At 69.6% G+C, this 223,365-nt stretch carries 228 protein-coding genes, 2 tRNA genes, 1 other RNA gene and 1 pseudogene (2 of these 232 running past the window's edge); 114 read left to right on the top strand and 118 right to left on the bottom strand.

Annotated features, from left to right (window positions below; translation table 11 throughout):
- The 3 genes in view from ileS to FNH24_RS06485 are tightly spaced (at most 27 nt apart) and all read left to right on the top strand, a layout consistent with a single transcriptional unit that may run on beyond the window.
- Nucleotides 1–448, top strand: the 3' portion of a protein-coding gene (gene ileS, locus FNH24_RS06475; RefSeq protein ID WP_152361347.1) for an isoleucine--tRNA ligase. It extends 2,777 nt beyond the left edge of the window; 448 of the gene's 3,225 nt are visible here — the last part of the coding sequence; its start codon lies off the left edge, out of view; its stop codon occupies nt 446–448.
- Nucleotides 449–475: 27 nt separating this feature from the next.
- A complete protein-coding gene (locus tag FNH24_RS06480) occupies nt 476–724 on the top strand; it encodes a FitA-like ribbon-helix-helix domain-containing protein (protein WP_152361348.1) in 249 nt (82 codons plus the stop codon).
- Nucleotides 721–1,137: a type II toxin-antitoxin system VapC family toxin gene (locus FNH24_RS06485; RefSeq protein ID WP_152361349.1), complete on the top strand. Its 417-nt coding sequence runs from the start codon at nt 721–723 to the stop codon at nt 1,135–1,137. Before FNH24_RS06480 ends, FNH24_RS06485 begins: the two co-directional genes overlap by 4 nt.
- Here FNH24_RS06485 and FNH24_RS06490 read toward each other — a convergent pair whose 3' ends face one another.
- The gene (locus FNH24_RS06490; protein ID WP_152361350.1) at nt 1,138–1,980 is read right to left on the bottom strand and encodes a class I SAM-dependent methyltransferase; all 843 of its coding nucleotides are present in this window, start codon (nt 1,978–1,980) and stop codon (nt 1,138–1,140) included.
- A gap of 170 nt (nt 1,981–2,150) precedes the next feature.
- Between FNH24_RS06490 and FNH24_RS06495 the strand changes: the two genes are divergently transcribed.
- Entirely contained in the window at nt 2,151–2,822 is a 672-nt protein-coding gene (locus FNH24_RS06495; RefSeq protein ID WP_152361351.1) for a winged helix-turn-helix transcriptional regulator, read from the top strand.
- A gap of 15 nt (nt 2,823–2,837) precedes the next feature.
- On the opposite strand, the gene FNH24_RS06500 is transcribed toward FNH24_RS06495, so the two are convergent.
- From FNH24_RS06500 to FNH24_RS06510, 3 genes are read right to left on the bottom strand one after another with little or no spacing between them, the layout of a single operon-like run.
- Nucleotides 2,838–3,878: an aldo/keto reductase gene (locus tag FNH24_RS06500; RefSeq protein ID WP_152361352.1), complete on the bottom strand. Its 1,041-nt coding sequence runs from the start codon at nt 3,876–3,878 to the stop codon at nt 2,838–2,840.
- A 53-nt stretch (nt 3,879–3,931) separates the two neighbouring features.
- Nucleotides 3,932–5,182, bottom strand: coding sequence for a serine/threonine-protein kinase (locus tag FNH24_RS06505; RefSeq protein WP_246186777.1), 1,251 nt, complete (start codon nt 5,180–5,182; stop codon nt 3,932–3,934).
- Nucleotides 5,183–5,208: 26 nt separating this feature from the next.
- The gene (locus FNH24_RS06510; protein WP_152361354.1) at nt 5,209–6,069 is read right to left on the bottom strand and encodes a sulfurtransferase; all 861 of its coding nucleotides are present in this window, start codon (nt 6,067–6,069) and stop codon (nt 5,209–5,211) included.
- A gap of 56 nt (nt 6,070–6,125) precedes the next feature.
- Between FNH24_RS06510 and FNH24_RS06515 the strand changes: the two genes are divergently transcribed.
- A complete protein-coding gene (locus FNH24_RS06515; protein ID WP_152361355.1) occupies nt 6,126–7,028 on the top strand; it encodes an RDD family protein in 903 nt (300 codons plus the stop codon).
- Here FNH24_RS06515 and FNH24_RS06520 read toward each other — a convergent pair.
- From FNH24_RS06520 to FNH24_RS06530, 3 genes are all read right to left on the bottom strand, one after another.
- Nucleotides 7,012–8,409, bottom strand: coding sequence for an FAD-binding oxidoreductase (locus FNH24_RS06520; RefSeq protein WP_152361356.1), 1,398 nt, complete (start codon nt 8,407–8,409; stop codon nt 7,012–7,014). The genes FNH24_RS06515 and FNH24_RS06520 overlap by 17 nt on opposite strands.
- A 62-nt stretch (nt 8,410–8,471) precedes the next feature.
- Entirely contained in the window at nt 8,472–9,416 is a 945-nt protein-coding gene (locus FNH24_RS06525; protein ID WP_152361567.1) for an AraC family transcriptional regulator, read from the bottom strand.
- Between the two features lie 29 nt (nt 9,417–9,445).
- A complete protein-coding gene (locus FNH24_RS06530; RefSeq protein ID WP_152361357.1) occupies nt 9,446–10,069 on the bottom strand; it encodes an NAD(P)-dependent oxidoreductase in 624 nt (207 codons plus the stop codon).
- 214 nt (nt 10,070–10,283) lie between these two features.
- Here FNH24_RS06530 and FNH24_RS06535 point away from each other — a divergent pair, with 214 nt between their 5' ends.
- Nucleotides 10,284–11,237 (top strand): cyclase family protein, encoded by a 954-nt coding sequence (locus tag FNH24_RS06535; protein ID WP_217428072.1) that lies wholly within the window; start codon nt 10,284–10,286, stop codon nt 11,235–11,237.
- Between the two features lie 9 nt (nt 11,238–11,246).
- On the opposite strand, the gene FNH24_RS06540 is transcribed toward FNH24_RS06535, so the two are convergent.
- The 3 genes from FNH24_RS06540 to FNH24_RS06550 form a co-directional block, all read right to left on the bottom strand.
- Entirely contained in the window at nt 11,247–11,951 is a 705-nt protein-coding gene (locus FNH24_RS06540; protein ID WP_152361358.1) for a hypothetical protein, read from the bottom strand.
- A 29-nt stretch (nt 11,952–11,980) separates the two neighbouring features.
- On the bottom strand, nt 11,981–12,499 hold the full coding sequence (locus tag FNH24_RS06545; RefSeq protein ID WP_152361359.1) for a histidine phosphatase family protein: 519 nt from the start codon (nt 12,497–12,499) through the stop codon (nt 11,981–11,983).
- A 94-nt stretch (nt 12,500–12,593) separates the two neighbouring features.
- On the bottom strand, nt 12,594–13,544 hold the full coding sequence (locus FNH24_RS06550; protein ID WP_152361360.1) for a formylglycine-generating enzyme family protein: 951 nt from the start codon (nt 13,542–13,544) through the stop codon (nt 12,594–12,596).
- Between the two features lie 56 nt (nt 13,545–13,600).
- Between FNH24_RS06550 and FNH24_RS06555 the strand changes: the two genes are divergently transcribed.
- Entirely contained in the window at nt 13,601–14,011 is a 411-nt protein-coding gene (locus FNH24_RS06555; protein ID WP_152361361.1) for an MmcQ/YjbR family DNA-binding protein, read from the top strand.
- Here FNH24_RS06555 and FNH24_RS06560 read toward each other — a convergent pair.
- Entirely contained in the window at nt 14,002–15,300 is a 1,299-nt protein-coding gene (locus FNH24_RS06560; RefSeq protein ID WP_152361362.1) for an AAA family ATPase, read from the bottom strand. The genes FNH24_RS06555 and FNH24_RS06560 overlap by 10 nt on opposite strands.
- A gap of 246 nt (nt 15,301–15,546) precedes the next feature.
- Between FNH24_RS06560 and FNH24_RS06565 the strand changes: the two genes are divergently transcribed.
- Nucleotides 15,547–16,920 carry a M60 family metallopeptidase gene (locus FNH24_RS06565; protein WP_161606024.1) on the top strand — a complete coding sequence of 458 codons (1,374 nt, stop codon included), beginning with the start codon at nt 15,547–15,549 and terminating at the stop codon, nt 16,918–16,920.
- A 69-nt stretch (nt 16,921–16,989) separates the two neighbouring features.
- Here the strand turns inward: FNH24_RS06565 and FNH24_RS06570 are convergent, their stop codons facing one another.
- Nucleotides 16,990–17,562: an isochorismatase family protein gene (locus tag FNH24_RS06570; RefSeq protein WP_152361364.1), complete on the bottom strand. Its 573-nt coding sequence runs from the start codon at nt 17,560–17,562 to the stop codon at nt 16,990–16,992.
- Complete coding sequence (locus FNH24_RS06575) at nt 17,559–18,905, bottom strand: nicotinate phosphoribosyltransferase (protein WP_281351019.1); 1,347 nt, start codon at nt 18,903–18,905, stop codon at nt 17,559–17,561. Before FNH24_RS06575 ends, FNH24_RS06570 begins: the two co-directional genes overlap by 4 nt.
- 166 nt (nt 18,906–19,071) lie before the next feature.
- Between FNH24_RS06575 and FNH24_RS06580 the strand changes: the two genes are divergently transcribed.
- The 14 genes from FNH24_RS06580 (at nt 19,072) to FNH24_RS06645 (ending at nt 32,051) form a co-directional block, all read left to right on the top strand.
- Nucleotides 19,072–20,187 carry a serine hydrolase domain-containing protein gene (locus FNH24_RS06580; RefSeq protein WP_152361365.1) on the top strand — a complete coding sequence of 372 codons (1,116 nt, stop codon included), beginning with the start codon at nt 19,072–19,074 and terminating at the stop codon, nt 20,185–20,187.
- Nucleotides 20,188–20,298: 111 nt separating this feature from the next.
- Nucleotides 20,299–21,690, top strand: a complete 1,392-nt coding sequence (locus tag FNH24_RS06585) for a sulfatase (RefSeq protein WP_152361366.1) — start codon at nt 20,299–20,301, stop codon at nt 21,688–21,690.
- A 55-nt stretch (nt 21,691–21,745) separates the two neighbouring features.
- Nucleotides 21,746–22,063: an ATP-dependent Clp protease adapter ClpS gene (gene clpS / locus FNH24_RS06590; RefSeq protein WP_152361367.1), complete on the top strand. Its 318-nt coding sequence runs from the start codon at nt 21,746–21,748 to the stop codon at nt 22,061–22,063.
- A 59-nt stretch (nt 22,064–22,122) separates the two neighbouring features.
- On the top strand, nt 22,123–22,716 hold the full coding sequence (locus FNH24_RS06595) for a DUF2017 domain-containing protein (protein ID WP_161606025.1): 594 nt from the start codon (nt 22,123–22,125) through the stop codon (nt 22,714–22,716).
- A gap of 1 nt (nt 22,717) precedes the next feature.
- Nucleotides 22,718–23,530 (top strand): DedA family protein, encoded by an 813-nt coding sequence (locus tag FNH24_RS06600; protein ID WP_217428073.1) that lies wholly within the window; start codon nt 22,718–22,720, stop codon nt 23,528–23,530.
- A gap of 67 nt (nt 23,531–23,597) precedes the next feature.
- Nucleotides 23,598–24,017 carry a M67 family metallopeptidase gene (locus FNH24_RS06605; protein ID WP_152361369.1) on the top strand — a complete coding sequence of 140 codons (420 nt, stop codon included), beginning with the start codon at nt 23,598–23,600 and terminating at the stop codon, nt 24,015–24,017.
- Between the two features lie 64 nt (nt 24,018–24,081).
- A complete protein-coding gene (locus FNH24_RS06610; RefSeq protein ID WP_152361370.1) occupies nt 24,082–24,354 on the top strand; it encodes a MoaD family protein in 273 nt (90 codons plus the stop codon).
- 4 nt (nt 24,355–24,358) lie between these two features.
- Nucleotides 24,359–25,309: a PLP-dependent cysteine synthase family protein gene (locus tag FNH24_RS06615; RefSeq protein WP_152361371.1), complete on the top strand. Its 951-nt coding sequence runs from the start codon at nt 24,359–24,361 to the stop codon at nt 25,307–25,309.
- 180 nt (nt 25,310–25,489) lie between these two features.
- Nucleotides 25,490–27,547 carry a hypothetical protein gene (locus FNH24_RS06620; RefSeq protein WP_152361372.1) on the top strand — a complete coding sequence of 686 codons (2,058 nt, stop codon included), beginning with the start codon at nt 25,490–25,492 and terminating at the stop codon, nt 27,545–27,547.
- Between the two features lie 21 nt (nt 27,548–27,568).
- A complete protein-coding gene (locus FNH24_RS06625; RefSeq protein WP_152361373.1) occupies nt 27,569–27,907 on the top strand; it encodes a hypothetical protein in 339 nt (112 codons plus the stop codon).
- Between the two features lie 57 nt (nt 27,908–27,964).
- The gene (locus tag FNH24_RS06630; protein ID WP_152361374.1) at nt 27,965–28,303 is read left to right on the top strand and encodes a hypothetical protein; all 339 of its coding nucleotides are present in this window, start codon (nt 27,965–27,967) and stop codon (nt 28,301–28,303) included.
- 98 nt (nt 28,304–28,401) lie between these two features.
- Nucleotides 28,402–30,420 carry a hypothetical protein gene (locus FNH24_RS06635; protein WP_152361375.1) on the top strand — a complete coding sequence of 673 codons (2,019 nt, stop codon included), beginning with the start codon at nt 28,402–28,404 and terminating at the stop codon, nt 30,418–30,420.
- A 25-nt stretch (nt 30,421–30,445) separates the two neighbouring features.
- The gene (gene murI / locus FNH24_RS06640) at nt 30,446–31,237 is read left to right on the top strand and encodes a glutamate racemase (protein WP_246186778.1); all 792 of its coding nucleotides are present in this window, start codon (nt 30,446–30,448) and stop codon (nt 31,235–31,237) included.
- Nucleotides 31,238–31,256: 19 nt separating this feature from the next.
- Entirely contained in the window at nt 31,257–32,051 is a 795-nt protein-coding gene (locus tag FNH24_RS06645; protein WP_152361377.1) for an MBL fold metallo-hydrolase, read from the top strand.
- Between the two features lie 10 nt (nt 32,052–32,061).
- On the opposite strand, the gene FNH24_RS06650 is transcribed toward FNH24_RS06645, so the two are convergent.
- Nucleotides 32,062–32,724: a hypothetical protein gene (locus tag FNH24_RS06650; protein ID WP_152361378.1), complete on the bottom strand. Its 663-nt coding sequence runs from the start codon at nt 32,722–32,724 to the stop codon at nt 32,062–32,064.
- Between the two features lie 133 nt (nt 32,725–32,857).
- Here FNH24_RS06650 and rph point away from each other — a divergent pair, with 133 nt between their 5' ends.
- From rph to aqpZ, 5 genes are read left to right on the top strand one after another with little or no spacing between them, the layout of a single operon-like run.
- Nucleotides 32,858–33,538: a ribonuclease PH gene (gene rph / locus FNH24_RS06655; protein ID WP_425486880.1), complete on the top strand. Its 681-nt coding sequence runs from the start codon at nt 32,858–32,860 to the stop codon at nt 33,536–33,538.
- A 2-nt stretch (nt 33,539–33,540) separates the two neighbouring features.
- Complete coding sequence (locus FNH24_RS06660) at nt 33,541–34,176, top strand: non-canonical purine NTP pyrophosphatase (RefSeq protein ID WP_152361571.1); 636 nt, start codon at nt 33,541–33,543, stop codon at nt 34,174–34,176.
- On the top strand, nt 34,173–34,967 hold the full coding sequence (locus FNH24_RS06665) for a thymidylate synthase (RefSeq protein WP_152361380.1): 795 nt from the start codon (nt 34,173–34,175) through the stop codon (nt 34,965–34,967). The genes FNH24_RS06660 and FNH24_RS06665 overlap by 4 nt, the downstream gene beginning before the upstream one ends.
- A 2-nt stretch (nt 34,968–34,969) precedes the next feature.
- A complete protein-coding gene (locus FNH24_RS06670) occupies nt 34,970–35,539 on the top strand; it encodes a dihydrofolate reductase (RefSeq protein ID WP_152361381.1) in 570 nt (189 codons plus the stop codon).
- Between the two features lie 33 nt (nt 35,540–35,572).
- Complete coding sequence (gene aqpZ, locus FNH24_RS06675; RefSeq protein ID WP_152361382.1) at nt 35,573–36,346, top strand: aquaporin Z; 774 nt, start codon at nt 35,573–35,575, stop codon at nt 36,344–36,346.
- A gap of 67 nt (nt 36,347–36,413) precedes the next feature.
- On the opposite strand, the gene FNH24_RS06680 is transcribed toward aqpZ, so the two are convergent.
- Both FNH24_RS06680 and bcp read right to left on the bottom strand, forming a co-directional pair.
- Nucleotides 36,414–36,495, bottom strand: a tRNA-Leu gene (locus FNH24_RS06680).
- A 27-nt stretch (nt 36,496–36,522) separates the two neighbouring features.
- Complete coding sequence (gene bcp / locus FNH24_RS06685; RefSeq protein ID WP_175047865.1) at nt 36,523–37,002, bottom strand: thioredoxin-dependent thiol peroxidase; 480 nt, start codon at nt 37,000–37,002, stop codon at nt 36,523–36,525.
- 142 nt (nt 37,003–37,144) lie between these two features.
- Between bcp and FNH24_RS06690 the strand changes: the two genes are divergently transcribed.
- Together FNH24_RS06690 and FNH24_RS06695 are read left to right on the top strand one after the other, a co-directional pair.
- Nucleotides 37,145–37,462, top strand: coding sequence for a DUF3618 domain-containing protein (locus tag FNH24_RS06690; protein WP_161606026.1), 318 nt, complete (start codon nt 37,145–37,147; stop codon nt 37,460–37,462).
- A gap of 44 nt (nt 37,463–37,506) precedes the next feature.
- The gene (locus FNH24_RS06695; RefSeq protein ID WP_152361572.1) at nt 37,507–37,803 is read left to right on the top strand and encodes a GroES family chaperonin; all 297 of its coding nucleotides are present in this window, start codon (nt 37,507–37,509) and stop codon (nt 37,801–37,803) included.
- On the opposite strand, the gene FNH24_RS06700 is transcribed toward FNH24_RS06695, so the two are convergent.
- A complete protein-coding gene (locus FNH24_RS06700) occupies nt 37,800–38,189 on the bottom strand; it encodes a nitroreductase family deazaflavin-dependent oxidoreductase (RefSeq protein WP_152361385.1) in 390 nt (129 codons plus the stop codon). The two genes, FNH24_RS06695 and FNH24_RS06700, sit on opposite strands and share 4 nt — an antisense overlap.
- Before the next feature lie 44 nt (nt 38,190–38,233).
- On the opposite strand from FNH24_RS06700, the gene FNH24_RS06705 reads away from it, so the two are divergent.
- Nucleotides 38,234–38,824: a TetR/AcrR family transcriptional regulator gene (locus FNH24_RS06705; protein ID WP_152361386.1), complete on the top strand. Its 591-nt coding sequence runs from the start codon at nt 38,234–38,236 to the stop codon at nt 38,822–38,824.
- On the opposite strand, the gene FNH24_RS06710 is transcribed toward FNH24_RS06705, so the two are convergent.
- The 8 genes from FNH24_RS06710 to FNH24_RS06745 all read right to left on the bottom strand — a co-directional run bounded on the left by FNH24_RS06710 (nt 38,770) and on the right by FNH24_RS06745 (nt 45,344).
- A complete protein-coding gene (locus FNH24_RS06710; RefSeq protein ID WP_161606027.1) occupies nt 38,770–39,228 on the bottom strand; it encodes a nuclear transport factor 2 family protein in 459 nt (152 codons plus the stop codon). The two genes, FNH24_RS06705 and FNH24_RS06710, sit on opposite strands and share 55 nt — an antisense overlap.
- Nucleotides 39,229–39,405: 177 nt before the next feature.
- Nucleotides 39,406–39,996, bottom strand: a complete 591-nt coding sequence (locus tag FNH24_RS06715; protein ID WP_152361388.1) for a dihydrofolate reductase family protein — start codon at nt 39,994–39,996, stop codon at nt 39,406–39,408.
- 126 nt (nt 39,997–40,122) lie between these two features.
- On the bottom strand, nt 40,123–40,710 hold the full coding sequence (locus FNH24_RS06720; RefSeq protein WP_152361389.1) for a dihydrofolate reductase family protein: 588 nt from the start codon (nt 40,708–40,710) through the stop codon (nt 40,123–40,125).
- Between the two features lie 171 nt (nt 40,711–40,881).
- A tRNA-Lys gene (locus FNH24_RS06725) sits at nt 40,882–40,957 on the bottom strand.
- A 51-nt stretch (nt 40,958–41,008) separates the two neighbouring features.
- A complete protein-coding gene (locus FNH24_RS06730; RefSeq protein WP_152361390.1) occupies nt 41,009–42,559 on the bottom strand; it encodes a phytoene desaturase family protein in 1,551 nt (516 codons plus the stop codon).
- A 3-nt stretch (nt 42,560–42,562) separates the two neighbouring features.
- Nucleotides 42,563–43,273 (bottom strand): lysoplasmalogenase, encoded by a 711-nt coding sequence (locus tag FNH24_RS06735; RefSeq protein ID WP_152361391.1) that lies wholly within the window; start codon nt 43,271–43,273, stop codon nt 42,563–42,565.
- A gap of 2 nt (nt 43,274–43,275) precedes the next feature.
- Nucleotides 43,276–44,073: a type 1 glutamine amidotransferase gene (locus tag FNH24_RS06740; RefSeq protein ID WP_152361392.1), complete on the bottom strand. Its 798-nt coding sequence runs from the start codon at nt 44,071–44,073 to the stop codon at nt 43,276–43,278.
- Nucleotides 44,070–45,344: a MurT ligase domain-containing protein gene (locus FNH24_RS06745; protein WP_152361393.1), complete on the bottom strand. Its 1,275-nt coding sequence runs from the start codon at nt 45,342–45,344 to the stop codon at nt 44,070–44,072. Before FNH24_RS06745 ends, FNH24_RS06740 begins: the two co-directional genes overlap by 4 nt.
- A gap of 369 nt (nt 45,345–45,713) precedes the next feature.
- Between FNH24_RS06745 and FNH24_RS06750 the strand changes: the two genes are divergently transcribed.
- From FNH24_RS06750 to FNH24_RS06760, 3 genes are read left to right on the top strand one after another with little or no spacing between them, the layout of a single operon-like run.
- A complete protein-coding gene (locus FNH24_RS06750) occupies nt 45,714–46,247 on the top strand; it encodes an RNA polymerase sigma factor (RefSeq protein WP_281351013.1) in 534 nt (177 codons plus the stop codon).
- A complete protein-coding gene (locus FNH24_RS06755; protein WP_152361395.1) occupies nt 46,244–46,975 on the top strand; it encodes a hypothetical protein in 732 nt (243 codons plus the stop codon). The genes FNH24_RS06750 and FNH24_RS06755 overlap by 4 nt, the downstream gene beginning before the upstream one ends.
- A gap of 13 nt (nt 46,976–46,988) precedes the next feature.
- On the top strand, nt 46,989–47,630 hold the full coding sequence (locus tag FNH24_RS06760) for a hypothetical protein (RefSeq protein ID WP_152361396.1): 642 nt from the start codon (nt 46,989–46,991) through the stop codon (nt 47,628–47,630).
- Nucleotides 47,631–47,692: 62 nt separating this feature from the next.
- Here FNH24_RS06760 and FNH24_RS06765 read toward each other — a convergent pair whose 3' ends face one another.
- Nucleotides 47,693–48,049 (bottom strand): hypothetical protein, encoded by a 357-nt coding sequence (locus FNH24_RS06765; protein WP_152361397.1) that lies wholly within the window; start codon nt 48,047–48,049, stop codon nt 47,693–47,695.
- Nucleotides 48,050–48,052: 3 nt separating this feature from the next.
- Nucleotides 48,053–48,793, bottom strand: coding sequence for a GntR family transcriptional regulator (locus FNH24_RS06770; protein WP_161606029.1), 741 nt, complete (start codon nt 48,791–48,793; stop codon nt 48,053–48,055).
- A 177-nt stretch (nt 48,794–48,970) separates the two neighbouring features.
- Here FNH24_RS06770 and FNH24_RS06775 point away from each other — a divergent pair, with 177 nt between their 5' ends.
- Nucleotides 48,971–49,183 (top strand): hypothetical protein, encoded by a 213-nt coding sequence (locus FNH24_RS06775; protein ID WP_152361399.1) that lies wholly within the window; start codon nt 48,971–48,973, stop codon nt 49,181–49,183.
- 17 nt (nt 49,184–49,200) lie between these two features.
- On the opposite strand, the gene rnpB is transcribed toward FNH24_RS06775, so the two are convergent.
- An RNA gene (rnpB, locus tag FNH24_RS06780) (RNase P RNA component class A) lies at nt 49,201–49,596 on the bottom strand.
- Between the two features lie 38 nt (nt 49,597–49,634).
- On the bottom strand, nt 49,635–50,477 hold the full coding sequence (gene map / locus FNH24_RS06785; RefSeq protein ID WP_152361400.1) for a type I methionyl aminopeptidase: 843 nt from the start codon (nt 50,475–50,477) through the stop codon (nt 49,635–49,637).
- A 119-nt stretch (nt 50,478–50,596) separates the two neighbouring features.
- On the opposite strand from map (FNH24_RS06785), the gene FNH24_RS06790 reads away from it, so the two are divergent.
- Nucleotides 50,597–51,574 carry an ABC transporter substrate-binding protein gene (locus FNH24_RS06790; protein ID WP_161606030.1) on the top strand — a complete coding sequence of 326 codons (978 nt, stop codon included), beginning with the start codon at nt 50,597–50,599 and terminating at the stop codon, nt 51,572–51,574.
- Nucleotides 51,575–51,583: 9 nt separating this feature from the next.
- Nucleotides 51,584–51,769, top strand: coding sequence for an SPOR domain-containing protein (locus FNH24_RS06795; RefSeq protein WP_152361402.1), 186 nt, complete (start codon nt 51,584–51,586; stop codon nt 51,767–51,769).
- A 71-nt stretch (nt 51,770–51,840) separates the two neighbouring features.
- Here the strand turns inward: FNH24_RS06795 and FNH24_RS06800 are convergent, their stop codons facing one another.
- From FNH24_RS06800 to FNH24_RS06830, 7 genes are all read right to left on the bottom strand, one after another.
- The gene (locus tag FNH24_RS06800) at nt 51,841–54,513 is read right to left on the bottom strand and encodes a PEP/pyruvate-binding domain-containing protein (RefSeq protein ID WP_152361403.1); all 2,673 of its coding nucleotides are present in this window, start codon (nt 54,511–54,513) and stop codon (nt 51,841–51,843) included.
- Nucleotides 54,514–54,546: 33 nt separating this feature from the next.
- On the bottom strand, nt 54,547–55,494 hold the full coding sequence (locus FNH24_RS06805) for a DUF2510 domain-containing protein (RefSeq protein ID WP_152361404.1): 948 nt from the start codon (nt 55,492–55,494) through the stop codon (nt 54,547–54,549).
- A gap of 48 nt (nt 55,495–55,542) precedes the next feature.
- Nucleotides 55,543–56,550: a class I mannose-6-phosphate isomerase gene (locus tag FNH24_RS06810; RefSeq protein WP_152361405.1), complete on the bottom strand. Its 1,008-nt coding sequence runs from the start codon at nt 56,548–56,550 to the stop codon at nt 55,543–55,545.
- Nucleotides 56,551–56,643: 93 nt separating this feature from the next.
- Entirely contained in the window at nt 56,644–57,651 is a 1,008-nt protein-coding gene (locus tag FNH24_RS06815; protein WP_152361406.1) for a sulfate/molybdate ABC transporter ATP-binding protein, read from the bottom strand.
- Complete coding sequence (locus FNH24_RS06820) at nt 57,648–58,538, bottom strand: sulfate ABC transporter permease (RefSeq protein ID WP_246186779.1); 891 nt, start codon at nt 58,536–58,538, stop codon at nt 57,648–57,650. The genes FNH24_RS06815 and FNH24_RS06820 overlap by 4 nt, the downstream gene beginning before the upstream one ends.
- Complete coding sequence (cysT, locus tag FNH24_RS06825; protein WP_217428074.1) at nt 58,531–59,397, bottom strand: sulfate ABC transporter permease subunit CysT; 867 nt, start codon at nt 59,395–59,397, stop codon at nt 58,531–58,533. Before cysT ends, FNH24_RS06820 begins: the two co-directional genes overlap by 8 nt.
- Entirely contained in the window at nt 59,394–60,431 is a 1,038-nt protein-coding gene (locus FNH24_RS06830) for a sulfate ABC transporter substrate-binding protein (RefSeq protein ID WP_152361407.1), read from the bottom strand. Before FNH24_RS06830 ends, cysT begins: the two co-directional genes overlap by 4 nt.
- A gap of 183 nt (nt 60,432–60,614) precedes the next feature.
- Between FNH24_RS06830 and FNH24_RS06835 the strand changes: the two genes are divergently transcribed.
- The gene (locus tag FNH24_RS06835; RefSeq protein ID WP_152361408.1) at nt 60,615–61,217 is read left to right on the top strand and encodes a putative glycolipid-binding domain-containing protein; all 603 of its coding nucleotides are present in this window, start codon (nt 60,615–60,617) and stop codon (nt 61,215–61,217) included.
- Here FNH24_RS06835 and FNH24_RS06840 read toward each other — a convergent pair.
- From FNH24_RS06840 to FNH24_RS06850, 3 genes are read right to left on the bottom strand one after another with little or no spacing between them, the layout of a single operon-like run.
- A complete protein-coding gene (locus tag FNH24_RS06840; protein ID WP_161606031.1) occupies nt 61,214–62,113 on the bottom strand; it encodes a DUF2510 domain-containing protein in 900 nt (299 codons plus the stop codon). The two genes, FNH24_RS06835 and FNH24_RS06840, sit on opposite strands and share 4 nt — an antisense overlap.
- A 34-nt stretch (nt 62,114–62,147) precedes the next feature.
- Nucleotides 62,148–62,444 carry a thiamine-binding protein gene (locus FNH24_RS06845; protein WP_152361410.1) on the bottom strand — a complete coding sequence of 99 codons (297 nt, stop codon included), beginning with the start codon at nt 62,442–62,444 and terminating at the stop codon, nt 62,148–62,150.
- A gap of 31 nt (nt 62,445–62,475) precedes the next feature.
- Nucleotides 62,476–63,939 carry an MFS transporter gene (locus FNH24_RS06850; protein WP_246186780.1) on the bottom strand — a complete coding sequence of 488 codons (1,464 nt, stop codon included), beginning with the start codon at nt 63,937–63,939 and terminating at the stop codon, nt 62,476–62,478.
- 155 nt (nt 63,940–64,094) lie between these two features.
- On the opposite strand from FNH24_RS06850, the gene FNH24_RS06855 reads away from it, so the two are divergent.
- Entirely contained in the window at nt 64,095–64,541 is a 447-nt protein-coding gene (locus FNH24_RS06855) for a MarR family winged helix-turn-helix transcriptional regulator (RefSeq protein WP_152361412.1), read from the top strand.
- Nucleotides 64,542–64,873: 332 nt separating this feature from the next.
- Here FNH24_RS06855 and FNH24_RS06860 read toward each other — a convergent pair whose 3' ends face one another.
- The 4 genes from FNH24_RS06860 to FNH24_RS06875 all read right to left on the bottom strand — a co-directional run bounded on the left by FNH24_RS06860 (nt 64,874) and on the right by FNH24_RS06875 (nt 69,621).
- The gene (locus FNH24_RS06860) at nt 64,874–65,773 is read right to left on the bottom strand and encodes a hypothetical protein (protein WP_152361413.1); all 900 of its coding nucleotides are present in this window, start codon (nt 65,771–65,773) and stop codon (nt 64,874–64,876) included.
- A gap of 257 nt (nt 65,774–66,030) precedes the next feature.
- Nucleotides 66,031–66,939: a DUF2510 domain-containing protein gene (locus FNH24_RS06865; protein ID WP_152361414.1), complete on the bottom strand. Its 909-nt coding sequence runs from the start codon at nt 66,937–66,939 to the stop codon at nt 66,031–66,033.
- Between the two features lie 2 nt (nt 66,940–66,941).
- A complete protein-coding gene (locus FNH24_RS06870) occupies nt 66,942–67,820 on the bottom strand; it encodes a DUF2510 domain-containing protein (protein ID WP_152361415.1) in 879 nt (292 codons plus the stop codon).
- A 13-nt stretch (nt 67,821–67,833) separates the two neighbouring features.
- Nucleotides 67,834–69,621 carry an NAD+ synthase gene (locus FNH24_RS06875; protein WP_152361416.1) on the bottom strand — a complete coding sequence of 596 codons (1,788 nt, stop codon included), beginning with the start codon at nt 69,619–69,621 and terminating at the stop codon, nt 67,834–67,836.
- A 118-nt stretch (nt 69,622–69,739) separates the two neighbouring features.
- On the opposite strand from FNH24_RS06875, the gene FNH24_RS06880 reads away from it, so the two are divergent.
- Together FNH24_RS06880 and FNH24_RS06885 are read left to right on the top strand one after the other, a co-directional pair.
- Entirely contained in the window at nt 69,740–71,077 is a 1,338-nt protein-coding gene (locus FNH24_RS06880; RefSeq protein WP_152361417.1) for a glutamine synthetase family protein, read from the top strand.
- Between the two features lie 35 nt (nt 71,078–71,112).
- A complete protein-coding gene (locus FNH24_RS06885) occupies nt 71,113–72,378 on the top strand; it encodes a glucarate dehydratase family protein (protein WP_152361418.1) in 1,266 nt (421 codons plus the stop codon).
- 18 nt (nt 72,379–72,396) lie between these two features.
- Here the strand turns inward: FNH24_RS06885 and FNH24_RS06890 are convergent, their stop codons facing one another.
- Nucleotides 72,397–73,188: a sterol carrier family protein gene (locus FNH24_RS06890; RefSeq protein ID WP_161606032.1), complete on the bottom strand. Its 792-nt coding sequence runs from the start codon at nt 73,186–73,188 to the stop codon at nt 72,397–72,399.
- Between the two features lie 168 nt (nt 73,189–73,356).
- Here FNH24_RS06890 and FNH24_RS06895 point away from each other — a divergent pair, with 168 nt between their 5' ends.
- Nucleotides 73,357–74,193, top strand: a complete 837-nt coding sequence (locus FNH24_RS06895; protein WP_152361420.1) for an MBL fold metallo-hydrolase — start codon at nt 73,357–73,359, stop codon at nt 74,191–74,193.
- Nucleotides 74,194–74,204: 11 nt separating this feature from the next.
- Here the strand turns inward: FNH24_RS06895 and FNH24_RS06900 are convergent, their stop codons facing one another.
- Nucleotides 74,205–74,963: an alpha/beta fold hydrolase gene (locus tag FNH24_RS06900; RefSeq protein ID WP_152361421.1), complete on the bottom strand. Its 759-nt coding sequence runs from the start codon at nt 74,961–74,963 to the stop codon at nt 74,205–74,207.
- Nucleotides 74,964–75,078: 115 nt separating this feature from the next.
- Here FNH24_RS06900 and FNH24_RS06905 point away from each other — a divergent pair, with 115 nt between their 5' ends.
- Nucleotides 75,079–78,036 carry a bifunctional [glutamine synthetase] adenylyltransferase/[glutamine synthetase]-adenylyl-L-tyrosine phosphorylase gene (locus FNH24_RS06905; RefSeq protein WP_152361422.1) on the top strand — a complete coding sequence of 986 codons (2,958 nt, stop codon included), beginning with the start codon at nt 75,079–75,081 and terminating at the stop codon, nt 78,034–78,036.
- 15 nt (nt 78,037–78,051) lie between these two features.
- Here the strand turns inward: FNH24_RS06905 and FNH24_RS06910 are convergent, their stop codons facing one another.
- Nucleotides 78,052–78,540: a hypothetical protein gene (locus FNH24_RS06910; protein WP_152361423.1), complete on the bottom strand. Its 489-nt coding sequence runs from the start codon at nt 78,538–78,540 to the stop codon at nt 78,052–78,054.
- A gap of 21 nt (nt 78,541–78,561) precedes the next feature.
- Between FNH24_RS06910 and FNH24_RS06915 the strand changes: the two genes are divergently transcribed.
- On the top strand, nt 78,562–80,409 hold the full coding sequence (locus FNH24_RS06915; RefSeq protein WP_152361424.1) for a glycoside hydrolase family 15 protein: 1,848 nt from the start codon (nt 78,562–78,564) through the stop codon (nt 80,407–80,409).
- A gap of 18 nt (nt 80,410–80,427) precedes the next feature.
- Here the strand turns inward: FNH24_RS06915 and FNH24_RS06920 are convergent, their stop codons facing one another.
- The 3 genes from FNH24_RS06920 to mshA all read right to left on the bottom strand — a co-directional run bounded on the left by FNH24_RS06920 (nt 80,428) and on the right by mshA (nt 83,183).
- Nucleotides 80,428–81,354, bottom strand: coding sequence for an SDR family NAD(P)-dependent oxidoreductase (locus FNH24_RS06920; protein ID WP_152361425.1), 927 nt, complete (start codon nt 81,352–81,354; stop codon nt 80,428–80,430).
- Nucleotides 81,355–81,486: 132 nt separating this feature from the next.
- Nucleotides 81,487–81,954: an NUDIX hydrolase gene (locus FNH24_RS06925; protein WP_152361426.1), complete on the bottom strand. Its 468-nt coding sequence runs from the start codon at nt 81,952–81,954 to the stop codon at nt 81,487–81,489.
- Complete coding sequence (gene mshA / locus FNH24_RS06930) at nt 81,951–83,183, bottom strand: D-inositol-3-phosphate glycosyltransferase (RefSeq protein WP_246186781.1); 1,233 nt, start codon at nt 83,181–83,183, stop codon at nt 81,951–81,953. The genes FNH24_RS06925 and mshA overlap by 4 nt, the downstream gene beginning before the upstream one ends.
- 59 nt (nt 83,184–83,242) lie before the next feature.
- Between mshA and FNH24_RS06935 the strand changes: the two genes are divergently transcribed.
- The gene (locus FNH24_RS06935) at nt 83,243–83,782 is read left to right on the top strand and encodes a DUF6315 family protein (protein WP_152361427.1); all 540 of its coding nucleotides are present in this window, start codon (nt 83,243–83,245) and stop codon (nt 83,780–83,782) included.
- 21 nt (nt 83,783–83,803) lie between these two features.
- Here the strand turns inward: FNH24_RS06935 and FNH24_RS06940 are convergent, their stop codons facing one another.
- Nucleotides 83,804–84,583: a class I SAM-dependent methyltransferase gene (locus FNH24_RS06940; RefSeq protein WP_152361428.1), complete on the bottom strand. Its 780-nt coding sequence runs from the start codon at nt 84,581–84,583 to the stop codon at nt 83,804–83,806.
- Between the two features lie 35 nt (nt 84,584–84,618).
- Entirely contained in the window at nt 84,619–85,206 is a 588-nt protein-coding gene (locus tag FNH24_RS06945) for a transglutaminase-like domain-containing protein (protein ID WP_152361429.1), read from the bottom strand.
- An 82-nt stretch (nt 85,207–85,288) separates the two neighbouring features.
- Here FNH24_RS06945 and FNH24_RS06950 point away from each other — a divergent pair, with 82 nt between their 5' ends.
- From FNH24_RS06950 to FNH24_RS06960, 3 genes are read left to right on the top strand one after another with little or no spacing between them, the layout of a single operon-like run.
- Nucleotides 85,289–86,686: a 3' terminal RNA ribose 2'-O-methyltransferase Hen1 gene (locus FNH24_RS06950; protein ID WP_152361430.1), complete on the top strand. Its 1,398-nt coding sequence runs from the start codon at nt 85,289–85,291 to the stop codon at nt 86,684–86,686.
- Entirely contained in the window at nt 86,679–89,234 is a 2,556-nt protein-coding gene (locus FNH24_RS06955; protein ID WP_246186782.1) for a polynucleotide kinase-phosphatase, read from the top strand. The genes FNH24_RS06950 and FNH24_RS06955 overlap by 8 nt, the downstream gene beginning before the upstream one ends.
- A 15-nt stretch (nt 89,235–89,249) precedes the next feature.
- Entirely contained in the window at nt 89,250–89,726 is a 477-nt protein-coding gene (locus FNH24_RS06960; RefSeq protein ID WP_152361431.1) for a pyridoxamine 5'-phosphate oxidase family protein, read from the top strand.
- Between the two features lie 486 nt (nt 89,727–90,212).
- Here FNH24_RS06960 and FNH24_RS32175 read toward each other — a convergent pair whose 3' ends face one another.
- A complete protein-coding gene (locus FNH24_RS32175; protein WP_246186799.1) occupies nt 90,213–90,428 on the bottom strand; it encodes a hypothetical protein in 216 nt (71 codons plus the stop codon).
- Between FNH24_RS32175 and FNH24_RS06965 the strand changes: the two genes are divergently transcribed.
- Nucleotides 90,363–91,256: a Fic family protein gene (locus FNH24_RS06965; protein ID WP_246186794.1), complete on the top strand. Its 894-nt coding sequence runs from the start codon at nt 90,363–90,365 to the stop codon at nt 91,254–91,256. The two genes, FNH24_RS32175 and FNH24_RS06965, sit on opposite strands and share 66 nt — an antisense overlap.
- 150 nt (nt 91,257–91,406) lie before the next feature.
- Here the strand turns inward: FNH24_RS06965 and proS are convergent, their stop codons facing one another.
- Nucleotides 91,407–92,843, bottom strand: coding sequence for a proline--tRNA ligase (proS, locus tag FNH24_RS06970; RefSeq protein ID WP_152361433.1), 1,437 nt, complete (start codon nt 92,841–92,843; stop codon nt 91,407–91,409).
- Between the two features lie 63 nt (nt 92,844–92,906).
- Between proS and FNH24_RS06975 the strand changes: the two genes are divergently transcribed.
- The gene (locus tag FNH24_RS06975) at nt 92,907–93,446 is read left to right on the top strand and encodes a P-loop nucleotide/nucleoside kinase family protein (RefSeq protein ID WP_152361434.1); all 540 of its coding nucleotides are present in this window, start codon (nt 92,907–92,909) and stop codon (nt 93,444–93,446) included.
- A 15-nt stretch (nt 93,447–93,461) separates the two neighbouring features.
- Here the strand turns inward: FNH24_RS06975 and FNH24_RS06980 are convergent, their stop codons facing one another.
- Together FNH24_RS06980 and FNH24_RS06985 are read right to left on the bottom strand one after the other, a co-directional pair.
- Complete coding sequence (locus tag FNH24_RS06980; protein ID WP_161606033.1) at nt 93,462–94,265, bottom strand: HAD family hydrolase; 804 nt, start codon at nt 94,263–94,265, stop codon at nt 93,462–93,464.
- A gap of 32 nt (nt 94,266–94,297) precedes the next feature.
- Nucleotides 94,298–95,188 carry a LysR family transcriptional regulator gene (locus FNH24_RS06985; RefSeq protein WP_152361436.1) on the bottom strand — a complete coding sequence of 297 codons (891 nt, stop codon included), beginning with the start codon at nt 95,186–95,188 and terminating at the stop codon, nt 94,298–94,300.
- A 70-nt stretch (nt 95,189–95,258) separates the two neighbouring features.
- On the opposite strand from FNH24_RS06985, the gene FNH24_RS06990 reads away from it, so the two are divergent.
- Nucleotides 95,259–96,479, top strand: coding sequence for an MFS transporter (locus FNH24_RS06990; protein ID WP_152361437.1), 1,221 nt, complete (start codon nt 95,259–95,261; stop codon nt 96,477–96,479).
- Between the two features lie 83 nt (nt 96,480–96,562).
- On the opposite strand, the gene FNH24_RS06995 is transcribed toward FNH24_RS06990, so the two are convergent.
- The 10 genes from FNH24_RS06995 to FNH24_RS07040 all read right to left on the bottom strand — a co-directional run bounded on the left by FNH24_RS06995 (nt 96,563) and on the right by FNH24_RS07040 (nt 104,503).
- Nucleotides 96,563–97,039 carry a GNAT family N-acetyltransferase gene (locus FNH24_RS06995; protein ID WP_152361438.1) on the bottom strand — a complete coding sequence of 159 codons (477 nt, stop codon included), beginning with the start codon at nt 97,037–97,039 and terminating at the stop codon, nt 96,563–96,565.
- Nucleotides 97,040–97,105: 66 nt separating this feature from the next.
- Complete coding sequence (locus FNH24_RS07000) at nt 97,106–98,356, bottom strand: MFS transporter (protein WP_152361439.1); 1,251 nt, start codon at nt 98,354–98,356, stop codon at nt 97,106–97,108.
- Nucleotides 98,357–98,568: 212 nt separating this feature from the next.
- On the bottom strand, nt 98,569–99,768 hold the full coding sequence (locus FNH24_RS07005; RefSeq protein WP_152361440.1) for a tyrosine-type recombinase/integrase: 1,200 nt from the start codon (nt 99,766–99,768) through the stop codon (nt 98,569–98,571).
- Nucleotides 99,769–99,770: 2 nt separating this feature from the next.
- Nucleotides 99,771–99,962 carry a helix-turn-helix domain-containing protein gene (locus FNH24_RS07010; protein WP_343031714.1) on the bottom strand — a complete coding sequence of 64 codons (192 nt, stop codon included), beginning with the start codon at nt 99,960–99,962 and terminating at the stop codon, nt 99,771–99,773.
- Between the two features lie 19 nt (nt 99,963–99,981).
- Nucleotides 99,982–101,607: a replication initiator gene (locus FNH24_RS07015; protein ID WP_152361441.1), complete on the bottom strand. Its 1,626-nt coding sequence runs from the start codon at nt 101,605–101,607 to the stop codon at nt 99,982–99,984.
- Nucleotides 101,604–101,978: a WhiB family transcriptional regulator gene (locus tag FNH24_RS07020; protein ID WP_217428075.1), complete on the bottom strand. Its 375-nt coding sequence runs from the start codon at nt 101,976–101,978 to the stop codon at nt 101,604–101,606. The genes FNH24_RS07015 and FNH24_RS07020 overlap by 4 nt, the downstream gene beginning before the upstream one ends.
- A gap of 26 nt (nt 101,979–102,004) precedes the next feature.
- Nucleotides 102,005–103,555: an ATP-binding protein gene (locus FNH24_RS07025; RefSeq protein ID WP_152361442.1), complete on the bottom strand. Its 1,551-nt coding sequence runs from the start codon at nt 103,553–103,555 to the stop codon at nt 102,005–102,007.
- On the bottom strand, nt 103,552–103,836 hold the full coding sequence (locus FNH24_RS07030; protein WP_152361443.1) for a hypothetical protein: 285 nt from the start codon (nt 103,834–103,836) through the stop codon (nt 103,552–103,554). The genes FNH24_RS07025 and FNH24_RS07030 overlap by 4 nt, the downstream gene beginning before the upstream one ends.
- A 2-nt stretch (nt 103,837–103,838) precedes the next feature.
- The gene (locus tag FNH24_RS07035) at nt 103,839–104,120 is read right to left on the bottom strand and encodes a hypothetical protein (protein ID WP_152361444.1); all 282 of its coding nucleotides are present in this window, start codon (nt 104,118–104,120) and stop codon (nt 103,839–103,841) included.
- The gene (locus tag FNH24_RS07040) at nt 104,120–104,503 is read right to left on the bottom strand and encodes a hypothetical protein (RefSeq protein WP_152361445.1); all 384 of its coding nucleotides are present in this window, start codon (nt 104,501–104,503) and stop codon (nt 104,120–104,122) included. Before FNH24_RS07040 ends, FNH24_RS07035 begins: the two co-directional genes overlap by 1 nt.
- Before the next feature lie 111 nt (nt 104,504–104,614).
- Between FNH24_RS07040 and FNH24_RS07045 the strand changes: the two genes are divergently transcribed.
- Complete coding sequence (locus tag FNH24_RS07045) at nt 104,615–105,424, top strand: GntR family transcriptional regulator (protein ID WP_161606034.1); 810 nt, start codon at nt 104,615–104,617, stop codon at nt 105,422–105,424.
- Here FNH24_RS07045 and FNH24_RS07050 read toward each other — a convergent pair.
- From FNH24_RS07050 to FNH24_RS07060, 3 genes are all read right to left on the bottom strand, one after another.
- On the bottom strand, nt 105,408–105,668 hold the full coding sequence (locus FNH24_RS07050; protein WP_152361447.1) for a hypothetical protein: 261 nt from the start codon (nt 105,666–105,668) through the stop codon (nt 105,408–105,410). The genes FNH24_RS07045 and FNH24_RS07050 overlap by 17 nt on opposite strands.
- A gap of 584 nt (nt 105,669–106,252) precedes the next feature.
- The gene (gene glnA / locus FNH24_RS07055) at nt 106,253–107,674 is read right to left on the bottom strand and encodes a type I glutamate--ammonia ligase (RefSeq protein ID WP_152361448.1); all 1,422 of its coding nucleotides are present in this window, start codon (nt 107,672–107,674) and stop codon (nt 106,253–106,255) included.
- 145 nt (nt 107,675–107,819) lie between these two features.
- Nucleotides 107,820–108,842: a sugar-binding transcriptional regulator gene (locus FNH24_RS07060; protein WP_152361449.1), complete on the bottom strand. Its 1,023-nt coding sequence runs from the start codon at nt 108,840–108,842 to the stop codon at nt 107,820–107,822.
- 177 nt (nt 108,843–109,019) lie between these two features.
- Here FNH24_RS07060 and FNH24_RS07065 point away from each other — a divergent pair, with 177 nt between their 5' ends.
- The 4 genes from FNH24_RS07065 (at nt 109,020) to FNH24_RS07080 (ending at nt 113,218) form a co-directional block, all read left to right on the top strand.
- Nucleotides 109,020–110,327 (top strand): MFS transporter, encoded by a 1,308-nt coding sequence (locus FNH24_RS07065; protein WP_161606035.1) that lies wholly within the window; start codon nt 109,020–109,022, stop codon nt 110,325–110,327.
- A gap of 4 nt (nt 110,328–110,331) precedes the next feature.
- Nucleotides 110,332–111,786 (top strand): sulfatase family protein, encoded by a 1,455-nt coding sequence (locus FNH24_RS07070; protein ID WP_152361451.1) that lies wholly within the window; start codon nt 110,332–110,334, stop codon nt 111,784–111,786.
- A gap of 137 nt (nt 111,787–111,923) precedes the next feature.
- Nucleotides 111,924–112,745, top strand: a complete 822-nt coding sequence (locus FNH24_RS07075) for an ArsR/SmtB family transcription factor (RefSeq protein ID WP_152361452.1) — start codon at nt 111,924–111,926, stop codon at nt 112,743–112,745.
- Entirely contained in the window at nt 112,742–113,218 is a 477-nt protein-coding gene (locus FNH24_RS07080) for an SRPBCC family protein (RefSeq protein ID WP_217428076.1), read from the top strand. The genes FNH24_RS07075 and FNH24_RS07080 overlap by 4 nt, the downstream gene beginning before the upstream one ends.
- Before the next feature lie 3 nt (nt 113,219–113,221).
- Here the strand turns inward: FNH24_RS07080 and FNH24_RS07085 are convergent, their stop codons facing one another.
- Nucleotides 113,222–114,589, bottom strand: coding sequence for an FAD-binding oxidoreductase (locus FNH24_RS07085; RefSeq protein WP_152361453.1), 1,368 nt, complete (start codon nt 114,587–114,589; stop codon nt 113,222–113,224).
- Nucleotides 114,590–114,664: 75 nt separating this feature from the next.
- On the opposite strand from FNH24_RS07085, the gene FNH24_RS07090 reads away from it, so the two are divergent.
- The 5 genes from FNH24_RS07090 to FNH24_RS07110 all read left to right on the top strand — a co-directional run bounded on the left by FNH24_RS07090 (nt 114,665) and on the right by FNH24_RS07110 (nt 119,697).
- A complete protein-coding gene (locus tag FNH24_RS07090) occupies nt 114,665–115,333 on the top strand; it encodes a PadR family transcriptional regulator (RefSeq protein WP_152361454.1) in 669 nt (222 codons plus the stop codon).
- A gap of 47 nt (nt 115,334–115,380) precedes the next feature.
- Nucleotides 115,381–116,379: an ATP-binding cassette domain-containing protein gene (locus tag FNH24_RS07095; RefSeq protein ID WP_152361455.1), complete on the top strand. Its 999-nt coding sequence runs from the start codon at nt 115,381–115,383 to the stop codon at nt 116,377–116,379.
- 2 nt (nt 116,380–116,381) lie between these two features.
- Entirely contained in the window at nt 116,382–117,137 is a 756-nt protein-coding gene (locus FNH24_RS07100; protein WP_152361456.1) for an ABC transporter permease, read from the top strand.
- A gap of 159 nt (nt 117,138–117,296) precedes the next feature.
- Entirely contained in the window at nt 117,297–118,775 is a 1,479-nt protein-coding gene (locus tag FNH24_RS07105; RefSeq protein ID WP_152361457.1) for a lysyl oxidase family protein, read from the top strand.
- A 139-nt stretch (nt 118,776–118,914) separates the two neighbouring features.
- Nucleotides 118,915–119,697 (top strand): polysaccharide deacetylase family protein, encoded by a 783-nt coding sequence (locus FNH24_RS07110; protein WP_161606036.1) that lies wholly within the window; start codon nt 118,915–118,917, stop codon nt 119,695–119,697.
- A gap of 146 nt (nt 119,698–119,843) precedes the next feature.
- Here the strand turns inward: FNH24_RS07110 and FNH24_RS07115 are convergent, their stop codons facing one another.
- Genes FNH24_RS07115 through FNH24_RS07125 form a run of 3 tightly spaced genes read right to left on the bottom strand, consistent with a single transcriptional unit; the run spans nt 119,844 to nt 123,481 of the window.
- Entirely contained in the window at nt 119,844–121,616 is a 1,773-nt protein-coding gene (locus FNH24_RS07115) for an ABC-F family ATP-binding cassette domain-containing protein (protein ID WP_152361459.1), read from the bottom strand.
- Between the two features lie 30 nt (nt 121,617–121,646).
- Nucleotides 121,647–122,309: a response regulator gene (locus FNH24_RS07120; protein ID WP_152361460.1), complete on the bottom strand. Its 663-nt coding sequence runs from the start codon at nt 122,307–122,309 to the stop codon at nt 121,647–121,649.
- The gene (locus FNH24_RS07125) at nt 122,306–123,481 is read right to left on the bottom strand and encodes a sensor histidine kinase (protein ID WP_152361461.1); all 1,176 of its coding nucleotides are present in this window, start codon (nt 123,479–123,481) and stop codon (nt 122,306–122,308) included. Before FNH24_RS07125 ends, FNH24_RS07120 begins: the two co-directional genes overlap by 4 nt.
- Before the next feature lie 200 nt (nt 123,482–123,681).
- On the opposite strand from FNH24_RS07125, the gene FNH24_RS07130 reads away from it, so the two are divergent.
- From FNH24_RS07130 to FNH24_RS07150, 5 genes are all read left to right on the top strand, one after another.
- A complete protein-coding gene (locus FNH24_RS07130; protein WP_152361462.1) occupies nt 123,682–124,191 on the top strand; it encodes a DUF1707 SHOCT-like domain-containing protein in 510 nt (169 codons plus the stop codon).
- 77 nt (nt 124,192–124,268) lie between these two features.
- Nucleotides 124,269–125,507, top strand: coding sequence for an MFS transporter (locus tag FNH24_RS07135; RefSeq protein WP_217428077.1), 1,239 nt, complete (start codon nt 124,269–124,271; stop codon nt 125,505–125,507).
- 123 nt (nt 125,508–125,630) lie between these two features.
- A complete protein-coding gene (locus tag FNH24_RS07140) occupies nt 125,631–126,476 on the top strand; it encodes a phytanoyl-CoA dioxygenase family protein (RefSeq protein ID WP_152361463.1) in 846 nt (281 codons plus the stop codon).
- A gap of 99 nt (nt 126,477–126,575) precedes the next feature.
- Nucleotides 126,576–126,947: a ClpX C4-type zinc finger protein gene (locus FNH24_RS07145; protein WP_217428078.1), complete on the top strand. Its 372-nt coding sequence runs from the start codon at nt 126,576–126,578 to the stop codon at nt 126,945–126,947.
- Nucleotides 126,937–128,190: an MFS transporter gene (locus FNH24_RS07150; protein ID WP_152361464.1), complete on the top strand. Its 1,254-nt coding sequence runs from the start codon at nt 126,937–126,939 to the stop codon at nt 128,188–128,190. Before FNH24_RS07145 ends, FNH24_RS07150 begins: the two co-directional genes overlap by 11 nt.
- A gap of 502 nt (nt 128,191–128,692) precedes the next feature.
- Here FNH24_RS07150 and FNH24_RS07155 read toward each other — a convergent pair.
- The 3 genes from FNH24_RS07155 to map (FNH24_RS07165) are packed head-to-tail and all read right to left on the bottom strand — an operon-like array spanning nt 128,693 to nt 131,251.
- Nucleotides 128,693–129,478 carry a DUF4191 domain-containing protein gene (locus tag FNH24_RS07155; RefSeq protein WP_152361465.1) on the bottom strand — a complete coding sequence of 262 codons (786 nt, stop codon included), beginning with the start codon at nt 129,476–129,478 and terminating at the stop codon, nt 128,693–128,695.
- Between the two features lie 23 nt (nt 129,479–129,501).
- Entirely contained in the window at nt 129,502–130,428 is a 927-nt protein-coding gene (lipA, locus tag FNH24_RS07160; protein WP_152361466.1) for a lipoyl synthase, read from the bottom strand.
- Nucleotides 130,429–130,477: 49 nt separating this feature from the next.
- On the bottom strand, nt 130,478–131,251 hold the full coding sequence (map, locus tag FNH24_RS07165) for a type I methionyl aminopeptidase (RefSeq protein WP_152361467.1): 774 nt from the start codon (nt 131,249–131,251) through the stop codon (nt 130,478–130,480).
- A 64-nt stretch (nt 131,252–131,315) separates the two neighbouring features.
- Here map (FNH24_RS07165) and FNH24_RS07170 point away from each other — a divergent pair, with 64 nt between their 5' ends.
- On the top strand, nt 131,316–131,606 hold the full coding sequence (locus tag FNH24_RS07170) for a helix-turn-helix domain-containing protein (protein ID WP_152361468.1): 291 nt from the start codon (nt 131,316–131,318) through the stop codon (nt 131,604–131,606).
- On the opposite strand, the gene FNH24_RS07175 is transcribed toward FNH24_RS07170, so the two are convergent.
- From FNH24_RS07175 to FNH24_RS07205, 7 genes are all read right to left on the bottom strand, one after another.
- A complete protein-coding gene (locus FNH24_RS07175; protein ID WP_152361469.1) occupies nt 131,587–132,126 on the bottom strand; it encodes a hypothetical protein in 540 nt (179 codons plus the stop codon). The genes FNH24_RS07170 and FNH24_RS07175 overlap by 20 nt on opposite strands.
- Nucleotides 132,127–132,837 carry a lipoyl(octanoyl) transferase LipB gene (gene lipB, locus FNH24_RS07180; protein WP_152361470.1) on the bottom strand — a complete coding sequence of 237 codons (711 nt, stop codon included), beginning with the start codon at nt 132,835–132,837 and terminating at the stop codon, nt 132,127–132,129.
- A 21-nt stretch (nt 132,838–132,858) separates the two neighbouring features.
- Nucleotides 132,859–133,755, bottom strand: coding sequence for a TIGR01777 family oxidoreductase (locus FNH24_RS07185; protein WP_152361471.1), 897 nt, complete (start codon nt 133,753–133,755; stop codon nt 132,859–132,861).
- Nucleotides 133,756–133,775: 20 nt separating this feature from the next.
- Nucleotides 133,776–135,701: a 2-oxoglutarate dehydrogenase, E2 component, dihydrolipoamide succinyltransferase gene (gene sucB / locus FNH24_RS07190; RefSeq protein WP_152361472.1), complete on the bottom strand. Its 1,926-nt coding sequence runs from the start codon at nt 135,699–135,701 to the stop codon at nt 133,776–133,778.
- A 117-nt stretch (nt 135,702–135,818) separates the two neighbouring features.
- Complete coding sequence (gene lpdA, locus FNH24_RS07195; protein WP_152361473.1) at nt 135,819–137,225, bottom strand: dihydrolipoyl dehydrogenase; 1,407 nt, start codon at nt 137,223–137,225, stop codon at nt 135,819–135,821.
- Nucleotides 137,226–137,267: 42 nt separating this feature from the next.
- Nucleotides 137,268–137,570: a DUF2510 domain-containing protein gene (locus tag FNH24_RS07200; RefSeq protein WP_152361474.1), complete on the bottom strand. Its 303-nt coding sequence runs from the start codon at nt 137,568–137,570 to the stop codon at nt 137,268–137,270.
- Nucleotides 137,571–137,624: 54 nt separating this feature from the next.
- Nucleotides 137,625–138,056: an Lrp/AsnC family transcriptional regulator gene (locus FNH24_RS07205; RefSeq protein WP_152361475.1), complete on the bottom strand. Its 432-nt coding sequence runs from the start codon at nt 138,054–138,056 to the stop codon at nt 137,625–137,627.
- A gap of 117 nt (nt 138,057–138,173) precedes the next feature.
- On the opposite strand from FNH24_RS07205, the gene ddaH reads away from it, so the two are divergent.
- Both ddaH and rocD read left to right on the top strand, forming a co-directional pair.
- Entirely contained in the window at nt 138,174–139,058 is an 885-nt protein-coding gene (gene ddaH / locus FNH24_RS07210) for a dimethylargininase (RefSeq protein WP_152361476.1), read from the top strand.
- Nucleotides 139,055–140,266 (top strand): ornithine--oxo-acid transaminase, encoded by a 1,212-nt coding sequence (gene rocD / locus FNH24_RS07215; RefSeq protein WP_281351015.1) that lies wholly within the window; start codon nt 139,055–139,057, stop codon nt 140,264–140,266. Before ddaH ends, rocD begins: the two co-directional genes overlap by 4 nt.
- A gap of 91 nt (nt 140,267–140,357) precedes the next feature.
- Here rocD and FNH24_RS07220 read toward each other — a convergent pair whose 3' ends face one another.
- Nucleotides 140,358–141,023, bottom strand: coding sequence for an FMN-dependent NADH-azoreductase (locus FNH24_RS07220; protein ID WP_152361477.1), 666 nt, complete (start codon nt 141,021–141,023; stop codon nt 140,358–140,360).
- 84 nt (nt 141,024–141,107) lie between these two features.
- Here FNH24_RS07220 and FNH24_RS07225 point away from each other — a divergent pair, with 84 nt between their 5' ends.
- The 3 genes from FNH24_RS07225 (at nt 141,108) to FNH24_RS07235 (ending at nt 142,838) form a co-directional block, all read left to right on the top strand.
- Nucleotides 141,108–141,716, top strand: coding sequence for a TetR/AcrR family transcriptional regulator (locus FNH24_RS07225; protein WP_175047866.1), 609 nt, complete (start codon nt 141,108–141,110; stop codon nt 141,714–141,716).
- Nucleotides 141,717–141,745: 29 nt separating this feature from the next.
- Nucleotides 141,746–142,426, top strand: coding sequence for a TIGR03089 family protein (locus FNH24_RS07230; RefSeq protein WP_152361478.1), 681 nt, complete (start codon nt 141,746–141,748; stop codon nt 142,424–142,426).
- 73 nt (nt 142,427–142,499) lie between these two features.
- Nucleotides 142,500–142,838, top strand: coding sequence for a hypothetical protein (locus tag FNH24_RS07235; protein ID WP_152361479.1), 339 nt, complete (start codon nt 142,500–142,502; stop codon nt 142,836–142,838).
- Between the two features lie 332 nt (nt 142,839–143,170).
- Here FNH24_RS07235 and FNH24_RS07240 read toward each other — a convergent pair whose 3' ends face one another.
- Complete coding sequence (locus FNH24_RS07240; protein WP_152361480.1) at nt 143,171–144,358, bottom strand: sialidase family protein; 1,188 nt, start codon at nt 144,356–144,358, stop codon at nt 143,171–143,173.
- A 101-nt stretch (nt 144,359–144,459) separates the two neighbouring features.
- Nucleotides 144,460–145,980, bottom strand: a complete 1,521-nt coding sequence (locus FNH24_RS07245; protein WP_152361481.1) for a leucyl aminopeptidase — start codon at nt 145,978–145,980, stop codon at nt 144,460–144,462.
- A gap of 77 nt (nt 145,981–146,057) precedes the next feature.
- On the opposite strand from FNH24_RS07245, the gene gcvT reads away from it, so the two are divergent.
- Together gcvT and FNH24_RS07255 are read left to right on the top strand one after the other, a co-directional pair.
- The gene (gene gcvT / locus FNH24_RS07250; protein ID WP_152361482.1) at nt 146,058–147,170 is read left to right on the top strand and encodes a glycine cleavage system aminomethyltransferase GcvT; all 1,113 of its coding nucleotides are present in this window, start codon (nt 146,058–146,060) and stop codon (nt 147,168–147,170) included.
- Complete coding sequence (locus FNH24_RS07255; protein ID WP_152361483.1) at nt 147,167–147,463, top strand: hypothetical protein; 297 nt, start codon at nt 147,167–147,169, stop codon at nt 147,461–147,463. Before gcvT ends, FNH24_RS07255 begins: the two co-directional genes overlap by 4 nt.
- A 66-nt stretch (nt 147,464–147,529) precedes the next feature.
- Here the strand turns inward: FNH24_RS07255 and FNH24_RS07260 are convergent, their stop codons facing one another.
- From FNH24_RS07260 to FNH24_RS07270, 3 genes are read right to left on the bottom strand one after another with little or no spacing between them, the layout of a single operon-like run.
- Complete coding sequence (locus tag FNH24_RS07260; RefSeq protein ID WP_152361484.1) at nt 147,530–148,009, bottom strand: NUDIX hydrolase; 480 nt, start codon at nt 148,007–148,009, stop codon at nt 147,530–147,532.
- On the bottom strand, nt 147,975–149,348 hold the full coding sequence (locus FNH24_RS07265; protein WP_152361485.1) for a glycosyltransferase: 1,374 nt from the start codon (nt 149,346–149,348) through the stop codon (nt 147,975–147,977). Before FNH24_RS07265 ends, FNH24_RS07260 begins: the two co-directional genes overlap by 35 nt.
- Nucleotides 149,345–150,115, bottom strand: a complete 771-nt coding sequence (locus FNH24_RS07270) for an FkbM family methyltransferase (protein ID WP_161606037.1) — start codon at nt 150,113–150,115, stop codon at nt 149,345–149,347. Before FNH24_RS07270 ends, FNH24_RS07265 begins: the two co-directional genes overlap by 4 nt.
- A gap of 179 nt (nt 150,116–150,294) precedes the next feature.
- On the opposite strand from FNH24_RS07270, the gene FNH24_RS07275 reads away from it, so the two are divergent.
- Nucleotides 150,295–151,308: a Glu/Leu/Phe/Val dehydrogenase family protein gene (locus tag FNH24_RS07275; RefSeq protein WP_152361487.1), complete on the top strand. Its 1,014-nt coding sequence runs from the start codon at nt 150,295–150,297 to the stop codon at nt 151,306–151,308.
- Nucleotides 151,309–151,351: 43 nt separating this feature from the next.
- Here the strand turns inward: FNH24_RS07275 and FNH24_RS07280 are convergent, their stop codons facing one another.
- The 3 genes from FNH24_RS07280 to FNH24_RS07290 all read right to left on the bottom strand — a co-directional run bounded on the left by FNH24_RS07280 (nt 151,352) and on the right by FNH24_RS07290 (nt 154,557).
- On the bottom strand, nt 151,352–152,560 hold the full coding sequence (locus FNH24_RS07280) for a sensor histidine kinase (RefSeq protein WP_152361488.1): 1,209 nt from the start codon (nt 152,558–152,560) through the stop codon (nt 151,352–151,354).
- A gap of 81 nt (nt 152,561–152,641) precedes the next feature.
- Complete coding sequence (locus tag FNH24_RS07285) at nt 152,642–153,307, bottom strand: response regulator (protein WP_152361489.1); 666 nt, start codon at nt 153,305–153,307, stop codon at nt 152,642–152,644.
- Nucleotides 153,304–154,557, bottom strand: coding sequence for a sensor histidine kinase (locus tag FNH24_RS07290; RefSeq protein ID WP_152361490.1), 1,254 nt, complete (start codon nt 154,555–154,557; stop codon nt 153,304–153,306). The genes FNH24_RS07285 and FNH24_RS07290 overlap by 4 nt, the downstream gene beginning before the upstream one ends.
- Nucleotides 154,558–154,602: 45 nt before the next feature.
- Between FNH24_RS07290 and FNH24_RS07295 the strand changes: the two genes are divergently transcribed.
- The 3 genes from FNH24_RS07295 (at nt 154,603) to FNH24_RS07305 (ending at nt 157,071) form a co-directional block, all read left to right on the top strand.
- Nucleotides 154,603–155,676: a glycosyltransferase family 4 protein gene (locus tag FNH24_RS07295; RefSeq protein ID WP_152361491.1), complete on the top strand. Its 1,074-nt coding sequence runs from the start codon at nt 154,603–154,605 to the stop codon at nt 155,674–155,676.
- A 146-nt stretch (nt 155,677–155,822) separates the two neighbouring features.
- The gene (locus FNH24_RS07300) at nt 155,823–156,431 is read left to right on the top strand and encodes a dihydrofolate reductase family protein (RefSeq protein WP_152361492.1); all 609 of its coding nucleotides are present in this window, start codon (nt 155,823–155,825) and stop codon (nt 156,429–156,431) included.
- A gap of 28 nt (nt 156,432–156,459) precedes the next feature.
- Complete coding sequence (locus tag FNH24_RS07305; protein WP_152361493.1) at nt 156,460–157,071, top strand: cysteine dioxygenase family protein; 612 nt, start codon at nt 156,460–156,462, stop codon at nt 157,069–157,071.
- Here the strand turns inward: FNH24_RS07305 and FNH24_RS07310 are convergent.
- On the bottom strand, nt 157,036–158,370 hold the full coding sequence (locus FNH24_RS07310) for a family 4 glycosyl hydrolase (protein ID WP_152361494.1): 1,335 nt from the start codon (nt 158,368–158,370) through the stop codon (nt 157,036–157,038). The two genes, FNH24_RS07305 and FNH24_RS07310, sit on opposite strands and share 36 nt — an antisense overlap.
- A 104-nt stretch (nt 158,371–158,474) precedes the next feature.
- On the opposite strand from FNH24_RS07310, the gene FNH24_RS07315 reads away from it, so the two are divergent.
- Together FNH24_RS07315 and FNH24_RS31370 are read left to right on the top strand one after the other, a co-directional pair.
- A complete protein-coding gene (locus FNH24_RS07315; protein WP_152361495.1) occupies nt 158,475–159,548 on the top strand; it encodes a carbohydrate kinase family protein in 1,074 nt (357 codons plus the stop codon).
- Between the two features lie 9 nt (nt 159,549–159,557).
- Complete coding sequence (locus tag FNH24_RS31370; RefSeq protein WP_161606038.1) at nt 159,558–160,202, top strand: hypothetical protein; 645 nt, start codon at nt 159,558–159,560, stop codon at nt 160,200–160,202.
- Here the strand turns inward: FNH24_RS31370 and FNH24_RS07325 are convergent, their stop codons facing one another.
- Nucleotides 160,203–161,168, bottom strand: a complete 966-nt coding sequence (locus FNH24_RS07325; protein WP_152361497.1) for a helix-turn-helix transcriptional regulator — start codon at nt 161,166–161,168, stop codon at nt 160,203–160,205.
- Nucleotides 161,169–161,225: 57 nt separating this feature from the next.
- Between FNH24_RS07325 and FNH24_RS07330 the strand changes: the two genes are divergently transcribed.
- The 3 genes from FNH24_RS07330 to FNH24_RS07340 all read left to right on the top strand — a co-directional run bounded on the left by FNH24_RS07330 (nt 161,226) and on the right by FNH24_RS07340 (nt 162,961).
- The gene (locus FNH24_RS07330; RefSeq protein ID WP_152361498.1) at nt 161,226–161,912 is read left to right on the top strand and encodes an alpha/beta fold hydrolase; all 687 of its coding nucleotides are present in this window, start codon (nt 161,226–161,228) and stop codon (nt 161,910–161,912) included.
- Nucleotides 161,909–162,463, top strand: coding sequence for a GNAT family N-acetyltransferase (locus FNH24_RS07335; protein ID WP_152361499.1), 555 nt, complete (start codon nt 161,909–161,911; stop codon nt 162,461–162,463). Before FNH24_RS07330 ends, FNH24_RS07335 begins: the two co-directional genes overlap by 4 nt.
- Nucleotides 162,464–162,526: 63 nt before the next feature.
- Complete coding sequence (locus FNH24_RS07340) at nt 162,527–162,961, top strand: hypothetical protein (RefSeq protein WP_152361500.1); 435 nt, start codon at nt 162,527–162,529, stop codon at nt 162,959–162,961.
- 32 nt (nt 162,962–162,993) lie between these two features.
- Here the strand turns inward: FNH24_RS07340 and FNH24_RS07345 are convergent, their stop codons facing one another.
- Nucleotides 162,994–163,956, bottom strand: a complete 963-nt coding sequence (locus FNH24_RS07345; protein WP_152361501.1) for a type IV toxin-antitoxin system AbiEi family antitoxin domain-containing protein — start codon at nt 163,954–163,956, stop codon at nt 162,994–162,996.
- A gap of 248 nt (nt 163,957–164,204) precedes the next feature.
- Between FNH24_RS07345 and FNH24_RS07350 the strand changes: the two genes are divergently transcribed.
- Both FNH24_RS07350 and FNH24_RS07355 read left to right on the top strand, forming a co-directional pair.
- Nucleotides 164,205–164,948 (top strand): DUF2306 domain-containing protein, encoded by a 744-nt coding sequence (locus FNH24_RS07350; RefSeq protein ID WP_246186785.1) that lies wholly within the window; start codon nt 164,205–164,207, stop codon nt 164,946–164,948.
- Between the two features lie 8 nt (nt 164,949–164,956).
- A complete protein-coding gene (locus tag FNH24_RS07355; protein WP_152361502.1) occupies nt 164,957–165,754 on the top strand; it encodes an SDR family oxidoreductase in 798 nt (265 codons plus the stop codon).
- A 7-nt stretch (nt 165,755–165,761) separates the two neighbouring features.
- On the opposite strand, the pseudogene solA reads toward FNH24_RS07355, so the two are convergent.
- From solA to FNH24_RS07380, 4 genes and pseudogenes are all read right to left on the bottom strand, one after another.
- Nucleotides 165,762–167,015, bottom strand: a pseudogene (gene solA, locus FNH24_RS32180) (N-methyl-L-tryptophan oxidase).
- A 45-nt stretch (nt 167,016–167,060) separates the two neighbouring features.
- Nucleotides 167,061–167,261 (bottom strand): hypothetical protein, encoded by a 201-nt coding sequence (locus FNH24_RS07370; RefSeq protein ID WP_152361505.1) that lies wholly within the window; start codon nt 167,259–167,261, stop codon nt 167,061–167,063.
- Nucleotides 167,261–168,274: an aldo/keto reductase family protein gene (locus FNH24_RS07375; RefSeq protein WP_152361506.1), complete on the bottom strand. Its 1,014-nt coding sequence runs from the start codon at nt 168,272–168,274 to the stop codon at nt 167,261–167,263. The genes FNH24_RS07370 and FNH24_RS07375 overlap by 1 nt, the downstream gene beginning before the upstream one ends.
- A 31-nt stretch (nt 168,275–168,305) precedes the next feature.
- Nucleotides 168,306–169,772, bottom strand: a complete 1,467-nt coding sequence (locus tag FNH24_RS07380; RefSeq protein WP_152361507.1) for a glycoside hydrolase family 76 protein — start codon at nt 169,770–169,772, stop codon at nt 168,306–168,308.
- 121 nt (nt 169,773–169,893) lie between these two features.
- Here FNH24_RS07380 and FNH24_RS07385 point away from each other — a divergent pair, with 121 nt between their 5' ends.
- Genes FNH24_RS07385 through asnB form a run of 5 tightly spaced genes read left to right on the top strand, consistent with a single transcriptional unit; the run spans nt 169,894 to nt 175,610 of the window.
- Entirely contained in the window at nt 169,894–170,835 is a 942-nt protein-coding gene (locus tag FNH24_RS07385) for a carbohydrate ABC transporter permease (RefSeq protein WP_217428080.1), read from the top strand.
- Entirely contained in the window at nt 170,832–171,713 is an 882-nt protein-coding gene (locus tag FNH24_RS07390) for a carbohydrate ABC transporter permease (RefSeq protein WP_152361508.1), read from the top strand. Before FNH24_RS07385 ends, FNH24_RS07390 begins: the two co-directional genes overlap by 4 nt.
- Nucleotides 171,714–171,723: 10 nt before the next feature.
- The gene (locus tag FNH24_RS07395) at nt 171,724–172,983 is read left to right on the top strand and encodes an ABC transporter substrate-binding protein (RefSeq protein ID WP_152361509.1); all 1,260 of its coding nucleotides are present in this window, start codon (nt 171,724–171,726) and stop codon (nt 172,981–172,983) included.
- Entirely contained in the window at nt 172,980–174,041 is a 1,062-nt protein-coding gene (locus FNH24_RS07400; protein ID WP_152361510.1) for a glycoside hydrolase family 76 protein, read from the top strand. The genes FNH24_RS07395 and FNH24_RS07400 overlap by 4 nt, the downstream gene beginning before the upstream one ends.
- A gap of 60 nt (nt 174,042–174,101) precedes the next feature.
- Nucleotides 174,102–175,610 (top strand): asparagine synthase (glutamine-hydrolyzing), encoded by a 1,509-nt coding sequence (asnB, locus tag FNH24_RS07405; protein WP_217428081.1) that lies wholly within the window; start codon nt 174,102–174,104, stop codon nt 175,608–175,610.
- Between the two features lie 57 nt (nt 175,611–175,667).
- Here asnB and FNH24_RS07410 read toward each other — a convergent pair whose 3' ends face one another.
- Both FNH24_RS07410 and FNH24_RS07415 read right to left on the bottom strand, forming a co-directional pair.
- Nucleotides 175,668–176,786: a GntR family transcriptional regulator gene (locus FNH24_RS07410; RefSeq protein ID WP_152361511.1), complete on the bottom strand. Its 1,119-nt coding sequence runs from the start codon at nt 176,784–176,786 to the stop codon at nt 175,668–175,670.
- Nucleotides 176,787–176,793: 7 nt separating this feature from the next.
- Complete coding sequence (locus tag FNH24_RS07415) at nt 176,794–177,354, bottom strand: DUF3043 domain-containing protein (protein ID WP_152361512.1); 561 nt, start codon at nt 177,352–177,354, stop codon at nt 176,794–176,796.
- Between the two features lie 237 nt (nt 177,355–177,591).
- Here FNH24_RS07415 and FNH24_RS07420 point away from each other — a divergent pair, with 237 nt between their 5' ends.
- The 5 genes from FNH24_RS07420 to FNH24_RS07440 all read left to right on the top strand — a co-directional run bounded on the left by FNH24_RS07420 (nt 177,592) and on the right by FNH24_RS07440 (nt 181,670).
- A complete protein-coding gene (locus FNH24_RS07420) occupies nt 177,592–178,410 on the top strand; it encodes a PspA/IM30 family protein (protein WP_152361513.1) in 819 nt (272 codons plus the stop codon).
- A complete protein-coding gene (pspAA, locus tag FNH24_RS07425; RefSeq protein ID WP_152361514.1) occupies nt 178,407–178,688 on the top strand; it encodes a PspA-associated protein PspAA in 282 nt (93 codons plus the stop codon). Before FNH24_RS07420 ends, pspAA begins: the two co-directional genes overlap by 4 nt.
- Before the next feature lie 136 nt (nt 178,689–178,824).
- The gene (locus tag FNH24_RS07430) at nt 178,825–180,168 is read left to right on the top strand and encodes an FAD-dependent oxidoreductase (protein ID WP_152361515.1); all 1,344 of its coding nucleotides are present in this window, start codon (nt 178,825–178,827) and stop codon (nt 180,166–180,168) included.
- Nucleotides 180,169–180,319: 151 nt separating this feature from the next.
- A complete protein-coding gene (locus FNH24_RS07435) occupies nt 180,320–181,135 on the top strand; it encodes a mechanosensitive ion channel family protein (protein WP_152361516.1) in 816 nt (271 codons plus the stop codon).
- Nucleotides 181,136–181,316: 181 nt separating this feature from the next.
- Nucleotides 181,317–181,670, top strand: coding sequence for a hypothetical protein (locus FNH24_RS07440; RefSeq protein ID WP_152361517.1), 354 nt, complete (start codon nt 181,317–181,319; stop codon nt 181,668–181,670).
- Nucleotides 181,671–181,793: 123 nt separating this feature from the next.
- Here FNH24_RS07440 and nadA read toward each other — a convergent pair whose 3' ends face one another.
- A complete protein-coding gene (gene nadA / locus FNH24_RS07445; protein WP_152361518.1) occupies nt 181,794–182,963 on the bottom strand; it encodes a quinolinate synthase NadA in 1,170 nt (389 codons plus the stop codon).
- A 724-nt stretch (nt 182,964–183,687) separates the two neighbouring features.
- On the opposite strand from nadA, the gene FNH24_RS07450 reads away from it, so the two are divergent.
- From FNH24_RS07450 to FNH24_RS07460, 3 genes are all read left to right on the top strand, one after another.
- Nucleotides 183,688–184,737: a glycerate kinase gene (locus FNH24_RS07450; RefSeq protein WP_281351017.1), complete on the top strand. Its 1,050-nt coding sequence runs from the start codon at nt 183,688–183,690 to the stop codon at nt 184,735–184,737.
- Between the two features lie 87 nt (nt 184,738–184,824).
- A complete protein-coding gene (locus FNH24_RS07455) occupies nt 184,825–185,184 on the top strand; it encodes a HesB/IscA family protein (protein ID WP_152361520.1) in 360 nt (119 codons plus the stop codon).
- A 67-nt stretch (nt 185,185–185,251) separates the two neighbouring features.
- Nucleotides 185,252–185,875: a hypothetical protein gene (locus FNH24_RS07460; protein WP_152361521.1), complete on the top strand. Its 624-nt coding sequence runs from the start codon at nt 185,252–185,254 to the stop codon at nt 185,873–185,875.
- Nucleotides 185,876–185,881: 6 nt separating this feature from the next.
- On the opposite strand, the gene FNH24_RS07465 is transcribed toward FNH24_RS07460, so the two are convergent.
- Both FNH24_RS07465 and FNH24_RS07470 read right to left on the bottom strand, forming a co-directional pair.
- Complete coding sequence (locus tag FNH24_RS07465) at nt 185,882–186,088, bottom strand: sulfurtransferase TusA family protein (RefSeq protein WP_152361522.1); 207 nt, start codon at nt 186,086–186,088, stop codon at nt 185,882–185,884.
- Between the two features lie 19 nt (nt 186,089–186,107).
- The gene (locus FNH24_RS07470) at nt 186,108–187,250 is read right to left on the bottom strand and encodes a cysteine desulfurase family protein (protein WP_152361523.1); all 1,143 of its coding nucleotides are present in this window, start codon (nt 187,248–187,250) and stop codon (nt 186,108–186,110) included.
- A gap of 257 nt (nt 187,251–187,507) precedes the next feature.
- Between FNH24_RS07470 and ctaC the strand changes: the two genes are divergently transcribed.
- Genes ctaC through FNH24_RS07485 form a run of 3 tightly spaced genes read left to right on the top strand, consistent with a single transcriptional unit; the run spans nt 187,508 to nt 190,475 of the window.
- A complete protein-coding gene (gene ctaC / locus FNH24_RS07475) occupies nt 187,508–188,326 on the top strand; it encodes an aa3-type cytochrome oxidase subunit II (protein ID WP_484502516.1) in 819 nt (272 codons plus the stop codon).
- Complete coding sequence (gene ctaD / locus FNH24_RS07480; protein WP_152361524.1) at nt 188,323–190,083, top strand: aa3-type cytochrome oxidase subunit I; 1,761 nt, start codon at nt 188,323–188,325, stop codon at nt 190,081–190,083. The genes ctaC and ctaD overlap by 4 nt, the downstream gene beginning before the upstream one ends.
- Nucleotides 190,080–190,475 carry a cytochrome c oxidase subunit 4 gene (locus tag FNH24_RS07485; protein WP_152361525.1) on the top strand — a complete coding sequence of 132 codons (396 nt, stop codon included), beginning with the start codon at nt 190,080–190,082 and terminating at the stop codon, nt 190,473–190,475. Before ctaD ends, FNH24_RS07485 begins: the two co-directional genes overlap by 4 nt.
- Nucleotides 190,476–190,527: 52 nt before the next feature.
- On the opposite strand, the gene FNH24_RS07490 is transcribed toward FNH24_RS07485, so the two are convergent.
- From FNH24_RS07490 to FNH24_RS07500, 3 genes are all read right to left on the bottom strand, one after another.
- On the bottom strand, nt 190,528–190,938 hold the full coding sequence (locus FNH24_RS07490) for a hypothetical protein (protein ID WP_175047867.1): 411 nt from the start codon (nt 190,936–190,938) through the stop codon (nt 190,528–190,530).
- Nucleotides 190,935–191,732 (bottom strand): SDR family oxidoreductase, encoded by a 798-nt coding sequence (locus FNH24_RS07495; protein WP_152361526.1) that lies wholly within the window; start codon nt 191,730–191,732, stop codon nt 190,935–190,937. The genes FNH24_RS07490 and FNH24_RS07495 overlap by 4 nt, the downstream gene beginning before the upstream one ends.
- A gap of 134 nt (nt 191,733–191,866) precedes the next feature.
- The gene (locus FNH24_RS07500) at nt 191,867–192,763 is read right to left on the bottom strand and encodes a sigma-70 family RNA polymerase sigma factor (protein ID WP_246186786.1); all 897 of its coding nucleotides are present in this window, start codon (nt 192,761–192,763) and stop codon (nt 191,867–191,869) included.
- Nucleotides 192,764–193,011: 248 nt separating this feature from the next.
- Between FNH24_RS07500 and FNH24_RS07505 the strand changes: the two genes are divergently transcribed.
- The 3 genes from FNH24_RS07505 to FNH24_RS07515 all read left to right on the top strand — a co-directional run bounded on the left by FNH24_RS07505 (nt 193,012) and on the right by FNH24_RS07515 (nt 195,762).
- Complete coding sequence (locus FNH24_RS07505; RefSeq protein WP_217428082.1) at nt 193,012–193,617, top strand: PadR family transcriptional regulator; 606 nt, start codon at nt 193,012–193,014, stop codon at nt 193,615–193,617.
- Nucleotides 193,614–195,080 carry an MFS transporter gene (locus FNH24_RS07510; protein WP_343031715.1) on the top strand — a complete coding sequence of 489 codons (1,467 nt, stop codon included), beginning with the start codon at nt 193,614–193,616 and terminating at the stop codon, nt 195,078–195,080. The genes FNH24_RS07505 and FNH24_RS07510 overlap by 4 nt, the downstream gene beginning before the upstream one ends.
- Before the next feature lie 91 nt (nt 195,081–195,171).
- Nucleotides 195,172–195,762 (top strand): SH3 domain-containing protein, encoded by a 591-nt coding sequence (locus FNH24_RS07515; protein WP_152361529.1) that lies wholly within the window; start codon nt 195,172–195,174, stop codon nt 195,760–195,762.
- A gap of 115 nt (nt 195,763–195,877) precedes the next feature.
- On the opposite strand, the gene FNH24_RS07520 is transcribed toward FNH24_RS07515, so the two are convergent.
- On the bottom strand, nt 195,878–197,341 hold the full coding sequence (locus FNH24_RS07520) for a GuaB1 family IMP dehydrogenase-related protein (RefSeq protein ID WP_152361530.1): 1,464 nt from the start codon (nt 197,339–197,341) through the stop codon (nt 195,878–195,880).
- Nucleotides 197,342–197,391: 50 nt separating this feature from the next.
- Complete coding sequence (locus FNH24_RS07525; protein WP_152361531.1) at nt 197,392–197,988, bottom strand: dihydrofolate reductase family protein; 597 nt, start codon at nt 197,986–197,988, stop codon at nt 197,392–197,394.
- A 153-nt stretch (nt 197,989–198,141) separates the two neighbouring features.
- Between FNH24_RS07525 and FNH24_RS07530 the strand changes: the two genes are divergently transcribed.
- The 4 genes from FNH24_RS07530 (at nt 198,142) to FNH24_RS07545 (ending at nt 203,157) form a co-directional block, all read left to right on the top strand.
- Nucleotides 198,142–199,353: an alpha/beta hydrolase fold domain-containing protein gene (locus tag FNH24_RS07530; protein ID WP_217428083.1), complete on the top strand. Its 1,212-nt coding sequence runs from the start codon at nt 198,142–198,144 to the stop codon at nt 199,351–199,353.
- A gap of 113 nt (nt 199,354–199,466) precedes the next feature.
- Nucleotides 199,467–200,309, top strand: coding sequence for a MurR/RpiR family transcriptional regulator (locus tag FNH24_RS07535; protein ID WP_152361532.1), 843 nt, complete (start codon nt 199,467–199,469; stop codon nt 200,307–200,309).
- A gap of 19 nt (nt 200,310–200,328) precedes the next feature.
- Nucleotides 200,329–202,560, top strand: coding sequence for an FAD-dependent oxidoreductase (locus FNH24_RS07540; RefSeq protein ID WP_152361533.1), 2,232 nt, complete (start codon nt 200,329–200,331; stop codon nt 202,558–202,560).
- A 102-nt stretch (nt 202,561–202,662) separates the two neighbouring features.
- Nucleotides 202,663–203,157 carry a SixA phosphatase family protein gene (locus FNH24_RS07545; RefSeq protein WP_152361534.1) on the top strand — a complete coding sequence of 165 codons (495 nt, stop codon included), beginning with the start codon at nt 202,663–202,665 and terminating at the stop codon, nt 203,155–203,157.
- 158 nt (nt 203,158–203,315) lie between these two features.
- Here the strand turns inward: FNH24_RS07545 and FNH24_RS31375 are convergent, their stop codons facing one another.
- The 6 genes from FNH24_RS31375 to FNH24_RS07575 form a co-directional block, all read right to left on the bottom strand.
- Nucleotides 203,316–204,155 carry a hypothetical protein gene (locus FNH24_RS31375; RefSeq protein ID WP_161606040.1) on the bottom strand — a complete coding sequence of 280 codons (840 nt, stop codon included), beginning with the start codon at nt 204,153–204,155 and terminating at the stop codon, nt 203,316–203,318.
- A gap of 2 nt (nt 204,156–204,157) precedes the next feature.
- On the bottom strand, nt 204,158–204,853 hold the full coding sequence (locus FNH24_RS07555) for a hypothetical protein (RefSeq protein WP_152361536.1): 696 nt from the start codon (nt 204,851–204,853) through the stop codon (nt 204,158–204,160).
- Between the two features lie 51 nt (nt 204,854–204,904).
- The gene (gene pyrE / locus FNH24_RS07560) at nt 204,905–205,429 is read right to left on the bottom strand and encodes an orotate phosphoribosyltransferase (RefSeq protein ID WP_217428084.1); all 525 of its coding nucleotides are present in this window, start codon (nt 205,427–205,429) and stop codon (nt 204,905–204,907) included.
- A gap of 110 nt (nt 205,430–205,539) precedes the next feature.
- A complete protein-coding gene (locus tag FNH24_RS07565) occupies nt 205,540–206,316 on the bottom strand; it encodes a hypothetical protein (RefSeq protein ID WP_152361537.1) in 777 nt (258 codons plus the stop codon).
- A complete protein-coding gene (locus FNH24_RS07570) occupies nt 206,309–206,881 on the bottom strand; it encodes an RNA polymerase sigma factor (protein ID WP_246186787.1) in 573 nt (190 codons plus the stop codon). Before FNH24_RS07570 ends, FNH24_RS07565 begins: the two co-directional genes overlap by 8 nt.
- Before the next feature lie 41 nt (nt 206,882–206,922).
- Nucleotides 206,923–207,954 carry a LacI family DNA-binding transcriptional regulator gene (locus tag FNH24_RS07575; protein ID WP_152361539.1) on the bottom strand — a complete coding sequence of 344 codons (1,032 nt, stop codon included), beginning with the start codon at nt 207,952–207,954 and terminating at the stop codon, nt 206,923–206,925.
- Nucleotides 207,955–208,125: 171 nt separating this feature from the next.
- On the opposite strand from FNH24_RS07575, the gene FNH24_RS07580 reads away from it, so the two are divergent.
- Nucleotides 208,126–208,869 (top strand): sugar phosphate isomerase/epimerase family protein, encoded by a 744-nt coding sequence (locus tag FNH24_RS07580; RefSeq protein WP_175047868.1) that lies wholly within the window; start codon nt 208,126–208,128, stop codon nt 208,867–208,869.
- Between the two features lie 4 nt (nt 208,870–208,873).
- Nucleotides 208,874–209,983, top strand: coding sequence for a Gfo/Idh/MocA family protein (locus FNH24_RS07585; RefSeq protein ID WP_152361540.1), 1,110 nt, complete (start codon nt 208,874–208,876; stop codon nt 209,981–209,983).
- Between the two features lie 124 nt (nt 209,984–210,107).
- Here FNH24_RS07585 and FNH24_RS07590 read toward each other — a convergent pair whose 3' ends face one another.
- Nucleotides 210,108–212,669 carry a glycoside hydrolase family 2 protein gene (locus tag FNH24_RS07590; protein WP_152361541.1) on the bottom strand — a complete coding sequence of 854 codons (2,562 nt, stop codon included), beginning with the start codon at nt 212,667–212,669 and terminating at the stop codon, nt 210,108–210,110.
- A 237-nt stretch (nt 212,670–212,906) separates the two neighbouring features.
- Between FNH24_RS07590 and aspS the strand changes: the two genes are divergently transcribed.
- Together aspS and FNH24_RS07600 are read left to right on the top strand one after the other, a co-directional pair.
- The gene (gene aspS / locus FNH24_RS07595) at nt 212,907–214,208 is read left to right on the top strand and encodes an aspartate--tRNA(Asn) ligase (RefSeq protein WP_281351018.1); all 1,302 of its coding nucleotides are present in this window, start codon (nt 212,907–212,909) and stop codon (nt 214,206–214,208) included.
- A 149-nt stretch (nt 214,209–214,357) separates the two neighbouring features.
- Nucleotides 214,358–214,819: a hypothetical protein gene (locus tag FNH24_RS07600; protein ID WP_152361542.1), complete on the top strand. Its 462-nt coding sequence runs from the start codon at nt 214,358–214,360 to the stop codon at nt 214,817–214,819.
- A gap of 57 nt (nt 214,820–214,876) precedes the next feature.
- Here the strand turns inward: FNH24_RS07600 and FNH24_RS07605 are convergent, their stop codons facing one another.
- A complete protein-coding gene (locus tag FNH24_RS07605; protein WP_152361543.1) occupies nt 214,877–216,805 on the bottom strand; it encodes an alpha/beta fold hydrolase in 1,929 nt (642 codons plus the stop codon).
- Nucleotides 216,806–216,944: 139 nt separating this feature from the next.
- Nucleotides 216,945–217,931 (bottom strand): helix-turn-helix transcriptional regulator, encoded by a 987-nt coding sequence (locus tag FNH24_RS07610; protein ID WP_152361544.1) that lies wholly within the window; start codon nt 217,929–217,931, stop codon nt 216,945–216,947.
- Between the two features lie 665 nt (nt 217,932–218,596).
- On the opposite strand from FNH24_RS07610, the gene FNH24_RS07615 reads away from it, so the two are divergent.
- Nucleotides 218,597–219,517: a type IV toxin-antitoxin system AbiEi family antitoxin domain-containing protein gene (locus tag FNH24_RS07615; RefSeq protein WP_152361545.1), complete on the top strand. Its 921-nt coding sequence runs from the start codon at nt 218,597–218,599 to the stop codon at nt 219,515–219,517.
- Between the two features lie 539 nt (nt 219,518–220,056).
- Here the strand turns inward: FNH24_RS07615 and FNH24_RS07620 are convergent.
- Nucleotides 220,057–220,926 carry an alpha/beta fold hydrolase gene (locus FNH24_RS07620; protein ID WP_152361546.1) on the bottom strand — a complete coding sequence of 290 codons (870 nt, stop codon included), beginning with the start codon at nt 220,924–220,926 and terminating at the stop codon, nt 220,057–220,059.
- Nucleotides 220,927–221,014: 88 nt separating this feature from the next.
- Between FNH24_RS07620 and FNH24_RS07625 the strand changes: the two genes are divergently transcribed.
- Together FNH24_RS07625 and FNH24_RS07630 are read left to right on the top strand one after the other, a co-directional pair.
- Nucleotides 221,015–222,169, top strand: a complete 1,155-nt coding sequence (locus tag FNH24_RS07625; RefSeq protein WP_246186789.1) for an acyl-CoA dehydrogenase family protein — start codon at nt 221,015–221,017, stop codon at nt 222,167–222,169.
- Between the two features lie 197 nt (nt 222,170–222,366).
- A protein-coding gene (locus tag FNH24_RS07630) for an alpha/beta fold hydrolase (RefSeq protein WP_246186790.1) crosses the window boundary here: on the top strand, nt 222,367–223,365 show its 5' portion. 774 nt of this gene lie beyond the right edge of the window; only the first 999 of its 1,773 coding nucleotides appear in the window; the start codon lies at nt 222,367–222,369; the stop codon falls past the right edge of the window.

Genomic DNA, 223,365 nt, shown 5'->3' on the forward strand with positions numbered 1-223,365 from the left:
CGGCGACTGGACGATCGATGATCACGGCGCCGTGACCGCGGCCGGCATCGCCCTGCTGCCCGGAGAGTTCACCGTGCAGAGCGTGATCGACCCGGCCGCCGCGGGTGATCACCGCGAGGTGGCCATGCTGCCCGGCGTCGGCTTCCTGATCCTGGACACCGAGGTGACCGCCGACCTGGCCGCCGAGGGCCTGGCCAGGGACGTGATCCGCGCCGTCCAGCAGGCCCGTCGCGACGCCGGCCTGGCGATCACCGACCGGATCGACCTGACTCTCGCCGGTGATCACGCCGTGCAGTCGGCAGTCCAGGCCCATCAGGACCTGATCACCGCCGAGACCCTCACCGAACGCCTCCGGCTCACCGGAACCGTCGGCGATCGGTCGGTCGAGGTGGGCGAGGTTCACCGGGTCGAGGTCACTCTGATGGCAATGACCTCAATGCAACAGTGATATCATTGTTGCATCGAGGAGGTGCTCATGTCGGCCATCACCATCCGCAAGTTGCCGGACGGCGCCAAGCAACGGCTACGGATGCGCGCCGCGGCGCACGGACGTTCGATGGAGGCCGAGGCGCGCACGATCCTGCTCGAAGCGCTGGACCAGACGCAGCGCGTCGATCTGACCTGGATCGAGCAACTGATCCAGGTCGGCGACCAACTCGGCGGGGTCGAGTTGGTGCTGGACGACGATGAGCCTGCCACCGCCGCCGACCTGTCCGAGTCGTGATCATTCTCGACACCAATGTCATCTCCGAGGTGATGCGCGGCTCAGCTGCCGACCACACGGTGCTGGCCTGGATCCGTAGCCTTCAGGACCAGCCGGTGACGACCGTGATCAACCGAGCGGAGATCATGGCCGGCGTCGCCCTCCTGCCGGAGGGGCAACGCCGGGACCAGCTTGCGCGGGCTGCCCGATCGGCCTTCGACCAATTGGGCGTTTGCCTGCCGCTCGTGCCGGAATGTGCCTCGACGTACGCCACGATCGTTGCGGCTCGCCGGGCATCGGGCCGACCGATCGGCAGCATGGATGCCTTGATCGGATCCATCGCCAGGGTGGCGGGCGCGCAGCTCGCCACCCGCGATGTCGCCGACTTCGCCGAGGTCGGCGTCGAGGTGATCAACCCGTGGCTGCGCCCCTGATCACCTCTTCTCGGCGGTGACCAGCAGGTACTCCCAGCGCATGGTGCCGTCGTCGGACCGGAACCGGGCGGCGAGGTCGTCCAGGGCGGCGTCGAGGGCGGCGGTGCGCTCCGGGTCGTCGGCGATGTTGCGGTAGGTGGCGATGGTCGGGCCGTAGTTCGTGGTGAAGAACGTCCGGAACGCGTCCGGTTCGCCGAACCGGTCGACCACCAGTTCCTGGCGGCGCAACTGCAGCTTGCCGACCCGATCGCCGAGCAGGCCCCGGACATGATCTTCGTCGCCCCAGAGCGGCGGCGGCTGGACCCCGGGCGGTGGCGGCGGTGCGTACGGCTTCATGGTGGCGAACAGTTGGCCGATGAAGCCCTGCGGCGTCCAGCTGATCAGGCCGATCCGGCCGCCGCTGCTGCAGACCCGGACCAGCTCGTCGGCCGTCGCCTGATGGTGCGGCGCGAACATCGTGCCGACACAGGACACGACCACGTCGAACTCCCCGTCGGCGAACGGCAACGCCTCGGCGTCGGCCTCCCGCCAGGTCAGCGAGGCGCCCTGCTCGGCCGCGATCCGCTCACCGGCGGCCAGCAGTTCCGGCGTCAGGTCGCTGGCCACCACGTCGGCTCCGGTCAGCGCGGCCGGGATGGCGACGTTCCCGGAGCCGGCCGCGATGTCGAGGACCCGGTCGTCCGGCCCGATCCGGCAGGCCGAGACGAGCACCGGCCCCAGCGCCGCGATCACGTCGACCGCCACGGCGGTGTAGTTGCCGAGGGCCCAGGTCGCGCGATGCTTCGCCTTCAGTCCCCGGTCGAATTCGGCCGCCGACTGATCGGCGACAGTTTGCTGATTCATTCCTGCTCTCCCCTTGGTGCAGCTGTGAGTTGGTTCAACCGCACCAGGGTCCGTCCGCGGGGCATCCTTCATCCAGTGCGCAATCTGTACCGGCACCAGTTCGCGTTCTGTACTAGCCAAACCGGCCATTCGGTCGTCTACTGAGAAGGACGGACACTCGGGGGTGGACGATGACGTCGTACGGACAGTTCTGTCCCATCGCGAAGGCGATGGAGATCCTGGATGAGCGGTGGACGCTGCTCGTCGTCCGGGAGTTGCTGCTGGGCAGCCAGCACTTCAACGATCTGCGGCGCGGGGTGCCGAAGATGTCGCCGGCCCTGCTGTCGAAGCGATTGCGGTCGCTGACCAAGGCGGGCATCGTCGCTCGCGAGCTGAACGGCGGCCGGACGTCGTACACGCTGACCCGGTCGGGCGCCGAGTTGGTCGAGGTGGTCACGGCGCTCGGGGTTTGGGGCACCCGGTGGATCGGCGAGCTCGGTCAGGAGGACCTGGATCCGCACCTGTTGCTGTGGGACATGCGGCGGACCATCCCGGTGTCGGCCTGGCCGCGAGCCCGGACCACGGTGGCGATCCGGTTCGACGACGTGCCGCGGGCCCGGTCGTGGTGGCTGGTGGTCGCCGGCGACGACGCCGACGTCTGCGACTACGACCCCGGCTTCGACGTCGCGATCACCGTCCGGACCAGCCTGCACGCGTTGACCGGGATCTGGCGCGGCGACGCCACCTGGGATTCGTCGCTGCGCACCGGCCGGGTGATCTTGGAGGGCCCGGAACAGCTCCGGCGCGCGCTGCCGACCTGGATCGGGCAGAGCACCCTGGCCGCGACGCCGCGGCCAGGGTGACCTTGATCAACTCGGTCAGGCCAGGGCCTGGTTGACCGCACCGACCTGATCGTCGGTCAGCGTGACCTTGCCGGCCTTCGCGTTGGACTCGAGCTGATCGACGTTGGAGGAGCTGGGGATCTGCGGCCCCATCCCGGGCAGCGTGAGCAGGTACGCCAGCGCCAGCTGACTCACCTCGAGCTCCCACTCCTGGGCCAGCTTGGCCAGCGACCGGACCTGGTCCAGCTGGCCGGCGAGATCGCCCAGCGATCCCTCGTCGTGCAGCCGGTCACCCGCGCCGACCTTGGCCGGGTCGAGGTAGCGGCCGGTCAACAGGCCCCGGCCGAGCGGGGAGTAGGGCACATAGGAGATCGAGTTCTCAGCGCAGAACTTGAGCACCCCGGAATGATCATCGGTCTCGCCGTTGACCGGGTCGAACTGGTTCTGCACCGCGACCGGGCGGCAGCGCCGGGAGATCCCGCCGGCGACGTCGACCAGCTCGGACAGTTGATCAACGGAGAAGTTCGAGACCGCGAGATAGCGGATCTTCCCCGCCCGGACAAGATCATCGACGGTCTCCAGGCTCTCCTCGACCGGCGTGCTCGGGTCGGGCCGGTGGAAATACAGCACGTCGACGTAGTCCAGCTGCAGCCGCGCCAGCGAGGCATCCAGGGCGTCGACGATCGCGCCGCGGGACAGGCCGCAGTGGTTCGGCGTGTAGCCGTCCATGCCGCCGTGCACCTTGGTTGCCAGCACGACGTCGCGGCGCTGATCGGGATTGGCCCGGAACCAGCGGCCGATGATCCGCTCCGAGTTCCCGGAGCCGTTGTTGTAGCGGTTGGCCGTGTCCCAGAAGGTGACTCCGAGCTCGATCGAGCGGTCGAGGATCGCGAAGCTGCCCGGTCCGTCGACCCGGGAGGCGTCACCGGTGTCGGGATAGCCGAACTTCCAGGTGCCGAGGCCGATCGCGGACGCCGACAGCCCGGAGCCGCCGATCTTGCGGTAGGGCATGGCGTTGAAGCTGTCCATCGCGTACGGCACGTCGTAACGATCGGGGCGTGGTGTGAGCAGATCCATCCCAAGATCATCACCGATCCGCGGAGGATCGCCAACCTGACGAGGGGAGTTGATCACCCGTTGAGCGCGGTGAGCGTGATGAACAGGGTGATCGCGAACAGGGCCAACGCTCCCAGCCCGATCAGCACATAAAACGTGGTCGGTCGGCGCCGGCCCTGCTCGGGCTGGTTGATCAGCGCGGGCTGCTGCTGGCTCGGGATCGGCGCGACATGGCTCTGCAGGTAGGGATTCAGCTGCGTCGCCGGCGTCGTCGGGTAGGCCGGCGGCTGGGTGCCCGGGGAGCCGTAGCCGTACCCCGGTTGGGGTCCGTGACCGGGGTGCGACGGCTGGCCGGGCCCCGGCGGGCCGATCATGCTGTTCGGGCTGTCACCGGACGGGATCGGTGGGGTCGTGCCCGGGCTCTGGGCCGGCGACTGCGGATACGAGGTCGACGGCGAGGGCCGCAGGGTGGTCGATTCGGGCAGCGGGCTGACCGCGGCCGAGGCGGCGTGCATCTGGTCGGCGATGCTGTCCAGGGCCTGGCCCAGGACCGCGGCCGTCGGCGGCCGGCGCTGGGCATCGGTCGACAGCCCGGACACCATCAGCGCGTCCAGGATGGCCGGCGCGCCGAGCCGGTCGGCGAGCTTCTCCGGCTCCGCCTGGGGGTTGCGGCCGAGGATGTCGGCCAGCGACCGCACCCTGAACGGGGGCTCTCCGGTCAGCATCGCGTACGTCAGCGCGCAGAGTGAGTAGACGTCGGCCCGGTGATCCAGCACGCCGATACCGGTGGCCTGCTCCATCGCCATGTAGGAAGGGGTGCCGGCGGTCATCGTCGCGCCCACCGCGTCGATCATCGACTTGGCCACGCCGAGGTCGGCGACCAGGACCAGCGTCTCCCCGTTCGGCCCGCGGCTGACCAGCAGGTTTCCGGGGGTCACGTCGCGGTGGATGATGTCGTTGTCGTGCAGCACCTGCAGCGCCCGGCACGCCTCCGCGCAGAGCCGCAGGGCCCGTTCCGGCTCGATCCGCTGCTTGCGCAGGTCGTCCAGCGAACCGCCGTCGATGTAGTCCATGACGAAATACGGCCGGCCGTCCTCGAGGGTGCCGATGTCGTAGACCTGAACGATCCGCTTGTCCCGGATCTTGCGCATGATCCGCGCCTCGGCGAGGAACCGCTGCCGGACGTCTTCGTTGGCCGACCAGTTCTCCGCCAGCACCTTGATGGCCACCGGGACGTCGAGGCTGTCGTCGTGGCCCAGGAACACGGTCGCGAAGGATCCGGCGCCGAGGCGCCGGACCAGCCGGTAGCGACCTATCGTCTCCATCGTCAACATTGTTGCCCAAGGACGCGTCAGGCGCGCCGACGGCTCCCTCTCCGTGGCGTGTCGCCGGTTTCGACCGGGCGATCCGGATGGTTGGACCACTGGGACCAGGAGCCGGGATAGAGCACCGGCCGGTAGCCGGCGACGGTCAACGCGGCGGCCGCATGGGCGGCGGTCACCCCGGAACCGCAGTAGACGGCGACCTCGGCGCCGTCCGGCAGGCCGAGCCCGGCGTAGCGGGCCCGCAGCGCCGCCGGGTCGAGGAAGCGCTGGTCCGGCCCGAGGTTCTCGAAGGTCGGCGCGTTCCGGGCCCCGGGGATGTGCCCGGCCCGCGGATCGATCGGCTCGGTCTCGCCCCGGTAGCGCTCGGCCGCTCGTACGTCGATCAGCCGGTCCCGGTCCGCGTACTCCATGACGTCGTCCAGGTCGGTGGTCGGCAGCGATCCGTACTCGAGGGTGACCGAGCCGGGCTCGGGCCGGCCCTCGCCGGACTCGGTCGGCAGTTCGGCGGCGAGCCAGCCGCCGAGCCCGCCGTCGAGGATCCGGACGTCGGCCAGCCCGGCGTACCGGAGCAGCCACCAGGCCCGGGCGGCGGCCAGGTTGCCGACATGGTCGTAGACCACCACGCCGGCGCCGTCGTCGATGCCCCAACCGCGGGCCGCGGCCTGCAGCACCGCGAGGTCGGGCAGCGGATGCCGGCCGGCCGCGGCCGACGGCGGGGCCGCGAGTTCATGATCAAGATCGGCATAGACCGCGCCGGGCAGATGGCGCTCCCGGTAGGCGGGCCGGCCGTCCGGCTCGGCCAGGGTCCAGCGGACGTCCAGCAGCACCGGCCGGTCCGGCCGGGCCAGGGCGGCGGCCAGTTCGGTCGGAGTGATCAAGATCGACATGCGCTCTCCTCTGTGGCTCTCTGCCGTCGTCGTAACGGTTCACTAGGCTAGGCGTTGTGAGTGGAGACATCCCGGTCGGTTCCCCGCCCGTACCCCCTGGCCGCCATGCGGCGCCCGGCGGCTGGTATCCCGATCCGGTCGACGCCGCCCGGGAACGCTATTGGGACGGCTGGCAGTGGTCCCGCAACACCCGCGAGGCCGAGCAACCGCCCGTGCCGCCCGCACCGCCGGGGATGGCTCCGACGCCGCTACCACCGATGCCGCCGGGCGGTCAGCCCCAGCAGCCGTATCCGGGACAGCAGCAGCCGTATCCGGGACAGCAGCAGCCGTATCCGGGACAGCAGCCCTATCCGGGACAGCAGCAGCCGTATCCGGGGCAGGGTCCCTATCCGGTACAGCCGCCGGCCGGAGCCCGGCCGGCCCTGCTCACCGAGGACGGCGTCCCGGTGTCCGGCTGGTGGATGCGGGTGCTGGCGGCGGTGCTCGACTTCATTTTCGTCACCGTGATCGCCGGGGTGGTCTCGATCCCGATCTATCTGCGGATGGTGCCCGCGATGACCGCGTTGTTCGAGGAGTCGATGCGGGCCGCCGAACAAGGGCAGGTCATGCCGATGGTCGACACCACCCAGCTGATGTCACCCGGTGATCAACTGCAGATCACCCTGATCTCCCTCGGGCTCGGGCTGCTCTACCACGGGCTCTTCCTGCGCTGGCGCGGTGCCACCCCGGGCAAGATGATCACCGGACTCCGGGTGGTCCCGGTCGATCAGGGGCGCGCCGCCGGGGCGCTGCCGTGGCGTTCAGTGATCATCCGGGCCCTGATCTGGGTGCTGCCCGGGGCGTTTGTCATCTTGTTGATCTTCCAGCTGGTCGATGTGCTGGTGCCGCTGGGCCACCCCAAGCGGCAGGCCGTCCATGATCTCGCGGCATCCACCCAGGTGATCAAGAAGACGCCGTGATCGACTGCGGGAAGCGGAAGAACCGGTCCGGGTCGTAGCGGGCCTTCACCCGGCGCAGCCGGTCGAGGTTGGTGCCGTGGTAGGCCCGCTCGGGGTCGGTCAGGCCCGGGTCGGGAAAGTTCGGATAGACACCGCCGGTGCCCCAGCGGTGGACCGTTTCCCAGGAGCGGTCGAGCCAGCATCGGGCCTCGGCCTCCGCGACCGGCTCGGGCGCGATCGTCGCGGTGTGCTTGAGCAGGAACCGGGCCTGTCGATGGGCGAAGGCGGTCGCGGCGACGGGCGTCCGGGCGTACGCCCCGCCCCACGGGGTGAGGTCGAGCTCCCGGGCCTGACCGGGGCGGCGATCCTCGACCAGGATCCGGGCCAGTTCCATGATCACCTCGTCCGGCAGCACCCGGTCGACGAACTCGGACCGGCTCGGTTGATGGACCGGACCGGTTGGCTCGCCGGCCACTTCCACGCCGACCCGGACCAGGAATTCCTTGGCGGCGGCGTACGACAGCTCGGTCGCCCGGGTCGACCGCGGGGCGGCGCCGACCACGCCGGCGAGATCGCCGAGCAGGTCGACGGCCGCCGATTCCGAGCCGATCAGGGTGCCGAAGACGTTCAGCGTCGGCGGCCGGGCGGGATCGGCGGGAACGATGATCAACAGGCTCGCGGCGAGCGCATCCGGCCCGTCCGGGGACCAGCGCTGCCAGGCGCCGATCAACGCCGCGAGGTGCTCGGCCGACCAGGCGTGATGGAAGGCGGTGAGTCGCGGCGGCACCGGGACGGTCGCGTAGGTCAGCGCGGTGACGACGCCGAACTGACCGCCGCCGGCACCGCGCAAGGCCCAGAACAGGTCGGCGTCGCGGTGATCATCGCAGTCGACGACGCTGCCGTCGGCCAGCACTACCTGGGCGGCCAGCAGCCGGTCCGCGGTCAGCCCGAAGGTCCGGCCGAGGACACCGAGCCCGCCGCCGAGGGTGAGGCCGGCGATCCCGACCCCGGGACCACAGCCGGTCGGCACGGCGACACCGGCCTCCTGCAGGGCCGGCACCAGCGCACCGAGCCGGACGCCGGCCCCGACGACGGCCCGGTCGCCGTCGACGCTGATCGTTTGCAGGGCGGAGACGTCGAGCACGATCCCGGGGCCGGACGAGCGCCCGGCGAAGCAGTGCCCGCCGCTGCGCGGCACCAGCGGGACGCCCTGCTGCCGAGCGAAGGTGACGGCCGCCGCGGCATCGGCGGCGTCGCGGCAGGTCACCACCGCCAGCGGCCGGGCTGCGGCGAAGCGGGCGATGGCGGGTCGGCGCAGCCGGTCGTAATCGGCTGAGCCGGGGACGGCGACCCCGCCGGCGATCGTCCGCCGCAACCGGTCCGCGATCGATGCGTTGATCATGGTCCGACGGTAGGCCCGGAGCCCGGCCCGCAGCTTGAACGAATCGGTCAGCCGGCGGCGGCTCAGGCGCTGGCCGCGAGCTTCCGGTGCTGTTGGGGGCTGATGCCGCGTTCCCGCTTGAAGGCGCTGCTCAGGGCGAAGGCGCTGGCGTACCCGACCTTCCGGGCGACCGCCTCCAGGGTCAGGTCCGGTTGGCAGAGCAGATCGGCCGCCAGGGCCAGCCGCCAGCCGGTCAGGTAGGCCATCGGCGGTTCGCCGACCAGCTCGGTGAAGCGGCGGGCCAGCACGGCCCGGGAGACGCCGGTCTCCCGGCCGAGGTCGGCGACCGTCCACGGGTGGTCGGGCGCGTGCTGCAGCAGGCGCAGCGCCCGGCCGACGACCGGATCGCCCTGGGCGCGATACCAGGCCGGAGCCTGGTCGCGCTGACCGGCGAACCAGGTCCGCAGGACCGCGATCAGCAGCGAGTCCAGCAGCCGGTCGAGCATGGCCCGCTGGCCGGGGCCGTCCTGGCCGACCTCCTGCACCAGCAGCGGGACCAGCGGTGAATCCCATTCCTGCCGGGTCAGGACGAGCAGTGAAGGGAGGGCCGCGAGCAACGACCGGCTGACCTCGCCGGCCCGTTCGTAGCTGGCGGTGAACAGGACCGTCGCGCCCTCGGCCTGCTCACCCCAGGTCCGGATTCCGAGGCTCCATTCGTCCACCAGGGATCGGCCGTCGGCGGCGCTGGTGCACCGTTGGCCGGGGTAGACGATCACCGTCGGCTCGGTGCCCGGTTCGTCGGCGATCGTGTAGTGCTTGGGCCCGGTGACCACGGCGAGGTCGCCGGGGACGAGGCGGACCGGCTCGCTCTGCGGCTTGATGATCCAGGCCCAGCCGTTGATCGGGGTGACGATGGTCAGCGGTGATTCGTCCTCGATCCGGATCGACCAGGGCGGGTTCATGATCGATCGCAGCAGGAAGGCACTGCGGGCGCGTGGTCCGTCCAACAGACCGTCGAGCATGTCCATGATGATCACCGTTTCCGACGCCAGCCTGATCAGTACGATATCCCGACGGCCTCGAACCGGGAGGAATCGTCGGTCAGCTGGCCGACCAGATATTCCGCCACGTCGGCCCGGGAGATCTTCAGCGTCAGCTTGCCGGGCACCCGGTCGAGGTCGCGGTGATAGCCGCTCGTCCGCGGGCCGTCGGTGAACGCCGAGGGCCGGACGATCGTCCAGTCCAGGCCGCTGCGCCGGACCGCGTCCTCCTGGAGCTCATGGTCCGCGTACGCCCGGCGGAGCAGCAGCCCGAACATGACGTACTTCCACCAGAAGTTCAGCTGCGACCGGCTGTCACCGGTGCCCAGCGTGGACTGGCAGATCAGCCGCCGGACGCCGGCCCGCTGCATCGCCTCGATGATCGCGACCGTGCTCGGGCCGCGGACGCCACCCTTGGCACCACCGCCGATCGCGATGATCACCGCGTCGGTCCCGGCCAGCGCCGGGGTGACCTGGTCCGGATCGAGAGGGTCGGCCTCGACCACGCGCAGGTGTTCGTGGCTGGTGGTGATCTTGGTCCGGCTCCGCGTGACGGCGGTGACCTGGTGGCCGGCGGCCAGGGCCTGCTCGACGACGAGCCGGCCGACGGTTCCGGTGGCTCCGAAGACTGCGAGGTTCATGATCTCTCCTTGCTGGGTTGTTCTTGGTACTTCCAGTACAAGGGGAGACGCGAGACGATTCCATGGGTCTGAGTCTTGACCGCATACGCCATCGTCTCGGTCGTCGAGCGGCTCGCGTATGCGTCCTCCGGCGGGCCTACCGGCGGTGCCGGGGTGTCGTAACCTGCCTCCTGACCAGCCGATCACCGGCCCGTCGACCGGAGGAGCCCAAGCGATGACGACAGCACGACCGATGCCCAGCCAGGACGACGTGCTCGGCTATTTCGACACGCTGTCGAACTGGGGCCGATGGGGTGACGATGACGAGCTCGGCACCCTGAACCACATCACCGACGAGGTCCGGCTGGCGGCGGCGCGGGCCGTGCGCCACGGCCGGAGCGTGTCCTGTGGCTGGGAGATCGCCGTACCGGAGGAGCTGGAACGGTCGACCAACGTGTGCCCGTGTGCCGCCGACATGCCGGGGGCCGAGAACATGCCGGAGCTGTTCCACAACGACCGCCGGTGGGGCTTCTCGAACGAGCAGCTCGGGATCTTCTTCCACGGCAACACGATCACCCACGTCGATTCGCCGTGCCATCTCTTCTGGGACGGCACGATGTACAACGGGCGGTCGCACTCGATGGTCGACGCCGTGTCGGGTTCGTCGTGGGCGGCCGTCACGGCGGCGGCGAACGGGATCGTCACCCGCGGGGTGCTGCTCGACGTTGCGGCGGCCCGCGGGGTGTCGTGGCTGGAGCCGGGCGATGGGGTGGTTCCCGATGATCTTGAGGAGGCCGAGCGTCGCCAGGGGGTGCGAGTGCGATCCGGCGACGCCGTGCTGCTGCGGACCGGCCGTGGGCGGGTCCGGCACGAGGGCGGGGCCGCCGGCGGGATGACCCAAGCCGGTTGGCACGCGTCCTGCCTGCCCTGGCTGCGGGAACGGGAGGTCGCGCTGATCGGCGCCGACACCCCGCAGGACGTCCAGCCGTCCGGGTACGAGGACATCCTGATGCCGGTGCACGCCGTCAGCCTGGTGGCGATGGGGCTGTGGCTGCTCGACAACTGCGACCTGGAGGCTTGCACGACGACGGCGGCCGAGCTCGGCCAGTGGGACTTCCAGCTCGCGGTCGCGCCGGTCCGCTTCGCCGGCACCTCCGGCAGCCCGGTCAACCCGATCGCCACCTTCTGATCCCGGCGGTCAGTGGCTGGGCAGCCAACCTCTTTCGGCCAGGGCGGTGATCGACTTCGGCATGGATTCGACCTCGATGCCGAGCAGCCGGCGGCGGATCCGTTCACCCTGCTCGGGCGTCACCTCCATCGGAGGGTCACCGTCGATCAGGGCCGACACCATCATGATCAACTTGATCACCCGATCCGGGTCGATCACCGGGCCGGTGATCACGAACGGGACGTCGGCCTCGATCAACGCGCTGAGGTGTTCGGCGACTCCGATGTCGCGGTCGGTGACGGCCGCCGCCAATCCTTCCAACTCGGCCGCCTCGATCGCGCGCTGCCAGCCCGGTGCGTCAGGCACCTCGATCATCACGGTGATCTCCGGGTCGAGCTCCCGCGCCGCCATCGCGACCCGCGCGGCCGCCCCACCAAGATCATCAAGATCCCGCAGCGCGCTCCGAACTCCGGTCGGCCGGAGCCGATCGAACCGCCGCCCGGCCAACGCGACCAACCCGCCCGCCCCACCGGTGTTGATCACCCGGCACGGCACCGGCCCGTCGGTCGTCAGCGCGCGATCCACCGCGGCGAGCCGGTCGTCCGGCAGGACCAGGGACCCGAACACCGCCTCGTTCGGGGGGTCGGGCTTGCGCAGCGGCACCGGCCCGCCACCCCGTCCCGCGGTGATCAAGGACGTGTCATCGAGCAGCCCGGTCAGCCAGGAATCGACCATCCGGCCAGGGTAGTGCCGGGCTGTTTCGCTCAGAGGTCGGTGTTGATGAGGTCGGGAAACGCCAGCCGTGTCCAGAAGTCGCCGGCCTCGGCTCCGGGCCGGACGACTCCGCGGGAGACCAACCAGGCCGTGAGAACCATCCCGTGGGTGGCCACGACCACGTCGCCGTCGAAGTCATCGAGGCCCGCCTGGAAGCGGGCGGCGGCCTGCGCGAGTGACTCCCAGGTCCGATGCCGGTCGTCCGGGCGACCCTCCACCCAGGCGAGTCGCCGGCTCCGGTGATCATCGTCGTACGGCTCGCCGGGCCGTACGACCTCGCCGAACCGTCGATCCAGGTGAAGCTCGGCAGCGGCCCGCCCGGTCGCGAAGCTGAGCGTCTCGACGGCCTTCAACTCGGTGCTGCTGGCCAAGGCGGCCGGCTCGGGGATTCGCGGCCCGAGCGCAGTCGCGGCCCGCCGTCCCGCCGGGCTCAACCGCCACTCGGCCGGGTCGACGTCGGCGCTCGTCATCGGCGCCGCATGGCGGATCAGCGTCACCCGTCTCGGCATCCCCGGAGCCTAACCTCGCCAGTCCCCGGTCTTGTCCTGCGCCGAGTGTGACGCTATCGACGCCGATCCGTCCCCACGTCGCCGGGAGCCCGGGTCAGGTCGCTGAGACGCAGCGGAAGCCGTGGTCGTTGGTGTTTCGCGAATCGGGCGGATAGAAGAGGCGCTGCGCTCCGCGGCTGGTGTAGGCGGGCGACAGCCAGGAACCTCCGCGCAGCGAGCGGCAGGGTGTGGATCCGGCGGGGCGATCCGGGCCGGGCGGGTTGTCGGCGGGGCTGTCGGCGTAATAGTCGGGGTCGTACCAGTCGCTGCACCACTCCCGCACCTGACCGCCGAGGCCGACGACGCCGCACCAACTGACGTCGAGCGGATAGCGATCGACCCGGGTGGGGCCCTCGACCTGGGCGACGTGACCGCCGAGCCAGGACGACTCGGGGAAGCGGCCGTCGGCGGTTCGACCGGCCGCACCGCCGTTCAGCCAGTCGCGCCAGCGGTCGTTGTCGGTGAAGTGCTGGTCGGCGAGGGCGTCGGCCGTCCGGCAGATCCCGGGGCGCCAGGTCGGGCCCCAGGGAAACACGGACGAAGCCGGCCCTCTCGCCGCGTACTCCCACTCCGCCTCCGTCGGCAGCCGTGCGCCGGCCCAGGCGCAGTACGCCGCCGCGTCCTGCCAGCTCACCGAACTCACCGGCAGTCCCTCGGTCCCCGGCAACGGCTCGCCGGCCCGCCAAGCGCTGTTCCACGGGCCGTGGACGCCGGGATCCACCGGCGCCGGATGCCCGGATTCGATCATGAAGCGATGGAACTGGCCGATCGTCACCGGATCGCGGTAGAGCCGGAAGCCGTCGATCCGCACCTGGTGCGGAAGCAGTTCACCGATCCAGCTGTCGCCGCCGACCTGCGCGTCCAGCCAGCGAGGATCCCAACCGTGGCGGTCCCACAACCGGATGACGTCCGACCGGTCGGAACCCATGACGAACCTGCCGCCGGGCACGTGCACCAGTGCCGCACCGTCGGCCGGATTGATCGATTCGCTGGGTTGGCTCCGCACGGCACCAGCATCCACGATCTTCCGGCCATGGGAGCCGAACCGGCAGAATGACCGGCATGGCCGAACCGGACTACAGCTACTCCACCGAAGAGGTCGAGCGCGCGTTGGCCGCCGTCCGCACGGCCTGCCTCGGCCTGCCGCAGGCGTCGGAACGGCCGAGCCACGGCGGGCCGGCGTTCTTCATCCGGGACAAGAAGTGTTTCGTGATGTTCCTCGATGATCATCATGGTGACGGGCGGCTGGCGATCTGGTGTGCGGCGCCGGCGGGCGCGCAGGCCGACCTGGTCGAGACCGAGCCGGACCGGTTCTTCGTGCCGCCCTATGTCGGGCATCGCGGCTGGCTCGGGGTGCACCTGATCGACATCGACCAGTCGGAGCTCGATGCGATCTGCCTCGAGGCCTTTCGTACGGTGGCGCCGAAGCGGGTGCTGGCCGAGCTGGCGGACAGCTCGGAGGATCAGAGGTAGCTGCCCTGCAGCGGTTCCGGCTGCCACCGGCCTTCCTTGATCACTTGGCGGATCCGTTCGGTGGTCAGGTCGGTGCCGTGGGCGAGCAGGGCCCGCCGGACGATCTCGCGCAGATCGGCCCCGGACACGTTGTCCGGCAGCATCGCGGCGATCGCCTCGATGTCCAGGTCGACGTCGAGCCCGGCCAGATAGCGCCGCAGGATCCGGGCCCGGTCGGCCTGATCGGGATAGCCGAGGGTGATGATCGAATCGAAGCGAGCGCTGCGGACCGCGGCCGCGTCGAGGGCGGCGGGATCGTTGGTCGAGGCGATCGTCAGCACCTCCTCGTACTCCTCGGCCCCGTCCATCACGGCCAGGAAGTCGGCCAGGGCGGAGCCGCCGTCGCCGCGCCGGCGATCACCGAGATACAGGTCGACGTCCTCGAGGACGACCAGGGTCGGGCCGAACCGCTCGGTCTCCCGATAGACGGCGCGAAGGGCGCTGGCTCCGGCGCGGGCGTCGACGATGATCACGGTGAAGTCGCCGACCAGCTCGCCCGCGATCACCCGGGCGATGGCGCTCTTGCCCACCCCGGGCGGTCCGGCGAGCAGCACGCCGCGGCGGGTGCTGAAGCCGCGTTCGCGCATCACTTCCGCCCGGTCGGTCAGCGCCGAGATGTTGAGATCGAGCTCGGACCACACGTCGGGCTTGATGATCAGATCGTCGCGGCGGAGCGCCGGCCGGTCGATGATCTTCCACTGCAGGGTCAGCCCGAGGTCGACGGCGACAACCCGGCCGCGGTAGAAGTTCTTCTCCTCGATCGCGGTCCGGCTCAGCTCGTCCAGCACCTCGCGGGCGTCGGCCCGGCGGGTCGGATCGGCGAAGATCCGCAGATCCCAGTCGTAGTCGCCGTACTCGTTGCGCTCGATCTGGATCACCACGGGGATTTCGGCGACCGTGCCGGCGGGGAAGTGGGCGGCGGTGGCCGCCGGCAGCGACAGGGTCTCGTCGTCGATCCGGACCTGGGTCCAGGTCGGTGCCTGGTCGGAGACCGCCGGGCCGAGCGTCGGCTCGAACTTCAGGATCAGGTCGTTGAGCGCCGCGGACAGCGAGACGCCGGCCCAGGCGGTGGTGTTGATCGACTCGCAGGCCAGCGAGGTCGGCGGGGCGCCGAGGGCACGCCAGATGAACGATTCCGGCGACTCGGTCGTCGCGGCGGAGTCGGTCAGCAGTTCGCCGAGCAGTTGCAGCGCTCGCCGCACGTCGTGCGGTTCGCCGAGCAGCCGCGACTGCGTCGTGGGGTTCTCCATGATCCTTTCGTCCTGCTTCCGTCGAGGTGCCCGGGCTGGGCACGAACTCTCCAGGATATGGAACGGAACTCTGCCGGACAACGGCATTATCGGCGCCGGCTGCGAGCCGAGCAAAGTTGATCATGATCGGTCTCTTGTGGCGGCGGTGGATCCTTGCTAGGTTCGGGAGCCACGAGTGTTAAACGTTTAACGTGCGACGAGCGCTCGTTCTGCCCGCGGAACAGATTGGACCCGACGATGACGTTCATGTCCCGACCACGAACCCTGCCCGCTCTCCTGTTGGCCGGCGCCTGCGCGCTGGCGGCGGGAGGAATCCAGGTCGCCCAGGCCCACGGGGCCGAGCAGGCCACTGAGCTGACGATCACTTCCCGCACCGCGGCCACGGCCGACGCCGAGCGACTCAAGCTGGCCATCGCGCCGGGCACCGATCTCCAACCCAGCAAGCTCTATCTGCCACCCGACACCGAGCTCTCGGTCACCATGTCCGGTGTGTCCGACGCCGACCCGAACGGCTTGCCCAAGATCGCGATCGGCGCGCCCGCCACCCAGGTCGATCCGGACGCGACCGAGGAGACGCCCTGGTACGACCGGGTGCTCGATCCCCGGATCACGCCGCTGAAGGAGGGCACCACGACGGTGTCGGACAGCGAGGGCGGCGTGATCTACCTGAGCTATCCGGCCAAGATCGCGACGCCGAGCACGGCCACCGTCACCCTCGGCGACGCGGCCGAGCCGATGGCCACCTTCACCCTCGGCCAGACCACCGAGCGGGAGTTCCAGCGGCAACTCGATCGGCGTCCGGCGCCGTTTGTCGAGTTGTACGGGGAGCGGTCCATGGTGACCGTCCAACGCAGTCAGTTGCTGCTCTATCGCGGCGAGAACCACACGACGCTGCTGCGCACTCTGGACCGGATCATCAAGATCGAAGATCGGTTGGCGGGCTATGACCGCGGCCCGGAGAACGCCGGACCCGCCGGTCCGCACCACCTGGTCGGCTATCCCGGCGCGATCGAAGGCGTCGGCGCGTACGCCACCACCTCGTTCACCGCCTATCCGCCGCCGATCCAGAACAATCTGCTCACCGTCAAGGGATTGCGCACCGCCGGCTGGGGCCCGTACCACGAGCTCGGACACCAGCATCAGCTGTCGCCGGTCAACCCCGGCGACCTGGTCGAGGTCTCGGTCAACATCTACTCGCTGGCGGTGCAGCGGGCCTTTGAGCAGTACGGCCAGCCGCCCCGACTGCGGGCCGTCAACGCGAGCGGGACCTCCTTCTGGGACGACGCGATGACAGCCTTGGACCAGGGCATCGACACCTATCCGGAGCTGAACGTCTTCGTCAAGATCGTTCCGTTCGAGCAACTGCGCCTCGGCTACGGCGAGAAGATGATCACTCGCTGGTACGACGTGATCAGGCAGCAGGACCTGCCGGCGGAAGGTGACGAGCAGCGCTGGCAGAACGTCGTCTACACCACCAGCGTCGCCGCCGGCGCCGACCTCTCCGACTTCTGGGACACCTGGGGGGTGACCGTCCTCGACGAGACCCGGGACAAGATCACCGACCTGGGCCTCGAAGCCCCCACCACCAACCTGACCGCCCTCCGCGAAGCCAACGCGTAATCCGCCCCCAACCCCGACTTGTCAGACTTAGGGCACGCTCTGGCGTGCTCTAAGTCTGACAAGTCGGGGTTAAGGGGTGGGGAGGGTGCCGGTGAGGGTGGCGCCGGCGGCGGCGAGGGCGTCGCGGGCGGCGGGCCAGCGGTCGGGGGCGACGGCGGCGGTCAGGTCGACCAGCACCGTCGTGGTCAGGCCGTTGGCGCGGGCGTCCAGCGCGGTGGCGCGGACGCAGTAGTCGGTGGCGATGCCACACACGTCGACCCGGTCCACTCCATGATCAGCCAGCCACTGGGCCAGTCCCTTGCCGTCGCCCGACTTGCCTTCGAAGCCCGAGTACGCCGCCGCGTACTCACCCTTGTCGAAGATCGCGGCGAAGCCACGGAAGGTGAGTTGATCATGGAACTCGACGCCGGGGGTGCCGACCACGCAGTGCGGCGGCCAGGAGTCGACGAAATCCGGAGTGGCGGAAAAATGATCACCGGGATCGATGTGGTGATCCCGGGTCGCGACCACCTGGTCGTAACCGTGGTCGGACGCCAGCAGCGCGCTGATCCTCGCCGCGACGGCCGCCCCGCCGGCCACCGCCAGCGAGCCGCCCTCGCAGAAGTCGCGCTGGACGTCGACGACGATCAGGGCCTTGGTCATGATCGATTCTCCTTGCTCCGGTACGGGCTCGCGGCGGCGCGGCCGTGGTCGAGATAGACGGTGTCGATCACCGGCTCGCCGCGGGACATCTTCAACGCCTCGATCGGCAGCTCGGCCCGGGACCGGAAATGCCGCTCGCGCGAGGCCGACAACGGTTCCTCGCCGACGATCTCGCCCCGGTCGACCAACGGGACGAGCACCGGGCGGTCGTTGGCGTCGCCGGCCGGCGGCTCGCCGATGCCGATCACCTCGGCCTCGGCGACCCCGGCGTCGGACAGCCGGCGCAGCGCGAACTTCCGGCCGCCGATGCTGATCTTGTCCTTGCTCTTCTTCGCCACGCTGATCAACTCGGCGTCCCGGTCGGGCGAGGTGGCCCGGGCCACCAGCTTGTAGACGAATCCACAGGTCGGATGACCGCTGCCGGTGACCAGCGCGGTGCCGACACCGTAGCCGTCCACCGGCGCTCCGGACAGTGCGGCGATCGTGTATTCGTCCAGGTCGCTGGTCACGATGATCTTGGTCTTGGTCGCGCCGAGCGAGTCGAGCAGCTCGCGCACCTGCTGGGCCAGCAGGCCGAGATCACCGGAGTCGAGCCGGACCGCGCCGAGCCGGCCCTCGGTCAGCCGGACCCCGGTCCGCACGGCCTGGAAGACGTCGTAGGTGTCCACCAGCAGGGTGGTCTGCTCGCCCATCGCGGCCAGTTGGGCGGCGAAGGCGGACTCCTCGTCGTCGTACAGCAGCGTGAACGAGTGCGCGGCGGTCCCGGTCGTCGGCACTCCGTACCGCCGGCCGGCCTCGAGATTCGAGGTCGCCTGGAAGCCGGCGATGTAGGCGGCCCGCGCCGCGGCGACCGCCGACAGTTCCTGGGTCCGCCGCGAGCCCATCTCGATGCACGGCCGATCACCCGCGGTCACCGTCATCCGGGAGGCCGCCGACGCGATCGCCGAGTCGTGGTTGTAGATGCTGAGCAGCACCGTCTCCAGCAGTACGCACTCGGCGAAGCTGCCGTCGACCACCACCAGCGGCGATCCCGGGAGGTAGACCTCGCCCTCCGGATAGCCCCAGATCGAGCCGCCGAACCGGTAGTCGGCGAGCCAGCCGGCGGTCTCGTCGTCGACCACGTCGCGGTCGCGGAGGAAGCGGATCGTCTCCTCATCGAACCGGAAATGCCGCAGCGCCCGCAGCGCCCGGCCGACCCCGGCGACGACACCGTAGCGACGCCCCGGCGGCAGTCGCCGCGGAAACAGTTCGAACACGCTGCGCCGGTGCGCGGTGCCGTCGCGGAGCGCGGCCCGCAGCATCGTCAACTCGTAATGATCGGTCAGCAGTGCCGTGGTCGGCACCTCGCTCGGGCCCCAGCTCGGCGTGATCTCGGCTGCCGAGGAGGGTGCCGCCGACTCGGTCGGCTGTTCCGCTGCCACGGGCCCAGCCTACGGCGCGCCGGCGGGTCGGGAATGCGGGCGCGCGGACCGTGGTTGAGCAGGCGGCACCGACCGAGAGGAACCGGAGATGGCGTTCGAGGCAGTGGATCAAGCGATCGATTCGGCACTGGCGGAGCGCCGGATCGTGGGCGCGGTGGTGCTGGTCGCTCAGGACGGTGAGCTGCGCTACGAGCGCGCGGCGGGCCTGGCCGATCGCGAAGCCGGCGTCCCGATGGCGGTCGACACCCGATTCCGCTGGTCGTCGCTGACCAAGCCGGTCACTGCGGCGACCACCATGGCGCTGGTCGAGCGGGGCGTGCTCGATCTGACCAGCCCGATCACCCGCTGGCTGCCGGACTTCCGGCCGGCGCTGCCGGACGGCACCCGCCCGGTGATCACGGTCGATCACCTGCTGCTGCACAGCGCCGGGCTGCGCTATGTGTTCGGGGACGAGGCGGGTGGTTACCTGGCGGCCGGCATCTCCGACGGCCTGGATCTGTCCTCGCGCAGCCTGGCCGAGAACGTCGACCTGATCGGCCGGATCCCGTTGCTGTTCACGCCCGGCACGTCCTGGAACTACTCGGTGGCCTACGACGTGCTCGGCGCGGTGATCGAATCGGCCACCGGCCGGCCGCTGCCCGAGGTGGTCGCCGAGCTGGTGACCGGTCCGCTGAACCTGTCCGCGACCTTTGCCCTGGACGACGCCGAAGGCCTGGCGATCCCTTACCAGGACGGCGATCCGGAGCCGACCCGGATCGAGGACGAGGTGCCGCTGTCGTTCGAGGGCAACCCGTTGGCGATGGCGCCGAGCCGGATCCTCGATCATGATCAGTTCCCGTCCGGCGGCGCCGGGATGGCCGGCACCGCTCACGACCTGTTGATCTTGCTGGAAGCGATCCGGACCGGCGGCGGTGCGATCCTCTCGGCCGAGACCGTCGCCGGGATGCTGCCGTCGCGGATCACCCGCGAGGTCGTTCCCGGAGTGACCGGTGGCTTCGGCCGCGGCTGGTCGGTGGTCGTCGATCCGGTCGCCGAGGGCAGCCCGTTGAGCTCCGGCTCGATCAGCTGGGGCGGCGTGTACGGCCACAGCTGGGCCGTCGACCTCGAGCGCAAGCTCACGATCATCAGTTGCAGCAACACCAGCCTGGAAGGGCTGTTCGGGCGATTCCCGGGCGAGGTGATCGCCGGCGCCGTCGCCGGCTGAGGGAGGCTCGTGGCCGATGCGCGGGACCCGATCTTGACGGTGCCGGAGCACGCAACCAATGATGGGCCGCGACCTTTTCGAATCGCTGCGGACGGCACGGGGAGCCCTGACGTGACGCCGAATCTGATCGTGATCTTGGTCGACGACCTCGGCTGGACCGATCTCAGTTGCTACGGCTCGACGTTCTACGAGACGCCGCACCTGGATGCGCTGGCCGCCGGCGGCGCCCGGTTCACCCAGGCCTATGCCGCGGCGCCGGTCTGTTCGCCCAGCCGGGCGGCCCTGCTGACCGGCAAATGGCCGGCACGGGTCGGCGTCACCAACTTCATCGGCGGTCACGCGGTCGGCCGGCTGGCCGACGTGCCGTACTTCCACGGCCTGCCCCGCAACGAGTATTCGCTGGCCCGGGCCCTCGCCGCCGGCGGCTACGCGACCTGGCACGTCGGCAAGTGGCATCTCGGTGGGCGGCAGACCTCGCCGGAGGTGCACGGCTTCGAGGTCAATCTCGGCGGCTGCGGGATGGGCCACCCGCCCACCTATTTCAGCCCGTACGGGATCCCGACGCTGACCGACGGCCCGGACGGCGAATACCTGACCGACCGGCTGACCGACGAAGCGGTCCGGTTGATCACCGACCATGATCAGAGCCGGCCGTTCTTCCTCAACCTTTGGCATTACACGGTGCACACGCCGATCCAGGCGCCGCAGTCGTTGATCGAGAAGTATCGGGCCAAGGCGCGTCGGCTCGGCCTGGACACCGGGGCGATCGAGACCGGCGAGCCGATGCCGCCCTGGCACCTGGACGGGGTCCGGGTGCGCCGCCGGACCGAGCACTCCGACCCGGCCTACGCGGCGATGATCGAGACCCTGGACGGCAGCGTCGGCGCGATCGTCGGGGCGCTGCGGCGGACCGGCCAGCTGGACCAGACCATGATCGTCTTCACTTCGGACAACGGTGGCCTGGCCACAGCCGAGGGATCGCCGACCTGTAACGCGCCGCTGGCCGAGGGCAAGGGCTGGCTGGAGGACGGCGGGCTGCGGGTCCCGTTGATCATCAGCGGTCCCGGCGTCGACCCGGTCGAGACGAACGCCCTGACCAGCACCCCCGACCTGTATCCGACGCTGCTCGGCCTGGCCGACGTTGAGCTGCCCGACTGGCACCGGATCGACGGTGTCGACATCCTGCCGGCGGCCTACGGCGACGAGTTCGACCGCGGGCCGATCTTCTGGCACTACCCGCACTACTCCAACCAGGGCGGGACCCCGGGCGCGGCGGTCCGGGAGGGGCGGTGGAAGCTGATCCGCTGGTTCGAGGACGGCCGGGAGGCGCTCTTCGACCTGGTCGCCGATGTCGGCGAAGGCGCCGACCGGGCCGCCGCCGAGCCCGACCTGACCCGGCGCCTGTCCGGTCGGCTGGACGACTGGCTGCGCGACGTCGGAGCGCTCCTGCCGCAACCGAACCCGGCGCCGCGGCCGAGTCCCGTACCAGCGCCGAACCCTTGACCACCGGTCAACCCCGGCGGCCACTGGGTGGCTCGTCCTTTGACACAATGGCGGGATGTCGCACACCGAGGGTCCGGTCGTCACGCCGGCCGGAGGGACCGCGATCGCGGAGCAGCCCGTCGAGGATGCGTTGGATGACACGCCTTGGGCGACGATCGTCTGGGACGATCCGGTCAACCTGATGTCGTACGTCACGCACGTCTTCGTCAACTATTTCCACTACCCGAAATCCAAGGCCGAACGGCTGATGCTGCAGGTGCACAACGACGGCAAGGCCATCGTCGCCAGCGGTGCCCGGGAAGCGATGGAGCGCGACGTCAAGGCGATGCACGAGTACGGTCTGTGGGCGACCCTCGACCGCGCCGACCAGTGAGCGCGGCGCGGTCGAACACGGCGTTGCGAGCACGGATCCAGGGAGAATCGGGTAAGGCATTGCAGAGGTTCAAGCGCAAGGGCGGCGTCATCGTCACCTCCCTGAGCGCCGACGAGGTCGAGTTGCTGACCTCGCTGGTCGGCCAGTTGGTGGAGATGGTCTCGGGTGGGCAGCCGGAGCAGTTCGGCCGGCCCGAACCGTCCCCGGCCGGCGAAACGGACCCGTTCGTGCAGTGGGCGCGGGAGTTGGAGCAACCGGACGACACGCCCGAGGTGCCGGACGATCCGGCCCTGCAGCGGCTGTTCCCGACCGCCTACCCGGCCGACGCCGAGGCGGCGGCCGACTTCCGCCGCTTCACCGAGCGGGACCTTCGGGCGACGAAGGTGACCGAGGCGACGACCGTGCTGCGCCGGCTCGCCGAAACCGAGCAGGGCCGCAATCAGCTGCGGATCCCGGCCGACGAGTCCGACGCCTGGCTGCGCACCCTGACCGGGGTCCGGCTGGCCGTGGCGGCCCGGCTCGGGATCACCGACGCCGCCGCCGCGGAGGAGCTGGCGGCGATCGCGCCGCACGACCCGCGAGCCTTCATGGCCAGCGTCTACGAATGGCTGGGGTTCGCCCAGGAGACCTTGATCATGGCCTTGGAGCGATGAAGTGACGAGCACCGAATCCAACGACAGTCCGCGGAACGCCACCGAGGATCAGACGCCGGACGCGGCCGAGAAGCAGCAGCCGACGGCGGCGGACGGGGAAGAGAAGCAGGACGACCGGACGGGTCCGATCACCTCCTGGCGGCAGGTGCTCCCGTGGCAGGGCAAGGCGACCCGGCTGGACAAGGCGCTGTTGATCACCATGGGCGCGCTGATCCTGTACGGCTTCGCGACCATCCCGCTGAAGCCGTTTCTGCTCGCCTCGCACCCGATCCTGCTGGAGTTCATGACCGGTGGCTATGCCGCCATCGGCGCCGCCGCCGCGTTCGCCCGGATCGGTGACCTGCCGCTCTGGCTGGTCGTGGTCGCCGGCGTGGTCGGCATGATCAAGTTCGACTGGTTGTTCTGGTGGACCGGGCGGCAGTGGGGACGCGGCATCGTCAACCTGTTCGCCAACGGGGAGCGGGCCAAGAAGCTCGCCGGCCGCGCGCACGAGCTAAATCCGTGGATCGTCCGGGCCGCCGTGGTCGGGGCGATGCTGCCGGGAATCCCGGCCGCGCTGGTCTTCGCGATCGCGGGCTGGACCCGGATGCGGCTGGTCACCTTCATGCTGCTCGACCTGGTCGGCGCGCTGATCATGACCGGTCTGGTCACCTGGCTCGGCTTCAGCCTCGGCCAGTCGGCGGTCGACGTCGTGCTGACCATCGACAAGTACGCCCTCTGGATCAGCCTGGCGCTGATCTTCGGGATCGCGATCATCACCTCGGTCAAGCAGAGCCGGCGGCAGAAGCAGCAGCAGTCTCCGCCGGCGGAGTGAGCCCCGCGAGTCTCAGGATGCGGGCGGTGATCGAGCGCCGGCGCCGGGCCGCCTAGGCTCCGCAACTGTGCTGAAGATCAGCCAGGCGTACCTCGACGAAATGATCAAGCATGCCCGGGAGGACTTTCCCGACGAGGCCTGCGGCGTGATCATCGGTCCGGAGGACACGCGGGACCTGGCCCGGCTGGTCCGGATCACCAACGCGGAGCGGTCGCCGACCTACTTCAGGTTCGACCCGGACGAGCGACTCCAGCTGTCCAACGAGATGTTTCCGCTGGACCAGGAGGTGCTGGTGGTCTACCACTCGCACACCTCCACGGAGGCGTACCCGTCGCGGACCGATATCTCCGAGGCGTACGAGCCGCAGGCCCACTACGTGATCGTCTCGCTGGAGGAGTCCGGCCGTGAGGAAGGCCCGGTCTCGGTGCGGGCGTACCGGATCCTCGACGGCGACGTGACCGAGGAAGAGATCACGATCCGGGAATAACCCGGCCCGGCAGACCTGTTGCTGACGGTAGGACCGCTCTGCGGGCGAACGAAGGAGAGATCGGATGGCCGTCGAGGTCAGAATTCCCACCATTCTGCGGACGTACACCGCCGGCGAGAAGCTGGTGCAGGGCAGCGGCGACACCGTCGAGCGGGTGATCGACGACCTGGAGAGCCGCCACCCCGGGCTGAAGGAACGCCTGGTCGAGGAGCAGGGTCTGCGGCGCTTCGTCAACGTCTACGTGAATGACGAGGATGTCCGGTTCACCGGCGGCCTCGGCTCCGCGGTCGCCGACGGCGACGTGATCGTGGTGCTGCCGGCCGTCGCCGGCGGCTGATCCGATGACCCGGTACGACTCGCTCGCGGACTCGGTCGGCAACACGCCGCTGATCGGGCTGCCGCGGCTGTCGCCGGGGGAGGGTGTCCGGCTCTGGGCCAAGCTGGAGGACCGGAACCCGACTGGTTCGATCAAGGACCGCGCGGCGCTGAGCATGATCACCGCCGCCGAGCAGGACGGCACGCTGCGGCCGGGCTGCACGATCTTGGAACCGACCAGCGGCAACACCGGGATCGCGCTGGCGATGGCGGCCAAGACCAAGGGCTATCGGCTGGTCTGCGTGATGCCCGAAAACACTTCTGCAGAACGGAAGCAGCTGCTGGCGATGTGGGGCGCGGAGATCGTTTCCTCACCCGCGGCCGGTGGCTCCAACCAGGCGGTCGCGGTGGCCAAGAAGCTGGCCACGGAGCATCCCGACTGGGTGATGCTCTACCAGTACGGCAACCGGGCCAACGCCGACGCGCATTTCCACGGCACCGCCGCGGAGATCGAGGCCGACCTGCCCGAGGTGACCCACATCGTGGCCGGGCTCGGCACCACCGGCACCCTGATGGGGATCGGCCGCTACTTCTCCGAGCGGCGACCCGAGGTCAAGATCATCGCGGCCGAGCCGCGCTACGGCGAGCTGGTCTACGGGCTGCGCAACCTGGACGAGGGCTTCGTGCCCGAGCTGTACGAGGAGAAGTACGTCAGCAGCCGGTTCTCCGTCGGCGCCCGGGACGCGATCCGCCGGGTCCGGCAACTGCTGGAGACCGAGGGGATCTTCGCCGGCCTGTCCGCCGGCGCGGTGCTGCACGCCGCGCTGGGCCAGGCCACGAAGTCGCTGAAGGCGGGCGAGACCGCCGACATCGTGGTGATCATCGCCGACGGCGGCTGGAAGTATCTCTCCACCGGCGCGTACGACACCGATCTGGACACCGCCGAGGAGCTGCTCGACGGCCAGGTCTGGGCCTGACGGTTTCATTTCTCTGAATCTTAGTTTTGTTCCACGGGAACGGGTAAACGCTTGCCGAAGGTCGGGCAGCGGTGTAACAGTGTGCTCATGTCTTCAGAGTCGAGGCCAACGCTTCAGTCAGCATCGATCGATCGACGGCGTTTCCTGGCCGTCACCGCGGGGGCCACGGGCGCCGCGCTGGTGACCGGCACCGGCACCGGGATCGCCCAGGCCGCCACCGGCGGGATCACCGTCCGGCTGGGCCCGGCTGATCAGGGTCCGGGGATGAAGCTGGTCGGGTTCAACACCGGTCACTTCATGCCGGGCGGCAACACCGCGGCGTGGTTGGAGTATTCCAACGTCAACGCGGTCCGCTTCTTCGCCAGCTTGTCCATCTGGTGTCCCGACGCGGCCTTCGACGACGGCGCGGGCGTCGAGACGATCGACGATTTCGACGCCCGGGTGGAGCAACTCCGCCGCGACTCGCGGGAGTTCATCGACTGGGCGGCGTTGCGGGAGCTGTGGTCCACCCACATCTACGAGACGACCAATCACTACAACCTGGACTACGAGCTGACCCAGTTGCACCGGCTGGGCATCACGCCGATCATGCAGGCCGCCGAGTTGGCCTGGAACTCGCCCTGGTCCGGCCTGTGGCTGATGTGGCAGAAGCACTACGCGTTCACCTATCACGTGGCGAGCCGGTGGGGAGTCGAGCGGTTCAACTTCAACAACGAGCCGGACCACCCCAATTCCGATCATGACTTCGTCGACCAGCAGATCTACATCCGCGGCCTGCAGATCGCCTCCGACGCGATTCGGGCGGCGATCGCGGACGTCAACCGGGAGCATCGGACGAGGTTGCGGGCGATCGTGCAGGCGCCGGTGATCACCCACGCGTCACAGACCAGTGGCCCCTTCCACATGGACGCCGACCCCGACGCCGATCCGCGCGACGACGAGCACGGCTGGGGTGAGATCAGCCTGCGCAACCTGCGCACCGACTACCACGGCCGCGAAGTCGATCATGATCTGTTCGATGTGTTCGACACCCACCTGTACAACAAGACCGCGGAGACGTATACGTACGAGCTCGCCATGATGGACGAGAAGATGCGGAGCTACACACCGACCGGCGTCGCCTTGCCGGTCGTCTATTCGGAGTTCAACCGGCGCAACACCGGCGCCTTCGAGACCAGCGGTGACGACCTGAACACGCCGTTGGTGTTCTCCGAGCTGGCCGAGATCTGGGGTGCCGCGCTGACCGGCGGTGCCGAGGGGATGATCTGCTTCAAGTTCGACAACACGGTGCGGGCCAACGGAATCCCTTACGGGACTGGGCACTACTACGTCGAGAACGCGGGCGACTACAACATCCGCGGGGTGAAGAAGGCGGCCGAATCCAACCGGATGTTCGCCGGCCGCTTCGCCGCCGCCGCCGGCCGCAGCGTGGTCGGCACCACGGTGTCGTCCGACGGCCCGGCCGTCCGGCCCAACGTGATCGTCGCCGCTCGTGACGCCGGGATCCGCCGCACCTCGATCTGGCTGCCGCACCACTCGGCCGAGGCGGCCCACCCGGTCACCCTCGACCTGTCCGCCGGTCGGGTCCGGCCGAAGGGTGCCGCGATCTTCGTCCAGGAGGTCAGCGCGACCCACAGCGGGGACGTGATCATGCTGGGATCCCTGCCGGACAACGGGAAGCTGACGGTCGACCAGCCGGCGGGTTGCGTCTGGATGATCACCGTGCTCGAGGCCGGCCGGTCCCCGGACGTACGGCGAGCGCGGCGGGCCTTCGGGGTCAGTCCGAGCGGTCCGTCGCCGTCGGTCGTCGTCGGCCGGGCCGGGGCGGACGTGGATCCGGCGGTCGGCTATCTGTCCTTCGAGACGTCGCACTCCCGGCCCCGGGCCGCCCTGCTCGAGCTCGACGGGGCCGCGACCGATGGGGCTCCGCTGACCTTCACCGTCTACGCGCTGATCAAGACCGACTGGGATGACGACGTGACCTGGGACTCCGCGCCGTACCTTGATCAGGAGCACGTCCGGGCCGACTCCGTCGGCACCGTGGCCTTTCCGGCGGGCCAGCTGACTGCCGCCGCCGAGGCCGGCACCGTACGCCTCGACGTGACTTCGGTGCTGGCGAAGGCGCGGAACGGACGGATCGGGTTCCTGCTGATCCGCGAGCGGGCCCACGACGAGGACACCGCCGACAACGGCCGCCGAGCCGAGTTCACGGCCGCGCGACTGCGGACCTGGGCCTGACCCGACCTAAGCTGCCCGGACATGAGTGAGTTTCCGCTGTATCGATCACCCGGTTCGGCCGAGTCCGGCGACAGGCTGTGGTACGTCCTGGTCGAGTGTCCCAGCCGGTCGCCCGCGAGCCCGGCGGCGCGGGTCCGGTTCGGCGTCGACGAAGCGTTCGGTGACTTCGAGGCGGCACTCGCCGCCGCGGAACGTTGTGCGTTCACCTGCTGGCCGGGGGACACCCCGGGAGACAATGGCCGCCAGGTGTTCCGGACCGGAGACCGGGACTTCACGACGATCATCGACTGCGGCTGGACGAGTCACCACTTCGTCACCCGGGTGGCTCAGCACGTCGGGGACGTGACGACCGCGGGATAGGCCCGATCGAAGACGGCCGAGCCGAGGCTGGCCCCGGGACCGCTACGCTCTCGACCCGTGAGCGACTTCCCTGTCTATCAGCCGTCCGGCGGTTCCGGCGACGTGCAGAGCGCTGCCGGATCCTCGAGCTGGCTGGTCCTGGTCGAATATTCCAACGGCGGCCAGGCCAAGCCGCCGACATTGATCGAGCAGGTCGGCGACGCCCACGCCGACGTGGAGAGCGCGATCGCGGCGGCCCGGCAGGCCGCGTCCGACTTCGAGCCACCGGATCCGTTCTCGCCGCAGGGGCGGCGAATGTTCCGCACCGGCGACCGGGAGTTCCTCACCATCATCGATGGCGCGATGTCGACCTTCCACTTCATCACCCGCGTCGCCGAGGAGCTCGGCAGCTCCTGATCATCCATCGCCGTCCTTGACATGGAACGGTGCCGCGACCACGATCTTGTGGACGTGGCACAACGTTTCGTGTCATGCAGCCGGCGAGGGGACTGGTCATGATCAGCAAGACGGATCCGCGCAAGTCGGCGCTGAGCTTGTCGAAGTGCCTCGGCCTGGTCACCCTGCTGGTGCTCACCGGCTTGACCGCGGCCCAGGCCCAGACGCTGCCGCAGCGGGTGGTCGGCGGGCCGGCTCCCCTGCTGGCCAACTCCGGCTTCGACGCGGGTAACGGCGCCGGCCAGCCGATCGGTTGGGCGGTGACCGGTGCGGCGGGCAGCGCCACGGTGATCAACCGGGTGGCCGACCGGACCGCGGGGCTGGCCTCGCTCCAGGTGACCGATGCCGCCGGGACCTCGGTCGCCGTGCGGTCGGAGAAGATCGTGGCGACCCCGGGCCGGGACTACGAACTGACCGCCAAGGTGCGGACCGGGAGTGGCACGCCGGCCGCCCTCTACCTCGAGTTCTGGGACTTCAACGGCGCTCGGGTCGGGGTCGTGCAGACCCAGCCCGAAGCCTCGACCGCCTGGCAGACGATCACCTTGACGGCGAAGTCGCCGGCGGCCGCGGCGCACGTGACCGCGCTGATCTACGGCACCCAGGCCGCGGCCGGCGTCTCGTTCTGGGACGAGACCGAGTTGATCATGGAGCCGGCCGGCTACGACCCGGCCGTCGGCTCCGCCCGCGAGCTGTTCCTGGACGACTACCGGATCGAGTCGGCGCACGACGTCGGCCGGGTGGTGCATCCGGCGACCACCAGCGCCGAGCCGGTGATCCGGGCCGACCGGCCGTGGGAGGACAGCGCCTACATCTACGGCTCGGTGATCAAGATCGGGAAGACGTACCGGATGTGGTACACGTGCTACAACGATCAACCGCCCAACTACCACCTGTGTTACGCCGAGTCGAGCGACCTGGAGACCTGGACCAAGCCCCTGGGTCGCGGCTCGATCGGCTACGGCGACCTCCCGGCGTCGCAGACCAACATCGTCGCCGCCAACTCCGGCACGGTGGCCTACAACCCGGAAGCGCCGGCCGACCGCCGCTACGTGATGCTCACCTTCCGGTCCGGCACCGTGAACGACACCCTCGGCTACTACACCCGCTTCTCCGCCGACGGCTACACCTGGACCGAGGTGGAGGGCAAGCCGGTGCTGCTGGACGGCGATGTCTCCAACCTCAGTTGGGATCCGCAGACCAAGCGCTACGTCGCGACGATCAAGAAGCGGATGTTCACCGCCCGCACCCCGGGGACGTACGAGCGGTCGGCGTTCATCTCCACCAGCCCGGACGCGATCACCTGGACCGAGCCGACGCTCGCGGTCAGCGGCGACTACGCCGACGACGGCAAGGCCGAGCAACTCGGCGGGCTGGAGAGCCAGGTCTACGGCATGCCGGTGATGCGCTACGAGAGCGGCTTCGTCGGATTCCCCTGGATGTTCGCGCTGACCGACTTCACCTCGGGCGAACACAAGGCGGCCGCCGACGGCCCGGTCGAGGTCCAGGTCGCCTCGTCCCGGGATCTGACCGAATGGCAGCGCCCGGTCCGCGAGCCGGTGATCAAGACCGGCCTGCCCGGCAGCTGGAACGACGGCGCGCACTACACCGCCTCCACGTTGCAGGTGAGCCAGGAGAAGATCAACCTGCTCTACGGCGCGTTCAACAACGAGCACGGCGGCGCCGACCCGAACGATCCCAATCGGGATCAGCACATCGGTCAGATCGGCAAGGCCAGCTGGCGTCGCGAGGGCTGGGTCTCGCTCACCAATGGGGCATCCGGCGGCGTCGGGGATCCGGGCCGGGTCACCACCAAGCCGATCGTGTTCGACGGCGACCGGCTGCACCTCAACGCCGTGGTCCGGCCGCGCGGCAGCATCACGGTCGAGGTGTTGGACGCCGACGGTGCCGTGATCGACGGCTTCGGCCGTGACGACGCCGTGCCGGTCCGCGGCGATCAGCTGGACGCCCGCCTCACCTGGCGCGACGGCAAGTCCTTGAAGGCGCTCGCCGGCCAGCCGATCAAGCTCCGGTTCAGCATCGAGAACGCCGACCTCTACTCCTTCTGGATCACCTCCTGACGAGGGACCGATTACCCTTGGGCGGGTGAATCCACAGGCGCCGATCGGGATCTTCGACTCCGGGTTCGGCGGGCTGACCGTGGCGCGGGCCGTGATCGACCAGCTGCCGTACGAGGACGTGCTCTATCTGGGCGACACGGCCCGGGCGCCGTACGGTGAGAAGCCGCTGGCCGAGGTCCGTGAGTACGCCCTGGAATGCCTTGATCATCTGGTCGAGCAGGACGTCAAGCTGCTGGTCATCGCCTGCAACTCGGCCAGCTCCGCGGTGCTCCGGGATGCCCGGGAGCGCTATCCGGTGCCGGTGGTCGAGGTGATCTTGCCCGCGGCGCGGCACGCCGTCGCGGCGACCGGCACCGGCCGGGTCGGAGTGATCTGCACCGAGGCGACGGCGACCTCCCTGTCCTACGACGACGCCTTTGCCGCGGCACCCCAGATCGAGCTGCACACCGCCGCCTGCCCGCGGTTCGTCGAGTTCGTCGAGGCCGGGATCACCGGTGGGCCGGAGCTGCTGGCCTGCGCCGAGGACTACCTGAAACCCTTGCGGGCGGCCGATATCGACACTTTGATCTTGGGTTGCACGCACTATCCGCTGCTGACCGGCGTGATCTCGTACGTGATCGGCGACGTCACCCTGGTGTCCAGCGCGGAGGAGTGCGCCAAGGAGGCGTACGCAGTGCTGACCCGGCGCGGTCTGGTGCACGAGACGCCGCGGGAGAGCCGGACCCGGTTCCTCACCACCGGCAGCCCGGACCAGTTCGCCCGGCTGGGCACGAGGTTGATGCCGGGCATGATCGACAACGTGGAACAGTTCAGTTGATCTTGATGGGGAGCTGATCATGAAGTTGACCATCGTCGGTTGCAGCGGATCCGGCTCGGGTCCGGACTCGCCGGCATCCAGCTATCTGGTCCAGGCCGATCACCAGGGCCGGACGTTCTCGCTGCTGCTCGATCTCGGCCCGGGATCGTTCGGGGGCCTGTTCCGCTACCTCGACCCGGCCGACCTCGACGCGGTGCTGTTCAGCCATCTGCATCCCGACCACTGCCTCGACCTGTGCGCGCTCTACGTCGGCGCCAGCTATTCGGCGACCGCGCCGTGGCGGCCGGCGACCGTCTTCGGGCCGGCCGGCACCGCCGAGCGGATGGTCCGCGCCTACGACGTCGCCGCGCCGCCCGGCGTCGAGCCGGCCGAGCCGGCGCGGGGCATCGCCGACTTCTTCGACTACCGGACCTGGCAACCGAGCCAGCCGATCGGGCCGTTCGAGGTCACGGTCACCCGGGTGGCGCATCCGGTCGAGGCCTACGCGATCCGGCTGACCGAGCGGACCGAGACCGAGCCGTCCCTGGTCTTCTCCGGCGACACCGGTCCGTCGGAGTCGCTGACCGAGCTGGCCCGCGGCGCCGATCTGTTGTTGATCGAGTCGTCCTTTCTCGACGTGCCCGGCAACCCGGCCGGCCTGCACCTGTCCGGCCGGGAGGCCGCCGAGACCGGCGCCGCGGCCGGCGTGGGCGCGATCGTGCTCACCCACATCCCGCCGTGGCACGACCCGGAGCGGGTGCTGGCCGAGGCCACCCCGCACTTCGCGGGCTCGATCGAACTGGCCCGGTCCGGGGCTTGCTGGACCATCGACTAGGAACTCTGATTCAGAGGCAGGAGTCCGGCGCCGCGGCCAGTTCCTCGATGCCGGCGACCTGCCATTGGTTCTCGGCCTTGTCCAGATACATCAAGACTCGGTGGACGTTGAGCCGCAAGAGCGTCCGCCGTCCGTCGCCGCTGACAAAGGTCACCTTCGTCCGATCGACACAGGCATTCACATAGGTGTTGGGTACATCGTCGTCGAGTCGGATCTGTGGATTCCCCCAGACGTTCGTGATCACCGTCGCACCCTCCCAACGATCACCGTTTGTCTTGACTGCGCGCGCCTCCTCCTGGTCGGACCAGAGCGTGGTGCTGTCGGGATGGAGGTACTTGGCGACATAGTCGGGGAGCTTGTTCGCGCCGCCGGACTGGTACAACCGGTCGAGGGCCTGCAGGTACTCGGTGTAGGCCTGCGCCGCCGCAGCGGCGGCACGATCCTCAGCCGACTCCGGGGCCGAGGGCGTCGGGCTCGGCGACTCCGACGGCGCTGGGCTCGGCGACTGGGCCATCACCGGTGACGAGGGCGGCGGTGACTGGGGTGGCGGTGTCGGCGTGGCGGTGCAGCCGAGCGTGAGAGCGAGTAGCAGACCGGCCCAAACGGAGGCCCGGATAGGGCTGCGCAACGGGGGAACCGGGCGTCGGCGCGTGGCCCGCAGCGTGATCGGCACCTGCTCACTATGACATCCGGGCGCCGCGAGGGACCGGATTCGAGGTTCGAGTCACCGGCCCCGAACGCGGCCACTAGGGTTGTCTGCCGTGACGACAAGAGCCGACGGACGAGCCCGGGACAAACTGCGGAACGTGAAGTTCACGCGCAACTGGCTTGATCATGCCGAGGGATCAGTGCTGGTCGAGTTCGGCGACACCAAGGTGCTGGTCGCCGCCAGCGTGACCGAAGGGGTGCCGCGGTGGCGGAAGGGCTCCGGGCTCGGCTGGGTGACCAGCGAGTACGCGATGCTGCCGCGCTCGACCCACACCCGATCGGACCGCGAATCGATCCGCGGCCGGGTCGGCGGCCGGACCCACGAGATCAGCCGGCTGATCGGCCGCAGCCTGCGCGCGGTGATCGACTACCAGGCGCTGGGCGAGAACACGATCGTGCTCGACTGCGACGTGCTGCAGGCCGACGGCGGCACCCGGACCGCGTCGATCACCGGCGCCTACGTGGCGCTGGCCGACGCGGTCGACTGGCTGCGGCATCGCAACCTGCTGAACGGTGACCCGCTGTCCGGTTCGGTCGCCGCCGTGTCGGTGGGCGTGGTGGGCGGCGAGGCGCTGCTCGACCTCTGTTACACCGAGGACGCCGCGGCCGAGGTCGACATGAACGTCGTGATGAGCGGGACCGGCGAGTTCATCGAGGTGCAGGGCACCGCCGAGGGGGCGCCGTTCGACCGGACCACGCTGGACGACCTGCTGGAGTTGGGCGCGGCCGGCTGCGAGACGCTGACCGCCCTGCAGGAGAAGGCGCTCTCCGGGCGGTGATCATGGACTCCGTGGTGCTGGCGACCGGGAACGCCAAGAAGCTGACCGAGCTGCGCCGGCTGGTCGAGGCGGCCGGGCTGCGGCTCACCGTGCTCGGCCTCGGTGAGGTCGCGGACTACCCGGCGCCGGTGGAGACCGAACCGACCTTCGAGGGCAACGCGTTGATCAAGGCCCGGGCCTGCGTCGCGGCGACCGGATTGCCGAGCCTGGCCGACGACTCCGGGCTGGCTGTCGACGTGCTGAACGGGATGCCCGGGGTCCGGTCGGCCCGCTGGGCCGGGCCCGACGCGGCCGACGAAGACAACAACGCGTTGCTGCTGCGCCAGCTGGACGACGTTCCGGACGGCCGGCGCGGTGCGCGGTTCGTCTGCGCCATGGCGCTGGTGCTGCCGAGCAGCGCCGAGCGGCCGAACGGCGCCGAGCACGTCCGTACCGGGGTGATGACCGGGCAACTGCTGCACGCCCCGGTGGGCGAACGCGGCTTCGGCTACGATCCGCTCTTCGTCACCGACGGGCAGCAGCTCAGCAACGCCGAACTGACCGGCGAGGCCAAGGACGCGATCAGCCACCGCGGTCAGGCGGTCCGGGCGATCATCGACGTCCTGTCCGCCGAGCTGGCACGAAAGGCCGGGGGATGAGGACCTATCTCGATCTTCTTGATCATGTGCTGACCACCGGCGTCCGCAAGGCGGACCGGACCGGCACCGGCACGCTGAGCACCTTCGGTTACCAGCTGCGGTTCGACCTGGCCCAGGGCTTCCCGCTGCTGACGACGAAGAAGCTGCACGTGAAGTCGATCTTCGCCGAGCTGCTCTGGTTCGTCTCCGGCTCCACCAACGTCGGCCCGCTACAGGAGCAGGGCGTGTCGATCTGGGACGAGTGGGCCGACGCGGACGGCGAGCTCGGCCCGGTCTACGGCTACCAGTGGCGGTCCTGGCCGGCGCCCGACGGGCGGCAGCTCGATCAGCTGGCCGCGGTGATCGAATCGATCAAGGTCAATCCCGACTCCCGGCGGCATCTGGTCAGCGCCTGGAACGTGGCCGATCTCGATCGCATGGCGTTGCCGCCGTGCCACACCCTGTTTCAGTTCTACGTCGCCGAAGGCCGGCTGTCCTGCCAGCTCTATCAACGCTCGGCCGACATCTTCCTCGGGGTGCCGTTCAACATCGCCTCGTACGCGTTGCTGACCCGACTGGTCGCCCAGGTCTGCGGACTCCAGCCGGGCGAACTCGTGCACACCCTCGGCGATGCGCACCTCTATCTCAACCACGTCGAGCAGGCCAAGAAGCAATTGACCCGGGAGCCGCGGCCGTTGCCGCGACTGATCATCAATCCCGAGATCAGCGACATCGACAAGTTCACACTCGATGATCTTCGGATCGAGGGCTACGACCCGCACCCGGGCATCAAGGCCCCGATCGCGGTCTGATCATGACGGAGGAATCGGCGTCCCGGCCGCCGGCGGGATCGATCGTCGCGATCGCCGCGTTCGCCCGCAACCGAGTGATCGGCAACGGCCCGGACATCCCGTGGCGCATTTCGGCGGACTGGAAGCGATTCCGCCGAGTCACCGACGGGCACGTGTTGATCATGGGCCGGAAGACATACGCGTCGATCGGCCGACCCCTGCCCGGCCGGCACACGATCGTGATCACCCGGGACGCCGGCTGGCAGGCGGACGGCGTGATCACGACCGGCGGCGTGTCCGAGGCGATTGCACTGGCCCGGACCCAACACCCCGAATCGATCATCTTCATCGCCGGCGGCGGCGAGATCTATCGGGCCGCCTGGGACAGCCTGGAATTCCTCGATGTGACCGAGGTCGACGCCGAACCGGCCGGCGATATCACCTTTCCGCCGATCGACTCCGCCGAATGGCGGGAGTTGTCCCGCGAACGGCAGGATGGATTCGCCTGGGTTTTCTACGAGCGCGTGCCCGAAAGGGATCCAATTCTGCGTGTCGGGCCCGGAATCGGCGATCAGGACGGACAATCTCCTTAGATATCGGGGACGTTGCCTACTGAGGAGATCACGATGGCTGAGCCACGATTGGCTGCCAAGCTCGGGGCAGAATTCTTGGGGACCTTCTGGCTGGTGTTCGGCGGGTGCGGCAGCGCCGTGCTGGCCGCCAAATTCCTGGCGGCCGATCCCGGGACCAATACCCAGGTCCAATTGGGGATCGGATTCGTCGGGGTGTCACTCGCCTTCGGCCTGACCGTGCTGACCGGCGCGTACGCCTTCGGGCATGTGTCCGGCGGGCATTTCAATCCGGCCGTGACGATCGGCCTGGCGATCGCGAAGCGATTCGAGTGGAAGGGCGTGCTGCCCTACATCGCGACCCAGATCGTGGCCGCGTCGTTCGCCGGTCTGATCCTGTTCATCATCGCGTCCGGCCAGGACGGCTTCAATGCAGTGGAGAGCGGCTTCGCGACCAACGGCTTCGGTGATCGATCACCGGGCGGTTATGGCCTGCTCGCGGCGTTGATCATCGAGGTGGTGCTGACCGCGGTCTTCCTCTACATCATTCTCGGCGCAACCGACGACCGCGCGCCGAAGGTTTTCGCCCCGATCGCGATCGGCCTCGGCCTGACCCTGATCCACCTGGTCAGCATCCCGGTCACCAACACCTCGGTGAACCCGGCCCGCTCCCTCGGCGTCGCCTGGTTCGCCGGCGGAGCGGCCCTGTCGCAGGTCTGGCTGTTCATCGTCGCCCCGATCATCGGAGCGGCCATCGCCGGCTTCACGTACGCCCTGATCACCGGCGCCAACGCCCAACCCGTCGACGAAGGCATAGCCAACAACCCGTAAACCCCCCGACTTGTCAGACTCTAGGCACGCTATAACGTGCCTAGAGTCTGACAACTCGGGGTTTGGGTGCCGAAGGAGGGACTTGAACCCTCACGCCCGAAGGCACAGGAACCTAAATCCTGCGTGTCTGCCAATTCCACCACTTCGGCCCGGACGCCCATGCTAATGGCGCCCGTTCAGACCCCGAGGTCGCGGCGCAGCTTGGCGACGTGGCCGGTGGCCTTGACGTTGTATTGCGCCACGGCGATGGTGCCCTGACCGGAGGCGTCGACGTCGACCACGAAGGTGGACCGGATGACGCCCTCGATCACCTTCCCGTACAGCATCTTCTCGCCGAATGCCGCGTACGCCTGCAGGGTCGACTTGTCCTCGTCCGCGAGCAATGGGAACGACACCGACTCCTTGTCCCGGAACTTGGCCAGCTTGGCCACCGGATCCGGGGAGATGCCGATCACCTGCAGCCCGGCCTGATCCAGGTCCGGCCCGGCGGCGGTGAAATCGACCGCCTGGGTGGTGCAGCCCGGCGTCATCGCGGCCGGGTAGAAGTAGACGATCACCCGCTGCCCGGCGAAGTCGGACAGGGAAATCTTGGTGCCGTCCGCATCGGGCAGGGAGAAGGCGGGGGCGGCGTCGCCGGCGGTGAGTCGTTCGGTCATGGGCAGAACCTTAGGGCCTCGACTTTCGGGCCGCGGCCGGGGCAGGGCATGCGAAGCAAAGGGATTGCAATACGCTGTTGCACCGGGTCGACGCAGGGGTACGGGGGTCGATGAAGGTTCGGGGCCGAAGGAGGGATCACCGATGGCGACTGAGGATCAGGCACCGGCGCGTGAGCGCACGCGGACCGAGATCGAGGCCGACCTTGCGGCTGCCCGCTTGCGGCTCGGGCATTCGGTCGAACAGTTGATCGACCAGGTGCATCCGACCCGGATCAAGCAGCGGCAGATCGCCGGCCTCAAGGACTGGGCGTCGGCCGAGCTCGAGAACGCGAAATCGCAGTTCGTCGACGACCAGGGCCGGATCCGGACCGAACGGCTGGCCGTGATCGGCGGCGCCGTGGCCGGCTTCGTCACCTTCGTGGTCATCGTGCGGGCGATCGTACGGAAGAGGAAAAGCTGATCGTGTCTGATCAGACGGGGAGCGCGGAGCCGCTACCGATCCGGATGTTGCACGACCGGGTCCTGGTCTCCGCCGAGAACGAAGCCGGCGAGCGCCGGAGCGGCGGGGGAATCGTGATTCCCGCGACCGTGGCGATCGGCCGCCGGCTGGCCTGGGCCAAGGTCGTGGCCGTCGGCTCGAACGTCCGGACGGTCAAGGTCGACGACCGGGTCCTGTACGACCCGGCCGACCGGGCCGAGGTCGAAGTGCGCAGCAAGGATTTCGTGCTGCTCCGCGAGCGTGACCTGCACGCCGTCGCCGCCGAGCGGCTCTCCGACGGCAACACCGGCCTGTATCTCTAGCTCACTGGCTTGTCGTCCAGGTAGAGGAACCCGGTCACGTCGTTCAGCGCGAGCACCTGGCTGACGAAGACCTTCGGCATGTGCTGCCGGGTCGGATCGTGCACGATCCGCGGATTGATCAACTGGTGCGTGCGCCGCCGCGTCTCCAACGCGCAGCCGCTGGCCCTGATCACGTTCTTCACCCAGTCCGAATCCGGCCCGTACGTGAGCGCGACGACGAAGCCGCCGTCGGTGCGGAAGACGTTGATCGGCGTCCGGAACTCCTTGCCGGACCGGCGACCGCGATGGATCACGATGCCGAAGCCGGGCAGCCAGCTCGCGAGATGCCTGGTGACCCGGTTGAGTCCGACCCGATTGAGCCGGGCGACCCGCTGTGAGAACACCATCAGAACGCCTCCCGGATTAATTCAACATCTGTAGAATAACACTCATGGCTCGAGGTAGACGTCCCGGTGGTCCGGACACCCGACAGGCAGTCCTGGAGGCGGCCCGACAGCGATTCGCCGAGGCGGGTTATGCCCGGGCGACGATCCGCTCCATCGCGACCCAGGCCGGCGTCGACCCGTCCTTGGTCGTGCACTACTTCGGCTCGAAGGAGCAGCTGTTTCGCGCCGTCGTCGATTGGCCGTTCGATCCGGCCGAGTTCCTCGACCGGCTGGCCGCGCCGGGCCGGGCCGGTCTCGGGCGCCGCCTGACCGAAGGCTTTCTCGGCCTGTGGGAGTCGGCCGAGACCGGCCCACGGCTACAGGCCGTTTTTCGCGGTGCCGTCACGCAGGAGGAGTTCGCCGGCCTGATCCGCGAGTTCCTGCTCGAGCTCGTGGCCGCCCGGCTCGCCCCGATGATCGGCGGCGACCGGCCCGAGTTGCGGGTCGAGCTGGCCCTGGGGACCCTGCTCGGCACCGCTGTCGTACGGCATCTGCTGCGGGTTGAACCTCTGGCCGGCGCTGCCCTGGAGGAGCTTGTCGATCAGCTGGCTCCGGTTGTCGAACGGCTGCTGTCCGGCGACTCGACCGTGGTGTAGACCGAGCTCCGTTCGCGGAGGCGTCCTTGCTCGTCCACCTCGATCAGGACGAGCCCGTCGGTCTGGCCCCGGCCGGTGAGCGGCCCGGGGATCCAGCGGATCCGAGCTGCGACCGTGGTGCCCTGGCTGACCGCCGCCAGGATCTCGACGCGGAGCTGAGGATCCTCCTGCACCATGGCAGTGACGTAGGCGCGCGTCGCGGCCGTGCCCGGTGCCGTCCCGGCCGGCGAATCATGATCAACATAACCGGGTGACAGTTGATCACAGGCGCCCGGATCCCGGCCGTCGAAGAGTCGCCGGAAGTAGCCTCGCACGGCCTCGACCGGATCGATCGGCTCGGTCGGCCGGTAGGTGTTGATGAGATTCCCGTCGGGATCCGCGAACCAGGCCGAGGTCCGGCCCACGGCTGAGTCGTGTCGGGCTTCCGAGAAGATCGACAACACCGCCCGCCTGTGATCAAGCAGCCGGGTCGTCACCCAACCATCGCCGACGGGTCCGACAGCAGACTGACCGGAATCCAGCACTCGTTGCCGAAGTCGGGTCGATTCGGCCCGTTTCAGGGAACGAGTGCTGGATCCCGGTCACTTGCGGACCGGGTAGCGGAGGTGCAGGGCGCGCCGGCCCTGGACCACCATCGGGTCCTCGAGCAGCAGGTGTCCCTCGGACTGCAGCTTCGAGAAGTAGGGAATACCCTCGCCGAACAGCACCGGCACCAGGCTGACGCACACCTCGTCGACCAGGCCGAGATCCAAGGCCTGCTGGGCGACGTTGGCGCTGGCGATCGTGACGTCCTTGTCGCCGGCCAGCTCCTGGGCCCGGCTGATCGCCGTCTCGACATCTCCGACGAACGTGGTGTTCGGCCACTTCTCCGCGGCATCGTCGGGCGGTGTGTGGGTGACCACGACGACCTTCCCACCAGCCGGGTGCTTGTCGCCCCACCCGTCGGCGATGTCGAACAGGGTGCGTCCGGCGACCAGGGCACCGTTGTTCTCGGTCAGATCGCGCAGTATGTCTGCGCTCGAGTCGTCGACGTTGAACTTCACCTCGTCGTTCGGGTTCGGCACATTGACCTCCCCGGCCTCGTACCACTCGAAGAGTTCGCCGACCTGGTTGTCCGGCTGCGCGATGAATCCGTCCAGCGACATCGTCATGTGAGTCAGAACCTTGCCCATGGCGGGCCTCCTCTGGTGTCTGCGGGCCGGCCGTCTGCCGCGCCCTTACCCTTCGTACGGAGCCGACCCGGAGGATTCGACACCAGATCGACGCTGATCCGGATCTTAGGCTTCCGGGCTGCCCGCTCAGCTGCGAACGCGGTAGCGGATGTGGGTGGCTTCCGGTGTGTCGATCACCCGAACGATCTCCAGCTCGACGCGCGCCGGCAACACGTCGAACAGTCGCCGGCCGCCACCGAACAGCACCGGGATCAGGCTCGTCTGCACCTCGTCCAGGACACCGGCCTCGAGCGCGCGCTGCGCCGTGTAGGCGCCGAGGACGTGGACATTACGGTCCCCGGCCGCAGCCTTCGCCTGGGCCATCGCGCTGGCGATCCCGTCACTCACGTACGTCACCAACGGATAGTTCTCGACGCTGGGGCCGGGCGGCCGATGGCTGGGAACGAAGATGGGCACACCCCACCCGTGATGATCCCCGCCCCAGTGATCGACCTGCTCCGCGGTCCGCCGCCCGACCAGGACCGCGCCGGCCGTGCCCAGGTCGTCGCTCAACTCCCCGGCCGGTCCGGACGGTCGGAAGAGCTCCCCGGCCGGGGTGACCATCCACTCGTGCAAGCGGGCAAAGCCATCGCCGCCGGGGTTGTCCGGCCCGTCGTTCGGACCGGCGATGTAGCCGTCGAGCGACATCGCCATGTAGAGCACTGATGAAGCCATCTTCTTCTCCTCGCCTCGGAGCGGTCGCCCGCCCCGCACGGCCCTGCGCCGTGCGTTTGACTCCCGTACGGAGCGGACAAACGAATCTCGACACAACTACGGCAGGATTCCAGAGCCACTTCGGTGCGGAACGACAACTGGCCAGGCCCGAATGGGGCCTGGCCAGGTGGTTGGTGCGCCATCAGGGACTCGAACCCCGAACCCGCTGATTAAGAGTCAGCTGCTCTGCCAATTGAGCTAATGGCGCGCGAGAGGAGACTCTAGCAAAGGTCGAGGCGGAGGGAGAAATCGGTAACGGTCAGGCGTCGGCGAGGGTCTCCAGGGCGGCTTGGGCGGCGTTGTGGCCGCCGAGGCCGCTGACTGCGCCACCGCGTACGGCACCGGAGCCGCAGAGCAGGATTCGGGGGTCGTCGGTGGCCACGCCCCAGCGCTCGGCCGGGGTTCGGGCCGGGGTGGTGGCGGTGCGCCAGGGCCAGGACAGGTCGCCGTGGAAGATGTGGCCGCCGGGCATGGCGAGCTCCGCTTCGACGTCCAGCGGGCTCATCACCTCGATGCACGGGCGGCCGTTGGCGTCGGTGGCGAGGCAGTCGGCGAGCGGCTCGGCCAGTGCGTCCTGGAGGCTGCGCAGGGCGGCGTCGCGGGCCTGGTCGCGGAGCCGGGCGGGGTCGGCGCGGAACAACCGGGCGGGGGTGTGCAGGCCGAAGAGGGTGAGGGTGTGCCAGCCGGCGGCGGCGAGGTCGGGGGCCAGGATCGACGGGTCGGTCAGGGTGTGGCAATAGACCTCGCAGGGCAGCGGGTCGGGGATCCGGCCGGCGGCGGCCGCCTCGGCGGCACGGGCCAGCTCCGGGTAGGACTGGTGCAGGTGCAGGGTGCCGGCGAAGCCGCGTTCCGGGGCCAGGCCGGAGCGCAGCCGGGGCAGTCGGCGGAGCACCATGTTGATCTTGAGTTGGGTGCCCTCCGGTGCGTCGTCGGGGGTACGACCACGCAGCCGATCGAGGACGGGTGGAGCGCAATTGGCCAGGACCAGGCCGGCGCGGAGCCGGTTGCCGTCGGCCAGCTCGACCTCACGCATCCCGTCGTCGCCGCGGACGGCCGTGACCCGGGCTCCGAGCCGGAGCTCGGCGCCGGCGGAGCGGGCGGCCTGTTCGATCGCCGCCGCGACAGTGCCCATGCCGCCGACCGGGACCCGCCACTCACCGGTGCCGTTGCCGATCACGTGATACAGGAAGCACCGGTTCTGCAGCAGTCGCGGATCGTCGAGCCGGGTGTCGATGCCGATCAGGGCGTCGGTGGCCACGATCCCGCGGATGACCTCGTCGGCGAAACGATCTTCGAGCAGCTCGCCCAGCGGACGGTGCACCAGGCTCTGCCACAGCGCCGGATCGATCCGCCGCCGAAGGTCGGCTTCGGCGGGCAGCGGCTCGGTCAAGGTCGGTGCGATGATCGCCGCCACCTCGGCGAGTTGATCATGGAACGCGGACCAGGCCCGATAGTCGCCCGCGCCGGCCAGTCGCCCGAACGAGGCCGCCGTCTCGGCGCCTTCCGGCCGCTCGACCAGGATGCCGTCGTCGCCGACCGGCGTGTACGAGGCCACCGGCCGTGACCGTAGCTCGATCCGGAGGTCAAGATCACGCATGATCCGTTCCGGCAGCAACGAGACCAGGTAGGAGAAGCGGGAGAGGGTCGCGTCGATCCCGGGGAAGACCGGCTCGCTGGCCACCGCGCCGCCGAAGCGGTCGCGTGCCTCGCAGATGATCACTCGCAGTCCGGCCCGGCCCAGGTAGGCAGCGGCGACGCCGGCGTTGTGCCCGCCGCCGACGATCACCACGTCCGCGTCCGCGGCAGCCATGGCTCAGCCGGTCCGCTGCACCGCGAGCGCGTTCACCGCGAGGACGGCGATCGCCAGCACGGCTTGCGCCGAGAGGTAGGTGAGCATCACCGCGGCGCCCTGCCCGGGGAACGCGAGGCTCGGCACGAACAGCATCAGGGCCAGGATCGTGTCGGAGGCGAAGAACAACAGGCCGCCGATCGTGCCCAGTCGCCCCAGCCCGGTCGCCAGCACCGCCATCGTGCCGACCAGCAGGGCATAGATGATCACCGGCAGCTGCAACGAGGTCGCGTACGGTAGCAGGAAGACGATCATGGCGACCGTCGCGATCGCGTACAGGACCAGGAACTGCGGGCGCCGCAGCACGCTCTCGCGCCAGTACGGCAGGAAGGCCAGCAGATAACAGACCTGGGCCACCGCGAAGAAGGCGATCTTGATCAGCGTCTCCTGGCCGAACGCGTCGCCGAGCCAGGAGAACACGATGGCCGCCAGCAGCCAGCGCACCAGCGCCGTCTTCGGCCGGACCCGGGACAGCACGTAGCCGAAGAGCATCGGCATCGGCAGGAAGATCAAGACCCGGGCCAGGTCCTTGGCATTGAACAGCTCGGCCAGCACATCCGCGGTCCCGGTGATCAGGAACGCGGCGAACCAGAGCTTGCTCGCCAGATTGGGCAGGATCGAGCTGGACAGGGGCGTGCCCGGACCGGCTCCCGCAACGCCGTTCGGTCGTCTCATGATCAGTCGGCCATCCTCATGGCGGTCAGAATACGCCGCCGACGGAGCTCATCGACCTCGGTTCGGACCAGTGTCCGCACCGGTCGGCCGAGAGCCAGGCTCAGCAGGTGGTCGGCCAGGCCCGGATTTCGGGCCAGGACCGGGCCGTGCAGGTTGGTCCCCATCGTCGTCCGGGTGACCGCGCCCTCGGTGCCGTCGCCGCAGTTGCCGTAGCCGACGCTGATCATGGCCAGCGGATCAGCGTCGGGGCCCAGATGGATGATGCCGGCATGGTCCTCGTAGCCGGTGATCACCCGCGGATCCGAGGTGGCCTGGTCGGCGTCGATCGGGTCGTCGGTCGCCGCCGGCAAGGTCTTGCCGCGGCCGTCGGGCAGCTCGCGGAGTCGCCCCACGACCTCACCCCTGGCCTCGTCGGTGCTCGGCACGGTCTCGACGTCGAGCAGCCCGAGTCCGTCGACCCTCGTCCCGTCCGGCGCGGCGAAGGACCGCCCCAACACCTGGTAGCCGCCGCCGGTGGCGAAGACGATCGCACCGGCAGCGGCCACCTGCGCGAGTGTGCCGTCGGCGGCCAGCAGATGGGCCGCCGCGACCTGGGCCGGGCCCTCGGCGCCGCCGATCAGATACAGCCGGCCGTCGTCGGGGATCGGTTGATCATGCTCGACGGTGCGCAGCCGGGGCCGGTGACCCCGCCAGGCCAGCCGTCGGACGAGGGTCTCGGCGTTGCCGCGGTCGCCCGGGGCCCGGAGCAGGCCGGGATAGACGGCGATGATCTCGACCTGATCGCCGTGCGGTTGGATCATGATCGTCCGCTCAATCGGAGCAGGGTCCGGAACGCCCCCGGCAGCGCCAGCACGTCGACGCCACCACGGTGGCCGGCGAGAGCGCCGGACAGGTCGGGGACATCACGGCAATCGATCCCGGCGAGCGCCAGCCGGGCGGTGACATCGGGGGCCCGCGGGCCGGTCGCGATCACCGCTCGGCCGGCCAGGGCTCCGGGGTCACAGTCCCAGCTCCAGGACAGGTCGGTGTCGTCGGTCGCGATGATCACGGTCGGCTGGTCGATCACCGTCAGCGCGTCGATCCACTCGGCCGGATGCCGGGCCGCGATCAGCCGTGCCTTGGTCTCGCCGATGGTCACGGTCCCGAACCGGCCCAGCGCATCCCGGGTCTTGCGCATCCCGACGAACACGGTCCCGGCATGGATGCCCAGCGTTTCGGCGGCAGCCAGGGCGAAGCAGGCCTGGTCGAGGCTCAGCCGTCCCGGCAGCGGCAGACGCGGATCCCAGAACTGCCCGTCGGCGTCGCTGATCTTGCCGTCCTGCACCCGATAGTCGGGCTCGGGTTGCCGGTAGTCGTGCCGCGGGCAGCGCCAACCGGTCTCGGCGTCGTCGACTCCGGTGAGGATCGAGCCGCAGCCCGGACAGAGGAGTTGATCATGGTAACCGCGGTCGCCGCGGACCCAGCTGATCCGGCGGGCGGATCCGGCGGCGAGCACGGTCATCGGATCGACGGCGTTGGCGATCACTGGCGCGTCGATCCCGCCGATCGCGCGGTGCAGCGCCCGAGCGTGGGCATAGCGGGGATTTGGGGCGGCGCCGGAACTGTCGAACAGCACGATCGCCCGCGGCAGGTCACCGGTCGCCAGCAGGTCGACCGCATCGCCGGGCCGGGCCGCGACGACGACCAGTTCGGGGACCGTACGGTCGGCGAGCAGCGACAGCACGCCGTCGGTCCCGTCCTCGGCCCGGGTCTGCGCCAACCGCGTCTCGTGGGTGCCGTGCGAGGCCCGTACCGCCGACACCAGCAGGCTGGACAGCACCGTGGTGCCGTACTCGCCGACCACCAGCACCCACGGCTGCCGCCGGACGACTCGGGACAGGGCACCGGGATCGACGCGACGGATGACCCGGCCGCGGACCGTCGGCCCGTCGGACCGGGTGAATCGGGTGGCCGCGGCGGCCAATCGGCCGGCCAGCGTGGCGACCCCGAAACGGGCAAACGAGGACGCAGCGGCCGAGGGCATCCCCCGATGCGCTGCCTTGGTCCGATTCGAGTCCGGCTCCCCGGGCATGGGCCCATTGTGGCCGATTCGCGATCCAGCGGGACCGGAAATGCCCAGAACGTCAGGGAGCAGCGCCGTTGACCGGCCCTTGACCAGGGATGATGTCGCAAAGGAACAAACCGCCCCACCCTCGGGGGAGAGTGGGGCGGCGATACCGGTCCATCGGGGGATGAATCGGTCTCTATGGGTACCCGCTGTCACCGTACCGTCGTCGAGGAGCGGGCGGAAAGGGCCTCGCCGGTCAAGTCTCCCTGTTTCGCCCGCCCGGAAGCCGCATCAGATTGTCAACAAATCGGCACCGGACCGGTCTGTCGGTAACAACCGCGGCCAGGCCGGACAATACGCGGACAGAGACATCACCACCTGGAGGGTCCGCCGTTGTGCTCGTCCCCAGACGTTGGCCCGGCGCCGGTTCGGCGCCCGGGCACGGCTGAACGACGGCTCGAAGCGGCCTTCCGTGATCATGGAGACGCCGTGTACGCCTACGTCCGCTACCGGATCGGCAACGCAGCCGCCGAGGAGATCGTCGCGGACACCTACGTCGCCGCTTGGCGCCGGCTGGACCGGCTGACCGACCCGCTGCTGTCCTGGCTGCTCGGCACCGCGCGCAAGCTGGTCGGCAACGAGTTGCGCCGGCAGCGACGGTCGGGGGAGCTGCGTCGCCGGCTGGCCGCGGAACGGAAGCCGCCGCTCGGCGAACCGCCGGTCGATGATCAACTTCGGATCGCGATCGACTCGTTGCGGCCCCATGATCAAGACGTGTTGATCATGACCTATTGGTACGACCTCGAGCCCGGTCAGGCAGCGGCGGCCCTGGGCTGCTCACCGGTTGCCTACCGGGTGCGGCTGCACCGGGCCCGGGAACGGCTCCGGGCCGTCCTGGAACGACGCGACCGGCAGGGGGAGCGATGAGCGACGACGGCGGACCCGCGGTGCGATCGCTGCGCCCCGCGGACGGTTGGGCGGCCGGCCACGGCGGACGCCGCACCTGGGCCGGGATCGAGTCCCGGATCGCGGCAGCCGCGCCGGAGGTGCGGCCTCCGTTGATCACCCGAAGGCGGGCGCTGATCGGCGGTGCCGTCGTGGCCGGCGGCGGCGTGGCCGCGGCCGTGCTGCCGGTGCTGACCCTGCAGAATCGGCCGGACTCGCCCGACCTGTTCGCCCGGTTGCCGGCCGACCCGGCCCTGGCCCGGCTGCGCTACCGGACGCTGACCGAGCTGACCCGGGCGTCCAAGACGATCGTCCGGGCCCGGGTGAGGTCCGCCGAGCGGCTGGGTTCGCTCTCCGATCAGGACGGGGGTCAGGCCGACCTGATCGGGTTGAGGCTCGACCCGACCAAGATCATCGGAGCCGCACCGCAGGATCCGTGGGTGGTGCAGTTCCGGGCTCCGGCCGACACCGATCCGTTGCCGGTGCCCACGGCCGACGGCGTCTGGTTCCTCGGCTTCCCGACGTCCATGGCCGATGCCGATCCGGGCGCCATCGTCGGGGAGTGGCTCACCAATGATCAAGGCCTGTTCCTGGCCGAGGCCGGTCGGCTCCGCAACCCGATCGGACCGACCGGTGATCCCTTGATCACCGAGCTGTCCGCGCTGCCCACCCTGGACGAACTGATCGATCGGGTCGAACAAGCCCGCTGAACGGAGACCGAAGATGATCATCCGCCACCTGACCGTGACGGTCGGCGCTGCTGTCCTGCTGCTGCTCGCCGGCTGCGGCGGGACACCGGCGACATCGCTCGCCACCCCGGCCCCGCCGCGACCACCGGTGGACTCGGCTCAGCCCTTCGTGGAGTTGTTGATCAGGGACGGTGGGATCGTCGACTATCAGCCGGACGCCGATCCGGCCGAGGCGCTGGACGGTGCCGCCCACGTCTTCGCCGGGACGGTCGTCGGCCTGGCCGGATTCACCGAACCCGTGTCCGACGGCGGCCGGTCCGCGGAGCGGTATGTCGTGCTGGAGGTCCAGGTGCTCGAGGTGATCAAGGGTGATCCCGGCGATCCGGCGTACATCGGGATCCCGGCCAGCTCGGCGATCAACCAGACCACGGTGCGAGCGACGATCCCGTACGGCGCCAAGATCGCCGTCCGGACCATGGCCGACACCGCGGATTCCGACCCGGGAGCGGCGCCGGCCACGCAGACGATCCTGCCCGTCCTGATCGAGGGGCTGTTCCTCCAAGGCACCAAGGACAAGGCGATCGTCGGCGGACATATGGGCGAAGCCTCGTGCCCGCAGTGGCTGAAGACCTGCACCGTCGACGCCTACGCGGACGCGATGATGGCGGCGCGCTGAGGTCCTGGACAGGGAAAGAGCCCCGGACCCAGGCGGGTCCGGGGCTCACTGTTGATCTTGGATCAGGGCTCGCAGACGCCTGACGGGGTGTCCTGGTAGGACTCGTCGACCATGTGCCAGGCGACCTTGTTCTTGACGATCCGCTGCGGCAGCTGGTCCGACGGCACGTACGCCGGCAGGTCCCTCACCGCACCCTGGATTGCCCAGGACGCGGCGTCACCGCCCTCGGGGCGCCGCAGCCACTCGTAGTGGATGTGGTCCAGCTGGGCGATCCGGTACTCGTAGCCCGCCTCCAGCGTCGCCGGCTCGGCTTCGGGCTGGCGGGTTCCGGCGTTCGGAACGTTCATCGCCCGGACGATCAGGTCGGTTGCGACCCACTCGTCGCCGCGCTTCTCGGTCGGGAAGATTGGTGCATCCATCTCTCAGTTACCTCCATCGAAGGGGTAGTGCTCAACGATCATGTTGCGGTCCGCCGGCAGCAATTCCGTCGTGTCTCGGACCGCTTGATCCCCCGAGTAGGCAGTGTCAGTGCAGATGATCATGGCCGCTCCTGCGCCCATGGCCAGCATGTTTTGCTCCTCCCGCGTGGCGAATCGGGCCGAGACCTCGAACCGCCACCTCTCTTCCTTCAGCCCCGCAGTCTCGAGCGCCACCATGGTGCCGGTCGGGATGTCCCGCGGGCTGTCGAGTTTGGCCTTCTGGGCGACGTCCAGCGGGTAGCAGGACTCCTCCACAGACCACGGCGTCCCATCGATCCGCCGCAGTAGCCGGCGCACCACGATCAGAGCCTCTGGCTCGATCTCCAGCCGGGCCGCCACTGATGCTGGGGCCGGCACGATGCGCATGTCGAAGTCGCTGGACGGTTCGCCGATCAGCTTGGCCCGCTCGGACCACTCCTGGAAGAACGGCGTCACGTGCACCGGGTGGGGCAGGACGGCGAGCTTCCGGACGAAGATGCCTTCGCGACCGCGGGAGACCAGGATGCCCTCGGCGACCAGCTCGCCGACGGCGCTGCGGATCGTCTCCCGTGAGACGGAGTAGATCCTTTCGAGCTCGGTGTGGCTCGGCAGCTGGGCATCGCGGGTCAACTCGGTGCCGCCCACAGGACGGCCGTTCATGATGGCCGACCGCAGGTCGTCAGCGATCTCGCGATACCTCGACACGTTCGTCATGGTAGCCCAGCGGGGATGTGCTGGTTGTCCCGGTTCGTGCTACTCATGCTTGACGTACTAGTACGTGATGGCGCAAGGTGGATCTCGGCAGGTCGGGGCGCCGTCGGTTCCCTAGACCTCGACGCCTTGGCCTCGCCTCCAGCACTAGCGGATGGAGGCAGGACCCCCATGACGGTCATAGACCAGGACGAAGATCGACGGGTGCTCGTGTGGTTCGAGGAGCACCTGCTCAGGGCCTATCGGGCCGAGCCGTCCGCGGCGATGGAGTACGCCAAGGCGGTCGGTCGGCACTTTCCCGGGCTGATCGTGACGGTCGACAAGGAAGCGGTCGACGGCCTGGTGCAGTTGCCGTGCGAGCAACTGTGGACGCTGACGCCGTGATCAACGTGTGGAGCTAAGGGACGAGCCGGTCGATAAGCCGGATTCTGTTCGTACTGCGAACAGCACGCGACGATCATCCATCTGCGACCGCTGTTGCCAGCGGCCTGGTGCGACCTACCCGGAGACTCGGGCGAGCAGCCCTCGGGCGTCTCCGCAGATGTGCCGAGGCACATCCTCTTGATCTTGCTCCAGGTGGGGTTTACCGAGCCACCCCAGTCACCTGGGGTGCTGGTGGTCTCTTACACCACCGTTTCACCCTTACCTCCGCCCGGCGGACCGGGCGAGGGCGGTTTGTTCTCTGTGGCACTTTCCCGCGGGTTGCCCCGGGTGGGCGTTACCCACCACCCTGCTCTGTGGAGTCCGGACTTTCCTCGGCAGCACCGAGGTGCTGCCGCGATCGTCTGACCGGCTCGTCCACCGGACATGGTAGACCCGGCCGGCGGTTCGGGCCTCACGGCAGGGTCAGGATCTCCGCTCCCGTGGTGGTGACGGCAAGGGTGTGCTCGAACTGGGCGCAGCGACTGCCGTCGACCGTGACCGCGGTCCAGTCGTCGTCCCACAGGTCGGTTTCGCCGCTGCCCAGGGTGAGCATCGGCTCGATGGTGAACGTCATCCCCGGCTCGATCACGGTGTCGTAGTAGGGGTCGTCGTAGTGCGGGATGGTCAGGCCGGAATGGAACACCGTGTGCACCCCGTGGCCGTTGTAGTCGCTGACAACGCCGTAGCCGAACCGCTTCGCGTAGCTGGAGATCACGTGGCCGATCACGTTGATCCGGCGGCCCGGCTTCACCGCGGCGACGCCACGCCGTAGCGCCTCGGCAGTGCGTTCACTGAGCAGCCGGGACTCCTCGTCCAGCGTGCCGGCGCCGAAGGTGCCGCAGTTGTCGCCGTGCACGCCGCCGATGAAGGCGGTGATGTCGATCTTGACCAGATCGCCGTCCTCGAGCGGCCGGGCGTCCGGGATGCCGTGGCAGATCACCTCGTTGACCGACGTGCACAGCGACTTCGGGAAGCCGCGATAGCCGAGCGTGGAGGGATAGGCGCCATGATCGAGCAGGAACTCGTGCCCGATCGCGTCCAGATCATCGGTGCTGACGCCAGGCTGTACGGCCGCGCCGACGGCCTGCAGGGCCTGGGCGGCGATCCGGCCGGCGATCCGCATCCGCTCGATCGTCTCTTCGGTCTGCACGTGCCCGCCGTGGTGCGAGCTCGGCTCCCGCCGTCCGACGTACTCCGGGCGCGGGATGCGGGCCGGGACCGGGCGCGGCGGGGAGATGGTGGCGGGCTTGATCATGGCACCTCGGCTGGGGCTGGATTTCGGGCACCGTCAATCTATGTCGCTCCGTGGACCGGCCGCCAATGACGTACGGAATCTAGGTTAGCCTCTCCTTACTCAGGGAGAGGATGAACAACGTGTCCGAGGTGCTGACCGGCCGACGCCGGCAAGGGATTCCGATCATGATCGCGCTGGCCGTGATCACGCTGTTGATCACCGCCTGCGGGCCGGGTGCCGGGGCGGAGCCGACCGCCGCCGACCGGCCGGAGCTCACCATCGAGCACACCTTCGGCAGCACGGTGCTGCCGGTGAAACCGGAGCGAGTGATCACCTTCAGCGCCCCGTGGACGGATGCGCTGATCGCCCTGGACGTCCCGATCACGGCCGAGTTCGTCACCCGCAACTACTCCGGGGACAACGGACGGTTCCCGTGGACGCCGGAACACCGGTCCGAGGTCGTGGTGGGCGACGACATCGACTACGAGAAGCTGGCCGCCCTGCAACCCGAGCTGATCCTGGCCGGTTACCAGACCAAGGAGACCTACGACCGGCTGGCGGCGATCGCGCCGACCATCCCGGTGATCGACTCCACGGCTGTGCTCGACACCTGGCAGCAGGTCACCGAGACGGCCGGGATGATCTTCGATCGCCAGGCCGAGGCGGCCGCTCTGATCACCGGCGTGACGCAGCAGATCGACGCGTTCCGGGCCGATTTCCCGGCGGCCGCGGGCAAGACCTTCAGCTACGGCCAGTTCACCGGTGATCAGTTCGGCCTGGTCGCCGCCGCCACGGATCCGGCCGCCCGGACGCTGGGCGAGCTCGGCCTGACGCTCGATCCCCGGTCGACCAAGGAGGGCAAGGGTTCGGCCCGGGTCCTGGTCTCCCTGGAAAAGGTCGAGGTGCTGGCCGCCGACCTGGTGATCATGTGGCCACTGACCGGGGGCGAGGAGGTGCTCAAGGATGTCGTCGGCTGGTCCGATCTGGCCGCGGTCCGCCGGGGCTCGTACGTGATCGTCGACGACACCACCGCGTCCGCCCTGGCCAGCCCGAGCATCTATTCGGTGCCGTGGGCCCTGGAGCATCAGTTGCGACCGGCTTTCGGCAAGCTGCGGTAACTTCGGGTCATGAGTGATCAGGACGAGCTGTGGTGGTACGACCTGAAGACCAAGTCGGCGGTGCAGGCACCCAGGGTAGGCAGCAAGGCGGCCGACCGCCTCGGGCCGTACGCGACCCGCGAGGAAGCCGAACACGCGATGGAGCGGGTCGCCGAACGCAACGAGAAGTGGGACCAGGAAGACGAAGAAGACTGAACAACCCCGACTTGTCAGACTTAGAACACGCTATAGCGTGCCCTGAGTCTGACAACTCGGGGTTGGGGTGATCAGTGGCCGAGGTGGCGGCGGCGGTGGTGGCGCCAGATGAGGGCGACGACGCCTACGGCGGCCGCGATGCCGACGATCACGGGCGCGCGGGACTTGCGGTGATCATCGGACGGTTCGAGGGCCGCGCCGGGCTGCTCGACCAAGATCACCTTGCCGCCGTCGCCGTCGACGGTGATCTGCTCGCCGCTGTGGATCCGCCGGGTCGCCGAGCCGGTGCCGAGGACGGCGGGGATCCCGTATTCGCGGGCCACGATCGAGCTGTGACTCAGCGGCCCGCCGATGTCGGTCACCACGGCTGATGCCTTGGCAAACAAGGAGGTCCAGGCCGGGGTCGTGATGCTGGCGACCAGGACGTCGCCGGGCTGCAGGTCGCCGAAGTCCGCCGGTCCGCCGAGCACCCGGGCGGGAGCCGTGACCGATCCGGCACTCGCGCCGATGCCGCGCAGCACCGGTCCGGACTCGTTGCCCGAGACCGCCGGCATCCACCGCGCGAAGAACTTGGCCCAGCCGTTGTCCGGCAGCATCTGCGGCGGCGTGGCCAGCCGTTGGCCGCGCCAGACGGCCTTCCGCCGGGCCACGTCGTCGGTACGCGAGCCGAGGGTCTCGCCGGACAGCCAGTCCTTCAGCTCCCGGTCCCGCAGCCAGAAGACCTGATCCGCCTCGTCGATCACTCCGTCGGCCGCCAACCGGCGACCGAGCTCGCCGAGCAACTGGCGCAGCCGCGGCCAGGCCAGGCCGACGTCGGCCAGGGCGTCCTCGCGGATCGGGGCGAACCGCTGGGCCGCCGCCACCAGTCGCTGGAACACCGAGCGGCGCGCCGGGTCGAGCCGATCCTCGATCTCCCGGACCAGGCGGTCCCGCCGCTCGGCCGCGGCGGCCTGCCGCCGATGCGGGTCCGCGCCCTGCCCGGACAGGAAGAACCGCAGCGAGTCGAGCACCGGGTCGGGGTCGTCGGCCGGCACCGGCTGGGCGAAGTCGAGGTTGTACGTGGTGTGCCCGAACCGGGCCAGATGATCATGGAAGCGGCGCCGGAACTCGGCGGCGTCGGCCGGCTCGCCGTCGGCCTGGTCGTTCAGCAGCCAGTCCTTGAGCTCGGGCCGGTCGGCGGCCCAGGCGGACAGGTCGTACAGGGACTTCTCGCTCCTGATCGGCATCGAGTCGTAGCCCAGCAGCAGGGTCGACGCGGCCGGGTCGCCGGGCCGCCGCACCGCGCTGTCGTAGAACCGGGTCAGCACCGTCTCGCTGCTGGCCGCCGGCGGGATGATCGTCTGCACCACCGTGTAGTAGGAGGCGCCGGCCTCGAGCAGCACCCCGACGCCGTCGTACAGGTCGGCCGCGGACATCCGGTCCAGATCCCTCGCGGTCCAGTCCGCGACGATCCGGCGATACGCCGGGTGGGCTTCGTCGCGCCACCGTTCCACGAACCCGGACCGTCCGCTGAGTGCCTTCAGCGCGGTCGGCACCGCGGTGAGGACGCGCCGGAAGGCCGCGATCCGGTACTGGTAGAAGGCGTAGCCGTTGATCATCGGGAACCGGATGTCGCCGGGCTGCAACGAATCCTCGCCGAGCAGCTCGGTGAACATCGCGGACAGCGACCGGGACACCGCGCCGTCGATCAGGTCGCCGAACAGCGGCGTCAGCGGGTCCGGCAGCTGCTCCACGATGCTGGCCCGGAAATACCAGGACCGCTCCTCCGGCACGTCCCAGCGGAACGGCACGTCACCGGTCTCCTCGGGCAGGGCGGTGATCGGCCGGGCCTGAACGATGAAGAACCGGCCGTCCCGGCGGGCCCACTCAATGTCCTGCGGTGCGCCGTAGTGATCACGGATCCGACCGCCCAGCGCGGCCAGCTCGGCCGCCGCGGCATCGTCGAGTACGGCGAGCCGGCGCCGATCCTCGGGCACCGGCAGTTCAGCGGTGCCGTGCTCGACATAGGTGGTCTGCAGCTCTTTGTCGGCGGTGTGCCGGTCGATCACCGCGCCCGAAGCGTCGACGACCAGATCGTCGGTGTTCACCGCGCCGCTGACGATCGCCTCGCCCAGGCCCCAGGCGGCTGCGATCACGGTCTGATCCCGCCGCCCGTTGGCCGGATTGGCGGTGAACATCACGCCGGAGGCCTCGGACTCGATCATCTCCTGCACCACGACGGCCAGGCTGACGTCGGCGGGATCGATGCCCTGCCGGGCCCGGTAGGCGATCGCCCGCGCCGTCCACAGCGACGCCCAGCAGCGCCGGACCGCGTCCAGCAGGGCGTCGTCACCGCGGATGTTGAGGTAGGTGTCCTGCTGGCCGGCGAAACTCGCCTCCGCCAGGTCCTCGGCGGTGGCCGAGGACCGGACCGCGACCCGGACCCCGTCGCCGAGCCCGTGGTAGCCGGCGATGATCGCCTCGTTCAGGTCGACCGGGATCGGCGCCTCGGCGAACAGGGTGGCGATCTTGTCCGCCGCGGCCTGCAGGATCGCCGGGTCATCGGACTGGCGCCGGGCCGCGTCGATGATCGCCGCCTCGATGATGTTGTGCCGGACGTACGTCCGGTAGGCCTCGGTGATCAGCACGAAGCCCGGGGGCACGGGAAAGCCGGCACTGGTCAGCTCACCGAGATTGGCGCCCTTGCCTCCGGCCGTCTCGAGATCCGACTTGCCGATGTCCGCGAACTGCCGCACCAGATCCACCCACGGCACGTTACTCCGGCCGCCGGTCCTCGTTCAATCGACCCGCAGACCCTTGATCACTGTGTCCAACAGGGCGATCCGGCTTCGGTCGCCGATCGGGACCAGCGCGACGAATCCGGACAGCCGGTCCTTCCGGCCGTCGTCGACGAAGATCACCGCCACCCGATCACCCTCGACGCTGATGTCGGATCGGTCGACCCGCACCTCGGTCATGATCATCCAGGCCGGACGGCCATCGATCTCGACCGCCTCGTTGCGCAGGTCCTTACGGCCGGCGAAGCCTTCGAAACCGTCGCCGGTGATCATGCACTGCAGCGTCCGGTCGGCCGCCTGGTGCGACCCGGCGAACAAGCCGGCCCGCTGCACCTCGCCGACCGTGAAGGAGGACTGCCAGCCGGGCTCGGTCACCTGGAACTGGGAATCCGTGTCGTAGAACCAGCTCAGCCTTAGCCGGGGCCCCGGCGCGCTGTAGTCGGCGACGGCGGGGAAGGAGAGCTTGCCGCCGCGCACCCGGCCGTCGGCGGCCTGGCCCGGCCCCTGTTCCGGATTGCCCCGTGGGCAGCGCAGCTGCGGCGCCGTCTCGCTCGGGCTGGGCGACACACTCGGGCTGGGCGGTGTGGACGGGGCGGCCGTCGGGCTGCTGTCGTCCCAGGCCGAGCCGGTCGGCGCCGGCGGGCCCGCCTGATCCTGGCCGTTGCGCCAGACCACCACGCCGCCCACCGCGACCATGATCAACAACAGCAGCACCCCGGCGATGATCAAGCCGCGCCGCAGCCCGTGTGGCTGATCGCGGGCCGGATCGATCGCCCGGGCCGGCTGGCCCGCGCCACCGGCGGCGAATCCGGCGGCCCGACGGGCGCCGGTGCCGGGAGCCGCCGTCCGTGGATCGTCAGTGGTGGCGTTGGACCAGGATCGGCCGTCCCAGAAGCGGTACCGCCCGGGCGTACCGTCGGGATCCGGGTACCAACCCGCAGTCGACATGGCGGCCAGGCTACCGTCCGACCGGTTGACCTGGAAGCGGTTTCAAGATCATTTGGACGGCGCCGGCGGCCGGCAGCAGAGCAACTCCAGACCGTCGCCGGAGACGGACTGCGGACCGGCGCCGGCCGGCACCAGCACCGTCATCCCCGCCCGCAGCGGCAGCTCCGACGCCGGACCGGTCAGCCGGCCGTCGCCGGCGAGCACCACCAGCACTGCATAGCCGGCGGGCAGGTCGGCCGCGCTCGAACCGGGCCGTACCCGATCGAGCCGGAAGTAGGTCTCGGCGGCCGGCGGCAGCGGACGGTCACTGCCGGCGCGGACGATCAAGGTGGCGAGCCGATCGGCGTCCCAGCCCGAGCGGTCGAGCTCCGGCAGCACGATCGCCGGGCCGAGACCGAGCGTGCTGTCCATCAGGGTCAGGTCGGGGAAGCCGCGATACTCCAACAGGATGGACAGGTCGGACGCCTGCTGCAGTTCGACCATGGTGATGCCGGCGCCGAGCGAATGCGCCACCCCGGCCGGGACGAAGATCGTGTCGCCGGGACGGACCGGCACCGGATTCATCGCGGCCAGGAACTCATCGACCGCCTGCTGCATGAACCAGCTGGCAACCGTGGCCTCCGACACCTCCCGGGCGAACCCGAGATACACCACCGGCTCGCCCCGCACGTCGACGATGTGCCAGGCCTCGGCCTTGCCCGAGTAGTGCGGGAAGTATTCCTCGGCGAACGTGTCGCCGGGATGGAAGTGGACGAACAACCGCTCTTCGGTGTCCAGCAGCTTGACCAGCAGATGCGGGTCGTCGCCGTAGCTCGCGACGTGTTCGGCGCCGAGATAGCCGGTCGGGTCGGCCTGGATCGCCTCCCGCAGCGTCCGGCCGTCCTCGAGCCGGGTCAGCCCGACCCCCTCGCCGGCGAAGATCTCAACGGTCGAGGCGACGAAGTCCTCGGGGGAGTACGCACTCGGTTGCTCGATGCCGCGGAGCCGGGCGATGCCGACCCCGCCACGGTACGGGCGCTCGGCCGGCTGGTTCGGTCCAAGAACGATGGGGTCCACGAGACGTACGGTAGCGCCGTCGTCGGTGGTCGGGGGCCGATTCGGCCCGGGAACGCGGCTGCGGTCGCCGCCATCGAATGGACCCGGCTCGGATCACGCGCCGACGGCGACCAGTCGTTCGTGGCCGACGGGGTCCGGCTCGGTCGCGGGCGCGTCCGGCGCGTGCCGGAGCCAGACCTCGGCCTCGGCGTCGATGCCCAGCCGGCGGGCCTCGGCCCGGGTCAACGTGACCTGCACCGGCTCATCGGCCGGCCGGTCCCGGAGCGCGATCTCCAGCCGTACCTCGAAGCCGACCCGGGCCGCGCGGAGCACCCGGCCGGGCAGGCCGTCGGCCACCGGCGCGGTGTCGAGCAGGATGTCGTGCGGCCGGACCAGCCGGCCCTGCAGTGAGGTGACCGGGCCGAGGAAGCCCATCACGAACGCGTTCGCCGGCCGATCGTAGAGCTCGTCGGGGGTGCCGACCTGCTCCACCGCTCCCTGGTTGATCACCACGATCTGGTCGGCGATCTCCAGCGCCTCTTCTTGATCATGGGTGACGAACACGGTGGTCACGTGCACCTCGTCGTGCAGCCGGCGCAGCCACTCCCGCAGCTCCTGCCGGACCTTCGCGTCGAGCGCCCCGAACGGTTCGTCCAACAGCAGCACCGCCGGCTCGATCGCCAGTGCCCGGGCCAGCGCCATCCGCTGCCGTTGACCGCCGGACAGCTGGGACGGCAGCCGATCGGCGAACTGGGACAGGTGCACCAGCTTGAGCAGTTCGTCCACCCGGGCGGCGATCTCGGCCTTGGGCCGGCGCCTGATCTTGAGCCCGAAGCCGACATTGCCGGCGACGGTGAGATGGCGGAACGCGGCGTAGTGCTGGAAGACGAACCCGACATTGCGGCGCTGCGCCGGCAGCCGGGTGGCGTCGGCGCCATTGATCTCGACGGTCCCGGCGTCGGCGACCTCGAGCCCGGCGATGATCCGCAGCAGGGTCGACTTGCCGCCGCCGCTCGGCCCGAGCAGCGCGGTCAGACCGCCGCTGGGGATGTCGATCGAGACGTCGTTCAGGGCGACGAAGTCGCCGAAGCGGCGGCTGATGTTGCTGGCGCTGATGCTCATCGGTGGCCCTTTTTCGTTGACTGACGGGGCGACGCTCCGTGGTTGGGACGTAACAGCGAGACGATGATCAAGGCGACCACGGCGACCAGCGCCAGCACGAACGCCGCGGTGTAGGCGGTCGTGGTGTTGTCGGCGCCGAACTGCTGGTAGCGCTCCTCGACCAGCAGGGTCGCGGTCTGGGTGCGCAGCGCGACGCCACCGGAAACGATCTTGACCGCGCCGAACTCGCCGAGGGACCGGGCCAGGCTGAGCACGATGCCGTACAGCAGCGCCCAGCGGATCGCCGGCAGCGTGATCCGGGCGAATGTCTGCAGCGGCGAGGCGCCGAGGCTGCGTGCGGCCTGCTCGGAATCAGTGCCGAGCTCGGTCAGCACCGGGACGATCTCCCGCACCACCAGCGGCAGGCTGATGAACGTGGTGGCCAGGATGATGCCGAGCGGGGCGTAGATCACCTGCAGCCCGACGTTCTCCAGCGCCGGGCCGAACCAGCCGTTCCGGCCGCCGTACGCCAGCAGCAGGGCCAACCCGACCACGACCGGCGACACCGACAGCGGCAGATCGATCAAGGCCGACAGCAGCCGCCGGCCCGGGAACTGGTAGCGCACCAGCAGCAGCGAGATGCCGACGCCGAAGACGGTGTTGATCACCACCGCCCAGAACGCGACCGACACGCTGAGCTGGAAGGCGAAGATCACCTCGGGCTGGCTCAGCGCGTCCAGCACCGGGGCCAGGCCGCGGGCGAAGGTGGCCTGGGCGACCAGCCCCACCGGCCAGATGATCAACAGCGACAGATAGCCGACCACGATCAGCCGCAGCGCCCACCGGACCGCGGGCCGCGACCCGGTCGACGGTCGCCGCAGCGGTTGCGTCGCCGTCGTCTCAGCCACGGCGGGACACCCGCCGCGAGATCAGATCGAGGGCAATGATCACGACCAGCGCGATCACCAGCAGCAGCGAGGCGACGGCGGCGGCGCTGGTGAGTTGATCACCCTCGACGTAGGAGAGGATCCGGACCGAGGCGACCTCGGTGGCGTACGGCAGGTTGCCGGACAGCAGGACCAGCGAGCCGTATTCGCTGATCCCGCGGGCGAACGACAGTGCCGCCCCCGAGGTGATCGCCGGTGCCAGCGCGGGCAGGATGATCAACCGGAAGGTGGTGAACCGGCTCGCGCCGAGCGACGCGGACGCCTCCTCGACCTCCGGCTCCAGCTCGATCAACACCGGCTGCACGGTCCGGACCACGAACGGCACGGTGACGAAGAGCAGTGCCAGGAAGACCGCGATCCGGGTGTTGGCCCAGTTGACGCCGAGCGGGCTGCCGGGGCCGTACAGCGTGAGCAGCACCAGACCGGCCACGATCGTCGGCAGCGCGAACGGGATGTCGATCACGATCTCCAGCACCCGCTTGCCCCAGAACTGATCACGGACCAGCACCCAGGCGATCATGGTGCCCAGCACCACGTTGACCGCGGTGACGGCGATCGCCTCGCCGACGGTCAGCCCCAGCGCGGACAGGGTCTGCGGGCTGCTCAGCGCCGCCCAGTAGGCGGGCCAGCCGCCCGCGGAGGCCTGCACCAGGATCGCCACCAGCGGGATCAGCACCAGCAGGCTGAACCAGAGCAGCGCGATCCCGAGCCCGATCCCGGCACCACGGGTCAGCGAGTTCGCCGAGCGGCTCCGGCCGCGCCGCGGACCGGGCGGTGTCGCTCCGCCCGGCGTCGGTGCCGTGATCAGGTTTGCGGTCACTGCTGTTTCCCGGTCTCCGCCTGGATCCTCGGCACCAGCCCGGTCCCGTCGGCGAAGAACTTCTCGTTCACGCTCTTCCAGCCGCCGAGGTCGTCGTTGATCGTGAACAGTCGCTTCGGTTGCGGGAACGGGTTCGCCGGGTCGTTGGCGCCGCCGACCTCACCCACCTCGACGCCGTCGACCACCGGCCGGAATCCCTTGCCGGCAAAGGCCTGCTGGCCTTCCGGGCTGATCACGAAGTCGAGGTAGGACTGGGCCTTCGGGTCCGCCTCCTTCAGCACCGCGCCGGGGTTCTCGATCTTGAGGGTGTCGTCGGGGACGAGGTAGTCGAACGTCTCGCCCGACTGCCGGGCCAGGATCGCCTCGTTCTCGTACGAGATCAGCACGTCGGCCGTGCCCTGCAGGAAGGCGGTCGTCGCGTCCCGGCCGCTGCCCGGCAGCGCGACCACGTTGCCGAAGAACTTCCGCAGGTAGTCCTCGGCCTGCTGCTCGGTGCCGCCGGCCGAGATCACCTGGTGGTAGGCGGCGAGGATGTTCCAGCGGGCCGAACCGGACGAGGCCGGGTTGGGCGTGACGATCCGGACGCCGGGCTTGATCAGGTCGTCCCAGCCCTTGATCCCCTTCGGGTTGCCCGGGGCGACGACGATCACCACCACCGAATCGGAGACGATGCCCTGGGTGGGGCCGTCCTTCCAGTTCGGGTCGACCAGGCCGGCGTCGACCAGTCGGGTGACGTCGCCCTCGAGGGAGAAATTGACGTAGTCGGCCTCCAGCCCGTTGACCACCGCGCGGCTCTGGTCGCCGGAGGCGCCGTAGGACTGCTCCCAGGTGACGCCCTGGCCCTCGGGCGTCGCGGCCCAGGCCTCCTGAGCGGCCTTGTTGGCCTCCGCCGGGACGGCGAAACCGACCAGGTGCAAGGTGGTTCCGCTGCCGCCGGACCCGACCGCCTCGCCGACGCAGCCGGTCAGGGCGAGCAGGCAGGCGACGACACCGGCGATCAGCGCCGCTCCGGTGTGCCGTGATCGTCCTCGCATGATGCCAAGTCCCCCCGTATTGCCTGTCGACATACAAGGGAATATAGGCATGGTGGGCTGCGGCTGATACCACCGTCCGACCGTTGAGACAGGACGGCAACTCTGGGTGAGGTCGCGCTGTAACGAAACGCAGGCCTTCCGACACCGAAGAGGAGATGATCGGATCGACGGAGAGGAAGGCCCATGGAACGCAGCCTGGTCTGGGTGAAGGACGGCGGAGCCGAGCTGGCGCGGGTCAAGCTGACCGACCGGCGGCTCTCGGCGACGGGTACGGCGATCGGGTCGGACCCGCTGCCGTACCGGCTCGACTACACGCTGCGGACCGTGGACCGGTTCGTCACCAGTGCTCTGTACGTCAGCAGCGCCGGGCACGATCCCGATCGCGGGCCGTGGCGCCGCCAGCTGGAACTGCGTCATGACGGAGCCGGGACCTGGACCGTGGACGCGACCGGCGAGGGCGACCCGAAGCTGCCGCCGCCGGGCGGTGACCCGGAGACGCTGCGGGACGCCCTGGACTGCGACCTCGGGCTGTCGCCGCTGACCAACACGATGCCGGTGCTTCGGGCCGGCCTGCTGGCGGGTGGCGGGCCGGTGGACTTCGTGATGGCCTGGGTCTCGGTGCCCGACCTGGCCGTCGTTCCCGACCGGCAGACGTACACCTTCCGGCGGCGTGACGGCGACCATCCGGTGATCAACTACACCGGCGGCGACTGGACCCGCGACATCGTCTTCGACGCCGCCGGGCTGGTCCTGGACTATCCGGACATCGGGCGCCGGGTGGCCTAATCGACGGTGAGATCGCGGACGGTGCCGTCCAGGATCGCGAGCAGGCCCTGGTCGCCGATGGTGACGCCGCCGAGGAACATGCCGAAGGTGTCGGGGTTGCCGGTGTCGACGACGATCACGTCCACCGTGTCGCCCTTGGCCTCGATGTCGGGATTGTTCACCCGGATGTCGGTGCGGATCCACCAGGCGTCGTGGCCGTCGATCTTGGCGGCCTCCGACTTCAGGTCCTTCGCGGACTCGAAATAGGAGTAGAAGCTCGACGTGGCGACGCACTGCATGATGCTTTCGGCGGCCTGCTTCGGCGCCGCGAAGCCGTCCTCACGGCGCAGTTCGCCGACCGCCACCAGCGAGAGCCACGTCGGTTCCAGGATCTTGCTCTGCGATGCGACGTCGTAGGCCCAGCTGACCCCGCTGGTCTGCAGGTCGTCCTGCCAGCCGGCGACCCGGGGGAACGACAGCCCGCCGCCGTGCACCCGCCCGTCGTCCGGATGACCGGCGCGGGCGCGCGGGTTGCCGAGCGGGCACTCGGTCAGCGGCCGGGCCGTCGAGGAGCCGGACGGGCTCGGCGTCGGCGTGGGAGTGGGGCTGGACGGGGCCGCGGTCGGGCTGCTGTCGTCCCAGCCGGACACCGTCGAGGAGGGGACCGGGTCGTCGGTGATCGGCTGCGATCCGCTGCCGAGCTGGCGTACGACGAAGAAGACGATCAATCCGAGCACGACGACCAGGGCGATCAGGCCGACGATGACCGCCGGCCCGCGCCGCCGGCCCCGTTGCCGGCCGTCGCTCGGCTGGCCGCCGGGCTGATCGGTGGTCTGCTGGGACCAGCTGCGGCCGTCCCAGTAACGAAACCGGCCCGGCGCGCCGGACGGATCGGGATACCAACCGGGTGTGGACACGGGCACTACCAAACCATGAAGCGGGTCAGGAGGGTCAGCGTAGGTGTTCTTCGACGCGCCGCACCTTCTCGGTCAATTGACCGGTGTAGCCGGGGCGGATGTCGGCCTTGATCACCAGGCTGACCCGGTCGGTATGGGCGAGCAGGGCATCGGTGGCGCGCTTGAGCACGGCCATGATCTCGTCCCACTCACCCTCGAGGTTGGTGAACATCGCGTTGGTCTCCGACGGCAGGCCGGAGTCGCGGACGATCCGTACCGCCTCGGCGACGGCGGCGCTGACCGAGCCGTCAGGGTCGGCGGCGGCGGGGGCGATGCTGAAGGCTACGAGCATGCGGCCATTCTGCTCCCCGTGCGATCGGTGATCACCAACTGCCCTTGTGCTCCGGCACCTTGAACACCAGCGGCAGGGTGCAGATGATCAGTCCGGCGAAGATCAGGAAGACGATCGACAGCGTGGCTCCGGGGTTGTCGCTGCGAGCCATCACGGCCGTCGCGATCGAGATCGCCATGATCGAACCGGACTGGCGGAACATGCCGCGCAGCCCGGCGATGCCGGCCGCGTCGTTCGGCGCCAACTGGAGCACCGCGTTGTTGCCGGCCGGCACGGACAGGCCCATGCCGAGGCCGGTCACCCCCGCGGCGAGGGCGAGCCAGACCACCTGGTGCATCCCGGGTGGCGGAAAGCAGATGGCGACCATGCCGACCGAGAGCAACGAGAAGCCGAGGACCATCGGCAGTCGGTAGCCGGTCCGGCGCAGGGTCATCACGGCCAGACCGGCGATGCAGATCATGCCGACCGCGCGGGCCGTCATCAGCGTGCCGGACTCCAAGATCGGGATCCCGAACCGGGCCTGGGCGAACAGCGGCACCAGGGCGCCGAAGCCGATCGCGGCCGCGCCCTGCAGGAAGTTGATCAAGTTCATCACGCCGAACCCGCGGCCCTTGAGCAGCCGCATCGGGATGAACGGTGCCTTGCCGCGGGACGAGTGCCGCAGGAACAACACCAGAGCCACGATCGCGATCGCCTCGGGCACCAGGAACTGCGGGCTGAGCGGCGAACTGTCCTTGCTGCCCAGGGAAGTGACGCCCAGCATCAGCCCGAGGATCAAGACGCCGAGCAGCACGACGCCGTACACGTCCAATCGCCGGCTGACCGCCTGCCGGCTCTCCGGGATCACGATCAGCGCGAGCACCAGCAGCAGGACGCCGATCGGAACGTTGACCAGGAAGATCGCGCGCCAGTCCCAGTAGGTGAGCAGGATCCCGCCGAGGATCGGGCCGACGATGCCGCCGATCGGGAACACGCTGGTGAACATGCCGACCGCCCGATCCCGGTTGGGCCCGAAGTTGTCGGCGACAATGCCGGTCGCCGCCGGCATGAACGCGCCGCCGCCGATCGCCTGGATGCCGCGCAGGACGACCAGCAGATAGATGTTGTCGACCAGGCCGCAGAGCAGGGAGGCGACCGTGAACAGCACGACGGCGATCACGAAGACCTTCTTGCGCCCGAACTGATCACTCAGCTTGCCGGCCAGCGGCATGATCAACACCTGGCCGAGCGAATAGATCGTGACTGTCCAGCTGGCCCACTCCAGGCCCGAGCCGAGATCGGCCTGGATCGACGGCAGGGCGATCGCAACGACGGTGTGATCGACCGAGGCCATGAACAGCGCCATCGAGACGACGGCGAAGATCAGCCAGCGGCGCGGCGACGGTTCCGGCGCGGCATTGTCGTCGCTGACTTTCGTCGCTCCCGCTCCGGTGCCGTCGGTCTTGGTAGTCTGCGCGTCCACGACGATCGGGGCGGCAGCCTCCGCTTCGGGCACCGCGAGACTCGCGTCCTGAGCGGGGCGAAGCACCGGTCGTCCGGGCGGCAATCGAGACATTCCGAGCGCACACCCCCTGGTCTTGGATTCGATCCCTGAACCTGATCAATACAGTACATTGCGTGCCGGCAAGCAAGTAAAAGGAAGGCGTGGGCATGGACACGGACACGGTGGCCCGGCTGCGAGCGGCGATCGGTCGCCTGTCGCGGCAACTCAATGCCTCGGCCACCCATGAGGGCCTGACCCCGAGCCAGGCCTCGGCCCTCGGCCTGATCGGCGGCCGCGGCCCGCTGAGCCTGGCCGAGCTGGCCAAACTGGAGAGCCTGAACCCGACCATGGTGTCCCGGATCGTCGGCCGTCTGGACGAGCTCGGCCTGATCCGGCGCCGGCAGAACCCCGCCGACCTCCGCGCCGCCTGGGTCGAGATCACCCCCGACGGGCGGCAGATGACCGAACGCATCCGCGACGCCCGCGGCCAAGTCGTCTCCGCCTGCCTGGACCGCCTCGACACCGCCGACCGCGACGCCATCACCGCCGCCCTCCCCGCCCTGGAGCATCTGGTCGAGGAGCTCAAGGACGTCACCGCCACCTCGGACGCCTGAGCTCGATGCTGAGTGAACACCCCGGGGCGGTTCAGCGATCTGGCGTGGCGTTGGTCGTGGGGGTGCTTCGAGTGTGACGTTTCCCGGCTCGGCGGGCGGTTTTTGGCCGGGAAACGTCACAGTGGATGGCCAGTTCGCGGGTGAGGTGCAGTTCGGCGGTCGTCGGGATGAATGCGGCATCGAGGCGATGCGGTAGTGGGCTGCCTGCGCTCGTTCCCTGAGCCTGTCGAAGGGCAAGCCCGGGTTGAGTGATCGGGCGTGGCGTTGGTCGCGGGGCGGTGCGTCGAGTGTGACGTTTCCCGGCTCGGTGGGCGGTTCTGAGCCGGTAAACGTCACAGTCGATGGCTGGTCCCGAACAGGGTGAGCCATTCGGCGGAGTAGTTGGGTGGTGGGCCGGGGTAGCCGCGTTCGCGGAGGCGGGCGTAGGTCGTTTCGGCGATCTCTTTGGGGTGGAGCAGGCGGCCGGCGGTGACGCGGATGATCAGGTAGCCGGCGTTGACGGCGGCTTCGTGCCGGGCGATGTCGCGGGCCCATTGGCGGGGGTCGGTGCGGTGCTGTTCGCCGTCGTACTCGGCAATGATCCGGTACGGATCCAGGACCAGGTCCATCCGGCCGATGGGTTCGTGATCGGTGCCGATCCTGGGGTTGCAGCGGGGTTCGGGCAGTCCGGCGAGGACGAGGAGCAGCCGGAGTTCGGTCTCTTTCGGTGAATCGACCTCCTTTCGGGCCAGCCCGGCAGCACGGCGGGCGAGTCGGCAGCCGCGGGCGGTCCAGTGCGCCGCCGCGTCGAGGAGCTGGGCCTGAGTGGTACGGCCGAGCCTGATCAGCCAGTCCGCGGCGGCGACGGCTTGGATCAGATTCAGTTCGGCACACGCGCTGAGCCAGGCCGGCACGGGGCGGACCAAGCGGCCGGCAGCCTCGGGAATCCGGACCATACGGCTGAGCCGTACACCCGGCCGGCGGCTCTGCCCGGCGGTGGCGGTCGCGACCCGGATCGGCTCCGGGACCCCGATCTCGACGCCGTGCAGGTGCAGCGCCGTGACCCCGGTGATCACGCCGTCCCTAGGCATGATCAACAAAGTCCCCGCCGCCCGCTCGGTGAGCGTCAGGTCACGATCGGCGGGCGCGTACACGCCCCGATGCAGGCGTCGGAAGCGCGGGCCGAGGAGTTGATCATCGGTCAGCGACAATCTCGCGGCGCTGCGCAGAGTCAGCAATGGCGGCAGTTCCATCGGCCCACCATGCGCTCATCCGCGCCGCAAGGCCACGTCGATCCACCGAATCTGTGGATAACGTGGTCGCCGCTTCTTCGGTCGAGCGGAGCGCCAGGGTGCGAGCCGAGATCAGACCTACGGCAGGATCGATGTGCCCAGTGTGACGTTTCCCGGCTCCCAGGTCGATTCCGAGCCGGTTTTCGTCACAGTGGATGGCGATGTCGGGCTGACCGGGCACCTTCTGGCTGCCGGCTTCGCGGCAGCCCAGAACGCCGCTAGCTCGCCGTGAGGCTGCGGACGACGTCGCTCAGTTGATTGGTCAGGTCGGCGTTGCCGATCGGTACGGCGCCGAAGAAGAGGCCCCAGTCGGCGCCGTCGGGGATGATCACGAAGATCACCTTGTCGCCGGGGAAGGGGAGGCCGGGCTGGTCGACGACGATGTCCGACTCGATCAGCCAGCCGGGCTGGCCCGAGATCGTGATCGCTTCGCTGCGGAGATCTTTCCGGGTCGGGTTGTACGGCAGGTACATCCGGGTGGTCACGGCGCACTGCATGATCGAATCGGCGACCGCCTCCGGCTTGCCGGGGAAGTCGGTGCCGAGCAGGCGGCCGACGGCCAGTTGGGCGATCCAGCCGGGATCACCGTTCACCGGCAGGTATTGCTGGGTGACGTCGTAGGCGAAGCTCATCCGCGGCTCGGGCGCAGCGGGCTGGAAGTTGCCGGCGACCGGGAAGGAGAGGTTGCCGCCGTAGACCCGGCCGTCCGCCGGATGGCTCTCCCGGCGGTTCGGATCGCCGAGCGGGCACGGGACGGGCTCGCCGCCGGGGCCGCTCGGGGTGCCGCTCGGGCTCTGCGGCGCGTCGCTGCTCGGAGACTCGGTCGGTCGCGAGTCGTCCCAGCCGGTCACGGTCGAGGACGGATACGTACGGTCGGTGATCGGCGATCCGGCGCCGGAGTTGCGGACGACGAAGATCGCGCCGATCGTGATCAACACGACCACGACCAGGGCCGCGATGATCAGGTAGCCGGCGCGGGAGCGGGACGGTCGATCGTCGGCCGGGCCGCCGCCCGGACTCGGCCGGCGCGGGTCGGTGGTGGTCTCGGCCGACCAGGTCGCTCCGTCCCAGTAGCGGTAGGCGCCGGGCGTGCCGCCTGGATCGGGATACCAGCCCGGCGTGGCCATGATCAGCCCACCGCGAGTGATCGGCTCGCCGCGTCGAGTTCGGCGATCAGATCGTCACGTTCCATTGGTACGGCATGGAAATAGTAGGTGGCCGGGTCGGTGTCGACGACGACGATCCTGATCTTGGAACCCTTGGTCTTGAGTTCCGGATGGGAGAAGGTGAGCAGGGCGTCCAGCTGGGTCGCCGGGGTCGAGCCGAGCTTGATCGCGGTGTTCTTGTTCTCGGCGACGGTGACGGAGACGCTGGTGTAGAAGTCGCTGGTCACCAGGCACTGCAGCAGCCGCGCCGTCGCCTCCTCGCCGTCCGGATGATCATCGAAGGTGAGCACGCCGACCTGGGCCGACGCCTCCCAGGGCAGCTTCTCGGGCAAAGCCTGCGTCTGCACCGAGGCGTCGCGGCTGTACGGGAACCGGCTGGTGGACATCGGGTCGGACCACGGATAGGGCAACCGCTGGAAGGTCAGCGGGCCGCCGTGCACCCGGCCGTCGACCGGCGGATCGGGCAGCTCGTTCCGGCCGGCGAGGTCGCAGGCGACCGGCCGGCCGCTCCCGGTCGGCGTCTCGCTCGGGGCCGCCGACGACGGATCCGGGGAGGGTGACGAATCGTCCCAGCCGGTGACGGTCGACGTCGGCAGGTTTTCGTTCGTGAAGGCGCTGCTGTTCTGCCGGGTGAACACGACGACACCGACGACGATGATCACCAGCACGACAGCCAGGCCGCCGAGCAACAGACCGATCCGCCGGCCGCCGCCCCGGTTGCCGCTCGGGCCGCCGCCACCGCGGACCGGGCGGACGTTGCCGGTCCAGCCGCGGCCGTCGTAGTAGCGCAACCGGCCGGGCGTGCCGTCCGGGTCGGGATACCAGCCCGGCCCCGCTGTCATGCGTCCTCCATCATCAGTCCGTGCCGGCCGCGGCCGGCACCACCGGCGCCGGTTCGTGCTCCTCGCGCCAGCCGTTGGTGATCGGCAACCGTCGATCCCGGCCGAACGCCTTGAACGAGATCTTGGTCCCCGGAGGATACTGCCGCCGCTTGTATTCGGCCCGGTCGACCAGCCGCATCACGCGGTCCACCAGTTCGGCGTCGAAGCCGGCGGCGATGATCTGGGCCCGGCCCTGGTCACCCTCGACGTACTCGGCGAGGATCTTGTCCAGCACGTCGTACGGCGGCAGGCTGTCGGTGTCCTTCTGCCCTGGCCGCAGCTCCGCGCTCGGCTCCTTGGTGATCGTGTTCTCCGGGATCGGCGGCCGCTCGCCGCGTGCCACGGCATGATCATTACGCCACTTCGCCAGCCGCCAGACCCAGGTCTTCGGCACGTCCTTGATCGGCGCGAAGCCGCCGACCGCGTCGCCGTAGATGGTGCTGTAGCCGACCGCCAGCTCGCTCTTGTTGCCGCAGGCCAACACGATCGACGGACCGTGCTGGTTGGATTCGGCCATCCAGATCACCGCCCGGATCCGGGCCTGCAGGTTTTCCGCCGCGATGCCGTCGATGTCGATCAAGGTGTTGAAGGTGTCGACCGCCGCGGCGATCGGCACGGTGCTGTAGTGCAGCCCGAGCCGTTCGGCCAGCTCGGCGGCGTCGGTCTTGGAGTGCTCGGAGGAGTACGCACTCGGGTTGGAGATCCCGTACACGTGCTCGGCGCCGATCGCGTCGCGGGCGATGGCGGCCACCAGCGTGGAGTCGATGCCACCCGACAGTCCGAGATAGACCCGCTCGATCCCGTTCTTGCCACAGTAGTCCCGCAAACCCAGCACCAGCGCGGAATAGACCTCCTCGTCGGCGGACAGCCGGGGATAACGCGGCGCGGTGATCGTCTTGCCGGGCAAGGGGTAGCCGTCACTGACGTGGTGCCGGCTGATGATCAACTTCTCGGCGCTGGAGACGGTCCGGCCGTCCACCGGGCGGCTGTCCGGGAGCTCAAGATCGGCCAGCACCAGGTCTTCGACGAACTGCGGCCCGCGGACCACCAGCGTGCCGTCGGCGTCGGCGATCATGGAATCGCCGTCGAAGACCAGCTCGTCCTGGCCGCCGACCAGGTTCACGTAGGCCAGCGCGCAGCGAGCCTCGATCGCCCGGCGCGAGACCAGCTCGCCGCGGGTGTCGTCCTTGTCCCGTTCGTACGGGCTCGCGTTGATCACCGCCAACAGTCCGGCACCGGCCTCGGCCGCGGCGGCGACCGGACCGCCGTCCTGCCACAGGTCCTCGCAGATCGCCAGGGCGACGTCGACGCCGCCGATGGTCAGCACGGCCAGCTCCCGGCCCGGCTGGAAGTAGCGGAACTCGTCGAACACGCCGTAGTTCGGCAGGTGGTGCTTGGCGTACCGGGCGACGACCGTCCCACGATGCAGGACGGCCGCGACGTTCTGTGGGTGACCGCCCTTGGGGTGCTCCGGCTCGTCGGTCCGGTCCAGGTAACCGACCACGACGACCAGCTCACCGAGCCCGTCGTCGGCGAGCCGCTCGGCCAGCCGATCGACGCTGCGCCGGGACTCGGCGATGAAGCTCTGCCGCAGTGCCAGGTCCTCCACCGGATAACCGGTCAGCGCCGTCTCGGGGAAAAGCACCAGTTGCGCCTCGGCGTCTGCGGCCCGCCGGGACCAGTCCAGGATCAGCTCGGCGTTGCCGGAGATGTCTCCGACGGTGACGTTCAGCTGGGCCAGAGCGATGCGGAGTTGTGCCACGTGAGGAGCCTAATCCGAACCCCGGTTCGCCCCACCCTCCGGCGCCTGGAGCAAGCTGTGAGTTCGGGCCAAGGATCCTGTAACGCGGTTGTTACACGGCGGGAGGCAGACTCAGGCCATGGACAAACAGACCGAGTTCGTGCTGCGCGCGATCGAGGAGCGGGACGTTCGGTTCGTCCGGTTGTGGTTCACCGATGTGCTCGGTTTCCTGAAGTCGGTCGCGATCGCCCCGGCGGAGCTCGAGGGCGCATTCACCGAGGGGATCGGGTTCGACGGTTCGGCGATCGAGGGCTTCGCCCGGGTCTACGAGTCCGACATGGTCGCCCGGCCCGATCCGTCGACGTTCCAGATCCTGCCGTGGCGCGACACCAACCCGGCGACGGCGCGGATGTTCTGTGACATCACGATGCCGGACGGTTCGCCGTCGTACGCCGATCCGCGCTACGTGCTGAAGCGGACGTTGCAGCGGGCCGGTGACCTCGGCTTCACGTTCTACACCCACCCCGAGGTGGAGTTCTTCCTGTTCAACGATCCGCTGCTGTCGGACCGGCCGCCGACGCCGGTCGATCAGTCCGGCTATTTCGATCACACGCCGCAGAGCACCGGCAGCGACTTCCGCCGACGCGCGATCGGGATGCTGGAGCAGATGGGGATCTCGGTCGAGTTCTCCCACCACGAAGGCGGTCCGGGCCAGCAGGAGATTGATCTTCGGTACGCCGACGCGCTGTCCACCGCCGACAACCTGATGACCTTCCGGGTGGTGGTCAAGGAGGTGGCGCTGTCCCAGAACATCCACGCCTCGTTCATGCCCAAGCCGTTCACCGAACACCCGGGCTCGGGGATGCACACCCACGTCTCGCTGTTCGAGGGTGACAACAACGCCTTCTACGACGCCAGCGCCGAATACCACCTGTCCAAGATCGCCCGGCACTTCATCGCCGGCCTGCTGCGGCACGCGAGCGAGATCACCGCGGTCACCAACCAGTGGGTGAACTCCTACAAGCGGCTGGCCGGCGGCGGTGAGGCGCCGAACTACATCTGTTGGGGACGCAACAACCGCTCAGCGCTGGTCCGGGTGCCGATGTACAAGCCGAACAAGGGCGCGTCGGCCCGGGTCGAGCTGCGCTCCCTCGACTCCGCCTGCAACCCCTATCTGGCGTTCGCGCTGACCCTGGCGGCCGGGCTGGCCGGCATCGAGGGGGAGTACCCGCTGCCCGAGGGCGCCGAGGACGACGTATGGTCGTTGACCGAGCGGGAGCGGCAGGCGCTGGGCATCGAACCGCTGCCGCGCAACCTGGATGAGGCCATCCGCGCGATGGAGAACTCCGAGTTGGTCGCCGACACGCTCGGCGAGCACGTCTTCGACTTCTTCCTGCGCAACAAGCGCAACGAGTTCGAGGAGTATCGCCGGCAGGTGACGCCGATCGAACTGCAACGGTTGCTGCCCGTGCTCTGATCATCAAGTCCACCTACTTGGGGAGGATCCGCAGGATGCTGATCAACGACGTCGTCGTGACGCCGATCGCCTTCAACGACCCGCCATTGCTCAATTCCTGGGGCGTCCACGAACCGCTGGCGCTGCGCTGCATCGTCCAGGTGGTGCTGGCCGACGGCACCGTCGGGCTCGGCGAATGCAGCGGTGGCACCGGCCGGACCGAGGAACTGCTCCGGGTCCGGGAGGCGGTGATCGGTTGCGACGTGTTCGCGACCGGCGAGATCGAGCGCCGGATCGACGCGGTGCTCGGTGACCGACCCGGCATCGGCGGCGGCTTCGTCGGGATGCCGACCCGTGCCGCCCGGGCGGTGTTCGCGCCGATCGAGGTGGCCTGCCTGGACGCGCAGGGCAAGCTGCTCGGCGTCCGGGTCTGTGACCTGCTCGGCGGCCCGGTGAGAGACGCCGTCCCGTACAGCGCCTATCTGTTCTACAAGTGGGGCGAGCACCCCGACCTGGACGGCGGTGGAGTGATCACCGACGAGTGGGGTCCGGCGCTCGATCCGGACGGCGTGGTGGCCCAGGCCAAGACCATGATCGACAAGTACGGGTTCGAGTCGATCAAGCTCAAGGCCGGGGTTTTCCCACCGGAGCAGGAGATCGCGGCGATCAAGGCCCTGGCCCAGGCGTTTCCCGGGCTGCCGTTGCGGATCGACCCGAACGGTGCCTGGACCGTGCCGACCTCGATCATGGTCGGCCGCGAGCTGGCCGACGAGCTGGAGTATCTCGAGGATCCGACGCTCAACCAAGATCAGATGGCCGAGGTCGCCCGGCAGGTGTCGATGCCGCTGGCGACCAACATGTGCGTGATCGGCTTCGAGGACATCCCCGGCTCGGTCGCCAAGGGTTCGGTCGGCGTCGTGCTGTCTGATCATCACGTCTGGGGCGGGCTGCGGCACAGCCTGGAGCTGGCCGCGATCTGCGAGACCTTCGGCCTCGGCATCTCGATGCACTCCAACTCCCACCTGGGCATCTCGTTGGCCGCGATGACCCACCTCGGGGCGGCGATCCGCAACCTCGGTTACGCCTGCGACACCCACTACCCGTGGAACAGCGACGCCGACGTGATCAAGGGCGGCCCGTTGACCTTCGTCGACGGCACGCTGCCGATCCCCGAGGGGCCGGGCCTCGGCGTCGAGCTCGATCCGGACAAGCTGGCCGAGCGGCACGAGGCCTTCCTCGCCTCGGGCCGGACCGGCCGCGACGACACCTCGTATCTGAGGCGGGTGCAACCGGACTACGACCCGACTCTGCCGCGGTTCTAGTCCGGTGGCGAGTCGGGGTCAGGACAGGACGGGAAGGGCGGGCGACAGGTCGGCCCGCTGGCCCGACGCTGTCACGGCGCCCGCCTCGCGTGCCTCGGCCCAGCTGATCCGGCCGGTCGCCAACCGGAGGAACGTCACCGGATCGGTCTCGACGACGTTCGGCGGGGTGCCGCGGGTGTGGGTCGGGCCCGGCTCGCCGATCCCGCACTGGACGGCGGCGAACGGCGGCACCCGGACTTCGATCGACCGGCCCGGCTGCTGGGCGGCCAAGATCGCCGCCAGGGTACGGGTGCAGTGGGCGAGGGCCGGACGGTGCTGCTCGATGGCCGGCCGGCCGGGCCATGATCTTGAGAGATCATCGGCGTGCACCACCAGGTCGAGGATCCGGGTCGCGATGAAGTCTGCGGTCCGGCCGGGACCGCGCGGCGTCATGATCACCTTGGGTCGCGGCGCCTCGGGTGACAGCGCCTCGGCCAGCTCGTCGATCGCCGCCGACAGCTGCCGGACCAGCTCCGGACCGGAGTGGTCGCCGGTCAGCCGCTCGGTCCAGTCCATGATCATCGCGGCGTCGTGCCGGTATCGGCGGACCAGTTCGTGCACCGGCACCGCCGGCTGCCGGGTCGGCTGCCGGAGCGCCTCGGTGAGCCGGGTGTGCACCCCGACCAGATGCCCGGTCAAGGTCCGGACGTCCCACGATTCGAGCACCGTCGGGGCAGCGAAGGCCTCCGCCGGCAGCGCGGTCAACCAGTCGCGGACGATCCGGGACTGGGCCAGCAAGTGCTGTTCTGGTTGGGGTTTCGGGCCGACCACGCCCGCGACGTTAGCACCCCGGGCGATCCGGCACAGGTCGCCCGGGGCGCCGCCCGCCGGGCGGACAGACCGCGCGGCGACGCGGCCGGCGGCGGAGATCGCCAGTTATAGTGCCCCTTGCGGTGGGACACGAGCGGTGGGGACGCGAACGGTCGGCAGGTGTGGAACGTGAAGTTGACGGTCTTGGGTGGCAGCGGGGCCTGGCCCACCGCGACTGCGGCCTGCAGCGGCTATCTGGTCCGGCACGAGGACACCACGATCCTGATCGATCCGGGCTACGCGGTCTTCCCCCGGCTGCTGGAGGAGTGCCGCGCCGGCGACGTCGACGCGGTCCTGATCACCCACGGCCATCCCGATCACTGCGCCGACCTGAACCCGCTGCTCCGAGCCCGGGTGCTCGGCGCCGAACGGCCACCGGTGCTTCCGGTCTGGGCGCCGGAAGGTTCGCTGCAGCGCATTCTTGATCTTGATCCGGTCCGGGTGGTCCGGCGCGGGATGGAGCTGAACACCCTGGCCGACGGGGCCTCGATCCGGATCGGGCCGGTCCGGGTCCGGGCCCGCGGACTGCCGCACCATGTCACCAACCTCGGCTTCCGGCTGGAGGCCGACGGCGACGTGCTGGCCTACACCGGAGACAGCGGCGACTGCGCGGCCCGGATCGAGCTGGCCCGCGACGCCGACGTCTATCTGGCCGAGGCGACCTATGTCGACCAGGTGCCGGCCGGCGACGCCCCGTACCTGTGCACGGTCCGGCAAGTGGCCCGGCAGTCCTCGATCGCCCGGCCGCAGGTCACCGTGCTGACCCATCTCTGGCCCGACGCGTCCTCCGACCATGCGCTCGCCACGGCCCGGGCCGAAGGGCTGGACAACGTGCAGTTGGCCAAGCCCGGCCTGACCATCGACCTGGGCCGGATCGGCGTCGCCTCGTTGCCCCGGCGCGCGGCCGGCGAGCAGGTGCCGGCCGGCGCGATCACCGCGTTGCCGCGCCGGGCCCGCCGGATCTGATCACTGCATCATCACGACGCCAGGAACGTGCTGACCATCGGCAGCACCAGGTCGGGCCGGATCACGTGCATGTGCTTGGTCCCGGGCAAGATCGCCAGCTGCGCGTTCGGCAGGGTCTGCTTCATCTCGACTGCGTGCTCGAGTCGGATGAAGTCGGTGTCGCCGATGATGATCAAGACCGGCATCGTCAGCCGGGCCAGCTCGTCGGGGGTCCACGGCTCGAAGGCGTGCACCGCCGGCTGGATCTTCTCCAGGAACGGGAAGAAGTCGGCCTTGTTCGGCGCCACCGCGTCGTACGCCTCCTTCATCGCGTTGAAGTCGTCCTCGGTCGGCAGCCTCGGCGAATCCTGCTCCGGCGCGGTGATCTCGGGATAGTACGCGTCCGGGCGGAAGTGGGAGGCGACCAAGATCACGTGGCCGACCCGCTCGGGATGCCGGGTGGCGAGATCGGTGCTGGTCAGCCCGCCCAGGCTGTAGCCGAGGAAGTCGGCTTGGTCGATGCCGAGGTGATCGAGCAGCGCCAGCACGTCGTCGGCGCACTGCCGGATGGAGAACGGCCGGTCGCTGTCGGCGGTGTGGCCGTGCCCCTGCAGCTCGACCCCGATCACCTTCCGGTCCGCAGCGAGGGTCGGCAGCAACGCGTCGAAGCTCAGCCGGAACGTGAGCACACCGCCGTGCAGCATGATCAACGGGGGACCGGGATGGTCGGCACCGTGCACCTCGTAGTAGAGGTCGATGCCGTTCACCGAGGCGTACGCGCCCTGTGTCATGTCGGTTCCTTTCGCTGTTGGGTCGACGGTATCGACTCCGGTCCCGGCCCGAACTCATCGGCTCGTCGTGACCGAGCGTTCCAGAACTTCGTCACCACGGCACTAGGGTCGGGCTGTGGCACGGATCGAGACCCGCGAGGGCGCGCTGGCGCGTCGAGGCTTCAGCGCCGCGGAGTCGGCGGCCCGGATCATCAGCACGTGGGACGAGCGGTTGGCGCCGCTGCTGGAGCTGGTCTTCGCGGCCGCCGACCCGGACCAGGCGTTGGCGGCGCTGGACCGGCTGCAGGATGCCGAGCCGAAGGTGCTGGACCGGCTCGTCGACAGCCCGGAGCTGGCCCGACAACTGATCGCGGTCCTCGGTGCCAGCGTCGCGCTGGCCAACGACGTGGTGGCCCATCCGGAACGGCTCGACGGCTTGCCGCCCGAGGCGCGCCGGGTCTCGGCCGAGGAGCTCCGGGCCGAGCTGCTCCGGGCGGTCGGCGCCGATCCGGCCGATCGGGCGCCGGTCGCCGAGGACCTCAGCGGCGACCCGCTGCGGACCGCGTACCGGTCGGCCGTGCTCCGGATCGCCGCCCGGGACCTGACCGGGCCGGACCCGACGGAGTTGGTCGCCGACATCGCCGGCGAACTGGCTGATCTCGCCGATGCGACCCTGGAATCCGCCCTGGCGATCGCCCGGGGCAAGATCGGCGCCGACGCGAGCCAGTGCCGGCTCGCGGTGGTCGCGCTGGGCAAGTGCGGTGCCCAGGAGCTCAACTATGTCAGCGATGTGGACGTCCTGTTCGTCGCCGAGCCGGTGCTCGACGGCGACGGTGAGCCGGTCGTCGACTCCGACCGGGCGATCACGATCGCCACCCGGCTTGCCGCGGAGCTGACCCAGATCTGCTCGGCGCACACGGCGGCCGGGACGATCTGGCCGGTCGACGCCGCGCTGCGGCCGGAGGGCAAGGCCGGCCAGCTGGTCCGGACCCTGACCAGTCATCGTGGCTATTACGAGAAGTGGGCCAAGACCTGGGAATACCAGGCGATGCTCAAGGCGCGGCCGAGCGCCGGCGACCTCGAGCTGGGCCGGCAGTTCGTGGAGCTGGTCACGCCGCTGGTCTGGCGGGCCGGTGAGCGGGACAACTTCATCGCCGACACCCAGGCGATGCGGCGCCGGGTGGTCGACCTGATCCCGGCCCGGGACGCCGACCGGGAGCTGAAGCTGGGGGAGGGCGGCCTGCGCGACGTCGAGTTCTCGGTGCAGCTGCTGCAACTGGTGCACGGCCGGGCCGACGAACGGCTGCGGACCCGGGCGACCTTGCCGGCACTGCGTTCCTTGATCGACAACGGGTACGTCGGGCGTGAGGACGGCCGCCGGCTGGACGAGGCGTACCGCTTCCTGCGCACGCTGGAGCACCGGATCCAGTTGTACCGGCTGCGCCGGACCCATGTGCTGCCGCAGGCCGACGAAGACCTGCGCCGACTCGGCCGCACCCTCGGCTATCCGAATCCGCGGACGACGCTGCTGGACACCTGGCGCTCGTACAGCCGGCAGGTGCGGCGGTTGCACCAGCAGATCTTCTACTCGCCACTGCTGGATGCCGTCGCCCGGATCCCGTCCTCGCAGCTGCGGCTGACCACCGACGCGGCCGTCGACCGGCTCCGCGCGCTCGGGTACGCCGACCCGGCGGCCGCGCTGCGGCACATCGCGGCCCTCAGTCAGGGCGTCTCCCGCTCGGCGGCGATCCAGCGGCAACTGCTGCCGGCGATGCTGGGCTGGTTCGCCGAGGGACCCAATCCTGATCATGGTCTGCTGGCCTTCCGGCAGGTGTCCGAGGCGCTCGGCTCGACGCCGTGGTATCTGCGGGCGCTGCGCGACGAAGGTCTGATGGCCGAACGGCTGGCCCGGATCCTCGCCTCCAGCCGGTACGCGGTGCAGCTGCTCACCCGGTCGCCGCAGACGGTGCAGATGCTGGTCGACGACGATCGGCTCGCGCCCCGGCCGGCCGATGAGCTGCGGGCCGAGATGCGCGCGGCTGCCGGCCGGCACGAGACGCCGCAGGCGGCGGTGGAGGCGATCCGCGGGATCCGCCGGCGCGAGTTGTTCCGGATCGCCGCGGGCGACCTGCTCGGGCTGAACGACGTCGGCGTGGTCGGCGACGCGCTGACCGACCTGGCCGCGGCGACGATCGACGTCGCCTTGTCGGTGACCCGGGCCGCGTCGTCGACTCCGGCACCGAAGATCGCGCTGATCGCGATGGGCCGTTGGGGTGGCCGGGAGCTCTCGTACGCCTCGGACGCGGACGCGATGTTCGTGATGGCCGACAGTGCCGAGCCGGGGGCGACCGACCGGGCGGTCTCGGTGATCAGTTCGCTGCGGGACCTGCTGGCCAAGCCCGGGGTGGATCCGTCGCTGGCGATCGACGCGAATCTGCGGCCGGAGGGCAAGCAGGGGGCCTTGATCAGGACCCTGTCGGCGTACCAGAAGTACTACGGCCAGTGGTCGTCGACCTGGGAGCTGCAGGCGCTGGTCCGGGCCGACGCGCTGGCCGGTGATCATGATCTTGGTGCGGCGCTGTTGGCCGAGATCGACCAGCGGCGGTGGCCGGCCGACGGCCTGACCGAGGCCCAGCTGCTGGAGATCCGCCGGCTCAAGGCACGGGTGGAGTCGGAGCGGTTGCCGCGCGGCGCCGACCCGGCCAAGCACACCAAGCTCGGCCAGGGCGGCCTGGCCGACGTCGAGTGGACCGTACAACTCCTGCAGTTGCAGCACGCTGGGCAGCAGCCGACCCTGCGCACCCCGCGGACGATCGCCGCCCTGGATGCGGCCGAGCGGCTCGGCGTGATCGACGCCGACGACGCCGAGGCGCTGCGGCAGGCCTGGTTGTTCGCCAGCCGGGTGCGCAATCAACTGATGCTGCTCCGCGGCCGCGGCTCGGACTCGCTGCCCTCCGACACCCGCGAGCTGGCCGCCCTGGCCCACCTGATGGGCTTCGGCACGAACGAGTCCTCGCACTTCCAAGCCGAATACCGCCGGCTCACCCGCCGCGCCCGCGCCGTCGTCGACCGGATCTTCTGGGGCCAGGACTGAGGTACGGCGAGCGAGCTAGCGGATGCCGTCCGGGCCGATGGTGATCTTGGCCTGGTTGGCGCCGGCGCCGCAGTCCGGGCCGTTCGGATAGGTCACCGCCGCCATCACGGTCGCCTCGGGCAGCTTCTGTTCCGTGGCGGCCTTGATCATCACCGCCCTGATCTTGACCGGGCCGGCGGGCAGTCCCTCGACGTTGGCGAACCCGACCAGGGTGTCGTTCGGCACGGCGGTCGCGGAGCACGGGGCGTCGGGTCCGTCGGAGTCGCAGCCCTGGTCGACGCTGTCACTGCCGGGGCTCAGCTGGACCTCGGCATCTCGGCAGACGTCCTCCCAGCAGACCGTGAGCTCGAGTCCGGTGACATCGCCGGCGGCGGTCGCGTCGACCGTCACCGAAACCCCCGGCGCGCTGCCGATCGCGGTGCAGGCCCGCGGGCCGGCGGCGCAGCCGGTCAGGACCACGATCGCGAGGATGATCGTGCCGAATGCTCCCCGAATTCCCGTCATCACCTCACTAGTGTGTCCCGTATGCCGTTGCCGATTGAGGATTACGCCCTGATCGGGGATTGTCGGACGGCCGCACTGGTTGGCCGGGACGGCAGCATCGACTGGCTCTGCCTGCCGCGGTTCGACTCCGCTTCGGTCTTCGCCGCGCTGCTCGGGACCCCCGAGCACGGCCGCTGGCAGATCGCTCCGGCCGCCCTGGAAGAGGCCCGGGTGCAGCGGCGCTATCGGGGCGACACGTTCGTGCTGGAGACCACGTTCGAGACGCCGGCGGGGACGGCCCGGGTGACCGATCTGATGCCGATCGGGTCGGACTATCCGCTGCTGATCCGACGGGTGGAGGGGCTGGCCGGCTCGGTCAGGATGACCCAGGAACTCGTGCTCCGGTTCGGCTACGCCGAGGCGCTGCCCTGGGTTCGGCGGGTCGACGGCGGCCTGATCGCCGCGGCCGGGCCGGACGCGCTGCTGCTCCGCGGCGACCCGCTGCCGGTCGCGGCCGACCACCGGCATCGCGGCGAGTTCACGGTCGCCGACGGGGACCGGCTCGACTTCACTCTGGCCTGGTATCCCTCGTACCGGCCCGCGCCCGGACCGGTCGACGTGGACGCCGCCCTGGTCCGGACCGAGGACTGGTGGCAGGACTGGTCCGACAAGTCCGACTGCGGTCCCGGCACGACGGGCCCGGCGGGCGGCGCGGCCGCCGGCGGTGAGGCCCATGACCGGTATGCCGCGGCGGTGCACCGGTCGCTGCTCGTACTGCGCGCGCTGACCCACGCCGAGACCGGCGGCATCGTCGCGGCAGCCACCACCTCGCTGCCGGAGGCGTTCGGCGGGCCGCGGAACTGGGACTACCGCTACAGCTGGCTGCGCGACGCCGCGCTCACTCTCGAAGCGCTGCTCGCGCACGGCTATTCGGCCGAGGCCGTGGCCTGGCGGGACTGGCTGCTGCGGGCCGTCGCCGGTGACCCGGAGGACATCCAGATCATGTACGGGCTCGCCGGCGAACGCGACCTGCCCGAGCGCGAGCTGAGCTGGCTGCCCGGCTATGCCGGCTCGACCCCGGTCCGGGTCGGCAACGGCGCGGTGGACCAGTTCCAGGCTGATGTGATCGGCGAGGTGATGGTCGCCCTCGACCTCGCCCGGCGGGGCGGCGTGCCGCACCCGGGGCACGCCTGGCCGCTGCAGCGGGCGCTGCTCGACCGGGCCCGCAGCACCCTCGGCCGGCCCGATTCCGGCATCTGGGAGATCCGCGGCGAGCCGCGCCGCTTCACCCATTCCGCGGTGATGACCTGGGCGGCGTTCGACCGCGGCGTCCGCGGCGTTGTCGATCATGGACTGCCCGGGCCGGTGGACGAGTGGCGGCGGATCCGGGACGACCTGCGGGCCGAGATCGACGAGTCCGGTGTTGATCATGACCGCCGTTGCTTCACCCAGTATTACGGCAGCCACGGCGTCGACGCCGCCCTGCTGCAACTGCCTCAGGTCGGCTTCTGCGCCCCGGACGACCCGCGGATGCTGGCCACCGTGACCGCGATCGAGACCGAGTTGATCAATGACGGACTGGTCCATCGCTACCGGACCGAGCGCGGCGTTGACGGCCTGCCGCCGGGCGAATATCCCTTCCTGGCCTGCAACTTCTGGCTGGTGGAGCAGTACGCGTTGACCGGCCGGACCGCAGACGCGGTGACCCTGATGGACCGGCTGCTCTCGTTCGCCAATGATCTTGGTCTGCTGAGCGAGGAGTACGACCCGGCCGGCCGGCGCCAGGCCGGCAACACCCCGCAAGCCTTGTCCCACCTGGCCCTGATCCGAGCCGCCGACGCCCTGTCCGGCCACCAGGCCCCGCTCCACCAACCGAGTTGTCAGAACTGAGTTGTGTCATAGGGCAACTCAGTTCTGACAACTCGGGGTCGCGTGGGTGAACAGTCCGTCCTGGAACCGGCTTTCGGGCCGGTAGCCCGGCGGTTGGCTGCCGTCGGTGTCGGTGAATCCGTACTCCCGGGCCAGGAATCCTGCGCTGAGCGCGTGACCGGTGCGAGCCAGCACCTGGGAATCGGTAGCGAGTGCCACGACGGCGCGGCCGATGTAGAGCGGCGATTCGGAGTTGGCGAAGTGATCGCCCGGCGCAAGGTTGTCGCGCCACGTGTCCTCGGTGACCGACAGCGCCTCGAGCATCTCCTCGGAGCGCAGGAAGCCGGGGGTGAGAGAGACGGCCGCGACCTCGTAGGGCCGGAGTTCTTCGGCCAGCAGGTGGCCCAGGACGACGGCCGAGGTCCGCATCAGGCTGTAGGCGACGCCGGCGTTGTTGTAGCCGACGAAGTTTCCGTCCCCGATCTCCACGATCAATCCCCGGCGGTTCTTGATCATGAGCCGCGCGGCGTAGTGGCTCGTCGTGAAGTGGGCACCGATCCCGACATCGAGAGCCAGGAGATCGACTTCGGGGTCGTTCTCCCAGAACGGTCGCCGGTCCTGATCACTGAACATGCCGCGGTCGAGCTGATCATTGCCGGACATGTCGTTGACCAGGAGGTCCAGCCGCCCCTCCTGCTCATGATCGACCCGGTCGAAGAGCGCCCGTACTCGCTCCGGTTCGGTGTGGTCGACCTGCACCGCGATGCCCACGCCTCCGGCGGCCGACACCAGTTCGGCAGTCTCATCCACGGTCTCCGGCCGGCCGAATGACGATGGCCGGCCGCGGACGCTCCGCCCGGTGCAATAGACGGTCGCGCCGGCTTCGCCCAGGGCACACGCGATGCCGCGTCCCGCACCGCGCGTCGCTCCGGCCACCACCGCGACGCGCCCCGTGAGTGCACCCATTCGAAACACCCTCCTCAGGTTCTCAGCCTCGTCCGCACCTTAAGCCGAACCACTGACATTTCCCCGCCGAGCCGAGTTGTCAGAACTGGGTTGTGTCATAGGGCAACTCAGTTCTGACAACTCGGGGTCAGGTCAGGTCAGGGCGGGGAGGGCTCGGGTGAGCAGGTCGGCCAGGTCTTCGGGGTAGACCTGCTCGGTGGTCCTGTGCAGGTCGGCGAGGGTCCACCAGGCGTGGGTGTCGATCGAGGCGTGCTCGATCGCGTCCTGGCCGGCGAAGGTGATCGGGGCGTCGCCGACGCGGACCGCGTAGTAGGTCTGTCGCTGCCGGTAGCGGACCGAATCGAAGCCGAACTCGATGGTCGCCTCGCCGAGCGGGCCGACCAGGGCGGACGGCTCGACGATCAGGCCGACCTCCTCGGCCAGCTCGCGGACTGCCGCGCTCTCCGGCGACTCGTCCGGCTCCAGGCCGCCGCCGACGGTGAACCAGTACGGACGGTCGGGCTCGGCCGGATCGAAGCCGTGCAACAACAACAGTCGATCTTGCCGGTCGACGGGCAACACCCGGACCGCGGTCCGCTGTTGCGGCTGGGCGTCGGTCATCCGACGGCGCTCCGGTACGCCTGCAGGGTGGCATCGGCCGACCGGTCCCAGCTGAAACCGGCGGCGTGTTGGATGCCGGTCTGGCCGAGCTGCACGGCCCGGTCGGGATCATCGAGCAGCGACCCCAACGCCCGGGCCCAGTCGGCCGGGTCGTGTCCGTCGACCAGGATCCCGGTCCTGCCGTCCGCGACGGCATGGCGCAAGCCGCCGACGTCGGCGGCCACCACCGGCCGGGTGCAGGCCTGGGCCTCCAGGGCGACCAGGCCGAACGACTCGTTGTGCGACGGGACCGCGACCAGGTCGCTGGCGCAATACCAGCGATACAGCTTCAGCCGCTCCGAGTGCGGCCGGAACTCGACCAGATCGCCGACCTGCAGGGAATCTGCCAGATCGGGCAGGGTGTCGGCCCAGTCCCGGTCAGGGCCCGACGGGCTGCCGATGATGATCAATCTCAGCCGGTCCCGGCGGGCCGGTCGTTCCTTGATCAACTCGGCGGTGGCCCGGATCAGCACGTCCGGCGCCTTGAGCGGCTGGATCCGGCCGACGAACAAGATCAGCTCGGCATCCATCGGCACCCCCAGCTTGGTCCTGGACTCGAGTTGATCACAGGGGTGGAAGACGTCCAGATCGACCCCTGGCGGCACGATCGCGATCCGCTCCGGCTCGGCACCGTAGAGCCGGCGCAGGTCAGCGGCCTCGTCCGGGGTGTTGGCGGTCAGTGCCTCGGCCAGCCGGACTATCTCGGCTTCGCCGTCGGCCCGGGGCTCCGGTTCGGCTCGTTGATCTTCGGCCAGCGCGGCGTTCTTCACCCGGGCCATGGTGTGCATGGTGTGCACCAGCGGTGGTCGTACCGGACCAAGATCGAGAGCGGCGAGCCCGGACAGCCAGTAGTGCGAGTGGAACAGGTCGAAACCGCCGGCCAACGGGCGCAGCGCCGCGGCGAACTCGGTCACCAGACCCGGCAGCTGCTCCTTACGGACCGGCTCCGGCGGCCCGGCCGGGAGATGGCGGACGGTGACCCGTTCGGCCAGGGGCACGACGTCGGGGGTGTCCGGATCGGACCGCCGGGTCATGATCTCGACCTCGACGCCGTGCCGGCCGAGCGCCGTGGCCAGCTCGGCCACATAGACGTTGAGCCCGCCGGCGTCGCCCACCCCGGGCGTGGCCAGTGGAGAGGTGTGCAACGAGATCATCGCGACTCGGCCCGGACTCCCCGTGATCGGCGGCACCGGTCAAGGCTAACTGTGTCAGTGCCGGCACCGAGACTTGCCCTCCTAGGAGGGTGGACATGATGATCAGCGAATTGCAGCCGGTGCCGGGACGGTTTCGCGCCCTGTGCTGCGAGTGCGGGGCGGTGCGGTCGTTCAATCTGCGCTACACCGGGGGCAACCGGATCGGTGACTCGAGGTACGCCGACGAACGGTGCACGATCGACCTGAAGTGCGCGGTCTGCGGCGTACGGAGGCGCCATGCCTACCTGCTCGACAACTTCTCGGTGCCGGATTTCGCCGAGAAGTGGCAGCGGCCGGCGCCGCCGCAGGGCGGTTACGACCCGTTCCTGGAGGCCACCGGGCGGTGGGCCGACTGGACCTTCGTCGAGACCCCGCTGCCCGACGGCATCATCGAGATCATCGATGCCGACCGGCGCGAGGCCTATTTCGATCCGGCGGGCTGGGAGGGGGACTCGACGCTGGGGCTGGCCCACGTGCTGGCGCACCTTGATCTGCGGCATCACGAACTGTTCGAGTCGACGACGGCCGGAGACCAGCTCGAGCTGGAGGCCGAGCGGATGGCGCGGGAGCGGCTGGACCGGCCGTGGCGGGACTGATGATCATGAGCCCGCAGTTGATCATGATGCGGCGGGCCGCTCCGCCACCAGCAGGTAGGCGGCGGGCAGCGCGCCCGCCGCCGGCCCGAGCCCCTGATAGAGCTCCGGTTGGGCGACCTCCCGCAGCGCGCGGATGATCAAACCGGCGCCGAGCAGTGCCGTGACCACCTGGCCGAGGGACCAAACGAAGCTGGTGTGCGGCGGCAGCGGATCGGTCATCCCCAAAGTCACCTGGGGTGCCTTGGCCGAATCGCTGTAACCCCGCCGAGTCGGGTCGAGGTAGTCACCGGTCACCGTCAGCTGGTTCGGCCCGGCGACGGTGAGCACCTCCCACAGCGGATGGTGCTCACTGATCACGACCCGGCCGCCGGCGGCCAGCCGCTCCGCGACCGTGCGGGACCAGGCGTCGAGGTCCGGCACCCAGCAGATGCCGCCGCCGGAGATGAAGATCAGGTCGAACCCGGTCAGTTCCGGATCCAGGGCGGTCAGGTCGCCCTCGCGCAGGTCGACGTCGACACCGAGCGTTTCGGCCTTGGCTCGCCCGGTCGCCAGGTGGGTGGGGGAGATGTCGACGCCGACGACCCGGACGGCGCCGAGCTGGGCGAAGCTGAGGCACTCATCGCCGATCGAACAGGCCAGGTGCAGCACCCGCAGTCCGGCCGGGTCACCGGTCGCGGCCAGTTCGTCGTCGGACAAGGCGCAGCCGCCGGCCCGGAAGAACTCGACCGGCTCACCGAGCCGACCGGCGGCGATCGCCTCCCAGTAGACCCGGTTCTGCCTGGTGACCGCCGCGACGTCCATCCGAGGACCGTACGCGTCGGCGGGCGGGTCGACAATCAGAATTCGCCGGGCAGCCCACCGTGCCGGAGAGTCAGCACATCCGAGGTCGACCGCAGCGCCGTGATCACCGACGGCAGCGGCGTCTCGTGGATCCGCCGGTCGTCCCGCTCGCCGAGCTCCGGCCGCACCGGCCAGGCCAGCCGCTCCTCGCCGAGGGAGAACCGAGCATCGATCCCGGGCCGGTTGCCGCGCGGATCCTGGCGGTGCCAGGCGCCGTCGAGGTGGATCGCGACCAGCCCGTGCACCACGAAGCCCGACCCGTCGTCGGTCAGCCGCTGGTAACCCAGGCCGGCCGGGATCCCCTGCCGGCGCAGCAGCGCGGCCAGCAGATGGGCCTTGGCATAACAGAGCCCGACCCCGTTCGTCAGGGTCTCCGAGGCGCTGATCGAGACCCTCGGATCCTCGGCGTCGAAGGAATGCGCGATCCGGTCCCGGACGTGTTCGTACGCGGCGCGGGCGTAGTCCAGCTCGGCCGGATGCCGGGCGCGCAGTTCCTCGGCGAGAGCGATCACCCGCGGATGATCACCATCGACGAATTCGTCCGAAACCAGATACCGCTGCAGCTCGCGTACGTCCCAAGGCACGGGCCGACTGTAGATCGTGATCTTGCCCCGGTCGAGGGGAAATGTCCTGGCCGCTGGGCCGTCGAGGGGCCAGGATGGGCGGGTGTTCCTGACCCTGACGACGACCCACCGGCCGGCGACCGACCTGGGCTTCCTGCTGCACAAGCATCCCGACCGGGTGCAGCAGTTCGCGCAGTCGACCGGCACGGCCACGGTGTTCTACCCGGAGGCGTCGGAAGAACGGTGCACGGCGGCCCTGCTGCTGGAGATCGACGCGGTGCGGCTGGCCCGGTCCGCCGGTCGCGGCGTGCCCGATTTCAGCCTCGCCCAGTACGTCAACGACCGCTCGTACGCCGCGTCGTCGCTGCTCGGCGTCGCGTTGGCCGACGTGTTCAGCACGGCGCGGTCCGGCCGCTGCCGCTCGCGGCAGGAGCTGGCCGACTCGGCGATCCCGCTGCAGCTCGAGCTGCCGGTGCTGCCGTGCCGTGGCGGGCCGGGCGTCGCGCACCGGATCTTCGAACCGCTCGGCTGGCAGGTCGAGGCGACCTCGATCCCGTTGGATCGGCGGTTCGACGGCTGGGGGGAATCGCGCTACGTCCGGCTGAGCCTGTCCGGGACGCTGCGGTTGGCCGACGCCCTGAACCAGTTGTACGTCCTGCTGCCGGTGCTGGACGAGGCGAAGCACTACTGGCAGGGCCCGGACGAGGTGGAGAAGCTGCTGCGGTCCGGCGCCGGCTGGCTCGCCGGTCATCCCGAGCGGGCGATGATCACCCGCCGCTACCTCGGCCGCCACGACGCCCTGACCCGGGTGGCGCTGTCCCGCTTGGCCGAGCTCGACGGCGATCACGAGGAGTCGGTCGATCCGGTCGGCGAGGAGGAGGTCGCCCAGCCCGCGGAGCGCCGGCAGCCGCTGAACGAGCAACGGCACGACGCGCTGCTCGCCGCGTTGCGCCGGATCGGGCCGGACTCGGTGATCGATCTCGGCTGCGGGTCCGGGCAGTTCCTGGCCCGGTTGATCAAGGAACCGGGGCTGACCAAGATCACCGGGATGGACGTGTCGATCCGGTCGCTGCAGGCCGCCGCGCGCCGGCTCCGGCTCGATCCGCTGAACGAGCGACAGGCCGCCCGGATCGACCTGTTCCAAGGTTCCCTGACGTACGAGGACGCCCGCTTGTCCGGCTACTCGGCCGCCGTCCTGATGGAGGTGATCGAGCATCTCGACCCGTCCCGGCTCGGTGCCCTGGAACGCGTCGTGTTCGCCGCCGCTCGCCCGGCGGCGGTGCTGGTCAGCACCCCGAACGCCGAATACAACGCCAACTACGAAGGGCTTTCCGGCATGCGCCATCCCGATCACCGGTTCGAGTGGAGCCGGGCCGACCTCGCCGCCTGGGCTCAGCGCGTGGCCGGTGAGCACGGCTACTCGGTCGAGCTGACCGGGATCGGCGAGGAGGATCCCGAGCACGGCACTCCGACCCAGCTGGCGGTGTTCCACCGTGGCTGACGACGTGATGATCGACGCCGGCGACCAGTCCGCGACCGTGATCAAACTGCCGTCGATGGGCCTGGTGCTGCTGATCGGCATCTCGGGCAGCGGCAAGTCGACCTTCGCCCGGGCCCACTTCCGACCGACCCAGGTGATCTCCAGCGACTTCTGCCGCGGCCTGGTGGCCGACGACGAGAATGATCAAGCATCGACGGCGGACGCGTTCGACGTGCTGAACTACATCGTCGGCACCCGGCTCCGGCGAGGACTGTTGACCGTCGTCGACGCGACCAGCGTCCAGCCGGCCGCCCGCGCCTCGCTGGTCAAGCTGGCCAAGGAACACGACGTGCTGACCGACGCCGTCGTGCTCGACGTGCCGGTGCCGGTCGCCACCGCCCGGACCGAGGCCCGCTCCGACCGGACCTTCGGCGCCCAGGTGATCAACCGGCAGCACCGCGACCTCACTCGGTCGCTCGGCCGGATCCGCAAGGAAGGGTTCCGGCGCGTGCACGTGCTGCACGGCGAGGCCGAGATCAACTCAGCGGTGATCACCCTCGAACGGCCGTGGAACGATCGCCGTGATCATGGCGGGCCGTTCGACATCATCGGCGACGTGCACGGGTGTGCCGCCGAGCTCCGTACCCTGTTGACGGCGCTGGGTTGGCAACTTGATCTCGATGATCATGGTCGGGCCGTCGGGGCGACCCACCCGGAGGAACGGACCGCGGTCTTCGTCGGAGACCTGGTCGACCGCGGCCCGGACACGCCGGGGGTGCTACGGCTGGTGATGGGCATGGTCGCCGCCGGTCATGCCCTCTGCGTCTCGGGCAACCACGAGGCCAAGCTGATCCGGGCGCTCAAGGGCGCGAAGGTGCAGGTCCGGCACGGGCTGGCCGAATCGCTGGCCCAGTTGGAGGCGGAGCCGGCCGAGTTCCGGCAGGCGGCGCTGACGTTCATGGACGGGCTGATCAGCCACTACGTCCTCGACGACGGCCGGTTGGTCGTCGCGCACGCCGGGCTCAAGGAGGCCTATCACGGCCGGTCGTCGGGCCGGGTCCGGTCGTTCGCGCTGTACGGCGACACCACCGGCGAGACCGACGAGTTCGGGCTGCCGGTCCGGTACCCGTGGGCGCGGGAGTATCGCGGCTCGGCCATGGTCGTCTACGGCCACACGCCGACCCCGGAGCCGGAGTGGGTCAACAACACCATCTGTCTCGACACCGGCGTGGTCTTCGGCGGTGAGCTCACGGCACTGCGCTATCCCAGCCGGGAGTTGGTGGCGGTCCCGGCGGAGCGGCAGTGGTACGAACCGACCCGCCCGCTGGTCCGGGTGGCCGACCGGGAGCCGGCCGCGCTCAACATCGAAGACGTCCAGGGCACCCGCTGGCTGGAGACCGAACACGCCGGCAAGATCAAGATCAACGAGGAGAACGCCGCCGCCGCGCTCGAGGTGATCAGCAGGTTCGCCGTCGATCCGCGCTGGCTGATCTACCTGCCGCCGACCATGGCACCGGCCGCGACCTCGAAGCTGGACGGCTACCTGGAGCACCCCGACACCGCCTTTGACGAGTACGCGGCCGCCGGCGTCGCCGAGGTGGTCTGCGAGGAGAAGCACATGGGCTCGCGGGCGGTGGCCGTGATCACCCGCGACGCCGCGACGGCGGAGCGCCGGTTCGGGCTGTCCGGTGGCGGTAGCGGAACGATCTACACCCGGACCGGTCGCCCGTTCTTCCCCGACACCGTCGGTCAACCCCTCAACACCCAACTGCTGGAGGGATTGCGGACGGTGGCCGCGCCGCTGTTCGAGGAGTTGGACACCGACTGGCTGGCCCTGGACGGAGAACTGCTGCCCTGGTCGGCGAAGGCCCTGCCATTGATCAAGGACCAGTACGCATCGGTCGGTGCCGCCGCCGAGCACGCCCTGCCCGAGGCCGCCGCGGCCCTCGCCGCGGCGAGCGGCCGGGGGCTCGACGTCGCTGCGCTGTCCGAACGAACGGAACGCCGGCGGGTCAACGCCGAGGCCTACCGGCGCGCGTACGGGAACTATGTCCGGCCGACGAACGGGCTGCGCGGCGTGACGTACGCCCCGTTCCAGATCCTGGCCGCCGAAGGGCGAGCGCTCGCCCTGACCGAGTCGCATCGCTGGCACCTGGAGCGGATCGCGGGACTGACCGGACCGTTGATCACCCAGACCCGGCACCGCTTCGTCGACCTCGGCTCCGCCGAACAGCGCGCCGCGGCCGCCCAGTGGTGGCTGGATCTGACGTCCGACGGTGGCGAGGGCATGGTGGTCAAGCCGGTGACCCCGAGCCGCGGCGTCCAGCCGGGCCTGAAGGTGCGCGGCCGGGAGTATCTGCGGATCATCTACGGCCCGGACTACACCGACGCGCTGGACGTCCTGCGGAGTCGCGGCCTCGGCCGGAAGCGGCACCTCGCCGCCCGGGAGCACGGCCTGGGCATCGAGGCGCTGACCCGGTTCGTCGCCGGCGAGCCGCTGTGGCGGGTGCACCAGCTCGTGTTCGCGGTGCTGGCCCTAGAGTCGGAGCCCGTCGATCCCCGACTCTGACCGACAGGAGCTGAGATGAGCGAGGCCGCCGAGCCGACCGTCGCCGCGCCGCGTTCCAGCGCGGACCGGCGGCGGGACACGCTGCACCGGCTGGAGCACGATGTTGATCTCTGGGTCGCCTCCGGCAGCGCCACGACGGGCGACCCGGCGCTGGTGCCGCTGTCCTTCCTCTGGGACGGTTCGACGGTGTTGATCTCCACCGTCGCGACCAGCCCGACCGCCCGCAACCTGTCAGTCGGCCGGTCGGTGCGGCTGGCCCTCGGCCTCACCCGGGATGTGATCATGATCGACGCGACCGTGGCGGAGGTGACATCCGACGGCGACATCCCGGGTGGGGTCGGCGACGAGTTCGTCATCAAGTCCGGCTTCGACCCGCGGGCGGAGCCCGATCCCTTTCTGTACTTCCGATTGGCACCGCGGCGGATCCAGGCCTGGCGTGAGGCGAACGAACTGACCGGCCGGACGATCATGATCAACGGCCGCTGGCGCTGATCAGAGCCGAGTTGTCAGAAGTGAGTTGCGCTATAGGGCAACTGAGGTCTGACAACTCGGCGAGATCGGGTGTCCGAACCGGGCCACCAGGTGCCACAGCGACTCATCGGCACTGCAGCCGTCATGAGTCGGGATGTTATCCCCGGCGGCCATCAGTACCCTTTCATCAATCAGCAAGCTATTAAAGTTTAGGGTGCTATTCTTTGGTGGATCAGCGATCGATGAAAGGTTACGCCGATGGGGGCCTGGGAGCGGGCGCACTGGGAATCCGAGAGCATCTCGGGTCTGCCGCGCTCGGCGCGTCGGTCCGGGACCTATCAGAAGTACGTGCCCGACACTCTCGACGACATGTCTCTCACTGTCGATGGAGAGCTGTCTCGCCGGTTCTCGGCGGTCGAGCGAGGCATCCGTGCCCTCAACCGGACGGGGGTGGACGATCTGGCCGGCATCGCCCGGTTTCTGCTCAGGTCCGAAGCGATCGCCAGCTCACGGATCGAAGGGATTGCGCCGTCCGCTCAGCAGGTCGCGCTGGCGGAGCTCGGCCAGTCCGAGACGGTTCGCGGAGTGAATGAGCAGGCCAGATTGGTGGCCAACAACCTCACCGTCGTCCGGCGATCGACGAGCGAGCTCGCCGAAGTGGATCTCCTGACGGGTGATCACATCGTCGACCTTCACCAAGCCCTGCTCCCGGATCAAGCCCATCACCATGGTCTGCGGACGGTCCAGAACTGGATCGGCGGATCGGACTGGAATCCGGTCGAGGCCGACTTCGTGCCGCCGGATCCGGAACGGGTGCCGGGGCTGATGGTCGACCTCGTCGACTACCTGAACGGTGCGGCGCACGCACCGCTGATCCAGGCGGCGTTGGTGCACGCGCAGTTCGAGACGATCCATCCGTTCACGGATGGTAATGGGCGGGTCGGCAGGGCACTCATCCACACCGTGCTGACCCGCCGTGGTCTGACCGAGCGCGCGGTGCTGCCGATCAGTCTCGTCCTGGCCACCTTGCGCATCGACTATGTCGACGGTCTGTCCGCCTACCGCCATGCCGCGCCCCCGGGGAGTGCCGACGCAACCGCCTCGATCAACCAGTGGCTGGAGATCTTCGTGCGCGCGGCCGCCGTCGCCGTCGATCAATCAGCGGACCTGATCACTCAGATCGCCGACCTGAGGTCCGATTGGTCGCAGCGCCTGTCGAGTCACCGGGAGTCGGTCGGCCTCCGCCCAACCCCGCGCGCCGACTCCGCGGTCGCTCGCTTGATCGACCTGCTGCCGGAGGCTCCTGTGGTGACCGCGACGACACTGTCCCGCATCCTCGGCGTCTCCTTCCCGGCGGCGAGCACCGCGCTCGACGAGCTGCGGCAGGCGGGCATCCTGCATCCGAAGTCGATCGAACGCGGCGCGACCGCCTTTCTTGCGCGAGAGGTCCTGGAACTGATCACCATGACCGAACGTGCGCTGGCAAGCACCAGGTTCGACACCCGAGTCTCGGCTCCGAATCGCTCGGTCCCCGCCACGCCGCAGAGGTAACAAGTCCGGCGTGGTCGGCGTCAGGTCAGGATCTTGCGAAACAGGATGATCATGGTCTCGTCCGGACCACCCGCTGATGTCAAGATCATCGGCGGCCAGGTCGCGGACGGTCAGCGGCACGATGATCTCGGGCACGACCGTCCTTCCGGCTCAGTAGGCCCGCGCCACGATCGCGACGAGCTCTGGCTCGATGGCGGCATCGTCGGTGTCGGGCACCCGACCGTCGGGATGGACCAGGCAGCGCACCGTGACGCCGTGGGCGGCGAGTTCCGTCTCTCCGGCCTCGCCGACGTCACGCCAGGGCAGCCGGGCCCAGCCGCCCCGGGCCGCCTCGACCGCCTCTCCGATCGTGGTCACCTCAACCGTGCGGTCGTCCCGGGCCTGCTCGGCGTCCGCGTACAGTCGGAGTTGATCTTCGTCCAGCGCGGTGGCCGCCGCGGCGGCGACCGTCTCCAGTGGGTACGGCTCCTTGCTGCCACGGATCCGGCGGACCAGGGTGACCCGGCCGTCGGCAAGATCACGAGGGCCGACCTCGATTCGGACCGGGATGCCCTTGAGTTCATGATCGACAGCCCGGCGGCCGAACGGGAGATCGGTCCGGTCGTCGAGGTCGGCGCGGAGACCGGCGGTGATCAGCTCCGATCTCAGCCGGTCCGCGACCGCGCGCGGTGAGCTCGGGGCGGGCGCCTGATCACCGTCCTTGACGACGGTGACGATCACCTGGGTCGGTGCCACTCGCGGCGGGACGCGGAGCCCGGCATCGTCGCCATGACACATGATCAGGCCGCCGAGCATCCGGGTGGACGATCCCCACGAGGTGGTCCAGGCCAGCCGGCTGCGCTGGTCAGCGTCGGTGTAGGTGATGTCGAAGGCGCGGGCGAAGTTCTGGCCGAGCTCGTGACTCGTCCCCATCTGCAGCGCCTTGCCGTCGCCCATCATGGACTCGAGGGTCATCGTGTTGGTGGCGCCGGCGAACCGCTCCCGCCGGGTCTTGCGGCCGGCGACGACCGGGATCGCCAGCTCGGTGCGGATGAAGTCGGCGTAGGCGTCGTGCAGGATCCGGCGGGCGTACGCGGACGCGTCCTCCTCGGTGACGTGAGCCGTATGTCCTTCCTGCCAAAGGAATTCGGTGGTGCGCAGGAAGATCCGGGGACGCAGCTCCCAGCGGACCACGTTGGCCCACTGGTTCAGCAGCAGCGGCAGGTCCCGGTGCGAGTTGATCCATTTCGCCATGAACTCGCCGACCATCGTCTCGCTGGTCGGCCGGACCACGACCGGCTCCTCGAGTTCCTTGCCGCCCGCATGCGTCACCACGGCCAGCTCGGGCGAGAAACCCTCGACATGATCAGCTTCACGGCTCAGGTAGGACTGCGGGATGAACAACGGGAAGTACGCATTCTGGGCGCCGGCCGCCTTGATTCGCGCATCCATGGCGCCCTGCATCCGTTCCCAGATCGCGTAGCCCCACGGTCGGATCACCATCGTTCCCCGAACCGGCCCGTTGTCGGCCAGCTCGGCCTTGGCGATCACGTCCTGATACCAGCGAGGGAAGTCCTCGCCGCGCGGGGTCAACACCGTTCGGGCCATCGCGGAATCCTAGGCCGTGGAATTCTCGCTGTCTGCTGGATATCGTGCGGCTACCATCGGCCGATGGATCTGGTCTACCTGTACGGGCCGCCGGCCGTCGGCAAGCTGACCGTGGCGACCGAGCTCGCTCGGCTGACCGGATTTCGCTTGTTCCACAACCATCTGAGCATCGACTGCGTGAAGCCGGTCTTCGACTTCGGCACCGAACCGTTCTGGCGCCAGGTGCATGCCATCCGGGAAGGGATGCTGACCGAGGCCGCGCGATCGGGCACGAGCCTGATCTACACGATCGTCTACGCCGGCAGCCCCGCGGCGGAGGAGCGGACCCGCCGACGCTTCGAACTGGTCCGGGGCCACGGCGGCCGGATCCACCCGGTCCGGCTCAGCTGTGATCGGGCGATCGTGGAGGAGCGGGTGTCGCAGCCGCGCCGCCGCGAGCTGGACAAGCTGTCGACCGTCGAGAGCTTGCGCGCCGCCTGGGCGAAGGAAGATCTCGGCGCGATCATCCCCGAGGTGGAGAGCCACCACTTCGACACCGCTTCGGCCACCCCGGCCGAGACCGCGAGCAAGATCATCGACGCCTGTGGATTCCGTACAGTGTGATCATCGACGGACCGATCAGGACGAGGTCGTGGACCGGAGCGACGGAAAGACGGTCGCCAAGACGTCGGCCACCCCGAGGCCGCTGATGCGCTCCGCCACCGGGCCGCCGGCGTCTCGGACCCAGCGTTTGACGCTCTCGTCGGCGTTGGCGATGGTAGCCGCCGCGAAGCCGTGCCGGCCGTCCAGCATCGGCCGGTCGTTGAAGCCGTCGCCGAATGCCAGCACCTCCCCGGCCCGGAGACCGAGCCGCTCGGCCAGCGCGAGCAGGCTGGTGCCCTTGTCCCGGGCGGCGTCGTAGAGATGGACGATGGTCCCGTTGGCGTTGCCCGCGACCGGCCCGCCGGCCAGCTGTGGCTCGAGCCAGATCGCCAGGTCCCGGGCATGATCAGCGGAGTCCAGGGCGACGGACCACAGGCCACGCCGCCGGCTGTCCGCCCGGCTGCTGAGCCGGCCGGGCCAGGCCCTTTGCTCGGCTTCCTGCTGCACCCGGCGGGCCCAGTCCTCGGCGACAGGGTCGAGCTCGGTCCAGCTGTTCCGGACGTCGGTGTTCCACGGCTCGAGGGAGCGGAGTTCGACGTCGTCCGCGCCGGCGTCGACCAGGTGGATCCACCGTTCGTCACCGATCAGCGCGGTGAAGTGGGGCAGCAGGTCGTACTCGGCCAGCAGCTCGACCTGGAAGTCCGTCGATCGCCCGGAGTTGACGACACACCGCACTCCCGCCTCGGCCAGCCGCACGATCGCCTCCACACACTCCGGTGCGATCACGCCGCCGTCGAAGATCGTTCCGTCCAGGTCGAACGCCACGAGTTCCACGGCCACCGGTGTCCTCCAGATTTCAGGGCGAGCTGGGTTCATGATCGATTCTCGTCCAGGTGCTGACGGAGCGCGCCGAGAGTCGCGCGAGCAGCGGCCGAGAGGGCGGGGCTGGTCCGCCAGACGACGCCGAGTCTGGAGGCCGCGAACTCGGAGGTGATCTCGAGTCGGACCAACTCGGTCGGCAGGTCGGCGAGGGAACTGGTCAGCACGGCGACGCCGAGCTGGCGGGCGGCGAGAGCCCGGGCCGTGGTCGGCAGCGTGACCTCCCAGCTGACCGGCGCGGGCAGGCCCTCGGCCCGCATCATCGCGTCGTACGACGTCCGCATGCCGGTGCCCGGAGCCAGGCAGACGATCGGCTGGTCGAGCAGGTCGGCCGGCCTGATCCGCTTCCGCCGGGACCAGGGATGTTCGGGGCCGACGGCGGCGGTGACCCGTTCCTCGAGCGCGACCCAGGATCCGAGCCCGGCGCGTGGCTCGTCCACCCAGGAGGCGATCGCGAGGTCCAGCCGGCCCGCCGCGACGTCCTCCTGGAGTTCGAGCGACTTACCCTCGCGGAGGGTCAGTTCCAGACCGGGGTGCGACTCGTGGACGTGTTGGAGCGCGTCGAGGAAGGCCGGCCAGCCGAGCCCGGCCACGGCGCCGATGCTGACCGAGCCGCGGACCAGCCCGAGCAGGTCGTCGGCCACAGCACGGACCCGGTCGAACTCGGCCAGGGCTCGGCGCAACTGCTCCAGCACCGGCTCACCGGCCGGGGTGATCCGCACGCCGCGGGACGACCGGTCGAACAAGGGGAGTCCGAGCTCGCGTTCGAGCAGCGCGACCTGGGCGCTGACCCCGGACTGGCTCACCTGCAGAGCCTGGGCCGCCGCCGTGAACGAGAGCTCGTCGGCCACCGCGAGCGCGTAGCGGAGCTGGTGCACTTCCATCAGCTCTGATGATAGTAGATATCAGTAACATCTGTTGGACTGATCGTCGATCGGCGCCGAGCATGGTCGTATGAGAATCACCTCGGATCGCCGACTGGTCGGTGCGCTGCAGTTCGGCACCGCGACCGTCGAGGGCGTCGTGCTGTCGACGATCGTCCTGCAGGTCAGCCTCGAGCTCGGCCTGCCGTCGTCGGCGATCGGGCTGATCCTGGCCCTCGGCGCCGCCGCCTCACTGCTGCTCGCCGTGCCGCTCGGTGATCTGGCCGACCGGCTCGGGCTGAGTCGGGCGGCGGCCCTGTTCGCGGCCCTGGCCGCTCTGGCCGTGACCGGTTACGCGATCATCGATTCGGCCGCCGGGTTCGCCGTGGCCGCGGTCGTCTTCGGGGTCGCGCAATCGACCTCCGCCGCCGCGCGGCAGGCGCTGGCGGTCGACGGTGCGACGGCCGAGTCCCGGCTCGCGATCCGCGCCGGAATGAACATGCTGCTCAACGCGGGGATCGGTCTCGGCACGGTGCTCGGCGCCGTGCTCGCGGCGACCGGCCTCGGCCCGACGGCCCGGCTGGCGTACGGGATCGGCGCGATGATCATGGTGCTGACCGCGGTCGGTTCGCTCGTTCTGCGTCGATCCGCTGCGCCGGATCGCTCCGAGACCGAGCGTGGCCGGACGGGCCCGGCCGGTGCGCTGATCACCCTGCGGGACCGGCGCTTCGCCGCCTCGACCGGGTTCGCCGCGGCGATCCAGCTGACGATGCCGGTGCTGTCGGTGATCCTCCCGGTCTGGGTGCTGGAGCACACCGCCGGACCGGTCTGGCTCTCCGGCGTCGCCCTGGCGCTGAACACGATCTTGGTGATCGCCGGCCAGCGTCCGTATGCCGCCCGGGTCACGACGGCCCGCGCCACAGTCCGCGCCGCGATCATCGCGGCCGCCGGCCTGGCCGTCGCCGGCAGCCTGCTCGCGGTCTCCGCTGGTGTGGCCTCACCGATCGTCACCGTGATCTTGGTCCTGGCCGGCATCGTCGCCCTGACGATCGGTGAGGTCTGCGGCGGCATCGCCACCTGGCGGGTCGCCCTCGATCACGTACCCGCTGGGGCCGAGGGTCGCTACCAGGCCGCCTTTTCGATGTCGACCAGCGCCGCCCGGATCGTCGGCCCCGCCGTCGCCCTGCCCTTGGTGATCATGCTCGGCCCCGCCGGTTGGCTGATCCTGACCGCCGCGATGGCCGCCGCCTGCCTGGGCATCGCCGCCCTGGCCCAGCCCGCGCGGACCGTCACCGCGGTGTCGGCCGGGTGAGCTGTCGCCGATCTGACAATGGGTTTGCGGATCAGCGGCTTTCCAACGGTGCAACGGAAACCATTGGCAGATTTGCGACACCGTCAGCGCGGGAGGGGCAGCTCGAATCGGCGAAGCACCGGATTCGGCGGGAGGGCGGTCCGTGACGTAATCGCGGTCCGCCGCCAGCCGTGCTTCTCGTAGAAGCGGACGCCGCGACGGTTCTCCTCGAACACCCACAGCCAGGCGGATTCCCATCCCTTCATGATCAAGTGATCGATCAACTCGGCATGGGCCTGGCCGGCCAGCCCCGTGCCCCAGGTGTCGATCGCGGTCCCGAAATGGAGCAGCTCGTCGGATCGGATAGCGGCGAAGCCGGCCAACTCATCGGCGGCCGTGATCGCGAAGCAGTCGATCCCGGGGTCGGTGATTTCCTCCGCCCACCGAGCCTTGACCGTGGCCACGGGGAACGGATGTGTCTCCTGCGGAAAGATGTGACTCAGCGCCGCGACGGCGCCGACCCGCTGCACGATCATGAGTCGGTCCAGGTCCTCGACAAGCAGTGGGCGCAGCACGGACATGAACGCAGATCCTAGCCACAGCAGGGAGAATGCGGTGTGGCGATCGGAGCACGGCCCGGACCTTGCTCAGGCCTCTGCCTCGTCGTTCACCGGTGGTGGATCGGTGCGCAGATTTCGCGCCTCGGGATCGAGAGCCAAGCGGATGCCGACCAGGAGCATCGGGATCGCCGCGATGGCGAATCCCCAGCCGACGGAGTGAGTCAGAACGCCACCGAGCAGGGCGATGGAGACCGGCCCGAGGACGACGCGCGGCAAACCGATGAGGCTGCTGATGCGCCCCAGGAATTGTCGCGGAGTGCGGGTCTGGATGAAGGTCGGCAAGGCCACATCGCTCGAGTACGCGACGCCGAACCCGACCACCACCAAGATGGCCGAAGCGACGAAGATGTTCGGCGAAACGCCCAAGAGGGCGAATGCGGTCGCCTCGACGATGGTCATGCCGATGATCAGGAGACCCCAGCGTCGCGGCAGACCGGTGATCGCTGCGGAGATGGTGCCGAGTAGCTGTCCGACACCCCAGGCAGAGATCAGGGTGCCGAGCGCCACGGCGTTGGTGGAGAAGGATTGAGCCAGGGCCGGCAGGCCAACAGCAAACAGACCGCTGTAGCTCAGAGCGGAAGCTCCGACGATCAGCAGCACGATTCGTACTTCGTGGCTTCGCCGGGCAAGCTGCAGACCCTCCCCGATCTCTTTCAGCACAACCGAAGCCGACATCGACTCCTGATGGGTGGCCTCACTGCGCGGCGCGGCCCGCACGGTCATGGCCGCGATGAAGAAGGTGAGCGCATTCAATCCGATGGCAACGGCCGGACCGAGCCCGGCAGTCAGGAGCCCACCAAGCAAGGGGCCCGCGATCGTCACCGTCTGCTCAACGGCCCCCTGCAGCGCGTTCCCACGCGGAAGCTGCTCGGCCGGCAGGAGAAAGGGCAGAACGCTTTCGGAGGCCGGCCCGAAGAAGGCTCCCGCCACACCGGTGATCACGGCAAAGGCGTAGAGCTGCCACAGTTGCAGGCTGCCGGTCCAGGCCATGATCGCCACAGCTCCGACTGCCAGGCCCCGGACGACATGCGACCAGAGCATGACGGTTCGGGGCGAGACCCGGTCGGTGATGGCTCCGCCGAACAGCGAGAGCAGACCGCCCGGAATTGCCTGCACCAGAAGGACAGACGCGAGCGCGGCGACAGATCCGGTTTGCTGAAGCACCAACCAGGCCAGCGCGACGCCGAACGCGGCGTCGCCGATCATCGACAATCCCTCACCTGACAGCACGACGGTGAAGCGACGATTCCGCAGCGGCGCCATGGCCTGATCAAGCACGACCTCTCCTCCTCGGTCGAACGATCTGGGCAGTTTCGCACGACCTGAGGCAAGATCGACATTGGTTAAATCCGGTCCCCCGGACCCGGGAGCACGCGAAACGGCGGCAGACCATGAGAAACGCCGTGAGGGCGTTTCTCAGGTCAGCCGCCGTTTCAGCTGATCTTGGTCGGGCTAGGCCCGCTGTCGATCAGACGTCGTAGGTCTGAACGCTATGGCCCTTTGACTAGGGATTTCGGTGCCTCCACCCCGTCTGTGTACACGTCCTTTACACGAAGCACGGCATCAATCGCATTGCGCGTCCGGTCGTGGCTGGACGGCATCAGATGGGTGTAGGTCCGCAGCGTGAACCCCGGATCGGCATGCCCAAGGTACTCACTCAGGGCCTTGATCGTTTCGCCCGCATCAAGAAGGGTGCTCGCGTAGAAGTGCCGCAAGGCGTGGCAGCCGTTGGCCCGGGTGACCTCGACCTCAGCAGCGGCCAGCGCCTTGTGCCAGATGTAGGGGTTGAAGTAGTTCCGATTCATCGCCTTCGACTCACGGTTGGTGACGACCAGCTCTGCCGTGACGGGCTCACCGGAAGGCTCACGCCAGGGCAGTGTCACCGACCGAGCCCCGAACATGGCCAAGTAGGCAGCAAGATCATCCCGCACCGAGTCGGGAAGCGGTACGGTCCGCGTCTTTCCGCCTTTCGGCAGCGCGAACACCTGGCGGTTGTTCCGGAAGAGCTTCACCTGTCGCCGGACCTCGACCTTGCCACGGAGGAAGTCAACATCAGCGGGGGACAGGCCGAAGATCTCTCCCTGTCGCAGGCCGAGCCCGGCACCCAGTGTCGCCACGATCCGATACCGCTCGGGCAGCTCGGACCGGACAGCGTGCACGCGTTCACACGACCAAGGGATGATCTTCGGATACTTGCCCCTCGGCCGCGAGACGGAGGGAGCCTTGCAAGGGTTCTTCTTGATCAACTCGTCATCGACGGCGGCATTAAAAACGGTGCTGACGTTCGTGAAGATCATTCCCTTGTAGGTCTCCGCCAGGACCGGCCCGAGTCCGCGTATCCAGGTTTGAATCGTTGACGGCTTGATCTGACGCAGCTCGCGATGACCCAGCACCGGGAACACGTGAAGCGTCAGCCGATCCTTGACCTGCTCAGCGGTCAGCGGTTCGAAGGTCTGTGCCTCGAGCCAGCGCAGAGCGTACGCCTTGAACGTGATCTTGCCTGCCTCGGGATCGATGTACTCACCGCGAACAAGATCAGCCTCGACGTTGGCCTTGAAGATCTTCGCGTCTCGGAGCCGATCAAACCCAGGAGCATGCTCACTCCCGTCAGGGCCGCGCCAGCGCACCAGGTAGCGTGTGACGGTCTTTCCCTGGCTGTTGACACGGGTACGCGGCTCAATGCTGGCCATCGCTATGCCGCCGATTCCAGGAGCCACTTCCGCACGGCTGCCGGGTCGTACCGCAGGTGCCTACCGACACGGAAGGCTGTCGGTCCGATCCCCAGATATCGCCATCGGTAGAGAGTGGCCACCGGCACACCCAGATACACCCCGGTGTCATCGGGAGTCCACAGCGGTTCAGGTTTCTTCGATTCCATGATCATCTTCCTTCCTTGGGAGAGTTCACGCTGCGGTTGCCGAATTACTGACAGGTCCGGCGCGTTTGGCCTGGTCGTACTGCGTGCGCCACTCGTGCCGTTGATTGACAGCCGGGCCGATCACGTCTGTGTAGGTGGGCCGGTCCGGGTCGGTCAGGGTGACGACTTCCCAGCGGTAGCGGGGCTCGCCGTCGTCGCCGGTGACGGTTGCCGAATACTCGTCTTGGTCGGGCATCTCGATTCCGGCAGCAGCCAGGGTCTGCCGGACGACTTCGGCCCGGTCGGCCTTGTGCTCGGAGAGGGTCTTTCCGGTCCAGCGTCGGGATACCAGGGCGCGCCGACCGCCGTAGCCGAGGTTCTCTCGACGGTGGGCTTTCCGGCTGCACTGGCCGGGTGTGATCTTGCCGTGCGCGCTCTTGGGGTTGATGCCGTAGCGGAGCCAGTTTGCGCACTCCGGGGAGCAGGGCAGGATGCGGACCTGAGCGTGGAGCCGGTCCAGATGATGAGTGCGGGCCATGGCGGTCAGGTCATGATCATCATCGCCACCGGCCAGGGTGTCGGTGATGGATTTGGTGAGGTACTTGCACAGATACCCGATCACACGCTCTGTCCGGTCGCTTCCGCTGATGAGCCACTTGTGATCAACTTGCGGGCCGAACTTGAGCATGTGCGCCGGTCGGGCGGCGGGGTCGTCGTCCAGGGCGTCGAGAGCTTGGTCCCAGGTCGGCAGCGGCTTGCGGGTGATGCGATCGATGAACCGGCCGGTGTCGGCGTTCCAGATCGGCATCCGGGTCGGGTCGGTGTAGACGGGTTTGTCGTGCGCCGGCCACCACAGTTGGAAGTACGTTGCGGCGACGAGCTGGCGCAGCAGCCCGGCAGTCATGGCCCCTCGGGTGGCGACGTGGAGATGCGGCGCGGCCCGGCGTTGCGGCTCGACGGTGGCGAAGTACTGCATTTCGAATCCAGCGACGCGGCGTAGGTTCTTCCACAGTCGATCGGCCAGCTTGCCGAAGTGCAGCGCGTCCAGTGCCGCGCGGCGGTAGTCGTAGCGGTGCGGGAACAAGGGCGTCCCCACGATGGGGGACCCCGACCTGTGTGGCTGCCCGCAGCGGCAGCGCCCGTGTTCGGAGTGAACGGGACCGTAGGAGTCCAGGGTGACCGTGAAGAACATCGACGGCCGGTAGCTGTTGCCGTTTGGCGAGGTCAGTTGCCGGGCCACGGTGCCGTCACGACGGCCGCCTTGGGGCAGGTCGGGCACGTCTTGGCGGCGTCGGGTCGACCGGACCCGGCGACCTTGATCATCGTCGTCGGCCTGGTCGCCGTCGTCGTCGGCCTGGTCGTCATCGTCGATCGTCGCGGGGTCGGTTTCGGGTTCGGTGTCGAGGTGCCAGCCTTCGCGGCACTGGGTCATGCGGAGTTTGCGGTTGCGATCGGCGCAAGGCTGGCAACGGTCGGCACGAGTAGACCCGCAGGAGATGGGCACGATCCGGGTCTCGCCGGTCGCGGTGTCGATCAGTCGTTGCAGGACGGGCCGGACACAGACGCCGTAGGAGACGGCGAGGTCGGCCAGGGCCTCGGGGGTGACGGGTTGCTGGTCGCGTTCCTGCCGGGCGTCGACCAGGGCGGTGAACTCCTCAGCCGCGGTTGTCATGCTGCCAGCCTCGGGCGGTCGGTGGCGATGGACAGGACGGCCTCGACTCGGACCCCGGTGCCGATTAGGTCGAGCAGGTCCGCCCGCTGGCCTTCGGTGGTACCTCCCCAGATCCCTTGCTCATCGGCCACCAGTGCCGCTGAGAGGCACGCACGGGCCACGGGGCACCCTGCGCATGTGCGGGCCGCTCGTGCGGCCTTGGCGGCGCTGTCAGGGTCGTCGGGGTCGGGGTGCCAGTCGTCGGGGTTACCGTCGCGGCAGGCTGCCCGGTCTGCCTGTAGGCCGGATGCCAGGCGGGTCAGGTCGGTGCGCTGATCCGTGGTCAGGGTGTGGCCGAGCGGCAGCATGAGTTGGACGGCTTCGGTGATCATGGTCGGCCCCTTTCCGGGTCGGTTGGTCAGGCGGCGAGTTCGAGGTACGGGTTGGCCGGGTTCGGCCGGTAGAACTGGGCCATCTCCCGGATGTCGTCATCGGAGATCCAGGGGAACCGGAGCCGGACGGCTTCGGGGGTGCCGTCGACCAGGGCGTAAGCGGTGCCGGGCATGTTCCGGTCGATTTCGTGGCACAGTGCGCCGCGTTCGATCGAGTCCTTGCCCAAGATCATTTCGGTGTCGGCGGCTTCGTTGAGCCGCATTCCGAGCCGGATGGTGAACAGGCCCCGTTGCGGGACCGCTTCCTTACGGGGGTCTTGGGTGCAGCCGATCACGATGAATCCCGGTGCCCGGCCCTGGGTGAGGATCCGAGCGAGGACAGAGGCGATGCGGTCTTTGATCTTGCGGTCGGTGATGTAGCAGGTCAGTGCGGCCATCTCATCGATGAAGATCACGTACAACGGTTCAGCCGGTGTCGGGATGTGCAGTCGGGATTTGCCCTTCATCTGCTTCAGTCGGTCCGACATCAGCCGTGCCCACCGTTCCAGCGCCTCGGCGAAGTTGATCAATACGGCCTCGTTGGCCTTGGCCGCGTCGGGTTCCTCGGTCTCGTCCACCACGTCACCCGTGATCAGTTCGTGGAACATGTCCTCACCGAACGGCAGTTCGATCAGCTTCGGATCGATCCCGAGCAGGCGGACCCGACCGGAGCGGACCGCCGGACCGAGGGCCTTGCCGACGTTCCAGATGAACGAGCCCTTACCCGCGCCGGTGCAGCCGACGTTGAGCGTGTGGTTGCCGAGCAGCGGCAGCCGGTACAGCGTGTGATCTTCGGTCCAGCCGATCGGGAGCCGGGCGAGGTCAACGGTGTCTGCAAGGTCCAACTGATCTTCGATCGGGTGATCGATCGATGCGACCCCTTCGCGGAGCGGATCACGGCGCAGCGCGATCAGGTCGATCAGTTGCCGTTCCCGATCCGGCAGCTTCCCCGCCTCCCGCTTGCGTTTCGGCTGCCGCTTCCAGACGGTGACGATGCGGACGTGTTCGACATCGAAGGCCTGCGCGAGCCGGGTCGCTTCGGTCGCCCAGTCGCTCATCTTCTGGCCCCGGAGGACCTTGACCCGGACGCGGTCGGTGTTGCGGGTGGAGTGGACCCGGCCGAGCCTGGCCAGGACATCACGGTCAGCACTGGACCGGGACAGCTTGGCCTCAGCCATCGCAGCGGGCCACCAACGCCGGTAGACCGCGAGTCGTCGCCACTGGCCCCGAGCGGGACCCGACACCCAGCGGGTAAACGTCTCAGGTGATCGGCGCTGCCAGACCACCATGCCCGCCGTCGTGCCGGTGATCAGCAGGGTGCCGGTGATCACCAGCGCGGTAGCGCCCCAGGTGTGCCCGACGAGCACCAGGCCGACGAACACCAGGAGCGGAGTTGCGAAGATCGGCGTGGAGCACAGCAGCCAGATCAGCCGCCCCAGACGCTTCAGCAGCCAGCCGGTGATCTGCAAGCCGATCCCGACCGCGAGCGACTTCTTGCGGAACTGGACTGCCTCATCCTTCCGCGCTGCCCGGCTCATGACGCCCTCGCCAGGGGCAGATCGTCCAGCAGGGTCGGGTGCTGATCCCATGCCTGCTCCTCTTCCAGCGCGACCCACTGCCCGCGCAGCGCCTGCAGCCCGTCGATCAGCCGGTCAATGTCGTCCAGCGATCCGGGGACCAGCCTCAGTTCGTTGTGCCAGCCGACACCGAGCCCGGCCAGGATCTGCCCCGTGTCTGAGATGAAGGCCGTGGGCTCTATCCGTGTCTCGTCCCGGACCCGCACCCGCACGCCGATCGTCGCGTCACCGTACTCAGTCATGATCAAATACCTCTCTCAGTTTCGGCCGGACGGCCTCCGATCTTGATCAACTTGTCGTCCTGACGCTCCATGTGCTCACGCAGCTCGTCCGCGTACTCCTGCATCACCCGAGCAAGATCACGAACCGCCTGCACATCCAACGGAGTCACCGTGCGGGTGCCCGAGATGAAGGTCAGGAAGAACCGCGAGCACCACACCGACAAGATCGGCGGGGCCTCCGGATACGTCACACACGAGGCCGTCAACGGAGCCGCCAGCGGCACCCGCAAGCTGACCGGCTCCATCACGCGGCCTGACCCTGAGGCTTGGCAGCGGGAGCCGCCTTGCCGTCCGCCAGCCGCTCAGCCCGCCACGACTCCCGCATCGAGCCCTGAGTCATGAACACCGAGCACACAAGATCAACGAACTCCACACGGGAGAACGGCTCCGGCTTCGGTGCTTCCGTTGCGCCGATCTGAACCGCAGCGGTCACGGTCACCGGCTTCCCGAACGCCGAGGACTGATACAGCACCTCAACGGTGAACTGCTTCATCCCGGTGTTGGCGTCGATCATCTGCTCATCGGACTGCTTCCGCTTGCCGCCAACCTCCACCCACTCCATCACCGGCGACACGTTCCCCGTCGCCCGCATCTCCTGCCGCTTGCTGTCGATCGCCAGCTCGGTCATTTTGAGTCCTTTCGAGAAGCTCTACGAGTACTTGAGTACTCATCATGACATGTTGACGAGCACATGTCAATAGGTCGGGACGTTCGATTGACGACCCGATATGCTGGGTGTATGAGCTTCCGACTTGTATCCCGCGACATCGACCGCGTTGGGTCAGTGCCCCTCTACCGTCAGATCGCTGACCGACTTCAGCACGCCATCGAGACAGGCGAGCTGAAGCCCGGCGATGCGTTGCCATCCGAGGCAGAGATGGAGCGCAGTCTCGGCATCAGCCGCACCGTAATCAGAGACGGCATGGCCGAACTCGTTCGAGACGGCTTGGTCGTCAAGCGGCACGGAGCTGCCACGCGTGTAGCCGATAAGCCGCGCCAGCGACGGATGGACACCAGCCGCTACCAGGAAGCCCTTGATGTCCTGGACAAGGGCGGCGAGCGGCCCCAGACCTCAGCGTTCGTTGACGAGCACGACACCACTTGGGACAAGTACGAGATCGATGCCGACTACCGGCGCGACAAGGCGAACCCGCGCGATGCTGACTACCTCAAGATCAAGATCGGCTCGCCGGTCGTTCGCCGCCTGCTGCTGAAGATCGTGGACGGCAAGCCGGAGCAGATCCAGCGGTCAACGATCCCGCTGCCGATCGCCAAGGGCACGCACTTGGAGAAGCCCGAGGTTCAGCCGTACCCAGGAGGTACGATCGCGGAACTCTATGACGCCGGGCACAGGGTTACACAGGTGATCGAGGATGCTTGGGCGCGGATGCCGACCGGCGATGAACGCCGGATGTTGCAGCAGGTCCAGCCCGGCCCGGTATGGGACATCGTTCGAGTGTTCTGCACCAAGGACGGGCCGGTCGAGGCGTCGCGAGTGATCACGCCAGCCGCCGACAACCTGTTGAGGTTCGTTACCGATCTTCACTGATCAGCGCGGGGCCGTCGTCGTACATGCGCGCCGCGATGGTGTGCACGTGGGCTTCGTCGAGGTGTGCCTCAACGATCCGTGCCGACCGTCGCGCCTGCATCGCGATCGCCGGTGCCTCATCGGGGTTGGCCAGCATTGCGGCGCAGTGAGCCGACCAGTTGTGCAGCTCCTTGCGAGCTGCACGGATCGCGCGCTCAGCATCGGCCAGGTCGTCGGCCTGCGTGCGGTTCACTGTGATCGCCATGGACACTACGATATCAGCACATCATGACAAGTCAAGGTGTGCACGACCGGTCATATGGTCTTACCGCCTGGTCGAAGCTTCCCCCTGGCTGTCGAATTGACCTCTCTTAGATCAAGGCCCGGCCCTGCGGGCCGGGCGGCGGGGCGCTCCCGCTCCCGCTTCGCTCCCGCGTCCGCGCCTCCCGCCGATGAAGGGTCCAAGCCGTGTTGCGATCGGTCTTTACGTCGCGGTGCCCCGTCCCCTCGTAGGACCAGTGTTTGGCCTCCACTCCACGTGTCAAGGGCCGCAGACGCGTTCTGCCCCGGCTCGCCGTGTTCCGTGAAGGCTGGACGATCGTGCCCTGATGAGCCGGGGCAGAACGCGTCTGCTCTTACCCTTGACACGCTCCGTTCCAGCCAAAAACGGGCGCCTACGAGGGGACGGGGCAGGTGTGGCGATAGCTTGATCAACTTCGGCTCCGTTTTACACATCCTGTACACACGAGCACGCAAAACGGCGGCAAACCATGAGAGACACCGCGAAGGCGTATTCCCTGGTCAGCCGCCGTTTCGACTGATCTTCAGCGGTACGGGACCGCCTGTGTCTTAAACGTCGTAATACAGCTCGAACTCGTGCGGGTGCGGACGGAGCCGGAGGGCGTCGATCTCGGCGCGCTTCAGCTCGATCCAGGTCTCGATCAGGTCGGGGGTGAAGACGTCCCCGGCCAGCAGGAACTCGTTGTCGGCCTCGAGGGCGTCGAGGACGGCGGCCAGATCGGTCGGCACCGTCGGGACGGAGGCGTGCTCCTCCGGCGGCAGCTCGTACAGGTCCTTGTCGATCGGCGCCGGCGGCTCGGTCTTGTTCTGGATGCCGTCGATGCCGGCCAGCAGTAGGGCCGAGAAGGCCAGGTACGGGTTGGCCGACGGGTCCGGGCAACGGAACTCGACGCGCTTCGCCTTCGGGTTGGAGCCGGTGATCGGGATCCGCATCGCGGCGGACCGGTTGCGCTGGCTGTAGACCAGGTTGACCGGAGCCTCGAAGCCCGGCACCAGCCGGTGGTACGAGTTCGCGCTCGGGTTGGTGAAGGCGAGCAGCGCGGGGGCGTGGGCCAGGATGCCGCCGATGTACCAGCGGGCGATGTCGGACAGGCCGCCGTAGCCGGTCTCGTCGTAGAACAGCGGCTCGCCCTTGTCCCACAGGGAAGAGTGCACGTGCATGCCGGAGCCGTTGTCGCCGAAGATCGGCTTCGGCATGAAGGTCGCGGTCTTGCCGGCGGCCCAGGCGGTGTTCTTGACGATGTACTTGAACTTCAGCACGTCGTCGGCCGAGGTGAGCAGCTTGTCGAAGCGGAAGTTGATCTCCGCCTGACCGGCGGTGCCGACCTCGTGGTGCGCCCGCTCGACGATCAGTCCGGACGCCTCGAGATGCTTGGTGATCACGTCGCGCAGGTCGGAGAAATGATCAACCGGCGCCACCGGGAAGTAGCCGCCCTTGTAGCGGACCTTGTAGCCGCGGTTGCCGCCGTCCTCGACCCGGCCGGTGTTCCAGGCGCCGGCCTCGGAGTCGATCGAGTAGTAGCCGGAGTTCTGCTTCGTCTCGAACCGGACGTCGTCGAAGATGTAGAACTCGGCCTCGGGCGCGAAGAACGCGGTGTCGCCGATCCCGGTCGAGGCCAGGTAGGCCTCGGCCTTGCGGGCGATGTTGCGCGGATCCCGGCTGTACGGCTCCTTGGTCAGCGGATCGTGCACGAAGAAGTTCAGTGCCAGCGTCTTGGCGGCCCGGAACGGATCGACGAACGCGGTGGTCGGATCGGGCATCAGCGACATGTCCGACTCGTGGATCTTCTGGAAGCCGCGGATCGACGAACCATCGAAGGCCAGGCCCTCGGTGAACACCTCCGGGCCGAAGGATCCGGCCGGCACGGTGAAGTGCTGCTGCATGCCGGGCAGGTCGGTGAACCGGACATCGATGATCTCGATGCCCTCGCTCTTGACGTAGGCCAACAGATCGTCGGCTCCTTGGAACATCTGTCCTCCGGTGAGTTGTCGGGCGATGGCCGGGACGCGGCGGCTCCGGCCACCGACCAGGGCTGGACGAGCGGGCCGGTGAGTTCTCGCTCGATGCTTCCCCGAGGCTAGACACCCGGAATTTCCGTCCAGTTGCGCGATTGTTTCACGGATGTAACAGCGGCTCGCCGTCAATCAGGGCCTGGGCGAGGGCGTCGTCGATGATCAGGGTGCTGACCAGGCCGGCCCGGACTGCGGCCACGGTCGCGGTCCGGCGCTCGGCACCGCTGGCGCTGGTCAGCCGCAGGTCGGCCGCCTGAAGTTGATCAAGGGTGGCGCCGATCACCCGGTCGTCCAGGTCGGTGATCACCGGCCTGCCGTCCGGGCCGAGCAGCCGGCCGCTCACCTCACCGACGGTGCCGGTGGCGGACAGTCGCTCCCGGTCGCTCGCGCCGAGCAGGTCGTAGACCGCCGACGATCCGGTACGCCAGGCACCGATCGAGAGCACGGCGACGTCGAGGTGATCGGCCCGGGCCAGCGCCGCCGCGATCTCCGGCTGGCGGCGCAGCCCGTCGGCCGTCTCCGGGTCGGGGACGACCAGCGGCGCATAGAGGATGTGCGCGGTGCCGCCGGCCGACGCGGCGACCTCCCGGGTCACCTCGACCGATCCGGGCAGGCCGGCCGGCGGATAGATCGCCCCGGACAGCTGGACCACGGTGCACGGCGGCAGCCGGCGCAGCGACCGCACCATCGCCGGCGTGGCCCGGCTCCACGCCAGACCCACGCTCGCTCCCTCGGTGACGACCCGCTCCAGCTCCGCCGCCAGCGCGGCACCGACGAAGTCGAACGTCGACTGCGGCGCGCTCGGGTGGGCCTCGACGACGATCACCCGGGCGAGACCGAGCCGTTCGGCGACCCGTCCGGACAGGTCTTCGTCGACGTGACCCGGTGACCCGATCTCGATCCGCACCAGGCCGGTGCGTCGCGCCTCCTGCAGCAGCCGCGCGACCTGGAACCGACTGATCCCGAGGTCCCGGGCGATGTCGACCTTGGACTGGTCCTCGCGGTAGTAGCGACGGGCGATCGCCAGCATCAGCGCGGTTTCGCCCCCACCGACCGCAGCTACGCCGTCCGCAGTCGCGCCGCCCGGAGCCGGGTCGCCCGGGCCTGGTCCCTTCGTCGTACCCACGGGGTCGCCGCACCTCCTTCGTCGAGGGTCACAGTCTGGCGCACCGTCCACCGGCCGGACGCGAGGTCTTGACGCCTCCAGCCGACCCACCTAGCCTCGTGCACATATGAGAGATAGTAACGCTCATGTGAGAGTCCACGGGAGACGATGATGTCCGGAACCGCCCCGAGCCGCCCGATGTCGCCGGCCACGCGCACCAGGAAGGCGCTCACCGCCGCCGTCTCCGGCTCCTTTCTGGAGTGGTACGACTTCAACCTGTTCGGGATCGCCGCCGGCCTGATCTTTCCGCGCATCTTCTTCCCCGGTGCGTCGCCGACGGCCGGACTGATCGAATCGTTCGGCGCGTTCGCCGCCGGGTTCGTGATGCGGCCGGTCGGGGCCGTGTTCTTCGGTCACTTCGGCGATCGGTTGGGCCGCCGCCGGATGCTGCTGGTGACCGTGGCGATCATGGGCGGCTGCACGTTCCTGATCGGGCTGCTGCCGACCTACGGCGCCATCGGCGTGATGGCGCCGGTGCTGCTGGTGCTGCTCCGGCTGATCCAGGGCTTCGGGATCGGCGGCGAGTTCGGCGGCGGCGCCCTGGTGGCGTTGGAGAACGCGCCGAGCGGTCGTCGCGGGGTGATGGGTAGTGTGCATCAGCTCGGCACGCCGGCCGGTCTGCTCGCCGCGACCGGGATCTTCGCGCTGATCCAGTTCCTGCCCGAAGATCAACTGATGAGTTGGGGCTGGCGAGTCCCGTTCCTGCTCAGCGGTCTGTTCCTGCTGGTCGCGCTGTACATCCGCCGAGCCCTGCCGGAAACCGAGGCGTTCAGCCGGGACTCCCAGCCGGTGCAGCGGATGCCGCTGTTCGCCCTGCTCCGGCAGCACCCGCGCAACGTGATCTTGTCCGTCGGTGCGCGGCTCGCCGACGCCGTGACCTACAACGTGATCAACGTCTTCGGGATCGCCTTCGCCACCAGGCACCTTGGCATGGACAAACAGGTGATGCTGACCGGCTTCGTGATCGCCGCCGCGGTGGAGATCGCGATCATTCCGGTGATCGGCGCCTTGTCGGACCGGATCGGCCGAAGACCTGTGTACGCCTTCGGCATCGTCGTCTGTGGCGTGCTCGGCTTCGGCTACTTCCCGGCCCTCGCCTCGGGCAACACCCTGCTCGCCTGGCTGGCCATCGTGATCATGCTCGCGGTCGGCACCGGCTGCATGTTCGCCATCCAGGGCACCCTGTTCGCGGAGATGTTCAGCACGCACACCCGCTACACCGGGATGGGCGTGGCCTATCAGGCCTCGGCGTTGATCGGTGGCGGGCCGACGCCGGCCATCGCCGCCGGGTTGGCCGCCGTGTTCCTGCAGTCGTACTGGCCGGTCGCGATTTACCTCGCCGCCGTCTGCGGGATCAGCCTGATCTGCATCCTGCTCGCCCGCGAGACCTATCAGAGTTCGTTGACCGACGAGCACGGCGCCGTAGCGGAGCCGGGAAGGAAATGATCACGTGACGAACGGCCAGAAGGCTGAGCGGCCCAACATCGTCTTCATCATCACTGACCAACAGCGTTTCGACACGATCAACGCGCTCGGTCATGATCATGTCGACACCCCCAACCTGGATCGGCTGGTCCGGGAGGGCACGTCCTTCACCCGCACGTATGTCAGCGCGCCGTCCTGCTCGCCGTCGCGGTCCAGCCTGTTCACCGGCCTTTATCCGCACTCGCTCGGCGTGCTACGCAACGAGGATCTGTGGCAGCACTCGTGGGTCGAGCGACTCGCCGACAGCGGCTACCGCTGCGTCAACGTCGGCAAGATGCATACCCATCCCTGGGAGACTTCGCTCGGCTTCCATGAGCGGACCGTGGTGGAGAACAAGGACCGCTACCACCCGAACGTGCCCTTCTACCATGATCAATGGGACAAGGCGTTGTGGAGCCACGGCCTGACCAAGCCGACCCGGGAGGTGCACCGGACCAAGCCGGACTATGCCGAGCGGCTCGGCGCGTTCGAGTGGGAACTGCCGGACGACCTGCACTCGGACAATTTCGTCGCCGGCCACGCCCGCTGGTGGCTGGAGACCTATCCCGGCACCGAACCGTTCTTCCTCCAGGTCGGCTTCCCCGGCCCGCACCCGCCCTACGACCCGGTCGACCGGCATCTCGACGCCTACCGGGATCGCGACGTCCCGTTGCCGCTCCGTGACGACGAGGACCTGGCCAACCAGCCCGAGGTGCTGCAGGAGCTGCGCCGGCACCACCAGGACAATGATCATGATTCCGTGGTGCACCTGGCCGACCCGACCGAGGATCAGTCCCGTCGGCAACGCCGGCACTACCTGGCCAATGTGACCCAGATCGACGAACAGATCGGCTTCCTGATCGACGCCCTCGAGGCCCGCGGGGTGCTCGACAACACGGTGATCATCTTCACCTCCGACCACGGCGACTGTCTCGGTGATCATGGCCACAGCCAGAAATGGACCATGTACGACCCGAGCGTGCGGGTGCCGGCGATCGTCTGGGGCCCCGGCCGGGTCCGGGGCGATCAGCAGATCGACGCGCTCACGGCGATGATGGACCTTGGCCCGACCGTGCTGGAGCTGGCCGGCCTCGAGGTCCCGCCCTGGATGGAGGCGCAGTCCTTGCTGCCGGCCCTGCGTGGCGAATCGTGGACCGGCCGCGAGCACGTCTTCTCCGAACACGCCCGGGACATGATCCTGACCGGGACTGAGCTGATGACCATGGTCCGCGACGACCGCTGGAAGTACGTCGAGTTCGTCGACTCCGAGCAAGGCCAGCTCTTCGACCTCGACTCCGACCCTGACGAGCTTCGCAGCTTGTGGGGTGCGCCGGCTGATACTGAGCCTGGCCTGGTCAAGGTTCGATTGGCCGGAGTGATCAATCGGTGGCGGGCCCGGAGCGCCTTGCACACTGCGGATTTCTGGCGTGAGCATCGCTGATCTGGTTCCGTTCCCTGAGCCTGTCGAAGGGCAGGTCGGAGTTGCGCATCGCCGTGACCGGCCTTGACGTGCAGCCGAAAGGTTGCCTATTCTGAAAAGGCAGCCGCACGGCTGCATGTGACGGGATCGAGGCGGCGGTGGACGAGGTGTTCAGGGCGCTGGCCGACCCCAGCCGGCGGCGGCTGCTGGACAGCCTGAACGCGCGCAACGGGCAGACCCTGCGAGAGCTGTGCGCCGGGCTGGAGCTGGCGCGGCAGTCGGTCAGCAAACACCTCGCCGTGCTCGAGGCCGCCAACCTCGTGACGACCTCCTGGCGCGGCCGGGAGAAGTTGCACTTCCTGAACCCCGTGCCGATCAACGCCGTCGCCGACCGCTGGATGACGCGCTACGACCGCCAGCGCGCCGGTGCGCTGGCCGACCTGAAATCAGCCTTGGAGAGGGACCCGATGGGCGCCACCGAATTCGTCTACACGACCTACATCAGGACCTCGCCGGAACGGCTCTGGCAGGCGATCACGGAGCCGGCCTTCACCCGTCGCTACTGGGGCACGGCGTTCGAGACCGATTGGCAGCCCGGCTCGCCGATGATCTGGATCGAGCCGAACGGCCACCGGATCGAGGATCCGGAGCAGGTCGTGCTCGAGTCCGAGCCGCCTCGTCGGCTGTCGTACACCTGGCACACGTTCACCTCCGAATGGGCCGCCGGAGCCGGGGTCGGCGCCGAGGCCCTGAGTGCCCTTCGCGCCGAGCAGCGCTCGAAGGTGATCTTCGATCTTGAACCGATGGGTGAGCTGGTCCGGCTCACGGTGACCCATGACGACTGCCACCCGGACGGCCAACTGCTGCGGATGATCAGCGGCGGCTGGCCCCACCTGCTGTCCGGTCTGAAGACCTTGATCGAAACCGGCGAGAGCCTGCCCGAGGCAGTTCTTGCCACCCCGAAAGGTGATTCCCGATGATCGACTCCATCCTGCAACTCACCCGGGCGCCGACCGTGCAGGTCGCCATGCTGATCCGCCGTCCCGCGGCCGAGGTGTTCCGGGCCTTCGCCGATCCCGCCGTCACGACCCGCTTCTGGTTCACCAGGAGCAGCGGTCCGCTGACGACGGGTGCCGAGGTCACCTGGGACTGGGAGATGTACGGAGTCAGCGCCACGGCCCGGGTCGATGAGGTCGTGGAGAACCGGCTGATCCGCTTCCATTGGAGCAACGACGGGATCACGGCGGTGGAGCTGCGCTTCACCCCGCACGGCGAGAACGCCACCTTCGTCGAGATCACCGAATCCGAACTCGCCGGCAGCGGCGACGACCTCGTCACGCACGCGGTCGGCTCCGCCGAGGGCTTCACCATCGCCCTGTGCTCGGCGAAGGCGTTGCTCGAACACGGTATCGCCCTGAACGGCGTGGCCGACCGGTTCCCGAACGGGCTCTAATGCCTAGTCCAGGATCGCGCCGGGGTTGAGGATTCCGGCGGGATCGAGGGCGATCTTGATCTTGCGGGTCAGGGCCATCACGTCCGGCCCGAGTTGATCAGGTAGGGCGCGTCGCTTCGCGCGGCCGACGCCGTGCTCGCCGGTGATCGTGCCGCCGAGCTTGATCGCCAGGTCCATCACCTCGTAGAAGGCGACCAGGGCCCGGTCCCGTGCCCCTTCTTCGGCAGCGTTGTAGACCACGTTCGGGTGGGTGTTGCCGTCACCGGCGTGGGCGACGACCGGGATCTCCACCCGGTGCCGGGCGGCGATCTCGGCGATGCCGGCGACCAGCTCCGGCAACACCGGGACCGGCACGCCGACGTCTTCCAGCAGCAGGGCGCCGCGGGCGTCCAGGGCGTCGAAGGCGGCGCGGCGGCCGGCGACGAAGAGTTCGCCTTCGTCCGGGTCGTGGGTGAGGAAGACGTCGCGGGCGCCGGCCTTGACGAAGCCCTGCTCGATGATCGCGATCTCGGCCTCGCGGGCGCCCTCGGGGGCGTCGGACTGGGCGATCAACATCGCGGCGGCGTCGCGATCAAGGCCCATCGGCTTGTAGTCCTCGACGGCGTTGATCGAGGTCTGGTCCATCAGTTCCAGCATCGACGGCCGCATCGTCCGGCCGATTTCCACCACGGCCTGGGCGGCGGCGACGACGGTCGGGAAGGTGCCGACGATGGTCGAGCGCGGCGGCTGGGCCGGGATCAGTCGCAGGATGGCCCGGGTGACGATGCCCAGTGTGCCTTCGCTGCCCACGAACAGTTTCAGCAGTGACAGGCCGGCGGAATCCTTCACCCGTTTGCCGCCGAGCGTGATCTTGGTTCCGTCCGCGAGGACCACGTCCAGGCCGAGCACGTAGTCGGTGGTGACGCCGTACTTCACACAGCACAGCCCGCCCGCGTTGGTGGCGATGTTGCCGCCGATCGAGCAGATCTCGTACGAGGACGGGTCCGGCGGATACCACAGGCCGTGCTCGGCGGCGGCCGCTTTGACCTCGGCGTTGAACAGCCCGGGCTCGACCACGGCGACCCGGCAGTCGGTGTCGATCTCGATCGCCCGCATCCGTTCCAGGCTGAGCACGATCCCGCCGTCCACGGCCGACGAACCGCCGGACAACCCGCTGCCCGCGCCGCGCGGCACGATCGGCACGTGGTTCGCCGCCGCCCACCGTACGGTCGCCTGGACCTGATCGGCATCGGTCGCCCGGACCACCGCGATCGGCGTCCCGGCGGACGGATCCCGCGACCAGTCGTGGCGGTAGTTCTCGACCGTCGCCGCCTCGGTGACGACGGTTCCGGGCGGAAGCTCGGCGATCAGTTCATCCAGCGGCGCGGCCATGACAGCAACGCTACGTCGCGCCGCTCGGTTCGACCGCGACGGGTTCCGCCCACCGGGAAAGTTAGACTCCGCGGCATGGCCAGCGCCGCAGTCACGCGAATGCTGGTGCTCGGCGTGGTCTCGCTCTTCCAGCCGATGAACGGCTATCAGGTGCTGCGCGAGCTGAACTCCTGGTACGTCGAGGACTGGGCCCAGGTGAAGCCGGGCTCGATCTACTCGATGCTGAATTCGTTGTCCAAGCAGGGAATGCTGCACCGGCACGAGCTCGCCGAGGCGGACCGAGCGGTGGCCGTCTACGAAGTCTCGGAGTCGGGGGAACGCGAGCTCGGCGACCTGGTCCGGGTCGGCCTGGACGGCAGCCGCGGGCTGGACCCGGTGATGTTCCACGCCACCATGTCGTTCGCGCCGACGCTGCAGCGGGCCGAGGTGATCGCGGCGGTTGTCCGGCGGATCGAGAACGTGACCCGCTATCGGGACGGTCTGGTGTCCAAGATCAGCAACGACTCGATGCCGTCGCACGTCCGGCATGCTCTGACCCTGCCACTGGCGCAGACGGAGGCCGAGCTCGCGTGGGTGACCGAGTTCCGCACGCTGCTGGACGGCGGCTACCTGTGGTTCGCGGGCGAATCGGGCGACCCCTGGGAGCCGCCTCCGGAGGACGCCGGCTGGGAGATGGTGGCCCAGGCGCAGCGCTACCAGAAGCTGATTGCCGAGCGAAGGAAGTCCGGCGACATTCAAACTTGACTATCAGCGTTCAAATTTGAATAATTGTGGTCGAAAGGGGGTCGACCATGATCCATGCACGCCAACTGACCCGTACGTACAAGACCCGGCGCGGCCGGGAGACCGTCGAGGTGACCGCCGTCGACGGCGTCGATCTCGATGTCCGGAGCGGCGAGATCGTCGGATTCCTCGGGCCGAACGGTGCCGGGAAATCGACCACGCTGAAGATGCTGACCACGCTGCTCAAGCCGACCTCCGGCAGTGCGACCGTGGCCGGGTTCGACGTCGCGACCGAGCCGGTGCAGGTGCGCCGGTCGATCGGCTACGTGTCCCAGTCCGGCTCGGCCTCGAGCGAGGGGCGGGCCGGCGACGAGATCGTCGATCATGCCCTGCTGTACGGGATCGACCGGCCGACCGCCACCCGTCGGGCCCGTGACCTGCTGTCCCGGTTCGACCTGGACGGCGTCTGGGAGCGCACCGGCCGCAGCCTCTCCGGCGGTCAGCGGCGACGGCTGGACATCGCGATGGGCTTGGTGCACGAACCGAAGTTGATCTTCCTCGACGAGCCGACCACCGGCCTCGACCCGCAGGCCCGGGCCAACCTGTGGACGCACATCTCGGCGCTCCGAGACCGGTTGGAGGGCACCGTCTTCCTCACCACCCACTACCTGGACGAGGCCGACGCGCTCTGTGACCGGATCTTCGTGATCGATCATGGTCGGATCATCGCGGCGGACACCCCCGAGGCGTTGAAGTCCGCGGTCCGCGGGGACCTGATCGAGCTGTCGCTCGCCGACCCGTCGCGCCTCGGCCAGGCGGCCGAGCGGCTGCAGAGCCTCAGCGGAGCGACCGAGCTGATGACCGCCGAGACGACGGTCAGCGCCCGGGTGCCCAAGGCGGGCGGCGCGCTGCCGGGCCTGCTCCGTGATCTTGACGCGGACGGGATCGGGCTGGACGGCGTCGAGGTCCGCCGCCCCACCCTGGACGACGTGTTCCTCGCCCTGACCGGTCATTCGCTCAGGGACGAGACAGCGTCCGCGCCCGAACTAGAGACCGCAGGAGTCTGATCATGACGTTCTTCCGCGACACGTTCATCGTGTTCCGCCGGCAGTTCCGGCTGGCGGTCCGCAACCCGGCCTGGGTGATCATCGGGATGTTGCAGCCGGTGCTCTATCTGGTGCTGTTCGGGCCGCTGCTGGAGCCTATCGCCGGCCAGCTGGGCACGGCGAACGCGTACACCCTGTTCGTGCCCGGACTGCTGGTGCAGTTGGGCCTGTTCGGTGCGCTGTTCGCCGGCTTCGGGCTGATCGGCGAGTGGCGCGACGGGGTGATCGAGGCCGAGCGCGTGACGCCGGCCAGCCGGGTCGCGCTGCTGCTCGGCCGGGTGCTGCGCGACGTGCTGCAGCTGACCGTGCAGGGATTGATCTTGATCGGGCTGGCGTTCGCCTTCGGGCTGCGCGGGTCGATCGGCGGAATGCTGCTCGGCCTGCTGTTGGTGATCTTGGTCGGCACGGCCTGCGCTTCGAGCTCGTACGCGCTGGCACTGGCGACCAAGAGCGAGGACGCACTGGCCCCGATCCTCAACATGGTCACCCTGCCGCTGCTGTTGCTCAGCGGCATCCTGTTGCCGATGACGCTCGGGCCGGGCTGGCTGCAGGCGATCAGCAACGTGCTGCCGACCAAGCACGTCGTCGACGGCGTCCGCGCCGTCTTCCGCGGCGACCTGCTCAGCGGCCAGACCTTCTGGGGCGTGCTCTGGTCAGTCATCCTGGCCGCTGCCGGCCTCTGGATCGGCACCCGCACCTTCCGCCGCCAAAACGCCTGAACACCCCGACTTGTCAGAACTAGGGAACGCTATGGCGGTCCCTAGTTCTGACAACTCGGGGTTTGGCTCCCAACAAAGTTGCCGGGGCGATGCAACGCATTCGCGGTTCGGCACGTAGTGCTGCTGAGCGACAACGGGTCGCTCAGTAAAGGGGGTCTGATGAAGATTCAACTGCGGGCCGCTGTGGGCTTTGCGGCCGCGCTGGCCATGAGTGCGGGAGTCGGCGCGACGGCGCTGCCGGCGGCCACGGCGGGACCGGTGACACCCCAGCTCAAGCTCGAGCTGGCGACGAAGAACGTCACCGCGGAGAATTGGGACGGCGACACTTCAGTCGACCTGAGCCTGTACGCGGTCGCGGGCAAGCGGGCGTTCGAGGTCAGGGCGTATCGCACGTCCTACGACCGGCCGATCAGTGCCTGGCAGGTCAAACCGGGGCCCGATCAGGCGATCCCGGAAGCCTTGGTGCCGACCTTCGACGGGCTGAAGAAGTTCTTCACCGTGCAGGTCGTCGATGCCAAGGGCAAGGTCGTGGTGGATCGCAAGCTCGACTTCTGTCCGAACGGCTACGAACAGGTGCGGCGGCGGCCTGATGCGCCGGCCACTTCGCCCTATCCGGAGGGCTGCGGCTGGAATCCGTACACGACGGGAATGGTCTGGGGGATCGAGAAGGGCTTCGCCGTGCGCTCGTTCGACTCGCTCGAGACCAAGCTCAAGCCGGGCAGCTACAAGGTGATCACGACGATCGCCAAGAACTATCGCGATCTCTTCGAGCTCCCGACAGCGGCGGCCACCGCGACGGCGAACCTGAAGGTGATCAAGGGCGTCGACGAGGAGGCGCACGCGCGCAAGTTGCAGACTCGGCAGCAGCAGTCTCAGCAACAGCAGTCGAAGGCTCCTGCGCCGGTGAAGCCGACCGGGCGGGCACTGCTGGGGAAGCCGAGCGGACCGCTGCCTGATCTTCAGTCCCTGCCGGCCTGGGGGATCATGATCGATCGCGGTCGCTATCTCGACTTCTCTGCCACGGTGTGGAATGCGGGCCCGTCGCCGTTGGTGGTCGACGGCTTCCGGCAGGACCAGAACGAGGACCTGATGGACGCCTACCAGTACTTCTTCAACAGTGCCGGGAAGCAGATCGGGCACAAGCAGGTCGGCACGATGGAGTGGGATCCCCGCGACGGGCACCATCACTGGCACTTCACCGACTTCGCCCGCTATCGCCTGCTGGACCAGGACAAGAATGTCGTCGTCCGGAGTCAGAAGGAGGCCTTCTGCCTGGCCAACACGGACGCGATCGACTACACGGTCAAGGGTGCGAACTGGAAGCCGGGGAACACCGACCTGCACACCGCCTGCGGTGATCGCGGATCGATCGGGATCCGGGAGGTGCTCGCCAGCGGCTCCGGCGACACCTACGTCCAGTACCTGCCGGGCCAGTCGTTCGATCTCAAGGGTCTGAAGAACGGGGTCTACTACATCGAGGTCACGGCGAACCCGGACCGCAAGCTGGTCGAGGTCAGCACGACCAACAACATCACCTATCGCAAGGTCACCATCGGCGGCACCAACGGCCACCGCACCGTCAAGGTCGCCAAGGTCGGTGTGATCACCGAGCCGCCGCCGGACGGCGACGAACACTAACCCGTAGTCGACCTGTCAGAACTGAGGAGCGCTATAGGGCTCCTCAGTTCTGACAACTCGGGCGTCGTGCGAGTACTGTCAGTTCGTGCGAATCCGAGGGTCCGCGCCTGAATCTGCGGCTGCGGTCATGGTCATCGTGATGTCCCTGCTTCTCGGCGCCTGCGGCGGTGCTCCGCCCACGGCGGTGTCGTCGGACCGGACAGGGGCCGATGCGTCCCTCGGCTCGCCGGCTGCGCCCCGGATCGCGGCGTCGAGGGAGTCGTCGAAGCCGACTCCTCAGGCCGCCGCCAAGCGGGCCCGGCCGGCGGTCAACTGCAAGAAGCTGAAGTGCATCGCGCTCACGTACGACGACGGACCGAGCCCGAAGACGACGGCGAAGCTGATCAAGATCTTGAAGAAGCACAAGGCGAAGGCCACCTTCTTCCAGCTCGGCCAGCTCGCGAAGCGGCATCCGAAACTGGTCCGGAAGATTCACCAGATGGGGTCCGAGGTGGCGAACCACTCGTGGGACCACGATTCACTGAACCGCAAGTCGGTCAAGGGGGCGCATCAGGACCTCAAGCGGGCCTCCGCGGCGATCGAGAAGGGTTGCCGTTGCCGGGTCAGGCTGATGCGTCCGCCGTACGGAGCGACCGACAAGGGCGTCGACAAGGCGGCCAAGAAGGCCGGCCTGGCCGAGATCCTGTGGGACATCGACACCCTCGACTGGTCGAGCCGCAACCCGGGCAAGATCAAACGCAAGGTGCTGCGCGGCGCGGCCAGGAACCGGATCGTGCTGATGCATGACATCCACCGGACCACGATCGCTGCCCAGGAAGACATCATCAAGGGTCTGAAGAAGCGGGGCTACACGCTGGTCACGGTGAGCGAACTGCTCGGCAAGCCCAAGCCCGGCAAGCGGTACCCGAAGTCCTGGCGATGATCAGAGGGTTTCCGCGCCACGTGTTAACTCCTTCGACAGGTCCAAGGAACGTGTTAAGAAAACGCGGAATTCTTAACACGTTTTCTCCAGGCGTCAACTGAACTCATCTCACGATCCGGCCCGGAGTGCCCGCGTCGCGAGTTGCTTCAGATGACGCGTTCGGCGGCTTCCAGCCAGGACTGCTCGAGATCGTCCTTCTCGGTGGTCAGCTCCGTCAGGTCCTGTTGCAGGCCGGTCAGTCGCTGGTAGTCGGTCCCGGCGGCGGCCATCTGATCATGGATCTTCCCGATCGCGGTGTCGATCCGCTGCAACCGTTGCTCGATCCGGGCCAGGTCCTTCTTGACCCGGCGGTCCTCGGCAGCCGAGCTGACCGGCTTCCGCTCCTCGGTGGACGTCGCCGGCGTGGCCGTGGTCGCGGCCCGGCGATGCTCCAGGTATTGATCAACACCGCCGGGCAGCAGCACGCAGCGGCCGTCGCCCATCAGCGCGTACGTCACGTCGCAGACCCGCTCCAGGAAATAGCGGTCATGGGAGACCACGATCAAGGTCCCGGGCCAGTTGTCCAGATAGTCCTCGATCACCGTCAGGGTGTCGATGTCGAGATCATTGGTCGGCTCGTCCAGCAGCAGCACGTTGGGCTCGGCCAGCAGGATCCGGAGGAACTGCAACCGCCGCCGCTCGCCGCCGGAGAGGTCACCGATCCGGGCGGTCAGTCGATCACCGGTGAAGCCGAAGTCCTCCAGCAGGGTGGTCGCGCTGACCTCCTTGCCGGAAGCGAGTTGGGTGGTGTTCTGGCTGACCGAATCCAGCACCCGGTCCCGTTCGTCCAGCTCGGCGACGTTCTGGCTGAGCTCGCCGATGCTGATCGTCCGGCCGCGCTTGATCGTTCCGGCGTCGGGCCGGCGATCACCGGCCAGCAACCGGAGCAGGGTGGTCTTGCCGGCGCCGTTGACGCCGATCAGGCCGATCCGCATGCCGGGACCGATCGACCAGTCCAGCTCCTTGATCAGGTCCCGGGCCTGATCACCCTCGCCGACCGAGAGCCGGATCCGGTGCAGATCGAAGACGTCCTTGCCGAGCCGGTTGCTCGACAGCCTGCTCAGCTCGACCGTGTCCCGCGGCGGCGGTTCGTTCTCGATCAACGCATTCGCCGCGTCGGTCCGGAACCGCGGCTTGGAGGTCCGGGCCGGCGCGCCGCGGCGGAGCCAGGCCAGCTCCTTGCGCAGCAGGTTGGCCCGCCGGGACTCGACCTGGACGGCCTGCCGGCCGCGCTCGGCCCGGGCCAGCACATACGCGGCGTAGCCGCCGTCGTAGCCGTCCACGACGCCGTCGTGCACCTCCCAGATCCGGGTGCAGATCGCATCGAGGAACCACCGGTCGTGGCTGACCACGAGCATCGCGGTCTTCCCGGCCTGAAGGGCGCGCAGGTGTTCGGCCAGCCAGGCCACGGCCTCCACATCGAGATGGTTGGTCGGCTCGTCGAGCACCAGCAGATCGTGGCCGGCGAGCATCAGCTGGACCAGCGCTGTCCGCCGCCGCTCGCCGCCGCTCAGGGTGGAGATCGTTGCATCAAGATCGACATCGCCGAGCAGGTGCCGCACGATCGCCCGGGTCGTCGGGTCGGCGGCCCAGACATGATCATCGGCGCCGTCGACGATCACCGACCGGACCGTCTCGGTCGGCGCGTAGTCGTCGGTCTGGTGCAGATAGCCGATCGACGTCGCGCCGGCCCGGGTCACCCGGCCGGAGTCCGGTTCGAGCGTGCCGGTGAGGATGCGCAGCAGGGTGGTCTTGCCGTCGCCGTTGCGGCCGACCACGCCGATCACGTCGCCGCGGTCGAGGCCGAGGCTGACCTCGTCGAGCAGCACCCGGGTGCCGAAGGCGATGCCGATCCGCTCGGCGTTGAGCAAGTTGCTCACAATGGGACTCCGTCGAGGTTCGCCACCCGGTCAGCGCTCCCCGGCCGTGACCAGGCCGCTCTCGTACGCCACGATCACGAGCTGAGCGCGATCCCGGACGCCGAGCTTGCCGAGCAGCCGGCTGACGTAGGTCCGGGCGGTCGCCGGGCTGATGAAGAGCACGCCGCCGATCTCGTCGTTCGACCGGCCGCGACCGACCTCGGCCAGCACCTCCCGCTCCCGCTCGGTCAGCTCGGCCACCAGCTCCGGCCGGGCCTGCGGCGAGCGTGACCGGGCCAACTCGGCCAGCACCCGGCCGGTGACGCCGGGGGACAGCAGACCCGCCCCGGCGGCGACCAGGTGGACCGACCGGCGCAGCTCGTCGGGCTCGACATCCTTGAGCAGGAAGCCGGCCGCGCCGGCGCGGATCGCGCCGAGCACGTGATCGTCCTCGTCGAACGTCGTCAAGATCACCACCTGGGTGCCGTTCAGCTCCGGATCGGCGGTGATCATGGTCGTGGCCTCGATGCCGTCCAGCATCGGCATCCGGATGTCCATCAGCGCCACGTCCGGCCTGGTCCGGCGCAGCAGGGCGATGCCGTCGTTGCCGTTGCCGGCCTCGCCGACGACACTGATCTCCGGATCCCTGTCCAGCAAGGAGATCAGACCCGTTCGGACCATGGACTGGTCGTCGATGACCGCGACAGTGATCATGATCCCTCCTCGTTGGCGACCGGATTCTCTTCCAGCGGCAGAGCCGCGCTGACGGTGGTGCCGGCGGTCTCGGATCGTACACCGACCGTTCCGCCGAGAGCCGCGGCCCGTTCGGCCATCCCGCGGATCCCGTGCCCGGATGGGGATCCGGTTGCGCCGGTGCCGTCGTCGACGACCTCGATCCGCAGCAGCGGCCCGTCCGCGTGTAGGTCGATCGTGACCTGACGGGCCCGGGCGTGCTTGATCACGTTCGTCGTCGCTTCCTGCACGATCCGGTACGCCACCGCCGACACTCCGGTCGGCAACGTGACCGGCGACTCGACCCGGAGCCGCACCTCGAGCCCGGCTTGGCGCAGCGTGGCGGCGATCTTGTCCAGCTCGGCCAGGGTGGCCTCGGGCGCCGTCGGCACCGGCTCGCCGGTCCGGCGCAGCACCTTCACCGTGCCGCGCAGCTGGCGCAACGCGTCGGTCGAGGCGTGCCGGACGTTGCCGATCGAGGCCCGGGCGGCGTCGGGGTCGTCGGCCAGCGATTCGGTGGCCGACGAGGCGTGCAGGGCGATCACGGACAGGCTGTGGCCGAGGTCGTCGTGCAGCTCCCGGGCCAGCGCCAGTCGTTCGTCGGCCCGCTCCCGGTCGGCCGAGGCCCTGGCCTCCCGCTCCCGCAGATCGCCGAGCTCGCGCAACTCGCGGCGTGAGCGGGCGCCGTCGCCGAGGGCGATCGCCGCGGCCATCAGCGCGGCGGTGGAGACGAGCTCGTAGCCGAAGAGCAGGGCCGGGTCCTCGCCCTCCTGGAGCCGGAACACCATCGACAGGCCGACCAGCACGACCGCGACCACCGAGGCCGTCAGCAGGTGTCTCTTCTCCGCGGCCGAATAGAGGGCCGCGGCCATCGGCAGCGCCAGTCCGATCGCCGGATAGTCGAAGGTGTAGTAGACACAGATCGCCAGCGCGGTGATGATCAACACGGGGATCGAGAAGCGGCGCCGGAACAGCATCAGTGCGCCGAAGATCACCGCGAACAGGAAGGCACCGACCGAGAGCGGTCGGCCTTCCAGCCGCGAGGCCGCGGCGATCGCGACCACGATCGCCACGGCGGCGCCGAGCAGCGCGTCCAGGACCAGCGGCGGCACCTCGGCCCCACCGCGCGTTGCGGCCGCGCCGGGAGCATTCACCGGGCCGAGTCTAGTGTCGGCCCGCGATCCTCGAAGGCCACGGCCGACGGGGTGGTGAGCCGGTGGGTCGAGGCCGTACGGCACCTTTGGCCAGGGTCGGCTACGACCGTGGTCCCCATTCCGGTCCGAACGGTCCGGCCCGGGTCTGCGGATGGTGGGAGCCGGTTCCGCGAGGACCCGGGCCAGCCGAGACTGACGGCGTGGAACTCCAACCGATGCACACCGAGTTGACCACCCGAGTCGGTGACCGGGAGCGGTCCGAAGTCTGTGATGAGCTCGCCGCCCATTTCGCGGCCGGTCGGCTGACCGGCGAGGAACTCGACGATCGGCTGTCGCGGGCGATGCGGGCCCAGACCATGCTCGATCTGGGCAGCCTGGTCTCCGATCTGCCGCGACAACAGCAGCCGGGCCCGAGCCGGCCGGCGCCGATGCCCGGCCCGGTCCCGCGGCCGGGATCGGCCGGCTGGTCCGGGTTCGATCTGATCTGCCTGCTGTTGTTGCTGGGCTGCCTGATGGTCGCCGGGGTGCTGGTGCTGGTCGCCGCCGTCTACAGCCCGTACACCTTCTTCGGAGCCATCGTCGGCGGCTTCGCGGCCGCGGTCGGCGGCGCGGCCGCGATGCACCTCGGCAAGCGGTCGCTGGAGCGGCGGGATCGGCGGATCAGGACCGAGTACGCCGGCGTCCGGGACAACCGGCCCGGCTTCGGCTGACCCTCGGGGCCGGGCCACGCGTCCGGTCGCGGGGAGTCCGTGCCACGAAGGTCCGCCCCGGCTGTCACGATGGCTGCGTGCAGAGCAGATCGGGTGGGCGGCTGGTCGTACTGGTGATCAGCCAGGTGCTGGCCGGGGTCGGTGTGGCCAGTGGCATCGCCGTCGGTGGATTGTTGGCCGAGCGGCTGTCCGGGACCGTCGCGCTGGCCGGCTTCGCGCAGACCTCGTCGGTGCTCGGCGCCGGCCTCTGGGCGATTCCGCTGGCCCGGCTGGCCGGACGACGCGGCCGGCGTTGGGGGCTGGCCGCCGGCTATCTGTTGGCCCTGCTCGGCACCGGGCTGATCCTGCTGGCGGCCGCCGTGCACCTGGTGCCGTTGTTGTTCGTCGGTACGGCAGCGTTCGGGGCGGCGACCGCGGCCGGGCTGCAGGCGCGGTTCGCCGCGGCCGAGGTGGTCGGCCTCCGCTATCGGGCCCGGGCCCTGTCGGTGGTGATGTGGGCGACCACGCTCGGCTCGGTGGCCGGGCCGAACCTGTCCGAGTTGGGCAGTCGTTTCGGCCGCGGGCTGGGGATCGAGCCGCTGACCGGTCCGTACCTGTTCTCGCTGGTCGCCTTCGCCGGCGCCGCCGTGGTGCTCTCGGTCGGCATCGCCGGCCGGGTTCCTGTTGATCAAGATCAGGATCCGGCCCGGCCGGTCACACCGGTCCGGGCCACCGGGCTGATTCCCGCCCTGCGGGCCGGACTGCGGAACCCGACCACCCGGCTGGCCATCGTCGCCGTGATCTGCTCGCACACGATCATGGTCGGGGTGATGGTGATGACCCCGTTGCACATGACCCATCACGGGATGACGCTCGACCTGGTGGGGCTGGTGCTCAGCATCCACATCTTCGGGATGTACGGAGCCAGCCCGATCATGGGCTGGCTCACCGACCGGCTCGGCGGGCCCGCGGTGATCGGCATCGGCGTGATCATCTTCGCCGCGGCGCTGGTGCTGGGCGGCTTCGCCGACACCACTCAGGGCCCGGTGATCTCGCTCGCGCTCGGCCTGCTCGGGCTCGGCTGGTCGGCCGGCATGATCGGCGGCTCGTCGTTGTTGGCGTCCGCGGTGTCGGACCACGACCGGGTCTCGCTGCAGGGCGGCACCGATGCCCTGATGAACCTCGCCGCCGCCGGCTCCTCGGCCCTGTCCGGCCTGGTGATGGGGCTCGCCGGCTTCCCGGCGCTGAACGTGATCGCCGCCGTCGTCGCCGTACCGATGGCCGTGCTGGCGCTGCGTGGCCTACTGGTCCGGCCGGCCGTCACGCCGGAATCCTGACGGGACCCGGGCACCACTCGGTGCAAGAAGTCGCGGTTTCAGACCATGGTTGCCGGCGGCATCGGCGACCTAGGGTCGGGTGACAGAGGGTCATGATCACCGGAGCCGCACCAGGGAGTGCCGATGTCCAACGCGATGCCGATCGAGTCCGTCGTCGACTATCCGGAGGACCTGTACCGGTTCGACCGGCCGGGTCGTTACGTCGATGAGGTCGACCAGGTCACCGACGCCGAGGCCGAGCAGTTCGCCGACCTCGGCTATCTGGCCGTACGCGAGGTGCTCGCCGCCGACGAGGTGGCCGAGGTGCTGGACGGACTGGCGGAGGTGCTGGCCCGGCCGGGCCGGGCGCTGGTCGAGTACGAGGCCTGGGCCGCCGACCGGATCGAGGCGGCCTCGGGCGACGAGCGGATGGACCTGATCCGCAAGTTCATGCTGTTCGTCCAGGAAGATCAACGGCTGACCGCGCTGGCCCGCCATCCGCGGATCCTGTCGGTCGTCCGCAGGCTCTGCGGCAGCGAGGACCTGACGATGATGCAGGACATGGCTCTGCTGAAGCCGCCCGGTGGCGGCCGGGAGAAGCCCTGGCACCAGGACAACGCCTACTTCACACTCGAGCCGGGCACGCCGATCGTCGGGGTCTGGATCGCGCTGGACGATGCGACCGCGGAGAACGGGTGCATGCATGTGCTGCCCGGCACCCATCGGGAGGGCCCGGTCGTGCACTTCAAGCGGCGTGACTGGCAGGTCTGCGACGACGACGTCGACCGCAACCGCGACACGATGATCCCGCTGCCGCCCGGCGGAGCCCTGTTCTTCCATGGGCTGCTGCACCACGGCACCCCGGCCAACCGCACCGCCCACCGCCGTCGCGCCGTCCAACTGCACTACGTCCCCGCCGGCACCCCCAACATCCCCGATCAGCGCCGGCTTGACATCTTCGGCAGCGAGGGCAAGGACGTCAGCTGCTGACCCACCGCCGACTTGTCAGAACTCAGGTGTGCCATAGGGCTACTCAGTTCTGACAAGTCGGCGTTGACGGGGTGATCTTGTCAGGGTTAGCCTGACAAGGTGGTGGTACGGCGACGCGAGCGGGTGGCGGACCGGGACGGCGCGCGCTGTTCGTTCTGCGGCAAGGCGGAGGACGAGGTCGATCGCCTGGTGGCCGGCCCGGGGGCCTACATCTGCAACGACTGTGTGGGACTGGCCGAGCAGTTGCTCGCCCGCGAGCAGGTGGCCTCGTTCATCACGGTCGACGAGTCCTCCAACGAAGAGCTGCTGGCCCGGATGGCCCGGCTGGACGCGTCGCGGGAACAGGTGGAGCGGTCGGTTCGTGATCATGTGCGCGCGCTGCGCAGCCGGAAGGTCAGCTGGAGCCGGATCGGTCAGCAGCTGGGGGTGAGCCGGCAGACCGCGTGGGAACGCTTCTCGGATGATCACTGATCAGGGCGGCTCGGCTTGGCGGTTGTCGCGGTTCCGGCTGTTCTGGGGTGGGCAGACCCTGTCGGGCCTCGGTGATCAGGTCTCGGCGATCGCGGTCCCGATCCTGGCGGTGGTGCTGCTCGAGGCCAGTGCCACGCAGATGGGCCTGCTCGGCGCGGCGTCCCGACTGCCGATCGTCCTCTTCGGCCTGGCGGTCGGGGTCTGGGTCGACCGGGTCCGGCGCCGGCGACTGATGATCATGACGGATCTGGCCCGGGCCGGGGTGCTGCTGATGATTCCGCTGGCGGCGGCGGCCGGGCTGCTCGGGCTGCCGCTGCTGTACGGGGTCGCCTTCATCGTCGCCACGTTGGGAGTGGTGTTCCAGATCTCGGCCTCGGCCTTTCTGCGGACGCTGCTACCGGCGGCCCGGCTGATCGACGGCAACGCCCGGCTGACGCAGTCCCGGGCGCTGACCCAGATCAGCGGTCCCGGCCTCGGCGGCGCCCTGGTCCAGGCCGTGACGGCGCCGGTCGCGATCATGATCGACATCGCGAGCTATCTGCTCTCCGCGCTGGCGCTGACCCGGATCCGGGTCGAGGAGCCGGCGGTCCGGCCCGGGGCCCGGCGGGCCGTCTGGCGCGAGGTCTACGAGGGTTGCCGGGTGATCTGGCGGAGCCCGATCCTGCGGGCCAGCGCGGCATCCGCGGGCACCTACAACCTCTTCCACAGCGCCGTTCTGGCGGTCGAGGTGATCTTCCTCGCCCGCGACCTCGGGTTGTCCGCGGTCCAGCTCGGCATCGTCCTCGGAGCGGTCGGACCCGGAGCGCTGGTCGGGGCGACGCTCGCGGTCCGGGCCGGTGGCCGCTGGGGGATCGGGCCGGTGATGATCGCCGGGCTGGCCCTGGCCGGCTTGGCCAATCTGGCCCTGCCGCTCGCCGCCGGCCCGCCGTCGGTGATCTTCGTGGTGATCGTCGTCGCCTCGTTCGGCAGCGGGTTCGGGCAGCCGTTCTACAACGTCAATCAGGGCGCCGTCCGGCAGGCCCTGGTCGGCGTCGGGCTGCAGGGTCGGGTGACGGCGACGATGTCCGTCGTCGCCGGCGGGGCGGCGCCGCTCGGGGCGCTGCTCGGCGGCCTGCTGGCCGACCGGCTCGGAGTCCGACCGCTGCTGATCATCGCCGCCCTCGGCACGATCGGCGCCGCCGCCTGGCTGCTGGCCTCGCCGGTCCGTCGGTTACGAGAACTGCCCGGCGTCGAGAGTTCATGATCTTGATCCGCACTGGCGCGACCCAGTCCGACCGAGGAGGTGCCTGCACCGAGTGTTGCCCTTTCCACGCAAATCCCGCAATTCAACGTGGATAAGGACAGTCTCGGTGCCTTCGGCGACGGGGAGCCGGTCGCCCGGACGTTACCGACGCCGAAACCTGCCTCTCTGTTGCCGAAAAAGTCTCCGAGGACCGAGGCGCGACGCGGCATTCAGGGTGGGTGCTCCGAGGGTCGCGTCCGGCGCGTGCCGCCCCTCGGTTATGGGCAGGTGGCTCGCCCTTCGACAGGCTCAGCCTGGATCCACCGATGATCTTGGATCTGCGATGTTGCGATTCCTGTTCGGGCTGGACGTCTGTTCGTTCCCTGAGCCTGGCTGGTTGCCGCGAAAGCTCTTCGTGCGGGAGGTTTCCACGTGGCAATGACGGCTTTCGCCCCGCACGAAGAGCTTTCGCGACACCACGACCAGGATCATCGGTGGGTCCGGGCTCAGGGAGCGAGCAGGATCAGCGGCCGCGCATGGCTTGGCGGGTGCCGCGGACCTGGCGCGGATTGGTCGGCATCGGGCCCTTGGGGACGGCGATCTTGGGCCGGACCGCGTCCAGGGCGCGCAGTCGCTGCTTGATGTCGGTGATCTGGGGCGGGGCCAGCTTCTTGGGCAGCTTCTTGATGTGATCGGTGAGCTTGTCCAGCGGGATCTGGCCCTCCTTGTCACCCATCTGGACGGTGATCACCTCGACGCCGTACGCCACGCGCTCGTGCTTGCGCACCTCACTGGTCAGCAGCGCCTTCAGTCGGCCGGGCTCGCCCTCGCCGATCAGCACCAGGCCGCCCGGGCCGAGGGTGCGGTGCACCACGTCGAGCTGCTTGTTGGCGGCGACGGCGGGCTCGGACACCCACTTCTTGGGCAGCATCTGCAGCGCGACCTCGGCCGATCCGGCCTGGCCGGCGTACCGCTTGAAGGTCGCCTTCTTGGCCCGCTGGACCAGCACGATCATGGCCGCGAGCAGGCCGACCATCAGGCCGAGGATGCCGAGATAGATCGCCTGGCCGATCAGGAATCCGATCACCAGCAGCACGACCACCGAGCCGACGAACGCGCCGGCCAGCAGCCACGGCAGCGGCTTGTCGTACTCGTGGGTGATCTCGTACGCCCGCCGGATCTGCCGGATCCGGCCCATGTCGGCCGGATCGGTGCTGTTCTTGCGGCGTAACTTCTCCGCCCGCTCCGCCGCCTTGGCCTGCGCCTTGGCCTCCTTGGCGGCCGCCCTCACGCTTTTCGCGTCAGCCATCAGTCCTCATCCCAACTTTTCCGTCATGCCGCCCGTCGTTCCATCGCCTGACGGTACAACCTTCCGGCGCGATATGAGGAACGGACCAACGGCCCGCTCATCACGCCGGCGTAACCGATCTCGGTCGCCTCGTCCTGCAGCTCGACGAACTCCTCCGGCTTCACCCAACGCTCCACCGGATGGTGCCGCGGCGACGGCCGCAGATACTGGGTGATCGTGATGATCTCCGTGCCGGCGTCGTGCAGGTCGCGCAACGCCGCCGAGACCTCGTCCCGGGTCTCGCCCATGCCGAGGATCAGGTTGGACTTGGTGACCAGCCCGGCCTCGCGGGACCAGCGCAGCACCTCCAGCGACCGCTCGTAGCGGAAGCCCGGCCGGATCCGCTTGAAGATCCGCGGCACCGTCTCCACGTTGTGCGCGAAGACCTCGGGCCGGGTGCCGAACAGCTGGCCCAGGTAGTCGCGGTTGCCGGAGAAATCGGGGGCGAGCATCTCGACCCCGACGCCGGGGTTGAGCTCGTGGATCTTGCGGATCGTCTCGGCGTAGAGCCAGGCGCCCTCGTCCGGCAGGTCGTCCCGGCAGACGCCGGTCACGGTCGCGTACCGCAGGCCCATCTTCTGCACCGACTCGGCCACCCGCAGCGGCTCAGCCGCGTCGAAGTCGGCCGGTTTGCCGGTGTCGATCTGGCAGAAGTCGCAGCGCCGGGTGCATTGGTCGCCGCCGATCAGGAACGTCGCCTCCCGGTCCTCCCAGCACTCGAAGATGTTGGGGCAGCCGGCCTCCTGGCAGACCGTGTGCAGGTCCTCCCGCTTAACCAGCTGCCGGAGCTCGGTGTATTCCGGGCCCATCCGCGCCGTGGTCTTGATCCAGGACGGTTTGCGTTCGATCGGAACCGCCGCGTTTCGAACCTCCAGCCGCAGCAGCTTCCGTCCTTCGGGCGCGATCGTCACGCCCGTCAGCCTACTCGGCGGCCACCGGTGGCCCGCCCGTGGTTCGACCTCACGTCCTCGGCAGGGTGAGGATCTCGGCGCCCTCCTCGGTGATGGCGATCGTGTGCTCGCTGTGAGCGGTACGACAGCCGGTGGCGCTGCGCAGTGTCCACCCGTCGGCATCGGTGACCAGCTCGGCGGTGTCGGCCATCACCCACGGCTCCAGGGCGAGCAGCAGCCCGGGGCGCAGCTTGTAGCCGCGGCCGGGCCGGCCGGTGTTCGAGATGTGCGGGTCCTGGTGCATCGTCGAACCGATGCCGTGGCCGCCGTACTCGGTGTTGATCGAATAGCCCGCGTCCACGAGCACGGTGCCGATGGCGAAGGAGAGGTCACCGATCCGAGCCCCGGGTACGGCAGCGGCGATCCCCGCGGCCAGCGCGCGTTCGGTGGCGTCGATCATCGCGACGCTCTCGGCCGGCCCCGTCCCGCCCACGATGAAGCTGATCGCCGAGTCGGCCGCGACCCCGCCCTTGATCACCGCCAGATCGAGGGTCAGCAGATCGCCCTCGGCCAGCCGGTAGCCGGACGGCCGGCCGTGCAGCACCGCGTCGTTGACGGCCGTGCAGATGTAGTGGCCGAACGGTCCGCGGCCGAAGGACGGGGCATAGTCGACGTAGCAGGACTGGGCGCCGGCTTCGATGATCATGGTCGCGGTCCACCGGTCGATCTCCAGCAGGCTGGTGCCGACCGTGGTCCGCCGCTTCAGGGTCTGCAGGATGTCGGCGACCAGCGCGCCGGTTTCCCGGCCGCGGGCCACTTCGGCGGGGTTCAGGATCTCGATCATGCGGTGCCCTTCTCGTGGACCAATAACTATACCGGTCATATTATCCCGGTATTAGTATCGGGTCATGGTCAGGTTGCCGCTCACTCCCGCGGAGGTCGAGCGCGGGCAGCGCCTCGGGGCGTTGCTGCGTCGCGCCCGCGGCGAGCGTTCGATGCTCGAGGTCGCGCTCGACGCCCGGGTCTCGCCGGAGACGTTGCGCAAGATCGAATCGGGTCGAGTGGCCACGCCGGCCTTCTCCACCATCGCGGCGATCGCCGCCGTCCTCGGCCTGTCGCTGGACACCGTGTGGGCCGAGATCTCCCGGCCCGAGCCGGCCGCCCGGCCGGCCCGGCGCACTACTCGCTCAGTCGCCTGACCCCGCGGGCGAGGTTGATCGCCCAGACCGCGGCGGCCACCGGCAGCCACAGACCCCAGGCCGCCTTGCCGGCCGAATGATCGGGATCGAAGTCGTAGCGGTCGCCGCCGAGCCCCTCGATCCTCAGGTCGTTGACCGACGGGAGGAGGGCGATCGCACCCAAGATCAGCACGCCGGCGAGGACGTACTGGATGGTCGGCAGCCGGCCGGGGAGCTCGGGAGAGCCGGCGAGCAGCAGGGCGATCACGGCCGTCGCCAGCAGCGCCAGCACCAGCACCGCGCTGATGATCATGGCGTACACCTGATCACCGGTGGACTCGCCCGGCTCACGGATCCGGCTCAGCGCCAGGAACAGACCGGGCGTGGAGAGCGGGTCCTGGTCGTCGTCGGCGGTGTGGGTGATCGGAGCGATCATCGCGGCGATGGTGATGCCGACCTGCACCAGCGCGAGGCTGAGCAGCACGAGCCGGGTCAGTTCCTTCGTCCTGAGCTGGACTCCGTACAGGTCGTGATCTTGCATCTACTGGCCCGAGACCGTGAGCCCGTAGCGGACCCCGGCCCGGCCGGCCAGGTCCGGTGCGGGCACGTAGGCCTCGAAGTCGAGCAGGTCCTCGAGCTTGGTGACGACAACCGCGGCCACCTCGAGCAGGCTCGGCGGATACGGCAACTCCGCAGCCATCGACGTGACACCGGCGTCGACGATGCCGCACGGAATGATCTTGCTGTACGCGGTCAGCTCCGGGCTGACGTTGAGCGCGAAGCCGTGCATCGTCACGCCGCCGGCGACCCGGACGCCGATCGCGCCGATCTTGCGCTCCGGATGATGATCATCGGCCGCCAGCCAGGCGCCGGACCGACCGGGCACCCGTCCGGCGGTGATGCCGAACTCGGCCACGGACCGGATCAGCGCCTCCTCCAGCCGGCGGACGTAGTCGACCACCTTGATCTGCTCGGGCAGCCGGACGATCGGATAGCCGACCAGCTGGCCGGGACCGTGCCAGGTGATCTTGCCGCCGCGGTCGACGTCGATCACCGGCGTGCCGTCGGTCGGTCGCTCGGTCGGCTCGGTCCGCTTGCCCGCGGTGTAGACCGAATCGTGCTCCAGCAGCAGCAACGTGTCGGGCAATCGCCCGGCGACGACCTGTTCGTGCACCTCCTGCTGCACCAGCCAGGCCTCGGAGTAGTCGATCAGTTTCGAGCCGAGGCCGAGCAGGCGGACGTCCAGGGTCATGGCCTTCACCTTACGTCGGAGTCAGTCATCCAGGGCGAGCCGCAGGGCGGACCGGATGTCGTCGCCGCGGAACTCGAACCCCTCGGCGAGCAGCCGGCCGGGCCGGACGTTCATGTCGCCGAGCAACTGCTCGGCCATCTCGCCCAGCACCCGGCGGAGCACGGGCGCCGGGGCCGCGATCAGCCGCGGCCGGCGCAACAACTCGGCCAGCGTGTCGGAGAACTCGGTGTTGCTGGCCGGGGTCGGGATGGTCAGGTTGTATGCGCCCCGGGCGTCCGGATTGTCCACCGCCCACTGAATGGCCCGCAGGTAGTCGGTCAGGCTGATCACCGGCGTCCGCTGACGTCCGTCGCCGAGCTTGGCGCCCAAACCCAACAGCCAGGGGATCTTGGCCAGGCCGAGCAGCCCGCCGGACCGGCTGAGCACCGGACTGGTCCGGATGATCACGGTCCGGATGCCGGCCTGCGTGGCCGGCTGGGCCGCGGCCTCCCAGTCGATGATCAACCGGGACAGGAAATCCGTCCCGGGCGGGTGATCCTCGGTGGCGGCCGGGTCGCCCACCTCGGTGCCGTACGCCGAGATCCCGCTGGCCTGGAGATAGAGCCGCGGCTTGTCCTCCAGCCGGGCCAGCGACTCGGTCAGGGTCCGTCCCGGATCGACCCGGGACGACTTCAACAGCCGCCGCCGGGCCGGGGTCCAGGGCCAGTCGGCGATCCCGACACCGCACAGATTGATCACCACGTCGACGCCGGCGAAGGCGCGCTCGTCGATCGTCCCGGCGGCCGGGTGCCAGCGGAATTCGGTGGCCGCGACGGGCTCGCTGCGGACCAGCCGCACCACCTGGTCACCCTGCTCGGCCAGCCGGACCCGCAGCGCGGTGCCGAGGAACCCGGATGCGCCGGCGAGCAGGTACTTCATCGATCAGCCACCGAACGGACTCAGAGACCGAACTCGGACTCGAAGTCGCCTTCCTCCAAACGCTCCTTGAGGGTGCCGAGGAAGCGGGCCGCGTCGGCGCCGTCGACGATCCGGTGGTCGTAGGACAGCGACAGATACATCATGTCGCGGACCGCGATCGTCTCGCCGAGCACCTTGTCGGTCAGCACCACCGGCCGCTTCACCAGCGTGCCGGTGCCGAGGATGGCGACCTGCGGCATGTTGACGATCGGGGTGTCGATCAGGGCGCCCCGGCTGCCGGTGTTGGTCACCGTGAAGGTGCCGCCGGTGACGTCGTCCGGGGTGAGCTTGTTGCTCCGGGTCCGGTCGGCCACGTCGGCGATCTTCTTGGCCAGGCCGGCGATGCTGAGATCACCGGCGCCCTTGATCACCGGGACCACCAAGCCCTTGTCGGTGTCGACCGCGATCGAGATGTTCTCCGTGGCCGGGTAGGTGATCTCCTCGGCCTCGGTGTCGACCGTCGCGTTGAGCTTCGGGTGCACCTTGAGCGCGTCGACGGCCGCCTTGATCAGGAACGGCAGGTACGACAGCTTCACGCCCTCCCGGGCGAGGAAGTCGTTCTTCACCTTCGCCCGCAGCCGGGAGACGACGGTCAGGTCGACCTCGACGATCGTGGTCAGCTGGGCCGACGTCTGCAGCGATTCGACCATCCGCTTGGCGATGATCTTGCGCAGCCGGGACATCTTCTCGGTGGTGCCACGGAGCGAGCTCGGCTGCACGGCCGCGGCCGCCGGGGCGGAGGCCGCCGCGGGCTGCTCGGCCGCCGGCTGCTCGGCCGGGGCCGCGGGGGCCTTGGCCGCTTCGGCCGCCGCGAGCACATCCTGCTTGCGGATCCGGCCACCGACGCCGGTGCCGGTGATCGAGCCGAGATCGACCTCGTGCTCGGCCGCGAGCTTGCGGACCAGCGGCGTCACGTACCCGGGGCCACCGTCGCCGTCGACCTGCGCCGAACTCGGCTCGGGCGCCTTCTGCTGCGCCGGGGCCTGCTGCGGCGGGGCGGACTGGGCCGGGGCCGACTCCTGGGCCGGCTTGTCCCGCGGCTCGTCGGCCTCGCTGCTCGGCTCCGGGGCCTCGGCCCGGCGCGGCTGCTGCTCCGGCTCTTCCTGCTCCGTGGCCGGCTGCTCGTCCTGGCTCGGCTGGGCCGGGGCCTGATCGGAGGACGCCTGGTCGGCGGACCCGATCACGCCGAGCACCGCGCCGACCTCGACCGTCTCGTCCTCCTTGACCCGGATCTCCAGCAGGGTGCCGGCGGTCGGGGAGGGGATCTCGGTGTCGACCTTGTCGGTGGAGACCTCGAGCAGCGCCTCGTCGGCTGCGACGGTCTCGCCGACCTGCTTCAGCCAGCGGCTGACCGTACCCTCGGTCACGCTCTCGCCCAACGCGGGCAGGGTGACCTCGGTGCCCTGGCCGCTGCCGGACGGCTGGGCGCCACCGGTCGGCTGCTCCGGCTGGTCGTCCTCGGCCTGCGGCTGCTGCTCCTGTTCCGCCTGCGGCTCCTCGGCGGCGGTGTCGGTCTGCTCGGCCTGCGGCTCCGCGGGCGGCTCGGCCTCGGCCTGCTGCTCCGCCGGCTCCTGCTGCCGGGGCTCTTCGGCCGGCTGCTCCTGGGCCTGCTGCTCCTGGGTCTGGGCCGGCTGCTCATCGCCACCGGCGTCGCCACTCGGCTGCTCGTCGGCGTCGCCGATCACCGCCAGCACGGCGCCGACCTCGACGGTCTCGTCCTCGGCCGCCTTGATCTCCAGCAGCACGCCGGCCGCGGGCGACGGAATCTCGGTGTCGACCTTGTCGGTGGAGACCTCGAGCAACGGCTCGTCCGCCGCGACCGTGTCACCGACCTGCTTCAGCCAACGGGTGACCGTTCCCTCGGTGACGCTTTCGCCCAACGCCGGGAGGGTTACAGAAGTCGACATGATGGATTGAGACTCCTTCATTCGGGGGCCGTGCCGTGGTGCTCAGGGTTTCGGGGATCAGCCTAACGCCCGGCCCTCAGCGGCGCGGCGCGGCCAGTCGGTTGACCCCTCCCGGCGTCAGCCGTGCACATGGAGGGGCTTCCCGGCCAGGGCGAGGTGGGCCTCGCCGATGGCCTCGGACTGCGTCGGATGGGCATGGATGGCGGCGGCGACGTCTTCCGGGTACGCCTCCCAGGCGGTGATCAGCTGCGCCTCGCCGATCAGCTCACCGACCCGGGAGCCGAGCAGGTGGATGCCGACGATCGGGCCGTCCGGGGCCCGGACCAGCTTGACCAGGCCGGCCGTCCGGAGGATCTGGGACCGCCCGTTGCCGGCCAGGTCGTAGCTGATCGTGACGGCGTCACCGTATTCCGCCCGGGCCGCCTCCTCACCCAGCCCGACCGAGGCCACCTCCGGATCGCAGTAGGTGATCTTCGGGATGTCACGGTCCCGGACGGGCGCCGGTGGCCGGGCGTCGGGCCGGCCCTCGGCGACGGCGATCTCCTCGGCCACGAAGATGCCGTGGGCGAAGCCGCGGTGCGCCAGTTGCAGCCCGGCGACCAGGTCACCGACCGCGTACGTCCTCGGCGTGCTCGCGGCGAGCCGCTCGGTCACGGTGACGAAGCCGCGGTCCAGCTCGACCCCGGCCTCGGGGTAACCCAGCCCGGCCGACCGCGGCCCGCGGCCGACGGCGACGAGCAGCAGCTCGGCCTCGACCGCGCGGCCGGTGCTGAGTGTCACCCGCACTCCGTGCTCGCCGGCGTCGACCTCGGCGACCGGAGCTCCGGTGAGGTTGGTGATCTTGCGCCGCCGGAACGCCCGCTCCAGCCCGGCGGAGAGCTCGGGCTCCTCGTTCGGCAGCAGCCGCGGCAGTGCCTCGATGATCGTCACCTCGACGCCGAACGACCGCCAGGCCGAGGCGTATTCGGCGCCGATCACGCCGCCGCCGAGCACGATCGCCGACTTCGGCAAGGACTCCAGTCGCAGCGCATGATCACTGGTGATCACCCGCCGGCCGTCGACCTCCAGGCCGGGCAGGCTGCGCGCTTCGGAGCCGGAGGCGAGCACGAGATGCCGGCCGGTGATCACCTGATCACCGACGGCGACCCGGGGCGGGTCCTCGGCCGACTCGGCCGGCAACAGCCGCCCCTCGCCGGAGATCACCGTGATGTCGCGGGAGCGGACCAGCCCGGACAGCCCTTTGTAGAGCCGGGCCACCGTCGCGTCGGCGTACGCCTTGACGCCGGCCAGATCGATCCGTTCGATCACCGTGTGGACACCGAACTCGGCGCCGTGCCGGGCCGCGTCGGCGATCTCGGCCGCATGCAGGATCGCCTTGGTCGGGATGCAGCCGCGATGCAGGCAGGTGCCACCGACCTGGTCCTTTTCGATCATGGCCACCGAGAGCCCCAGCTGGGCGGCCCGCAATGCGGTCGCGTACCCACCACTCCCGGCGCCGAGCACCACCACGTCAAAGTCGCCCATGGTGCCCATACTTACACCGAACCGTCGCGGCCCTGCACCCGGCTAGAAGAGGTTGGAGATCTGGCCGATCGGGCTGTCGGAGAGCGCGGTGTTCCAGATGTCCGGCTGATCCGACGGGTCCTGCCTGATCACCATCGTCAACACGCCGATCAAGATCAACACCAGCAGGCCGGCCACCCAGAAGATCGGGATCCGGCCACGGCGGGCCGTGGTGGCGACCGCCGTCCGTCTGGGTACGGGACGCGCGGGGTCGCGGGTGGTGCGGCCGGACCAGGACGTACCGTCCCAATAACGGAGTCGTTGGGGCGTGCCGCTCGGGTCGGGGTACCAGCCGGGATCTGCCATGGCGCGGCCAACGCTATCGGTCGCGGGGCGCAACCTCGTCCAGGTGCCGCGACACTAGCCCCGCTCGATCAGCCGGGACAGGACGATGATCGATTCGGTCCGGTCGACCGTGTCGTCCTCCCGGATCCGTTCCAGGGCTCGCTCCAGGTGCTGCACGTCCCGGGCCCGGACCCGCAGGATCGCGTCGGCCTGGCCGGTGATCGTGCTGGCGCTGACGATCTCCGGCACCGGTTCCCAGATCCGCTGCAGGCTTTCCGGCGAGATCGTGCCCTTGCAATACACCTGGACGTAGGCCTCGGTGCCCCAGCCCAGCGCCGCCGGATCGATCATCGCGGTGAACCCGGCGATGGTGCCGTCGGCGACCATCCGGTCGACCCGGCGTTTCACCGCCGGAGCCGACAGGCCGACCTCGGCCCCGAGCTCGGCGAACGTGGCGCGGGCGTTTCCGGCGAGGCGTTCGACGATTCGTTCGTCCAGTGCGTCCATGGCTTGACAGGGTAGCGCAACGAATCGCCGTATCGGCACAGATCGCGCAACAGACTGAGCTGGATCGAGCAAGAAATGTGGATTGATTGCAATCCGGGTGGCCCTTAGCTTTGGCTCATGACCGACCTGACCCTGGCGCCCGGACGCGCGCCCGAGCGACGAGCACGGCTCCGTCGCTACCTGATGACGCCGCCGGCGCACTTCGCGGTGACGTACGCCATCAACCCGTGGATGGATCCGGCCGTGCCGGTCGACCGCGATCGCGCCCTGGCCGAGTGGCGGGGGCTGCGGGACACGTACCGGCGGCTGGGTCATCGGGTCGACGAGCTGGCGCCGGTCGCCGGGCTGCCCGACCTGGTCTACGCCGCCAACGGGGCCCTGGTGACGCCGGGGGCCACGGTCGGAGCGCGCTTCGCCTTCCCGCAGCGCGCCGCCGAGGCCGCGGTCTATGCCGACTGGCTGGAGCGCGCCGGGCTCGGGCCGGTGCTGCTGCCGGCGGAGATCAACGAGGGTGAGGGCGACTTCCTGGTCGTCGGTTCGAGTGGACTGGCGGGCGCGGTGCCGACGTCGGTGATCTTGGCCGGTACGGGCTTCCGGACCACTCCGGCCGCGCATGCCGAGGTGGCCCGGCTGACCGGCCTCGAGGTGATCACGCTCGAGTTGATCGATCCGCGCTTCTATCACCTGGACACGGCGCTGGCCGTGCTGGGCGACGACTCCATCGCCTACCTGCCGGGGGCGTTCGCGCCGGCCAGCCGGGCCGAGCTGGCTCGCCGCTACCCGGATGCGGTGATCGCGACCGAGGCCGACGCCGCCGTGCTCGGGCTCAACCTGGTCTCCGACGGTCGGAACGTGATCATGGCCGCCGCCGCGACCGACCTGGCGCACGACCTGGAGTTGCGTGGCTACGTCCCGGTGCCGGTCGCCATGCCGGAGCTGCTCAAGGGTGGTGGCGGAATCAAGTGCTGCACGCTGGAACTGCGACGGAACGGAGAGCGATGATGACCACCATGATCACCGGCGAGGGACTGATCGAGCAGGAGCAGCAGCACCTGGCGCACAACTACCACCCGCTGCCGGTGGTGATCGAATCCGGCGACGGTGCCTGGGTGACCGACGTTGACGGCCGGCGCTACCTGGACTGCCTGGCCGCCTACTCCGCGGTCAACTTCGGCCACCGGCATCCGATGATCATCGACGCCGCGGTCCGGCAGCTGGGCCGGGTCACCCTGACCTCGCGGGCGTTCCACTCCGACCAGTTGGGGCCGTTCTCGGCCCGGCTCGCCGCCCTGTGTGGCAAGGAGATGGTGCTGCCGATGAACACCGGCGCCGAGGCGGTGGAGAGCGGGATCAAGGTGGCCCGGAAGTGGGGCCACGACGTCCGCGGCATCGCCGAGCCGGAGATCATCGTCGCCGGCGGCAACTTCCACGGCCGCACGATCACGGTGATCAGCTTCTCCGACGATCCCGAGGCCCGGGCCGGGTTCGGTCCCTTCACGCCGGGCTTCGTCACCGTCCCGTACGGCGATGCCGAGGCGGTGGCCGCGGCGGTCACCGATCGGACCGTCGCCGTGCTGGCCGAGCCGATCCAGGGTGAGGCGGGGGTGATCGTGCCGCCGCCCGACTACCTGCCGGGCCTGCGGGAGCTGTGCGACCGGCGCCGGATGTTGTTGATCTGCGACGAGATCCAGTCCGGGCTGGGCCGGACCGGGGCGACCTTCGCCAGTGATCACGTGGGCGTCGTGCCGGATCTCTACCTGCTCGGCAAGGCGCTGGGTGGAGGGGTGGTGCCGGTCTCGGCGGTGGTCGGCGACGCCGAGGTGCTCGGCGTCCTGCAGCCGGGGCAGCACGGCTCGACCTTCGGCGGCAACCCGCTGGCGGCCGCGGTCGGCAGCTGCGTGGTCGGGCTGCTGGAGTCGGGGGAGTTTCAGCGCCGGGCGGCCGGGCTCGGGGTGCTGCTCCATGATCGACTGCAGGCCCTGGTCGGCTCCGGCGTGACCGCCGTCCGTGGCCGCGGATTGTGGGCCGGGGTGGACATCGACCCGGCGATCGGCACCGGCCGGGCCATCTCCGAACGGTTGCTGGAGCGTGGGGTGCTGGTCAAGGACACCCACGGTTCGACCATTCGCTTCGCACCCCCGTTGGTGATCACCGCCGAGGAGATCAGCTTCGCCGTCGATCAACTGGCCGCCGTCCTCCCGCCCCACTGACCCGCCACAACCCCGAGTTGTCAGAACTAGGGGCCGCTCTGGCGTCCCCTAGTTCTGACAACTCGGGGTTGTCGGCGGCAGGGCCGGGCGTTCAGGCCGCTCTGCGTTCGGTGAGCAGGTCGGCGACCAGCGCGTCGATGCCGTGCCGGGCCTGGCGCAGGGACGCCTGATACTCCTGCCGCCGGGACTCGAGCAGCGGATCGACGCGCGCGTTGGCCAGGTCGACCGCCAGAGTGCGGGGCGCCGGCAGGCGGAAGTGGCCGGTGACGAAGTCGGTCAGGTAGGTCAGCAGGTGCTCGACGCCGGCGTTGGGCGCGCCCGGGGCATAGCTGCCGCCGCGGGCGGCGAGGACGACGAAGCGTCGCGGCGCGAGATCCATCCGCGGGAAGGTGACCTGGTCGATCCAGGCCTTGAGTGCGGCCGGGGCGCCGTAGTTGTACATCGGCGTGGTGATCAACACCACGTCCGCGGTGATCAATTCGGTCAGCAACGGCTCGATCACCGACCAGGCCGCCCGTTGATCATCGGTACGCGCGCCCTCGGTCAGCCGGTCCAGCGCCGTGATCTCGTCCCGCATCAGGTTGTCGCAGATCTCGGTCCAGGCGGCGGTGATCGGCGGGACCGGCTCGGCGGCCAGGTCGCGGTGGACGTACCCGGAATCGGGCAGCCGGTGCCGCCAGGCTGTCACGAAAGCTCGGCCCAGCTCGCGCGAGATCGATCGCGGCCGGGCGCTCGCGTCGAGATGCAACAGGTTCATGGGAGTCCCTAAGTGGTCAATGTGTCCGGTTAATTCGCGAGGCTAACACAAGTGGACAAGGTGTCCGGTTGATAGGCTCGGCGGGTGGTCGGTCGTGACTTGCTGAACCCGGCGGCAGGCAGCCGGCCGGCCGAACGCGCGGACGCGGGCCGCAATCGGCAGCGGGTCCTCGCCGCCGCCGCCCGGCTGTTCGCCGAGCGGGATCCGCGCACGGTGACGATGGACGATGTGGCCAAGCAGGCCGGCGTCGGGCGGGCCACCCTCTATCGCCGCTATCCGTCGATCGGCGCCATCGCCGAGGCGCTGCTGGATCAGCACGAACGCGAACTGCAGGAACTGATCATCTCCGGGCCGCCGCCGCTCGGGCCCGGCGCCGCTCCGCCCGATCGGCTGGTCGCCTTCTACGCCGCGATGGTCCAGTTGCTGCACAGCCACGCCGCCCTGGTGCTGGCCAGCGAGGTCGGCCAGGCCCGGTTCGAGACCGGTGCGTACCGCTTCTGGCGGCTGCATCTGCGGCACCTGACCCGTGCGGCCGGTGTCGCGGACCCCGAGGTCGTCGCCGAGCTGCTACTGGCGCCGCTGGCGCCGGAGGTGTTCCTGGAGACCCGGCGTTTCGGCGCCTCGCTACGCGCGATCGAGCGATCCCTGACCCAGTTCGCCCGAGCCCTGACGGCCGCCGGTCCCGAGGCGTGAGGCTGCCGGGCCTGTGGCAGTCTGACCGCGTGCGTACGCCAGCGATGATCATGGCCGACCTGCTGCGGTCGGACGGGACCCGCCCCCGGGTCACGTACTACGACGAGACCTCGGGTGAACGGATCGAACTCTCGGCCGTCGCCCTGGACAACTGGGTCGCCAAGGCCGCCAATCTGCTGGTCGAGGAGTTCGAGGCCGCACCGGGGACGGTGATCACGATCCGGCTGCCGGACGGCCACTGGCGCACGCTCTACTGGGCCCTCGGGGTCTTCGCCACCGGCGCCACCCTGGACCTGACCGGGTCGGCCGACGCTTCGTTGACGATCACCGACGACCCGGCCACGGCCGCCGATCCGCTGATCGTGGTCACCCTGCCGATGCTGGCCCGACGTCACCCCGGCCCGTTGCCGGCCGGGGCGGTGGACGAGGCGGCCGAGATCTCCGGCTTCCCGGACGTCCTGATCGCCCCCGCCAGTCCGGCGGCCGGTGACCGGGCTCTGGTCGCCGCCGACGGCGAACTCGACTACGCCGGACTCGTGCCGGCGGGACCGGCCGGCGGCCGGGTGCTGGTCACCGAGACCGGCGCGGACTTCATCCGCCGGTGCCTCGCCGTCTGGGCCGGCGACGGATCGGTGCTGCTGGTCAACGGGGCCGACCCGGCGACCCTGGAGCGCCGGCTCGCCGAAGAACGGGTCGACCCCACGCCCTGACCGGCCGGCGGATCCGCGACTCGGCGCGCCGGAAGACGCCGGCGACCTGGAGCGGCCGGACATAATGGGTCGCATGGGTTGGCTCAAACGCGGCGCGGAACGGCTGCGACGCGGTGCTCGTTCGGCGCGCGCTGGATCGGTCGACGACGCCGTGACGCGGCACCTGACCGAGTTCGTCCAGAACCGTCGCGGCGTCGAGGCCTTCGTCGAGCCGCAGACCTCCGTCACCCAGACCTCGCTGCTGCTGGTCGCGTACGACGGCGAGTGGACCCGCCGCACCATCCCCACCCCGCAGTGGGGCCACGCCTTCGCCGAGCACCTCGAGATCCCCGGCTACGACGCGGCCGTGGTCGGCTACCCGCAACGGATGCGCGACTACAACACCCGGATGAAGAAGCGCCCACCCGCCTGACCCCCGGCAACTCGGAGGCAGCGAGCTGGATTTCCACGCATCGCGCCGCCTTCGCGCCCTTTCCTCGCTCTTCGCGCCGGTTACTTCGGGGGCGAAGTCGCAGAAGGTGGGGCGAAGGCACCTGAGTGCCGCACGCTGAGGGAGACCCGAGCCTCGAGGGGGTGGGCGGACGCCATTCGTCGGCTCCGCCGAGTGCTCAGGTCGGGCGTGTCACGAAAAAGACTGCATGCTGGTTGGTTGGTCTCCGTTATCCACACCCCTACGCCGAGTTGTCAGAACTGAGTTGTGCTCTGGCACAACTCAGTTCTGACAACTCGGCGTTTGGGGGGCGGTTAGGGGCGGTGGAGGTAGTCGCCGGCTTTGGTGTAGACGCCGACGATGGACTTCAGGTACGGGTCGGAGGTGACGGTGAAGTAGCGGGCGGGGGAGAAGGCGACGCTGGAGGGGTTGGCCTGGTCGAAGGTGGGGGCGCCGTGGATGGCGGCGTCGTAGACCAGGAGCTCGGGCTCGTCGCCGATGCCGCGCTCGGGGTGGCGGAGGATCCGGCCGAGGGTCGGCCGGCCGGAGTTGATCTTGCCCGACGGGTCGCCGTAGGTGAACAGGATCGCGCCGTTGCGCAGCCGTAGCTGGTGGTGCGACGAGGCCGGCAGGCCGCTGTCGACCGGCGTGCTCCAGGACCGGCCCTCATCGTCGGAGAAGGACACGTAGGCCAGGTTGCGCGACGTCCGGATGATCGACAGCAGTGAGCCGTCGCGGAGCACCGAGAGATTGGGTTCCTGATAGTCGAGGCCGGTGGTGTGGCCGATGAAGGCCTCGCCCGCCTCGGGCCAGGTCAGCCCGCCGTCGCTGGATCGCACCACCGTCGCCGGGCCGTTGCCGCCTTCGGGCAGCCGGCCGTACAGCGGGACGAGCAGGTCACCGTCCGGCAGCTCGACGATCGGCCCGTGGGTCGCCGCGTGCCCGGCGTAGTAGGCGCCGACGATCACGTCGGACGGACCGGACATCGCGGTGCCGACCTGCACCGGCTCGCTCCAGGTCCGGCCGCCGTCGGTGGACCGGGCGACGAAGGTGCCGACCAGGGTCGCCGGATTCTGACTCGGATAGCCGGTCCAGTCGGTGCGGAAGAAGTTCATCAGGATCGTGCCGTCGCGCAGCTGCACCAGCTTCGGGTCGCGGTCGTCGATCGAGGTGTCGACGGCGACTCGCGGCTCGGACCAGGTCCGGCCGTCGTCGGAGCTCTCCACCACCAGGATCCGGCCGTCCTGCGCGATGTGGCTGACCGAATCCCGGTAGCCGACCAGCAGCCGGCCGTCGGCCAGCCGGATCATGTCGGGGAAGAACGCCATCCGCCCGGCTGGAGCGGTGGCGACGATGACCGGGTCGGTCCGGGTGCCCGATCCCGATGCCGGCCGGACGTCGTCCGGTGCGGTTCTCGGAGCGGCGGACGCGGGCTGCCGGCCGAGGGCGGCGGCGGTGACGCCCAGGGCGGCGGTGGTGAGCAGGGTGCGACGATTCGGCATGGTGGCTCCTGGAAGCGGGCCGGGCAGCTGCGGGGTCGCTGCGTTGGCTGCATCCCTGCCTATCTGGCACGTCGTTCCATGTCAACGGAACGGAGCAGACCTCAGTCCTGCATCGACTCCGCGAGCGCGATCAGCGTCCGGACCGCCACCCCGGTGCCGCCGGCCGGCGTGTAACCGTACGGCTCGCCGCCGTTGAACGCGGAGCCGGCGATGTCCAGGTGGGCCCAGCCGACGTTGTCCGGTACGAACTCGCGCAGGAACGCCGCGGCGATCAGCGCACCCCCGGCCCGGTCGGTGCCGGTCGAGCGCAGGTCGGCGACCTTCGAGTCGAGCTTGGCCCGGGTCTCGGTCGGGATCGGCAGCTGCCAGGCCGCCTCGCCGGCCGCCTCGGCCGCGTCCAGCACCCGATCCGCAGTCTCGTCGTCGGCGGCCATCAGGCCGCTGGTCCGGTTGCCCAGGGCGACGACACAGGCCCCGGTCAGGGTCGCCACGTCGACGATCAGGTCCGGCTTGTCCTCGCCGGCCCGGACGATCGCGTCGGCCATCACCAGCCGGCCCTCGGCGTCGGTGTTGCCGTTCTCCACCGTCTTGCCGCCGTACATGGTGAGCACGTCCGACGGCCGGTACGACGTGTCGGACGGCAGGTTCTCCGCCAGCGCCGCGTACCCGGTGACCGTGACCCGCAGGCCGAGCCGGGCGATCGCCGAGATCGCCGACAGCACCGCCGCGGCTCCCGCCATGTCCGACTTCATCGTGTACATGCTGTCGCCCGGCTTGAGGTTGAGCCCGCCGGAGTCGAACGTGATCCCCTTGCCGACCAGGGCCAGGTGGGCCTTCGCGCCGCGCGGCGTGTAGCCGAACCGGACCAGCCGCGGCGGCCGGGACGACCCGCCGCCGACGCCGAGGATGCCGCCGTAGCCGCCCTTCTGCAACGCCTTCTCGTCCAGCACCTCGACGTTGATCCGGGCATCGCGGACCAGGGCCCGGGCGTCCTCGGCGAGGCTGTCCGGGAACAGCAGGTTCGGCGGCAGGTTGACCCAGTCCCGCGCCTGGGCGACGGCACCGGCGATGATCCGGGCCCGGTCCACCAGGTCGGTGCCGGCCTTGGCGTCGTTGATCACGGTCAGCTGATCGATCTGCGGGTGCTGGGTCTTGGCCGAGATCGGCTGGTAGCGGTAGCTGCCGAGCAGCGCGCCCTCCAGCACCGCCTGCAGGGTCTCGGGATCCTCGGCCGGCAGGGCGAGCGCGATCGACAGCGACGCCTCCTCGGCGAGCCCGCCCGCCTGGCGTACGGCAGCGCCGGCAACCCGGCGCAGCCCTTCGGGGGTCGGCTCGTCGGCGCCGAGTCCGGCGACCAGCAACCGCGGTCCGTCGCCGGCGGCCGGCAGGATCACCGTCTTGCCCTCGTCGGGCTTGGCTCCGAGGGATCGGGCCAGATCGGTCACCGAGACGCCGAAGCGTTTCGTCTGCGCCTTCTCGATCGCCTCGGGCACGGCAACCACGCCCTGCGTGCTCAGGCCGATGATCAACACGTCGCAGCTGCGGGGAAGGGTCTTGGCCAGGCCGATCGACGGCAGGGTGGGAGCGGGCAACGTGCGACCTCTCGTCGGTGCGGGTGGCATTCGAGTGAGCCATCAGGTTATCCCCCGGCCGGTGCTCGGGGGCGGCCGGACCGGAACCCGTGAGGTAGGTTCGCGGGGTGGGCAGCGGAGAGACTGAGCCGACCCGATCACCGTTGCATGATCGGCACGAGGCCATCGGCGCGAAATGGGCGGAGTTCGGCGGCTGGCTGATGCCCGTCGAGTACGCGGGCGCGGGGGTGCTCGCGGAGCACGCGGCGGTCCGCGACGCGGTCGGCATCTTCGACGTCAGCCATCTGGGCAAGGCCGCGGTGGCCGGCCCGGGCGCGGCCGACTTCGTGAACCGCTGCCTGACCGCGGACCTGACCAAGATCACGCCGGGCAAGGCGCAGTATTCCCTGCTCTGCAACGAATCCGGCGGGGTCGTGGACGACCTGATCGCCTATCTGAAGTCGCCCGACGAGGTGTTCCTGATCCCCAACGCCGCCAACTGCGCGGAGGTGGTGCGGATCCTCGGCGAGGCCGCGCCGGAGGGGGTCACGGTCACCGATCGGCACCCCGACTTCGTGGTGATCGCGATCCAGGGACCGCATTCGGACGAGGTGCTGCGGACCGCCGGGTTCGAGGCCGGCCACCCGTACATGTCGTTCGTGATCGCCGACCACGACGGGGCCGAGGTCACCGTCTGCCGCACCGGCTACACCGGTGAGCGCGGCTACGAGCTGGTCGCGCCGGCCGAGGTCGGCGCCTCGCTGTGGGACCGGGTGGTCGCCGCCGGGGAGCCGTACGGGCTGCAGCCGGCCGGTCTGGGCGCCCGTGACACGTTGCGGACCGAGATGGGCTATCCGCTGCACGGCCAGGACATCTCGCTCGAGATCACCCCGGTGCACGCCCGACTCGGCTGGGCCGTGGGCTGGAAGAAGGAGACCTTCTTCGGTGCAGAGGCGTTGCGGGCGCTGAAGGCCGAGGGGCCGGACCGGCTGTTGCGCGGGCTGAAGGCGACCGGTCGCCGGCCGGCCCGTCCCGGGATGGACGTGGTCGCCGCCGGCGCCGTGATCGGCACCGTCACCTCCGCCACCTATTCGCCGACCCTGCGGCAACCGATCGGGCTGGCCCTGATCGACGCCGACCGGACCGACGGTGACGTGGTCAGCGTCGACGTCCGCGGCCGGACCGAGGAATTCGTGATCACCAAGCCGCCGTTCGTCACTCCCGGGGTGCGCGAGCCGTGATCACCAGGGCCCGGATCACCCACCTCGCCGTGATCATCGTCGGGTTGTTGATCATGGCCTACCCGTTCACCCTCGGCGCGGCCGAGACGTTGACCTGTCGCGGTGTCCCGATGACGCCGGGCAGCACCTGCCTGAAGGCCGACGGCAGCGCGGCGGAGAGCTATGCCGACCGGATCTCCAAGGCGGCGGTCGCCCGGCCGATCGTGGTCGGCGCCGGCGGCCTGCTGGCCGTGTTCGGTGGCTTCCTACTGATCAAGGACGTACGTCGCCGCCGGGACGCCGTCGCTCACTGAGCCACGTCACGACGCTCCGAGGAATCGAGATCACCGGGATCGGGGTCAGGAACCGAACCAGCGGCGTCACTGATCGATGACGGGTGGGGCATCGCGCGGCAGAGCAAGCATGATCCGGCGCCGCTCCTGCTCGGACACGTCGGGCAGATCGGTGACGGCGAACCAGCCGACGTCGGTCGACTCCTCGTCGCCGACCGCCGGCTCGCCGGAGATCCAGCTGCAGCGGAAGACGTTGCTGACGAACTGGCACCGGTCGCCGTTCGGATAGGTGATCGGCGGGCCGGTGCTGACCAGCACCAGCCGGTCGACGACGGCCTCGACCGAAACCTCTTCGGCGATCTCGCGCACGATGCAGGTGGCCGGATGTTCGCCCGGCTCGACGATCCCGCCGACCGAGGCCCAGCGGCCGGTGTCGGAGCGTCGGCCGAGCAGCACCCGCTCGGCCCCCGGCTCCCCGTCGACCACGACACCGGCCACTCCGGGCAGCAGCAACAGTTCGGTGCCGATCTTTTCACGCAGGCGGCTGATGTAGTCGGGAGTCGGCACCGGACGACCCTAACCCGGCGGAGTTCACCGCCACCGATCGGTACGCGGCGGTGATCTTGGTCAGGAACGTCTCGGGCCGGAAGATCGCTCGGGTCGTCACCGCGGCCTGGCAGGCCGCCGCCGCCCGCCCGGGGTCCTCGGCCAACTCGATCAGGCGCTCGGTCCAGGACGCCTCGTCGGGCCCGTCGGTGAGGATGCCGGCGGCCGGCCGGTCGTCGTTCGTCGTGCCCTCGGTCAGCCGCGGATCGCAGTAGAGCACGCCGCGGCCGGCCAGGATCGCCTCGACGATGGACATCGGCTGGTTGTCGAAGCCGTACGAGGTCAGGGCCAACAGGTGATGATCATGGAGCAGTCGGACGATCTCCGCGTGCGGCCGGCGGCCGAGGAAGGTGATCGCGGGGTGGTCCCGGGCGATCCGCCGGGCGGCGGGCAGCTGCTCGCCGTCGCCGGCGATCGTGATCGCCAGCCGGCCGGCGCCGACCCGGTCGAGGGCCCGGACCGCGCCCCGGACGAAGGGCAGCAGCCGCTTCTCCGGACCGCAGCGGCCGGCCCAGATGATCTTGACCGGTCGGGCCGGCGGCGGCTCGGCCGGCTCCGATTGTCCGGTCAGCGTGTTCGGAATCACCCGCAGGCGGGTGATCCCGGCGGCCCGCAGCCGTTCGGCCTGGTGCGCGGACGGGGAGATCACCAGCCGTGCGCGCCGAGCCATCCGCCAGGTCATCGTCCGTAGCGCCGCGTCGCCCGGCCGGTCCGCCAGAACCGCCGTCGGGCGGTCGCGGGGCCAGCCGGTGAGCCGCCCGTGGAAGCGGTCCACCGCGGCAGCCAGGGCCCGCTGGGCCGGGAAGTCGGACTGCCAGAAGAAGGTGTGCACGGAGTGCACGACCGGCAGTCCGAGCTCGCCGGCCACGTCGACCGCGGCCGCGGCGAGGCCGAACTCCGAATGCAGGTGGACCATCTCGATCCGGTGCTCGCGGAACCAGGCCCGCAGCCGGGAGCGGAGTTCGGCGGAGTTGGTGATCACCGGAAGCCGCAGGCCGGGAAGGGTGACGCGGAACGGCACCTTGATCAGGTGGAAGCCGGTGGATTCGGGGCGGGAGGTGGATTGCCCTTCGACAGGCTCAGGGAACGGTGCAGTGGTCGGCTCAGGGAACGGTGCAGTGGTCGGCTCAGGGAACGGTGCGGTGGTCGGCTCAGGGAACGGGGTGGCGGGGGCGATCAAGATCACCTCGTGGCCGGCCGCGGCCAGGGCGCGGGCCTGTTCCAGCAGAGCGGTCTGGGCGCCGCCGAGGTAGTCGAGCAGGTAGTCGCAGACGATGGCGACCCGGATCGGTTCGCTCACCGGGCCGCGACGGCCTCGGTGCTGAACAGATAGTTGCGCCCCGCCGTGGTCACTTCGGCCACCGGGGTCCAGCGCCCGGAGCGCCAGGCGAACATGCCGTACCCGCGCGCGGTCAGCGAACCGGCGACCTCGGCCGCGGTCCGGCCGTACCTGATCAGATGCCGGTCCTCGATCTCCAGCAGCAGGCTGGGCCGGTCTCGCTCGAGGATGCGCTCGGCGCCGGCCAGCACCGAGGGCTCGAAGCCCTCGACGTCGATCTTGAGAAACCGCACCCGCCCGATCCGCTGTTCCCGGCAGACGTCGTCCACGGTGCTCACCGGGGTGATCAAGGTCCGGGTGCTGGAGAAGGAGATCCGGCGGCCCGGGCCGACCTGCCCCGACCGGAGGTGGGCCCAGCCGTGGATCGGCAGCCCGAACCGGTACGGCAACGTCAGTTCCTGATCACCGGCCCGCGGGCCGAGTGCCGCGTGATGGAGGCGGACCTGGTCCGCGCCGGCGGCCGCGCGGAGCCGGCTGAGGATCCGGTGCGGCACGGGCAGCGGCTCGAAGCTGTGCACCTGCCCGGACCGTCCGACCAGCTCGGCCAGGGGGAAGGTGTACATGCCGTAACCGGCGCCGATGTCGAAGCAGACGTCACCGGGCCGGACGAGTTGATCAAGCCCCCGCAGCTCGGGCTCGGCCAGCCCGAGCGCGGCGCTGCCCCGGAGCGCCCGGGCCAGCCCGATCCGGGACGGTGCGGCGGCCCTGTGCTGCTGTCGGGTGATCATGTCGACCGAAGCTACGGACGGATTCCCACCGGCCCCATCCCCCGAAGGAGCGCAACGATGGTGCACCGCCCTCACCCTCCGGAGTGACGACGACCGGCCCGAAACCGACCGGGCGGCCGCGAAACGACACATTCGGCGGCGAGCGCTGCCACGATGAAGGATCGCCGGGAGGAGGCGTCATGGCCGTAACAGAACTGTCCGTCGCCGGGTTCGAGCACGTACTGATCGAGCGGGACGGCCGAGGCCGGCCGAGGTCGATCGTCGTGGTCCACGACACCACCCTCGGCCCGGCCCTCGGTGGGGTCCGGCTGGCCTCCTATCCCAGCGCGGACGTCGCGATCGAGGAATGCCTGGCGCTGGCCCGGGCGATGACGCTGAAGATGGCGGTCTCGGACCTCGAGCTCGGCGGCGGCTGGAGCCTGTTGATCGGCGAGGTGGCGGACAAGTCGGCCGAGCTGCTGCGCGCCCACGGCCGGGTGATCGCGACCCTCGGCGGACGGTTCATCCCGGTCAACGATGTCGGCACCGACCAGGCGGACCTCGCGGTGATCGGTGAGGTCACGGCCCCGGTCTGCGCGCAGGGGGACCCGTCACCCTGGACGGCGCTGGGGGTCGCCGCCGCCATCCGGGCCTGTGCCCGGCACCTCGGTCAGCAGGACCTGACCGGGCTTCGGATCGGCATCCAGGGGGCCGGTCGCGTCGGCACGGCCCTGGCCGAGCTGCTGGCCGCCGAAGGGGCGGTGCTGGCCGTCGCCGACGTACGCTCCGAGCGGGCGGCGGCGCTCGCGGCGCGCACCGGCGCGTCGGTGATCACGCCCGACTCGATGATCACCGCGGAACTGGACGTTTTCGCGCCCTGCGCCCTCGGCGGGATCGTCGACCGGGAATCCGTGGCAGGCCTGCGCTGCCGCGCGATCGCCGGCGGAGCCAACAACGTGCTGGCCACACCGGAGGTCGCCGTGGACCTGCAACGGCGGGGGATCGTCTACGCGCCGGATTTCTGTGCCAACGCCGGCGGCGTGATCTTCCTCCAGGGACAGCTGCTCGACCACGACTCGGCCGCGATCCGGGCGAGGGTGCTGACCATCGGCGACCTGATCGCCGAGCTGCTGGTACGCGCCCGCGACGCCGGGATCACCACCACCCAGGCCGCGGTCGACCGAGCCCACGCCCGATTGGCCGCCGAACGCTGACCGGAGGCTGAGTTGTCAGAATTGAGTAGCCCCAGGGCACAACTCACGTCTGACAAGTCGGCAGGGCGGCGCGGAGTTGGAAGCCGCCGCGGTCGGTCGGGCCGACCAGCAGCGTGCCGCCGACCGCCTCGGCCCGCTCCCGCATCCCGATCAGACCGTGGCCGGACGGGTTCGGTGGGCCGGACCGGGCCGGCGGCCGCTCGTTGATCACATCGATCGCCACGCCGGCCGTCCGGACCGCGATCCAGACCGCGGTCTCCGCACCGGGAGCGTGCTTGATCACGTTGCTCAGCCCCTCCTGGACGATCCGGTACGCCGCGTACTGCACCTCCGGCGCCGGCACCAGGGTGGAACCGTTCATGATCATCCGCACCGGGACGCCGGCCAGCCGGGTCGACTCGATCAACTTCGGCAGGTCGTTCAGCCCCGGCGTGGGGGCGCTCTCGGAACCGCGCAGCACGTCGAGCACCTGCCGCAACTCCTGCAACGCCTCCCGGGCCGACGACCCGATGGCCTGGAACTCGCGGTCGACCTCGGGCCGGCCGGGATCGAGCCGGTACGGCGCGGTCGAGGCCTGGACCGCGATCACCGACATGTGATGGGCGACCACGTCGTGCAGCTCGCGGGCGAGCCGGGTGCGTTCCTCGAGCACCTGGCGCATCCCTTCCTCCTCGGCGATCCGGACCCGGGCGGTGCGCCGATGCACCCGGAACCGGCCGAGGACGACGGCCAACATCGTGGCCAGGACGAGCAGGGCAGCGCTCTGGAAGACACCGCCGCCGAACTCGGAGTTCAGTTGGCTGAGCGCCTCGGTGATCAGTGTGATCACCACAGCCGGGTAACAGACGCGGCGCGGGGCCGAGAGCGCGAACGCGTAGATCACCGGGAGTTGGACCGGTGCCTGGAACAGTAGCCAGGAAAACGGATCGAGGTAGTCGTTGAAGACGATCCGGTCGGCCGGCAACAGCACCAGCAGCGGCATCAGGGATAGCGCCCAGCCGATCATCGGCCGAAACCAGACGAGTGCGATCGGGGCGGCGAACATGCCGCTGAACAGCATCGCCGCCGGCCCGTAGCCGAGACCGAGGAAGGCCATCAGGGTGCCGACGTACACGGCCAGGGCGATGACGATGAAGATCCAGGGGCGCACCATCGGTCGGGACTTCGGATCAGTTCGGATGTGGGGGATCCGGACCTCGGTCACCTGGCGCAGATAGCCGCCGACCCCACCGCCCCACAGCGACTCCGCCACCGGCCCAGCTTAGGTCCACCGCCGAGTTGTCAGAACTGAGTTGTGTCATAGCACAACTCAGTTCTGACAAGTCGGCGTCGGTTAGCGGGTGCCGGGGGTGACCAGCCCGCTTTCGTACGCGAAGACGACGGCCTGGGCGCGGTCGCGCAGGCCGAGCTTGCCGAAGACCCGGCCGACGTGGGACTTCACGGTCTCCTCGGCGACGGACAGCCGGGTGGCGATCTCGGCGTTGGACAGGGCCAGGGCGATCAGCTGCAGCACCTCGACCTCGCGCGGGGTGAGGGTCCGCAGCCGCGTGGCCAGGCCGCGGTCGGCGGGGCGGCGGGCGGTGACGTCCTCGATCAGCCGCCGGGTGACCGACGGGGCGAGCAGGGCGTCGCCGGCCGCGACGACGCGGACGGCGGTGACCAGATCCTCCGGCGGCGAGTCCTTGAGCAGGAAGCCGCTGGCGCCGTGCCGCAGCGCCGAGAACACGTAGTCGTCGACGTCGAAGGTGGTCAGCACGACGATCTTGGGGCGGTGCGCGGAGTCCGGGGCGAGCAGTTGCCGGGTCGCCTCGATGCCGTCCAGCTCCGGCATCCGGACGTCCATGATCACGACGTCCGGGCGGAGCTCGCGGGCGGACCGGACGGCCTCAGCCCCGTCCGCGGCCTGGCCGACGATCCGGATGTCCGGCTGGGCGCCGAGCAGCGACACGAAGCCGGCGCGGACCATCGCCTGATCATCGGCGACCAGGACCGTGATCATCGTCGGGTTCCTTTCGTGATCGGTACGGCCAGCGGCAGGGTGGCCTCGACCCGGAATCCACCGGACTCGGTCGGGCCGACGAGCACCGTACCGCCGATCGCCCCGGCCCGCTCCCGCATCCCGACCAGACCGTGGCCGTCCGGGTTCGGTGGACCTGGCCGGGACGGTTCGTTGATCACCGAGACCCGCAGCACGGCGGGCTCGGGCCGGTCGATCCGGACGGTCGTCGCGGCGCCGGCGGCATGCTTGATCACGTTGCTCAGCGCCTCCTGGACGATCCGGTACGCGGCGTACTCGACCCTGCTCTCCTGCTCCGGGTTTTCCTGCTCCGGTAGGGAATCCGGGCTGGTCAGCCGGACCGGGATCCCGGCCAGGCGGGTCGACTCGATCAGCTTCGGCAGGTCGGCCAGCCCCGGCCGGCCGCCGTCGTCGCGGCCGCGGAGCACGTCGAGCACCTGGCGCAGTTCGCGCAGCGACTCCCGGGCCGAGGTGCCGATCGCCCGGAACTCGTCGTCGAGCTCGGCCGGCGGGCCGGCCTTGATCCGGTACGACGCGGTCGAGGCCTGGACGGCGATCACCGACATGTGGTGCGCGACCACGTCATGCAGCTCGCGGGCGATCCGGGTCCGTTCCTCCAACACCTGGCGCCGGCCTTCCGCCTCGGCGATCCGGACGACCGCGTTGCGCCGCTGCAGCCGGGTCCGGCCCAGCACCATGGCCAGGACCGTGGCCAGGGACCAGATCACGGCGCCCTGGACGATCACGTTGAGGCTGTGGCCGAAGTCCTGCGGGATCGCCGACAACCCGGCGGCCAGGGTGATCAACACCGCCGGATAGCAGATCCTGCGCGGCGTCGAGATCGCGACCAGAAAGATCACCGGCAGGTGCGCCGCCAGCTGGTTGGCCAGCCACGGGGACGGCGTCATCGTCGCCGGAAACAGCAGCGCGTGCGCCGGCAGCAGGACGATCAGCGGGATCAGCGCCAGCGCCCAGGCGATCATCGGCCGGGACCAGGCGACCGCCACCGGCGCGGCGAGCAACAGACTGGCCGGGAGCGCCGCCCAGCCGTAGCCGAGGCTGAAGCCGTACACCGGCAGATTGAGCACGAAGAGCAGGCCGGCGAAGCCGAGGAAGGGCCAGTGCGGCACGATCGGCCGGGACGCCGGATCGTCGGTGGTGTGCGGCACCCGGGCGCCGGCGGCCAGGCGCAGATAGCCGCCGACCCGGCCACCGCGCAGCTGATCCAGCACGGAGTCAGCCTAATGGCGCGGGCGAGGGGCACTAGGGTCGCTCCGGTGAAGTTCTTCTTCGACGCCCGCTACATCCGGACCGACTTCCACGACGGGGTCAGCCGGTACAGCACCGAGCTCGGCCGGGCGGTCGCGGCGCAGGCCCCGGTGACGTTCCTGATCAGCGATCCGGGGCAGCGGGACCTGCTGCCGGCGGGCGTCGAAACGATCATGCTGCACGGGCCGACGTCGGCGCTGGAGCCGGTGACGGCGCTGCGGCTCAACCGGCACCGGCCGGACGTGGTCTTCACGCCGTTGCAGACGATGGGCGCGCTCGGCCGACGGTTCAAGTTGATCTTGACCCTGCAGGACATCATCTACTACCGCGATCCGACCCCGCCGACCAATCTGCCGCCGCACATCCGGCTCGGCTGGTGGCTGTTTCACCAGGCCTACTGGCCGCAGCGGCTGGTGCTGGACCGGGCCGATGCGGTGGCCACGGTCAGCGAGACGTCCCGGTCCTACATCGAGCGCTATCGGCTGACCCGGCGGCCGATCACCGTGGTCAGCAACGCGCCCTCGCCGTTGATCAACATCCCCGAGGCCGGCGAGTCCGGACGCGAGCTGGTCTATGTCGGCTCGTTCATGCCGTACAAGAACACGGGCACGTTGATCAAGGCCATGGCTCACCTGTCACCGGACTACACCCTCCATCTGGTCAGCCCGATCTCCGCCGGTCGCGAGGCGGAACTGTCGGCGCTGATCCCGGCGGAGCGGACGGTGATCTTCCACCGCGGCGTGACCGAGGCCGGATACCTGGAGCTGCTGACCCGGGCCCACGCCCTGCTGACCGCGTCGAAGGTGGAGGGCTTCGGCCTGCCGATCGTCGAGGCGCAGCGGGCCGGGGTGCCGGTCATCTGCAGCGAGACCGACATCTTCACCGAGGTGGCCGGGCCGGGCGCCCTGTTCTTCCCGCCCGAGGATGCCGAGGCGCTGGCCGGGCAGGTGCGCACCCTGGAGGACGAGACGGTACGGCAGCGGATCGTCGAAACCGGCCGGGCCAACGCGGCCCGCTTCTCCTGGGACCGCTCCGCGGCCGTTCTGCTCGACCTGGCGCAGCGCCTGGCCGACTCGCGCTGACGCTCCCGAAGGGCACAGATCGATCGCGTCTATGGGACTGGTTCAAGATCAGCATTAGACGCCGGGGAGGTCCCGGTTCATGCTGAAGGCGTACCCGCAGTTCACCGGAATCGTCGGTGGGCCAGCACTTCCGAGGAGACGCCAGCATGGGCAAGATCACCTGCCACCAGACCATCTCGGCCGACGGTTACGCGGCCGGTCCGAACCAGTCCGAGGAGCGTCCGTTCGGTGAGGACGGCGGTGACGGCTGGGGTAACACCTTGCACAGTTGGATGTTCGACCATGCTGAGGAGAACCAGGCCGAGGTGCATCTGGGCACCAAGGCGGGCGCGTACATCATGGGCCGGAACATGTTCGGTCCGGTGCGGGGTGAGTGGGATCGGCCGTGGAACGGTTGGTGGGGCGAGGATCCGCCGTTCCATGGCCCGGTGTTCGTGCTGACTCACCATGCCCGCGAGCCGCAGCCGATGGAGGGCGGCACGACGTACCACTTCGTCACCGACGGGATCGAGGCGGCGTTGGAGCGGGCGCGGGAGGCGGCCGGTGACGGCGACATCTCGATCGAGGGTGGCGCGGAGACGATCAACCAGTATCTGGCGGCGGGTCTGGTCGACGAGCTGCGGCTGCACATCGTGCCGATCACCCTGGGCAGCGGCGCCCGGCTGTTCGACGGCGTCCCGCCGCTGAAGCTGGAGCAGACCTACGGGCGGGCGGCGAGCACCGTCAGCCACATCACCTACCGCGTCCTGCGCTGACCGCGGACGAAATCCAGAGGAGTTGATCATGACCACCCAGGAGCTGCAAGGCTTCATCGACGAGGTCGAGCTCGTGCTCGCCGACACCGATGATCAGTACGAGATCACCGAGCGGATCGCCCCGCACCTGTCCGCCCTGCTGGCCGGCGGCTACCGGCTGCCGCCGGAGTTCGTCCGGCCGTCGGCGACCCGGCACCAGAACTACCCGCTCTACATCGCCCCCGACGATCGCTGGTCGCTGGTCTCCGTGGTCTGGAACGTCGGCCAGCGCACTCCCGTGCACGGGCACGAGATGTGGGGAGTGGTCGGCATCTACTCGGGGTCCGAACGCGAGATCCGCTACCTCAAGCCGGCCGCCGACGCGGTCGGGCCGCTGACGCCGGCCGGTGAGCAGGTCTGGCGCCGCGGTGAGGTCACGGTCTGCTGCACCACCGACGACGACGTCCACTCGGTGGTCGCCGAGGGCGACGAGCCGACGATCGGGATCCACGTCTACGGCGGCAACATCGGCACCATGAGCCGGCCGTCGTACGATCCGGCCACCGGCGAGGTGCACCGGTTCGTCTCCGGCTGGGACGATCCGGCGGCGGGTGATCAACAGGACTCAGCGGCGGCCGAGCACCTCACGGAGCTGCGGTAGCTCGGCCAGTTGCCGGTCGATGATCAATTGGGCGTGCCGGACCGAATCCACCAATGGATGCAGGGCCAGGGCGCGGACGGCGAGTGATCGGGATCCGGTCCGGGCCGCGGTGATCACCGTACGTTCGACGTCCTTCATGGTGATCACCACGCCCTGCTGGTACGGCTCCAGCGGCGCGGCCGGCAACGGGCGTGGGCCGGTGCCGTCCACCACGCAGGGCACCTCGACCACCGCGTCGTCGTCCAGCCCGGTCAGGGTGCCGCGGTTGGCGACGTTGAGCACCAGCCGGGCCGGGCGGTCCCGGCCGATCGCCTTGATCAGCTCGAGCGCGACCCCCTCGTAGCCGCCGCCGGCAAGATCATCGTCGTCCCGGGCGCCGGCCCCGGTGGCCGATCGCTCCTCGGCCAGGTAGGTCTCCTCCCGGGCCTGCCGGGTGGTCTCCCACCGGTCCAGGGGATCCCGCTCGCCGGCGGCGAAGTAGTGATCTTGCTGGCGGGCCAGATACTCGCCGCGGGTCTCGCCGGCCGCCGTGATCGCGTCGACCGCGTCGGCGGTGGCGTACCAGTACCAGAGGTATTCGTTCGGGATGGCTCCCAGGCTGCGCAGCCAGTCGCCGCCGAACAGCCGCCCCTCCTCGACCCGGCCGAGCAGGTCGTCGGCCGCCAGCAGCTCCGGCAGCCGATCATGATCACCGACCATGATCCGGCGCAGCCAGCCGAGGTGGTTCAGCCCGGCGTAGTCGAACTCCGCGTCCTCCAGCCGTAGCCCGAGCGCGCGGCCGGCCCGGCGGAACAGCCCGACCGGGGAGTCGCAGATGCCGATCACCCGGGAGCCGAGCACGGTCGCGGCGGCCTCGGTCACCATCCCGGCCGGGTTGGTGAAGTTGATCAGCCAGGCCTCCGGCGCGACCCGGCGGACGGTCTCGGCGATCCGCAGCACCACCGGCACGGTCCGCAACCCGTAACAGAGCCCGCCGGCCCCGGTCGTCTCCTGCCCCAGCAGCCCCAGCTCGAGCGCGGACCGCTCGTCGCAGACCCGACCCGCGGTGCCGCCGACCCGGATCGCCTGGAACACGAAGTCGGCCCCGCGCAGGGCCGCTTCCAGGTCGGTCTCCAGCCGGACCGCCGGCCCGCCGCCGGCCCCGGCCATCGCGGCGATCACGGCGCCGATCCGCCGCAGCCGGTCGGCTCCGGTGTCGTACAGCACGAGCTCGTCGATCACCCGCTCCGGATCCGCGGCGAGGGCCCGGAAGATCAGCGGCACCCGGAAGCCGCCGCCGCCGATGATCGTCAACCGCATTCGTGTCCTCCGCGCCCGATCTCCATGTCCGGAACGGTAGCGTGGTCGCTTCGACCGGGCTCAGGGAGCGCTGAGTTCGGCGGCCGACGACGGAGGAGGTGGCGATGGCCGAGCCCGAGTTCGACGTGTTCGTCACCGGCACCGTGTTCCTCGACATCATCTTCACCGGCCTGGGCCGGGCGCCGGCCGGCGGCCACGAGGTCTGGACCGAGGGGATGGGCTCCAGCCCCGGCGGCGTGGCCAACCTGGCCGTCGCCGCCTCCCGGCTCGGCCTGCGCACCTCGCTGGCGACGGCGTTCGGCGGCGACATCTACGGCGAATACTGCTGGCACGTGCTGGCCGAGCTGGAGGGCGTCGACCTCGGGCCGGCCCGGCAGTTCCGCAACTGGCATTCGCCGGTCACCGTGTCGCTGGCCTACGACGACGACCGGGCGATGATCACCCACGCCCATCCGCCGCCGCTCGGCCCGACCGAGTTGATCATCGACCCGCCGGCGACCCGGCTGGCCTACGCCGACATGGCGGCCGAGCGCGCCGCCTGGCTCGATCACGCGCTGGACCGGGGGGTCCGGGTGTTCGCCGACGTCGGCTGGGACGAGACCGAGACCTGGGACACGGCCACTCTGATCGAACGGCTGCGCGGCTGCTACGCGTTCGTCCCGAATGCGGGCGAGGCGATGGGGTTCACCCGGACCAACTCGCCCGGCGCGGCGCTGGAGGTGATCCGGGACTGGGTGCCGCTGGCCGTGGTCACCGCCGGCACCGGCGGCGCGTTCGCGGCCGACGCCGAGACCGGGGAGACCGCCTGGGTGCCGTCGCTGTCCGTACCGGCGCTGGATCCGACCGGGGCCGGCGACGTGTTCCTGGCCGGGCTGATGTTCGGCACCCTGCGCGAGCTGTCGCTGACCCACCGGCTCCGGTTCGCCGGGCTGTGCGCGGCGCTGTCGGTGCAGCAGTTCGGCGGCGCGCTGGCCGCGCCGGGCTGGGCCGATCTGGCCGCCTGGTGGGCCGGGGCGAAGGGCTCGGAGCGCTATGCCCGCGACTTCTCCTTCCTGCCCGACCTGATCCCGGCCGGGGTTGACGGCAAGGTGCGCCGGGCGATGGCGACGATCGGCCTCGGCGAGCTGCTGGGCTCCGAAGAAGATGATCATGATCATGACTCGGCCGCGCCGCAGTAGTCTGCTCCGGTGGCGATCAACGACCTGAGCGAGCAGGAACTCAAACGACTGTACGGGCACTCGGCCGGACTCACCCCCACCGAGGCCGCCCGGCTGTTCGACGGCTACCCGGGCCGCTGGTGGATCGCCGGCGGCTGGGCGATCGAGGCGTTCACCGGCGTCCAGCGGCCGCACGGTGATCTTGATCCGAGCGTGCCCCGGCACGAGCTGGCCCTGCTCCGCCGGCACCTCGCCGGCCGGTTCGATGTCTGGATCGCCGACCGCGGCTCGCTGCTGCCGTTGCTTCCCGACGAGGATCCGGACGGGCCGCCGGAGAAGCTGCTGCCGGAGGAGTGCGAGAACCTGTGGCTGCGGCCGGGCGGAGACGAGCCGTGGGCGTACGACATCATCCTGATGACCGTTGATCAGCAGACCTGGTCCTACAAGCGGGACCAGCGGATCCGGCTGCCGCTGGCCGACATCCTGTGGCGCCAGGACGGCGTGAACTACCTCCGGCCCGAGATCCAGCTGCTGCACAAGGCCCGCGGCCTGCGGCCGAAGGATCAGTTCGACTTCGAGGCCGTGCTGCCCCGGCTGGAGCCGGAACGGCGGGACTGGCTCCGCGCCGCCCTGGAGCTGGCCCACCCCGGGCACCCCTGGCTCACGGAGCTGTGATCACGAGTCGGTGATCGCCGCGGCCATTCGCCGGGCCACCTCGGCCACGGCCTGGCGGAGCTCGTCGCCGCCCTCCACCCGGAACTCGAACGGCAACGCCGACAGCCATTCGCCGGCATACATGGCGGGGTTGCTGGTGCTCCCGGTCAGCCGGCAGTGCCCGTCGTCGACCGGCTCCAGCCGGCCCATCGGACCGGAGATGTACGGCGCGACGGCGGCGGCCGGGGCCGCGAAGACCACCTGCGTCCGGTATTCCCAGCTGGCGCCGAGATGCTGCTCCAGCAGGGCGACCGGATCGAGGTCGGCCGGCGGCTCGAACCGGTCGGCCAGCGGCTCGTACGCGATCACCCGGTCGATCCGGAAGGTGCGCACCGAGTCGACGTAATGGGCCAGGCAGAGCAGATACCAGCGGCCGTTGCGGACCACCACGGCCCAGGGATCGACGACGGTCTCCAGTGACGTCCCCGACGCCGTCCGGTACGACAGCCGCCCGCGCCGCTGGGCCGCGACCGAGTCGACCACGGCGGTGATCAGGACCGGGTCCGGCCGGGCCGAGTTCCGGTCCGGGGCGGCGAGCGCGTTCGCCCGGAGCACCGCGGCCTGCCGGCCGACCGCCTCCGGCAGCGCCCGCAGTAGCTTGCCCAGGCCGGAGCCGACCGGATCGTCCGGATCGGCGGCCGCGTGGTGGCCGTCCAGCACCGCCATCACCAGCCCGAGCGCCTCCGAGGAGGAGAAGACCAGCGGCGGCAGCCGGAGGCCGCGACCGACCCGGTAACCGCCGTACGGCCCGCGGACCGACTCCACCGGCACCCCGGCCTCGCGAAGGATCGCGACGTAGCGCCGGGCGGCGCGGTCGGTCACGCCGAGCCGGTCGGCCAGCGCCGTGGCGGTGATGCCCGGGGCGGCCTGCAGCAACTCGAGCGTGCGCAACGCCCGCGCGGTGGGACTCTCCTCGCGACTGTCCATCGAGTCGCAGCCTAATCAGGAAGCTGAACGTCCGGAACCGGTTCTAGGTTCACCGACATGGACATCATCCTCATCCCTGGCATGTGGCTCACCGGCGCGGTCTGGCGGGAGACGGCCGACGAACTGGTTCGGTTCGGGCACCGTCCGGTCGCCCTGACCCTGCCCGGTCAGGGCGACGGCGCATCGACCGCGACCCTGGACGATCAGCTCGCTGCCGTCCTGGCCGCCGTGGATGCCGCCGACCGGCCGCTGGTCGTCGGCCACTCGGCGGCCAGCGCCCTGGCCTGGCTGGTCGCCGACCGCCGGCCGGACGGTGTGGCCCGGGTGGCCCTGGTGGGCGGGTTCCCGACGGCCGACGGCGACCCGTACTTCTCGGCCTTCCCGATCGTCGACGGCGTGATGGCCTTTCCCGGCTGGGAGCCCTTCGCGGGGCCCGACATCGCCGACCTGGACGAGCCGCTGCGGCGCGAGCTGGCCGCCGGCGCGGTCGCCGTGCCCGAGGGGGTGACCGGTGGGATCGTGCGGCTGACCGACGAGCGCCGCTTCGACGTCCCGGTCACCCTGGTCTGTCCCGAGTTCAGCGCCGCCGATGCGAAGGAATGGGTCGACGGCGGCGACCTGCCGGAGCTGGCCAGGGCCGGTGACGTCTCCTACGCCGACATCGATTCGGGGCACTGGCCGATGACCAGCCGCCCGGCCGAGCTGGCCCGGGTGCTCGACGGGGTGGCCCGCGGCGTGTCATGAGCCTCTCGATCGTGACCCTGGACGGCTCGACCTGGGATCGGTTCGCCGAGCTGGTCGAGCGGAACAACGGGATCTTCGGCGGCTGCTGGTGCATCGGATTCCACCGCGACCGGGGCGAACCGGGGATCGGCCATCGAGCGGCCAAGGAGCAACTGGTCCGGACGGGCGAGGCCCACGCCGCCCTGGTCCTCGACGCCGATGGTGCCGCCCAGGGCTGGGCCCAGTTCGGTCCGACCGCCGGCCTGGGGATCAAGCACCGGCGGGAGTACGAGAAGCAGCCGCCGCCGACCCCGGACTGGCGGATCACCTGCATCTTCGTCGACAAGCGGCACCGCGGCCAGGGCGTCGCCCGGGCCGCGCTGGAAGGCGCCCTGGACCAGATCAGCGCGGCCGGCGGCGGCCTGGTCGAGGCGATCTCGGAGGTGACCGACGGCCGGGTGGCACACGGCCGATTCCTGTTCAGTGCGACCGTCGAGCTGTTCGAAGACCTCGGCTTCACCCGGCTCCGCCAGGTCGGCAAACACGCCTGGATCGTCCACCGCCACCTCTGATCACGGCCGACCCGTCAATGCCACCCCACGAAGTCGAGCCGACGGTCTGTGACGATTGGGGTCGTGATCACCGTCTATCTCGACCGGGATTCCGTCGCGATGGGCGACGACGTCGTCCCGCACTCGGTTGCCTGGGAGTTCGAGGACAGCGCCGCGCCGGGCGACGTGCTGGCCCGGGTCCTGTCCGAGCGCTATCTCGCGCGGGTGGCCGGTCCGGTGGCCTGGGGCTTCGAGGTCGGCGCTTTCACCGTGCAGCATTATCCGGAGTTCATCGCGATCGAGGCGGTGCAGACGGTCACCGCGGCGGCGGTGCTGCAGCCGTCGGCCGGGACCTGGCAGGTGGTCCCGCTGCGCGCCCGGGTGCTCACCATTCCGTTCCTGGACCGGCCGGACTGGGCCGTCGCCGACCGCCAGTTCGCCGTCGACCTTCGGTACTCGACCGAGGGTGCGGCCCGCGATCCCGAGACGTACGTGAGCTGGCTCGGCCGGCACCGATGATCCCGGCCGGATAGCGGTCAATTTGGCCGCGACTACCCGGCCAAGTTGACCGGCATGATGGCCCGACACCCTTCGCACGGGGTGAGCGGGCCGGGCCAGCCGCGGAGCGCGAGGTTGGCGGCGAGCTGGTGTGCGACGCGACAGGGTGAGCCGACCACATCGCCGTAGCCGTACCGCAGCGTGGCCAGGCCCCGACCGGTCGACCGGTTGTCCCGGCGCAGGTCGCGGAATCGGCCCGCGCCGTCGTGTCCGCGGTGCCCGTCCAGCTCGACGAGCAATCCGTACGCCTGATACCAGACGTCGATCTCGCTGCCGGGCAGGGTCGCCTGCCGAGTCCCGATCGGGAGTCCGTGCGCCCGCTCGACGTCGCGGAGGTAGTGCTGCTCGAGCGGGCTGCGAGCACCGGCCGCGGCGTCGTCGAGCAACTCGCCGAGCAGCTTGCGTCGCGGCATTCTGGGGCGCCGGACGAGCGCGGCGCGGAGCCGGTCAGGCGTCGTTCGTCGCAACTGCACCGCCCGGCCGATCCAGCCGATCAGGTCGTCCAACTCGGCCGTCGCGGCGAGGTCGAGGAGCGTGTCCTCGACGCCGGTCCGGGGCGGGGAGCCCCGTCCGGGCCGGCGCATTCCGGGCTGCTCGCGCCGGAAGTCCCAGGGGCCGGCGATCCGCGGCCGGCCGCCCGAACCCGGCACCAGTACGGTGATCACGGCCGGGGGTTCCTCGATGATGCCGTGCAGGTGACCGGCGGCGGCGCCACCGAGCCGCGCCTCGTCGCCGCCGACCAACAGGCCGGCCCAGGCCCAACTCCGCCAATCGGGCTCGGCCGGATCCGTGCAGTAGACGCCCCGGGTCAGCGGCCGCCAGGCCTCCTCGCCGAGGAGCCGGATCAGCGCGTGCCGGCCCAGGCCGAGGCCGAGCGCCTGCTCCCGGCTCACGACGCGATCCTGGTAGGCGGCCAGCCGGAGCAGTTCCGGCGGCACGGCCTGACGTGGGTGCACAGTCCGGGACTGTGCCAGGCGAGCCGCCGCCGAGCCACCGCCCAGCCTCATTTCTGTGGACAACTCCGCGCGCTCGCGGGATAAAGGTCAACTTGGCCGCGACTACCCGGCCAAGTTGACCGGCTTGTCGACGGCGAGGTCGGGTTAACCGCAGGGCCAAGGCACCGGTTGGCCGGATCGTGCGGCGGGGCATTCGAGCCTTGAATCTGTGTTATGCATACACAGTTTCCGAATCGGCCGGGGAGCCGATGATGGCGGGGGACACGCTGGTCCGCGATGCCCCTCCGGAGGACGCCGGCGGTGGCCCGGTCCGGACTCGGAAGGGCTGGCGGCGGCGGCCGTGGATCATCGGTCTCGCCGTCGTCACCGTGGCGTTCCTGGCGTTCGCGCTGCCGCCCTATCTGGGGCTGGATCCGGGGCAGGCTCGGCTGCCGGTCGATCGGCATCCGCTCTTCTATCCGGTGCTGGTGACCCACATCTTCGCCGGCGCCGTGCTGCTCGGCTGCGGCGTGCTGCAACTGTGGCCCTGGCTGCGCAACCGGCACCGGAGAGTGCACCGCTGGACCGGCCGGCTGTACGTGATCATGGCGATCCCGACCGGGCTCGGCGCGCTGTTCGTCGCCCAGTTCCCGGCCGGCGGGCCGACCCAGCAGGTCGCGAACACCCTGCTCGCACTGCTGCTCCTCGGCACCACCGCGGCCGGCTTCCGGGCCGTGCGGCAGCGGCGGTTCGCCGATCACCGGGAGTGGATGATCCGCAGCTTCGGGCTGGCGTTCTCGATCGTCACGAATCGGCTCTGGATGATCGCGTGCCTGATGATCTTTGCGCCGAACGGCACCGATCCGGGCGATCCGGTGGTGCAGGCCGCCGTCTCACCCTCGGCCTGGCTCAGCTGGGTGGTCAACCTGCTGATCGTCGAGTGGTGGATCCTGCGCCGCCGCCGGCGCCCCGAGCGGGACCGCGCGCCCGGCCGAGACCGGAGCTTGGCATAGTTGGCCGGATGCGACCTGGGACTGAGGATGAGACGGAACGGCCGCGTGGCACGGTAGTGATCACCGGCGTCGGCCGGCGCCGGTCGATCGGGGCCGGGCTGGCACTCGGGCTGGCCGCGGACGGCTGGGATCTGGTGATCAACTACTGGCGCCCGTACGACGACCGGGTCGGGCTGGAGCACGGAACCGACGACCCGGAGGCGATCGCCGCCGAGTGCCGCGAACTCGGTCGCCGGGTCGAGCTGGTGGCGGGCGATCTCGCCGATCCGGCCGGGCCGGCCGAGTTGATCACCGTCGCCGCGGCGCAGGGCGACCTGTTCGGGTTGGTGATGTCGCACTGCGAGTCGGTGGACAGCTCGATCCTGACCACCACGATCGAAAGCTGGGACCGGCACTTCGCCGTCAACGCCCGGGCGACCTGGCTGTTGATCAAGGCGTTCGCCGAGCGGCTGCCGGTCGTCGAGCACGGCGGCCGGGCGCTGGCCCGGATCATCGCGCTGACCAGTGATCACACGACGCACAACCTCCCCTACGGGACGAGCAAGGGTGCCCTGGACCGGCTGGTGATCTCGGCCGCGGCGGAGCTGAAGGATCGCGGCGTCCGGGCCAACGTGATCAATCCCGGCCCGATCGACACCGGCTGGATGACCGACGAGATTCGAGCCGCCGGCACCGCGGCGACGCCGGCCGGCCGGCTCGGCACGCCGCAGGACACGGCCGATCTGGTTCGGTTCCTGATGTCCGATCAGGGCAGCTGGATCAACGGCCAACTGCTCCACAGCAACGGCGGCTTCGGCGGCAGCTGACGAACGATCACCGGAATCGCCCTGGTGCCAGATGGGTCAGGTCGAAGGCGGGCTCGGTGCCGGTGATCAAGCCGGCGGCGAGCTCGCCGATCACCGGGGCCAGCTTGAAGCCGTGACCGGAGAAGCCGCCCAGGACCACCAGGTTGTCGCGGCCCGGCATTCGGCCGACCAGGCCGTGATCATCTCGGCTGTAGGCGTCCAGGTAGGCCGAGATTCGTACCGGCGTCGGAATCAGGTCGGGCAGGAAGCGGGCCACCGCCGCGTTCGTCGGCGCCAGCGATTCCGGCGCGACCGTGCGGTCCAGCCGATCGGGATCGCCGTCCGGCAGTTCGCCGTCCTGCGGCCACAGCCCGACCTTGACCGAACCGCCGTCCAGGGTCGGCATGCCGAACACGTGCGGGTCCTGCCCGTACCGGACGAACACCGGGAACCGCTCCGGCCCCTACGCCTCCGGCCGCGGCGCCTGATACCAACTCAGCACTTCCTTCTTCGGCCGGACGTACGGCGCCAGGTCCGGCAGCAGCCGGGACAACCACGGCCCGGGCGCCAGGATCGCCTGCCCGACCCGGTAGTCGCGGTCGTCGGTCCGCAGCACGACGCCGGAGCTCGACGGCTCCACAGCCCGGACCCGGGTGCCGGTCACGACGGACGCGCCCAGCTGCTCGGCCCGCCGGGCGGCCGCCGCGATCGCGAACTCGGGCCGGAGCACGCCGGCCCGGCGATCCAGCACCGCGGAATCACCGGGCAGAAAGGCGAACTGGGGATAGCGCTCGACGAGTTGATCATGGTCGAGCACCCGGTGCGGCACGTCGTAGGTCTGCGCCGAGGTCAGGACTCGGCGCAGGTCCGGGTGCTCGAGCGGCCCGATCATCAGGCAGCCGCAGGCCGTGAACAGGTCGATGCCCGACTCTGCCTCCAGCTCCCGCCAGAGATCATGGGCGCGGAGCAGCAGCGGCACGTAGGCCGTGCCCTCCTGATAGGCGGTCCGGAAGATCCGTGACTCGCCGCCCGCCGCCGACTGGTCGTGCCCCGGGCTCCACCGCTCGAAGCCGATCGCGGCGACCCCGGCCCGGGCCAGCTGCCACAGGGCCATCGAACCCATCGTGCCGACTCCGACGACGGCGACCTCGGCGTCCACCCGACTAGGAGGGCGGTGCCGAACGGTGGCCGCACCGAGCGACGCCCAGGCACGCACCCGGCCGCGTTGTCGTCGGCGTCCGTAGGACACCGCTACGACCTTCTCCTCCGCCTTGCCGGGCACGCACCTGGACGCCGCTCGCTACGACCACCGTTCGACACCACCCTCCTAGGCCCCGTCCGGCTCCAGGCTCATCGGCCCGTAGACCTTCCGCTCGCTCTCCCACAGCGTGACCGAGCGGACCCCGTCCTCGAACAGGTCCGGATAGGTCTCGCCGAGCCAGGACTCGGCGTCGCCCTGGCGCGGGAAGTCCATGCTCCGCTCGGTCCCGCCGGCCGGTGCCGGCTGGTAGGTCCAATGCCAGGCCATCAGGTGAGCCGCTTGCTCGGGGCCGACTTGGCGGTCAGCGACGGGTCGGTGACGATGGCCTCGCCCAGGGCCTCGTCGATGCCCTTCATCGTCTCCGCCGACAGTTGCTTGCCGGCGGCCGCGGCGTTGGCGGTGATCTGCTCCGGCCGGGAGCCGCCGGTGATCGCGGTCGCCACGTTCTCGTTCTGCAACACCCAGGCGACGGCCAGCTGGGCCATGGTCAGGCCCTCGGCCTCGGCCAGCGGCAGCAGCCGCTGCACCCGCTCCAGCAACTCCTCGTTGCTGACCAGACCCTTGATGAAGTTGGCGCCGCTGGCCTGGTCGGTCGCCCGGGATCCCTCGGGCGGCGCCTGCCCCGGCCGGTACTTGCCGGTCAGCACCCCCTGGGCGATCGGGGAGAAGACGACCTGGCTGATCCCCAGCTCGAGCGAGGCCGGCACCACCTCGGCCTCGATCACCCGGTGGATCGCGTTGTACTGCGGCTGATTGGAGACGAACGGGATCTTCAGCTCCCGGGCCAGGGCATGGCCGGCGCGAAGTTGATCAGCGGTCCACTCGCTGACCCCGATGTAGAGCGCCTTGCCCTGCCGGACCACGTCGGCGAACGCCTCCATGGTCTCTTCCAGCGGCGTGAAGTGATCAAATCGGTGCGCCTGGTAGAGATCGACGTAGTCGGTCTTCAGCCGCTTCAGCGAGCCGTTGATCGACTCGTGGATGTGCTTACGGGACAGCCCCGAGTCGTTCGGTCCGCCCGGACCGGTGGGGAAGTAGACCTTGGTGAAGATCTCCAGGCTCTCCCGCCGCTGACCCTCCAGCGCGTCGCCGAGGATCGTTTCCGCCTTGGTGTTGGCGTAGACATCGGCGGTGTCGAAGGTGGTGATGCCCGCGTCCAGCGCGGCCCGGACACACAGCGCGGCCTGCTCGGCCTCGACCTGCGACCCGTGGGTCACCCAGTTGCCGTAGCTGACCGCCGAAACCTTGAGGCCGCTCCGGCCCAGAAATCGAAACTCCATGCCCTAACCGTGTCACACCGGTTTCCGGAGATCAGCGCAGTGGGGCCACCTGGGCCTCGGTCGCGCTCTGCTGGGTGGCGGCCGAGATGAAGCGGAGCGGGCCGGCCCAGTGCAGGCCGTACTGGTCGAAGCGGTTGCGGTCCTTGGCGTACGACGTCTTCGCCTGCCGCTCCAGATAGACCTGGAACGGGCGACCCGGCAGGGCGGCGTTGAGCTCGGCCAGGTTGCGGACATAGACACCCTTGAAGGTCGGGCCGTCGGCGCCGCAGTCACCCGCCTCGCAGGGCTCGGTCAGGATCCCCTTCGGGTTGATGCCGCGGTCCCGGGTCGAGGCCAGCGCCAACTTCCGGGCCGTGCGCAGATACTGCTTGTCGCCGGTGGCCGCTTCCAGCTCGGCCAAAGCGCCGAGCACGATGCCCTGGTTGTACGTCCAGGTCGGCTGACCGTTGTTCTCGCAGGCGTCGTTCAGGCCGTCGTTGATCATGTTCCGGGAGTTGATCATGCCGCTGTCGCGGAGCCACTCCCAGTTCTGCACCGCCCGGTCCAGGAAGCTGGCATCGTCGACCCGGTTGGCCAGGCTGGCCAGCACCTTGATCATCAGCTCGTTGGTGACCGCGTTCTTGTACTTCACGTTGATGTTCCAGATCACGCCGCCGCCGCAGACGTCGCTCCAGGTGTCCCACATGTATTCGGCATCGAAGATCGCCGTGTCCAGATAGCGCTGCTCGCCGGTGATGTCGTACGCCCGGATCCAGGCCAGCGCCCACCAGCCGGTGTCGTCGATGTAATCGTTGGTGAAGTTGCCGCCCTGGGCGTCCTTGTTCTTGTCATAGGTGTTGGCGATCACCCACTCGTAGCGGTCGTCACCGGTGGCGATCTGGTAGTCCAGCACCGCGGTCAGCACGTTGGCCGAGTTCCACCAGCCTGTGGTCTTCCACAGCCCGGTGTCCTCGTTGTACAAGCGCATCAGGGCGTCGATGGCCCGCTTGGCCGGCGTGCCCGCGGTCTGCGGTTCCTCGACCCCGACCCAGCCGGTGCAGGCGATGTCGGCGACGTTGCCGGCCTTGCCGCAGGCCCGGAACACCCCTTCTCGATCACCGTCGTTGAGGCTGAACTCGGGGGTGGTGACCGAGCGGGTGCCGGCCGGGATGGTCGAGTAGCCGAGCCGCTCGTCGGCGACCGTTTCGCCGCCGTCGAAGGAACGGTCCAGCCAGACCTCGTCGGTCGGATCGCCGTTGCTGATCCGGGCCCAGCCGAGGGCGTCGGCGTCGGAGATGTGCAGCTCGATCGACCGGCCGTAGATCGTCGCGCCGTCCGCGAGTCGATCTTCGGAGGCCTGCTGCTCGGCGGCGAGCCGCGCCGCGGCGGTCCGGGAGTCCCCGGTGTCCCGCGCCGCAGGGGCGTCGGGTGGCGCGGCGACCGCCGCAGTGGTGGGAAGCGTGATCATGCCGATGGTGACGAGGGCCGCGATCGCGGCGCCGATGGCGCGTCGGGTCATGGCCCGACGCTAGATCCCCCGGACCGGTCTCGTCAAGGATTCATCTCAATCAATATATTCATATTGTCCTTGAGGTAACCATTGGTGTAGGAATAGCCCCAGTTTCAGCGAGGGGGCAGGGATGGCGTCGATCACCGAAGATCCGGTACGGGTCGCACCCGCGACCGGAATGCCCCGGCGCCGGCGCGGCTGGACGACGGCCCGGCAGCAGACGATCAGCGGCTGGCTGTTCCTGGCCCTGCCGATCCTGCTCTTCGTCGCGTTCCTGCTGGTCCCGATGGTGATCGCCGCGGTGCTCAGTTTCAGCGACTATTCGATCGTCGGGGAGACTGCCTGGGTCGGCGGGGCGAACTACAGCAAGGTGTTCGGCGACCCGTTCTTCTGGGTGGCGCTGCGCAACACGGCCTACTACACGATCATGTACGTGCCGCTCGGCATCATCGTCGCGCTGGCCACCGCGCTGTTGCTCAACCGCAGCAGCCGGGCGGTCCGGGTGCTGCGGACGCTCTTCTACATCCCGGTCGTCTCCTCGACGGTGGCCACCGCCTCGATCTGGTTCTGGCTGCTCAATCCGCAGTACGGCGTGTTCAACGTGGTGCTCGGCTGGTTCGGCATCGACGGCCCGGCCTGGCTCTACGAGTCGCAGTGGGCGATGCCGGCGATCGTCGCGATGAGCATCTGGGCCGGCTTCGGCGGCAACATGATCATCTTCCTCGGCGGACTGCAGGGCGTGCCACGGGATCTCTACGAGGCCGCCCAGCTGGACGGCGCCGGCGCTTGGCGCAGCTTCTGGCACGTCACCCTGCCAGGCATCTCCAAGACCATGTTCCTGGTCTCCACGCTGTTGATCATCGGTGCGTTCCAGGTGTTCGACCAGGCCTTCGTGCTGACCAAGGGCGGTCCGGGCAACGCGACCGTGACGATCGTCTACTACATCTACGACAAGGGGTTCGGTGCGTTGGAGATGGGCTACGCCTCGGCGCTGTCGTTCATCCTGTTCGCGATCATCCTGGTCTTCACCGTGATCAACGTACGGATCAATCGGATGGGCGGACAGTCATGACCAGACGGGCCACACCGACCAAGATCGTCAAGCAGGTGTTGTGGTGGATCGCGGTGATCGCGATCGCGTTCAGCACCGTGATGCCGCTGGTCTGGACGCTGGCTACCTCGTTCAAGCCGGCTAGTGAGGCGCTGAGCAACTATCTGTCGCTGCTGCCGAAGACGCCGACCTGGGAGAACTACACCCGGGTGTTCAATGAAACCCCGTTCGCCCGGTATCTGTTCAACTCGTTCTTCCTGGCCCTGATCGGCTGCGTCACCAACCTGTTCTTCGGCGGGCTCGGCGGCTACGCGCTGGCCAAGCTCAGGTTCCGCGGCCGCAAGATCGTCTTCGGCGCCTTCCTCGCCTCGATGATGGTGCCCGGGATCGTCACCATGGTGCCCGCGTTCCTGGTGCTGCGCTACTGGCCGCTGGCCGGCGGCAACGACCTGCTCGGCCAGGGCGGTTTCGGCTTCATCAACACCTACTGGGCGGTGATCCTGCCCGGCGCCGCCGGCCCGTTCGCCGTGTTCTTCATGAAGCAGTTCTTCGAGAGCCTGCCGGACGAGCTCGGTGAGGCGGCGCGGATCGACGGCGCCGGTGAGTTCCGGATCTTCGCCCAGGTCTATCTGCCGCTGGCGGCGGCGGGGCTGGCGGTGCTCGGCGTGCTCACCTTCCAGGCCGGCTGGAACGGCTTCCTCTGGCCGCTGATCGTGCTCAATGATCCGACCATGCTGACCGTCCAGGTCGCGCTGTCCACGTTCGTCAACGACAAGGTCACCGACTACGGCCCGCTGATGGCCGGCACGGTGCTGTCCAGTGTCCCGGTCTTGATCATCTTCGTCCTGGCCCAGCGCCACATCATCGAGGGTGTCGCCCATCTGGGCGCCAGCAAATAGGAGTTCAACGATGCGCACCATCAGAATCGCCGCGGCCGCGCTGATCGCCGGCCTGCTCGTCGTCCTCGCCGCGTGCGGCGGGCCGTCCACCGGTGGCACCGCCAGCGGTCCCTCGGGGATCAAGGACGTGACGTTCTGGGGCGGCTGGTCCGGCGAGCAGGCCAAGCAGCTGAAGGCCCAGGCCGACGCGTTCAACCAGGCCCAGACCGACTACAAGGTCACCTTCGTCGCCCAGGAGGAGGTGGAGCAGAAGCTGCTCACCGGGATGGCCAGCGGCCGGGTCCCGGACATCGTCCTCTGGGATCGCTTCAACACCTCCATCTACGCCGGCAAGAACGCCTTCGCCGCCCTGGACGATCGGATCGCCGCGGACAAGATCGATCTTGCTCGGTTCTACGGCCCGGCCGTCGAGGAGATGACCGTCGACGGCAAGCGGTACGGATTGCCGCTGCTGGTCGACAACCGATCCCTGTTCTACAACGCCGAACTGCTGACCGAGGCCGGGGTCGAACCGCCGACCAACTGGGCCGAGCTGAAGCAGGTGGCGACCACGCTGACCAAGCGGACCGGCGCCAAGCTGACCCGGTCCGGGTTCTCGCTCGACGATCCGGGCCTGTTCAACATGTGGATCCGGCAGGCCGGCGGCAGCATGCTGTCCGAGGATCAGACGACCGTGGCGTTCAACAGCCCGCAGGGGATCGAGGTGTTGAACTTCTGGAAGCAGTTGCTGGACGAGAAGGTCTACCAGCTCGGCTTCGGCGCCGGCAGTGACGGCTTCGCCGAGGGCAAGATCGCGATGAAGTACGACGGCCCGTGGGCGCTGGCCGACCTGGACAAGGTCAAGACGCTGAAGTACGGCATCGCCGAGCCGCCGGCCGGGCCGAACGGTGATCAGGCAGCCAACATGGGCGGCTTCGGCTTGATCATCCCGCGCGGCGCCAAGAATCCCGACGGCGCCTGGGCCTTCATGAAGTGGTGGGCGACCGAGAAGGCCAACGCCGTCTCATTCGGCCGGCTGTCCGGCTGGATCCCGGCCCTGATCGAGGCCGCCGAGGACCCGTACTTCACCGACAGCGACAAGTACGCGGCCTTCGTGGCGACCATGAAATACGCCCAGACCCGGCCGACGGTCAAGGGCTACTCCGACATGGAGGGCAAGGCGCTGATCCCGCAGTTGCAGCGCTTCATGTCCGGCGAGATCACCGCCGAGGCTGCCCTGGCCGAGGCGGAGAAGCGCGGCAATCAGATCCTGGCGGAGCAGCGCAAGTGACCGACCTCGAGATCACCACCGCCGGCGTGCTCGCCGACCGCGCCCAGCAGTTGCTCGATGATCATTTCGGCGCGCCGTGGCCGCAGTTGCTGCACAACGGCCACCCGACCGGCGACGACGTGGTCTTCAACTACTGGTGGCTCGCCCACGTGATCGACGTCCGGCTCGACGCCTACCTCCGCACCGGTGATCAACGATCACTGGAGGCGGCGGTCGCGACCTGCCGCAATATCAGGGAACGCAACGGCGGCTCTTTGTTCAACGACTACTTCGACGACATGCTCTGGTACGCGCTGGCGATCCTCCGGCTGCATCACGCGACCGGCGAGCCGGCCTATCGCGACGACGCGGCCGCGATCTGGCGGCACGTGGTCGAGCACGGTTGGAACGATCACGTCGGCCCGAGCCTGGCCTGGCGCAAGCAGCAGCTCGACTACAAGAACACGCCGGCCAACGGGCCGCTGGTGATCTTGTCCTGCCGGCTGGCCGAGCTCCTGGATGATCAGCTCTACCTCGACTATGCCCGCAGGTCCTTCGGCTGGCTGACCGAGACGTTGGTCGACCCGGCGACCGGATTCGTCGAGGACGGCATCAACCGGGAGCAGGACGGCCGGATCGACACCCAGTGGCGGTTCACCTACAACCAGGGCCTCTACGTCGGCGCGGCGGTGGAGCTGGCCCGGACCGCCGAGGATCCCGACGAGTTGATCGGTCGGGCGATCCGGACCGCGGCCACCGCGATCAGGGAGCTCGCCCCGGATGGCGTGTTCGGTGACGAGGGGGACGGTGACGGCGGCCTGTTCAAGGGGGTCTACTACCGCTACCTCGGCCTGCTGCTGGACCGGCTCGATGCGCGGTCGGCGGCCGCCACGGAACTGCGCGGCTTCGTGATCGACAGCACCGACGCGCTGATCGAATCGACCGCGGGCTGCACCCGGCTGGCCGGCAACGACTGGCGTACGCCGCGCTCGGCCAAGATCAAATACTCGACGCAGCTGAGCGCGATCATGGCCCTGGAGCTGCGCGCTCGGTTCGGTCAGGACCGCCGACTCACGTAGGGTGGAGTGCCTGCAACCGATTGCCGTCCGCAGCAAGGCCGGCGTCCGGAGGAATCTCCTGTGTGCGGCATCGTCGCGATCCACCGCCCGAACACGTCCGTGATCTTGACCGACGACCTCGCCCGGGGAAGGCGGATGGTCGAGCGGGTCGGCCACCGCGGACCCGACGGGCAGGGTCAGCGGATCGTCGGCCCCACCTTCCTCGGCCACACCCGGCTGGCGATCGTCGATCTGGCCGAGGGGCAGCAGCCGCTGCCGGCTCCCGGCGACCGGTGGCTGGTGGCCAACGGTGAGATCTACAACCATCAGGCCATTCGCGCCGATCACCCGGACTACCCGTTCCGGACCCGGTCCGACAGCGAGGCGATCGCGGCGCTGATCGGGCGCGACGGCGTGCCGGCGATCGCCCGGCTCTGGGGGATGTTCGCCTTCGTCTACGCCGGACCGGACGGCAGCGTGGTCGCTGCCCGCGACGAGCTCGGCATCAAGCCGCTCTACTGGGCCGACGTCGACGGCGCGGTGCTGTTCGCCTCGGAGTTGCGCGCCTTCGATCCGGAGCTCCGGCCCGAGGTGCGGGAGTTCCCGCCCGGCCACGCCTGGACCGCCGCGGGCGGGCTGGTGCGGATCCGGCCGCAGGTCGGCGCGCCGGCGGTGCCGGCCGACCGGGCCGAGGCCCGGCGACTGATCCGGGAACGCCTGATCACCGCGGTCCGCCGCCGGCTGATGGCCGACATCCCGGTCGGCGTCTTCCTGTCCGGCGGGCTGGACTCCAGCCTCGTTGCCGCGATCATGGCCCGGCACGCCGATCCGGCGCACGGCCCGGTCCGGTCCTTCGCCGCGGGGACCGTCGACAGCAGCGATCTCGCCGCCGCCCGTCGGGTCGCCGAACACCTCGGGCTCGACCACACCGAACGGATCTACACCGCCGACGAGGCTCTCGCTGTGCTGCCCGAGGTGGTCGCCAGCATCGAGTCGTACGAGCCGTCACTGGTCCGCAGCGCGATCCCGAACTACCTGCTGGCGCAGACCACGGCGCGGTCGGTCAAGGTCGTGCTGACCGGCGAGGGCGCGGACGAGCTGTTCGCCGGCTACGACCACCTGCGCGAACTCGACCTTGATCAACTCCAGGCCGAGCTGGAACGCAGCGTCCGCGGCCTGCACAACCTCAACCTGCAGCGCTGCGACCGGGTGACCATGGCCTTCGGGCTCGAGGCCAGGGTGCCGTTCCTGGATCTCGACCTGGTGGCGCTGGCCGAGTCGATCCCGATCGGCTGGCGGCTGCCCGGCCGGCTCGGCCAGGAGAAGGCCCTGCTCCGCGAGGCGTTCGCCGGCTGGCTGCCCGACGATCTGTTGTGGCGGGTGAAGGAACAGTTCGGCGACGGCAGCGGGATGGCCGCCCTGATCCGCGACCACGGCCACGCCTTGGATCTGCCCGCGAATTGGCGGGCGCACCGGGTGTCCGACCTGGAGGCACCGCGGAGCCGCGAGGAGTTGGCGTACCAGCGCCTGTTCGCCGACCGCCTGGACGGCATCAGCGAGGACGTCCTCGGCCGCTTCGCCACCGCCTGAGCCGACTTGTCAGAACTGAGTTGTGCCCTGACACAACTCAGTTCTGACAAGTCGGTTCTAGTGGGATTTGCGGCGGAGCTTTCGGGTGGAGGCGCCGGGGACCAGGGTGGTCGGCAGGGTGTGTTTGCTGATCGCGCCGGGGTCGGCGATCTGGGTCAGCGCCTGCTCGACCGCTCGCCGGCCGAGGGCGTCCTGATCCTGCCGGATGTGGGTGAACCGGAACGCGGCGGCGTCGAAGAACAGATCGGGGTGGTCGAAGCAGACCACGGAGCGGTGCCGCGGGATCTCCAGCTCGAGCCGGTGGCAGGCCTCGCGCAGCAACAGCGCGATGTTGAACTCGGAGACTACGAAGCCGGTCAGCTCCCGCCGGTCGGCGACGAAGGCGGTCAGCGCGTCGAGGTCGGCCTCGACCGGGGTGAGGGAGTTCGGCCGGGTGGACTCGACGCCCCGGAACTCGTTCCGCTCATCATGATCGACACTGGCCGTCGCGTTGGCCAGCAGGAAGCCGCGTCGGCGCTCGTCCAGGGTGGAGACCGGGCCGGCACTGGTGATCAGGCCGATCCGCCGGTGACCCAGGCCGATCAGGTGCTCGGTCGCCTCCCGGGCGCCGGCGACGTTGTCGGAGGCGATGGTGGAGACCGGCACGCCGTCCAGCAGCCGGTCGATGATCACCAGCGGATAGGACTGGGTGATCAACTCCAGCACCACCGGCGGTACGTATTCGGACGAACTCGGCTCGAGGATGATCGCCTTCGCGCCCGCGTCGACCAAGGCCCGGATCAGCCGGTCCTCGGCGCTCGGGTCGCCCAGACTGCGGTTGATCACCAGCCGGGCGCTGGCCTGGGCCTCGTCGATCGCTCCGGCGATGATCTTGGTCCCGAAGGTGTCGTCGAAGTTGGTCACCACGCAGCCGATCAGTGGCCGGGCCCCGGCGGGGTCCTGTTCGTCCTGCCCATTGGTCTGCACGTCGCTGATCACGAAGGTGCCGAGCCGGGGCCGGCGGACGATGAAGCCGTCGGTGCGCAGCAGGTCGAGCGCGCGCTTGATCGTGATCGAGCTGACCCGGTGGGAGTCGATCAGCTCGGCCTCGGACGGCAGCCGGTCGCCGATGCCGATCCGGTGCTGCTCGATGTCGGCCCGGAGCTTGTCGTAGACCTGCCGGTAGAGCGCGCTCACCCTGTGACTAGTACTTCTCGCCGCGCTTCAGCCGGGGCGGCGGGATCCGGAACCGGCGGATCTGGATGCAGCGGTTCATGCCGTACATCAGCAGGCCCCGGGTCGGCGTCCGCGGCATCCGGTCGGCCAGCACCTTCTTGAAGCCGCGCCACATCAGGAACACGTCGATCACCGCGACCAGCAGGAACAGATACATCAGCACCGTGGTGATGTAGGTGACGAACGGAAAGACGGAGTTCAGGAAGGTCAGCGCCAAGATCACCACCAGCGCCGGCAGCACGAACTCGCCGATGTTGAAGCGGGAGTCGATGTAGTCCCGAAGCAGTTGCTTCTCCGGCGCCGCCTCGCGCTCGTTCATCACCCGGACCCGGTCGGCCCGGGCCTTGCGGTTGGCCTCCTTGCGGGCTTCCTTGGAGTTCAGGTTCTTGCCGACCCGTTGCCGGCGCAGCGCCTCGGCCTCTTTCCGGGTCGGCGTCGGCCGATCCTTCCGGGCCGGTCCGACGGTCGGTGCGGACGGGGTCGGCTCCGGCTCCGGAGCGGCTTCGGTACGGCGGCGGAACAGTGCCACGGGTCCCTCTCGGCTTGTCGTTCTACTTCTCGGTACGCGACTCGTCGGGGTCGGCTGCGTCCAACGGTGTAGGGCGTACGCCTTGCTCGAACCACGATTCTCTCAGGGTTGCAACCCAAATGCCCAAACCTCTTCGGCCGTGCCCGCTGGGCTCGTTACCATTGCGGGCATAGGGTTGACTTCAGTCAATCCCCAGCCGGGCCCGCACATCCGCCATCGGAAGGACCAGCTCTCGTCATGAGTGGCATCTTTCAGCGCATCTCGCTGATCTTTCGCGCCAAGACCGACAAGGCCTTGGACAAGCTGGAAGATCCGCGCCAGACCTTGGACTACTCCTACCAGCGCCAGCTGGAGCTCTTACAGAAGGTGCGTCGAGGCGTTGCTGATGTCGCGACCAGCCGGAAACGGGTGGAGCTGCAGGCGAACGGGCTGAGCACCCAGGCCGACAAGCTGACCCAGCAGGCGCAGAAGGCCCTCGAGGTCGGTCGCGAAGACCTGGCTCGCGAGGCGCTGACCCGGCGGTCGGGGATCCAGGGCCAGATGGCGGACCTGCAGACCCAGCACGCGCAGTTGCAGGGTGAAGAGGAGAAGCTGACCCGGGCCAGCCAGCGGCTGCAGGCCAAGGTCGACTCCTTCCGCACCCGCAAGGAGACGATCAAGGCGACCTACTCGGCGGCCGAGGCGCAGACCCGGATCAACGAGGCCTTCTCCGGCATCAGCGAGGAGATGGGCGACGTCGGCATGGCGATCCAGCGGGCCGAGGACAAGACGGCGGAGATGCAGGCCCGCGCCGGCGCGATCGACGAGTTGCTCGCCTCCGGTGCCCTGGACGACCCGACCGGCACGGCGAAGGACGACATCACCCTCGAGTTGGAGCAGCTCGCCTCGACCTCCGATGTGGAGAGCGAGCTGGCGCAGATGAAGGCGTCGATCGGTGGCGGCAGCGCGCCGCAGGCGATCGAGGGCACCCCGGCCGCCGCACCGCAGGCCACGCCGCCTGCGGCACCGGCCCAGCCGGCGACCCCGCAGCAGCCGAACCAGGGCGATCTCCGATGATCGTCCGGATCCTCAGCGAGGGGCAGTGGAACCTGCCGGACGAGGCGCTGACCGAGCTGAACGCCCTGGACGACGCGGTCGAGCAGGCCGTCGCGGCCAACGACGCCGACCGACTGGCGGCCGCGCTGCATGAGCTGTTGGAGAAGGTCCGCTCCGGCTCGGAGCTGCCGCCCGAGGAGCTGCACGACTCCGACCTCATCCTGCCGTCGTCCGACGCGACGCTGGAGGAAGTCCGAGAGCTGCTCAGCGACGCCGAGGAAGGCCTGATCCCCGGCTGATCGATCAGCTTCACCCACTTTGCTGGCGCTTCCCACGGGTTACAACTCGTGGGAAGCGCCAGTTTTCACGTTAACGTGAAAAACCGACGGCTAGAATTCCGAAAGGAAGATGTTGGCTAAATAGGAGCGTGGGTACGTGGGGAGCTTCCGGGTGGCGGTCGTCGGGGCCGGGCCGGCGGGGATCTATGCGGCGGCGGCGCTGGCCGGGGCGGGACCGCGGGTGTCGGTCGACCTCTTCGATCGACTGCCGACGCCGTACGGACTGGTCCGGTACGGCACCGCGCCGGACCACCCGCGGATCAAGGAGGTCGTGGTCGCGCTCCGCCAGGCGCTGGCCGCGCCGGGGATCCGGTTCTTCGGCAACGTCGATTACGGAGCCGACCTCAAGCTGGCCGAGCTGCGGGAGCTGTATCACGCGGTGATCTTCGCGACCGGCGCGACCGGGGACCGGCGATTGGAGGTCCCGGGGATCGACCTGCCCGGCAGCTACGGCGCCGCCGACTTCGTCTCCTGGTACAACGGCCATCCCGACGCACCGCGGACCTGGCCGCTGGACGCGGCCGAGCTTGCGGTGATCGGCGCCGGCAACGTCGCGCTCGACGTCGCCCGGATGCTGGCGAAGCCGGCCGCGGAGCAGTTGATCACCGAGATCCCGGACAACGTCGAGCGCTGCCTGGCGGCGAACCGGGCTCGCGACGTGCACCTGTTCGCCCGCCGCGGTCCGGCCGAGGCGAAGTTCACTCCGCTGGAGCTGCGTGAGCTCGCCGAGTCGCCGAACGTGGACGTGATCGTCGATCCGGACGGGGCCGAGCTGACCGCGGCCGACGAGTTGTTGATCAAGAAGAGTCGACAGCGACGCACGGTGACCCGGATCCTGCGGGACTGGGTCGGCCGGCCGGCGACCGGCGCGCCGCGGCGCCTGCACCTGCACTTCCGGGCCGCCCCGGTCGCCGTCCTCGGTGGCGATCGGGTGATCGGTCTGCGCACCGAACGAACGGAATCGGATTCGACCGGAATGATCTTCGGAACCGGCGAATTCACCGACCGGCCGGTGCAGGCGGTGTATCGCGCGATCGGCTATCGATCGACCCCGATTGCCGGTCTCCCCTTCGATCAACGCGGCGGTGTGATCCCGAATCTGGCCGGCCGGGTCGTTGATCTCGGCGGTGAGATCATTCCCGGCATTCATGTCACCGGCTGGGTCAAACGCGGGCCGGTCGGGCTGATCGGCCACACCAAATCCGACGCCGCGGAAACCATCGCCGGGGTGCTGGCCGAACTCGATCAGTTACCCCGATCATCGGTGATTGAAACCGCTGAGATCGGGGAACTGCTCCGGAGCAAACACGTCGACTTCACGACCCTGCGGGAATGGGACCGTCTCGACGCGCATGAGCTTGCGCTGGGCCGGGCAGCCGAACGGCAGCGGATCAAGATCGTCGACCGGGCGGACATGATCGCCGCCGGCCGGGACTCTTGACAGAATTCGCGGATACCGGCAGGGTCAGAAATGATCTGATCACAGTTATTCGAGTTCGATCATTGTCGGCCGCCTCGGGGAGTGGTTCATCTCCGAGTGGCGCCACCACCTTCGATGAGCCAGTCCGGGGGCTGTTCGAAGGGAGAAATCGATGGGTGAGGTATTAGTCCGGGCATTGTCCGACGGCTTGTCTGCTGTCGTCACCTTTGTCCCCAAACTGCTGGGCTTTCTGATCATCCTTCTGATCGGTTGGCTGATCGCCAAGGGTCTGTCCAAACTGGTCGAGATCCTGCTGGCCAAGATCGGCTTCGGAAATCTGCTGGAACGGGCCGGGCTGAAGAAATTCGTGGCCCAGGTCAATATCGACGTCAGTGGCCTGATCGTCAAGATCGTCTACTACTTCGTCCTGTTGATCGCGTTGCAGTTCGCCTTCAGCGCGTTCGGCCCGAATCCGGTCGAGCAGTTGCTCAGCACGATCATCACGTTCCTGCCGCGAGTCATCGTCGCGATCATCCTCGTCGTGATCGCGGCCGCGGTCGCCAAGGTGTTGAAGGATCTGCTGCTGTCGGTGCTGGCCGGGCGGTCCTTCGCCCGGCTGTTGTCCAATCTGGTGTACGGCCTGGTGATCGCCCTCGGCGTGATCGCCGCGGTGAACCAGCTGGGGGTCGCGACCACGGTGACCACGCCGGTGTTGGTCACCGTCCTCGGCACCATCGGCGGCGTGATCATCGTCGGCGTCGGCGGTGGTCTGATCCGGCCGATGCAGCAGCGTTGGGAGGGTTGGCTGGAGTCGCTGGCCGAGCAGGTCAGCACCGACGCACCGGCCCCGGCCCACGCCGCGTCGGCGCAGCCGGCCCACGCCGCGCCGGAGCAGGATCCGTACGCCGTGCCGGGCGACCTGCCGCCGGCCCGGCCCGCAGACCAGGGTGGGGATCCTGGCCTGGGCGGTCCGCCCCCGCAGCAGTAGCGGAGGCGCCCAACCAGGCGACACAGCCCGTCGCCGGACCGGTCAACGGTTCGGCGACGGGCTGTCGTTCGTCCGCGAGCGTGACCGATCCGTGGCCCGGGTCCGCCGAATTTCGGACAGCGACCGGAACTCCGCCGAGTCGTCGAACGTGATGACCCTAGGAGGGGTTAGGGGGAGCTGGATGCAGCATGACTACTGGGAACCGGACGATCCACTCGTCGATCGGCAGCCGCCGGACGAGGAGGAGTTCGGGCTCGACACGACCGAACAGGTCGACGAGGGCTGGACCGACGCCGAACCGGGTGCCGACGCCGGCGACTGGCTGGCCGACGTCGAACCGGATGCAACCGACTCGGGCGACGGCTTCACGGCCGCTGTCGACCCGACCGAGACGCCGATCCCGGCCGCGGCACCGATCCCGACCGAGGTCGACGAGCCGCCGGTGGTTCCCGCCCGGTCCAAGGCGGTGCTGATTGCCGCCTCGGCCTTGGGAGCGGCCGCGATCCTGATCGCGGTGCTACGCCGCCGCGGCTGAGCGCGCCGCCGCAGAGCCTCATCGAGTGGACACCGATCCGGTGCGACAGCGTCGTACGCCCCGGGGAGGTGTCCACTCGATGTCGTTCCGGCCCGAGGTCGTACCGTCCCGGAGGAGTGGGCGTCAGTCGCGGGCCGTGTCTCCCGGCAGGTCGAGCATCCGCTGCAGGCCCAGCTTGGCATCCCGTTCGGTGTCCGGATCCACCTGGATCTGATTCAGCACCCGGCCCTCGACCAGGTTCTCCAGCGACTGCACCAGGTGCGGCAGATCGATCCGGTTCATCGTGGCGCAGTAGCAGACGTTGCGCTCCAGGAACGTGATCTCCTGCTCCGGGTGCTCCTGGGCCAGCCGCTGCACCAGGTTGAGCTCGGTGCCGATGGCCCACTTGCTACCCGGCTCCGCCTCTCGGACCGTGGCGATGATGAACTCGGTCGACCCGATCAGGTCGGCCTTCAACACCACCTCGTGCTGGCACTCCGGGTGCACCAGGACCTTGACCCCCGGCACCCGGACGCGGACCTCGTCGACGGCGTCCGCGGTGAACCGGCCGTGCACCGAGCAATGCCCCTTCCACAAGATCATCTTCGCGTCCCGGAGCTGCTCGGTGGTCAGACCACCGTTCGGCTGCCGCGGGTCGTACACCACACAGTCGCCGAGCTCGAGCCCCAACTGCAGCACGGCGGTGTTGCGGCCCAGGTGCTGGTCGGGCAGGAAGAGCACCTTCTCACCCCGCTCATACGCCCACTCCAACACTCGCTTCGCGTTCGACGAGGTGCAGACCACCCCGCCGTTGCGGCCGCAGAACGCCTTGATGTCGGCCGAAGAATTCATGTACGTGACCGGCACGGTGACCTCGGCCACGCCGGCGTCGGCCAGCGCATCCCAGCAGTCCTCGACCTGGGCCAGCCGGGCCATGTCGGCCATCGAGCAGCCGGCCGCCAGGTCGGGCAGGATCACCCGCTGCTCTGGGCCGGTCAGGATGTCCGCCGACTCGGCCATGAAGTGCACGCCGCAGAACACGATGTATTCCGCCTCCGGCCGCGCCGCCGCATCCTTGGCCAGCTTGAACGAGTCGCCCGTCACGTCGGCGAACTGGATCACCTCGTCCCGCTGATAATGGTGGCCGAGGATGAACACCCGCTCCCCAAGCGCCTCCTTGGCCCGCCGCGCCCGCTCGACCAGCTGCGGATCGGAAGCCGGGGGCAGTTCACCGGGGCACTCGACGCCCCGTTCCGTGTCTGGATCGGTGCCGCTGCCCAGCACGAACAGGGGGAGCGGGCTGCTGATCGCCATTCGAACAGGATAACTCTGGTGTTCTGTCCTGGTTTACTCGCTGGTCTCTTGAGTGGGTGGCATGACGCGGGGACTGCTGGGGGTCTGTGCGCGGGCAACCATCCGCCCGCGGGCAGTCGAGGTGCCGCTGCCGCGGTTCTCGCGTCCGCGTGCTCCCGCCAGGCCCGTCCACGCCCGCGCACAGACCCCCAGCAGTCCCCGCTCCCCTTGGGATCGCTGGCGGGTTTTGGCCGTCTCAGCCGAGCGCCGGTCTGATCTTGCCGACTGCCAAACCGAGCGTATGGCTGGTAGCGAGGGAGTTCGTTTCTGGCTTGTCGAAGCAGTTCGATGCCTCTCCGCCGAGCCGATCACGAGCGCTTGTTCGTTCCCTGAGCCTGTCGAAGGGCAAGCCCGATGCATTGATCCGTCAGAGACCCCACTCTGGTCTCCCCTTCGACAAGCTCAGGGAACGAACTCCCTCGTGACCACTCCTACCGCTCCGGTTTGGCAGTCGGCAAGACCAGGTCAGCGCTCGGCTGAGGCGGTAAAAACCCCTGTGCGCACAAAGGAAGCGGTGGGGTCTGGGGGATAGGTGCGCGGGCGTGGACGGGCCTGGCGGGAGCCCGCGAACGCAGAACCGCGGCAGCGGCACCCATGACTTGCTCGCGGGCGGATGGTTGCCCGCGCACCTATCCCCCAGACCCCACCGCGGGATTTACCCCCAAAGGAAGGAAGGATGACCAGCATGCGCGTGCTAGTGATCACGGATTCCATCGGCTCCATGACTTCAGCAGAAGCCGGCGCCACGCTGGCCCAAGGATGGCCGGGCGCGCACGTCACCCCAGCAGGTGCGTCGGGAAGAGGATTCGGCCAGGCCTATGCCGATCAGCTCGGCGCCGAGTTGATCACGGGCATGGCGGCCGAGCTTCCGGCGTGGACGGCAAGCTCCGGCGGCACGGTCGCGGCCGGGTTGGTCGTGGATTCGGGCCATGATCATGATCATGGCTCGATTCCGTACGAGCAGAGTAGTTCGGCGCTGGGCGAGGTGGTGGCGGCGGCGCTCCGGGACGGGGACAAGCCGGAGCGGCTGGTGATCGATCTCGCGGCGGCCGAGTTGAGCCACGACGGTGGGGCCGGGCTGCTCGGGGCCCTGGAGGCGAGCGCGGACGTGGCGCTGGACGGAGGAGTGGCCGGGCTGGACGGGATCGGCCGGATCGACCTCGAGCAGGTCCGGGAGCTGCTCGGAGCGGCGGAGCTGATCGGGGTGGTCCCGGCGGGGCAGGCGGAGCGGCCGTTGCTCGGGCTGCGCGGGCTCACGTCGCTGCGGCGGGGCAGCACGGTGGACCCGGAGCGACTGCTGCGGACGGACGCGACGCTGGAACGGCTGGCCCGGCTGCTCGGCGTCGAGGACCGGCCGGGCGCCGGGGCGTGCGGCGGAGCGGCACTGGCGATCCTCGCCCTGGGCGGGCGGCTGACCACCGGACCAGAGCTGGCGCTGGAAGGCGGAGCGCACGATCGGTTGGAGCTGGTGGTCAGCGGCTGCGACGTGTTCGACTTCCACGATCGCGGCGGCGAGGTGGTGGCTGCGGCGGCCCGGCTGGCCGAGCGGTCGCTGTGCCCGGCGATCGTGGTCGGCGGCGAGGTGCTGATCGGCGGCCGGGAGATGCGGACGATCGGCATCGAATCGGCCTATCCGGTCCGCGCTTCCGCCGCCGACGCCCCGGTCACGGCCGGGATCGACGCCGAAGAGTTGTCCGCCGTGGTCCGTCGGGTCGCCCGGTCCTGGAGCTGGTGACTACACTCGGGATTCGGGAATACTCTCCCGCGGCCGGAGGTTGGCCGGGTGGAGTAGGTAGTTCGTCAACAATGTTTGGAGCCACACATGTCGACCGATCAGGTGACCGACGCCCCTGTCTCCGACGGGGTGGTGCTGTCCGAGGAAGCTGCGAGCAAGGTCAAGGCACTGCTCGAGGGTGAGGGTCGCGACGACCTGTCGCTGCGGATCGCGGTCCAACCGGGTGGTTGCTCCGGTCTGCGGTACCAGCTTTTCTTCGACGAGCGTCAGCTGGACGGCGACGTGGTGAAGAGCTACGACGGCGTCAGCGTCGTCACCGACCGGATGAGCGCGCCGTACCTGACGGGCGCCACGATCGACTTCGTCGACACGATCGAGAAGCAGGGCTTCACCATCGACAACCCGAACGCCACCGGGTCCTGCGCCTGTGGTGACAGCTTCCACTGATCCGATCCAAATCGACATCGCCGCCCGCGCAATCGGGCGGCGATGCTGCGTCTGCGGGATGTGAATCATGAATGCGTACGATCGGCTCGACCGAGCCCTGGCCAAGACGGCGGAGGCCGTACGAGGTCGGACCCGGACCGGCCGGACCCACGACGACGCCGACGACGTGGTGGGCACGCTGGCCACCGACGGCGCCATCGACTTCGACCCGCGACCGCTGCTGCGGGCACTGCATCGCGCCGGCGCCCCGGTGGTGGTGATCGGCCAGGTGGCCGGGATCCTGCACGGGTCGGCCGAACTCACCGGCGACCTGGACCTGCTGTGGGACGGCGATCCGCGCCACACGCCCGCGCTGGCGGCCGGCTTCGCCGCTATCGGCGCCGAGCTGACCGACGACGACGGTCGCCCGCTGCCCTGCGGACCGGAATCGTTCCTGCTGCCGAAGGTGCAGTTCGTGGCGCCGACGGTCAGTGGCGACGCCTGTACGCCGGCGCTGCCCTGGGGCGAGCTCGAGGTCCGGGACTACCTGCAGCGCAGCCAGCGACTGCAGACGCCGGAGGGTTGGTCGATCGGCTATCTGCGGGCCAGTGATCTGATCACGATGCGGCTGGCGGCGGGCCGGCCGAAGGACCTCCGCCGCGCCGACGAACTGATCGCGCTCGGCCGGGAGCGGCTCGCCGGCTCGATCTGAGCGGGCTCAAACCTTCCGGACGACGAACCGTGGCGGATCGGTGCTGATCAACTCGTGCCCGCGCATCCGGCACCAGGCGGCCAGGTCGGGCTCGGCGGCGGGGTCGTCGGCCAAGATCACGATCTCCGCGCCCGACTCCAGGGCGGTGATCCGGCGGGCCAGCTCGATGATCGGCCGCGGGCACTTCATCCCCAGGCAGTCCAGTTCGTCCATGATCAACAACTCGCATCGATCATGGTGCGTCCAACCGGGCCCGGATGCCGGCGACGATCGGCGGCAGGGCGGTGATCAACCGATCGACGTCCGCCTCGGTGCTGGCGCGGGTCAGGCCGATCCGCAGGTTGCCGTGGGTGAGAGCGCCCATCGCCGCGAGCACGTGCGACGGCGTCTCCGCCGAGGCGCTGCAGGCGGAGCCGCTGGCCACGGCGAGGCCGGCCCGGTCCAGCTCGAGGGTGAGGGTCTCGCCGTCCACGTACAGCACCGAGAAGGTGAGCAGGTGCGGCACCCGTCGCTCGGGGTCGCCGGCCACATCCACGTCGGTGATCAAGGTCGCGACCTCAGCCCTCAGTCGGTTGATCAACTCGTGCTGCCGGACGCCGAGCTCCGGCTGGTCGAGCCAGGTCCGTAGCGCCACCGTGGCGGCGACGATCGCCGGCACATCCGGCGGGCCGGGCCAGCGGCCGTCCTGATAGTCGTCGACCGGATAGGGCGTCCGCCAGCGGGTGCCGCGCCGGATGATCATGAAGCCGACCGAGGCGGGGCCGCCGAACGCGGCGGCCGAGCCGATCAGGATGCTCCACGGGCCGGCGTCGCGAAGCTCGATCCGGCCCAGCGCCGCCGTCGCGTCCAGCACCAGCGGCACGCCGGCGGCCCGGCAGGCCTCCGCGGCCTCGGCGTACGGCTGCAGCGTGCCGACCTCGTGATTGGCCACCTGGAGCACCGCCGCCGCGACCTCGGGCCGGCTCACCGTCGCGGTCCAGTCGGCCAGGTCGATCCGGCCGACCGGGTCGACGGCGACCCGGATCGGCTCGCCGGCCGCGGCGGTCGCCGCCAGCACGGCGGAGTGCTCGATCGCCGACGTGATCATGGTCCGGCCGATCCGCCGCCGGCCGAGGGCCAGCCCGTCGATGGCGGCCGCCGCGGTCTGCGGTCCGGAGCCGGTGAACACGACCTCGTCGGGCCGGGCGCCGACGGCCGCGGCGACCAGCGCCCGGGCCTGGTCCAGGGCCTGCGCGGCGAGCCGGCCGGGGCGGTGCAACCGGAGCGGATCGCCCCAGCCGGAGTCCTGCGCGGCCAGCCAGGCCGCCCGGGCTTCCGGCAGCAGCGGTTCGGCGGTGGAGCCGTCGAGGAAGACGGTCGGATTCGGTCCCGTCACGACGGCAAACCTACCCGCGCCGAAGGTGTCCCGGACCACCCGCGCCCCGGCGCTGAAGCCGGGGCGATCTGCGTTAGGGTGAGCACCGAGATTTGGTCCGGCGTGATGGCCTGCCCACCGTCGTCCGGATCTCGCCCAGCGAGGCGATTTGGCCGAAGAACGAAAGGCGCGATGTGCGTGGCACTGGCAACAGGTCCGTCCCGGTAGGGAGTCCCGGGACGGTCGCTCGGAGCACGCGCCGGTTTCCGGGGCGACGGGTGCTGCTGGCGCTCGGCGCGATCGGTGCCGGGGTGGCGCTGACCGGCTGCGACAGCGTCGAGGACCTGGCCCGGCTCGGCTACCCGGAGATGGCGAGTGATCGCGCCCCGGTGATGCACGACCTGTGGATCGGGACCTGGATCGCGGCCGCGGTGGTCGGCATCGGCGTCTGGGGCCTGATCGGGTTCGCGGTGATCAGGTATCGCCGGCGCAACGCCGACGCTCCGCCGCAGAAGCGCTACAACCTGCCGATGGAGATCTTCTACTCGCTGGCCCCGTTCGTGATCATCGGTGTGCTGTTCTACTACACGGTGATCGCCCAGGACCACGTGCTGAGCAAGGTCGAGGAGCCGGATCACGTCGTCGACGTGGTCGGTCAGAAGTGGTCCTGGACCTTCAACTACCGCGAAGCGGACAATCCCGATGTCGGTAACGACGTCTGGGAGGCCGGCACGGTCAACCATTCGCCCGACCTCTATCTGCCGGTGGGCGAGTCGGTCCGGTTCAAGCTCAACTCCCCGGACGTCATCCACTCGTTCTGGATCCCGGCCTTCGCGTTCAAGATGGACATCCTGCCGGGCCGGACCAACACGTTCGACGTCACTCCCACCCGGGAGGGCGTCTACTCCGGCAAGTGCGCCGAGCTCTGCGGCACCTACCACGCGGCGATGATCTTCAACGTGCACGTGGTCAGTGAGGCCGAGTACAACGAATACCTGAAGGGTCTCGCCGAACGCGGCAACATCGGCGAGGCCATGGGCGCCGAGGCGGCCAACAAGAACGGTCCGGCCATTCCGGAAGCAGGAGGGGCACGATGACGACGGCGGAGCGGACCGTCACGCCCGAGGTCACCCCGGCCAGGCGCCGGATGGGCACGATCTCGTGGTCCTGGCTGTCCACGACCGATCACAAGGTGATCGGCAATCTCTACTTCATCACCTCGATGGTCTTCTTCGGCTTCGCCGGCCTGATGGCCCTGGCGATCCGGGCCGAGCTGGCCTTCCCGGGCCTGCAGTACGTCTCGCACGAGACGTTCAACCAGTTCTTCACCATGCACGGCACGATCATGCTGCTGCTGTTCGCGACGCCGCTGTTCGCCGGCTTCGCCAACGCGATCATGCCGCTGCAGATCGGCTCGCCGGACGTCGCGTTCCCGCGGCTGAACATGCTGTCGTACTGGCTGTATCTGTTCGGTGGGCTGATCACCGTCTCCGGCTTCCTGACCCCGGGCGGCGCCGCCAGCTTCGGCTGGTTCGCGTACGCCCCGCTGAGCGACGCGATCAACTCGCCCGGCGTCGGCGGCGACCTGTGGATCATGGGCCTCTACCTGGCCGGCCTCGGCACCATCCTCGGCGCGGTGAACTTCATCACCACGATCCTGTGCATGCGAGCACCGGGGATGACCATGTTCCGGCTGCCGATCTTCTGCTGGAACATCCTGGTCACCTCGATCCTGGTGCTGATCGCGTTCCCGATCCTGGCCGCCGCTCTGCTGATGCTGGAGGCCGACCGGTCCCTCGGGGCGCTGGTCTTCGACTCCTCGACCGGCGGGCCGTTGCTCTGGCAGCACCTGTTCTGGTTCTTCGGCCATCCCGAGGTCTACATCATCGCGTTGCCGTTCTTCGGCATCATCACCGAGATCCTGCCGGTGTTCAGTCGTAAACCCGTGTTCGGCTACATCGGCCTGGTCGCGGCGACACTCGGTATCGCGGCGCTCTCGGTGGCGGTCTGGGCGCACCACATGTTCGTCACCGGAGCGGTGAACCTGCCGTTCTTCTCCTTCATGACGTTCCTGATCGCGGTCCCGACCGGGGTGAAGTTCTTCAACTGGATCGGCACGATGTGGGGCGGCAGCGTCTCGTTGGACACGCCGATGCTGTGGTCGATCGGGTTCCTCACCACGTTCCTCTTCGGTGGCCTGACCGGCATCATCCTGGCCAGCCCGCCGCTGGACTTCCAGCTCTCCGACTCCTACTTCGTGGTCGCGCACTTCCACTACGTGGTGTTCGGCACGGTGGTGTTCGCGATGTTCGCCGGCTTCTACTACTGGTGGCCGAAGTTCACCGGGCGGATGCTGGACGAGACGCTGGGCAAGATCCACTTCTGGCTGCTGTTCATCGGCTTCCACACGACGTTCCTGGTGCAGCACTGGCTGGGCGCGGAGGGCATGCCGCGACGGATCGCCGACTACTTGCCGGAGGAGGGCTTCACCGTCCTCAACCAGGTCTCGTCGGCCGGCGCGTTCCTCCTCGGCGCCTCGATCCTGCCGTTCCTCTACAACGTCTGGAAGTCGCGCCGGGCGCCGCTGGTCGGCGTCGACGATCCGTGGGGCTGGGGCCGCTCGCTGGAGTGGGCGACGTCCTGCCCGCCGCCGCGGCACAACTTCACCTCGTTGCCGCGGATCCGGTCCGAATCGCCGGCGTTCGACCTGCACCATCCCGAGCTCGCGCTGGAGGAGTATCAGGACAGCTCGGTCGACGAGGAGGGCCTGATCCGGTCCGGCGTGGACTCGAGCGATGACGCGGGACGACAGGAAATGCTGGAAGAGCGGGTCGACAGGGAGGAGCGGTCGTGAAGGCCGAGGCGTGGATCTTCGGATTCTTGGCGATCTTCCTGGTGATCGTCACCCCGATCTACTACCTGATGAGCGGTGACCCGACCGGCACCGCGGCGCTCACCCTGTGCTTCTTCCTGACGCTGATGATCACCGGCTACCTGGCCCTGATCGCCCGCCGGATGGATCAGCGGCCGGAGGACAAGAAGGACGGCGAGATCGCCGAGGGTGCGGGCGAGCTGGGCTTCTTCCCGCCGTCGAGCATCTGGCCGCTGTACGTCGCGCTCACCCTGGTGCTGATCGCGCTCGGCCCGGTGTTCGGCTGGTGGCTGATGATCCTCGGATTCGGTGCCGGGATCGTCACCTGCACCGGCCTGGTGTACGAGTTCTACCGCGGTGATCACGCGCACTGAGCTTGCTCGACCGAACCGTCCGGACCCCTCGGGATCCGGACGGTTCGTCGTTTCAGGCGGGCTGCGGCGCCGGTTGGACGCTGCGTTCGTGCAGGGCCAGGGCGATCAGCGGCAGCAGGATGCCGAGGCCGAAGGTGATCAGCTGCGCCACAGCTTCGGCCCCCGAGTAGCCCTCCAGGTGGCTCGCGTGGAAGACGAAGTGCGGCACCGTGAAGAGCAGATTCGCCAGCACCGCCAGCCGGACCAGGAACGGTCGCAGGGTCAGCGCGGCGACGAAGATCAACAGCACCCAACCCAGGGTCGCGGCACCGACGTCGCGCATCAGGTGTTCGTTGTACGGCGGCAGTCCGCTGACCCAGGGTCCGTCGTCGAAGAACCAGCGCGGCGCGAACAGCTGGGCCAGCGCCCCGAGCCCCTGACCCACGCCCAAGATCAACAACACGGTCCGGGTCGCGATTCTCATCGGCCGCCTCCATAGCGGGTCGAGCGGGGATCGGCGACCGCCGCCAGGTGATCGACGAACGTCGGTCCGTCGGTTGGATGATCAGGAGCCAGGTGCTCGCCGCGCCGGAAGGCGGCGACCGCCGCACCGGGCAGTCGCAGCGGCAGGATGGGACGCCGGCGGCCCGTCCGGGTCAGGTAGGCGCGGGCCAGGTCGGTCAGCGCGTGGGTCTCGGGGCCGCCGAGGTCGGCGACCCGGCCCTCCGGCGGGCTGCCGGCGAGCTCGACCAACCGGGCCGCCACGGCGCCGGCGTCGATCGGTTGGAACCGCAGGTCGGGCACCGGCATCACCGGTGCTCGGGCGGCCAGGGCCAGGATCGTCCGCAGCAGCTCGTGGAACTGGGTGGTCCGCAGGATCGTGTACGGCACTCCGGAGCCGGCGATCGCCCGCTCGATCTCGACCTTGCCCCGGTAGTACCCGAACGGGATCCGGTCGATCCCGACGATCGAGATCGACACCAGGTGGCCGACCGCGGTCGCCTGCGCCGCGGCGAGCAGGGTGCGCGCCGCCGCGACGTCCTCGCCCGGTCGGTGCCGGCCCGCGCAGTGCACGACCGTGCCCGCCCCGGCCAGCGCGTCCCGCAGCCCATCGCCGGACATCAGGTCCGCCGTCGCCCAGCCGTACGGTTCATGGTCGGCGGCCGGGCGTGGCCGGCGGCTGACCAGCCGGACCTCCCGCCCGGCCGACACCAGCCGGCGCACCACCTGCCGGCCCAACTCGCCGGTGCCACCGGTCACCACCACCGGTTCTGTCATGGATCTCCTCTCGGTCACCAGGAGAGAACCGGACGGCCGGAGCGTTTGTGACAGCCGCGACGACCGGAATCCAGCAACGGTTCGGTGAATCTGCCCTCAGCGGGCCCGATCCGCGAACCAGTGCTGGATTCCGGTCACTGCCCGAGCAGCTCCAGGCCCCGCAGCTGACGCTCGAGGAAGCGCAGCTTGGTCGGGTTCGCGACGATGTGGAAGCTCTCGATCACGCCGTCGGCGGCGTCGATCAGCAGCGCCGCGACAACGGCCCCGTCGGCGACCGCGACCAGCCCCGGCTGTCCGTTGAGCTCGAGGATCCGCAACTCGAAGTCGCCGGCGTAGCGGTGCAGCCCGCGGCCGAGATACGCCGCCACCTGGCTCCGACCCACCACCGGGCGCCGGGCCGCGGTGACGACACCGCCGCCATCGGCCCGCGACACCACGTCCTCGGCCAGCAACTGCTCCAGTCGGGCCAGGTCACCCTGCTGGGCAGCCCGCAGGAACGACTCGAACAGCTGCCGGTGCTGGGCCGGATCGACGGCGAACCGGCGCTCGCCGTCGATCCGCTGCCGGGCCCGCCGGAAGTGCTGCCGGGAGCCCTCCTCGGTCAGACCCAGCAACTCGGCCAGCTCCCGGTGCCCGTAACCGAAGGCGGTTCGCAGCACATAGACGGCGCGCTCCACCGGCGCCAGCCGCTCCAGCAGCACCAAACTGGCGTAGTCGACCGCCTGCTGCTGCTCGACGTCGGCGGCCGGATCGGCCGACTCGGAGAGCATCGGCTCCGGCAGCCAGGGCCCCGGATACTCGCGCCGGGCGGCGGCCGAGCCGAGCCGGTTCAGGCAGAGGTTGGTGACCACCCGGTCCAACCAGGCCGTCGGGTGGGTGATCGCCGCGTGCACCGCGCCGGCCCAGCGCAGATAGGCGTCCTGGACCGCGTCCTCGGCGTCCTGTGCCTGCCCGAGCATCCGGTACGCGAGGCCGAACAGCCGCCCACGATGCCGCTCGAAGGTCGTCGTCGGATCCACAGTCGACTCCACCCGCTCGACGCTACTCGTCCCCGCCGTCCCACCCGCTCAGGGATCCGCCTCCGCCGTGCCGCCCCCCCCCCCCCTCGCCGTGCGCCCCGTACTCCCGCCGTGCTCCTGCTGCAACGGGAGCACGGCGGGAACAGGGGGAGCATGGGCGCGATCATCCGGCGGGTGGGACGGGGTGGGCGGGTTGATTCGGGGCTGGCATGCGCATATATTCCGTGTGGAATATTTGGTACGGAATAACGGGGGAGCGCGTGGGTAGGCAGCAGTTGACGCCGCTGGCGGTGATGCTGCTGGCCCTGGTGGCCGAGCGGGAGATGCATCCGTACGAGATGCTGCAGACGATGACCGAGCGCGGCGAAGACCGCCTGGTCAAGGTCCGGCCCGGCTCGCTCTACCACGCCGTCGAACGGCTGGCGGCGGCCGAACTGATCCGCGCCACCGGGGTCGAGCGGGCCGGCAACCGGCCGGAGCGGACCAGCTATGCGCTGACCGAGGCCGGGGCCCGGCTGTTGCAGGCCCGGGTGGCCGAGATGCTGCGCGCGCCGGTCAACGAGTACCCCCAATTCCTGGTCGCCCTGGACGAGGCGCACAACCTGCCGCGGGAGCAGGTGATCGACTACCTCGGCGAATACGCTGCCGCTCTCGCCGCCGACCTGGCCACGATCGACGCGGCGCTGGGGCGCGCCGGGACGCAGGCAGTGCCGGAGGCCTACTGGTTGTCCTGGCGCTACCTCCAGCACACCAAGCAGGCCGAGCTGGGCTGGATCAGCCGCCTCATCGAACGCATCAAGAGCAAGGAACTGGAATGGCCGAAATTTCCGATACACGACCTGCGCCGGCAGCCGACCGCGGAGTGAAGACCGGCGACGGGGGTAGCCCCTGGCCCGCCCTGTGGGCCCTCGTCCTCGGCTTCTTCATGATCTTGGTCGACTCGACCATCGTGTCGGTGGCGACGCCGGCGATCATGGGCCACTTCGGCGCCGACGTGAATCTGGTGGTCTGGGTGACCAGCGCCTACCTGCTGGCGTACGCGGTGCCGTTGTTGATCACCGGCCGGCTGGGCGACCGGGTCGGGCCGAAGAACCTCTATCAGGCCGGTCTGGTCGTCTTCACCCTGGCCTCGTTGTGGTGCGGGCTGACCGGGACCATCGAGCAGTTGATCATCGCCCGGGTGCTGCAGGGACTCGGCGCCTCGATGATGACGCCGCAGACGATGGCGGTGATCACCCGGATCTTCCCGGCCGATCAGCGCGGCCGGGCGATGAGCCTGTGGGGCGCGGTGGCCGGGATCGCCACCCTGGTCGGCCCGATCGCCGGCGGGCTGCTGATCGACGGCCCCGGCTGGCAGTGGATCTTCTTCGTCAACGTCCCGGTCGGCGTCCTCGGCTTCGTGCTGGCCGGCCGGCTGGTGCCGAAGCTGCCGACGCACCGGCACCGGTTCGACTGGATCGGCGTCGTGCTCAGCGCGATCGGCATGTTCTGCCTGGTGTTCGGCATCCAGGAAGGGCAAACGTACGACTGGGGCATGATCATCGGCCCGATCTCGGTCTGGCTGCTGATCGGGGCCGGAGTGGTGGTGCTGGTCGGCTTCGTCGTCTGGCAGGCCGTCAACCGCGGCGAGCCGCTGGTCCCGCTCAGCCTGTTCGGCGACCGGAACTTCTCGCTGGCCAACCTCGGCATCGGGGCGGTCGGCTTCGCGGTCACCGCGATGGGCTTCCCGCTGATGCTGTTCACCCAGGTCGTGCTCGGCTTCACCCCGACCCAGTCGGCGCTGCTGATGGTGCCGATGGCGGTGATGTCGATCGTGCTGGCCCGCTTCGTCGGCCGGCTGACCGACCGGATGCATCCGCGCTACCTCGCCGGTTTCGGCACTCTCACGGTGGCCGTGTCGCTGATCTGGATGAGCCGGGTGATGATCCCGGGCGTTCCCGTCTGGCAGCTGCTGCTGCCGATCACGCTGCTCGGTCTCGGCAGCTCGTTCATGTGGTCGCCGCTCGGCACCTCGGCGACCCGGAACCTGCCGATGGAGCGGGCCGGCGCGGGGGCGGGGGTCTACAACACCACCCGACAGGTCGGCTCCGTGCTCGGCGCGGCCGGCATCGCGGCCCTGATGCAGAGCCGGCTCGCCACGCACCTGCCGCAGGCGGCCGACGGTCACTCGGCGACGATGGGGATCGGCACCGGCCGGCTGCCGGAGGCGCTGCAGCCCGGCTTCGCCACCGCGATGGCCGACTCGCTGCTGCTGCCGGCCGCGGTGATCCTGATCGCCTTCGTGGCCGCCCTGTTCTTCGCCACGCCCCGGCACCTGCAGCAGAGATAACGAATCGGAACCTCCGCGAATCCGCATGCAACCGGGCCCCGAGGTCGGGCGTAGACCCGGTGAATGCAGGAACTTCAGCCTAGGAGGAGCAATGCGGGTTTCAGCAGCGATTCGTCGGGGGGCCGCACTCGCGGCAGCGGCAGGAATCGCGATCGTCGGTCTGGCGGCCACGGCCGGCACGGCCGAGGCGGCGACCGTCTACAAGGGGAAGGTCACCGCCAACGGTGGGATCACGGTCCGGCCCGCGCCGTCCGTGCACACCGGCAGCAAGGGCACGATCGCCAAGGGGAAGACGATCTCGATCGACTGCAAGGTGCCGGGCACCAAGATCAACGGCAACACGCTCTGGTACGCGCTCAGCGGCAACAAGGGCTGGGTGTCGGCGCGCTACGTCTCCAACATCGGCGCGGCGCCGAAGTACTGCCCGGCGTTCGACACCGAACGCGGCGACGGCCGCACGACCGAGGTCGTCAACCGGCGCCAGGGCCCGCACTTCAACGACGCCAAGGTCGGCACGCTGGCCAAGGGCAAGGCGGTCTCCGTCGTCTGCTACGTGAAGTCGAGCGCCGGCGTCGGCAAGAACTTCCAGTGGTACCAACTGACCGACAAGAGCTGGGTCACCGCCGCGTACGTCAAGCGGCTGTCGACTCCGGGGACCAACTGGGTGCCGTGCGCCGAGTGAGCCGGTAGCCCGGTCCAAGGGGGATGAAAGGCCGTCGCGTCCATCGGGCGCGGCGGCCTTCCACGTTGTCAGCACTGATGCCGGCTCCGGCCATCCTCAGCTCCGACAAGGCGGCTCACCAGGAGGCGTGCAGGGGCCGGCCCTCGTCGTAGCCGGAGCTGGACTGGACGCCGACCGTGGCCAGGCGGTGGAACTCCTCCAGGTTGCCGGCGCCGGCGTAGGTGCAGGAGCTGCGGACACCGGCGACGATCGAGTCGATCAGGTCCTCCACGCTCGGCCGCTCCGGGTCGAGATACATCCGGGAGGAGGAGATGCCCTCCTCGAACAGTCCGGCCCGGGCCCGCTCGAAGCCGCTCTGGCTCCGGGTCCGCAGCTTGACCGCGCGGGCCGAGGCCATCCCGTACGACTCCTTGTACTGCCGGCCCTGCGCGTCGGTGAGCAGGTTGCCCGTGCTCTCGTACGTGCCGGCGAACCAGGAGCCGATCATCACGCTGCCGGCCCCGGCGGCCAGGGCGAGCGCGACGTCACGCGGATAACGGACGCCGCCGTCGGCCCAGATCGTCTTGCCGGCCTGCCGGGCGGCCTCGGCGCACTCCAGCACCGCGCTGAACTGCGGCCGGCCGACGCCGGTCATCATCCGGGTGGTGCACATCGCGCCCGGCCCGACCCCGACCTTGATCACGTCGGCGCCGGAAGCGATCAGGTCGGTGACGCCGTCGGCCGAGACCACGTTGCCGGCGACCAGCGGGATCCGCCGCCCGCCCTGCTCGGCCAGCCGGTCCCGCACCTCACGGACGGCCTTGAGTGACGTGATCATCTTCTCCTGGTGGCCGTGCGCGGTGTCGATCACCAGCACGTCCGCCCCGGCGGCGAGCAGCGCCTCGGCCCGGCCGGCCACGTCGCCGTTGATCCCGACCGCGGCGCCGATGATCAACTTCCCGTCGGCGTCGATCGCCGGCCGATAGAGCGTGGACCGGATCGCGTGCCGGCGAGTCATCACGCCGAGCAGTCGATCTTGGTCGACGATCAGCGCCACGTGCAGATGCCGGGCGGAGAGCAGGTCGAAGATGTCCTCCGGCGAGGTGTCGGGGGAGACGATCGCCAGCTCGTCCGACATCACCTCGTGCACCTGCGCGAACCGGTCGACCCCGCCCGCGTCCTCCTCGCTCACGGTGCCGATCGGCCGGCCGTCCTCGACCACCACGACGACACCGTGCGCCCGCTTGGTCAGCAGCGACATCGCCTCGCCGACGGTCGTGTGCGCGGTCACCGAGATCGGCGTGTCGAACACCGGGTGGGACCGCTTCACCTTGCCGATCGCCTCGCCGACCACATCCGGCGGGATGTCCTGCGGGATGATCGCGATCCCGCCGCGGCGGGCGACCGTCTCGGCCATCCGCCGGCCGGAGATCGCGGTCATGTTGGCGACCACCAGCGGCAGGGTGGTGCCGACGCCGTCCGGGCTGGTCAGGTCCACATCCAGCCGGGACGTCACGGCCGACCGGTTCGGCACCATGAACACGTCGGAATAGGTGAGGTCATGCGGCGGGGGAGTCTTCAGGAAGCGCACGAGGGCCATTGTCTCCCGGCGGCCACCATTCGGCACAGTCAGGCCGCCGGGCAGGACACTCAGTCGCGAACGACGCGGTAGTCGATTCCGATGACGTCGTTGGGGTAGTGGTCGACTCCGTCGACCCGGAGGTCGGGCAACCGGGCGACCTTGTCGAACCAGCAGGCGCCGGGCGAGTGGACCGGATAGACCAGCAGCCGATACCGGTCGATCAGCCCCAACCGGACGAAGTCCTGGACCAGGGCGGCTCCACCGGCCAGATGCAGGTCGCGGCCGGGCTGTTCCTTCAGTTCGGTGACGAAGCGGACCAGGTCGTCGTCGGTCGCCGCGACCACCCGTTCGCTGTTGTTCCAGGCCAGGGCGCCGGACGCCGGCTGCCGGGTGAAGACGTACTTGCGGTAGGCGTTCATCTTCTCGGCCATCCGTCGGTTGATCTTCGCGTTCGAGTCGACGAAGCCGGTGTCGGCCTCGAGCGCGCCGGGCCAGTACTCGAACATCTCGGCGTAGGTCGTCGTACCGATCAAGATGGAGTCGAAGCCGTCGTAACGGCGGTCGATCTCGGCGTACTGATCATCGTCGATCCCCGACACCCAGGCCTCGGGGTCGTCGAGCCGGCCGTTGATCGTCGTCTGCATCGCCATCACCACGTCGCGCATCGGGAATCTCCTCTGGTGGGTCGGTTTGGATACGTCCAAGCTCACCGCGAGCGGACGGCGAAGGGAAGTTCCGATCCGGCATCGCCGTCGTGCCGGATCGGCATCACGCGCGGTCGGCAGCACGTGCCGGGCCGAGCGGGAGATACTGAACGGATGGTGCAGGAAGGTGCTCGGATCGTGCCGTTGCCGGGCTCCGACGCGATCGAGTTGCGCCACCTGCGGTCCTTCGTCGCGGTGGCGGAGGAGCTGAACTTCCGGCGGGCCGCGGAGCGCGTGTTCATCACCCAGCCCGCGCTCAGCCGGCAGATCAGCGCCCTCGAGCGGATGGTCGGCACGAAACTGCTGCGCCGCAACACCCACCGGGTCGAGCTGACCCCGGCGGGTGAGGCGATGCTGGTCCGGGCCCTGAGCCTGCTCCGCGAGGTGGACGACGCCGTCCGGGCCGTCCAGTCGGTCGGCGGCGAGATCACCGAGCGGATCGTCCGGTTGTGGCAGCCGGTCGGGCGGCACGGCGGCGCCGACGGCGATCTGCGGCAGCAACGGGCGGCCTACGAAGCGCTGCACGCCCAGATCGAGGTGCCCGCCGGGATCCGGATCCGGCCGATCACCGCGGGCGGGGTGCCGGCCCTGATCGTGGCGACAGATCCCGACCAGCCGCCCCGGGTTCTCTATCTGCACGGCGGAGGCTTCGTCCTCGGCTCGGCGTACGGCTACCGACCGCTTGCGGGAGCGCTGGCGGAGGCGTCCGGCGCCGGCGTCCTGGTGATCGACTACCGACTGGCGCCCGAGCACCCGTACCCGGCGGCGCTGGACGACGCCCGGTCGGCGTACCGGTGGCTGCTCGACCAGGCGCCGGCCGACGAGCCGGTGCTGATCGCGGGCGACTCCACCGGGGGTGGGCTGGCGCTCGCGCTGCTGTTGCGGCTGCGAGCCGAGGGGGTCCGCCTTCCCGCCGGCGCGGCGCTGCTCTGCCCGACGGTCGACTTCACGCTCCCCGACGCCGAGGACCCGGGCCGGCAGTTGCCACTCGAGGTCAGGCGCTGGTTCGCCGAGGCCTATCTCGCCGGGCACTCGGCCACGGACCCGCTGGTCAGTCCCGTGTCGGGCGACTGGACCGGGTTGCCGCCGCTGCTGATCCAGGCCGCGACCGGTGACGTGCTGCGGCCCGATGCGGTGGCCGTCCGCGACCGGGCCGGGGAACACGGCGTGCCCGCGACCCTCGAGCTCTATCCCGTCGACGCCCACGGTTTTCAGCTCTTCTGGTCGTTCCTGCCCGAGGCGGCCGAGGCCGTTGCGGCGGTGGGCCGATTCCTGGCGGCGCCGGCGGGTGAGACGGGTGCGGCGGGGTCGCCGGCTGACCGGTGATCACGTACGCGGTCCCGGGTACCTGCAAAGGATTTTCTGTTGATCTTGTTCTTGGCGGCATCGCCGGATAATCTCTTGCAGAGAGGTGTTGACCTGTCGAGGGAGGGCCGGTCATGGCGGGCGAACCGCTGCAATCGATCAAGGCCCTGCTGCCGGAGCTGACCGGCGCCACCCGCCGGGTCGCCGACCTGATCCTGACCGACCCGGAACGCGCCGGCCGGAGCTCGATCACCAGCCTGGCCGCGGCGGCCGACACGTCGCCGGCGACGCTGACCCGGCTCGCCGGGACCCTCGGCCATGACGGTTTCCCGGCGTTGCGCGCGGCGATCGCGACCGAGCACGGCCGCGACCTGCAGGCCGGCTGGGAACGCGACATCGGCACCGCGATCACACCGGCGGACCCGGCCGACCGGGTGCTCGACGTGCTGGCCGGCACCCACGCCCAGGCCCTCCGCTCGGCCGTCGCGGCGATCGACCTGGCGGCCGCCGAACGACTGGCGGACGCGATCACCGGCGCCGGCCGGATCTCGATCTTCGGCGAGTGGGGCGACGCGATCCCGGCCGAGGAACTGCAACTCCGGCTGCTCCGGATCGGCCGCCCGGCCTGGTTCCACCGCGGTCGCCGGGAAGCCGCCGTCGCCGGCCGACTGCTCGGGCCGCGGGACGTGGCACTGGTGATCAGTAGGTCCGGTCGGCATCCCGACGCGGCGGAGTTCCTCCGGCTGGCCGGCGCCGCCGGGGCGATCACCGCGGTGATCACCGGGATGACCGATTCGCCGCTGGCCCGGGCGTCGGACCTGGTGATCGACACCGGGATCAAGGACGGACCGAACTGGACCGACTACTTCGCCGGTCGCGCCACCGACGCGCTGGCCGCCGGGTTGATCTTCGTGCTGGTGGCGCAACGCACGCCCGATTCGCTCGGCATCCCGATCCAGGGCGACGAGACGGAATGATCTTGATCCGAGGAGTGACGTGAAGACCGAACAGCTGACGTACGACATCGTGGTGGTCGGCGGTGGCCTGGCCGGCGTGTGCGCGGCGATCGCCGCGGCCCGGGCCGGGAAGCGGGTCGCGCTGGTGCAGAACCGGCCGGTGCTCGGCGGCAACTCCTCCAGCGAGGTGCGGGTCTGGGTCTGTGGCGCGACCGCGCACGGCACCCAGCACTATGCCCGGGAGACCGGGATCATGGGTGAGCTGTTCGTCGAGAACCAGTTCCGCAATCCCGACGGCAACCCGTACTACTGGGACCTGACCGTCCTCGAGGCGGTCCGGGCGGAGCCGAACCTGACCCTGTTCCTGAACACCGATGTGCGGACCGTCGAGGCGGTCGGGCCGGCGGACGATCGGGTGATCACCGCGGTGACCGGCTGGCAGCTGGGCTCGGAGCGGGAGATCAGGTTCAGCGCGGACGTGTTCTTCGACTGCTCCGGCGACGGACTGATCGGGTTCCTGGCCGGGGCCCGCTTCCGGACCGGGCGGGAGCCGCGGTCGGAGTTCGGCGAATCGTGGGCGCCGGAGGTGCCGGACAACAACACCCTGGGCAGCACGATTCTCTTCTACACCAAGGATGTCGGCCATCCGGTCAAGTTCGTGCCGCCGCCGTTCGCGCTGGACCTCGACACCACCTCGATCCCGGAACGCCGGGTGATCAAGACCGAGCTGAACGGCTGCGCCTACTGGTGGATCGAGTGGGGCGGCGAATTCGACGTGGTCGATGACAACGAGCGGATCCGCGACGAACTGCAGGCCGCCGTCTACGGGATCTGGGACCACATCAAGAACTCCGGGAAGTTCGACGCCGACAACCTGACCCTGGAATGGATCGGCTCCGTGCCGGGGAAACGGGAGTATCGCCGCTTCATCGGTGATCATGTGCTGACTCAGCACGACGTGCTGGAGCAGACGCACTTCGACGACCGGGTGGCGTTCGGCGGCTGGTCGATCGACCTGCACCCGCCCGGCGGCATGTATGCCACCGAGGCCGGATCCCGGCACTGGCATCCGGACGGCAACTACCACCTTCCGCTGCGCAGCTTCTATTCCGTGAACGTCCGGAACCTGTGGCTGGCCGGGCGCAACATCAGCGCCAGCCACGTCGCCTTCGGCACCATCCGGGTGATGGCGACCTGCGCCGTCGGCGGCGAGGCGGCCGGCACCGCGGCGGCCCTCGCCCACGACCTCGGCGTCACCCCGCGGGAACTGGTTGGCCAGCACCTCGACCGGACGCACCGGGCGCTGGTCCGCAGCGACGCCTCGACCCTCGGAGTGATCAACGACGACCCGGCCGACCGGGCACTGGCGGCGACGGTGACGGCCTCCTCGACGCTGCGCCGGATCGTGCTGGAGACTTCGTCCGGCACCCACCGGCTGGCCGATCCGATCGGGATGATCATTCCGGTCTGGCCGCGGCTCGGCGAGGTCGACCTGCTGCTCGACGCCGACCGCGACGCCACCCTGACGGTGGAGCTGCACCGGACCGCTGAGCCGCAGAACTATCTCCCGGCCGAGCCGGTGCAGCGGCTGGCGGTGCCGGTGCCGGCCGGGGAGAAGCAGTGGGTCACGCTGCCCTTCGACTGGACGCCCGGCCAACCCCGGAACGGGTTCCTGGTGATCACGGCCAACCCGGAGCTCGCCGTTCATCGCAGTGATCAGGTCGAGCCGGGGATGATCTTCTTCCGGCATCGCGAACCGGCCGCGGACGAGGCGTACACCGAGCAGTGGCGGGCCTGGAAGCAGCTCTGGCACCGCTCCGGCCTGTGCCTGCGGCTCGCCGAGCCGACCACGGCCTACGCTCCGGAACGCGTGATCGGCGAATACGCCCGACCCTACGGAGGGCCGCGGCTGTGGGCCTCCGAGCCGATGGACCATGATCAACAGCCGTGGCTGGAGTTGACCTGGCCGGAGCATGAACGGATCGCGGAGGTGGTGCTGATCTTCGACGACGACCTGGACGAGGACCTGATCAACCTGCACCACCACCGAACGCCGTACGACGTGCTGCCCGGCCTGGTCCGCGACTACCGGCTCGAGGGCCTGATCGACGGCAGTTGGCAGCCGCTCGCCGAGGTCACCGGCAACCGCCGCCGCCGGCGCAACCACCCGTTGCCGGATCCGGTCGACCTGGACCGGCTCCGCCTGGTGATCACCGCCACCAACGGCGCCCCGCGCGCCCACGTCGTCGCCGTCCGCGCCTACACCCCCTGACCCCGCCTCTCTTCTCGGTTGTTCCGTTCCCTGAGCCTGTCGAAGGGCAGATCAGTCCTCCCTCGCTCCGTCGCACGGGGCGAGGCGCATAGTGTGCAGTTCATGACGACCCGCAGACTGTTGCTGCTGCGCCACGCAACGGCGGAGGACTTCCGGCCGGGCTTCGAGGACAAGGATCGCCGGCTGACCGAGCGCGGCCGGGCGGAGGCGGTCGCGGTCGGCGACTGGTTGCGGCAGCAGAAGATCGTCGTCGATCACGTCGTCTGCTCCTCGGCGGTTAGGACTCGGCAGACCCTGGCCGGCCTCGAGTTGTCGGCCCCGGTCGATTTCTCCGACGCGATCTACTCCGGCGAGGCGGAGACGATCATCACCGCCGCCGGCGAGCTGGACGACGGGATCGGCACCGGCCTGATCATCGGACATTCACCCGCGATCCCGACCGCCGCCCGCGACCTGGCCGATCCGGACGCCTCCGATCCGGAGTCGCTGACCACCCTCGACCGGCGCTACCCGCCGGCCACCCTGGCCCTCCTGGAATCCCCCAACCCCTGGTCCGACCTCGGCGTCGCCCGCCTGCTCACCCTCCGCCTCCCCTGACCCCCAACCCCTCATCCCAGCCCGCCCGGCGGGTGCGTTTCTCTACCTGTGTCGACTTCCGAACCGTGTTCGGCCTGCCCCGGGCGTGGTGCGTTTCTCTACCTGTGCGGACTTTCGTTCCGCGAACGGACTGCCCGGGTGATGGTGCGTTTCTCTACCTAGGTGGACTTTTGTGCCGTGTTCGGGCTGCTGGGCGTCCATTTCTCTACCTGTGTCGACTTTCGTACCGTGATCGGGCTGCCCGGGTGGTGGTGCGTTTCTCTACCTAGGTGGACTTTCGTTCCGTGATCGGGCTGCTCGCGTGGTGGTGCGTTTTGTCTACCTGGGTGGACTTTTTGCGCCGTGTTCGGGCTGCTGGGCGTCCGTTTCTCTACCTGTGTCGACTTTCGATCGCCTCGCGACGGGAGCAGGGCAGCGCCGATCCCGAGGAGTACGCCGACGACGGCGCAAACCGGCCCGAGGAGGGCCGGGCCACCGATGAGGGCGGACCCGGCGACCGGGTCGCTCGGCGCCGAGGTGGTCGCGGCCGATGGCGACGCCGATCGCGGCACCAGACCGGCCTCGGCCAGGACGCTCCGGAGCCGGTCCGGGTCGGCGACTCGGTGCCAGACCGCCTGGTCGGGCTCGGTGATCCAGGATCGCCCGGTGGCGATCCAGACCGAGTCACGGATGAAGAAGATCAGGTCGATCCGCCAGATCGTCGTGTCGTGGGCGAGCCAGGTGACCCGCAGGTCGGACCGGAAGATCGCGCCGAACCCGCTCGGCGGTGACTCACCGGCCGACGGCAGTTCGGCCCCACGAGCCGGGTCGTAGCCGATCGCCGCCGCCAACTGCTGATACCGATCGTCGCCGGCAGCGGCGGATGCGGTCCGGTGCCGCGCCGGATCGGTGATCAGCACGCTGGTAGGTCCACCGGCCGATGCGCTCGACGGTACGGCCGACACCATGGCCGCGGCGAGCAGCAGGAGCAGGCCGAGCCGGGCCGCGATCCGGGTCATGATCAGCCGGTGAGCACGACCCGGTCGGGGCGCGACCGACTCCGGCCCCGCAGGGTCAGCAGGGTCCCGGCGATCCCCGCGGCGAGCCCGAGCAGGCCGGAACCGAACCCGATCAGTCCGGCCAGCGGCGGGCCGCCGGTGCTGGCCGCGGCGGCCGTACCGACCGGCTCCGAGGCCGACGGTTCCGGCTCGGCGACGGAGCCGGGCTGATCGGAGTCTGGCCGCTCGGCGGCGGCCGGCTTCAGCACTCCGGTCTCGGTCAGCGCGGCCCGGACCTGCTTCGGGTCGGCGGCCCGGTGCCAGAGCCCGTCACCGAGTTCGCCCGAACCCCAGTCGGTCGTGGTCATCGTGTTGATCCAGACCGCGTTGCCGGTCAGATAGATCCGGTCCACCCGCCAGACCGCCATGTCGTGGATCAGCCAGGTCAGCCGGGTCTCGGCGCCGAAGTCGGATTCGAGCCCGACCGGCGGCGACTCGCCCGGGACGGACTGGTTGATGCCGGCGGCGGTGTTCATGCCGACCAGCCGGCCCAGCCGCTCGTAGCGGGCGTCGCCGACATAGGCCGCCGCGGTCCGCTGGTTCTGCGGGTTGGAGATCAGCAGGCTGGTCGGCCCGCCGGCCGCGGCGACGGACGCCGTGGCCAGGACGCCGCCCAGGGCGAGCAGGATGATCAGGCCGAGCCGGGACAGGATGCGCATCGAAACTCCCTTCCTCGGCTGCGATACACCGCCGCGCCGGCCAGGGTTCCGTCAGCTCCGGTCGAGATCCGCCTTGGTCAGCACGGAGCGCGTTTCGACCCCGATGTCGGCCAGGGGTCCGGTCTCGCCGCCTCCGCTTCGATCGATCGCGCAGATCACTACCTCGACTGTCGCGCCGAGCTCACGCAAGGCCTCGGTGGCGTTGCGTACGGCGCCGCCGGTGGTGATCACGTCCTCGATCAGGGTGATCTTGGTTCCGGCCACCTCGCCCCCCTCGGCCAGCCGACAGGTGCCGTACGTCTTCGCCTGCTTGCGTACGAACAGCGCGGGCAGGCCGGTCAGCGAGCTGACCATGGTGGCGATCGGCACCCCGCCGAGCTCGAGCCCGCCGACCAGTTCGGTGTCGGCCGGCAGCAACGGGACCATGGCCTGCGCGACTCGGCGCAACAGGACAGGCCGAGCCTCGAACAGGTACTTGTCGAAGTATTCCGACACCACCTGGCCGGAGCGCACCGTGAAGGTCCCTTGCAATCGGCAGACGGAGTCGATCTCACGGGCCAGGGCTGTCCGATCCACGCGGCAAGACTCTCAGGTCGCGCCCCCCACCATGCCGCCGACCCGTCACATCCGCGCCGACACGCCGCAGAATCGGCCGCGGATGTGACGGGTCGGCGGGTTTGGGGTGGTCAGGGGAAGGTGAGGGATTCGGCGAGGGCGATGGCGCGGTCCTGGTTGAAGGATCCTTCTAGGCGTACGGTCACCGGGCGACCGGGGCCGGCCGGGTAGGCCTCGTAGGCCAGCGTCGGGCCGGAGAGCCGAGCCTCGTCGGTGTGCTCGACGCCGTCGGGATCGACGTAGCTGATCGTGTGCGGGTCGGGCAGCCAGACGGCCAGGTTGCCGTCGACCTCGACCCGGATCAGCCGATCCCAGTTGCGCTTGACGAACATGATCAAACTGCCGTCGAACTGGCTCAACAGCACCGGCCCGGCAGCGGTAGCGAACTCCAGCTCGACCAGCCGCCGGTCCGCCGACACCGCCACCCGGGTGGGCGGTCCGAGATCCGTCGGCAGGCCGATCGGGAAGTCGATCATGGTCCGGGCCTGGTCGACTGTCGCCACCTCGATCATCACCGGTCCGCCCGGCGAGACCGGCCGGACGGTGCCGCCCGGGGCCGGCGCGGACTGGAACACGATGCCGCCGACCCGGAGCCATTCGATCACCGCAGCACGCACGGGGGAGGCGAGCAGCAGCCCGGCGATCAAGGCGGCGATGATCACCGCGACCAGCCGCCGCCGCGCCTTCGCGTCGAGCACCAGCCGGCGCAGGAACCGCCGCGCCGGATGGGGACGCCGGACCGGCAGTCGGGCCAGCACCCGCATCGCCAGGTCGTCGGGCACCGGATCGACGGTCAGGGTCCGGCCCAGGGCGCGCAGCTCGGCCTCGAGTTCATGATCATCAGTCATCGTCGCTCACCTCCCCACCGCTCGGGTCGGCGTCGGCGCGGAGCTGTCGCAGCGCTCGGGACAACCGCGACTTGACCGTGCCCAGCGGCAGCCGCAGACAGGCGGCGGTCTCGGCCTCGGACAGCTCCAGCAGATAACGGCAGGTCACCACCGCCCGCATCGGCTCCGGCAGCCGGTCCAGGGCCGCGGCCAGGGTCTCGGCCCGGACGGCGGTGAGGACGGCGGCCTCGGCACCGGGATCGGTCTCCGGCCGGCCGGACCACCAGCGGCGTTCCCGCTGCTCCCGCCGGCTCCGGCCGCGGTGCAGGTTCCGGGTTTCGTTGATCACGATCCGCAGCAGCCAGGGCCGGAACTCAGCGCCGGGCCGAAACCGCGGCATCGCCCGGAACGCCTTCACGAACGCCTCCTGGACCACGTCGTCGGCATCGGATCCGGCACCCCACAGCACTGCGGCCCGCTTGGCCGTGGGCGCGTGCAGCCGCACCAGGTCGGCGAACGCCGTACGGTCACCGACCGGGTCGGTCTGCTCCGGCCCGCTGGCTATCGCCCACCTCCTCCCACTCACCGGCACTACACCGCCGCGCCGATGGTGGTTCCCTCCTGCGGCTAGCCGGTCTTCCCCCGGAGCGGCCGCGGCGGGCCGGTGCTGCCGCGTTCGGTCAGCGTCGGCGTCGAGTCCAGGTAGGCGCCGGAGGCGTTGCCCTCGATGGTCTCGAACATCCGGCGGGCGGCATGCGCTCCGTACGCCATCACGTCGTGGCTCATCGCCGACAGCGCGGGATGGGTGACCTGGCACAGCGCCGAGTCGTCCCAGGCGAGCAGCGAGACCTCGTCCGGCACGGTCACGCCCAGCTCGTGGCAGGTGGAGAGCCCGGCGACGGCCATGATGTCGTTGTCGTAGACGATCGCGGTCGGCGGATCGTCGGCCATCATCAGTTCGCGGGTCGCGGTCCGGCCGGCCTCGGCCGAGAAGTCGGACGGGGCGATGACGTAGTCGACCCCGGCCTGCTTGGCCGCAGTCGTGAAGGCACGGGCGCGGATCTCCACCTGGCCGTGGTCGGCCGTCCCCGACACCCGCGCGATCCGCCGATGCCCCAGCCCGACCAGGTAGTCCACCGCGTTGGTCATCGCGGTCGCGTCGTCGGTCCAGACGCAGGGGAACGTGCCGGCGCGGGACGGATCGGCGATGCAGAGCACCGGCAGGTCGAGCCGGTTCAGCAGTGGGATCCGCGGATCCTCCAGCCTCAGGTCGACGATGATCACCCCGTCCACCCGGCGCTCGGAGTTCCATTTCCGGTAGGTGTCCAGCTCGGCGTTCATGTCGGCCGTCACCTGCAGCAGCAGCGCGTACGACCGCTCGGACAGGACACTCTCGATGCCGGAGATGAGTTCCATGAAGAACGGCTCGCTGCCCAGCACCCGCGGATTCCGGGTGAGCACCAGCCCGAACGCCTCGGTGCGGGAGCCGGACAGCATCCGCGCCGTCCAGTTCGGGGCCCAGCCGAGCTCCCGGGCCACGGTGAGGATGCGTTCCCGGGTTTCGGCCGAGACCCCGGGTCGGCCGTTGAGGGCGTACGAGACGGCTCCCTTGGACACGCCGCATCGGCGAGCGATCTCGTTGATCGTGATCCTGGGCACCCCCCACCTCCTCGTGTCCGGGCGTCCGTGTGAGGAGACGCTACTGCAATCTACTGAACCGGTTCGTTAGAGTCATCACCCATGACGGGGATGCGAGGTAGCGCCGTGCCGGACCAACCCGGCGCCGCAACCGCATCCCACCCCAATCCACCACGGTGACAAGGAGCTTCCATGTCTCATCCGACAGGTCTGTCGGTGCAGCTCTATACAGTGCGGAACGCGCTGGCCGAGGACTTCGACGGCACGCTGGCGAAGGTCGCCGGCTTCGGCTACACCCAGGTCGAGCCGTTCTCGTTCACCAATTTCGCCGACGAGCTGCGCGCCGGGTTGAGCAAGCACAACCTGGCGGCCCCGTCGACCCACGTCGGCCTGCTCAGCGGTGACCAGGAGGAGATCTTCGCCCTGGCGAAGGAACTCGGCACGACGCTGGTGATCGATCCGCACACCGATCGCGCGCGCTGGCAGTCCGCCGATGACATCAAGCAGATCGCGGCCGAGCTCAACGCGGCGGCGGAGAAGGCGGCGGCGCACGGCCTGACCGTCGGCTACCACAACCACGCGTTCGAGCTGGAGTCGGTGATCGACGGCCGGCACGGGCTGGAGATCCTGGCCGACAACCTGGCGCCGGAGGTCGTGCTCGAGGTCGACACCTACTGGGCGCTGGTCGGCGGCGCCGACGTGATCGCGCTGCTCGGCCGGCTCGGCTCGCGGGTGGCGGCGCTGCACGTCAAGGACGGCGACGGCACCTCGGACAACAAGAAGCAGACCGCGGTCGGCGCCGGCGTCGTCCCGGTCTGGGACTACATCGGGGTCGCGCCGGAAGCGCTCCGGGTGGTCGAGCTCGACGACAGCGAAGGCGACCTGGTGCAGGCCGTCGGCGACAGCTACTCGTACCTCAACGCAGGAAAGGCCTGATCCCATGGCACAGAAGCGCACCGGTCCGGTCGGCGTCGGCATCATCGGCGCGGGTGTCATCAGCGGCACCTATCTGGACAATCTGAAGAGTTTCCCCGACGTCGAGGTGCTGGCCGTCGCCGACATCCTGACCGACAAGGCGAAGGCCAAGGCGGAGGAGAAGGGCATCGCCGCCGCCGGCGACAACTCGGTCGTCCTCGATCATCCTGACGTCGAGCTGGTGATCAACCTGACCACCCCGGACGCGCACGCCGAGGTGGCGCAGTCGGCGGTCGCGGCCGGCAAACACGTCTGGAACGAGAAGCCGCTGACCCTCGACCGGTCCTCCGGCCAGGCCCTGCTGAAGGCGGCCGAGGAGAAGGGTGTGCGGGTCGGTTGCGCGCCGGACACGTTCCTCGGGGCGGGCCTGCAGGCGACCTTCAAGGCACTCCAGGACGGAGTGATCGGTACGCCGTTGAGCGGCCTGATCCTGTTCCAGAGCCCGGGCCCGGAGTCCTGGCACCCGAACCCGGCCTTCCTGTTCCAGGAGGGGGCGGGCCCGCTGTTCGACATCGGCCCCTACTACCTGACCGCGTCGGTGCAGTCGTTCGGCCCGGCCGAGTCGGTCGCCGCGATCGGCTCCAAAGCCAAGGCCAAGCGCGTGATCGGGTCCGGTCCGTTGGCCGGCCAGGAGTTCGACGTCACCGTGCCGAGCCAGACCGCCGGTCTGATCCGGTTCGAGGGCGGACAGTCGCTGACCGCGATCTTCAGCTTCGACTCGCCGCAGCCGCGGACGCTGCTGGAGATCACCGGCACCGAGGCCACCCTGCTGGTCCCGGATCCGAACACCTTCCACGGCGACATCCAGATCAGGAAGACCGGCTCCGACGACTGGGAGACGATCGGCACGACGACCGAGAGGTCCAGCCGCGGCACCGGTGCCCTCGACCTGGCCCGAGCCATCCGCGAGGACCGCCCGCACCGCGCCCAGGGCGCCCTGGCCTACCACGTCCTGGACATCATGGTCTCGATGGCCGAGTCCGGCGAGCAGGGCGAGTTCGTCAAGGTGGACAGCACCGTAGAACCCGCCGCCCTCCTCCCCGAGGACTGGGACCCCAAGGCGAAGACCCTCTAAACCCGCCGAGCCGTCACATCCGCGGCCGTTTGTGCGGCGTGTTGCAGCGGATGTGACGGCTCGATCGGCCTGTCGGAGGTTCCGGGGCGAGGTGACCCGTGCGGTCGTGGAACGGACCTGAGACTCAGCGGGTGATCAGGTCGTTGACCGAGCGGAGCACCGGGATCGTGGTGAGGGCGGCCTCGTCCAGCGGCGCGGGCGCGGTGATCACGAACGTGTGCGACTGACCGGCGATCAGGGTGACCAGGCCGCTGTCGACCCGGGCGGCCGGGTCGAGCCGGTCCGGGAACAGGGCCAGGTCCTTGATCAACGCCTCCGCGGTCACCGTCACCCGCTGGCTGCCGCCGGCGGCGCTGACCGTGACGGTCGCGGCGTCGGTGGGGGAGTGCACCCGGAGACCGGTGTCCTCGACGAAATACCAGTACGCGGGCGCGGAGTCGCCGGTCTCGACCACCAGGAACTCGGCCGACGGGTCGCCGGCTGCCAGCAGTTCGGCGGCCAGGTCGATGGTGATCGCCGACCGCGGCCCGGCCTCGAAGTCCGTCGTCTGATCGGCGAGGACCTCGCTACCGATGCCGGTGCCGCGGCGAGTGATCAGCAGCGTGCCGGTCCAGGGCCGGTCGGTGTCGTTGTGGATGATCACCGCCGGCTTCTGATCACCGATCGGGCTCAGATCGTGCGGGCCGGGCGGCGCCGGCCGCGGCTGGACGGTGACGAACCGATCGGCGTACACGGCCTTGAGCGCATGCCAGAGCGGCTTGCGGATCCCGGTCGAATCGACCGCGGCCCAGGAGATCACCGGCCACTGGTCGTTGAGCTGCCAGACCACCGTCCCGGTGTTCAACGGATACAGGCTGCGGAAGTGGGCGATCCCGAACGCGACCGCGCGGGCCTGGTTGAGCTGCGTCGACCAGTGCCAGTCGTCGGCGTCGAACGGATCGTCCCGCCACTGCGGCAGATGATCACCGAGGCCGAGCTCGAGCTTGAGATTGCCGTTCGCGGCCTTTTGATGCACCAGCGTCTGCGGGCTGTCCGGCGTCAGTGGTTGATCATGGACGACCGAGTGCAGGGTGGACCAGGCCGGCGGCCCCTGGAAGCCGAACTCGGAGACGAACCGGGCCGGGTAGTCGCGGTAGTGCCGATAATCCACCCGGTTCCAGACGTCCCAGATGTGCGTCGTCCCGTGCCGGTAGTCGTTCGGGTAGTGGTAGTCGGCGTAGGAGTACGGGCTGCCCGGCGAGTACGGCGTGCGCGGGTCGAGCTCGGCCACCAGGGCCGGCAGCAGCTCCCGGTAGTAGCCGTCGCCCCAGGTCCGGTCGCCCAGCTTGGCGCGCCAACCCCAATCGACCCAGCCCCAGATGTTCTCGTTGTTACCGTTCCACAGGGCGAGGCTGGCGTGCCCGCTGAGCCGGGTGATCGCCTCCCGGGCCTCCGCCGCCACCTCGCTCGCCAATGGTTCCTCCTCGGCGTACGCGGCGCAGGCGAACAGGAAATCCTGCCAGACAAGGATTCCCAGCTCGTCGCACAGGCCGTAGAACTCCTCGCTCTCATAGATCCCGCCGCCCCAGACCCGGAGCAGGTTCATCCCGGCGTCGAGGGCGTCCATGATCGACGCGCGATAGGTCTCCCGGCTCAGCCGGGTGATCAAGGCGTCGTCCGGGATCCAGTTGGCGCCCTTGGCGTAGACCCGGGTGCCGTTGACCAAGATCACGAATTCGCTGCCGGAGCGGTCCGGCGCGGTGCTCAGTTCGACGGTACGGAAGCCGACCCGGCCGTGCCATTGCTGCCGCGGCCGGTCGCCGTCACCGAGCGTGATCAGCACCGGATAAAGGATCTGATCACCGTAGCCGGCGGGCCACCAGAGCTCGGCCTCCGGCACGTCGACGGTGATCATCGCCGAGGCCTGGCCGGCCGCCACGGACTGCTCGACCCGGCGACCGGAGATCTCTGCCGCGAGCCGGCTGGAGCCGGTCGCCCCCTCGGTCCAGACGAGGTCGACCTGGGCCTGCAGCGTCTTGTCGCCGTCGTTTACCAGCGCCAGCGGACGCACGGCCGCGATCCGGACCTGACTCCAGGACTCGATCCCGATCGATCGCCAGATGCCGACGCCGGCCAGGTCCGGGCCCCAGTCCCAGCCGTAGCCGCTCGCCGCCTTGCGGATCGCGTTGTACGGATGGGGATAGGCGCGTGGCCGCTCGCCGAGCTCGGCCTCGAGCCGGACGGCCGCGGTCGCCGGGCCCTCGAAGTCGATCACCAGCTCGTTGTCACCGTCGCGGAGCAGTTCGGTGACGTCGAACCGGTAGCCGCGGTGCTGGTTGGCGGTCCGGCCGAGCTCGGTGCCGTTGAGTCGAAGCACGGCCACGGTGTCCAGCCCGTCGGCGACCAGCTCGTGCCGGCGGTGATCATCGGCGGGCCGGTCGAACGCGAAGGTGGCGCGGTAGGTCCAGTCGGTGCGGCCGATCCAGGCCAGCCGGGACTCGTTGTCCCCGTCGAACGGGTCCGGGATGCGGTCGGCGGCGAGCAGATCGGCATACACCTCGCCCGGCACGGTCGCCGGGACGGTGCTGTCGGTGAGGTCGGACCACGGCTCGGGCAGTCCGGTGGTCGCGGTGGTCAGGGTCCAGGGGATCCCGGCGGCGGTGCCGAGGTCCGTACGGCGCAGCTGTGAGGGCGTCGGGTCGTTCATCCGATCGACGGTACGTGAATTGCACGGTCAAGAATTCACCGACCCCGGATTGCGCTGCCGTGCTAGCTTTTCCGGTGACGGCGATGACGAGGGTGACGACCTCCGAGCCGTACCGTCTGGTCAGCGGCGAGTGACCGTCCAGAGGTCGGCCGATTCGGCCGGCGAAGGTGTGGTGGCACCGCGAGCTCCCGATCGCCCACACCTCCCGGGGCAACAGCTACCAGGAGGTGAACAGACGTGACCGCGCATTCTCCAGTCCAGTTGAGGCCGCCCGAGCGGATCTTGGCCCGTGACTTGCAACCCGCCACAGCAGTGACCGTCGAAGGCTTCGTCCATCGGCGCCGCAAGCTGGCTTCGGTGATCTTCGTGATCATCCGGGACCGGACCGGCCTGATCCAGGTGGTGATCACCGAGGACCGCGAGCAAGCCGAGCAGTTGGGCGAGGAAACCGTGATCAGAGCGACCGGCCGCGCCGTCGCCAACCCGCAGGCGCCGGGAGGAGTGGAGCTGGTCGACCCGGAGATCGAGATCCTCGGCCGGCCGGCCGGGCCGCCGCCGCTCGAGCTCTGGCGGCCGGAGCTGAAGACCGGTCTGCCGACCCTGCTCGATCATGCGGCGCTGACCTGGCGCCATCCGTCCCGGCAACTGACCTGGCGGCTCGCCGCGGCCGCCGTGCGCGGCTTCCGCGGTGCCCTCGATGATCAAGGATTCACCGAGATCGCGACGCCGAAGCTGGTGGCCGGCGCGACCGAGTCGGGCGCCAACGTGTTCGCCGTCGACTACTTCGGCCGGACCGGCTATCTGGCCCAGTCGCCGCAGTTCTACAAGCAGATCATGGTCGGCGTCTTCGAGCGGGTCTACGAGGTCGGGCCGGTGTTCCGGGCCGAGCCGCACGACACCGTCCGGCACCTGGCGCAGTACACGTCGCTGGACGCCGAGCTCGGCTTCATCCATGATCATCACGACGTGATCATGGTGCTCCGCGAGGTGATCTCCCGGATGATCGCCGCGGCGGGCGCCGTGCCCGGAGCGGTCGATTCGGGGATCGACCTGCCGGTCGTGCCGGAGCAGTTTCCGGTGCTGCACTTCGCCGATGCACTGCGCCTGGTCGGTGCCGCCGAGGACGAGCCGGACCTGGCGCCGGAGCACGAACGCCGGCTGGGGGAGTGGGCGAAGACCGAGCACGGCTCGGACTTCCTGGTGGTGCAGGGTTATCCGGCGGTCAAGCGGCCGTTCTACACCCACCCGCAACCGGATGATCAGCGCTGGACGAACTCGTTCGACCTGATCTTCCGCGGCACCGAACTGGTCACCGGCGGGCAGCGACTGCACCGGCTGGAGGACTACCAGGCGGCCCTCGCGGCCCGGGGCGAGGACCCGGCACCGTACGCGGAATATCTGGCCACCTTCGGCTACGGCATGCCGCCGCACGGCGGCTTCGCGATCGGCCTGGAACGCTTCGTCGCCCAGCTGACCGGCACCGCCAACGTCCGCGAGGTCACCCTCTTCCCGCGCGACCTGCACCGGCTCACGCCCTGAGTCGAGTCGCCGAGCCGACCCCGGCCCCGGTTCCGGGGTCGGGGTCGGCCGTGGGCGACCTCGCGTGGGCCGGATGTCGCTTCCGGACGTAGTCGGGTCACTCCGTCAGGCCGATGATCAGCAGCCGTCGGGTGCCTAGCGTGGATCACATGATCAAACGGCACACCGGAATCCCGCTCGTCGGCCTGATCGGGCTGGCTCTGCTCGCCGTGCCCCGGGTGGTCCTGCACGACCTCGGCCTGATCCACGAGGGCACGTTCGTCAACCTGCTGCTGGTCTTCGCGCCGCCGGCCGTCTGGGTCGCGGTGGCGGTGCTGGCCCGGGTGCCGAAGCCGCTGCTGACCCTGGTGATCATCGGCGGCTGCTACGGGATCTTCCTCGCGCTCGGCCACCAGCTGTTGTGGGATGTGGCGTGGGGCGACTCGCCACCGGTGCTCGGCGGCGCGTTCGCCGACGCGTCGCCGGCGGCCTCGGCACTGCTGCTTCGCGGCGGCGCGGTGATCAGCAGCCTGGTCACCGGCCTGGTGGTGGGTCTCCTCTCGGGCCTGGTGGCCTGGCTCGTCGGCCGTCTCACCCGGCCGAGGGAGGCACCGGAGGGCCCGGCTCGATGATCACCGTCCGTCGTCGGACGAGACGATCACCGGGCCGGGCCGACAGGTTCGGTCGAGCTACAGGGTCCCGGCGTCCTGCAACGCCTCGACCCCGGCCTGGCCGTACAACTGCTCCACCTGCTGGCGCAGCACCTGACCGGCGGCGTCGGCGGCGAGCAGGTCGGCGCCCGCGTCGCTGGCGGCGATCCGCTTGTCGGCGACCGCGGGCACCCAGGGCGAGGTGACGGTGCCGCCGGTGTGCTTGGCCTTGCCGTTGAGCTTGGCCCACGACTGGTAGGTCTTCGCGTCGTCCGGCAACGGCAGCGCCTGGCCGACCGTGATGTCCTTTGGCAGCTTGCCCTTCAGGAAGTAGTTGATGATCGGCCGGTCGACCTGCTCGGTGCCGTACGGGAAGTGGCCGTGCGAGCCCTCGTTGTCGATCGAGATGAAGCTGGTGTTCGGCAGCTTGGTGCCGGCGGCGTAGCCACCTTCCCACCCGGTCTGCGAATCCATCTCACCCTGCAACACGATCGTCGCCGGGAAGGTCTTCTCGTTGGCGACCGGCATCAGGTTCTGGGTCCGCCAGAACGCGCACACCGGCACCTCGAGCAGCCCCCACTGGTTGCTCAACGGCGCCTTCTTGGCCTGCTTGACCTTGTGCGCCTCCCAGTAGGCCGCGCCCTGGGTCCACTGGCCGTCGTTGCAGCGGATCATGTCGAACGGATCCTCCAGCACTCCGGTCTGCAGCGTCTCGGCCGAGCGGGCGGCACGGGTCCGCGCCTCCTGCTTTGTGCTGATCTTGGTCAGCGGCTTGACGTCGGCCCGGGCCTGCTCGGCCAGCTTCCGCTGCGCACCCTTGGACTTCTCGGCGATCTTGGCCAGCAGCGCGTCGGCGGTGATCGCCGGGTTGCTCGCGTCGGCCTTCGCCGTCGCGTCCTCGCTCTCGCCCAGTTCGATCAAGGTCTGGACGACGTCGCCGGCCAGCGGATAGTCGGCGTTGTAGCCGAACGCACCCGAACCGCCGAAGAGCACCCAGACCAGCAGCACCAGGAACGGATCCAGCTTCGCGGTGGCGGCGAAGTAGCGGTCCTTGATCTTGTACGGGTCCTCACCCAGGCCGTACACGTCGTCGTGCCGGGCGATCCAGTTGATCATGTGCATGCTGAACTGCCGGTCGCGGGCGATCGGCTGCAGGTTCCAGGTCGACTCCAGGGTGGCCTGGGTGGCATCGATCGAGGAGTCGAGCAGGAATCGGCCGCCGTACTTGGCGCCGAACACGTTCTCGTACCAGGTGCCGAGCCAGGTGCCGTAGGAGTAGCCGACGTAGCTGAGCTTCGGCGCCTTGAGCAGGTGCCGGATGAAGTCCATGTCGTACGTGGTCTGCTCGGTGTTGATCGTCTTCACGTCGGCGTTGGCCGAGCACGCCTGGCCGGCCGCCTTGAGCTCCGCGTACGGATCGGCGGAGGCGGCGTCCCACTCGTACTCACACGACGCGTGGCTGCTCTGCCCGACGCCGCGCGGGTCGAACCCGACGTAGTTGTAGTACGGATTCAGGTCCGGGGTGCGCTCCTGCATCACCGGACCCCAGACCAGACCCGAGCCGCCCGGACCGCCCGGGTTGACGAACATCGTGCCCTGGTAGCGCGGGTTGCTGGTGTCGATGTTCTTGGCCTGCGAGATCCGGATGTCCCAGGTCTTGCCGTTGGCCGGATCGTGCCAGTCCCGCGGCACCTTGACGGTCGCGCAGGAGACGTTCGCGACGTTGAACCGGTCGTTCAACGCCGGATCGCCGAAGTCACAGGTCTCCCAGGTGAGCTTCTGCTTGGCCAGCTCGCCGGCCAGGGCCGCCACGTTGGGCACCTTCGCCGCCGCCGCGGCGGGCGAACCGGCATACACCGCCGAGGACAGCGCGAGTGCCGGTGCCAGGAGCAGGCTGACCCATCGACGCCAGGTCGGTGTGCGCCGTGAGGCCGGGCCCGCAGACGGGGTTGAGACGGATTGCTTCATTGACCCTCCCGAGAATTCAACGCCTGATCAGGCGGAAGATTCATGTGGGGTCAATGAATCAGACTCCGGCGATCCGCCGACAGATCTGGGCGGTGGCGCGATCCGGCCATGTCGGGTTTCCGACTCCGGCTGAGCCCGGTCAGATCCAACCGCGCTTGACCGCCTGGACGCCGAGCAGGAAGCGGGTGTTGGCGCCCAGCAACTGATGCAGCCGGTTGATCCGGCGCTGCACCGTACGCTCGCTGACGCCGAGCTCGCGGGCGATCGAGGCGTCGGTCAGGCCGGTGGCCAGCAGTTGCAGCAGCTGCTGGTGCTCGTCGGTGCCGGCGGAGTCGTCCAGCGAGGAGATCGGCACGGCGAGGCCCCAGACCGAGTCGAACAGCCGGATCAGCGCGTCGAGCAGCGTCGACGGATGGACCAGGACGGCGTCGGCATCGGCCGGCTCGTCGTCCCCCGGTGCCGTGCTGTACGGCAGCACCAGCAGCGCCTGTTGATCATCGGCGATGATCATCCGGATCGGCACGTCGGGAAACGTCCGCGCCTCTTCGCCGAGGCTGATCGAGAAGCGCACCGCGGCCATGATCGCCGGGTCCTCCAGCACCGACTGTTGATAGACCACGCGATACTTCACGCCGCGATCCGCGACCGCCTCCTGAGCCGTCGAGATCGCCCCTTTGGACTGGCTGAAGTACGGCTCGCGGTCGAAGCAGAGCACCTCCTTGACCGCCCCGGTCTCCACCTGATGCGCCGCCTCCCGGACCTGCTCCAGCCCGCGGATCACCTCGAGGAACCCGCCTGAGCTGGGCCCCTGCAGCGACGCGAAATGGCTCGCGGCCAGCCGCGCCTGGCCGATCCTGGCCTCCTGCTCGATCACCCAGCGCTCCACCGCGAGCCGGACCGGGACCGGCACCACCCGACCCTCCTCCTGCCGGACCAGCCCGACCCGGGTCAGCTCGGCCACCGCCCGCTCCCAGCCGCTCCCGCGCGCCGGCCCGTCGACCGATCGCAGCAGGTCGGCGTACAACTGCTCCGCGGCCGGCGACACGTCGAACGGCGCCAGGAACCCGGTCGAAGCCGAGTAGCCGTCCCCCGGCGCACTCCCGCCCATCCCCTCCGCAGCGTCCATACCGCCAGTGTCGCCCGCCCCGCTCTCCGCCACCACCCACCCTGGTCCCCCGCGAGCCCCGATTCGCCGCCCTCGCTGAATCCACCGCCCTCGCTGAAGCCACCGCCCTCGTCTTTGCCCCCTTTGCGCGTGCTTCGCGGCATCTGTTGTGGGGGCGAAGGGCGAGGAGGTGGGGCGAAGGCGGCTTGGCGGCTCGTGGGCCGGCGCACGCCACCGCGCATTCCGTCCCCCGCCGCCGCATCCAGGTTTCCCGCGAGCGCCGAATCGGTCGTCCTCCGGTCGCATCGCCTTCGCCCCCGTTGCTCGTGCTTCGCGGCATCTGTTGCGGGGGCGGAGGGCGAGGAGGTGGGGCGAAGGCGGCTTGGCCGGCTTGACTGCCCGGTCCGGCCCGGCCTCTACGCGCCGTGGTGTTCCGCGAGTGCCGTGCCGCGTGGCCTGGGCCCGGCGTCCTTCGCCCCCGTTACTCGTGCTTCGCGGCATCTGTAGCGGGCGCGAAGCGCGACTAGCGGGGGCGAAGGACGGCTCAGCGGGCTTGGGGAGTGTCCCGGTCGCGGGGGCGTCCGCGACCGGGGTCGGTCGTCCACAGGCAGCGCCGGTCGAATTCGGTTGTCCACAGATCTTTTGAAGTCGGCGCGGGCCGGGTGTGGAGGATGTGCGGTGGGCCTATGAAGAAGATCGAACTGACGCGAGAACTGGTGGCTCGGGGTTTCGGCTACGACGAGGTCGCCCGGTTGGCACGGCGCGGAGAACTGGTCCGGGTGCGGCGCGGGGCGTACGGCCGGCCGGAAGCCTCTCTGGATGACCGGGGTCAGTACCTGAGGTTGATCCGGGCGACCGTCGCACAATGCAGTACGACGACCGTGCTGAGCCACCAATCCGCCGCAGCCGTGCACGGATTGCCGCTCTGGCTGGATGAGATCAGCCGGGTGCACCTGACCCGATCGGCCGCCGGTGGTGGAAAGGTGCGGCATTACGTACATCTCCATCCGGCAGCCCTCGACGACTCGGACATCGTGGTGATCGACGGACTGCTCGTGACGAGCCTCGCCCGGACCGTGGTCGACCTCGGCCGTGCTGTCCGACTGGTCCGCTCGGTGCCGATCGGCGACGCCGCCCTGTCCCGCGGGCTGGCGCCCGAGGCACTGTCGGACGTGCTGCACCGGTCCGCCGGCTGGCCGGGAATCGCCTCGGCCCGGCGCGCGGTCGGCCTACTGAATCCGCTGAGCCGAAGTGTCGGTGAGTCGGTCAGCCGGGTGGTGATGGTCGACCTCGAGGTGCCGCCACCGGTCCTTCAGTTCGAGGTGTTGAACGAGCGCGACGAGGAGGTCGCGTGTGTGGACTTCTGCTGGCCGGCCCAACGCACGGTCGGCGAGTTCGACGGGAAGATCAAGTACGGCCGACTGCTGAAGCCCGGGCAATCGGTGTCGGACGTGCTGTTCGCGGAGAAACAACGCGAGGACGCCATCCGCGACCTCGGCTGGCAGGTCGTCCGCTGGGTCTGGGACGACCTGCGCCGCCCCGACGCACTCGCCGATCGCCTCACCCGTGCCTTCGCCCGGTCCGCCCGGACCTGGCGCTCCGGATGACCCCACCGACCCCGCTCCTCCGGACTTTGCGCCGCTTCGCCTCACCTTCTGGACGTTCGTGTCCACTTCGCCTCACCTTCCATGGCTTCGCGCCAGCTACAGCTGGGGCGGAGGGCGAGGACGTGGGGCGGAGGTGAATGGCGAGTCGGCGCGGACAGCCGCGGGTGCATGAGCGCTGGGCGCGCCAGCTACGAGGGAGCGGCGACCTCGGCTCCCGGCTTCGCCCACCTTCGGGGCTTCGAGCGGCTTCGCCCACCTTCGGGGCTTCGAGCGGCTTCGCCCAACTTCGGGGCCTTCGCCCCACCTTCTGTGGCTTCGCACCTGTTGTAGGTGGGGCGGAGGGCGAGGACGTGGGGCGGAGCGGGTAGTGGTGGGCGGAGGGCGGCTGCATCGGGGCGCGCCGGGTAGCGGTCGCGCGTCACGGCTTCGCCCCACCTACTGGTCCTTCGCGGCAGCTGTAGGTGAGGCGAAGGGCGAGGAAGTGGGGCGAAGGCGCGGCGCGGGCCTGGGTGGGACGGCTGGGGTTAGACGGCTGGGGGTTAGGGGGTGAGGACTTCGCGGAGTTTGGCGGCGAAGGCGTCGGGTTCGCCGGGCGGCATGCCGTATTCGCCGCCCATGAAACCGCCGTGGTCGCCGGGGAAGATCGTGGGCTGCTGGCCGATGCGGTCGGCGACGATCTCGCCGGTGCGGCGGGGGAGAGCGGCGCCGGTGGTCTCGCCGACGGCGATCACGATCCGGGCCGGGGAGGAGGCGAGGGCGGCGAAGTCGTGCTCGTGGTAGTTGCAGTCGATCATGTTCTGGCCGAGCAGGGCGTCGTCGCGGCTGCCGTCATCCTCGGTGGGCAGGCCGAACTGGGCCGGGTCGACCGGCCACTGCGGAAAGTCGGCGGGGATCGGGCCCTGATGCCCGACCAGCAGGATGAACTTGGCCATCGCCGGGCCCATTCCGCTCTGCTGGTACGTGTCGTGGATGTCGGTCACGGCGGCCAGGGCCTCGGTGCGGTCGGGCAGCACCTGGGTCACCGGCGGCTCGTGCGCGACCAGGGTCCGGATCAGCTCCGGATGCCGGGCCGCGAGGACGAGGGCGTTCACGGCGCCGCCGCTGCTGGCGAAGATGTCGACCGGACCGCCGCCGACCGTGTCGATCAACCGGCGCAGGTCGTCGGCGTGCTCCTGCGGGGTGGTCCGGGTGGCGTCGTCGGTGCGCTTGCTCCGGCCGGCGCTGCGCGGGTCGTACGTGATCACGGTGCGGTCGCCGAAGTGGCCGGCCAGCGTGGTGAAGCCGACGGCGTCCATCGGCGAGCCGATCAGCAGCAGGGTCGGCGCAGCGCTGGGGCCGTCACCTTCCCGGACGTCGTAGTGCAGGGTCGCGCCGGGCGCCTCGATGGTGGACGACTTCGGTTCGGACATGGGGGTTCCTTTCGCCGCTTCGATTCTGAACCAACCGACTCGTCCGCGCGCCAAAACTCATCGGGTCGGTGCCGAGTACCGTGTCCGGGTGAGCGACTTCTCTGAGATCTACACGCCGACCGAGGAGCACGAGGCGTTTCGCGCCGCGGTCCGGGAGGTCTGCGACGCCAAGGTGGCGCCGTTCGCGGCCGAGGCCGACGAGACGGCGAGCTTCCCGCAGACGGCGTACGACGCGTTGCGCGCCTCGGATTTCCACGCCCCGCACGTGCCGGAGGCCTACGACGGCGTCGGAGCCGATGCGCTGGCGACGGCGATCGTGATCGAGGAAGTGGCGCGCGCCTGCGCGTCGTCGTCGCTGATCCCGGCGGTGAACAAGCTCGGCACGATGCCGATCCTGCTCGCCGGCAGCGATGAACTGAAGCAGACCTACCTGCCGCCGGTCGCCTCCGGCGCGGCGATGTTCTCCTACTGCCTGTCTGAACCCGAGGCCGGGTCCGACGCCGCGTCGATGAAGACCCGGGCGGAGGCCGACGGTGATCATTACGTGCTCAGCGGGGTGAAGCGTTGGATCACCAACGCCGGCGTCTCGGAGTACTACACGGTGTTCGCGGTCACCGACCCGGACGCGCGCAGCCGCGGGATCAGCGCCTTCGTGATCGAGAAATCTGATCAAGGAATCACCTTCGGCGCGCCGGAGCGCAAGCTCGGTATCAAGGGCTCGCCGACCTGCGAGGTCTACCTTGATCAGGTACGGGTCCCGGCGAGCCGGATGATCGGCGAGCCCGGCACCGGGTTCGCGACGGCGATGCGCACTCTTGATCACACCCGGGTCACCATCGCCGCCCAGGCGATCGGGATCGCTCAGGGGGCGCTCGACTTCGCCGCCGGCTACGTCAAGGAGCGGACCCAGTTCGGCAAGGCAATCGCCGACTTCCAGGGGATCCAGTTCATGATCGCCGACATGGGGATGAAGTTGGAGGCGGCCCGCCAGCTGACGTACGCGGCGGCGGCGAAGTCGGAACGGGGTGACGCCGACCTGACCTACTTCGGTGCGGCCGCGAAGTGTTTCGCCTCCGACGTGGCGATGGAGATCACCACCGATGCGGTCCAACTGCTCGGCGGCTACGGCTACACCAAGGACTATCCGGTGGAGCGGATGATGCGCGACGCCAAGATCACCCAGATCTACGAAGGCACCAACCAGGTGCAGCGGATCGTGATGGGCCGGCACCTGCTCAAGTAGCCAAGGCCGTTACGGCGGCTCGAAGTCAGTCACGCCCGCAGGGTAACCCGAGGGTTTCGTGTCCCGGCACAGATATCCGACCGTAGTTCGATCAAGGTCCACCGGCGGGTTGATCAATCTCAGCGAGCAGGACCGTTAGGGTCGGTCGGGACCTGAACTCGAGCGGAAGTAGAGATATGCCTCGCTGGAAGACCGGTGTGACTGCGGGCCTGGCCTCGATCGCGGCCCTCACCATGATCGCGACCGCGGCCGGTCCGGCCATCGCCGACACCGCACCCGATCAGTCCACGGATCCCGCGATGGCGAAGTATGCCGACCAGAAGCTCGCCTGGAGTGACTGCGGCTTCGAGCTGGCGGTGCCGACCGAGTGCGCGCTGCTGACGGTGCCGCGGGACTGGGCGGAGCCGGCCTCCGGTGTGGATCTGCAGGTGCAGGTGAGCCGGGTGGTGGCGACCGGGGAGGACGGCAGCCAGGGGATCGTGCTGACCAACCCCGGCGGCCCGGGCGGGCAGGGCACCGACCTGCCGGCCATGATCGCCGAGCTGCAACCCGACCTGAACGCCCGTTACGACCTGCTCGGGATGGACCCCCGTGGCACCGGTCGGCTCGACCCGTTCGGCGAGGAGGCGGACCAGATGCTCACCTGCGACGTGCCGATCACCCGGCTGCCGCAGGGGCCGCAGGATGCCCGGGACCGATCGGCGAAGTCGATCAAGGAACATCAGCAGGTGCCGCAGGCGATCGCCGAGGCCTGCCAGAGCCGGGCGATCACTCCGTACATCACGACCTGGCAGACCGCGCACGACATGGACCTGCTGCGCCAGCTCTTCGGTGCCGAGAAGCTGAACTACATCGGCTATTCGTACGGCAGCTGGCTGGGCGCGAAGTATGCATCGATGTTTCCGGAGCGGGCCGGCCGGATGGTGCTGGACTCCAGTGTGGACTGGCAGGGCCGGCTGATGGCCGATTTCGAGGACTTCCCGCGGATGGGACAGCGGCAGATCGACGACGTCTTCCTGCCCTGGGCGAACAGGCTGATCCCGGAGGTGTTCGGCGAGACCGTCACCGAGGCCAAGGCGGCGATCGAGCGGGGTCGCGAGATCGCCGGCGAGGCCGGCATCGACGGCGACAGCTACGACAGCCTGTTCGTCGGCAACGGCAGTCAGGACGGCTGGGTGATCACGCTGCTGGTGCTC

This window comes from Microlunatus speluncae (assembly GCF_009299835.1).
Lineage (GTDB): Bacteria > Actinomycetota > Actinomycetes > Propionibacteriales > Propionibacteriaceae > Microlunatus > Microlunatus speluncae.

Excerpts from the sequence above, each read along its gene's own strand:
- FNH24_RS06480 (WP_152361348.1), top strand. The coding sequence starts at position 476 with ATGTCGGCCATCACCATCCGCAAGTTGCCGGACGGCGCCAAGCAACGG.
- FNH24_RS06490 (WP_152361350.1), bottom strand. The coding sequence starts at position 1,980 with ATGAATCAGCAAACTGTCGCCGATCAGTCGGCGGCCGAATTCGACCGG.
- FNH24_RS06495 (WP_152361351.1), top strand. The coding sequence starts at position 2,151 with ATGACGTCGTACGGACAGTTCTGTCCCATCGCGAAGGCGATGGAGATC.
- FNH24_RS06500 (WP_152361352.1), bottom strand. The coding sequence starts at position 3,878 with ATGGATCTGCTCACACCACGCCCCGATCGTTACGACGTGCCGTACGCG.
- FNH24_RS06505 (WP_246186777.1), bottom strand. The coding sequence starts at position 5,182 with ATGGAGACGATAGGTCGCTACCGGCTGGTCCGGCGCCTCGGCGCCGGA.
- FNH24_RS06510 (WP_152361354.1), bottom strand. The coding sequence starts at position 6,069 with ATGTCGATCTTGATCACTCCGACCGAACTGGCCGCCGCCCTGGCCCGG.
- FNH24_RS06520 (WP_152361356.1), bottom strand. The coding sequence starts at position 8,409 with ATGATCAACGCATCGATCGCGGACCGGTTGCGGCGGACGATCGCCGGC.
- FNH24_RS06525 (WP_152361567.1), bottom strand. The coding sequence starts at position 9,416 with ATGGACATGCTCGACGGTCTGTTGGACGGACCACGCGCCCGCAGTGCC.
- FNH24_RS06530 (WP_152361357.1), bottom strand. The coding sequence starts at position 10,069 with ATGAACCTCGCAGTCTTCGGAGCCACCGGAACCGTCGGCCGGCTCGTC.
- FNH24_RS06535 (WP_217428072.1), top strand. The coding sequence starts at position 10,284 with ATGACGACAGCACGACCGATGCCCAGCCAGGACGACGTGCTCGGCTAT.
- FNH24_RS06540 (WP_152361358.1), bottom strand. The coding sequence starts at position 11,951 with ATGGTCGATTCCTGGCTGACCGGGCTGCTCGATGACACGTCCTTGATC.
- FNH24_RS06545 (WP_152361359.1), bottom strand. The coding sequence starts at position 12,499 with ATGCCGAGACGGGTGACGCTGATCCGCCATGCGGCGCCGATGACGAGC.
- FNH24_RS06555 (WP_152361361.1), top strand. The coding sequence starts at position 13,601 with ATGGCCGAACCGGACTACAGCTACTCCACCGAAGAGGTCGAGCGCGCG.
- FNH24_RS06560 (WP_152361362.1), bottom strand. The coding sequence starts at position 15,300 with ATGGAGAACCCCACGACGCAGTCGCGGCTGCTCGGCGAACCGCACGAC.
- FNH24_RS06565 (WP_161606024.1), top strand. The coding sequence starts at position 15,547 with ATGTCCCGACCACGAACCCTGCCCGCTCTCCTGTTGGCCGGCGCCTGC.
- FNH24_RS06570 (WP_152361364.1), bottom strand. The coding sequence starts at position 17,562 with ATGACCAAGGCCCTGATCGTCGTCGACGTCCAGCGCGACTTCTGCGAG.
- FNH24_RS06580 (WP_152361365.1), top strand. The coding sequence starts at position 19,072 with ATGGCGTTCGAGGCAGTGGATCAAGCGATCGATTCGGCACTGGCGGAG.
- clpS (WP_152361367.1), top strand. The coding sequence starts at position 21,746 with ATGTCGCACACCGAGGGTCCGGTCGTCACGCCGGCCGGAGGGACCGCG.
- FNH24_RS06610 (WP_152361370.1), top strand. The coding sequence starts at position 24,082 with ATGGCCGTCGAGGTCAGAATTCCCACCATTCTGCGGACGTACACCGCC.
- FNH24_RS06615 (WP_152361371.1), top strand. The coding sequence starts at position 24,359 with ATGACCCGGTACGACTCGCTCGCGGACTCGGTCGGCAACACGCCGCTG.
- FNH24_RS06625 (WP_152361373.1), top strand. The coding sequence starts at position 27,569 with ATGAGTGAGTTTCCGCTGTATCGATCACCCGGTTCGGCCGAGTCCGGC.
- FNH24_RS06635 (WP_152361375.1), top strand. The coding sequence starts at position 28,402 with ATGATCAGCAAGACGGATCCGCGCAAGTCGGCGCTGAGCTTGTCGAAG.
- FNH24_RS06645 (WP_152361377.1), top strand. The coding sequence starts at position 31,257 with ATGAAGTTGACCATCGTCGGTTGCAGCGGATCCGGCTCGGGTCCGGAC.
- FNH24_RS06660 (WP_152361571.1), top strand. The coding sequence starts at position 33,541 with ATGGACTCCGTGGTGCTGGCGACCGGGAACGCCAAGAAGCTGACCGAG.
- FNH24_RS06665 (WP_152361380.1), top strand. The coding sequence starts at position 34,173 with ATGAGGACCTATCTCGATCTTCTTGATCATGTGCTGACCACCGGCGTC.
- FNH24_RS06670 (WP_152361381.1), top strand. The coding sequence starts at position 34,970 with ATGACGGAGGAATCGGCGTCCCGGCCGCCGGCGGGATCGATCGTCGCG.
- aqpZ (WP_152361382.1), top strand. The coding sequence starts at position 35,573 with ATGGCTGAGCCACGATTGGCTGCCAAGCTCGGGGCAGAATTCTTGGGG.
- bcp (WP_175047865.1), bottom strand. The coding sequence starts at position 37,002 with ATGACCGAACGACTCACCGCCGGCGACGCCGCCCCCGCCTTCTCCCTG.
- FNH24_RS06690 (WP_161606026.1), top strand. The coding sequence starts at position 37,145 with ATGGCGACTGAGGATCAGGCACCGGCGCGTGAGCGCACGCGGACCGAG.
- FNH24_RS06695 (WP_152361572.1), top strand. The coding sequence starts at position 37,507 with ATGTTGCACGACCGGGTCCTGGTCTCCGCCGAGAACGAAGCCGGCGAG.
- FNH24_RS06700 (WP_152361385.1), bottom strand. The coding sequence starts at position 38,189 with ATGGTGTTCTCACAGCGGGTCGCCCGGCTCAATCGGGTCGGACTCAAC.
- FNH24_RS06705 (WP_152361386.1), top strand. The coding sequence starts at position 38,234 with ATGGCTCGAGGTAGACGTCCCGGTGGTCCGGACACCCGACAGGCAGTC.
- FNH24_RS06715 (WP_152361388.1), bottom strand. The coding sequence starts at position 39,996 with ATGGGCAAGGTTCTGACTCACATGACGATGTCGCTGGACGGATTCATC.
- FNH24_RS06720 (WP_152361389.1), bottom strand. The coding sequence starts at position 40,710 with ATGGCTTCATCAGTGCTCTACATGGCGATGTCGCTCGACGGCTACATC.
- FNH24_RS06730 (WP_152361390.1), bottom strand. The coding sequence starts at position 42,559 with ATGGCTGCCGCGGACGCGGACGTGGTGATCGTCGGCGGCGGGCACAAC.
- FNH24_RS06735 (WP_152361391.1), bottom strand. The coding sequence starts at position 43,273 with ATGAGACGACCGAACGGCGTTGCGGGAGCCGGTCCGGGCACGCCCCTG.
- FNH24_RS06740 (WP_152361392.1), bottom strand. The coding sequence starts at position 44,073 with ATGATCCAACCGCACGGCGATCAGGTCGAGATCATCGCCGTCTATCCC.
- FNH24_RS06745 (WP_152361393.1), bottom strand. The coding sequence starts at position 45,344 with ATGCCCGGGGAGCCGGACTCGAATCGGACCAAGGCAGCGCATCGGGGG.
- FNH24_RS06755 (WP_152361395.1), top strand. The coding sequence starts at position 46,244 with ATGAGCGACGACGGCGGACCCGCGGTGCGATCGCTGCGCCCCGCGGAC.
- FNH24_RS06760 (WP_152361396.1), top strand. The coding sequence starts at position 46,989 with ATGATCATCCGCCACCTGACCGTGACGGTCGGCGCTGCTGTCCTGCTG.
- FNH24_RS06765 (WP_152361397.1), bottom strand. The coding sequence starts at position 48,049 with ATGGATGCACCAATCTTCCCGACCGAGAAGCGCGGCGACGAGTGGGTC.
- FNH24_RS06775 (WP_152361399.1), top strand. The coding sequence starts at position 48,971 with ATGACGGTCATAGACCAGGACGAAGATCGACGGGTGCTCGTGTGGTTC.
- map (WP_152361400.1), bottom strand. The coding sequence starts at position 50,477 with ATGATCAAGCCCGCCACCATCTCCCCGCCGCGCCCGGTCCCGGCCCGC.
- FNH24_RS06795 (WP_152361402.1), top strand. The coding sequence starts at position 51,584 with ATGAGTGATCAGGACGAGCTGTGGTGGTACGACCTGAAGACCAAGTCG.
- FNH24_RS06805 (WP_152361404.1), bottom strand. The coding sequence starts at position 55,494 with ATGTCGACTGCGGGTTGGTACCCGGATCCCGACGGTACGCCCGGGCGG.
- FNH24_RS06815 (WP_152361406.1), bottom strand. The coding sequence starts at position 57,651 with ATGAGCATCAGCGCCAGCAACATCAGCCGCCGCTTCGGCGACTTCGTC.
- FNH24_RS06830 (WP_152361407.1), bottom strand. The coding sequence starts at position 60,431 with ATGCGAGGACGATCACGGCACACCGGAGCGGCGCTGATCGCCGGTGTC.
- FNH24_RS06835 (WP_152361408.1), top strand. The coding sequence starts at position 60,615 with ATGGAACGCAGCCTGGTCTGGGTGAAGGACGGCGGAGCCGAGCTGGCG.
- FNH24_RS06845 (WP_152361410.1), bottom strand. The coding sequence starts at position 62,444 with ATGCTCGTAGCCTTCAGCATCGCCCCCGCCGCCGCCGACCCTGACGGC.
- FNH24_RS06855 (WP_152361412.1), top strand. The coding sequence starts at position 64,095 with ATGGACACGGACACGGTGGCCCGGCTGCGAGCGGCGATCGGTCGCCTG.
- FNH24_RS06860 (WP_152361413.1), bottom strand. The coding sequence starts at position 65,773 with ATGGAACTGCCGCCATTGCTGACTCTGCGCAGCGCCGCGAGATTGTCG.
- FNH24_RS06865 (WP_152361414.1), bottom strand. The coding sequence starts at position 66,939 with ATGGCCACGCCGGGCTGGTATCCCGATCCAGGCGGCACGCCCGGCGCC.
- FNH24_RS06870 (WP_152361415.1), bottom strand. The coding sequence starts at position 67,820 with ATGACAGCGGGGCCGGGCTGGTATCCCGACCCGGACGGCACGCCCGGC.
- FNH24_RS06880 (WP_152361417.1), top strand. The coding sequence starts at position 69,740 with ATGGACAAACAGACCGAGTTCGTGCTGCGCGCGATCGAGGAGCGGGAC.
- FNH24_RS06885 (WP_152361418.1), top strand. The coding sequence starts at position 71,113 with ATGCTGATCAACGACGTCGTCGTGACGCCGATCGCCTTCAACGACCCG.
- FNH24_RS06900 (WP_152361421.1), bottom strand. The coding sequence starts at position 74,963 with ATGACACAGGGCGCGTACGCCTCGGTGAACGGCATCGACCTCTACTAC.
- FNH24_RS06910 (WP_152361423.1), bottom strand. The coding sequence starts at position 78,540 with ATGACGGGAATTCGGGGAGCATTCGGCACGATCATCCTCGCGATCGTG.
- FNH24_RS06915 (WP_152361424.1), top strand. The coding sequence starts at position 78,562 with ATGCCGTTGCCGATTGAGGATTACGCCCTGATCGGGGATTGTCGGACG.
- FNH24_RS06920 (WP_152361425.1), bottom strand. The coding sequence starts at position 81,354 with ATGGGTGCACTCACGGGGCGCGTCGCGGTGGTGGCCGGAGCGACGCGC.
- FNH24_RS06925 (WP_152361426.1), bottom strand. The coding sequence starts at position 81,954 with ATGACCGACGCCCAGCCGCAACAGCGGACCGCGGTCCGGGTGTTGCCC.
- FNH24_RS06935 (WP_152361427.1), top strand. The coding sequence starts at position 83,243 with ATGATGATCAGCGAATTGCAGCCGGTGCCGGGACGGTTTCGCGCCCTG.
- FNH24_RS06940 (WP_152361428.1), bottom strand. The coding sequence starts at position 84,583 with ATGGACGTCGCGGCGGTCACCAGGCAGAACCGGGTCTACTGGGAGGCG.
- FNH24_RS06960 (WP_152361431.1), top strand. The coding sequence starts at position 89,250 with ATGAGCGAGGCCGCCGAGCCGACCGTCGCCGCGCCGCGTTCCAGCGCG.
- FNH24_RS32175 (WP_246186799.1), bottom strand. The coding sequence starts at position 90,428 with ATGGGCTTGATCCGGGAGCAGGGCTTGGTGAAGGTCGACGATGTGATC.
- proS (WP_152361433.1), bottom strand. The coding sequence starts at position 92,843 with ATGGCCCGAACGGTGTTGACCCCGCGCGGCGAGGACTTCCCTCGCTGG.
- FNH24_RS06975 (WP_152361434.1), top strand. The coding sequence starts at position 92,907 with ATGGATCTGGTCTACCTGTACGGGCCGCCGGCCGTCGGCAAGCTGACC.
- FNH24_RS06985 (WP_152361436.1), bottom strand. The coding sequence starts at position 95,188 with ATGGAAGTGCACCAGCTCCGCTACGCGCTCGCGGTGGCCGACGAGCTC.
- FNH24_RS06990 (WP_152361437.1), top strand. The coding sequence starts at position 95,259 with ATGAGAATCACCTCGGATCGCCGACTGGTCGGTGCGCTGCAGTTCGGC.
- FNH24_RS06995 (WP_152361438.1), bottom strand. The coding sequence starts at position 97,039 with ATGTCCGTGCTGCGCCCACTGCTTGTCGAGGACCTGGACCGACTCATG.
- FNH24_RS07005 (WP_152361440.1), bottom strand. The coding sequence starts at position 99,768 with ATGGCCAGCATTGAGCCGCGTACCCGTGTCAACAGCCAGGGAAAGACC.
- FNH24_RS07010 (WP_343031714.1), bottom strand. The coding sequence starts at position 99,962 with ATGATCATGGAATCGAAGAAACCTGAACCGCTGTGGACTCCCGATGAC.
- FNH24_RS07015 (WP_152361441.1), bottom strand. The coding sequence starts at position 101,607 with ATGACAACCGCGGCTGAGGAGTTCACCGCCCTGGTCGACGCCCGGCAG.
- FNH24_RS07020 (WP_217428075.1), bottom strand. The coding sequence starts at position 101,978 with ATGATCACCGAAGCCGTCCAACTCATGCTGCCGCTCGGCCACACCCTG.
- FNH24_RS07025 (WP_152361442.1), bottom strand. The coding sequence starts at position 103,555 with ATGAGCCGGGCAGCGCGGAAGGATGAGGCAGTCCAGTTCCGCAAGAAG.
- FNH24_RS07030 (WP_152361443.1), bottom strand. The coding sequence starts at position 103,836 with ATGACTGAGTACGGTGACGCGACGATCGGCGTGCGGGTGCGGGTCCGG.
- FNH24_RS07035 (WP_152361444.1), bottom strand. The coding sequence starts at position 104,120 with ATGGAGCCGGTCAGCTTGCGGGTGCCGCTGGCGGCTCCGTTGACGGCC.
- FNH24_RS07040 (WP_152361445.1), bottom strand. The coding sequence starts at position 104,503 with ATGACCGAGCTGGCGATCGACAGCAAGCGGCAGGAGATGCGGGCGACG.
- FNH24_RS07045 (WP_161606034.1), top strand. The coding sequence starts at position 104,615 with ATGAGCTTCCGACTTGTATCCCGCGACATCGACCGCGTTGGGTCAGTG.
- FNH24_RS07050 (WP_152361447.1), bottom strand. The coding sequence starts at position 105,668 with ATGGCGATCACAGTGAACCGCACGCAGGCCGACGACCTGGCCGATGCT.
- glnA (WP_152361448.1), bottom strand. The coding sequence starts at position 107,674 with ATGTTCCAAGGAGCCGACGATCTGTTGGCCTACGTCAAGAGCGAGGGC.
- FNH24_RS07065 (WP_161606035.1), top strand. The coding sequence starts at position 109,020 with ATGTCGCCGGCCACGCGCACCAGGAAGGCGCTCACCGCCGCCGTCTCC.
- FNH24_RS07080 (WP_217428076.1), top strand. The coding sequence starts at position 112,742 with ATGATCGACTCCATCCTGCAACTCACCCGGGCGCCGACCGTGCAGGTC.
- FNH24_RS07085 (WP_152361453.1), bottom strand. The coding sequence starts at position 114,589 with ATGGCCGCGCCGCTGGATGAACTGATCGCCGAGCTTCCGCCCGGAACC.
- FNH24_RS07090 (WP_152361454.1), top strand. The coding sequence starts at position 114,665 with ATGGCCAGCGCCGCAGTCACGCGAATGCTGGTGCTCGGCGTGGTCTCG.
- FNH24_RS07095 (WP_152361455.1), top strand. The coding sequence starts at position 115,381 with ATGATCCATGCACGCCAACTGACCCGTACGTACAAGACCCGGCGCGGC.
- FNH24_RS07100 (WP_152361456.1), top strand. The coding sequence starts at position 116,382 with ATGACGTTCTTCCGCGACACGTTCATCGTGTTCCGCCGGCAGTTCCGG.
- FNH24_RS07105 (WP_152361457.1), top strand. The coding sequence starts at position 117,297 with ATGAAGATTCAACTGCGGGCCGCTGTGGGCTTTGCGGCCGCGCTGGCC.
- FNH24_RS07110 (WP_161606036.1), top strand. The coding sequence starts at position 118,915 with ATGTCCCTGCTTCTCGGCGCCTGCGGCGGTGCTCCGCCCACGGCGGTG.
- FNH24_RS07120 (WP_152361460.1), bottom strand. The coding sequence starts at position 122,309 with ATGATCACTGTCGCGGTCATCGACGACCAGTCCATGGTCCGAACGGGT.
- FNH24_RS07140 (WP_152361463.1), top strand. The coding sequence starts at position 125,631 with ATGTCCAACGCGATGCCGATCGAGTCCGTCGTCGACTATCCGGAGGAC.
- FNH24_RS07150 (WP_152361464.1), top strand. The coding sequence starts at position 126,937 with ATGATCACTGATCAGGGCGGCTCGGCTTGGCGGTTGTCGCGGTTCCGG.
- FNH24_RS07155 (WP_152361465.1), bottom strand. The coding sequence starts at position 129,478 with ATGGCTGACGCGAAAAGCGTGAGGGCGGCCGCCAAGGAGGCCAAGGCG.
- map (WP_152361467.1), bottom strand. The coding sequence starts at position 131,251 with ATGATCGAGATCCTGAACCCCGCCGAAGTGGCCCGCGGCCGGGAAACC.
- FNH24_RS07170 (WP_152361468.1), top strand. The coding sequence starts at position 131,316 with ATGGTCAGGTTGCCGCTCACTCCCGCGGAGGTCGAGCGCGGGCAGCGC.
- FNH24_RS07175 (WP_152361469.1), bottom strand. The coding sequence starts at position 132,126 with ATGCAAGATCACGACCTGTACGGAGTCCAGCTCAGGACGAAGGAACTG.
- lipB (WP_152361470.1), bottom strand. The coding sequence starts at position 132,837 with ATGACCCTGGACGTCCGCCTGCTCGGCCTCGGCTCGAAACTGATCGAC.
- FNH24_RS07185 (WP_152361471.1), bottom strand. The coding sequence starts at position 133,755 with ATGAAGTACCTGCTCGCCGGCGCATCCGGGTTCCTCGGCACCGCGCTG.
- sucB (WP_152361472.1), bottom strand. The coding sequence starts at position 135,701 with ATGTCGACTTCTGTAACCCTCCCGGCGTTGGGCGAAAGCGTCACCGAG.
- lpdA (WP_152361473.1), bottom strand. The coding sequence starts at position 137,225 with ATGGGCGACTTTGACGTGGTGGTGCTCGGCGCCGGGAGTGGTGGGTAC.
- FNH24_RS07200 (WP_152361474.1), bottom strand. The coding sequence starts at position 137,570 with ATGGCAGATCCCGGCTGGTACCCCGACCCGAGCGGCACGCCCCAACGA.
- FNH24_RS07205 (WP_152361475.1), bottom strand. The coding sequence starts at position 138,056 with ATGGACGCACTGGACGAACGAATCGTCGAACGCCTCGCCGGAAACGCC.
- ddaH (WP_152361476.1), top strand. The coding sequence starts at position 138,174 with ATGACCGACCTGACCCTGGCGCCCGGACGCGCGCCCGAGCGACGAGCA.
- rocD (WP_281351015.1), top strand. The coding sequence starts at position 139,055 with ATGATGACCACCATGATCACCGGCGAGGGACTGATCGAGCAGGAGCAG.
- FNH24_RS07220 (WP_152361477.1), bottom strand. The coding sequence starts at position 141,023 with ATGAACCTGTTGCATCTCGACGCGAGCGCCCGGCCGCGATCGATCTCG.
- FNH24_RS07235 (WP_152361479.1), top strand. The coding sequence starts at position 142,500 with ATGGGTTGGCTCAAACGCGGCGCGGAACGGCTGCGACGCGGTGCTCGT.
- FNH24_RS07240 (WP_152361480.1), bottom strand. The coding sequence starts at position 144,358 with ATGCCGAATCGTCGCACCCTGCTCACCACCGCCGCCCTGGGCGTCACC.
- FNH24_RS07245 (WP_152361481.1), bottom strand. The coding sequence starts at position 145,980 with ATGCCACCCGCACCGACGAGAGGTCGCACGTTGCCCGCTCCCACCCTG.
- FNH24_RS07270 (WP_161606037.1), bottom strand. The coding sequence starts at position 150,115 with ATGATCACCCGACAGCAGCACAGGGCCGCCGCACCGTCCCGGATCGGG.
- FNH24_RS07275 (WP_152361487.1), top strand. The coding sequence starts at position 150,295 with ATGGCCGTAACAGAACTGTCCGTCGCCGGGTTCGAGCACGTACTGATC.
- FNH24_RS07285 (WP_152361489.1), bottom strand. The coding sequence starts at position 153,307 with ATGATCACGGTCCTGGTCGCCGATGATCAGGCGATGGTCCGCGCCGGC.
- FNH24_RS07300 (WP_152361492.1), top strand. The coding sequence starts at position 155,823 with ATGGGCAAGATCACCTGCCACCAGACCATCTCGGCCGACGGTTACGCG.
- FNH24_RS07305 (WP_152361493.1), top strand. The coding sequence starts at position 156,460 with ATGACCACCCAGGAGCTGCAAGGCTTCATCGACGAGGTCGAGCTCGTG.
- FNH24_RS07310 (WP_152361494.1), bottom strand. The coding sequence starts at position 158,370 with ATGCGGTTGACGATCATCGGCGGCGGCGGCTTCCGGGTGCCGCTGATC.
- FNH24_RS07315 (WP_152361495.1), top strand. The coding sequence starts at position 158,475 with ATGGCCGAGCCCGAGTTCGACGTGTTCGTCACCGGCACCGTGTTCCTC.
- FNH24_RS07325 (WP_152361497.1), bottom strand. The coding sequence starts at position 161,168 with ATGGACAGTCGCGAGGAGAGTCCCACCGCGCGGGCGTTGCGCACGCTC.
- FNH24_RS07330 (WP_152361498.1), top strand. The coding sequence starts at position 161,226 with ATGGACATCATCCTCATCCCTGGCATGTGGCTCACCGGCGCGGTCTGG.
- FNH24_RS07335 (WP_152361499.1), top strand. The coding sequence starts at position 161,909 with ATGAGCCTCTCGATCGTGACCCTGGACGGCTCGACCTGGGATCGGTTC.
- FNH24_RS07350 (WP_246186785.1), top strand. The coding sequence starts at position 164,205 with ATGATGGCGGGGGACACGCTGGTCCGCGATGCCCCTCCGGAGGACGCC.
- FNH24_RS07355 (WP_152361502.1), top strand. The coding sequence starts at position 164,957 with ATGCGACCTGGGACTGAGGATGAGACGGAACGGCCGCGTGGCACGGTA.
- FNH24_RS07370 (WP_152361505.1), bottom strand. The coding sequence starts at position 167,261 with ATGGCCTGGCATTGGACCTACCAGCCGGCACCGGCCGGCGGGACCGAG.
- FNH24_RS07375 (WP_152361506.1), bottom strand. The coding sequence starts at position 168,274 with ATGGAGTTTCGATTTCTGGGCCGGAGCGGCCTCAAGGTTTCGGCGGTC.
- FNH24_RS07380 (WP_152361507.1), bottom strand. The coding sequence starts at position 169,772 with ATGACCCGACGCGCCATCGGCGCCGCGATCGCGGCCCTCGTCACCATC.
- FNH24_RS07385 (WP_217428080.1), top strand. The coding sequence starts at position 169,894 with ATGGCGTCGATCACCGAAGATCCGGTACGGGTCGCACCCGCGACCGGA.
- FNH24_RS07390 (WP_152361508.1), top strand. The coding sequence starts at position 170,832 with ATGACCAGACGGGCCACACCGACCAAGATCGTCAAGCAGGTGTTGTGG.
- FNH24_RS07395 (WP_152361509.1), top strand. The coding sequence starts at position 171,724 with ATGCGCACCATCAGAATCGCCGCGGCCGCGCTGATCGCCGGCCTGCTC.
- FNH24_RS07420 (WP_152361513.1), top strand. The coding sequence starts at position 177,592 with ATGAGTGGCATCTTTCAGCGCATCTCGCTGATCTTTCGCGCCAAGACC.
- pspAA (WP_152361514.1), top strand. The coding sequence starts at position 178,407 with ATGATCGTCCGGATCCTCAGCGAGGGGCAGTGGAACCTGCCGGACGAG.
- FNH24_RS07435 (WP_152361516.1), top strand. The coding sequence starts at position 180,320 with ATGGGTGAGGTATTAGTCCGGGCATTGTCCGACGGCTTGTCTGCTGTC.
- FNH24_RS07440 (WP_152361517.1), top strand. The coding sequence starts at position 181,317 with ATGCAGCATGACTACTGGGAACCGGACGATCCACTCGTCGATCGGCAG.
- nadA (WP_152361518.1), bottom strand. The coding sequence starts at position 182,963 with ATGGCGATCAGCAGCCCGCTCCCCCTGTTCGTGCTGGGCAGCGGCACC.
- FNH24_RS07450 (WP_281351017.1), top strand. The coding sequence starts at position 183,688 with ATGCGCGTGCTAGTGATCACGGATTCCATCGGCTCCATGACTTCAGCA.
- FNH24_RS07455 (WP_152361520.1), top strand. The coding sequence starts at position 184,825 with ATGTCGACCGATCAGGTGACCGACGCCCCTGTCTCCGACGGGGTGGTG.
- FNH24_RS07460 (WP_152361521.1), top strand. The coding sequence starts at position 185,252 with ATGAATGCGTACGATCGGCTCGACCGAGCCCTGGCCAAGACGGCGGAG.
- FNH24_RS07465 (WP_152361522.1), bottom strand. The coding sequence starts at position 186,088 with ATGGACGAACTGGACTGCCTGGGGATGAAGTGCCCGCGGCCGATCATC.
- ctaD (WP_152361524.1), top strand. The coding sequence starts at position 188,323 with ATGACGACGGCGGAGCGGACCGTCACGCCCGAGGTCACCCCGGCCAGG.
- FNH24_RS07490 (WP_175047867.1), bottom strand. The coding sequence starts at position 190,938 with ATGAGAATCGCGACCCGGACCGTGTTGTTGATCTTGGGCGTGGGTCAG.
- FNH24_RS07495 (WP_152361526.1), bottom strand. The coding sequence starts at position 191,732 with ATGACAGAACCGGTGGTGGTGACCGGTGGCACCGGCGAGTTGGGCCGG.
- FNH24_RS07515 (WP_152361529.1), top strand. The coding sequence starts at position 195,172 with ATGCGGGTTTCAGCAGCGATTCGTCGGGGGGCCGCACTCGCGGCAGCG.
- FNH24_RS07520 (WP_152361530.1), bottom strand. The coding sequence starts at position 197,341 with ATGGCCCTCGTGCGCTTCCTGAAGACTCCCCCGCCGCATGACCTCACC.
- FNH24_RS07525 (WP_152361531.1), bottom strand. The coding sequence starts at position 197,988 with ATGCGCGACGTGGTGATGGCGATGCAGACGACGATCAACGGCCGGCTC.
- FNH24_RS07530 (WP_217428083.1), top strand. The coding sequence starts at position 198,142 with ATGGTGCAGGAAGGTGCTCGGATCGTGCCGTTGCCGGGCTCCGACGCG.
- FNH24_RS07535 (WP_152361532.1), top strand. The coding sequence starts at position 199,467 with ATGGCGGGCGAACCGCTGCAATCGATCAAGGCCCTGCTGCCGGAGCTG.
- FNH24_RS07545 (WP_152361534.1), top strand. The coding sequence starts at position 202,663 with ATGACGACCCGCAGACTGTTGCTGCTGCGCCACGCAACGGCGGAGGAC.
- FNH24_RS31375 (WP_161606040.1), bottom strand. The coding sequence starts at position 204,155 with ATGACCCGGATCGCGGCCCGGCTCGGCCTGCTCCTGCTGCTCGCCGCG.
- FNH24_RS07555 (WP_152361536.1), bottom strand. The coding sequence starts at position 204,853 with ATGCGCATCCTGTCCCGGCTCGGCCTGATCATCCTGCTCGCCCTGGGC.
- FNH24_RS07565 (WP_152361537.1), bottom strand. The coding sequence starts at position 206,316 with ATGACTGATGATCATGAACTCGAGGCCGAGCTGCGCGCCCTGGGCCGG.
- FNH24_RS07580 (WP_175047868.1), top strand. The coding sequence starts at position 208,126 with ATGTCTCATCCGACAGGTCTGTCGGTGCAGCTCTATACAGTGCGGAAC.
- FNH24_RS07585 (WP_152361540.1), top strand. The coding sequence starts at position 208,874 with ATGGCACAGAAGCGCACCGGTCCGGTCGGCGTCGGCATCATCGGCGCG.
- FNH24_RS07590 (WP_152361541.1), bottom strand. The coding sequence starts at position 212,669 with ATGAACGACCCGACGCCCTCACAGCTGCGCCGTACGGACCTCGGCACC.
- FNH24_RS07600 (WP_152361542.1), top strand. The coding sequence starts at position 214,358 with ATGATCAAACGGCACACCGGAATCCCGCTCGTCGGCCTGATCGGGCTG.
- FNH24_RS07605 (WP_152361543.1), bottom strand. The coding sequence starts at position 216,805 with ATGAAGCAATCCGTCTCAACCCCGTCTGCGGGCCCGGCCTCACGGCGC.
- FNH24_RS07610 (WP_152361544.1), bottom strand. The coding sequence starts at position 217,931 with ATGGACGCTGCGGAGGGGATGGGCGGGAGTGCGCCGGGGGACGGCTAC.
- FNH24_RS07615 (WP_152361545.1), top strand. The coding sequence starts at position 218,597 with ATGAAGAAGATCGAACTGACGCGAGAACTGGTGGCTCGGGGTTTCGGC.
- FNH24_RS07620 (WP_152361546.1), bottom strand. The coding sequence starts at position 220,926 with ATGTCCGAACCGAAGTCGTCCACCATCGAGGCGCCCGGCGCGACCCTG.